Annotated in this window: 203 protein-coding genes, 2 tRNA genes and 7 pseudogenes (2 of these 212 running past the window's edge); 91 read left to right on the forward strand and 121 right to left on the reverse strand. The window is 58.4% G+C overall.

Going from position 1 to position 225,950, the window contains the following annotated elements:
- On the forward strand, window positions 1-317 hold the final stretch of the coding sequence (locus ACM6I5_RS09270) for a methyl-accepting chemotaxis protein (protein ID WP_414883951.1). The gene continues 412 nt to the left of window position 1, outside the view; only the last 317 of its 729 coding nucleotides appear in the window; its start codon lies beyond the left edge, outside the window; the stop codon is at window positions 315-317.
- Window positions 318-364: 47 nt separating this feature from the next.
- Here ACM6I5_RS09270 and ACM6I5_RS09275 read toward each other — a convergent pair whose 3' ends face one another.
- Window positions 365-850: a flavin reductase family protein gene (locus tag ACM6I5_RS09275; protein WP_056740501.1), complete on the reverse strand. Its 486-nt coding sequence runs from the start codon at window positions 848-850 to the stop codon at window positions 365-367.
- Window positions 851-1,162: 312 nt separating this feature from the next.
- Between ACM6I5_RS09275 and ACM6I5_RS09280 the strand changes: the two genes are divergently transcribed.
- Complete coding sequence (locus ACM6I5_RS09280; RefSeq protein ID WP_414883665.1) at window positions 1,163-2,569, forward strand: purine-cytosine permease family protein; 1,407 nt, start codon at window positions 1,163-1,165, stop codon at window positions 2,567-2,569.
- Window positions 2,570-2,956: 387 nt separating this feature from the next.
- Here ACM6I5_RS09280 and ACM6I5_RS09285 read toward each other — a convergent pair whose 3' ends face one another.
- The 5 genes from ACM6I5_RS09285 to ribBA form a co-directional block, all read right to left on the reverse strand.
- On the reverse strand, window positions 2,957-4,111 hold the full coding sequence (locus ACM6I5_RS09285; protein ID WP_414883666.1) for an ABC transporter ATP-binding protein: 1,155 nt from the start codon (window positions 4,109-4,111) through the stop codon (window positions 2,957-2,959).
- Window positions 4,112-4,128: 17 nt separating this feature from the next.
- Window positions 4,129-4,938 carry an ABC transporter permease gene (locus ACM6I5_RS09290; protein ID WP_414883667.1) on the reverse strand — a complete coding sequence of 270 codons (810 nt, stop codon included), beginning with the start codon at window positions 4,936-4,938 and terminating at the stop codon, window positions 4,129-4,131.
- Between the two features lie 6 nt (window positions 4,939-4,944).
- Window positions 4,945-5,898, reverse strand: coding sequence for an ABC transporter permease (locus tag ACM6I5_RS09295; protein WP_414883668.1), 954 nt, complete (start codon window positions 5,896-5,898; stop codon window positions 4,945-4,947).
- Window positions 5,883-6,908 (reverse strand): ABC transporter substrate-binding protein, encoded by a 1,026-nt coding sequence (locus ACM6I5_RS09300; RefSeq protein WP_414883669.1) that lies wholly within the window; start codon window positions 6,906-6,908, stop codon window positions 5,883-5,885. Before ACM6I5_RS09300 ends, ACM6I5_RS09295 begins: the two co-directional genes overlap by 16 nt.
- Window positions 6,909-7,188: 280 nt before the next feature.
- A complete protein-coding gene (gene ribBA, locus ACM6I5_RS09305; protein WP_414883670.1) occupies window positions 7,189-8,298 on the reverse strand; it encodes a bifunctional 3,4-dihydroxy-2-butanone-4-phosphate synthase/GTP cyclohydrolase II in 1,110 nt (369 codons plus the stop codon).
- Between the two features lie 71 nt (window positions 8,299-8,369).
- On the opposite strand from ribBA, the gene ACM6I5_RS09310 reads away from it, so the two are divergent.
- The gene (locus ACM6I5_RS09310; RefSeq protein ID WP_095152784.1) at window positions 8,370-8,663 is read left to right on the forward strand and encodes a DUF1330 domain-containing protein; all 294 of its coding nucleotides are present in this window, start codon (window positions 8,370-8,372) and stop codon (window positions 8,661-8,663) included.
- 21 nt (window positions 8,664-8,684) lie between these two features.
- Here the strand turns inward: ACM6I5_RS09310 and ACM6I5_RS09315 are convergent, their stop codons facing one another.
- The 8 genes from ACM6I5_RS09315 to ACM6I5_RS09350 form a co-directional block, all read right to left on the reverse strand.
- Window positions 8,685-9,248: an NUDIX hydrolase gene (locus ACM6I5_RS09315; protein ID WP_414883671.1), complete on the reverse strand. Its 564-nt coding sequence runs from the start codon at window positions 9,246-9,248 to the stop codon at window positions 8,685-8,687.
- Window positions 9,249-9,250: 2 nt separating this feature from the next.
- Complete coding sequence (locus ACM6I5_RS09320; protein ID WP_095152786.1) at window positions 9,251-10,003, reverse strand: GntR family transcriptional regulator; 753 nt, start codon at window positions 10,001-10,003, stop codon at window positions 9,251-9,253.
- 88 nt (window positions 10,004-10,091) lie between these two features.
- Complete coding sequence (pcaC, locus tag ACM6I5_RS09325) at window positions 10,092-10,481, reverse strand: 4-carboxymuconolactone decarboxylase (RefSeq protein WP_414883672.1); 390 nt, start codon at window positions 10,479-10,481, stop codon at window positions 10,092-10,094.
- Entirely contained in the window at window positions 10,478-11,953 is a 1,476-nt protein-coding gene (locus ACM6I5_RS09330) for an NAD-dependent succinate-semialdehyde dehydrogenase (RefSeq protein WP_414883673.1), read from the reverse strand. Before ACM6I5_RS09330 ends, pcaC begins: the two co-directional genes overlap by 4 nt.
- A gap of 70 nt (window positions 11,954-12,023) precedes the next feature.
- Window positions 12,024-12,509 (reverse strand): flavin reductase family protein, encoded by a 486-nt coding sequence (locus ACM6I5_RS09335; protein WP_074877285.1) that lies wholly within the window; start codon window positions 12,507-12,509, stop codon window positions 12,024-12,026.
- Window positions 12,510-12,521: 12 nt separating this feature from the next.
- Entirely contained in the window at window positions 12,522-14,003 is a 1,482-nt protein-coding gene (locus ACM6I5_RS09340; protein ID WP_414883674.1) for an aldehyde dehydrogenase, read from the reverse strand.
- On the reverse strand, window positions 14,000-14,833 hold the full coding sequence (locus ACM6I5_RS09345) for an alpha/beta fold hydrolase (protein ID WP_414883675.1): 834 nt from the start codon (window positions 14,831-14,833) through the stop codon (window positions 14,000-14,002). The genes ACM6I5_RS09340 and ACM6I5_RS09345 overlap by 4 nt, the downstream gene beginning before the upstream one ends.
- A 43-nt stretch (window positions 14,834-14,876) precedes the next feature.
- Window positions 14,877-15,467: an amino acid synthesis family protein gene (locus ACM6I5_RS09350; RefSeq protein WP_018927718.1), complete on the reverse strand. Its 591-nt coding sequence runs from the start codon at window positions 15,465-15,467 to the stop codon at window positions 14,877-14,879.
- A 700-nt stretch (window positions 15,468-16,167) separates the two neighbouring features.
- Between ACM6I5_RS09350 and ACM6I5_RS09355 the strand changes: the two genes are divergently transcribed.
- Window positions 16,168-16,413: an Arm DNA-binding domain-containing protein gene (locus ACM6I5_RS09355; RefSeq protein ID WP_414883676.1), complete on the forward strand. Its 246-nt coding sequence runs from the start codon at window positions 16,168-16,170 to the stop codon at window positions 16,411-16,413.
- Between the two features lie 131 nt (window positions 16,414-16,544).
- On the opposite strand, the gene pstB is transcribed toward ACM6I5_RS09355, so the two are convergent.
- The 10 genes and pseudogenes from pstB to ACM6I5_RS09405 form a co-directional block, all read right to left on the reverse strand.
- On the reverse strand, window positions 16,545-17,324 hold the full coding sequence (gene pstB / locus ACM6I5_RS09360; protein WP_017339129.1) for a phosphate ABC transporter ATP-binding protein PstB: 780 nt from the start codon (window positions 17,322-17,324) through the stop codon (window positions 16,545-16,547).
- Window positions 17,324-18,196, reverse strand: a complete 873-nt coding sequence (gene pstA / locus ACM6I5_RS09365; protein WP_017339128.1) for a phosphate ABC transporter permease PstA — start codon at window positions 18,194-18,196, stop codon at window positions 17,324-17,326. Before pstA ends, pstB begins: the two co-directional genes overlap by 1 nt.
- Window positions 18,193-19,161 carry a phosphate ABC transporter permease subunit PstC gene (gene pstC / locus ACM6I5_RS09370; RefSeq protein WP_414883952.1) on the reverse strand — a complete coding sequence of 323 codons (969 nt, stop codon included), beginning with the start codon at window positions 19,159-19,161 and terminating at the stop codon, window positions 18,193-18,195. Before pstC ends, pstA begins: the two co-directional genes overlap by 4 nt.
- Before the next feature lie 103 nt (window positions 19,162-19,264).
- Window positions 19,265-20,281, reverse strand: a complete 1,017-nt coding sequence (gene pstS, locus ACM6I5_RS09375) for a phosphate ABC transporter substrate-binding protein PstS (RefSeq protein ID WP_017339126.1) — start codon at window positions 20,279-20,281, stop codon at window positions 19,265-19,267.
- Between the two features lie 270 nt (window positions 20,282-20,551).
- Window positions 20,552-21,178, reverse strand: a pseudogene (locus ACM6I5_RS09380) (DUF202 domain-containing protein); the annotation flags it as partial.
- Between the two features lie 23 nt (window positions 21,179-21,201).
- A pseudogene (locus ACM6I5_RS09385) lies at window positions 21,202-21,303 on the reverse strand (DUF2892 domain-containing protein); the annotation flags it as partial.
- A pseudogene (locus ACM6I5_RS09390) lies at window positions 21,290-21,409 on the reverse strand (YeeE/YedE family protein); the annotation flags it as partial. The pseudogenes ACM6I5_RS09385 and ACM6I5_RS09390, both read right to left, overlap by 14 nt.
- A 113-nt stretch (window positions 21,410-21,522) precedes the next feature.
- Complete coding sequence (locus ACM6I5_RS09395) at window positions 21,523-22,323, reverse strand: sulfite exporter TauE/SafE family protein (protein ID WP_017339124.1); 801 nt, start codon at window positions 22,321-22,323, stop codon at window positions 21,523-21,525.
- A gap of 28 nt (window positions 22,324-22,351) precedes the next feature.
- A complete protein-coding gene (locus tag ACM6I5_RS09400; RefSeq protein WP_414883677.1) occupies window positions 22,352-24,022 on the reverse strand; it encodes a TIGR01244 family sulfur transferase in 1,671 nt (556 codons plus the stop codon).
- A 54-nt stretch (window positions 24,023-24,076) separates the two neighbouring features.
- On the reverse strand, window positions 24,077-24,955 hold the full coding sequence (locus ACM6I5_RS09405) for an MBL fold metallo-hydrolase (protein WP_017339122.1): 879 nt from the start codon (window positions 24,953-24,955) through the stop codon (window positions 24,077-24,079).
- 237 nt (window positions 24,956-25,192) lie between these two features.
- Between ACM6I5_RS09405 and ACM6I5_RS09410 the strand changes: the two genes are divergently transcribed.
- From ACM6I5_RS09410 to ACM6I5_RS09435, 6 genes are all read left to right on the forward strand, one after another.
- The gene (locus tag ACM6I5_RS09410; RefSeq protein WP_414883678.1) at window positions 25,193-26,518 is read left to right on the forward strand and encodes a sigma-54 interaction domain-containing protein; all 1,326 of its coding nucleotides are present in this window, start codon (window positions 25,193-25,195) and stop codon (window positions 26,516-26,518) included.
- Window positions 26,519-26,680: 162 nt separating this feature from the next.
- Window positions 26,681-26,857: a cytochrome oxidase putative small subunit CydP gene (cydP, locus tag ACM6I5_RS09415; RefSeq protein ID WP_338012305.1), complete on the forward strand. Its 177-nt coding sequence runs from the start codon at window positions 26,681-26,683 to the stop codon at window positions 26,855-26,857.
- On the forward strand, window positions 26,854-28,425 hold the full coding sequence (locus ACM6I5_RS09420; protein ID WP_017339120.1) for a cytochrome ubiquinol oxidase subunit I: 1,572 nt from the start codon (window positions 26,854-26,856) through the stop codon (window positions 28,423-28,425). Before cydP ends, ACM6I5_RS09420 begins: the two co-directional genes overlap by 4 nt.
- The gene (gene cydB, locus ACM6I5_RS09425; protein ID WP_017339119.1) at window positions 28,418-29,554 is read left to right on the forward strand and encodes a cytochrome d ubiquinol oxidase subunit II; all 1,137 of its coding nucleotides are present in this window, start codon (window positions 28,418-28,420) and stop codon (window positions 29,552-29,554) included. Before ACM6I5_RS09420 ends, cydB begins: the two co-directional genes overlap by 8 nt.
- 22 nt (window positions 29,555-29,576) lie before the next feature.
- Window positions 29,577-29,699 carry a cytochrome bd-I oxidase subunit CydX gene (gene cydX / locus ACM6I5_RS09430; RefSeq protein ID WP_090185398.1) on the forward strand — a complete coding sequence of 41 codons (123 nt, stop codon included), beginning with the start codon at window positions 29,577-29,579 and terminating at the stop codon, window positions 29,697-29,699.
- Window positions 29,699-29,983, forward strand: coding sequence for a cyd operon YbgE family protein (locus ACM6I5_RS09435; RefSeq protein WP_414883953.1), 285 nt, complete (start codon window positions 29,699-29,701; stop codon window positions 29,981-29,983). The genes cydX and ACM6I5_RS09435 overlap by 1 nt, the downstream gene beginning before the upstream one ends.
- Window positions 29,984-30,074: 91 nt before the next feature.
- Here the strand turns inward: ACM6I5_RS09435 and ACM6I5_RS09440 are convergent, their stop codons facing one another.
- The 4 genes from ACM6I5_RS09440 to ACM6I5_RS09455 form a co-directional block, all read right to left on the reverse strand.
- Window positions 30,075-30,992: a c-type cytochrome gene (locus ACM6I5_RS09440; RefSeq protein WP_414883679.1), complete on the reverse strand. Its 918-nt coding sequence runs from the start codon at window positions 30,990-30,992 to the stop codon at window positions 30,075-30,077.
- Window positions 30,993-31,001: 9 nt separating this feature from the next.
- Window positions 31,002-31,637 (reverse strand): c-type cytochrome, encoded by a 636-nt coding sequence (locus tag ACM6I5_RS09445; protein WP_414883680.1) that lies wholly within the window; start codon window positions 31,635-31,637, stop codon window positions 31,002-31,004.
- 398 nt (window positions 31,638-32,035) lie between these two features.
- Window positions 32,036-33,457: an SGNH/GDSL hydrolase family protein gene (locus ACM6I5_RS09450; RefSeq protein ID WP_414883681.1), complete on the reverse strand. Its 1,422-nt coding sequence runs from the start codon at window positions 33,455-33,457 to the stop codon at window positions 32,036-32,038.
- A gap of 311 nt (window positions 33,458-33,768) precedes the next feature.
- Window positions 33,769-34,707, reverse strand: coding sequence for a LysR family transcriptional regulator (locus tag ACM6I5_RS09455; RefSeq protein WP_414883682.1), 939 nt, complete (start codon window positions 34,705-34,707; stop codon window positions 33,769-33,771).
- A gap of 135 nt (window positions 34,708-34,842) precedes the next feature.
- On the opposite strand from ACM6I5_RS09455, the gene ACM6I5_RS09460 reads away from it, so the two are divergent.
- The 3 genes from ACM6I5_RS09460 (at window position 34,843) to ACM6I5_RS09470 (ending at window position 37,511) form a co-directional block, all read left to right on the forward strand.
- Window positions 34,843-36,156: an MFS transporter gene (locus ACM6I5_RS09460; protein WP_414883683.1), complete on the forward strand. Its 1,314-nt coding sequence runs from the start codon at window positions 34,843-34,845 to the stop codon at window positions 36,154-36,156.
- Window positions 36,157-36,218: 62 nt separating this feature from the next.
- On the forward strand, window positions 36,219-36,968 hold the full coding sequence (locus ACM6I5_RS09465) for a creatininase family protein (RefSeq protein WP_017339110.1): 750 nt from the start codon (window positions 36,219-36,221) through the stop codon (window positions 36,966-36,968).
- A 78-nt stretch (window positions 36,969-37,046) separates the two neighbouring features.
- Window positions 37,047-37,511 carry a RidA family protein gene (locus tag ACM6I5_RS09470; protein WP_017339109.1) on the forward strand — a complete coding sequence of 155 codons (465 nt, stop codon included), beginning with the start codon at window positions 37,047-37,049 and terminating at the stop codon, window positions 37,509-37,511.
- A 68-nt stretch (window positions 37,512-37,579) separates the two neighbouring features.
- On the opposite strand, the gene ACM6I5_RS09475 is transcribed toward ACM6I5_RS09470, so the two are convergent.
- A complete protein-coding gene (locus tag ACM6I5_RS09475) occupies window positions 37,580-38,836 on the reverse strand; it encodes an OprD family porin (RefSeq protein ID WP_414883684.1) in 1,257 nt (418 codons plus the stop codon).
- A 281-nt stretch (window positions 38,837-39,117) separates the two neighbouring features.
- Complete coding sequence (locus ACM6I5_RS09480; protein ID WP_414879736.1) at window positions 39,118-40,857, reverse strand: dipeptidase; 1,740 nt, start codon at window positions 40,855-40,857, stop codon at window positions 39,118-39,120.
- 294 nt (window positions 40,858-41,151) lie between these two features.
- Here ACM6I5_RS09480 and ACM6I5_RS09485 point away from each other — a divergent pair, with 294 nt between their 5' ends.
- From ACM6I5_RS09485 to ACM6I5_RS09510, 6 genes are all read left to right on the forward strand, one after another.
- Entirely contained in the window at window positions 41,152-42,321 is a 1,170-nt protein-coding gene (locus tag ACM6I5_RS09485) for a DUF1624 domain-containing protein (RefSeq protein WP_414883685.1), read from the forward strand.
- A gap of 351 nt (window positions 42,322-42,672) precedes the next feature.
- Entirely contained in the window at window positions 42,673-45,234 is a 2,562-nt protein-coding gene (gene nirB / locus ACM6I5_RS09490) for a nitrite reductase large subunit NirB (protein WP_414883686.1), read from the forward strand.
- Entirely contained in the window at window positions 45,234-45,611 is a 378-nt protein-coding gene (gene nirD, locus ACM6I5_RS09495) for a nitrite reductase small subunit NirD (protein WP_017339103.1), read from the forward strand. Before nirB ends, nirD begins: the two co-directional genes overlap by 1 nt.
- Window positions 45,612-45,651: 40 nt before the next feature.
- Window positions 45,652-46,092: a CBS domain-containing protein gene (locus ACM6I5_RS09500; protein WP_017339102.1), complete on the forward strand. Its 441-nt coding sequence runs from the start codon at window positions 45,652-45,654 to the stop codon at window positions 46,090-46,092.
- Between the two features lie 243 nt (window positions 46,093-46,335).
- A tRNA-Cys gene (locus ACM6I5_RS09505) sits at window positions 46,336-46,409 on the forward strand.
- Window positions 46,410-46,603: 194 nt separating this feature from the next.
- Window positions 46,604-46,690 (forward strand) — tRNA-Leu (locus tag ACM6I5_RS09510).
- Window positions 46,691-46,781: 91 nt separating this feature from the next.
- Here the strand turns inward: ACM6I5_RS09510 and ACM6I5_RS09515 are convergent.
- The 12 genes and pseudogenes from ACM6I5_RS09515 to ACM6I5_RS09570 form a co-directional block, all read right to left on the reverse strand.
- Window positions 46,782-46,946: pseudogene (locus tag ACM6I5_RS09515) on the reverse strand (integrase); the annotation flags it as partial.
- A 48-nt stretch (window positions 46,947-46,994) separates the two neighbouring features.
- Window positions 46,995-48,410, reverse strand: coding sequence for a DUF2252 domain-containing protein (locus ACM6I5_RS09520; RefSeq protein ID WP_414883687.1), 1,416 nt, complete (start codon window positions 48,408-48,410; stop codon window positions 46,995-46,997).
- Window positions 48,411-48,515: 105 nt separating this feature from the next.
- Window positions 48,516-49,421: an amino acid ABC transporter substrate-binding protein gene (locus ACM6I5_RS09525; protein WP_017339088.1), complete on the reverse strand. Its 906-nt coding sequence runs from the start codon at window positions 49,419-49,421 to the stop codon at window positions 48,516-48,518.
- Window positions 49,422-49,469: 48 nt separating this feature from the next.
- The gene (potE, locus tag ACM6I5_RS09530) at window positions 49,470-50,810 is read right to left on the reverse strand and encodes a putrescine-ornithine antiporter (RefSeq protein ID WP_414879732.1); all 1,341 of its coding nucleotides are present in this window, start codon (window positions 50,808-50,810) and stop codon (window positions 49,470-49,472) included.
- Window positions 50,811-50,874: 64 nt separating this feature from the next.
- A complete protein-coding gene (locus ACM6I5_RS09535; RefSeq protein WP_414883688.1) occupies window positions 50,875-53,190 on the reverse strand; it encodes an Orn/Lys/Arg decarboxylase N-terminal domain-containing protein in 2,316 nt (771 codons plus the stop codon).
- A 346-nt stretch (window positions 53,191-53,536) separates the two neighbouring features.
- Entirely contained in the window at window positions 53,537-53,785 is a 249-nt protein-coding gene (locus tag ACM6I5_RS09540) for a hypothetical protein (RefSeq protein ID WP_017338500.1), read from the reverse strand.
- 246 nt (window positions 53,786-54,031) lie between these two features.
- Window positions 54,032-55,465 carry an efflux transporter outer membrane subunit gene (locus tag ACM6I5_RS09545; protein ID WP_414883689.1) on the reverse strand — a complete coding sequence of 478 codons (1,434 nt, stop codon included), beginning with the start codon at window positions 55,463-55,465 and terminating at the stop codon, window positions 54,032-54,034.
- A gap of 1 nt (window position 55,466) precedes the next feature.
- Window positions 55,467-58,676 carry an efflux RND transporter permease subunit gene (locus tag ACM6I5_RS09550; protein WP_414883690.1) on the reverse strand — a complete coding sequence of 1,070 codons (3,210 nt, stop codon included), beginning with the start codon at window positions 58,674-58,676 and terminating at the stop codon, window positions 55,467-55,469.
- Complete coding sequence (locus ACM6I5_RS09555; RefSeq protein WP_414879864.1) at window positions 58,673-59,761, reverse strand: efflux RND transporter periplasmic adaptor subunit; 1,089 nt, start codon at window positions 59,759-59,761, stop codon at window positions 58,673-58,675. The genes ACM6I5_RS09550 and ACM6I5_RS09555 overlap by 4 nt, the downstream gene beginning before the upstream one ends.
- A 224-nt stretch (window positions 59,762-59,985) precedes the next feature.
- On the reverse strand, window positions 59,986-61,176 hold the full coding sequence (locus tag ACM6I5_RS09560) for a cation:proton antiporter (protein ID WP_017338504.1): 1,191 nt from the start codon (window positions 61,174-61,176) through the stop codon (window positions 59,986-59,988).
- A gap of 536 nt (window positions 61,177-61,712) precedes the next feature.
- Complete coding sequence (locus ACM6I5_RS09565; protein WP_414883954.1) at window positions 61,713-62,804, reverse strand: methyl-accepting chemotaxis protein; 1,092 nt, start codon at window positions 62,802-62,804, stop codon at window positions 61,713-61,715.
- Window positions 62,805-63,011: 207 nt separating this feature from the next.
- Window positions 63,012-63,278: pseudogene (locus ACM6I5_RS09570) on the reverse strand (PAS domain-containing protein); the annotation flags it as partial.
- A 255-nt stretch (window positions 63,279-63,533) separates the two neighbouring features.
- Here ACM6I5_RS09570 and ACM6I5_RS09575 point away from each other — a divergent pair.
- From ACM6I5_RS09575 to ACM6I5_RS09605, 7 genes are all read left to right on the forward strand, one after another.
- The gene (locus ACM6I5_RS09575; protein WP_414883691.1) at window positions 63,534-65,744 is read left to right on the forward strand and encodes a putative bifunctional diguanylate cyclase/phosphodiesterase; all 2,211 of its coding nucleotides are present in this window, start codon (window positions 63,534-63,536) and stop codon (window positions 65,742-65,744) included.
- Between the two features lie 163 nt (window positions 65,745-65,907).
- Complete coding sequence (locus ACM6I5_RS09580) at window positions 65,908-68,907, forward strand: xanthine dehydrogenase family protein molybdopterin-binding subunit (RefSeq protein WP_414883692.1); 3,000 nt, start codon at window positions 65,908-65,910, stop codon at window positions 68,905-68,907.
- Window positions 68,904-69,710, forward strand: coding sequence for an FAD binding domain-containing protein (locus ACM6I5_RS09585; RefSeq protein WP_017338508.1), 807 nt, complete (start codon window positions 68,904-68,906; stop codon window positions 69,708-69,710). The genes ACM6I5_RS09580 and ACM6I5_RS09585 overlap by 4 nt, the downstream gene beginning before the upstream one ends.
- Window positions 69,711-69,712: 2 nt before the next feature.
- A complete protein-coding gene (locus ACM6I5_RS09590) occupies window positions 69,713-70,213 on the forward strand; it encodes a (2Fe-2S)-binding protein (protein WP_017338509.1) in 501 nt (166 codons plus the stop codon).
- A gap of 5 nt (window positions 70,214-70,218) precedes the next feature.
- Window positions 70,219-71,757: an AMP-binding protein gene (locus tag ACM6I5_RS09595; RefSeq protein ID WP_414883693.1), complete on the forward strand. Its 1,539-nt coding sequence runs from the start codon at window positions 70,219-70,221 to the stop codon at window positions 71,755-71,757.
- Between the two features lie 19 nt (window positions 71,758-71,776).
- Window positions 71,777-72,580 carry an enoyl-CoA hydratase/isomerase family protein gene (locus tag ACM6I5_RS09600; RefSeq protein WP_017338511.1) on the forward strand — a complete coding sequence of 268 codons (804 nt, stop codon included), beginning with the start codon at window positions 71,777-71,779 and terminating at the stop codon, window positions 72,578-72,580.
- A 181-nt stretch (window positions 72,581-72,761) separates the two neighbouring features.
- Window positions 72,762-74,114 carry an MFS transporter gene (locus tag ACM6I5_RS09605; protein ID WP_414883694.1) on the forward strand — a complete coding sequence of 451 codons (1,353 nt, stop codon included), beginning with the start codon at window positions 72,762-72,764 and terminating at the stop codon, window positions 74,112-74,114.
- Here the strand turns inward: ACM6I5_RS09605 and ACM6I5_RS09610 are convergent.
- Window positions 74,107-74,892, reverse strand: coding sequence for an alpha/beta fold hydrolase (locus tag ACM6I5_RS09610; RefSeq protein WP_116642249.1), 786 nt, complete (start codon window positions 74,890-74,892; stop codon window positions 74,107-74,109). The genes ACM6I5_RS09605 and ACM6I5_RS09610 overlap by 8 nt on opposite strands.
- Before the next feature lie 90 nt (window positions 74,893-74,982).
- Between ACM6I5_RS09610 and ACM6I5_RS09615 the strand changes: the two genes are divergently transcribed.
- Window positions 74,983-75,954 carry an XdhC family protein gene (locus ACM6I5_RS09615; RefSeq protein WP_274075205.1) on the forward strand — a complete coding sequence of 324 codons (972 nt, stop codon included), beginning with the start codon at window positions 74,983-74,985 and terminating at the stop codon, window positions 75,952-75,954.
- Window positions 75,955-76,142: 188 nt separating this feature from the next.
- A complete protein-coding gene (locus ACM6I5_RS09620) occupies window positions 76,143-76,997 on the forward strand; it encodes an AraC family transcriptional regulator (RefSeq protein ID WP_414883695.1) in 855 nt (284 codons plus the stop codon).
- A gap of 105 nt (window positions 76,998-77,102) precedes the next feature.
- Here ACM6I5_RS09620 and ACM6I5_RS09625 read toward each other — a convergent pair whose 3' ends face one another.
- Together ACM6I5_RS09625 and ACM6I5_RS09630 are read right to left on the reverse strand one after the other, a co-directional pair.
- On the reverse strand, window positions 77,103-77,393 hold the full coding sequence (locus tag ACM6I5_RS09625; RefSeq protein ID WP_414883696.1) for a DUF6388 family protein: 291 nt from the start codon (window positions 77,391-77,393) through the stop codon (window positions 77,103-77,105).
- A 70-nt stretch (window positions 77,394-77,463) separates the two neighbouring features.
- Window positions 77,464-78,207, reverse strand: a complete 744-nt coding sequence (locus ACM6I5_RS09630; protein ID WP_414883697.1) for an SPOR domain-containing protein — start codon at window positions 78,205-78,207, stop codon at window positions 77,464-77,466.
- A gap of 586 nt (window positions 78,208-78,793) precedes the next feature.
- On the opposite strand from ACM6I5_RS09630, the gene ACM6I5_RS09635 reads away from it, so the two are divergent.
- Complete coding sequence (locus ACM6I5_RS09635; protein WP_414883698.1) at window positions 78,794-79,390, forward strand: cation:proton antiporter; 597 nt, start codon at window positions 78,794-78,796, stop codon at window positions 79,388-79,390.
- Window positions 79,391-79,499: 109 nt separating this feature from the next.
- On the opposite strand, the gene ACM6I5_RS09640 is transcribed toward ACM6I5_RS09635, so the two are convergent.
- Complete coding sequence (locus ACM6I5_RS09640) at window positions 79,500-80,483, reverse strand: LLM class oxidoreductase (protein ID WP_010459427.1); 984 nt, start codon at window positions 80,481-80,483, stop codon at window positions 79,500-79,502.
- 743 nt (window positions 80,484-81,226) lie between these two features.
- Here ACM6I5_RS09640 and ACM6I5_RS09645 point away from each other — a divergent pair.
- Window positions 81,227-82,534 (forward strand): OprD family porin, encoded by a 1,308-nt coding sequence (locus tag ACM6I5_RS09645; RefSeq protein WP_414883699.1) that lies wholly within the window; start codon window positions 81,227-81,229, stop codon window positions 82,532-82,534.
- Between the two features lie 283 nt (window positions 82,535-82,817).
- Here ACM6I5_RS09645 and ACM6I5_RS09650 read toward each other — a convergent pair whose 3' ends face one another.
- The 3 genes from ACM6I5_RS09650 to ACM6I5_RS09660 all read right to left on the reverse strand — a co-directional run bounded on the left by ACM6I5_RS09650 (window position 82,818) and on the right by ACM6I5_RS09660 (window position 85,394).
- The gene (locus ACM6I5_RS09650; protein ID WP_282410184.1) at window positions 82,818-83,837 is read right to left on the reverse strand and encodes a zinc-binding alcohol dehydrogenase family protein; all 1,020 of its coding nucleotides are present in this window, start codon (window positions 83,835-83,837) and stop codon (window positions 82,818-82,820) included.
- 10 nt (window positions 83,838-83,847) lie between these two features.
- Window positions 83,848-84,141 carry a putative quinol monooxygenase gene (locus ACM6I5_RS09655; protein WP_414883700.1) on the reverse strand — a complete coding sequence of 98 codons (294 nt, stop codon included), beginning with the start codon at window positions 84,139-84,141 and terminating at the stop codon, window positions 83,848-83,850.
- A gap of 161 nt (window positions 84,142-84,302) precedes the next feature.
- The gene (locus tag ACM6I5_RS09660; protein ID WP_414883701.1) at window positions 84,303-85,394 is read right to left on the reverse strand and encodes an NADH:flavin oxidoreductase/NADH oxidase; all 1,092 of its coding nucleotides are present in this window, start codon (window positions 85,392-85,394) and stop codon (window positions 84,303-84,305) included.
- A gap of 85 nt (window positions 85,395-85,479) precedes the next feature.
- Between ACM6I5_RS09660 and ACM6I5_RS09665 the strand changes: the two genes are divergently transcribed.
- On the forward strand, window positions 85,480-85,782 hold the full coding sequence (locus ACM6I5_RS09665) for an ArsR/SmtB family transcription factor (RefSeq protein ID WP_414883702.1): 303 nt from the start codon (window positions 85,480-85,482) through the stop codon (window positions 85,780-85,782).
- Between the two features lie 71 nt (window positions 85,783-85,853).
- Here the strand turns inward: ACM6I5_RS09665 and ACM6I5_RS09670 are convergent, their stop codons facing one another.
- Window positions 85,854-86,774 carry a LysR family transcriptional regulator gene (locus tag ACM6I5_RS09670; RefSeq protein WP_314641776.1) on the reverse strand — a complete coding sequence of 307 codons (921 nt, stop codon included), beginning with the start codon at window positions 86,772-86,774 and terminating at the stop codon, window positions 85,854-85,856.
- Between the two features lie 122 nt (window positions 86,775-86,896).
- Here ACM6I5_RS09670 and ACM6I5_RS09675 point away from each other — a divergent pair, with 122 nt between their 5' ends.
- Window positions 86,897-87,640 carry an SDR family oxidoreductase gene (locus ACM6I5_RS09675; protein WP_282410188.1) on the forward strand — a complete coding sequence of 248 codons (744 nt, stop codon included), beginning with the start codon at window positions 86,897-86,899 and terminating at the stop codon, window positions 87,638-87,640.
- Window positions 87,641-87,742: 102 nt separating this feature from the next.
- On the opposite strand, the gene ACM6I5_RS09680 is transcribed toward ACM6I5_RS09675, so the two are convergent.
- Window positions 87,743-88,897, reverse strand: a complete 1,155-nt coding sequence (locus ACM6I5_RS09680) for a zinc-dependent alcohol dehydrogenase family protein (RefSeq protein ID WP_282410189.1) — start codon at window positions 88,895-88,897, stop codon at window positions 87,743-87,745.
- Here ACM6I5_RS09680 and ACM6I5_RS09685 point away from each other — a divergent pair.
- Window positions 88,863-89,750, forward strand: a complete 888-nt coding sequence (locus ACM6I5_RS09685; protein WP_282410190.1) for a LysR family transcriptional regulator — start codon at window positions 88,863-88,865, stop codon at window positions 89,748-89,750. The two genes, ACM6I5_RS09680 and ACM6I5_RS09685, sit on opposite strands and share 35 nt — an antisense overlap.
- A gap of 16 nt (window positions 89,751-89,766) precedes the next feature.
- On the opposite strand, the gene ACM6I5_RS09690 is transcribed toward ACM6I5_RS09685, so the two are convergent.
- Window positions 89,767-90,072: an ArsR/SmtB family transcription factor gene (locus ACM6I5_RS09690; RefSeq protein ID WP_083348647.1), complete on the reverse strand. Its 306-nt coding sequence runs from the start codon at window positions 90,070-90,072 to the stop codon at window positions 89,767-89,769.
- A gap of 219 nt (window positions 90,073-90,291) precedes the next feature.
- Window positions 90,292-91,416 carry an alkene reductase gene (locus tag ACM6I5_RS09695; protein WP_077045093.1) on the reverse strand — a complete coding sequence of 375 codons (1,125 nt, stop codon included), beginning with the start codon at window positions 91,414-91,416 and terminating at the stop codon, window positions 90,292-90,294.
- Between the two features lie 585 nt (window positions 91,417-92,001).
- Between ACM6I5_RS09695 and ACM6I5_RS09700 the strand changes: the two genes are divergently transcribed.
- Window positions 92,002-92,799: a CmcJ/NvfI family oxidoreductase gene (locus ACM6I5_RS09700; RefSeq protein ID WP_414883703.1), complete on the forward strand. Its 798-nt coding sequence runs from the start codon at window positions 92,002-92,004 to the stop codon at window positions 92,797-92,799.
- A 141-nt stretch (window positions 92,800-92,940) separates the two neighbouring features.
- On the opposite strand, the gene ACM6I5_RS09705 is transcribed toward ACM6I5_RS09700, so the two are convergent.
- From ACM6I5_RS09705 to ACM6I5_RS09715, 3 genes are all read right to left on the reverse strand, one after another.
- The gene (locus tag ACM6I5_RS09705) at window positions 92,941-94,041 is read right to left on the reverse strand and encodes a low temperature requirement protein A (protein ID WP_253428001.1); all 1,101 of its coding nucleotides are present in this window, start codon (window positions 94,039-94,041) and stop codon (window positions 92,941-92,943) included.
- A gap of 413 nt (window positions 94,042-94,454) precedes the next feature.
- Window positions 94,455-94,994: a DsbA family protein gene (locus ACM6I5_RS09710; protein ID WP_210624407.1), complete on the reverse strand. Its 540-nt coding sequence runs from the start codon at window positions 94,992-94,994 to the stop codon at window positions 94,455-94,457.
- 11 nt (window positions 94,995-95,005) lie between these two features.
- Complete coding sequence (locus ACM6I5_RS09715; protein WP_210624408.1) at window positions 95,006-95,548, reverse strand: redoxin domain-containing protein; 543 nt, start codon at window positions 95,546-95,548, stop codon at window positions 95,006-95,008.
- Between the two features lie 579 nt (window positions 95,549-96,127).
- Here ACM6I5_RS09715 and ACM6I5_RS09720 point away from each other — a divergent pair.
- The 3 genes from ACM6I5_RS09720 (at window position 96,128) to ACM6I5_RS09730 (ending at window position 101,437) form a co-directional block, all read left to right on the forward strand.
- A complete protein-coding gene (locus tag ACM6I5_RS09720) occupies window positions 96,128-98,887 on the forward strand; it encodes an ATP-dependent Clp protease ATP-binding subunit (RefSeq protein WP_414883955.1) in 2,760 nt (919 codons plus the stop codon).
- A 192-nt stretch (window positions 98,888-99,079) separates the two neighbouring features.
- A complete protein-coding gene (locus ACM6I5_RS09725; RefSeq protein WP_050558275.1) occupies window positions 99,080-99,514 on the forward strand; it encodes a phosphate-starvation-inducible PsiE family protein in 435 nt (144 codons plus the stop codon).
- Window positions 99,515-99,655: 141 nt separating this feature from the next.
- Window positions 99,656-101,437, forward strand: coding sequence for a monovalent cation:proton antiporter-2 (CPA2) family protein (locus ACM6I5_RS09730; protein WP_414883704.1), 1,782 nt, complete (start codon window positions 99,656-99,658; stop codon window positions 101,435-101,437).
- Window positions 101,438-101,459: 22 nt separating this feature from the next.
- Here the strand turns inward: ACM6I5_RS09730 and ACM6I5_RS09735 are convergent, their stop codons facing one another.
- Window positions 101,460-102,350, reverse strand: coding sequence for a LysR family transcriptional regulator (locus tag ACM6I5_RS09735; RefSeq protein WP_017338529.1), 891 nt, complete (start codon window positions 102,348-102,350; stop codon window positions 101,460-101,462).
- A 110-nt stretch (window positions 102,351-102,460) separates the two neighbouring features.
- Here ACM6I5_RS09735 and ACM6I5_RS09740 point away from each other — a divergent pair, with 110 nt between their 5' ends.
- Window positions 102,461-103,468: a zinc-binding alcohol dehydrogenase family protein gene (locus tag ACM6I5_RS09740; RefSeq protein WP_414883705.1), complete on the forward strand. Its 1,008-nt coding sequence runs from the start codon at window positions 102,461-102,463 to the stop codon at window positions 103,466-103,468.
- A gap of 173 nt (window positions 103,469-103,641) precedes the next feature.
- On the opposite strand, the gene ACM6I5_RS09745 is transcribed toward ACM6I5_RS09740, so the two are convergent.
- The 3 genes and pseudogenes from ACM6I5_RS09745 to ACM6I5_RS09755 form a co-directional block, all read right to left on the reverse strand.
- Window positions 103,642-104,625, reverse strand: a complete 984-nt coding sequence (locus ACM6I5_RS09745) for an LLM class oxidoreductase (RefSeq protein WP_052909699.1) — start codon at window positions 104,623-104,625, stop codon at window positions 103,642-103,644.
- 113 nt (window positions 104,626-104,738) lie between these two features.
- A pseudogene (locus tag ACM6I5_RS09750) lies at window positions 104,739-104,855 on the reverse strand (N-ethylmaleimide reductase); the annotation flags it as partial.
- A gap of 172 nt (window positions 104,856-105,027) precedes the next feature.
- The gene (locus tag ACM6I5_RS09755; RefSeq protein WP_414883706.1) at window positions 105,028-106,707 is read right to left on the reverse strand and encodes an HAD-IIB family hydrolase; all 1,680 of its coding nucleotides are present in this window, start codon (window positions 106,705-106,707) and stop codon (window positions 105,028-105,030) included.
- 199 nt (window positions 106,708-106,906) lie between these two features.
- Here ACM6I5_RS09755 and mgtA point away from each other — a divergent pair, with 199 nt between their 5' ends.
- Entirely contained in the window at window positions 106,907-110,497 is a 3,591-nt protein-coding gene (mgtA, locus tag ACM6I5_RS09760; protein ID WP_414883707.1) for a magnesium-translocating P-type ATPase, read from the forward strand.
- A gap of 74 nt (window positions 110,498-110,571) precedes the next feature.
- Here the strand turns inward: mgtA and ACM6I5_RS09765 are convergent.
- Window positions 110,572-111,069, reverse strand: a pseudogene (locus tag ACM6I5_RS09765) (BCAM0308 family protein).
- Between the two features lie 301 nt (window positions 111,070-111,370).
- Here ACM6I5_RS09765 and groL point away from each other — a divergent pair.
- Window positions 111,371-112,987 (forward strand): chaperonin GroEL, encoded by a 1,617-nt coding sequence (groL, locus tag ACM6I5_RS09770; RefSeq protein WP_414883708.1) that lies wholly within the window; start codon window positions 111,371-111,373, stop codon window positions 112,985-112,987.
- Between the two features lie 21 nt (window positions 112,988-113,008).
- Here groL and ACM6I5_RS09775 read toward each other — a convergent pair whose 3' ends face one another.
- Window positions 113,009-114,061: a phosphotransferase gene (locus ACM6I5_RS09775; RefSeq protein ID WP_414883709.1), complete on the reverse strand. Its 1,053-nt coding sequence runs from the start codon at window positions 114,059-114,061 to the stop codon at window positions 113,009-113,011.
- Window positions 114,062-114,321: 260 nt separating this feature from the next.
- On the opposite strand from ACM6I5_RS09775, the gene ACM6I5_RS09780 reads away from it, so the two are divergent.
- The 8 genes from ACM6I5_RS09780 to ACM6I5_RS09815 all read left to right on the forward strand — a co-directional run bounded on the left by ACM6I5_RS09780 (window position 114,322) and on the right by ACM6I5_RS09815 (window position 121,881).
- Window positions 114,322-115,209, forward strand: coding sequence for a universal stress protein (locus tag ACM6I5_RS09780; RefSeq protein ID WP_414883710.1), 888 nt, complete (start codon window positions 114,322-114,324; stop codon window positions 115,207-115,209).
- Between the two features lie 30 nt (window positions 115,210-115,239).
- The gene (acsA, locus tag ACM6I5_RS09785) at window positions 115,240-117,003 is read left to right on the forward strand and encodes an acetate--CoA ligase (protein WP_414883711.1); all 1,764 of its coding nucleotides are present in this window, start codon (window positions 115,240-115,242) and stop codon (window positions 117,001-117,003) included.
- The gene (gene pdhA / locus ACM6I5_RS09790) at window positions 117,000-117,983 is read left to right on the forward strand and encodes a pyruvate dehydrogenase (acetyl-transferring) E1 component subunit alpha (RefSeq protein WP_017338540.1); all 984 of its coding nucleotides are present in this window, start codon (window positions 117,000-117,002) and stop codon (window positions 117,981-117,983) included. Before acsA ends, pdhA begins: the two co-directional genes overlap by 4 nt.
- Window positions 117,980-118,966 carry an alpha-ketoacid dehydrogenase subunit beta gene (locus tag ACM6I5_RS09795; RefSeq protein WP_414883712.1) on the forward strand — a complete coding sequence of 329 codons (987 nt, stop codon included), beginning with the start codon at window positions 117,980-117,982 and terminating at the stop codon, window positions 118,964-118,966. Before pdhA ends, ACM6I5_RS09795 begins: the two co-directional genes overlap by 4 nt.
- A gap of 46 nt (window positions 118,967-119,012) precedes the next feature.
- Window positions 119,013-120,131: a dihydrolipoamide acetyltransferase family protein gene (locus ACM6I5_RS09800; protein WP_414879722.1), complete on the forward strand. Its 1,119-nt coding sequence runs from the start codon at window positions 119,013-119,015 to the stop codon at window positions 120,129-120,131.
- A gap of 11 nt (window positions 120,132-120,142) precedes the next feature.
- Window positions 120,143-120,385: an acyl carrier protein gene (locus tag ACM6I5_RS09805; protein WP_414883713.1), complete on the forward strand. Its 243-nt coding sequence runs from the start codon at window positions 120,143-120,145 to the stop codon at window positions 120,383-120,385.
- A 140-nt stretch (window positions 120,386-120,525) separates the two neighbouring features.
- Window positions 120,526-121,086 (forward strand): nitroreductase family protein, encoded by a 561-nt coding sequence (locus ACM6I5_RS09810; protein ID WP_414883714.1) that lies wholly within the window; start codon window positions 120,526-120,528, stop codon window positions 121,084-121,086.
- Window positions 121,087-121,263: 177 nt separating this feature from the next.
- Window positions 121,264-121,881: a Spy/CpxP family protein refolding chaperone gene (locus ACM6I5_RS09815; RefSeq protein WP_414883715.1), complete on the forward strand. Its 618-nt coding sequence runs from the start codon at window positions 121,264-121,266 to the stop codon at window positions 121,879-121,881.
- A gap of 202 nt (window positions 121,882-122,083) precedes the next feature.
- Here the strand turns inward: ACM6I5_RS09815 and ACM6I5_RS09820 are convergent, their stop codons facing one another.
- Window positions 122,084-123,295 carry an acetate/propionate family kinase gene (locus ACM6I5_RS09820; protein WP_414883716.1) on the reverse strand — a complete coding sequence of 404 codons (1,212 nt, stop codon included), beginning with the start codon at window positions 123,293-123,295 and terminating at the stop codon, window positions 122,084-122,086.
- 352 nt (window positions 123,296-123,647) lie between these two features.
- On the opposite strand from ACM6I5_RS09820, the gene ppsA reads away from it, so the two are divergent.
- Together ppsA and glgP are read left to right on the forward strand one after the other, a co-directional pair.
- Window positions 123,648-126,074, forward strand: coding sequence for a phosphoenolpyruvate synthase (ppsA, locus tag ACM6I5_RS09825; RefSeq protein ID WP_414883717.1), 2,427 nt, complete (start codon window positions 123,648-123,650; stop codon window positions 126,072-126,074).
- A 65-nt stretch (window positions 126,075-126,139) separates the two neighbouring features.
- The gene (gene glgP, locus ACM6I5_RS09830) at window positions 126,140-128,641 is read left to right on the forward strand and encodes an alpha-glucan family phosphorylase (protein ID WP_414883718.1); all 2,502 of its coding nucleotides are present in this window, start codon (window positions 126,140-126,142) and stop codon (window positions 128,639-128,641) included.
- A gap of 15 nt (window positions 128,642-128,656) precedes the next feature.
- Here the strand turns inward: glgP and ACM6I5_RS09835 are convergent, their stop codons facing one another.
- The 3 genes from ACM6I5_RS09835 to ACM6I5_RS09845 all read right to left on the reverse strand — a co-directional run bounded on the left by ACM6I5_RS09835 (window position 128,657) and on the right by ACM6I5_RS09845 (window position 130,857).
- The gene (locus ACM6I5_RS09835; protein ID WP_414879861.1) at window positions 128,657-129,190 is read right to left on the reverse strand and encodes a flavin reductase family protein; all 534 of its coding nucleotides are present in this window, start codon (window positions 129,188-129,190) and stop codon (window positions 128,657-128,659) included.
- A gap of 51 nt (window positions 129,191-129,241) precedes the next feature.
- Window positions 129,242-130,207, reverse strand: coding sequence for a ribose-phosphate diphosphokinase (locus ACM6I5_RS09840; RefSeq protein WP_414879717.1), 966 nt, complete (start codon window positions 130,205-130,207; stop codon window positions 129,242-129,244).
- Between the two features lie 83 nt (window positions 130,208-130,290).
- Window positions 130,291-130,857: a phosphoribosyltransferase family protein gene (locus ACM6I5_RS09845; RefSeq protein WP_414883956.1), complete on the reverse strand. Its 567-nt coding sequence runs from the start codon at window positions 130,855-130,857 to the stop codon at window positions 130,291-130,293.
- Window positions 130,858-131,112: 255 nt separating this feature from the next.
- On the opposite strand from ACM6I5_RS09845, the gene ACM6I5_RS09850 reads away from it, so the two are divergent.
- The 3 genes from ACM6I5_RS09850 to ACM6I5_RS09860 are packed head-to-tail and all read left to right on the forward strand — an operon-like array spanning window position 131,113 to window position 133,411.
- Window positions 131,113-131,997, forward strand: coding sequence for a universal stress protein (locus ACM6I5_RS09850; RefSeq protein WP_414883719.1), 885 nt, complete (start codon window positions 131,113-131,115; stop codon window positions 131,995-131,997).
- Between the two features lie 57 nt (window positions 131,998-132,054).
- Window positions 132,055-132,762 carry a phosphoribosyltransferase gene (locus ACM6I5_RS09855; protein ID WP_017338554.1) on the forward strand — a complete coding sequence of 236 codons (708 nt, stop codon included), beginning with the start codon at window positions 132,055-132,057 and terminating at the stop codon, window positions 132,760-132,762.
- Window positions 132,755-133,411 carry a dienelactone hydrolase family protein gene (locus ACM6I5_RS09860; RefSeq protein WP_414879715.1) on the forward strand — a complete coding sequence of 219 codons (657 nt, stop codon included), beginning with the start codon at window positions 132,755-132,757 and terminating at the stop codon, window positions 133,409-133,411. The genes ACM6I5_RS09855 and ACM6I5_RS09860 overlap by 8 nt, the downstream gene beginning before the upstream one ends.
- Window positions 133,412-133,427: 16 nt before the next feature.
- Here the strand turns inward: ACM6I5_RS09860 and ACM6I5_RS09865 are convergent, their stop codons facing one another.
- Window positions 133,428-134,795: an erythromycin esterase family protein gene (locus tag ACM6I5_RS09865; RefSeq protein ID WP_414883720.1), complete on the reverse strand. Its 1,368-nt coding sequence runs from the start codon at window positions 134,793-134,795 to the stop codon at window positions 133,428-133,430.
- A gap of 409 nt (window positions 134,796-135,204) precedes the next feature.
- On the opposite strand from ACM6I5_RS09865, the gene ACM6I5_RS09870 reads away from it, so the two are divergent.
- Window positions 135,205-135,861 carry a c-type cytochrome gene (locus ACM6I5_RS09870; RefSeq protein ID WP_414883721.1) on the forward strand — a complete coding sequence of 219 codons (657 nt, stop codon included), beginning with the start codon at window positions 135,205-135,207 and terminating at the stop codon, window positions 135,859-135,861.
- A 30-nt stretch (window positions 135,862-135,891) separates the two neighbouring features.
- Here ACM6I5_RS09870 and ACM6I5_RS09875 read toward each other — a convergent pair whose 3' ends face one another.
- Window positions 135,892-136,422 (reverse strand): GNAT family N-acetyltransferase, encoded by a 531-nt coding sequence (locus tag ACM6I5_RS09875; protein WP_414883722.1) that lies wholly within the window; start codon window positions 136,420-136,422, stop codon window positions 135,892-135,894.
- Window positions 136,423-136,646: 224 nt separating this feature from the next.
- On the opposite strand from ACM6I5_RS09875, the gene ACM6I5_RS09880 reads away from it, so the two are divergent.
- Entirely contained in the window at window positions 136,647-137,573 is a 927-nt protein-coding gene (locus ACM6I5_RS09880) for a universal stress protein (protein ID WP_414883723.1), read from the forward strand.
- Window positions 137,574-137,664: 91 nt separating this feature from the next.
- Here the strand turns inward: ACM6I5_RS09880 and ACM6I5_RS09885 are convergent, their stop codons facing one another.
- Together ACM6I5_RS09885 and arcD are read right to left on the reverse strand one after the other, a co-directional pair.
- Window positions 137,665-138,207, reverse strand: a complete 543-nt coding sequence (locus ACM6I5_RS09885; RefSeq protein WP_414879711.1) for an Hsp20/alpha crystallin family protein — start codon at window positions 138,205-138,207, stop codon at window positions 137,665-137,667.
- Window positions 138,208-138,293: 86 nt separating this feature from the next.
- Window positions 138,294-139,787, reverse strand: a complete 1,494-nt coding sequence (arcD, locus tag ACM6I5_RS09890) for an arginine-ornithine antiporter (RefSeq protein WP_017338561.1) — start codon at window positions 139,785-139,787, stop codon at window positions 138,294-138,296.
- Window positions 139,788-140,062: 275 nt separating this feature from the next.
- Between arcD and ACM6I5_RS09895 the strand changes: the two genes are divergently transcribed.
- Window positions 140,063-142,345 carry a heavy metal translocating P-type ATPase gene (locus ACM6I5_RS09895; protein WP_414883724.1) on the forward strand — a complete coding sequence of 761 codons (2,283 nt, stop codon included), beginning with the start codon at window positions 140,063-140,065 and terminating at the stop codon, window positions 142,343-142,345.
- 64 nt (window positions 142,346-142,409) lie between these two features.
- Here the strand turns inward: ACM6I5_RS09895 and ACM6I5_RS09900 are convergent, their stop codons facing one another.
- Window positions 142,410-143,339, reverse strand: coding sequence for a universal stress protein (locus tag ACM6I5_RS09900; protein ID WP_414883725.1), 930 nt, complete (start codon window positions 143,337-143,339; stop codon window positions 142,410-142,412).
- Between the two features lie 271 nt (window positions 143,340-143,610).
- On the opposite strand from ACM6I5_RS09900, the gene ACM6I5_RS09905 reads away from it, so the two are divergent.
- The 3 genes from ACM6I5_RS09905 (at window position 143,611) to ACM6I5_RS09915 (ending at window position 146,998) form a co-directional block, all read left to right on the forward strand.
- Window positions 143,611-144,684, forward strand: a complete 1,074-nt coding sequence (locus ACM6I5_RS09905; RefSeq protein WP_414883726.1) for an NAD(P)-dependent alcohol dehydrogenase — start codon at window positions 143,611-143,613, stop codon at window positions 144,682-144,684.
- A 49-nt stretch (window positions 144,685-144,733) separates the two neighbouring features.
- Window positions 144,734-145,972 (forward strand): MgtC/SapB family protein, encoded by a 1,239-nt coding sequence (locus ACM6I5_RS09910; protein WP_017338565.1) that lies wholly within the window; start codon window positions 144,734-144,736, stop codon window positions 145,970-145,972.
- A gap of 102 nt (window positions 145,973-146,074) precedes the next feature.
- Window positions 146,075-146,998, forward strand: a complete 924-nt coding sequence (locus ACM6I5_RS09915; protein WP_017338566.1) for a universal stress protein — start codon at window positions 146,075-146,077, stop codon at window positions 146,996-146,998.
- Between the two features lie 52 nt (window positions 146,999-147,050).
- Here the strand turns inward: ACM6I5_RS09915 and ACM6I5_RS09920 are convergent, their stop codons facing one another.
- Window positions 147,051-147,614 (reverse strand): GNAT family N-acetyltransferase, encoded by a 564-nt coding sequence (locus ACM6I5_RS09920; protein WP_414883957.1) that lies wholly within the window; start codon window positions 147,612-147,614, stop codon window positions 147,051-147,053.
- Between the two features lie 226 nt (window positions 147,615-147,840).
- On the opposite strand from ACM6I5_RS09920, the gene ACM6I5_RS09925 reads away from it, so the two are divergent.
- Complete coding sequence (locus ACM6I5_RS09925; protein WP_414883727.1) at window positions 147,841-148,752, forward strand: universal stress protein; 912 nt, start codon at window positions 147,841-147,843, stop codon at window positions 148,750-148,752.
- On the opposite strand, the gene ACM6I5_RS09930 is transcribed toward ACM6I5_RS09925, so the two are convergent.
- Both ACM6I5_RS09930 and fnr read right to left on the reverse strand, forming a co-directional pair.
- Window positions 148,742-149,725, reverse strand: coding sequence for a zinc-dependent alcohol dehydrogenase family protein (locus ACM6I5_RS09930; RefSeq protein ID WP_414883728.1), 984 nt, complete (start codon window positions 149,723-149,725; stop codon window positions 148,742-148,744). The genes ACM6I5_RS09925 and ACM6I5_RS09930 overlap by 11 nt on opposite strands.
- A gap of 24 nt (window positions 149,726-149,749) precedes the next feature.
- A complete protein-coding gene (gene fnr / locus ACM6I5_RS09935) occupies window positions 149,750-150,493 on the reverse strand; it encodes a fumarate/nitrate reduction transcriptional regulator Fnr (RefSeq protein ID WP_017338570.1) in 744 nt (247 codons plus the stop codon).
- Window positions 150,494-150,747: 254 nt separating this feature from the next.
- Here fnr and ACM6I5_RS09940 point away from each other — a divergent pair, with 254 nt between their 5' ends.
- Both ACM6I5_RS09940 and ACM6I5_RS09945 read left to right on the forward strand, forming a co-directional pair.
- Complete coding sequence (locus tag ACM6I5_RS09940; RefSeq protein WP_414883729.1) at window positions 150,748-153,123, forward strand: phosphoketolase; 2,376 nt, start codon at window positions 150,748-150,750, stop codon at window positions 153,121-153,123.
- Window positions 153,124-153,179: 56 nt separating this feature from the next.
- The gene (locus ACM6I5_RS09945; RefSeq protein ID WP_017338572.1) at window positions 153,180-154,064 is read left to right on the forward strand and encodes a universal stress protein; all 885 of its coding nucleotides are present in this window, start codon (window positions 153,180-153,182) and stop codon (window positions 154,062-154,064) included.
- A 29-nt stretch (window positions 154,065-154,093) separates the two neighbouring features.
- Here the strand turns inward: ACM6I5_RS09945 and ACM6I5_RS09950 are convergent, their stop codons facing one another.
- The 3 genes from ACM6I5_RS09950 to ACM6I5_RS09960 form a co-directional block, all read right to left on the reverse strand.
- On the reverse strand, window positions 154,094-154,519 hold the full coding sequence (locus tag ACM6I5_RS09950) for a potassium channel family protein (RefSeq protein ID WP_017338573.1): 426 nt from the start codon (window positions 154,517-154,519) through the stop codon (window positions 154,094-154,096).
- A gap of 66 nt (window positions 154,520-154,585) precedes the next feature.
- Entirely contained in the window at window positions 154,586-156,427 is a 1,842-nt protein-coding gene (gene ftsH / locus ACM6I5_RS09955) for an ATP-dependent zinc metalloprotease FtsH (RefSeq protein WP_414883730.1), read from the reverse strand.
- 57 nt (window positions 156,428-156,484) lie between these two features.
- Complete coding sequence (locus ACM6I5_RS09960; protein WP_414883731.1) at window positions 156,485-157,132, reverse strand: BON domain-containing protein; 648 nt, start codon at window positions 157,130-157,132, stop codon at window positions 156,485-156,487.
- Window positions 157,133-157,360: 228 nt separating this feature from the next.
- On the opposite strand from ACM6I5_RS09960, the gene ACM6I5_RS09965 reads away from it, so the two are divergent.
- The 3 genes from ACM6I5_RS09965 to ACM6I5_RS09975 all read left to right on the forward strand — a co-directional run bounded on the left by ACM6I5_RS09965 (window position 157,361) and on the right by ACM6I5_RS09975 (window position 160,030).
- Window positions 157,361-157,615 carry an Lpp/OprI family alanine-zipper lipoprotein gene (locus ACM6I5_RS09965; protein WP_017338576.1) on the forward strand — a complete coding sequence of 85 codons (255 nt, stop codon included), beginning with the start codon at window positions 157,361-157,363 and terminating at the stop codon, window positions 157,613-157,615.
- A gap of 34 nt (window positions 157,616-157,649) precedes the next feature.
- A complete protein-coding gene (locus ACM6I5_RS09970; RefSeq protein WP_414879702.1) occupies window positions 157,650-158,585 on the forward strand; it encodes a universal stress protein in 936 nt (311 codons plus the stop codon).
- An 83-nt stretch (window positions 158,586-158,668) separates the two neighbouring features.
- The gene (locus ACM6I5_RS09975; RefSeq protein ID WP_414879701.1) at window positions 158,669-160,030 is read left to right on the forward strand and encodes an MBL fold metallo-hydrolase RNA specificity domain-containing protein; all 1,362 of its coding nucleotides are present in this window, start codon (window positions 158,669-158,671) and stop codon (window positions 160,028-160,030) included.
- A 108-nt stretch (window positions 160,031-160,138) separates the two neighbouring features.
- Here the strand turns inward: ACM6I5_RS09975 and ACM6I5_RS09980 are convergent, their stop codons facing one another.
- Window positions 160,139-160,690 (reverse strand): cytochrome b, encoded by a 552-nt coding sequence (locus ACM6I5_RS09980; protein WP_017338579.1) that lies wholly within the window; start codon window positions 160,688-160,690, stop codon window positions 160,139-160,141.
- Window positions 160,691-160,899: 209 nt separating this feature from the next.
- On the opposite strand from ACM6I5_RS09980, the gene ACM6I5_RS09985 reads away from it, so the two are divergent.
- The 7 genes from ACM6I5_RS09985 to ACM6I5_RS10015 are packed head-to-tail and all read left to right on the forward strand — an operon-like array spanning window position 160,900 to window position 167,194.
- On the forward strand, window positions 160,900-161,577 hold the full coding sequence (locus ACM6I5_RS09985; RefSeq protein ID WP_017338580.1) for a thermostable hemolysin: 678 nt from the start codon (window positions 160,900-160,902) through the stop codon (window positions 161,575-161,577).
- A complete protein-coding gene (locus ACM6I5_RS09990; protein ID WP_414883732.1) occupies window positions 161,567-163,048 on the forward strand; it encodes an AMP-binding protein in 1,482 nt (493 codons plus the stop codon). Before ACM6I5_RS09985 ends, ACM6I5_RS09990 begins: the two co-directional genes overlap by 11 nt.
- Window positions 163,045-163,719, forward strand: coding sequence for a TenA family transcriptional regulator (locus ACM6I5_RS09995; RefSeq protein WP_414879699.1), 675 nt, complete (start codon window positions 163,045-163,047; stop codon window positions 163,717-163,719). The genes ACM6I5_RS09990 and ACM6I5_RS09995 overlap by 4 nt, the downstream gene beginning before the upstream one ends.
- Complete coding sequence (locus ACM6I5_RS10000; protein WP_414883733.1) at window positions 163,706-164,515, forward strand: SDR family oxidoreductase; 810 nt, start codon at window positions 163,706-163,708, stop codon at window positions 164,513-164,515. Before ACM6I5_RS09995 ends, ACM6I5_RS10000 begins: the two co-directional genes overlap by 14 nt.
- Window positions 164,512-165,156 carry a tetratricopeptide repeat protein gene (locus ACM6I5_RS10005; protein ID WP_017338584.1) on the forward strand — a complete coding sequence of 215 codons (645 nt, stop codon included), beginning with the start codon at window positions 164,512-164,514 and terminating at the stop codon, window positions 165,154-165,156. Before ACM6I5_RS10000 ends, ACM6I5_RS10005 begins: the two co-directional genes overlap by 4 nt.
- An 11-nt stretch (window positions 165,157-165,167) precedes the next feature.
- The gene (locus ACM6I5_RS10010) at window positions 165,168-165,830 is read left to right on the forward strand and encodes a response regulator (protein ID WP_017338585.1); all 663 of its coding nucleotides are present in this window, start codon (window positions 165,168-165,170) and stop codon (window positions 165,828-165,830) included.
- Window positions 165,827-167,194: an ATP-binding protein gene (locus tag ACM6I5_RS10015; RefSeq protein ID WP_017338586.1), complete on the forward strand. Its 1,368-nt coding sequence runs from the start codon at window positions 165,827-165,829 to the stop codon at window positions 167,192-167,194. The genes ACM6I5_RS10010 and ACM6I5_RS10015 overlap by 4 nt, the downstream gene beginning before the upstream one ends.
- A gap of 59 nt (window positions 167,195-167,253) precedes the next feature.
- Here the strand turns inward: ACM6I5_RS10015 and ACM6I5_RS10020 are convergent, their stop codons facing one another.
- Window positions 167,254-167,457 carry a hypothetical protein gene (locus ACM6I5_RS10020; protein ID WP_017338587.1) on the reverse strand — a complete coding sequence of 68 codons (204 nt, stop codon included), beginning with the start codon at window positions 167,455-167,457 and terminating at the stop codon, window positions 167,254-167,256.
- 370 nt (window positions 167,458-167,827) lie between these two features.
- Window positions 167,828-168,664 (reverse strand): NAD(P)H-binding protein, encoded by an 837-nt coding sequence (locus tag ACM6I5_RS10025; protein ID WP_414883734.1) that lies wholly within the window; start codon window positions 168,662-168,664, stop codon window positions 167,828-167,830.
- A gap of 153 nt (window positions 168,665-168,817) precedes the next feature.
- Between ACM6I5_RS10025 and ACM6I5_RS10030 the strand changes: the two genes are divergently transcribed.
- Window positions 168,818-169,501 (forward strand): TetR/AcrR family transcriptional regulator, encoded by a 684-nt coding sequence (locus tag ACM6I5_RS10030; RefSeq protein ID WP_414879697.1) that lies wholly within the window; start codon window positions 168,818-168,820, stop codon window positions 169,499-169,501.
- On the opposite strand, the gene ACM6I5_RS10035 is transcribed toward ACM6I5_RS10030, so the two are convergent.
- From ACM6I5_RS10035 to ACM6I5_RS10070, 8 genes are all read right to left on the reverse strand, one after another.
- Window positions 169,498-169,782, reverse strand: a complete 285-nt coding sequence (locus ACM6I5_RS10035) for a hypothetical protein (protein WP_017338590.1) — start codon at window positions 169,780-169,782, stop codon at window positions 169,498-169,500. The two genes, ACM6I5_RS10030 and ACM6I5_RS10035, sit on opposite strands and share 4 nt — an antisense overlap.
- Before the next feature lie 292 nt (window positions 169,783-170,074).
- Window positions 170,075-170,305 carry a hypothetical protein gene (locus tag ACM6I5_RS10040; RefSeq protein WP_414879696.1) on the reverse strand — a complete coding sequence of 77 codons (231 nt, stop codon included), beginning with the start codon at window positions 170,303-170,305 and terminating at the stop codon, window positions 170,075-170,077.
- Between the two features lie 114 nt (window positions 170,306-170,419).
- Window positions 170,420-170,641, reverse strand: a complete 222-nt coding sequence (locus ACM6I5_RS10045; protein WP_017338592.1) for a hypothetical protein — start codon at window positions 170,639-170,641, stop codon at window positions 170,420-170,422.
- A 71-nt stretch (window positions 170,642-170,712) separates the two neighbouring features.
- Complete coding sequence (locus ACM6I5_RS10050) at window positions 170,713-171,753, reverse strand: DNA topoisomerase IB (RefSeq protein ID WP_017338593.1); 1,041 nt, start codon at window positions 171,751-171,753, stop codon at window positions 170,713-170,715.
- Between the two features lie 75 nt (window positions 171,754-171,828).
- Window positions 171,829-172,908, reverse strand: coding sequence for a molybdenum ABC transporter ATP-binding protein (modC, locus tag ACM6I5_RS10055; RefSeq protein ID WP_414883735.1), 1,080 nt, complete (start codon window positions 172,906-172,908; stop codon window positions 171,829-171,831).
- Between the two features lie 3 nt (window positions 172,909-172,911).
- Window positions 172,912-173,592, reverse strand: a complete 681-nt coding sequence (gene modB, locus ACM6I5_RS10060) for a molybdate ABC transporter permease subunit (RefSeq protein WP_017338595.1) — start codon at window positions 173,590-173,592, stop codon at window positions 172,912-172,914.
- The gene (gene modA / locus ACM6I5_RS10065) at window positions 173,593-174,360 is read right to left on the reverse strand and encodes a molybdate ABC transporter substrate-binding protein (protein WP_414883736.1); all 768 of its coding nucleotides are present in this window, start codon (window positions 174,358-174,360) and stop codon (window positions 173,593-173,595) included. It lies immediately after the preceding gene.
- A 227-nt stretch (window positions 174,361-174,587) separates the two neighbouring features.
- Window positions 174,588-175,652, reverse strand: a complete 1,065-nt coding sequence (locus ACM6I5_RS10070; RefSeq protein ID WP_414883737.1) for an NAD(P)H-dependent flavin oxidoreductase — start codon at window positions 175,650-175,652, stop codon at window positions 174,588-174,590.
- 197 nt (window positions 175,653-175,849) lie between these two features.
- Here ACM6I5_RS10070 and ACM6I5_RS10075 point away from each other — a divergent pair, with 197 nt between their 5' ends.
- The gene (locus ACM6I5_RS10075) at window positions 175,850-176,833 is read left to right on the forward strand and encodes an MDR family oxidoreductase (protein ID WP_414883738.1); all 984 of its coding nucleotides are present in this window, start codon (window positions 175,850-175,852) and stop codon (window positions 176,831-176,833) included.
- Here ACM6I5_RS10075 and ada read toward each other — a convergent pair.
- The 6 genes from ada to ACM6I5_RS10105 all read right to left on the reverse strand — a co-directional run bounded on the left by ada (window position 176,830) and on the right by ACM6I5_RS10105 (window position 180,483).
- On the reverse strand, window positions 176,830-177,891 hold the full coding sequence (gene ada, locus ACM6I5_RS10080; RefSeq protein WP_414883739.1) for a bifunctional DNA-binding transcriptional regulator/O6-methylguanine-DNA methyltransferase Ada: 1,062 nt from the start codon (window positions 177,889-177,891) through the stop codon (window positions 176,830-176,832). The two genes, ACM6I5_RS10075 and ada, sit on opposite strands and share 4 nt — an antisense overlap.
- Before the next feature lie 86 nt (window positions 177,892-177,977).
- Entirely contained in the window at window positions 177,978-178,643 is a 666-nt protein-coding gene (alkB, locus tag ACM6I5_RS10085) for a DNA oxidative demethylase AlkB (RefSeq protein WP_414883740.1), read from the reverse strand.
- A gap of 4 nt (window positions 178,644-178,647) precedes the next feature.
- Window positions 178,648-179,352: a 2OG-Fe(II) oxygenase gene (locus ACM6I5_RS10090; RefSeq protein ID WP_414883741.1), complete on the reverse strand. Its 705-nt coding sequence runs from the start codon at window positions 179,350-179,352 to the stop codon at window positions 178,648-178,650.
- Complete coding sequence (locus tag ACM6I5_RS10095) at window positions 179,349-179,849, reverse strand: methylated-DNA--[protein]-cysteine S-methyltransferase (RefSeq protein WP_414879690.1); 501 nt, start codon at window positions 179,847-179,849, stop codon at window positions 179,349-179,351. The genes ACM6I5_RS10090 and ACM6I5_RS10095 overlap by 4 nt, the downstream gene beginning before the upstream one ends.
- Before the next feature lie 125 nt (window positions 179,850-179,974).
- Window positions 179,975-180,145, reverse strand: a complete 171-nt coding sequence (locus ACM6I5_RS10100; protein ID WP_162491062.1) for a hypothetical protein — start codon at window positions 180,143-180,145, stop codon at window positions 179,975-179,977.
- A 35-nt stretch (window positions 180,146-180,180) separates the two neighbouring features.
- Complete coding sequence (locus ACM6I5_RS10105; protein ID WP_017338604.1) at window positions 180,181-180,483, reverse strand: DUF1883 domain-containing protein; 303 nt, start codon at window positions 180,481-180,483, stop codon at window positions 180,181-180,183.
- 212 nt (window positions 180,484-180,695) lie between these two features.
- Between ACM6I5_RS10105 and ACM6I5_RS10110 the strand changes: the two genes are divergently transcribed.
- Both ACM6I5_RS10110 and ACM6I5_RS10115 read left to right on the forward strand, forming a co-directional pair.
- Window positions 180,696-181,055 carry a hypothetical protein gene (locus tag ACM6I5_RS10110; RefSeq protein WP_017338606.1) on the forward strand — a complete coding sequence of 120 codons (360 nt, stop codon included), beginning with the start codon at window positions 180,696-180,698 and terminating at the stop codon, window positions 181,053-181,055.
- Window positions 181,056-181,127: 72 nt separating this feature from the next.
- The gene (locus tag ACM6I5_RS10115; protein WP_017338607.1) at window positions 181,128-181,358 is read left to right on the forward strand and encodes a hypothetical protein; all 231 of its coding nucleotides are present in this window, start codon (window positions 181,128-181,130) and stop codon (window positions 181,356-181,358) included.
- A gap of 12 nt (window positions 181,359-181,370) precedes the next feature.
- Here ACM6I5_RS10115 and ACM6I5_RS10120 read toward each other — a convergent pair whose 3' ends face one another.
- Together ACM6I5_RS10120 and ACM6I5_RS10125 are read right to left on the reverse strand one after the other, a co-directional pair.
- Complete coding sequence (locus ACM6I5_RS10120; protein ID WP_017338608.1) at window positions 181,371-181,652, reverse strand: hypothetical protein; 282 nt, start codon at window positions 181,650-181,652, stop codon at window positions 181,371-181,373.
- Between the two features lie 140 nt (window positions 181,653-181,792).
- Entirely contained in the window at window positions 181,793-181,981 is a 189-nt protein-coding gene (locus tag ACM6I5_RS10125; protein ID WP_414879689.1) for a hypothetical protein, read from the reverse strand.
- Window positions 181,982-182,261: 280 nt separating this feature from the next.
- On the opposite strand from ACM6I5_RS10125, the gene galU reads away from it, so the two are divergent.
- Both galU and gorA read left to right on the forward strand, forming a co-directional pair.
- Window positions 182,262-183,101 (forward strand): UTP--glucose-1-phosphate uridylyltransferase GalU, encoded by an 840-nt coding sequence (gene galU, locus ACM6I5_RS10130; protein ID WP_017338610.1) that lies wholly within the window; start codon window positions 182,262-182,264, stop codon window positions 183,099-183,101.
- Window positions 183,102-183,231: 130 nt separating this feature from the next.
- A complete protein-coding gene (gene gorA, locus ACM6I5_RS10135) occupies window positions 183,232-184,590 on the forward strand; it encodes a glutathione-disulfide reductase (RefSeq protein WP_017338611.1) in 1,359 nt (452 codons plus the stop codon).
- Here the strand turns inward: gorA and ACM6I5_RS10140 are convergent.
- Window positions 184,587-185,597: a DNA-binding protein gene (locus tag ACM6I5_RS10140; RefSeq protein ID WP_414883742.1), complete on the reverse strand. Its 1,011-nt coding sequence runs from the start codon at window positions 185,595-185,597 to the stop codon at window positions 184,587-184,589. The genes gorA and ACM6I5_RS10140 overlap by 4 nt on opposite strands.
- Before the next feature lie 177 nt (window positions 185,598-185,774).
- Here ACM6I5_RS10140 and ACM6I5_RS10145 point away from each other — a divergent pair, with 177 nt between their 5' ends.
- The 3 genes from ACM6I5_RS10145 (at window position 185,775) to ahpF (ending at window position 189,104) form a co-directional block, all read left to right on the forward strand.
- On the forward strand, window positions 185,775-186,713 hold the full coding sequence (locus ACM6I5_RS10145; RefSeq protein ID WP_414883743.1) for a site-specific integrase: 939 nt from the start codon (window positions 185,775-185,777) through the stop codon (window positions 186,711-186,713).
- A gap of 138 nt (window positions 186,714-186,851) precedes the next feature.
- Entirely contained in the window at window positions 186,852-187,415 is a 564-nt protein-coding gene (ahpC, locus tag ACM6I5_RS10150; RefSeq protein ID WP_017338614.1) for an alkyl hydroperoxide reductase subunit C, read from the forward strand.
- Between the two features lie 123 nt (window positions 187,416-187,538).
- Window positions 187,539-189,104, forward strand: coding sequence for an alkyl hydroperoxide reductase subunit F (gene ahpF / locus ACM6I5_RS10155; RefSeq protein ID WP_414883744.1), 1,566 nt, complete (start codon window positions 187,539-187,541; stop codon window positions 189,102-189,104).
- Window positions 189,105-189,252: 148 nt separating this feature from the next.
- On the opposite strand, the gene gloA is transcribed toward ahpF, so the two are convergent.
- On the reverse strand, window positions 189,253-189,774 hold the full coding sequence (gene gloA / locus ACM6I5_RS10160; RefSeq protein ID WP_017338616.1) for a lactoylglutathione lyase: 522 nt from the start codon (window positions 189,772-189,774) through the stop codon (window positions 189,253-189,255).
- A gap of 144 nt (window positions 189,775-189,918) precedes the next feature.
- Here gloA and ACM6I5_RS10165 point away from each other — a divergent pair, with 144 nt between their 5' ends.
- On the forward strand, window positions 189,919-190,443 hold the full coding sequence (locus ACM6I5_RS10165; protein WP_017338617.1) for a DUF4946 domain-containing protein: 525 nt from the start codon (window positions 189,919-189,921) through the stop codon (window positions 190,441-190,443).
- A gap of 165 nt (window positions 190,444-190,608) precedes the next feature.
- Here ACM6I5_RS10165 and ACM6I5_RS10170 read toward each other — a convergent pair whose 3' ends face one another.
- The 3 genes from ACM6I5_RS10170 to ACM6I5_RS10180 all read right to left on the reverse strand — a co-directional run bounded on the left by ACM6I5_RS10170 (window position 190,609) and on the right by ACM6I5_RS10180 (window position 193,732).
- Window positions 190,609-190,974, reverse strand: coding sequence for a histone-like nucleoid-structuring protein, MvaT/MvaU family (locus ACM6I5_RS10170; protein WP_008075430.1), 366 nt, complete (start codon window positions 190,972-190,974; stop codon window positions 190,609-190,611).
- Window positions 190,975-191,208: 234 nt separating this feature from the next.
- Window positions 191,209-192,744 carry an EAL domain-containing protein gene (locus ACM6I5_RS10175; RefSeq protein ID WP_414883745.1) on the reverse strand — a complete coding sequence of 512 codons (1,536 nt, stop codon included), beginning with the start codon at window positions 192,742-192,744 and terminating at the stop codon, window positions 191,209-191,211.
- Window positions 192,745-192,859: 115 nt separating this feature from the next.
- Window positions 192,860-193,732, reverse strand: a complete 873-nt coding sequence (locus ACM6I5_RS10180; protein WP_414879685.1) for a LysR family transcriptional regulator — start codon at window positions 193,730-193,732, stop codon at window positions 192,860-192,862.
- Window positions 193,733-193,810: 78 nt separating this feature from the next.
- Between ACM6I5_RS10180 and ACM6I5_RS10185 the strand changes: the two genes are divergently transcribed.
- Window positions 193,811-194,755 carry a DMT family transporter gene (locus tag ACM6I5_RS10185; protein WP_017338620.1) on the forward strand — a complete coding sequence of 315 codons (945 nt, stop codon included), beginning with the start codon at window positions 193,811-193,813 and terminating at the stop codon, window positions 194,753-194,755.
- Between the two features lie 249 nt (window positions 194,756-195,004).
- Window positions 195,005-196,081: a 4-hydroxyphenylpyruvate dioxygenase gene (gene hppD, locus ACM6I5_RS10190; RefSeq protein ID WP_017338621.1), complete on the forward strand. Its 1,077-nt coding sequence runs from the start codon at window positions 195,005-195,007 to the stop codon at window positions 196,079-196,081.
- A 125-nt stretch (window positions 196,082-196,206) separates the two neighbouring features.
- On the opposite strand, the gene rarD is transcribed toward hppD, so the two are convergent.
- The 3 genes from rarD to ACM6I5_RS10205 all read right to left on the reverse strand — a co-directional run bounded on the left by rarD (window position 196,207) and on the right by ACM6I5_RS10205 (window position 199,806).
- A complete protein-coding gene (rarD, locus tag ACM6I5_RS10195) occupies window positions 196,207-197,088 on the reverse strand; it encodes an EamA family transporter RarD (RefSeq protein WP_414883746.1) in 882 nt (293 codons plus the stop codon).
- 196 nt (window positions 197,089-197,284) lie between these two features.
- Window positions 197,285-198,298, reverse strand: coding sequence for an aldo/keto reductase (locus tag ACM6I5_RS10200; RefSeq protein ID WP_017338623.1), 1,014 nt, complete (start codon window positions 198,296-198,298; stop codon window positions 197,285-197,287).
- Between the two features lie 197 nt (window positions 198,299-198,495).
- Entirely contained in the window at window positions 198,496-199,806 is a 1,311-nt protein-coding gene (locus tag ACM6I5_RS10205; protein ID WP_017338624.1) for an MFS transporter, read from the reverse strand.
- A 171-nt stretch (window positions 199,807-199,977) separates the two neighbouring features.
- Here ACM6I5_RS10205 and ACM6I5_RS10210 point away from each other — a divergent pair, with 171 nt between their 5' ends.
- The 4 genes from ACM6I5_RS10210 (at window position 199,978) to ACM6I5_RS10225 (ending at window position 205,612) form a co-directional block, all read left to right on the forward strand.
- Window positions 199,978-201,105: a sugar diacid recognition domain-containing protein gene (locus ACM6I5_RS10210; protein WP_414883747.1), complete on the forward strand. Its 1,128-nt coding sequence runs from the start codon at window positions 199,978-199,980 to the stop codon at window positions 201,103-201,105.
- 171 nt (window positions 201,106-201,276) lie between these two features.
- Window positions 201,277-202,419, forward strand: a complete 1,143-nt coding sequence (locus tag ACM6I5_RS10215) for a glycerate kinase (protein ID WP_414883748.1) — start codon at window positions 201,277-201,279, stop codon at window positions 202,417-202,419.
- Between the two features lie 338 nt (window positions 202,420-202,757).
- Complete coding sequence (locus ACM6I5_RS10220) at window positions 202,758-204,383, forward strand: methyl-accepting chemotaxis protein (RefSeq protein WP_414883749.1); 1,626 nt, start codon at window positions 202,758-202,760, stop codon at window positions 204,381-204,383.
- Window positions 204,384-204,424: 41 nt separating this feature from the next.
- The gene (locus ACM6I5_RS10225; protein WP_414883750.1) at window positions 204,425-205,612 is read left to right on the forward strand and encodes a pyridoxal phosphate-dependent aminotransferase; all 1,188 of its coding nucleotides are present in this window, start codon (window positions 204,425-204,427) and stop codon (window positions 205,610-205,612) included.
- Between the two features lie 126 nt (window positions 205,613-205,738).
- Here ACM6I5_RS10225 and ACM6I5_RS10230 read toward each other — a convergent pair whose 3' ends face one another.
- From ACM6I5_RS10230 to ACM6I5_RS10275, 10 genes are all read right to left on the reverse strand, one after another.
- A complete protein-coding gene (locus ACM6I5_RS10230) occupies window positions 205,739-206,716 on the reverse strand; it encodes an NAD(P)-dependent oxidoreductase (RefSeq protein WP_414883958.1) in 978 nt (325 codons plus the stop codon).
- Window positions 206,717-206,737: 21 nt separating this feature from the next.
- Window positions 206,738-208,036, reverse strand: a complete 1,299-nt coding sequence (locus ACM6I5_RS10235) for an MFS transporter (RefSeq protein WP_017338630.1) — start codon at window positions 208,034-208,036, stop codon at window positions 206,738-206,740.
- An 86-nt stretch (window positions 208,037-208,122) separates the two neighbouring features.
- Window positions 208,123-209,127, reverse strand: a complete 1,005-nt coding sequence (locus ACM6I5_RS10240) for a sugar kinase (protein WP_414883751.1) — start codon at window positions 209,125-209,127, stop codon at window positions 208,123-208,125.
- Window positions 209,120-209,902, reverse strand: coding sequence for a sugar phosphate isomerase/epimerase family protein (locus ACM6I5_RS10245; RefSeq protein ID WP_414883752.1), 783 nt, complete (start codon window positions 209,900-209,902; stop codon window positions 209,120-209,122). Before ACM6I5_RS10245 ends, ACM6I5_RS10240 begins: the two co-directional genes overlap by 8 nt.
- A 160-nt stretch (window positions 209,903-210,062) precedes the next feature.
- A complete protein-coding gene (locus ACM6I5_RS10250) occupies window positions 210,063-211,088 on the reverse strand; it encodes a LacI family DNA-binding transcriptional regulator (RefSeq protein ID WP_414883753.1) in 1,026 nt (341 codons plus the stop codon).
- Window positions 211,089-211,226: 138 nt separating this feature from the next.
- A complete protein-coding gene (locus ACM6I5_RS10255) occupies window positions 211,227-211,835 on the reverse strand; it encodes a LysE family translocator (protein WP_414883754.1) in 609 nt (202 codons plus the stop codon).
- Between the two features lie 52 nt (window positions 211,836-211,887).
- Window positions 211,888-212,727 carry an AraC family ligand binding domain-containing protein gene (locus tag ACM6I5_RS10260; protein ID WP_414883755.1) on the reverse strand — a complete coding sequence of 280 codons (840 nt, stop codon included), beginning with the start codon at window positions 212,725-212,727 and terminating at the stop codon, window positions 211,888-211,890.
- Between the two features lie 76 nt (window positions 212,728-212,803).
- Entirely contained in the window at window positions 212,804-213,445 is a 642-nt protein-coding gene (locus ACM6I5_RS10265) for a DUF1345 domain-containing protein (protein ID WP_414883756.1), read from the reverse strand.
- A 163-nt stretch (window positions 213,446-213,608) separates the two neighbouring features.
- Window positions 213,609-216,707, reverse strand: a complete 3,099-nt coding sequence (locus tag ACM6I5_RS10270; RefSeq protein ID WP_414883757.1) for a multidrug efflux RND transporter permease subunit — start codon at window positions 216,705-216,707, stop codon at window positions 213,609-213,611.
- Window positions 216,708-216,722: 15 nt separating this feature from the next.
- Entirely contained in the window at window positions 216,723-217,880 is a 1,158-nt protein-coding gene (locus ACM6I5_RS10275; RefSeq protein ID WP_017338638.1) for an efflux RND transporter periplasmic adaptor subunit, read from the reverse strand.
- 293 nt (window positions 217,881-218,173) lie between these two features.
- On the opposite strand from ACM6I5_RS10275, the gene ACM6I5_RS10280 reads away from it, so the two are divergent.
- Together ACM6I5_RS10280 and ACM6I5_RS10285 are read left to right on the forward strand one after the other, a co-directional pair.
- Entirely contained in the window at window positions 218,174-218,875 is a 702-nt protein-coding gene (locus ACM6I5_RS10280) for a response regulator transcription factor (RefSeq protein WP_017338639.1), read from the forward strand.
- Window positions 218,876-218,879: 4 nt separating this feature from the next.
- The gene (locus tag ACM6I5_RS10285) at window positions 218,880-220,181 is read left to right on the forward strand and encodes an ATP-binding protein (RefSeq protein WP_017338640.1); all 1,302 of its coding nucleotides are present in this window, start codon (window positions 218,880-218,882) and stop codon (window positions 220,179-220,181) included.
- Between the two features lie 38 nt (window positions 220,182-220,219).
- On the opposite strand, the gene ACM6I5_RS10290 is transcribed toward ACM6I5_RS10285, so the two are convergent.
- From ACM6I5_RS10290 to ACM6I5_RS10305, 4 genes are read right to left on the reverse strand one after another with little or no spacing between them, the layout of a single operon-like run.
- Window positions 220,220-220,987: an anti-sigma factor family protein gene (locus tag ACM6I5_RS10290; RefSeq protein WP_017338641.1), complete on the reverse strand. Its 768-nt coding sequence runs from the start codon at window positions 220,985-220,987 to the stop codon at window positions 220,220-220,222.
- The gene (locus ACM6I5_RS10295) at window positions 220,984-221,481 is read right to left on the reverse strand and encodes an RNA polymerase sigma factor (RefSeq protein WP_202967131.1); all 498 of its coding nucleotides are present in this window, start codon (window positions 221,479-221,481) and stop codon (window positions 220,984-220,986) included. The genes ACM6I5_RS10290 and ACM6I5_RS10295 overlap by 4 nt, the downstream gene beginning before the upstream one ends.
- Window positions 221,482-221,527: 46 nt before the next feature.
- On the reverse strand, window positions 221,528-222,058 hold the full coding sequence (locus ACM6I5_RS10300; protein WP_414883758.1) for a tetratricopeptide repeat protein: 531 nt from the start codon (window positions 222,056-222,058) through the stop codon (window positions 221,528-221,530).
- A 25-nt stretch (window positions 222,059-222,083) separates the two neighbouring features.
- On the reverse strand, window positions 222,084-222,644 hold the full coding sequence (locus tag ACM6I5_RS10305) for a cytochrome b (RefSeq protein WP_017338644.1): 561 nt from the start codon (window positions 222,642-222,644) through the stop codon (window positions 222,084-222,086).
- A 137-nt stretch (window positions 222,645-222,781) separates the two neighbouring features.
- Between ACM6I5_RS10305 and ACM6I5_RS10310 the strand changes: the two genes are divergently transcribed.
- Window positions 222,782-223,552: a methyltransferase domain-containing protein gene (locus tag ACM6I5_RS10310; RefSeq protein WP_414883759.1), complete on the forward strand. Its 771-nt coding sequence runs from the start codon at window positions 222,782-222,784 to the stop codon at window positions 223,550-223,552.
- A 103-nt stretch (window positions 223,553-223,655) separates the two neighbouring features.
- On the opposite strand, the gene ACM6I5_RS10315 is transcribed toward ACM6I5_RS10310, so the two are convergent.
- The 3 genes from ACM6I5_RS10315 to ACM6I5_RS10325 form a co-directional block, all read right to left on the reverse strand.
- On the reverse strand, window positions 223,656-224,609 hold the full coding sequence (locus tag ACM6I5_RS10315) for a D-2-hydroxyacid dehydrogenase family protein (protein WP_414883760.1): 954 nt from the start codon (window positions 224,607-224,609) through the stop codon (window positions 223,656-223,658).
- A 13-nt stretch (window positions 224,610-224,622) separates the two neighbouring features.
- Window positions 224,623-225,645 carry an alpha/beta fold hydrolase gene (locus tag ACM6I5_RS10320; protein ID WP_414883761.1) on the reverse strand — a complete coding sequence of 341 codons (1,023 nt, stop codon included), beginning with the start codon at window positions 225,643-225,645 and terminating at the stop codon, window positions 224,623-224,625.
- 85 nt (window positions 225,646-225,730) lie between these two features.
- On the reverse strand, window positions 225,731-225,950 hold the 3' portion of the coding sequence (locus tag ACM6I5_RS10325) for a YqaA family protein (protein ID WP_414883762.1). 215 nt of this gene lie beyond the right edge of the window; 220 of the gene's 435 nt are visible here — the last part of the coding sequence; the start codon falls outside the window, past its right edge — the gene reads right to left on this strand; its stop codon occupies window positions 225,731-225,733.

The following is a 225,950-nucleotide window of genomic DNA, read 5'->3' on the forward strand; positions in this document are numbered from 1 at the left end:
GTACCCATCAGATGGGCAAGCAAATGCACGCCAGTCTGGAGGTGTCGCAGGAGACGGTGGTGTCGATCAATGAAGCGCGGGTCAGTTTTGGGTTGATCCGCGAATCGGTGGATGTGATCCGTGACATGAATACGCAGATCGCCACGGCGGCAGAGGAGCAGCATCAGGTGGCCGAAGACATCAACCGGCACATCAGCCAGATTCACGGTGATGCGCAGTTGGTTTCCAGTCTTGCAGATTCTACCCGGCAGGATGCGAAGAACCTGACCGCATTGTCCGAGACATTGAATCAGTTGGTGAGTCGTTTCAGAACGTGAGCAGGAGAGGCAGCGGTGCGGATACATGCCGCTGCCGTTTGATTGAGTCAGGCGAGGACGGGCAGCGCGCCCATCTTGCCGTGGCAATACACCAGTGGCCCTGCGTTCTGCTGGGGCACGATCAGGTTCTTCACCGCGCCGACCATGATCGCGTGGTCGCCCCCTTCGTATTCGCGCCACAGCTCGCATTCGATCACCGCCGTGGCGTTAGCCAGAATCGGGTTGCCCAGTTCACTCAAGGTCCATTCGATGCCTTGGGCCTTGTCCTTGCCTTTGCGCGCGAAGGCATAGGCTTCGCTCTGCTGGCCGCCGGACAGGACGTGAATGGCAAAGCGTTTGTTCTTGATCAGAACCGGATAGGAATCGGAGCTGTAGTTGGGGCAGAACAGCACCAGGGCCGGGTCCATGGACAGCGAGCTGAAGGCGCTGGCGGTAAGGCCGACGATTTGGCCGTCGTCATCCAGCGTGGTGATCACAGTCACTCCGGACGGAAACGAACCCATCACTTGTTTGTAGATGGCGGCATCGATCATGGGACGGTCCTCTGGCGGTGAAACAGGTTTTTATGGGTTTGTAGGTCTGATGGTATACCGTAATACATCGTTTGCAAGGGCTTTTTCTTTTCCCCGATAAACGCACGTATTGGGCATTAAGCCCAATGAATACGGGATTTGACTGGAATTTGTTGGCGCTCATTTATCGGGATTAGGGATGCTAAAAGACCCGATTAGCCTTGTTTAAAAGTTGGAATACCATAATATGACTCGCATCTGAGGGACCGCCAAAGAGCGTCCCCGGTTTGGCTTCGTACAACAATAAGATCAGACAAACTAGAGTTCATGCACATGTCCCAGATGTCCCGGCAAGACCCCCTGATCGAGAATCACACGGTCGATTACGTCCCACTCGCGGAACGCCACGGGAAGGCCCGCGACCTTTTCACTTTATGGTTCAGTACCAACATCGCGCCCTTGCCCATCGTGACCGGCGCCATGGTGGTTCAAGTTTTCCATCTCGACCTGTTCTGGGGGCTGTTGGCGATTGCGCTCGGGCACATGGTCGGTGGCCTGGTGATTGCCCTCGCGTCGGCCCAAGGTCCGCGCATGGGGATTCCGCAGATGGTGCAGAGCCGCGGACAGTTCGGCCGTTATGGTGCGTTGCTGATCGTGTTCTTTGCGGCGATCATCTACATCGGCTTTTTCATCTCCAACATCGTCTTGGCCGGCAAGTCCATTGTCGGCATTGCGCCTTCAGTTCCGGTGCCGGCGAGCATCCTCATCGGTGCGCTCAGCGCTACCGCAATCGGGGTTATCGGTTACCGCTTCATTCACACCCTCAATCGCATCGGAACCTGGGTCATGGGCAGTGCCTTGCTTGCCGGTTTCCTTTACATCTTCGCTCACGACCTGCCGGCGGACTTCTTCACTCGCGGCAGTTTCAACCTGTCGGGCTGGCTGGCAACGGTGTCGTTGGGGATCATCTGGCAGATCAGCTTCTCGCCGTATGTATCGGACTACTCGCGTTACCTGCCGGCGGATATCGGGATCGCCCGTCCGTTTTTCGCCACGTATCTGGGCGCGACCTTGGGCACCATTCTCTCGTTCACCTTCGGCGCGGTGGCGGTGTTGGCCACTCCAGAAGGCACCGAAGCGATGGCCGCGGTGAAGCAATCCACCGGCTGGCTGGGGCCGATTCTGATGGTGCTGTTTTTGCTCAACATCATCAGCCACAACGCCTTGAATCTGTATGGCGCGGTGCTGTCGATTATCACCTCGATCCAGACCTTCGCCAGCCAATGGACGCCGAGCATCAAGGTGCGCGTGGTGTTGTCGAGTGGGGTGCTGGCGGGGTGCTGCTTCGTCGCATTGGGCGCTTCCGCAGACTTCATCTCGCAGTTCATCGGCCTGATTTTGGCGCTGTTGCTGGTGCTGGTGCCTTGGGCGTCGATCAACCTGATTGATTTCTATCTGATCAAGCGTGGCAGCTATGACATCGCCTCGATCTTCCGTGCGGATGGCGGGATTTACGGGTGTTTCAATCTGCATGCGATCGTTGCGTATTTCATCGGGATTATTGTGCAGCTGCCGTTTGCCAATACGTCGTTGTATGTCGGGCCGTATGCCAATCTGGTGGAAGGTGCTGACCTGTCGTGGCTGGTGGGGCTGGTGGTGACTTGTCCGTTGTATTATTGCCTGGCTACCCGCAGTCAAGCGCAAGAGCGCAAAGCTTCCAGACTCGGTTATGCCGATTAATCAAACCCGTCTTCTGTTCGTCTGAGATGCCCGGCCTGTGCCGGGCATTTTCGTTTGGATGGTGAACAGAGGGAGAGCTGAAGGCGCACATTTGATCGGTGCCGAGCTTGAATGCTGTGTCCACTAAAGCTTCATTGCGTGAGCTCGCTGGAGAAAGCGGCTGGTCAGGCGATGATGGTGTTGGCTGAAGGATGTATTCGCGAGGGAAGATACACATTGGTTCGGGGCAGGGCACGGATGCTGTGTTCGTGGCGATACCGGGAGGTTTAAACGATGAGTCAGGCAGAGGGATAGTGAGATCAAAAAAAAAGGCCGCTGCAACCCGACGTTGCAGCGGCCCGAGGGTGACAGATCAATCACAGCCCACTGGCATGGACCGGCGCCAAATCAATGAGCCCCAGCAGCCTTGTTCAGATCACTCTCAGCCCATTCGGTATACACGCAAGCATCCGCAGTGGCCCAGCGCACCCGAACCGGATCGCCAGTCTTCAGAGGCATGCCGGCGGCGGAGAGCGCCTTGACGGTCATCGAGGTACCGCCGGAAGTCATCACGGTGCAGGTCTGGCTTTCACCGAGGAACAGCACTTCGCCCGCAATGGCCGACACTTCATTCCAGCCTGCCGCTAGCGGTTTCTGAGCCGCTTGCTCGACGCTCAGCGCCAAGGCTTTTTCCGGACGCACCATCAGCAGTACATCCTGATCGGTTTGCAATCCTGCGGTCAGTCGAATCGACAACGATTGCCCTTCAAACGTAGCGATCGCATTGCCTTGAGCCTTGAGCTTGAGGAAGTTCGAGTTGCCAAGGAACGAAGCAACAAAGGCATTCGGCGGGTTCTGGTACAGGTCGTAACCGCTGCCCAAACCGACGATCTTACCGTGGCTGAAAATTGCGATGCGCTGGGACAGGCGCATCGCTTCTTCCTGGTCGTGGGTCACGTAGACAATGGTGATGCCCAAGCGCCGATGCAGCTGGCGCAGTTCGTCTTGCAAGTCTTCACGCAGCTTTTTATCCAGGGCGCCAAGGGGTTCGTCCATCAGCAGGATGCGTGGCTCGTAGACCAGGGCTCGAGCGATGGCGACCCGTTGCTGCTGGCCGCCGGAGAGTTGCGATGGGCGACGATGCGCAAATTGCTCAAGCTGCACCAGTTTGAGCATCGCATCGACCCGGCGTTCGCGCTCCGCGGTGGCCAGTTTGCGAATGGCCAGCGGGAACGCGATATTGTCGCGCACCGACAGGTGTGGGAACAGCGAATAACGTTGGAACACCATACCGATGTCACGCTTGTGCGGCGGTACGTTGACCAGCGACTGGCCATTGACCAGGATCTCGCCGCTGCTCGGGGTTTCGAAGCCGGCGAGCATCGACAGCGTTGTACTTTTACCTGAGCCGCTGGAGCCGAGGAACGTGAGGAATTCACCGTCCTTGATGTCCAGCGAGATGTTGTCCACGGCGGCAAAATCGCCGTAGTACTTGTTCAGGTTGCGCAGGCTAACCAACGGTTGGTCGTTCTGATGCGCGGAATCTTTGATCACTGCACTCATGTCGTACTCCTGGGCGCTCAGGCGCTGATTGGATTGCGCCGGCGAAGGGCGGCGGCGATGACCATGACCAATACCGAGAGGCCGATCAGCAGCGTCGAGGCGACGGCGATCACGGGCGTCAGGTCCTGGCGCAGGGTGGTCCACATTTTCACGGGAAGGGTTTGCAGGGTCGGGCTGGCCATCATCACGCTAAGCACCACTTCATCCCAGGACACCAGGAACGCAAACAGGGCACCGGCCACCATGCCCGGACGAATCGCCGGAAAGGTCACCTTGAACACTGCTTGCAGGCGCGAGGCGCCACAGATCACTGCGGCATCTTCAATGGACTGATCGAACAGCTTCAGCGAGTTGATGATCGAGATGATGGTGAACGGCAACGCAACAATCACGTGGCTGACCACGAAAGCGAACATCGTGCCGGTGTAGCCCAGTTTCAGGAACAGCGCATACACCGCCACCGCGATGATCACCAGCGGCACGATCATTGGCAGGGTAAACAGGCCGTAGAGCATTTCCCGTCCAGGGAACCGTCCGCGTACCAGCGCAAAAGCGGTCGGCAGGCCCAACGCCACAGCAAAAAAGGTGGTCAGTACCGCGACTTTGAGGCTGGCCACGGCCGCGTTCATCCAGTCAGCGTTAGAGAAGAACTGGCCGTACCATTTCAGAGTCCAGCCCGGTGGTGGGAACACCAGCCACTGGGAGGAACCGAATGACAGCAGCACGATGAACACGATCGGCAGCAACAGGAACAGCGCGATCAGTCCGGTGGTGAGGTACAGGCCCAAGCGCATCCGGCGGCTCATGGCATTAGGGGTCAGGAGCATGACGGCTTACCTCGCGTTGCTGGCGCCAACCGGGGATTCCGGCTGGAGCTTCAGGTAGAAGTAGAACAACACCAGCGTAATGACAATCAGCAACGCGGCGCCGGCGCTGGCCAGACCCCAGTTGAGGAACGACTGCACCTGCTGAATGATGAATTCGGGCAGCATCATGTTCTGCGCGCCGCCCAGCAGTGCCGGGGTCACGTAGTAACCGAGGGACATCACAAACACCATCAAGCCACCGGAGAACAGCCCCGGCCGACACAGCGGCAGGAATACCCGGAAGAAGTTGGTCCACGGACTGGCGCCGCAAATCGAGCCGGCTTGCAGAATCATCGGGTCGATGGCCTGCATGGTCGCCTGCAGCGGCAGCACGATGAACGGGATCATGATGTAACTCATGCCGATCACCACGCCGGTGAGGTTATGCACCATCTCCAGCGGCTGATCGATGATGCCTATCGCCATCAATGCTTTGTTGATCACCCCGGACGCCTGCAACAGCACAAGCCAGGAGTAGGTCCGCGCGAGAAGGCTGGTCCACATCGACAGCAGCACGATGTTGAGGATCCAGCGACCCCAGCCACGTGGCACCAGGGTAATCGCCCAGGCTAGCGGAAAGCCCAGCAGCAGGCTGAACAGCGTCACCAGCCCGGCCACCGAGAACGTGTTGAGCAAGACTCGGGCGTAAGCCGAGTTGGCGAACAGCTGCTCGTAGTTGCCAAGACCCGGGGTCGGCTCCAGCACGCCACGCAGCAACAGCCCAATCAGCGGCGCCAGAAAAAACAGGCCGAGGAACAGCAGGGCGGGAATCAGGTTGCTCGAACCGCGCCAGCGCTGCGCCAGGGAAGGGGATTGCTTCATCACAGCCGCCTTGCCGGAGGCCGAACCGGCAGCGCCAATGGCGCTCCCGGTCGGAGTAGGTTGAAGGGGTGCTGCTGTCATTTTCATTTGACCAGCCATTCGTTCCACCGTGTCGCGATGGCCGGACCGTTTTTGGCCCAGTACGCGAAATCAAGAGTGATCTGATCCTTAGCGTAGGCAGTCGGCAAGTTAGGGGCCAGCACTGAGTCCAGGCGCGCCACGCTGTCGACGTTGACCGGCGCATAGGCGGTCAGGTTGGAGAAGTCAGCTTGTCCTTTGGCGCTGCTGGCGTTGGCCAAAAACTTCATGGCTGCGGCCTTGTTTTTCGAGCCTTTAGGTATGACCAGAATGTCGGCCATGACCAGGTTCTGTTTCCAGCTCACGCCCACCGGCGCGCCATCCTGTTGCAGGGCGTAGATCCGACCGTTCCAGAACTGGCCGATGCTGGCTTCACCGGAAGCGAGCAGTTGTTGCGACTGTGCGCCGCCACCCCACCAGACGATGTCTTTCTTGATGGTGTCGAGTTTTTTGAAGGCGCGATCAAGATCCAGCGGGTAGAGCTTGTCGGCGGCTACGCCATCGGCCAGCAGGGCCAGTTCAAGCACGCCGGGGCTCGGCCATTTGTAAAGGGCGCGTTTACCAGGGTAGGTTTTGGTGTCGAACAGTGCAGACCAGTCCTGCGGCTTTCCACTGCCTAGCTTGCCTTCGTTGTAGCCGAGGACGAAGGAGAAATAGAACGAACCGACGCCATGGTCAGAGACAAACCGCGGGTCGATTTTGTCGCGCTGAATAACGTTGAAATCGAGGGGTTCGAGCAAGCCTTCGGCGGAGGCGCGCAGGGCGAAGTCGGCTTCGACATCGACCACGTCCCATTGCACGTTGCCGCTTTCGACCATGGCTTTGAGTTTGCCGTAGTCGGTCGGGCCATCCTGGACTACGGTAATGCCGCTGGCTTTGCTGAACGGATCAGCCCAGGCCTGCTTCTGTGCATCCTGGGTGCTGCCGCCCCAACTGACGAAGTTGACGCTTTCAGCCGCCATGACCACGTGACTGGCCGTGGCCAGTAAGCCTGCGAACAGTACTGCGGTTGCACGTTTGTTCAACACCATTTTCACGCCCTCATTTGTTGTGTTTTTGAGCGGGCTTGGTAATGCCCGCCTATCGGGAGCAGTAGGTCCATCTGGCCTCTAAAGGCGACCGTGCCAAGGGCTCTTATTGGTGCTTTCCCTGGCGGGCGCACTTGGCTGAATCGTTCGGTCTATGGAATATCATATTATGGTATTCCAAACTTTGTGCAAGCACTTTGCCTTACCGGCTATCAGCCAAAAATGTTTTTTTTCCGTCAGGCCACGGGTAGCGGCCTTCACGTTTATAGAAAGAGGCCAGGAATCATTCGGTGAAAGGGATGCTTTCCACGACTTCCAGGTTGTAACCGGTCAAACCCGCGTATTTCAGCGGCGGGCCAAGATGACGCAACTTGCCCACGCCAAGATCCTGCAGAATCTGCGCGCCGGTACCCACTTCAGAATAGATGCGCGATTGGGAGCGGCTGAATTGTTTGGGCGCCTGGGTGAGTTGCGGGACGCGTTCGAGGAGCGCTTGCGACGACTCATGATTGGCCAGCACCACCACCACGCCACGACCTTCCTCGGCTACTCGCTGAAGCGCTGCCCACAACGTCCAGTTGGACGGCCCGCTGTATTCGGCGCCCACCAGATCGCGCAGCGGATCGATCACATGCACGCGCACCAGCGTTGGTTCGTCCCGGTGCAATTTACCCATGACCATTGCCATGTGGACTCCACCTTCAATGCGGTCTTCAAAGGTGATCAGACGGAAGGTGCCGTGTACAGTGGGCAGTTCACGTTCACCGATCCGCACCACGGTGTGTTCGGTGCTGAGGCGATAGTGGATCAGGTCGGCGATGGTGCCGATCTTGATCGCGTGCTTGCGCGCGAACACTTCCAGGTCCGGGCGGCGAGCCATGGTGCCGTCATCGTTCATTACTTCGACGATCACCGAGGCCGGGGTGAAGCCGGCCAGGCGTGCCAGGTCGCAACCGGCCTCGGTATGACCGGCGCGAGTCAGTACGCCGCCTTCCTTGGCGCGCAGCGGGAAAATATGGCCGGGTTGCACGAGGTCGGCGGGCCCGGCATTAACGGCAACCGCGGCTGCCACGGTGCGCGCCCGGTCGGCGGCGGAGATGCCGGTGGTCACGCCCACGGCGGCCTCGATGGACACGGTAAACGCGGTACTGAACACGCTGCCATTGCTCGGCACCATCTGCTCCAGCCCAAGGCGTTGGCAGTGGTCGTCGATCAAGGTCAGACAGATCAGGCCGCGTGCTTCCCGGGCCATGAAGCTGATGGCCTCGGCCGTGCAGCAATCGGCGGCCAGCAGCAGGTCGCCTTCATTTTCCCGGTCCTCGTCATCGACCAGGAGCACCATCTTGCCTTGGCGATAGTCTTCGATGATTTCTTCGATGCTGTTGAAGGCCATGTTGGGATTCTCAGTGTTTGATGGAAATATTATGTGGTATACCATAATACAAAATAAACTGAGAGGTCACTATGAAGGCGTACTGGATTGCTCATGTCGATGTCACCGACCTCGATCAATACAGCCAATACACCCAGCGGGCGCCAGCGGCCTTCGCGTTGTATGGCGGACGGATGTTGGCCCGGGGCGGGCGCAGCGAAGCGCTGGAAGGCGGGCCCACGCCGCAACGCAACGTGGTGATTGAATTCGACTCGTACGAACAGGCGCTGGCCTGCTACCACTCAGAGCAGTATCAAGAGGCGAAACGGCACCGCGAGGGCGTGGCCCGGGCTCAGATCATCATTGTCGAGGGCGTGGCGCCCTGAGGGCCGCGTGTAGAAACAGACTCAGCGAATGAAGTGGATCTTGCCGGTATCATCGTTGCCGATGTAGATGCCATACACCCCGGCCTGGCGTTCCTCGATATAGCGTTCGAGGATCTGCCGGATCGCCGGGTAGTAGATGCTGTCCCAAGGGATGTCCTCGGGTGCGAAGAATTTGTAGTCGAGGGTTTCCGGCCCGTACTGCCCGGTGATCTCCAACGCAATGGCGCGGAAGATGATGTACACCTCGCTGATCTTCGGCACGCTGAAGATCGAGTAGGGCGAGAGAATTTCCGCGCGCACGCCGCTCTCTTCCCAGACTTCGCGCAGCGCCGCCTGCTCGGTGGTCTCGCCGCCTTCCATGAAGCCGGCCGGCAACGTCCAGGTGCCAGGACGCGGCGGGATGGCGCGCTGACATAGCAAATACTTGCCGTCCTGCTCGATGATGCAGCCGGCAATGATTTTCGGATTGACGTAATGGATGTAGCCGCAATCGCGGCACATCAGGCGCTCGTGCGTATCGCCCGGCGGCAGCTGGTGACTGAGGTCACTGCCGCCGCACTTTGGACAAAAGCTCGGGCTGAACATTTTTAGCGACCTATACGCGGTTCTTTAAGCGCGATGGGCAGGGTGATTGCCGGGATCGCCCCGGTTTCTTCCTGTTTGCGCTTGAGGTAATCGAGAGCGACGGTTGCAGCGGCGCGCACGTGATCGACGCAAGCCTGGTGGGCGGCGAGGGGATCGCCACTCTTGATGGCCTCGACCATGCGTTCCATTTCCTGATTGCTGGCGCCACGACGGTTTTCCTGGGATACCGAGGTCGCCCGCAAGTAGCTGATTCGCGCCTGCAACTGGCGCAGCTGAGTGGCCGCCACATGGTTGCCGGAGCCTTCGAGCAGGACATCGTAGAAACCCTGAACCGAGTCGATGACCTGTTGCAGTTCACCTTCCTTGAGGGCCTTGCGGTTTTCCTCCAGGGCTTTTTCCAGGGCCTTGATGTCCTTGGCCTTGGCACGCAGGGTGAACAGCTGGACGATCAGGCCTTCGAGCACGCAACGCAGTTCGTAGATATCGACGGCATCGGCCAGGGTAATGATGGCGACACTGGGCCCTTTGGCGTCGGCGAACTCCACCAGGCCTTCGGATTCCAGGTGACGCAAGGCCTCGCGAACGGAAGTGCGACTGACCCCCAGGCGATCACACAAATCGCGTTCGACCAAGCGGTCTCCCGGCATGAGCTGGAAGTTCATGATGGCGCTTCGCAGTTTATCCAGCACGATTTCGCGCAGGGTAACGGGATTGCGATTGACCTTGAAGCTGTCGTCGAGTGGCAGGCGTTTCATGGGGTCCGCTCTGAGTGTGGCTGTCCATGCAAAAAGAGCACTTCGATCGCAAGAATCTCTGTGCTCGGTCAGATCAAACAGCCAAGGGTTAACTGGAGGCCTCGGCATCGGCTTCGGCGAAGGCTTCACGGGCGAGCCGGAAACTGTCTACGGCAGCGGGAACACCGCAATAAATACCGACCTGAAGCAGAATTTCGCGTATTTGTTCACGACTCAGCCCGTTACGCAAGGCGCCGCGTACATGCAGCTTGAGTTCGTGAGGCCGATTGAGGGCCGAAATCATTGCCAAGTTTATCATGCTGCGCTCTTTAAGCGACAAACCCTCACGGCCCCAGACATGGCCCCAGCAGTACTCGGTGACCATCTCCTGCAATGGCTGGGTGAAGTCGTCGGCGTTCTCGATGGACCGGTTCACGTAGGCTTCGCCCAACACCTGGGTGCGGATTTTCAGGCCTTTTTCATATTTTTCATTGCTCATCGCTGTGCGCTCCCAAAATCGTCGAGCCCGCCCATCAAGGTGTATTTGAGCTCCAGATAATCTTCGATGCCGTACTTGGACCCTTCACGACCGAGCCCCGAGGATTTGATCCCGCCAAAAGGCGCGACTTCGGTAGAAATCAGCCCTTCGTTGATCCCGACCATGCCGTATTCCAGCGCTTCACTCATGCGCCAGGCCCGGCCCAGGTCGCGGGTGTAGCAGTAAGCCGCGAGGCCGAATTCGGTGTTGTTGGCCAACTGCACAGCCTCGGCTTCGCTCTCGAAGCGGAACACCGCGGCCAGCGGGCCGAAGGTTTCCTCTTGAGCGACTTTCATTTCACCGGTCACGCCGGCCAGCACGGTTGGCTGGAAGAAGCCGTGCCCCAGTGCATGACGTTCACCACCGCAAAGCAGTCGGGCGCCTTGGGAGAGGGCGTCCTGAACGTGGTCTTCGACTTTGGCCACCGCGCGTTCGTTAATCAGCGGGCCTTGAGTGACACCTGCCTCGAAACCACTGCCAACGTTCAGTTGCGCCACGCGCTCGGCCAGTCGCGTGGCAAAAGCATCATGAATGCCACTTTGCACCAGGAAGCGATTGGCACAGACACAGGTTTGCCCGGCATTGCGAAACTTGGCGATCAGCGCACCTTCTACGGCGCGCTCCAGATCAGCATCGTCAAACACGATGAAGGGCGCGTTGCCCCCCAATTCCAGCGAGACTTTTTTCAGCGTTGGCGCGCACTGCGCCATGAGCAACTTGCCAATGGCGGTGGAGCCGGTGAACGACAGTTTGCGCACCAGCGGGCTGGCGGTCAGCTCGCCGCCGATGGCCACGGCGTCGCCGGTGATCACATTGAAAATGCCCGGTGGAATCCCGGCCTGTTCCGCCAACGCGGCCATGGCTAGCGCCGAGAACGGCGTCTCCGGTGCCGGTTTGACGATGCATGGGCAACCGGCCGCCAGCGCCGGGCCGGCCTTGCGGGTGATCATCGCCGCCGGGAAATTCCACGGGGTGATGGCCGCGACCACGCCGATCGGTTCCTTGCTGACCACAATGCGCGCATCGGCTTTGTGACTGGGAATGGTGTCGCCGTAGATGCGTTTGGCTTCTTCGGCGAACCACTCGATGAAGCTTGCGGCGTAAAGGATTTCACCCTTGGCCTCCGCCAAGGGCTTGCCTTGTTCCAGAGTAAGGATTTCTGCCAGGGCATCGGCGTGCTCGAGCATCAGCGCGTGCCAGCGTTTGAGCGTCTGGCTGCGCTCTTTGGCGGTCAGTGCGCGCCAGGCCGGCCAGGCTTTGTTGGCGGCGGCGATGACCTGACGAGCTTCTGCGGCGCCAAGGTTGGGCACCTGGCCGATCTTTTCGCCGGTGGCCGGGTTGAAAATGTCCTGACAGACGCCATCGGGCGCATCCAGCCACTGGCCGTCGATGTAGGCCTGCTGGCGGAACAGTTGCAAGGCTGCTGGGCTCATGCCGGCTCCCATAATAGAAGTAAAAAAGGGCCGCACCGGGGGGGGGGGAGACGCAGCCCAAATGTAGACGTCAGGCCAGTGTGGGCAGCGGGCCCAGCTTGCCTTTGTGATAGATCATCGGCGTGACCGGTTGCTCGGGCAGAATCAGGTTCTTCACCGCGCCGACGATGATCGCGTGATCGCCGCCGTCGTATTCACGCCACAGTTCGCACTCGATGATCGCCGTGGCTTTGCGCAGCAGCGGGTTGCCCAGCTCGCTGAGGTGCCAGTCGATGCCTTTGGCCTTGTCCTTGCCTTTGCCCGCAAACGCATAGGCTTCGGCAGTCTGGTCGGCCGACAGCAGATGAATCGCGAACTGCTTGCTGTCACGCAGAATTGGGTACGTGTCCGAGGCATAGTTGGGGCAGAACAGCACCAGTGCCGGATCAATCGACAGCGCACTGAAGGCGCTGGCGGTGATGCCGACGATGCCACCGTCCGGGTCCAGGGTGGTGACCACCGTGACCCCGGATGGGAACGAGCTCATGACGTCTTTGTAAATGCCGGGTTCGATCATGTCGGCGGTCTCCTAGCGCATCACGAAGGGATCAGGCATGGGTGCCTGAGAGAGGTTGATCCACACCGTTTTCAGCTCGGTGTAGGCCAGCACCGAATCGATGCCGCTCTCGCGTCCATAGCCGCTGTTCTTGAAGCCGCCGATCGGCGCCATGGCCGAGACAGCGCGGTAGGTGTTGACCCAGATAATCCCCGAGCGAACGTCCCGGGCCAGGCGATGGGCACGCCCCAGGTCGCGGGTCCAGATGCCGGCGGCGAGGCCGAACTGCGAGTCGTTGGCAATCGCCAGCGCTTCGGCTTCATCTTTGAAACGGATGACCGAGGCCACTGGACCGAACACCTCTTCCTGCATGATCTTCATCGAGTTGCGGTCGCATTCGAACAGGGTCGGCTCATAGAACCAGCCATCCCCCAGATTCTCTGGACGCTTGCCGCCTAGACGCAGACGCGCACCTTCGGCCACGGCGTCGGCTACCAAGCCTTCGACCACGGCCAGTTGTTGCGCAGTGGCCATCGGGCCCATTTCGCTGCTGTCTTCCTGCGGGTTGCCGATGCGGATGCGCTTGGCACGTTCGACCAGACGATCAACGAACTCATCGTAGATTTCGTCCTGCACCAACAACCGCGAGCCGGAAACGCAGCTCTGGCCTGATGCCGCATAGATCCCGGCAATCGCACCATTGATCGCGCTGTCGAGGTCAGCGTCGGCAAAGATAATGTTCGGTGATTTGCCACCCAGTTCCAGCGACAGCTTGGCGAAGTTCTCGGCGCTGCTGCGCACCACATGCCGGGCCGTGGCAGCGCCGCCGGTGAAGGCGATCTTGCGCACCAGCGGATGGCGGGTGAGGGCGGCGCCGGTGCTTGGGCCGTAACCGGTGACGACGTTGACCACGCCCGGCGGGATACCGGCTTCCAGCGCCAGACGCGCCAGCTCCAGAATGGTTGCTGAGGCGTGCTCGGACGGTTTGATCACAATGGTGTTGCCTGCCGCGAGGGCCGGCGCGAGTTTGATCGCCGTCAGGTACAGCGGGCTGTTCCAGGGAATGATCGCCGCGACCACGCCCATGGCTTCATGCACCGTATAAGCAAACAGGTCCGGCTTGTCGAGGGGCAGGGTGCCGCCTTCGAGCTTATCGGCCAGGCCCGCGGTGTAGTGGAAGAACTCCGGCAGGTAACCGACCTGACCGCGGGTTTCGCGAATCAGCTTGCCGTTGTCGCGGCTTTCCAGCTGCGCCAGTTGTTCCTTGTTTTCGGCGATCAGGTCACCGAGGCGCCGCAGCAGTTTGCCGCGAGCGGTGGCGCTGAGGCCGCGCCAGGCCGGGCTGTCGAAAGCCGTCTGCGCAGCCTGCACGGCGCGCTCGACATCGGCTTCGTCGGCATCGGGCAATTCAGCCCAGGCTTGAGCCAGGGCAGGGTTCAGGCTTTCAAAGGTCTTGCCGGAGAGGGCATCGACCCATTCACCGCCGATGCACATCTGGAAGCGTGCGAGTGTCATGCAACGATCCCCTTTATTTGGTTTTGTCGGGCGTTTGCCGTGTCGAGAAACTCCAGCAACAGCTGGTTGACCAGGCGCGGAGATTCTACGGGCATCATATGCCGCTGTTCGGCGAGCACGGCAACTGTCGCGCCGGGAATGCGTGCGGCCAATTGCTCGGCCATTTCCGGTGTCGAGCCCGGGTCCAGTTCACCGGTGGCGATCAGAGTCGGCACCTGAATGCTGGCCAGATCGTCAGCGCGGTACATGTCCTGGGTCGCGAACAGCTCATAGGTGGTCAGGTAACCTTGTGGGTCATTGTCTGCCAGGGTTTGGCGCAAAGCTGCGATCTGCGCCGGGTTGGCCGCCTGATATTCGCGGCTGAACCAGCGTGACAGGGCGGCTTCGGCGTTGGCATCCGGTCCGTGTTCGGCCGCTTGAGCGGTGCGGGCGATGACGCCGGCACGCTGTTCGGGACTGCGATTGAACACGCTGTTGAGCACCACGAGGCCTTGCAGGCGTTGCGGGTAATGCAAGGCAAATGCCCGTGCGACCAGCCCACCCATGGAAAAACCGATCACCGTCGCCTGGGGCAATTGCAGGTGATCGAGCAGCTCCAACAACTGGTCGGCATAGCCGAGCAGGGGGGTGCCGCTTTCCGGGCGCGGGCTGGCGCCATGGCCCAGCATGTCGTAGGCAATCACGCGGTACTTCGTGGCCAGGCCAACGACCTGGCCGCCCCACATTTCTTTGTTCAGGCCCACGCCGTGGATCAAAACCACGGGCTGGCCTTGGCCGGTCGCCAGGTAACTGGTGCCAGCCGGGGTGAGTTCAGCGGTGAGCCGAATCATGGAGCGCTCCTGCATGCCTTTTTGTTGTTCTTATCGACCTTGATTACTGGGCGTTTTCAGCGGCCAGCTCTTCGAGATCGATGTAACGGTTGCCGATGCGTGGGTGCAGGCGGCCGCCGTCGGCGCAACCCAGAACCACCACGATTTCGTCGGCACGCGGTGCATCTTCGATCTGCATTTCCAGGGTGATGTAGTGCGAACGCAGGCCTTCGTCGTCCTTGTGCATCATCGGGATCTGGATCGAGGTGCCTGGGCCGCCGCGCTTGTTGGTGAAGCTGAGATAGCTCTTGGCTTTCACCGCTTCGCGGTAATGGTTGCCGAAGCGCAGGGTATGGATGACGGCGGAGGCGTGTTCGATTTCACCGTCGGCGCCCACTACGGCGGCCTTGCCATAAGCCTCGATCTTCTCGGCGCCCCCGATGATGCCCACCAGACGCTCGACCATCAGCGCACCGAGGTCGGAGCAGTTGGCGCGAATTTCCGGCTTCAGGTCTTCGACAAAGCCGCGACCCAGCCAAGGGTTTTTCATCACGACGGCCAGCCCGACCATGGTCACGGGCTTGTCGGCAGCCTTGCCTCCTTCGATAAAGGTTTCTTCGACGTAGCTGACGATCTTGCGGATTTCGAAACTCATGAGCTGCTCCGTGTAGGGTAAGAGTGTCTGTGCGTCTGATGGTATACCATAATACCGGAAGCACAAGTCCCTGAAACGGGTTTCTGGTCGGAAGGCGATAAAAGGAGGGCTGGGCTATTGCTGCAGTTGCCTGGAACACATCGCTTGCGGCAGGACGGGTTCTATCGTTTCTGTAGCTGTCGATAGTCGGTGATTCGTATCAAACCCTGCGTACTGAACAGACCCGATCCAAGATATTTCGTAACGGAAAGTCCAAGTGGCGTGTGTTGGAACAATCACATTTCTTGGTCTTGATATGCCCAAAAAACAAGTCCAGAATCAAGTCCATTCCTGTTTTAGGAATAAAAGAAACCCCTTAGATTTCAATGGGTCGGACGCCAGATGTGAGTCTCGTTTCCCGCTCCAGATGTTGTTTTGCAGAGTTCCATTTGGCGCTGCAAAGCTAGAAAAATAGAGGCTTCGGCCTCTTTTTTCGTTCCTGCGATTTCTATCGAAATCTACCAGCAGCCACGGATTTTAAGTACATCAATAAGTACCTCGAAATCCGGGTTTTGCTCGTAGCAGTTTCCAGATAGATGATGCATCGCCGGACCCGTACAACTCTCCTCAATCGAACGAGACGAGGGGATGTACCCATGCCGTTGACCAATACGGCAGTTCGTAACGCCAAACACTACGGAAAAACTACACCCTCAAGGATATGGATGGGGTGTACCTGTTCATCGGCGCCAAAGGCGGAAAAAGCTGGCATTTCCGTTTCTATTGGCCAGGCCGGCAGGTTCGTATCTCACCGGGCAGTTATCCGGACATCAGCCTCAAGAATGCGCGAGGCACGAGACCAGGCCCCACCTTGGTGGCACAGGGAGTTGTTTTCCGTGCAAGCAGGAAGGAGGAGCATCTGGCAGCTTGTGCTGCGGGCCCCCTTCATCTCGTGGAATCGGGATGAGTTATGAATTTTGGTGGCTATGGTGTCTGGAGAGTCCGGGGCGATTCACACTAATGTTCTCACCAAGCTACCGAACTCCTCGCAGCTCCAGGAGCTGAGCGCTTACGAATGTAATGAATGAAGTAGGGGAGTTATCCAAAGCGACCGGTAATGTAGTCTTCTGTCTGCTTCACTTTTGGTGAGGTGAAGATCTTATCGGTCACATCATGCTCAATCAATTCGCCCATGAACATAAAGGCGGTGTAGTCCGACACGCGTGCGGCTTGCTGCATGTTATGGGTCACGATGATAACGGTGTATTGCTCTTTCAACTCAGTAATCAACTGCTCTATACGCCCGGTGGAAATCGGGTCAAGAGCAGAGGTCGGTTCATCTAGAAGCAATACTTGGGGGCGCAAAGCGATGGTGCGCGCTATACACAGGCGCTGTTGCTGGCCACCCGACAGGCTCTGTGCGCTTTGTTTGAGCTTGTCCTTTACCTCGTTCCAAAGCGCTGCACCGTGGAGTGCTTGCTCTACGCGTGCATCCATTTCATGACGGGAGAGCTGTTCATGGTGGCGCACGGCGTAGGCAATGTTGTCGTAAATGGACATCGGAAACGGCACCGGTTTCTGAAATACCATGCCGATATGGCTACGTAGCCGGTTCATCGAGTAATCAGGGGCGAGAATATTCTCACCGTTAAGCAGCACCTCGCCGCGCGCCTCCTGCTTCGGGTACATGGCGTAGATGCGGTTGAATACCCGCAATAATGTCGACTTCCCGCAACCTGAAGGGCCAATGATCGCAGTGATGCGTTTCTCTGGAATATCCATATCGATGGATTTCAGAGAGCGCTGGCTGTTGTAAAAAAAATCCAGGCCGCGAACGCGAATTTTGGTTTTTTCGTTAGCAGGATCATGGCTCTTCATCAGGTCGACCTATTGCGTAAAAGGATCAAGCGGGACAGTAAGCTGAGTATCAGTACAAACAAGGTCAGTACCAATGCGCCAGCCCAGGCTAAGGAGTGCCAGTCATCGAACGGGCTCATGGCGTACTGGAAAACCACCACGGGCACGCTGGCAATCGGTTTCAGAAGATTGCTGCTCCAGAACTGGTTGCCGAACGCTGTAAACAGCAGCGGTGCTGTTTCACCGGTAATTCTGGCCAGTGCGAGAAGCACACCGGTCACCACACCCGCTTTTGCAGCCCGCAATACGATTTGCAGAGTCAGTTTCCATTGTGGGACGCCTAATGCCAGCGCGGCTTCCCGCATGGTTGAGGGTTGTAACTGAAGCATCTCGTCAGTGGTTCTCACGACCACTGGAATCACCAATAGCGCCAATGCCAGGGCGCCGGCGATAGCGGAGAAACCGACTTGGTGGTTAGTCAGTATGTTCAACGGCAGGATAACGCCGGTGTAAATGAATAGGCCCAGCACAATGGACGGTGCCGACAGCAGAATGTCGTTAATGAAACGGACTGTGGTGCCCAGGCGCGAGTGGCGTGCGAATTCCGCTAGCCAGATTCCTGCCATCAAGCCAATCGGCGTACCGATCAGCAAGGCGATAGCGGACATCAAGGCACTGCCATAGAAGGCGTTTGCCAGACCACCTTCGGTACCAGGTGGCGGTGTCATCTGTGTGAAGAGACGAAGATTTAGCGCCTGAAATCCGTTGATGACCGTAGTCAACAGAATCCAGACCAACCAAATGAGGCCGAATGCCGTGGCGCCACAACTGAGCACCATTGCAAGCCGGTTCTTGACGGCGCGGATTTGGTAGAGACGTTCGTTACCAGTCATAGACCCTCCTTGCGTGAAAGCCGCATAAGCAGGAGTCGTGCTAATGCCAGCACAATAAAGGTGACGACAAACAGCAGGAAACCCAGCGCGATGAGTGCCGAGCGATGCAGGTCGGTATAGGCCTCGCTGAACTCGTTGGCGATTACTGACGCGATGGAGCTGCTTGGCATCAGCAATGAGGCGGAGAACTGTTGGGCATTACCCAGCACGAAAGTCACCGCCATGGTCTCGCCCAATGCCCGTCCGAGGCCCAGAAAAACTCCCCCGACAACCGCAGATCGGGTGTAAGGCAGAACAATGTCCCAGACCACTTCCCAAGTAGTGCTACCAAGTGCGTATGCAGACTCCTTGAGGGTTGTGGGAACACTACGGAACACCTCATGCATGACAGAGGTGATGAAGGGCATGATCATGATTGCCAGCACAATGCCCGCTGTCAGCATGCCAATTCCTAATGGCGGCCCCTGAAACAGCGAACCGACCAAAGGAAGTTCACCCAGATAGTCATTGATCCAGGGCGACAGGTTTTCTGCCATGAACGGGCCGAAAACGAACAGCCCCCACATTCCATAGATAATCGATGGGATCCCCGCAAGCAATTCAACCGCCGAGGCGACGGGCATCCGCAGCCAAGGCGGTGCTACTTCAGTAAGAAAAATCGCAATGCCAAAGCTGACCGGAACGGCAATCAGTAACGCCAGAAAAGAGGTCACTAAGGTGCCGTAAATTGGCACCAACGCACCGAAGTGGTTATTGACGGCATCCCATTCAGTGCTTGTAAGAAAGTCGAGACCAAAGGTCTTGAGCGCAAGACTGCCGCCCCAAAGTGTCGAGGCTGCGATGCTCGCCAGTAGCAACAGCACCAGCATTGCGGCGCCCAGCATTGAACGCTTGAACCAGAGATCATGACGCTGATCGCGAGCCGCACGCCTATCACTCGTTACGTCGCCAGTGTGAAGGGGCATGGTCAAAGGTTGGACTGTGTCGTTCATCATACGTCTGCTCACAAACAAACCCCTTCGCCAGGCAAAACGGGCTTGAGGAAGGGGGCTTTTGAATGTTGCTGGATCAATGGGCGAAGTCAGACTTCCAGTAACCTTCAATCCGCTTTACCAGGGAGTCAGGCAACGCGACATAGTCCAGCGCCGAGGCCTGTTGCTGACCGTTCTCCAACGACCATTTGAAGAAGTTGAAGGCGGCTTGGCTTTGCTCGGCATTCTTTGGCTGTTTGTACATGATGATCCAAGTGGTCGCCGTGATCGGCCATGCGCTATCACCAGGCGCGTTGGTCATGATCAGGTTGAAATCCTTGGCGTTAGCCCAGTCCGCAGTGTCGGCAGCCGCTTGGAACGCTTTGGAGTTGGGCTGAATGAATTTCCCGGCGGCGTTTTTCAACTGCGCGTGCGTCATCTTGTTTTGCAGGGCGTAGGCGTACTCAACATAACCGATTGAGTTTTTGATCTGTTTTACGTAGGCGGAAACACCTTCGTTACCTTTGCCACCTACACCGACGGGCCAAGGCACAGCGGTGCCAAAACCGATTTTCGATTTCCAGCCATCACTCACTTTGGAGAGGTAGTTGGTGAAGTTATACGAGGTACCGGAGCCGTCAGAGCGGTGAACGACGGTGATTGTGCTGCCGGGCAATTTCATGCCCGGGTTCAATGCGACGATAGCCGGGTCGTTCCAGACGGTAATTTCACCAAGGAAGATTTTCGCCAGGGTCTCACCGTCGAGCTTCAACTGGCCCGGCGCGACCCCTTCAATGTTCATCACCGGCACGATGCCGCCAATGACACTGGGAAACTGGCCCAAGCCACCAGCCTTGAGATCATCGGCAGACAACGGTGCGTCAGACGCACCAAAATCCACTGTTGCAGCCTTGATCTGAGCGATACCGCCACCCGACCCGATCGACTGGTAATTGATACGGTTGCTGGAGCTTTTGCTGTAGTCCTGCGACCACTTGGACAAAACCGGATAGACAAAACTGGAGCCCGCGCCGGTAACATCGGTTGCATGAGCAAGGCTGCTCATGCAGAGGGAAGCCAACAAGACAGACAGGCTTTTTTTAGTCAGCAACATCACGACAACACCTCAATGGAAGGGGTCAAGTGGAGGTACCCACCTAGTCAGAGAAGTGACGATTTAATTCTTTATTTATTTCTGTCTGATGACCGTTTCGGCGCTTTCAGTAATATTTTGAAATAATTGTGAGCCGATCTTATTTTGCGCGTTTGCACGTCGAAAAATGCTCGACTGCACCAGCCCCCAGCCCATGGGGCTGCCGTTTTTTTTCCTCGTATGCGGTATCGATGGCGGGAAGCCGAGTGAGTTCAGGCAGGCCAGCCTTGCTCACATAATGGACAAATAGGCCATGAGCAAAACGCCCAGGATTGCAGTAATGACATTAATGCCAGGGCCTGCATTGACGCTGTAACCAAGGGGGATCTCAACGGGCTTGAGGGTCTTGATCACCTTTTTGTATTGCCAGGATGACCAGCAGGCAACCCATGAGCCCAGCATGAGAAAAGCCAGTCCGATCCAGAACGAAAAATGTTGTCCAGGCGGCCCCCAAACGCCCGGCTTTAGCATCTGTAGCAGTAGCCCGGATCGTTCAATCAAAAAGCCAAAGGCCATCAGCGAAAGACTGGTTCGGTTCCACGCCAGCAAGGTTCTCTCAGCAGCAAAGAACACGCGTGGATCGTTCAGGTCGGACATTAAAATCTCCTTGTGCAAACAAGTTTTGAAACTGCTCCGCTCAGGGTAGCCATCTCGACCCGGGGCCTTGTAGTCGTGGCACATAAATAAACGGGTATCGTCGGGCCACTCGAACAACTTTTGAATGGACTGGAAGAGTTTTCGCGCATCGCCACCGGGAAAATCGCATCGGGCAGTGCCGTAATCAGGCATGAACAGCGCATCGCCGACAAAACCGGCATCACCGATTAGATCGGTCATGCAGGACGGTGTATGTCCTGCGGCCAGTGTGCAACGGCTGTCGTTCAGCGACGGTTACAGGTTTTGATGCCCAGCAAGGTGTAGAGAGGGCAGAAACGGAAAATGCCAGTGGCCAGGGGCAACAAACCGATCCAGCCCGCTGATCCCTGCGATACGCCGGTTGGCGACGACGAATAGACTGGCCCCCAGCTCAATCAATGCGCCACCGGCAAGGGATGACCAGGGAGTGAAGTTGAGCCAGTCGACATTAATGAAATTTCTCCGGCGCAAAAAATGTTGATACAGGGGTTGGATGACTGCCAATGCTGCGGGACTGCTGATGGGATAGGACACCTGCTTTCCGTGACTGCAGCGTATGCACATGACTAGATCGCTTTCACCAGCAAGGCCACCGCAACCACCATGGAAACTGCGGCGAAGCCTTTTTGTAAGTGTGGACCCGCTAGCCGTGCCGCGATCAGACGCCCGCCGACCATTCCGACCAATGCTCCAGTGGAAAACGGAATGGCGACTGCCCACTGCAAGTGCCCGGCTGCCGAGCTTGCAGCAACGCCGGAAATTGAAACCAGCGCGATAACGGCCAGTGACGTTGCGAGCACTGACTGCGCGGTCAAATTGGTGTATCGCTGGAGCGCCGGCACCATCACAAAGCCACCGCCCACGCCGAGCAAGCCAGAGAGCCCTCCCGCGACAATGCCAGAGACGGTGAGTGCCCACGCACACGGACCAGTCCAGTTAAGCTTTCCTCGGTTGACGTCCAATAGACAAGGTGGTGGTTTGGATGTGACGGGGGGCTTCGACTCCGTGGAGGGCGCGAGCGATCGTTGATAGACCCGAAACGCAACGTACATCAGCACGAAGGCAAACAGGATCGTCAACGGGCGATTGGGTGTGCGCTGCGCCAGCCAAAGACCAAGGGGAGAACAGACGATCCCCGCGCCTGCAATTAGAAGCGCCGCTTTATAGCGGACGGTGCCGTTTTTGAGGCCCATTACGGCACCCAGGGTCGCGGCTAAACCGACAGCCAGTAAACCAATTGGCCCTGCCTCGGCCATGCTCAAGCCGACTCCGAACACCAGTAATGGAACAGCCAGTATTCCTCCGCCGGCGCCGGTCAGCGCCAGAATGACTCCTACAGTAAGACCGAGCAGTAAGACCACGATCATCCCAGTCTCCTTGCCTTCAGGTCTGATTTCATACGTCAGCCATCTCAGGTTTCGCCATCCACTCATGGCCCCTGAGCATTCCCTTCCAATACAGCGGTGGAAGAATTCGCTCTTTGAGCAGCCATGCCAGCCTCGATGGCCGGGTACCGTCAATCAGCCAGGATGGAAAACTGGGGGCAACCTTGCCGCCATAGGTGAATTCAGCCAGTACGATCTTGCCGCGCTCAACCGTCAGCGGGCAGGAGCCGTAACCGTCGTAATGGGCGCTGCCTTTCGCTTTCCCCATTGCAGCCAACACATTATGGGCAACGACTGGCGCCTGCTTGCGCGCTGCTGCCGCGGTTTTGGCGTTGCTGGAGTTGGTGGCGTCTCCCAGCGCGTGAATATTTGCCCAGGTTTTATGGCGCAGAGTGGCAGGGTCTACATCAATCCAGCCAGCCGCGTCAGCGAGAGGGCTGACCCGAACGAAATCCGGCGCAATTTGCGGCGGCACCACATGAAGTAGATCGAAGTCGCGCGTAACAAGATGGGCGCTGCCATCCGGATTGACGCAGTTGAACGTTGCAGTCCGTGCAGGTCCATTCACGCTGGTGAGTGTGTTGCCGAAATTCAGGTCGATACCATAGGCCGTGACGTATTTCATCAGCGCTGGCACATAATCGGGAACTCCGAACAGCACCGCGCCGGCGCTGCAAAACTCGATCTCGACTTTGTCCAATACACCGGTACGTTTCCAATGATCGGCAGATAGGTACATTGCTTTTTGCGGCGCCCCGGCACATTTGATTGGCATGGGCGGTTGCGTGAAAATGGCCCGGCCACCACGCAGTTGCTGCACCAGTTCCCACGTATAAGGCGCAAGGTGATACAGGTAGTTTGAAGTCACGCCGTTGCGGCCCAGGGTGTCCGACAACCCCTCGATTGCATGCCAATTGAGCTTCAGGCCGGGGCACACGATCAGTTGCTCGTATTTGACGACTCTGCATCCATCAAGAATGACGGCATTTCTCTCGGGTTCGAAAGCGGCGACCGCCGACTTGATCCAATGCACACCGCGGGGGATGGTCGAACCCATCGTGCGGGCAGTTTGGGGTGCATCGAAAACTCCACAGCCGACAAGTGTCCAGCCAGGCTGATAGTAGTGCACATCTGCCGGGTCGATGATGGCAACGTCGAGTCCAGGGTCTCGTGCCAGCAAGCTGGATGCCGTCGCGATACCTGCCGCACCGCCCCCGATGATGACCACTGTATGTTGCGCCTCAGCCACTTCGACCGGCGTGCGCCCTTGATTCACAATCCGGCGAATGACGCCTTTCATATCGAACCCGGCTTTTTTGGCGGACTCGACGATGTGTGGCAGGGATTGTTGGCCCGCTTGTGACAGCGCCCACATCGTTGTCGAGCGCATACCGGAACGGCAATAGGCCAACACCGGTTTTGGCAGTGTTTCAAGGAGCTTGCCGAAGGCAATACCTTGCTCGTCGGTGACTTTGCCTGATTCCGCGGGAAGGTAGTGCGCCTCGATGCCGAGCGCTTGGGCGGCTCGTTTGATTTCGGCAAACAAGGGTTGATCGCCGCCTTCACCATCGGGACGGTTACACACAATGGCGCGAAAACCGGCGTCTTTCAGTTCTGCCAATTGATTGGGAAAAATCTGTTCTGATACCGACAGTCCAGGTGCAAGGCAACGAATGTCCATAAGGGTCTCCGTTAAGGGTATTTTTCTTCTGAGTTTTTTGGGGGGAGGGCAACGTCAGGCGACGTTGAGCGGGATTTTCAGGTAGCGCGTCCCGTTCGCTTCAGGCTCAGGCAAGTGCCCGGCGCGCATGTTGACCTGAACGGATGGCAGGATCAGCGTCGGCATGTCCATCGATGCATCACGCTTGGTGCGCATCGCCACGAACTCCTCCTCACTGATGCCATTACGCACATGAACGTTGTGCGCGCGCTGGTCGGCAACGGTACTGACGTACTGCACCTCGCGGCCACCAGGCTGGTAGTCGTGGCACATGTACAGCAGGGTATTGGCCGGCAGACCCAACACCTTGTTGATTGACTGGAACAACGTCCGCGCATTGCCGCCTGGAAAGTCACAGCGTGCAGTACCGTAGTCCGGCATAAACAAGGTATCGCCGACGAATGCAGCCGTTTCGGTCCCATCGCTGATCACATAAGTCATACAGGCCGGTGTGTGGCCCGGTGTATGAAGTGCGTGGCATTGCAGCGTGCCAATGGCAAACGGCTCGTCATTAACGAACAGGTGATCGAACTGGCTTCCGTCGCGGGGCATCTCGCCACCAGTATTGAACAGCGTGCCAAACACCTCTTGCACCGTCGAAATCTGACTACCGATCCCTATTTTTCCACCGAGTTTTTCCTTCAGGTATGGCGCGGCCGTCAGGTGGTCCGCGTGGACGTGGGTCTCGAGAATCCAGTCGACCGTAGCATTGAGTTCGTTCACCCTCGCAATCAATTTGTCGGCAGACGTTGTGGCGGTGTGGCCGGATTTAGGGTCGTAATCAAGTACGCTGTCGATTAAAGCGCAGTGGTGGGTGGCTTCATCCAACACAAGATAGCTGACGGTATTGGTGGCAGAATCGAAGAATCCTTCGACGTGAAGTTTTACGCTCATGACCTGTCTCCTTAGGGGGCTTTTACCAAGCCGCTCACACTAAGGACTGACATAGCAATAAGTCTGCCAGGCTCGGCCTGCACAAAAATATGTTGTTATCTATTTGATTTTATTCGGTTTAATTTTCTAAATGTGGTTTGAGCTTTTCTGCATCTGCCTCGATTCACTGCCATTGGCAGTGCTTGTTGACAGGGGTGGCAGTGCCACGACAGGATGGATGGATTCTTAGGAGCCGAGATGAAGACTATCCTGCCTACCCCAACCCATTCACTCCCGCACCCGGATCAAGTGCAGTCACTGGTTTCGTTTCTTGAGCACGAACCCCAGCCGATGATCGTGCTTGATCCGGACTACAACATCCTGGCAGCCAACACTGCCTATCAGCGGCAGTTTGGCAGCACTGACAAACCCTTTATCGGACATAAGTGTTATCAAATCTCACACCATTACGATGTGCCTTGTGATCAGGCGGGTGAGAATTGTCCGATGAAAAAGGCGCAGGAAATGCGCGGACCGGATCGTGTTTTGCACATTCACCACACGCCTCGCGGTCCAGAGCATGTCGACGTCGAATTGCGCCCGATTCTAGACGAACACGGTGTTATTACTGCCTACGTGGAGCGTCTCACCCTGGTCCGCAGTGCATCAGCACGACCCAGCAACGAAGGGTTGGTCGGCCGTTCACCAGCCTTTAATCGGGCGCTGTCAGAGCTGCAGCGGGTGGCACCATCAATGCTGCCAGTGCTGCTGCTAGGCGAGTCCGGTACGGGCAAAGAGCTGTTCGCCCGTGCCGTACATGAGACCAGCGAGCGGGCCACTGGACCCTTTGTCGTCGTTGATTGCTCTGGATTGACCGAAACGTTATTTGAGAGCGAACTGTTCGGCCATGAAAAAGGAGCATTCACCGGTGCCACCACGCGTAAGCCTGGCTTGGTTGAAACAGCCCAAGGCGGCACGTTGTTTCTCGATGAAATTGGCGATGTTCCACTGGCAATGCAAGTGAAGTTGTTGCGCCTGATCGAATCGGGCACTTATCGCCGTGTCGGGAGTGTCGAGACCCTTCACGCTAACTTCAGGTTAATTGCTGCGACCCACAAACCACTGGAAAAAATGATGGAGAAAGGCGAGTTCAGGCAGGACCTGTACTACCGCATCAGCGCCTTTCCCATTCAGTTACCGCCCTTGCGCAACCGGGTTGAGGACATTGGTTTGCTTGTGAATTCATTTCTTCAACGTGCCGGTACAGGCAAACGCCGACTGACGATAGATGCAGATGCTCTGATGCAATTGCAGCGGTTTTCCTGGCCCGGCAATATCCGTGAATTACGCAATGTTCTGGAAAGAGCCAGTCTGTTCGCTGACGATGGGGTGATCCGCTCCATACATTTGCCCCAGGTATCCGTGGGGGCGTCTGCTCAGGCCTCTACTTCAACTGCTATCGACGGCAGCTCGCTGGCACAGGAACTGGCGACTTTCAAAGGTACCCGCAGTGAGCTGGCCAGGCACCTGGGTATTAGCGAACGGACTTTGTATCGACGATTGAAAGAACAAGGTCTGGCCTAGTAGTAAGTGCTCAAGTCACAAGACTGCCAATGACTGCCAGCCCTGGCAGATTGGCAGCGCACTGGCCTCTCGCGCATCACCGGCTTGCTGATTAAGTGACTGTTTTAAAACGAGAAAATCAATCTTCTTGCCCTTGGCATGCCATGTGCTAACTGCATAGCCATGACCATTTCCGACAAACGACTTCGACGCCATCTGCTCACGGCAGTAGTGATCAAACTACTGGTGCTGACAGTGTTGTGGTGGCTGTTCATCCGGGATTCGCGCGTTAGCGTCGACTCGAACACCATCGGCGACAGGTTCGGTGTACCCACCTCGACTCAAGGGGCAAGCAAGTGATTTCAGAACACCTGGTGGATTTGTCTCGGCTGCAGTTTGCAGCCACTGCGCTTTACCACTTTCTTTTTGTACCGCTGACGGTTGGCATGGTTTGGCTGCTGGTCATCATGGAAAGTGTCTATGTGATGACCGGTCATGTCATCTGGAAAGACATGACGCGTTTCTGGGGCAAGCTGTTCGGCATCAACTTCGCCTTGGGGGTGACTACGGGCATCACCCTGGAGTTTCAGTTCGGTACCAACTGGGCGTATTACTCGCACTACGTCGGCGATATCTTCGGAGCCCCACTGGCAATCGAAGGCATGATGGCGTTCTTTCTTGAATCGACCATGATCGGACTGTTCTTCTTTGGTTGGGATCGTCTGAAGAAAGAGCACCATTTGCTGGTCACGCTGCTGATGGCGATTGGTACAAACCTTTCGGCGTTGTGGATTTTGATCGCCAATGGATGGATGCAGAACCCGGTGGGTTCAGAGTTCAGTTACATCACCATGCGTATGGAGATGGTTGATTTTTGGGCGGTGGTTTTCAATCCAGTGGCGCAGGCCAAGTTTGTCCACACTGTCTCAGCCGGTTACGTCACCGGCTCGATGTTTGTGCTGTCGATTTCCAGTTGGTATTTGCTCAAGAATCGTGATGTCGAGTTTGCCAAACGTAGCTTCCGGGTGGCGGCAGCCTTTGGCCTGGCATCGGTGCTGAGTGTGATCGTATTGGGTGATGAGTCTGGTTACACGGTGGGTGAGGCACAGCAAACCAAAATGGCAGCCATGGAGGCCATGTGGGAAACGAAGCCTGCACCGGCAGGCCTGACGTTGGTGGCCAGTATTAATGAAGCCGAGTCCAAGAATAACTGGGAGGTTGAAGTGCCTTGGCTGATGGGCTTGATTGGCACACGATCAGTCAGCAAGCAAATTCCAGGCATTCATGAGATTAAAGAAAAGAACCGCGCTCGAATTCTCCGAGGCATTACCGCCGTCAATGCTCTTGAAGCCGTCAGGGCCAATCGCACCGATTCAGCAGCGCTCAAGACATTCGAAGAATACAAAGCCGATCTGGGCTTTGGCTTGCTGCTCAAGAAGTATGTCGAGGACGTCAACCAGGCAACGCCGGCCATTATCGAAATGGCTGTAAACGATACTGTCCCACGGGTGACGCCTATGTTCTGGGCGTTCCGGATCATGGTAGGCCTTGGTTTTGCCATGCTAATGCTCTTCGGCCTTGCCTTCTGGAGCACCCTGAAGTCGACCTGCACGCGCCGCCGCTGGTTACTGCGTTGGGCGCTCTGCATGCTGCCTGCGCCATGGATTGCCTGTGAGCTGGGCTGGTTCGTCGCTGAGTACGGCCGCCAGCCCTGGACCATATACGGCGTGCTGCCGACCCACATGAGCGTATCCACGCTTAGCGTCAACAACCTCTATGGCTCGCTGGCAGGATTCATCGTTTTCTACACCGTGCTGCTGGTGGTTGAAATGTTCCTGATGATCAAGTTTGCCCGTCAAGGTCCAGGCAGCCTCGGTACCGGCCGTTATGTTCACGATGCCCATTTGAAGGAACTCCTCCATGCTTGATTACTTCACCCTGAAAATTATCTGGTGGGCGCTGGTCGGTGTACTGCTGATCGGCTTCGCCATCATGGACGGCCACGATATGGGGGTTGGCACGCTGCTGCCTTTTGTTGGCCGCAATGACATGGAGCGTCGCGTCGTTATCAATACCGTCGGTCCGCATTGGGATGGAAATCAGGTCTGGTTCATCACTGCGGGCGGCGCGTTGTTCGCGGCATGGCCAGTGGTGTATGCCACGGCATTCAGCGGGTTCTATTGGGCGATGATTCTGGTCCTCTGGGCGTTGTTCTTCCGCCCCGTGGGTTTTGACTATCGCAGCAAGATCCACAACTCCACCTGGCGCAGCACCTGGGACTGGGGACTCTTTGTGGGTGGGGCAGTGCCGCCCCTGGTGTTCGGGATCGCGTTTGGCAACCTGCTGCAAGGTGTACCGTTCCACTTCAACGACCTTCTGGTATCGACTTATACCGGCAGTTTCTGGCAACTGCTGAATCCCTTTGCACTTCTGACCGGCGTTGTGAGTAGTGCAATGATCACCTTACAGGGCGGTGCTTATCTGGCGCATCGCACGGAAGGTGTTATCCAGGCGAGGGCAATCAAAGGCGCTGTTGGCGCGGCGATTGTGCTGGTGTGCTCATTCACCTTTGCCGGTATCTGGTTGCAATCCATCGATGGTTATCGCATCACGTCAATCGTTGATACCGCCGGACTACCCGATATTCTCAACAAGTCCGTAGTGCGCGAAGCGGGCGCGTGGATGGCCAACTATGGTCACTTTCCTTTGTTGTGGCTGTTGCCCGTACTGGGATTGGTAGGCGCTGCAGGTGCCGCCATGTTGCTGATGATGCGTCGCACACTTTCGGCGTTTGTTGCCTCATCGCTCGCGGTGATCGCAGTGATCAGCACGGCGGGCGTGTCGATGTTTCCATTCATCATGCCGTCATCAACAGTGCCTGCGGCAAGCCTTACTGTGTGGGACAGCGTCTCCAGTCATTTAAGCCTGGCCATCATGTTCTGGGCCACGTTGATCTTCATGCCACTGATCGTGATTTACACCTCGTGGGCGTATCGCGTTATGCGGGGCAAGGTCACCGTTGCACAGATCAAAGCCAACGAACATTCAGCCTACTAGTGCCGGCAAAGGAGTAATAAACATGTGGTATTTCGCCTGGATGCTGGGAGTCGGTTTTGCATTGCTACTGGCTATATTGAATGCGATGTGGGGCGAGAACGAAGCTGGCCGAGCCTTGAGCGACAACGACGAGACACTGTCATGATGCCGCGTGTCGCTAACGCTCAGCCAACCTCACACATTCATGTACTGAGTTTGGTTATCGCTTTAGCGATCATGCTCGCTTGTACGCTCTATCCCCCCATGATGGCCGCCCCCGATGGGAAAGCTGACCATGGCCTGGCTACTGCATTGTTCGCAACTATGAGTGTGGCCTTTGTGAGAGGTGTGGGTTTTGTCCCGCGGATGCTCGTCTGGCGGTGGCTTTTCTCCGGCTGGACCTGCTTTGCGTTACTTGCAGTGGCTGGTTGGGTAAAGTTTCTACATTGAGAACTGGCGACAAGAAATGACGCAGCATTACCAAGCTATGACGTGACGGCATTCGCGCAGTCAGTGATAGCTTGGTTTCGTCTGAACTGACTCATTCAGTACCTTGGCCGATTGTCACTCCGTTCACCTTTTGCCCATAGAGATTGACCCCATCATTTGCGTGAAATTTTAACCGGGTCTGCTCGACAGAGCCGGCAATCATCCTTGGGTCTTTTGGTCGTTCGTGGCTGTTCATATAGGCTGCAACGTGCCACGCCTCATCGGAAGAGAGCGTTCCGCCCTGACCTAACGGCATATTCGATTTTATGAAGCCGGCAGCGGTATTGATTCGATGCATTCCCGCACCCCAGTTGAATGAGTCTTTACCCCAAAGTGGTGGAAACACATAGTCGCTTCCTGCTTTCTGACCTTCGCCTTCAGCTCCGTGGCATACAGAACACTGCTTGGCGTAGATAGCCTTTCCCTTGGCGAGATCAAAACCTCCGGCAGGTTCAGGAATCTCGGGATAAGAACGTCCGGGCAGTTCCTGTCCTGTAGGTGCACCCGTTGCGAGCCAGTATGAGTATGCGGTTAGAGCTGCTATGACTTGACTGTCCGCTGGAGGCGGTTTTCCGTTCATGCTGAACTGAAAACATCCTTGTAGACGCTCAGCGTAGGTGTTGACCTTGTCGTTCTTTTTTCGATAAGCGGGGTACATTGTGTAAGCTCCCCAAAGAGGAGCAGAGTCAGCTTTTCTTCCCTGTTCCAAATGGCAGTTGGTGCAATTTAATCCGTTTCCTACGAACTCGGATGCATTGGCTTTCGTATCTACAAAGATCGCGTGGCCTTGCTGGACTAATCGACCAAAAGCATTGTCGGGTAGCGTCTCCTCTGCGGGAGGGAGAAATGTGGGAGGCTTATTCTGAGTTGGATTCGTGCTTTTGGGTGATGCGGTTGATTCTGCAATTTCAGTAGCACAAGCCATCGATATAATATTGAAAGTGATAAGTGCAGCGATGATGGATTTCATGGCTAGCCTCTATTTACTGAGCTCAGCAAAATATTGGGAAACAGCCTCGACCTCGGTATCCGTGAGCGAGCGTGCAATATGTCCCATGAGATCGTCTGGATCATTTTTTCGAGTTTTCTGCCGCCAAGCATTCAGTTGTGATGTGAGGTATTGAGCCGACTGGCCTGAGATCGGGGGAAAGGAGGCGCCGACTCCGATACCACTTGGACCATGGCACGCCACGCACTCGGGAATGTTCCGATCCCATGCGCCTCTCAAGGCCAGGATTTCCCCTGGTCCTTTCGCCACGTGCGCGCGGTTCACTGGTTTTACTGCCGGACTTGGCATCTTGGCGAGCATCACTGCGAGTGCATTCGACTCGTCTTCACTCAATGCCTGAGCGATTGGTTGCATTATTGGATTAGCTCTAGAGCCAGAGCGAAAATCAGTGATCTGCTTCGTCAGATATTCAGCAGGTAGGCCTGCAAGCCTTGGAAAACCAGCCGCAGGCATACCCAGGCCGTCTGCACCATGACAGGTTGAGCAGGCTATGACCCCTGGATTAGAGCCTCCTTGGGTGAATATTTTTTGTGCGTCCGCTGCAAAAGAGGGTGTCGTAAATGCACCGGATAAAATAAAAACTAATACCCATCGTGAGATTTCCATCGGGTAGCCTCATTGTTATTTTTTTATAACACGGGTTTCGATTAATTAGGTTAGTCGTAATGTAGGCGGATGTTATGACTTCTTTTTTGCCCATGACGCGTTGACGCCAACACCGCATTAATCACTTGCTGATACACGACCGATCCACCTCTGCAGGGCTTCTTGACTCGTGTAATCAGGTGCGGAAGCGAATGGTAAAAATTGACCACTTTGCAATCTTGAAAAATTCGTACATCACCCCGTACATGTTTCCTGCTCCAAATAAAAAAAGCGCCACTCAATGAGTGGCGCTTTTTTTTGCGCGTGTTTTATGGAATCGGAAAACGCGATGCCGCTGTCTGGAGGTTTCTTGCGGCGCTGGTCTGCGCGATTTGACGTAAACGGTGATACACGCAACATCACTCAATAAGCGGCGGCCGGTAAGCCCGCAACTCCAAAATCGCGGGAGCATCAGAAGTGACGGTTAACTCAACGACATGATGTGTATTGGGAAGGCTGGTTGCCAGTACATGACGCTGCTGCACCGAGCCATTTGGCAAGACAGTTGCCAGTTCGTCTCCGCAGGCGAATCGACGCTCCCATTGAAAGCTTTGTTCCTCCGCGAGACCTTTACCCGATACCGTCTTGGCATGGGAAAGATTCCAGGCATCCGGCTGTATGGTTACGTTTCCCGAGAGCGAGTTGAAAACGTCCTTGCTCGAGCCGCTTCCGTCTGCTCCTGTACGAGCGCTCTCGATTTCAAAGTCGAAGACTTCTTGCGAGATGTCGAGATGGCGTACCCGAAGCGTCCAAACATCCGCTTCGTGGTAAGTGGGACGTACATTGACTTTTTTCAGGGCCGGCCAATCCGGAACGTTAGGCAAACGTGTCACTCGGCTGGTCTGCCAACAGCCGTCGAGTTCGCCAGGGTCCTTTCCGTCGATTTTGATATCTACTTTTCCGTCCAGGGGGCCCGCGGCAATGAGTTCGGCGCGATTGCCGTCAAATTCATATCGAGTCTTTTCGCCCGGCACCGGCGGAGTAAAACTCCGAACCTGGCCGGCAGTGTTCGGCCCATTATTTTGAGGAAGATCCGCAAGCTCCTCCAGCCATGAGGTAAACAGGTGAGCCATAACGGTCCACCCCTTGGCGTTAGGATGCGGTGGATCGGCGAGAAGATCAGTTGATTGAAGATTATTTTCCTGCAAATAGGTATTCCAGCGCTGGCGGCGCGGTTCCAGCGCAAGGTCATATTTCGCCGCCATGGCAGGCTCCCAGACGCCGGACATGAACTCTTCCCAGTTTTTTTGCTTGAACCAGAAATGGCCCTCACAGCCCTCGAGCGGCGCCCATCGAAGGTGAAGGCCTGGGTCACACAGGGGTTCAAGCGGAATGACGACGTGGTCGCTTTGAATGATGATGTCGGAAGCCGTTTTTGAACGAAGGATCCGTATAATTCGTTCGTAGGCACGGTGATCGCCATAAACGTGAAAAACAATCAGGTCGGGATAGGTTTCCTCCACGTCGCGGGCGACCGCCTGTTCCAACAGAACGGCGTTCCACCCGCCCAAAGCGAGGTTGCGGTATTCGAACGCCACGTTTGGATATTTGGCTCGCAGCGCCGCAATAGCCAGGTCGGTCCATTTCGGCGAACTGATTGACTGTCCATAGAAAAGAATTTTCAGGACCTGCGGCTTCTCTGCAGTTGCTGAACGAATAATTGACAATGAACGGCCAATCGCTTGACCGGGATCGGGAGGAGCGGGCTCTGCGGATACCTGCAGACAGCAACTTGTAAGCATTAGGCTGAAGATGAGGACACGATTGACTTTCCGCCACATCAAAACACCACATGTTAGAAAGTTAATCGGTCACATCACCTGCGAGAGTGCTGCAAGACATCCCGTCACAGGAGTGTATCGGACAGCACTGCTAGCGCCAGGATGCGTTGGAATGTGGGATCTCTGCCGGGCTCGGTGGAATCCGGGCACCGCCCAGCAGGGCGGCATCGAGTTCGGACAGGGGCGCGGAGCTCACGGAAATTCCCTCGGGAGAGTCAGTATCAATCGCAAGAGCTTAGCCGCTGTCGATGCGTTGCGGCAGGTCACGATTGAGTGGACCGCATCGAGCACATCAGAAAGCAACGCTGAGGTCACCGTGAAGCCAATGTAGTTCTGTCTTCAGGCATAAACATCGGCAAGCGCTGCAACATCCAGTTCAGCAACTCCTGAGCCGGCGCGGCCAGAGGTCGGCCGGACTTCACCACCAGTTTCGCCTCAACCCCCAGAAACAGCGGATGGTCGATCGATACCGCCGCCAGGCTGCCCTTGGCGATTTCCCGATAGGCCGCGAATTCGCCGAGCAATGAAGCGAAGTCTCCGGAGGCCACCATGCGCTTGAGCGCAGCGAGAGAGTTGCTGACCAGTGCCGGTCGGATGTCGATCTTTTCGGCGTACTCGAGCATTTTTATCGCGTGACCGATTCCGAATGAGGTGGGCGTCAACACCAGTTGGCAGGTGAGTATCTCCTCGATGGATACCGGTCCGCCTCTCAATGCCAACGGATGATCGGGTCGGACCAGCAGCATCACCGGCTGCGATGACGTCGCGCGATAATCGATGTGCGAATGCAGAGGGGGGTTGTAGGCAAGGCCGATATGCGCACGGTTTTCGGCGACTTCATTCAGCACGTCGTCCACGGGCAGGATGTCCAGCCTGACATCAAGCTTGGGGTACTGTTTGCAAAACGGTGCGAGCACGTTGTCCACCAGTGCATCGACATACCCCTCGCTGATCACCACTCGAACATGGCCCTGCTGTAGGCCTTTGATCGCCTGGAGCTGGTCTTCGAGCTTCTCCTGATGTGAGCGATAACCTCGCCAGAACTCCAGCAAGTGCGCCGCGGCCTCGGTGGGCTGGACACCACGGGCCTGACGCTCGAACAGCTTCGCCCCCAATTCCTCTTCCAGCAGCTTGATCTGGCGCGTGATCACCGAGGGCGACGTATTGATGCTGTCCGCTGCACCGCGAATCGAGCCGTGGACCAGCACCTCGTGAAAATACCGCAACCGTTGTTGGTTGATCTCGCGCATGCAGGGCTCCGTAAATGGGTGTGTGTTGCCTGTAGAGCAACGATACACGAACTTAGTTGCTCTTGCTGGGGCTGAGGTGTCGGTGCAACATTCTTTGGCAAGAACGCAGACCCACAAGAATAATCGGAGAGTCGCATGTCAACCTTTTCAGCACCGGCAGGCAGTGATGCCACTTCCGCCCTTTACCGCAAGCTCAATTGGCGGCTGCTGCCGCTCCTGTTCATTTGCTACGTCTTTGCGTATCTGGACCGGATCAACGTCGGCTTTGCCAAGCTGCAGATGCAACATGATCTCGGACTTTCCGATGCGGCCTACGGTGCGGGCGCAGGGATTTTCTTTCTGGGGTATGTGCTGTTCGAGTTGCCGAGCAACTTGATGTTGCCGAAGGTGGGCGCGCGAAAAACCTTCAGCCGCATTCTGGTGTGTTGGGGCATCACTTCGGCTTGCATGCTGTTCGTGCGTAACGTGCCGATGTTTTATGCGATGCGTTTTCTGCTGGGTGTATTCGAAGCCGGTTTCGCGCCGGGCATGATCTATTACCTGTCCTGCTGGTATGGCCCGAAGCGTATGGCGCGGGCCATTGCGATTGTGTTCATCGCCGGCCCCATTGGCGGGATTGTGGGCGGTCCACTGTCAGCCTGGTTGATCACCACGTTTGAGGGCGTTGGCGGCATGGCCGGGTGGCAGTGGATGTTCTTGATTGAAGGCCTGCCTTGCGTGTTTCTTGGCATTCTGACCTATTTCATTCTGTCGAATCGGCCCTCGGAAGCCCGTTGGCTGAGTGGCGAAGAAAGAAAACTGCTGGAGAGTGAACTCGGTGCATCGACGGGACACGTCCATTCATTCCGGGCGGTGTTGCGCGACCCGAAAATCTACGTCCTGGCGTCAGCCTATTTCTGCATCATCTTTTCGATCTACGCGATGAGTTTCTGGCTGCCAGCCATCCTCAAGGCCCAGGGCGTCAACGACACCATGCAGCTGGGTTGGTATGCCGCGATTCCCTACGTCGCAGCGGCATGCGGCATGTACTGGATAGGGCGCCGGTCCGACCGGGTCGGTGAAAGACGCTATCACTGCGCAATCCCTGCGGGCATTGGCGCAATCCTGCTGCTCATGTACCCCTTTGCCGACGGTCACCTGATGGCGTCGCTGGTCCTGCTGACCCTGGCAACCGCCATGATGTTCATGGCCTACACCGTGCTATGGGCAATGCCGTCCGAACACATCAAGGGCGATGCGGCGGCGGGCGGTATCGCCTTGATTAACACCATCGGTCTGTCCGGCGGCTTCTGGGGACCGGCGGTGATTGGCTGGGCAAAAACGGCAACCGGCAGCGCCAATCTCGGCATCGTCATTGTGGGCTGCGTGTTCCTGTGCGCAGCATTCGTGATTCTTTCCACCAAACCGCGCGCCCGTGATAGCTCGGTTTCTGAATTCAGTGCGGGTTGATCAACCGCCTTCCCCTTGATCAATCGAGTTCCGAAAGGAACCCTTTTAAAGAGAGAACCCACATGCTTTTACACCTATCGACCTGGGCCGAGATCGGGCAATTCCTTGAACGCAGCCGCACCATCGTGATCCCGATCGGCTCCAACGAACAACACGGTCCGACCGGTCTTCTTGGGACCGACTGGATGTGTCCCGAAATCATTGCACGCGAAGCGCAGAATTCAGCAGACATCCTGATCGCTCCGACCTTCAACATCGGCATGGCGCAACACCATCTTGGTTTCCCCGGGACCATTTCACTTCGCCCGTCGACGTTCATCGCGGCGATTGGCGACTGGGTACGTTCGCTGGCCGCTCACGGGTTCGAGAAAATCCTTTTCCTCAATGGCCACGGCGGCAACGTTGCCTCCATTGAAGCGGCGTTCTCGGAGCTCTACGCCGAAGCCAGCTTCGCACGACGCCCTGCAGGGTTCGCGCTGAAGTTGTGCAACTGGTGGGATCTGGAAGGGGTAGGTGATCTTGCGCGAGATCAATTCCCTACGGGCCACGGCATTCATGCCACGCCTTCGGAAATTGCCGTCACCCAATGGGCTTACCCGGACGCCATCAAGTCCGCCCAGTACTCGCCGCAGATCGCGCCGTGGGGGCCTATCCGCGAAGCGCTCGATTTCCGCGCACGTCATCCGGATGGCCGCATGGGGTCGGATCCGTCCCTGGCCAGCCCGGATAAAGGCCGCGAACTGGTAATGCTGGCAGCACAGAGCCTGGTGCAGGAACTCGATGCCTTCAGCCGCGAATCGATTCCCGGTTAACCCATCGGATTCAGACTTTTCAACTTGACCAGCGCCCGGAAGTTCCGGGCGTTGGCACATCCTGTTCGAGGAAATCCCATGATTGAACGCGACGTTTATACCCGCCTGAAAGACCTCGGTATCGAGTTACCTACCACCGGCGCTCCCGCCGCTGCCTATGTGATGAGTGCGCAGAGTGGCAATGTCGTTTACCTGTCCGGCCATATTGCGAAAAAGGAAGGCAACGTCTGGGCTGGAAAACTGGGCGAAACGCTGACGACAGAGGAGGGCTATGCGGCCGCGCGTTCGACGGCCATCGACTTGCTGGCGACGCTGCAGGCTCACGTTGGTGATCTGAATCGGGTCGTGCGGATAGTCAAAGTGCTGAGCCTGGTGAATTCAACTTCCCGTTTCACCGAGCAGCACCTGGTCACTAACGGCGCCTCGGAGCTGTTTGCCGAGGTGTTCGGCGATCAGGGAAAACACGCACGCTCGGCATTCGGTGTGGCTCAGATTCCGTTGGGGGCTTGTGTCGAAATAGAGATGACCGTCGAAGTCCGTTGAAGATCGGCTAACGGTGAAAGGTGGTGTGTGGGGGCGAGGCCATTCGCCCCCACAGTCCGTAATAGAGCTTAGAACAGCGTCCAGGTGTAACTGACGATCAACCGGTTCTCGTTGATATCCGTGCGGTAGTTGGAGCGCGCCATCGCGTTGCGCACTCGCACGCCAAGGCCTTTCAGCGGGGCGGACTGAAAGGTGTAGCTGAGGTCCAGGTCACGCTCCCAATCTTTGCCCTCATAACCCATCCCGGTCTTCACATTGTCGCCGGTGACATAGCGCGTGCTCGCTAGCAGCCCAGGCACACCGAGGGCCGCGAAGTCATAGTCGTAACGCAGTTGAAAGGAGCGCTCATGGGTGGAGACGAACTCGTAGGTCGGCAGTTCGTTGCCAAGTGCACTGACATTGAGAAACACGCGAGGAAAGGGGCTGTCGCCGTACATGCCTTGGTAACCGGCATAGAACGTGTGACCACCAAGTTTGGCCGATAGCAACGAGAAGAAGGCCTGGTTGTCGACCTTGCCCACCCGTTTGCGACCTGCTTCCTTGGCGTCGTAATAACCCAGATTGGCCCCCAGCACCCAACTTCCCACCGGCACACTGTGTTTTAAACCAAAGAAGTCCTGCTCATAGATATCCTCCAGTCGGGAGTGCCAGGCACTCACGGTGGTGCGATTACTGTTGAACGCGTAGTCGCCGCCCACGTAGTTGAAGGCATCGCTCGACACCTGGCGTTGCGGCTTGTTACCCAGCAAGGCCTGCAGTTTGCTCTCGCCGGCCTCGTTGCGCAGGGTCGTAGAAGTCAGGTGCCCGGCTTGCAGTGTCAGGCCGGGGATTTCACTGCTGGTAATGCTCGCGCCTTGATAGGCAGGGGGGAGCAGGCGGATATCGCTGAAAACCAGCGAAGGAATATTGGGTTGCAGTTCACCGACCTTCAGTTCCGTTTTGGAAACGCGCATCTTGGCCGCCAACCCGAGGCGGCCATAGTTGTCAGCGGCACGGCCGTCGTCCTTCACCGGTAATAACCCCGAGTTGACCCGGTCCGGACTGCTGTCAAGCTTGATGCCGAACTTGGCGGTGGCATCCAGGCCAAATCCCACGAGCCCGGGCGTGTAACCGGACTTGAAGTTGAGGATGAAGCCTTGCGCCCACTCCTGGGCCATCGATTTTTCCGAACCTCTGATGTCGGAGAAGTCTCTGCTGAAAAAATAGTTTCGGGTTGTCAGCGTTGCAGTGGACTGCTCAACGAACCCGCTGTCGGCGGCGTGGGCGAGGTTGGCGCCAGCTCCTGTGAAGAACAGCACACACAGTTTGCCTCGATCTTTTGTCATATTTTGACTCTTGTTTTTATTAGACATGACTCCGCCGTAGACGCTCTTTCGAGGGCCTTGCGAGTAGGACGGGGGAGGTAGGGACAGCCGTCAGCGTGCGGCTTTTGATGTTGCTGCGGTGTCGAGAGCGATGCTCGCTCCATTGGCCAATGGCAGCAAGAGCAACTTTATTCAGACATCGTTGCTCTGGAGGCAACGATGGTGCGAAGGCATGAAAAGGCTGCTATCAGAAAAGGCGGAACAAAAGATGGACCCGCCAGAGCGGCGGGTCCGACAGTGGATCAGAGTTTCGGCAATTGCCCGATGCGCCCCATCATTTCGGTCACGATCTGCAGGTCCAGCAGGAACTGGTCGACGGTCTTGAACTCGTTGTCGGTGTGGCCGGTGTATTTGACCTCGGGCCGGGCCAGGCCGAACTGCACGCCATTGGGCAATTCATGAACCGAGGTGGCGCCGGCGGAGGTGCCGTACTCGTGTTTCATGCCAAGGTTTTCGCTGGCCACGGCCAGTAGGGCCTTGACCCATTCACCCTCAGGGTTGCGGTACATCGGCTCGGCAATCGAATAATCGAAAGTCGCTGCAACGCGGGACTTCTTGCTCCAGGCGCCAATTTTGTCGGCGATTTCGGCCTTGAGCGCTTCCGGGGACTTGCCCTTTGGCACGCGCAGGTTGACCGCAAGCTTGAAGGCTTTTTCATCCATCCCGACAAACGTCAGGGACGTGGTCAGCGGGCCCATGAAGGCATCGGAGAAACCGACTCCCAGTTTGCCTCCGAGGTAATCCAGGCCCCAGTTGTCAGCGGCGTAGCGGGCGGCGTCGGTGATGTGGTTGTGCTTGAGCGCGACCTTGCCGTCGAGGCCATTGATAAAGACCAGCATCCTGGAAACCGGGTTGACGCCTGACTCCGGCTCGGAGGAGTGGGCGGAAACGCCGGTGACCGTCAGCTTGACGTCCTTGCCGTCAACCTTGGCGTTCACGCTGAAATTGCCGCCATTGCGCTTGGCAAACTCAGCACCGGCCTTCTGCAGGCTTTTGGCCAATTCGGCAGGCTTGTCACTCAGCAGCGTGACGACCGAAGCCGACGGGATCTGGTTAGTGGCCAGGCCGCCAGTCATCGAGACGATTTCAGCGCCTTTGCCGTCCGCCTTGCGCTTGGGGAAATTGGCCATGACGGTGCCGTAGCCTTTTTCGGCAATCACCACCGGGTAGCCGCCATCGAGCGCCAGGTTGTAGTTGGGTGTCGGGTTGTGTTCGAAGTAGTACGGGATGGCGTCGCCGGAGGTTTCCTCGGTGGTGTCGACCAACAGCTTGAAATTCCTCGCCAGCGGCAGCTTCTCTTCCTTGATCACTTTCATGGCGTAGAGCGCTACCACGATGCCGTTCTTGTCATCCTCGGTGCCCCGGCCATACATGCGGTCGCCGATCAGGGTGACCTTGAACGGATCGAGTTTGGTCCCGTCTTCCAGAACCCAGTTCTCCGGTGTCACGGGCACCACGTCGGCGTGGGCGTGAATGCCGACCACTTCATCGCCGGTGCCCTCGAGGGAGATCTCATAGACGCGGTTGTCGATGTTGCGGAAGTTAAGGTTGAAGGCCTGGGCAAGGCTCTTGATCTTGTCGGCGATCTTGATGAATTCAGGGTTGTCGTGCTGGGCAACGCCGTCGACGTTGAAGGTCGGGATGGCCACCAGCTCACGCAGCGTCTCGGTGGCGGCGCTGCCGTACTTCACCCGCGCATAGAGCCCCAGCAGGCGATGAATTTCGTTCTGCTGGTCGGCAGAAAGGGACTTGTTGTCCAGGAAGGCGCTGATTGCTGCGCCCAGGCCATCGGTTTTGGCCAGGTCGGTCTTGGCCAGGCCTGTCAGGAACTGCCTGAAATCGGTGGCCGATGCGTCACTGAACGTCTTGAGGATGGTCGCGCTCTGTTCCGGGGTAATGTTGGCGTGCGCGGCCGTGGTGAACGATGAAAGGCTGGCCAACATCAGGGTTGTTGCGGCCAGGTGCTTGAGTGAGAAGTCCATTGCTATGGGCATTCCTTTGCAGGGAGTGAGTTAGAAGTGTCTGATTAATGAAACAAAACGTTTCCAACCTACCACCACGGCGGCGCAACAGGGGAGCCCTGAAGCGGGATCTGTCGCACAGCCATGCAAAAGCGGCGCAGATATGAAAAAGAAACTCGGGGCCGTTTTCGTGACGAGTTTTACAAGATGTGTGCAAATTAAAAATTGGTTTGAGATGTTATAGGGTAACAATATAAGGTGCGCGGCAATCTGTTCTGCGGGACATGTTTATCCAACCCTTGTTGCGAAACCTCCATGACCATTGCGCCTCCTCGTTCTACCGGCACGGCCGTCGGCCGGCTCCTTTCCATCGATGCATTGAGAGGCATGGTGATTCTGTTCATGCTGCTCGACCACGTCCGCGAAACCTTTTTCCTGCATCGACAGGTGTCCGATCCCATGGACATTGCCTCGACCGAACCCGCGCTGTTTTTCAGCCGCACACTCGCCCATCTGTGTGCGCCGGTCTTCGTGCTGCTCACCGGTCTGTCGGCCTGGCTCTACGGTGAGAAATACGCCGGCAAGGCTGACGTTTGCAGTTTTCTGTTCAAGCGCGGTCTGTTTCTGGTGGTGCTTGAGTTCACTCTGGTGAACTTTGCCTGGACGTTCCAGTTTCCGCCGACGGTGATCTACCTGCAGGTGATTTGGGCCATTGGCCTGAGCATGATTGCGCTGTCGTTATTGGTCTGGCTACCGCGTCCGGTGTTGCTGTTCCTGAGCCTGGCGATCATCGCCGGCCACAACCTGCTGGACGCTCTGCACTTTCCTGTCGAGTCGGCAATGCACGTGCCTTGGGCGATTCTCCATGATCGCGGCTGGATCGAACTGGCCGAAGGGTTTCGGTTGCGCACGTCCTATCCGGTGCTGCCGTGGATTGGCGTGATCGGCCTGGGATATGCCATGGGACCGTGGTTCGGGCGCACGGCGGACGCCAGGGTGCGTCAACGCCTGCTGCTGGTCGGTGGTGTCACCGGGCTGGCGGGATTCGTTGCGTTGCGGCTATTCAACGGTTATGGCGAAAAGGCCTGGAGCGTGGGCGAGACGTCCCTGCAAACGCTGATGAGTTTTTTCAACATCACCAAATACCCACCGTCGCTGCTGTTTGTTGCACTGACTGTCAGCGCTGGGTGCTTGCTGCTTCTGTGGTTTGAGCGTGTGCAGAAGCGCCAGTGGCTGCGTCCGTTGACGGTGTTCGGGTCGGCACCGATGTTCTTCTATCTGTTGCACCTGTACGCGCTGAAGGTTTTGTATGTCATCGCTGTCGCGCTGTTCGGCTTGAACCAGGGGGCGTGGTTTGGTTTCACGTCGATAGGTGCGGTCTGGCTGGTGGCAATCTTGCTGGCGATTGCGCTTTATCGCCCGGTCAGTTGGTTCTCGTTGTTGAAGGCTCGACGTCGAGACATCGCCTGGCTCAAGTATCTCTGATGACGGCATTTGTGCACTTTTATAAAGCCGTGCTGCATCTCGCTGCACTATGCGAAGGCAAGAGCGGCCTGTTTTTCCGGTGAATTCAATACCAAAACGTCAGAGAGACCGCCCCCAAGCGCGACTTTTGCGATCTGGCACAAACACTGCAACACACCGAACAGGCCCACCCTGAAAGCAGTCGAGTGGGCAGCCCCCTCGGTCAACGACGATCGATTCGTGGGCAACATCGGTGGATCAGGCATAGACGTCTGGTGCTAACACCGCAAAAGAACAGGCAAAGACGCCTGGAACCGCAAGGTTTCAGGCGTTTTTTTTTGCTTTTTGAACCGTTTTAGCCGGGTGCTTCTTATGAATTCCAATGTTGCCGCGTTGAACAAAGTGCAAACGCTGATCGTGATCGGCAATGGCATGGTCGGACATCATTGCGTCGAGCAGTTGATCGAGCGGGGCGCTCTTGACCAGTATCGGCTGCACGTCTTCAGCGAGGAGCCGATGCGTGCCTACGACCGTGTGCATCTGTCCGAGTACTTCTCGGGGCGCGACGCCGAATCGTTGGCGCTGTCCGATGCATCGCTTTACCAGACGCCGGGCGTCACCCTGCATTTGGGTGTGCCGGTGATGGAAATCGACCGCGCTCGGCGCCAGGTGATTACCGCGCAAGGCTGCATCCCTTACGACAAATTGGTGTTGGCGACCGGTTCCTATCCGTTTGTGCCGCCCGTCGAAGGTGCCGAAGGCGATTCGCGTCTGGTGTATCGAACCCTTGAAGACCTCGACGCCATCCGTTCCGCCGCTGCCAACGCCCGCCGCGGTGTGGTGGTCGGCGGTGGCCTGCTGGGCCTTGAAGCCGCCAATGCGCTGAAAAGTCTCGGTCTGGAAGCGCATGTCGTGGAGTTCGCCCCGCGCCTGATGCCGGTGCAGCTGGACGAAATGGGGGGGCTTGCGCTCAAGTCGCAGATCGAAAGACTGGGTGTCGGTGTGCATCTGTCGCGCGCCACTCAATCAATCAGTGCGGGCGAGGAGTATCGCTACCGCATGAATTTCGCCAACGGCGAGTTTCTTGAAACCGACCTGATCGTGTTCTCAGCCGGCATCCGCGCACAAGATGCGCTGGCCCGCCACTGTGCCTTGGAGATCGGCCCGCGCGGCGGCGTGGTGATCAACGACGAATGCCTGACCAGCGACCCGGATATCTACGCCATTGGCGAGTGCGCCTCGTGGAATGGCGGCCTGTTCGGCCTGGTCGCGCCGGGCTACCAGATGGCGCGCGGTGTGGCGGCAAGACTGTGCAACGACATGGCCGAACCGTTTCTGGGTGCCGACATGTCGACCAAACTCAAGCTGCTGGGCGTCGACGTCGGCTCCATCGGCGACGCGCATGGCCACACGCCGGGTGCGCGCAGTTATCAGTTCATCGACGAAACCACGGCCAGCTATCGGCGGCTGGTGGTGGATGCCTCCGGCAAGCACGTCATCGGCGCGGTGCTGGTCGGCGACAACAGCTATTACGACACGCTGCTGCAGTACATGCAGAACGCCATAGCCTTGCCGTCGGAACCGGCCAGCCTGATTCTGCCGTCCTCCGAAGGCGCACCGACCCTGGGCCCGGGTGCATTGCCCGAGTCGGCCACGGTCTGCTCGTGCCACAACGTCACCAAAGGTTCCATCTGCTCGGCCATCGACGGTGGCTGCACCGACCTCGGCCTGCTCAAGGCGCAGACCAAGGCCTGCACCGGCTGCGGTGGTTGCGCGGGTTTGCTCAAGCAAGTCTTCGAGCATGAACTGATTGCCCGAGGTGTGAGTGTCGACAAAAGCCTCTGCGAACACTTCGCCTACACCCGTCAGGAGCTCTATGCGCTGGTGCGGGTAGAAGGGGTGATTACCTTTGAAGAACTGCTGGCCAAACATGGCCGTGGCCACACCGGTTGCGATGTCTGCAAACCGGCGGTGGGTTCGATCCTGGCCTCGTGCTGGAACCAGCCGATCATGGACGCCTCGCTGGTGCCGTTGCAGGACACCAACGACACCTTCATGGCCAATATGCAGAAAAACGGCACTTATTCGGTGGTGCCGCGCATTCCCGGCGGCGAAATCACCGCCGACAAACTGATCGCGATCGGTGTGGTGGCGAAGAAATACGACCTCTACACCAAAATCACCGGCGGCCAGCGAATCGATCTGTTCGGCGCACAGTTGCATGAATTGCCGGACATCTGGGCCGAGTTGATTGAAGCCGGTTTTGAAACCGGGCATGCCTACGGCAAATCGACCCGGACGGTGAAGTCTTGCGTCGGCAGCACCTGGTGCCGTTACGGCGTGCAGGACAGCGTACAAATGGCCCTGACCATCGAGGATCGCTACAAGGGTTTGCGCTCACCGCACAAGCTCAAGTTCGCGGTGTCCGGATGCACCCGCGAATGCGCGGAAGCCCAAAGCAAAGACGTCGGCGTGATCGCTACCGAGAAAGGCTGGAACCTTTACATCGCCGGTAATGGCGGCATGCGCCCACGCCACGCCGAACTGTTCGCCACCGACCTCGACGACGCCACCCTGATCCGCTACATCGACCGCTTCCTGATGTTCTACATCCGCACCGCCGACAAACTGCAGCGCACTTCGGTGTGGCGAGAAAGCCTGGAGGGCGGCCTGGATTACCTCAAGGACGTCATCATCCACGACAGCCTCGGGCTCGGTGCCGAGCTCGAATCGCAGATGCAGTTGGTGGTCGACCGCTATGAATGCGAATGGGCCAACGCGCTCAAGGATCCGGAAAAACTCAAGCGCTTCCGCACCTTCGTCAACGATAAACGCCCGGACCCGGACATCCACTTTGTCCAGGAGCGTGGTCAGCGGCGCCCGATCATGGCAGCCGAACTCAACCTTATCCCTGTCAACGAGGAGATTGCCTGATGAGCCAGTTCAATACCCAACGCATCAATGCCCTGGCCAACACTGAGGTGTGGCAATCGGTGTGCGCGCAGCAGGATCTGGTCAGCAACTCCGGCGTTGTCGTCTGGCTCGATGGCGCCCAAGTGGCGCTGTTCTACCTGCCGGGCGCGGAGGGTCGGAGCCTCTATGCCATCGACAACCATGATCCGCAATCCGGGGCGAACGTCATTGGTCGTGGATTGGTGGGCAGCATCAAGGGTGATCTCGTTGTCGCTTCACCGATCTACAAACAGCATTTCCGGCTGGAGGACGGCAGTTGCCTGGAATATCCGCAACAGCGTCTGCGGGTCTGGCCGGTACGGCTGAACGGCGGCGTAGTGGAAGTCGGCGTGGCTTGAGTTCAAGCATCGGCAATGAGCAACGATAGCGGGGGCATCCATGAAAACAGCCGCACAGCTGCTGAAACTGAAAGTCGTGCAAAACCAGCACGTGCATAGCATTGCGCCGGACCAGATGGTGCTTGAAGCGCTGAAAATGATGGCCGAGAAGAATGTGGGCGCGCTGCCGGTCATCGAAGCGGGGCAGGTGGTCGGCGTCATCAGCGAGCGCGACTATGCGCGCAAGGTCGTTCTGCAGGGACGCTCCTCGGTCGGCACACCCGTGCGCGACATCATGAGCGCTCCGGTGGTGACAGCCGACAGCCAGCAGAGCATTGAACGTTGTATGGCGGTCATGACCGACAGCCACCTGCGCCATTTGCCGGTCGTCGATAGCGGCGAGTTGATCGGTTTGTTGTCGATTGGCGATCTGGTCAAAGAAGCGATTGTCGAGCAGGCCGATTTGATTCGGCAGTTGGAGTACTACATTCGTGGGCACTAAGCGGGCCGGCGGTCCGTTGTGGCGCGCGTAAGAGATCGTTGAGCCTTTGTCGAAACGTGCAAAGCGCCCGACAAATTTTTTTTGAAATCAAGGGGTTGCCAGCCTTCGGAAATCAGTACATAATTCACGCCATCGAAAGCACTGACAGCTGAAAAAGCTCAATGTTTTCAAGGGGTTAGATCTAGTATCTAATTCCAAGTTTGTACGCGTCGGGTGTTGTGCTACATGACATCAGATGTTTGAGGCCGAGTAGCAAAATGGTTATGCAGTGGATTGCAAATCCACCTACGCCGGTTCGATTCCGACCTCGGCCTCCACTTTAAACAAGCTCCGTAGATCAATGATTTACGGAGCTTTTTTATTTGCAGTGTCTTGCAAGATTTAGTCTTGAAATGGGCATTTGCTAACTTGCTTCACCGGGACGGGATGTATATATTTCGTCCTCTGCTGCACAGGCGTCAGAACTGACAGATCTTCATTTGCCAGGCTTCAGACGGCTTACCGCGCTACCGCCCGAATGGCGAAACTGGTAGACGCATGGGACTTAAAATCCCCCGCTCGTAAGGGCGTGCCGGTTCGATTCCGGCTTCGGGCACCATGAATATCAAGGGCTTGCATGAGGTTTCTCATGCAAGCCCTTAGTTCTTTTCCGCAATCAAAAAATTATTTCCGCAATTCGCGACCGTCAGTCACGTCGTCGGGGTTCGGATGTACTGCTCTGTCATCCAGACGATTGTATGACCTGACTGGTGCCGAGCTTCGCGGATGCTCCCTGTTGACTCCTCTTTGTCCAACGCCGCTTTTGCTCTTGAGTCGCGCATCTGAAATTCTGCTTTCGCAATGCCCGCTGCCTCCCAGCCGAACGCGCACATATCCTCGATATCGGTAATCTATATAGCGGGCTAGTCATCCTCTCTCAGCGCTTTGACCTTCCCTGACTTTTCTGCAGCCACCAGCGCCGCATGGTCTTTCTCATTTTGATCCGCATAGCTCAATGCAAATTTGCCGATGGCCTGATCGAAGGTGTCCGATTGTCCCAAATAGCCACTGATGAGTGCAGCGTCTCCGGATTTTGCGTGGGCGCGGGCCAGTGTGAGTCCGCACAACTCGGCGTACATCTTCATTTGCGCAGCCGATGCGCCTTCAATCGGCGCTGACATTTTCATGTCCCGCAACTGGCGTACAAAGAAATGGCGACCTTTTTTGCCTTGCGTCCAGCCCAAGAAAATGTCGCTGGACGACTGCATCAACCGTTGTCCGGTGACCACGCGTTGACCCTGATTTTCATAGATGCTTTTGCCGGCATAAGGCGCCAGCACGGAAGGGCCGGCTTCCTTGAACTGCAGGAGCAATGGGTGATTTTCCGCAGAGAAAAACAGACCGACGAAACAATACGTACCGACGCTGCCGATGCCCACGGCTTTCACGGCGAAGTCTTCCAGGCGATAGCGATCAAAGAGCACGCGCCGCTCATCAGGTAGCGTCTCTCGGTAAGCCTGCAATGCCAGCTGAACTCGGTGCTCGAAGTCCTTTTCGTAAATGTGGAAAAGTACCGGCGGTTGATCGATCAGGCGCCGTCGCCCCGCGACCTCGCTGCTGATCGTGGGATAAAGGTAGTCACCGATACGAATCCTTGCCTTCGCGATGACTTGCTCACGGTTTTTTTTGACCTTGGCACTGGGGGCCATGTCGACAATTGTTTGAGCATCAAGACGGTCATACCAGACGTCCAGAGGACTTTGTTTCGATAGTTGGCGCAATCGCTCACGATAAGCACGAACACATTCGACGGTGATTGCCAGTGCCTGCTTATCGCTGAGTCCGTTGTCGCGCGCGGCCACGGTAAAGCTGACCGCCAGACGTTTAACGTCCCATTCCCACGGAGCCGGAAGCGTTTCGTCGAAATCATTGATGTCAAAAATCAGATTGCGCTCGGGAGTCGCAAACAGTCCGAAATTCAACAGGTGGCAGTCCCCGCAAGCCTGTACCTGAATGCCGGTGTTCGGGGTAGTCGCCAAGTCGTGGGCCATCAACCCTGCAGAGCCGCGCAAAAAGGTGAAAGGGCTGCGTAACATGCGACCGTAGCGCACCGGGATCAGATTGGGCAGTCGATACCGGTTCGACTCTTCAAGGAGGTCGATCGGGTCTCGGTGTTTACGCGGTGGTTTCCATACAGCGTGAGACGAATGTGGCACGCTTTCGCGTAATTGCTCACCTTCAGTCAAACGTTCTTTGCGGGAACGAAATATGGGGCCGTCCACGATGACTTTCGCCGTTTTTGACGAACCTTCGGCACGCGGTTTTTTGTTGGGCGACATCTTCACTCCTTTGCTCGACAGAGCTGAATCGCCATTGCGAACAAGCCTTGCAAGAGCATCAATGTCCGTCGACAAAGACTACTCACGGTATATCCGGTTTTTTACCTAAGGTATCGCATAGACCTTGAACAGCTTTTTGGCCGTGGCGCTGGCGCCACCCAGGTATTTGTCGAATGCCTGCTCGATCTCCCCGGAGCGGTACATTTCACTCAGCGTGGTGTCGACCAGCAAACGGAAGTTTTCATCGTCTCGATCCACCGCCATTGCAGTCGGTGCGTACTCAAAAATTCGGTCCAGCAGAACCAGATTTCCTGCGGAGTAATCGGTACTGATGAGGTTCTGGAGCATCATGCGTTCAGCGAAGAAAGCATCGGCTTTGCCTTCGGAGACCAGCTTGAGGCCTGCCGCGGTGTTTTCCACGGTGACCAGTGTGGCCACCACTCCGAGTAATCGCATCTGCTGACGGATCCATGCCTCGGTGATTCCGCCAGCGGTGGCGGCATAGGTTTGGTTCGACAGCCCGCTGTTGACCGTCGCTCGCCAGGTTGGCCCGGTACGCGCCACCTTGCCATTAAGCACATTGAGCAACGCCTCTGATGCATCCTTGCGCACCACGGCCGAGAGGCCGGCCGTGTAGATCGGCACCGAGTAGCTCACAGCCTTGCGCCGCTCCAGTGTGGGAGAGGTCGGTGTACAAAGAATGTCGATCTTCCCCAATCTCACGGCGCTCATCTCGTCGGTGGCTGTGACGGGCAGGTAACGTATTTGCAACCCGGGCAAACCCAACTCGGTCTTGACCTTGTCGGCGATTTTCAGACAGAGGTCGATGGCATAACCGCTGGCTTTATCGTCTGCCTGGACGCTAAAAGGTGCGAAGTCCGGCAGGTAGCCGAGGGTAAAGGTATTGCTCGCCCGCACACGTTCAAGCGTATTGGCATCAGCCAGTACGGGTACCAGCGCGAGCAGGCAAACGAGCAGCAGGTTGTTGGCTTTGGTCAGTTTCACGTTCATATCCTGGTTCCCCGAATTCAGAGGTTAGTGCAGTCCTGAAGACAATGGTCAAGGGTTGTCGGCCCGGGTCTGAGCGGTTGGAGATGGGTCGACAAAACGTTTGGCGAGGAAACCGTAGAGCAGGTAGCCGACCACCAGGACGAGGGTGCCGCCGAACACGGCGTCTTTGCCGCAGGCATACAGGGCGTACAAGGAATAGGAGACGGCAACCAGTAACAATATGGTGTTGCGGGTGTATACGCCGGCACTGACTTTCGCTTTGTACATCATGACCAGCAGGCCGGTGGCCGCCGTCACATAGGGAATCAGGTTGGTCACTGCTGCCAGGCTGACGAGTTTTCCGAATTGGGCACTGGCGTTGGGCGAAATGGTCGATAGCGCCAACAAGGTCTGCAACACACCACAGACCAGCATTCCGACTATAGGGGCATCCCTTGAGCTGACCTTGGCGAACAGTTTCAGGAACATGCCTTGGTCAGCCGTCATCTTGGCGGTTTGCGCCAGGGTGAACTGCCAGCCCAGCAGCGAACCGACACAGGCCATCACCGCCAGCGCCATGATGATGTTGCCGACCATGGGATTGAACATGTGTGCATAGACGAGCGCGAAAGGGGCCGATGAGTTGGCCAGTTCGGCATTGGGAATGATCCCCTGAATAACCGTGGTCGACAGCACATAAACCACTGCCGCACCCAGCGTGCCAAACAGGCAGGCCAGCGGTACGGTGCGCTTGGGATCTTCCACGGCATCGGAGGCCTGGGCCGCCGATTCCATGCCGAGGAAGGCCCACAGGGTCAGGGGAATCGCCTTGCCGATGGCTTCGGAGATTGGCAGGTTGTTCGGGTTCCAGGCGGCAGCCAGCACATCGGGCTTGAACCAGAACCAGCCGATGATGCTCAAGCCGGCCACCGGGATGATCACACCCCAGACCGTGATCGCACCGATCTTGCCGGTGATGCCGGGGCCGCCAAAGTTGGCCACGGTGGTCAGCCAGAGCAAGCCGACCGTTCCGATGAACAGCGGAATGGCGCCACTGCCCAGCCAGGGCACGAACGATGTCATGTACCCCACTGCGGAGATGGCGACCGCTACGTTGGCAATGGCCAGCGAAAGGAAGTACAGATACGAGCACAGGAAGAACCCTGATTTGGCGTGCGCCTCTTCGGTGTAGGCGGACAGCCCGCCTGAGCGCGGACAGTAGATGCCACACTGGGAAAAGCAGTAAGCGATGGCCATGGAACCGACGGCAGTGACGATCCATGACAACAATGAAACGGCCCCGAGTTGGGCCATGCTCGTCGGCAACATGATGATGCCTGAGCCCATCATGTTCACCGTCACCAGTGTGGTGAGCCCCATTAGGCTCATTTTCTTGCTTGAGTCGGCCATCGGAAACTCCTTGATCTGCTCAACGCATTGACCCTGAATCCGGCGCTTGACTACTTGTCGTCGGCTAAGGGGCTAAACCCTGGTTTTTGACCACATAGACCTTGTAGGTTGGCCGACCCTGGCTATCACGCTCGATTTCCACGCCATGATTGTCATGCTCGAAACCCGGGAAGTGGCCATCGAACAGTTCCATCGCCAACAGGTAGTCGACGATGGCCTTTTTATCGGCGCCGGCTTTTTCTCCGGGCATCATCAATGGAATGCCCGGCGGATAAGGAACGATCTGCACGGCCACGGTGCGGTCGATCATGTCTCGCACGGCGATTTGCTCTATGTCGCCTTTCACCAGCCTGGCGTAGGTGGCCCGAGGCGAAGCGACCGGGTCCGGCAGCAAGGTGTAGGCCGCATCCATGTTGCGTAGCATCTGCGAGCTGATCATGTCCTGGTGCATGGCTTCGGCGAGGTCCTTGAGCCCCATGCCGCTATAGCGCTCGGCATGGTTGTCGACCAGATCGGGCAGGACTTGCTCCAGCGGTGAATTGCACTCGTAATGTTTCTTGAATTCCATCAGGCCGGCGATCAGAGAGCCCCATTTGCCTTTGGTCACGCCGAGGCTGAACAGCACGAGAATGGAATACGGCTCAGTCTTCTCAACCACGATGCCGCGACTGGAGAGGAAGGACGACACCAGCGGCGCGGGGATGCCACTGTCCTCCATTTGACCGTCGAGCCTCTGGCCAGGCGTCAGCACCGTGACCTTGATCGGGTCCAGCATGCAGTAGTCGGCGCCCAAGTCACCGAAGCCATGCCAGCTAGCCGCCGGTTTGAGCACCCAGGCATCGCCATGGCGTAAAACTTCAGGGTCGAGTTCGGCAAAAGGTACCCCGTTGACTTCATCGGGTTGCCAGACCCCAAACCACCAATCCTTGCCATCGCGCGCACGAATTTCATTGCTCAGGCGAGCCATGGCCTGGCGAAAGGCAATGGCCTCGTCGATGGACTCATCAGTAAGGTAGCCCCCCGCGTCATCCATCATTTTCGACGAAACATCGATCGAGGCGATGATGCTGTACTGCGGTGACGTGGAGGTGTGCATCATGAAGGCTTCGTTGAACAGAGCCGGCTTGACCTCAACCTTGCCCGAGCGGACATGGATCATCGAGGCTTGTGAAAGCGCAGCCAGTAACTTGTGGGTGGAGTGGGTAACGGTGACGGTGGCGTCGTCGGGATGGCGTTCGCCACGGTGCATGCCATAGCGGCCTTCGTAGAGCGGGTTGAAGCGCGCATAGGCATACCAGGCTTCGTCATAGTGGATGCGGTCGACGCTCTGGCTCAGCTCGCGGGTGGTGGTCTGCACGTTGTAGCAAAGGCCATCGTAGGTCGAGTTCGTCAGCACCGCGAGTACCGGGCGGGCCTGCTTATTGGCCGCCAACGGGCTGTCAGCGAGTTTGCCGGCAACGGCAGCCGGCGTCAGTTCCGAAAGGGGCACCGGCCCGATCAGGCCCCGCGCGTTGCGCCTTGGGCGTAAGTACAACGGCACCGCACCCGACATATTCAACGCATAGTTCAACGACTTGTGGCAGTTGCGATCGACCAACACGGCATCGCCGTCGGTCACCGCTGAATGCAGGACGATCTGATTGCTCGCCGAACTGCCGCCGACCGAAAAAAAGGTGAAGTCGGCACCGAACACCCGAGCCGCGAATTTTTCCGCGTCATTCACCGGGCCCGAGTGGTCATTCAACGAACCCAATTCGCCGACGGAAACACTGAGGTCGGAGCGCAGCATCTGCTCGCCATAGAAATCGAGGAACGTACGCCCGACAGCGGTCTTCATAAATGCCGTGCCGCCGGTATGGCCAGGGGTGTGCCAGGAATACTCGTACGTGTCGGCAAAGTTGACCAGTGCACCGAAGAACGGCGGCAGGATGGTATCCAGATAGCGGCGGGCGGCTGCTTCTATGCGCCCGGCAATGAATTCGGCGCTGTCTTCGGGCTGCCAGATAAACCCGTCAATGCGCTCGACGAATGCCAATGGGACTCGGCTCTGATGAGCATGGCTCATGCCGAGCATGATCGGTAGCTGGGCCGTTCGCCGGCGCATCAGCCGGATAAGTTGCAGGGCCTGATCAGGCGCTTCCTCACACAGGCCCCATCCAATGAGCGCGCAGCAGTAGGTCGAGTTGGCTTTGATGGCGATTTCGGCATCATCAAGGGACCGCACCCATTTTACTTCCACGTCATGCTCATGCAGCGCGCTGGCGATGGACTGGACACTACGCACCAGGATGTTGTCGTCGCTTTCCGGGGCATTGGCCACGATCAACACGGGATAGCGCTGCGCCAGATCGGCGGGTAACTGCGTTTGTGAGCGACTCATGGAAGTTTCCTTTAGCGCGTGACGGGAGATACCTCAGTTTTTGAGGCGTCATTGACCTTCAACAAAGCGCCTCGCAGTTGCTGCGCAGGCCAGCAACTCGTCAATGGAAAACACGGCACCAGCAACCTCTGGAAGTGCTAAAGCAATCACGAACCGAGTTGCTCACGGCAATCTTTAAGTCGTTCACAACATCACCTCCCGGCTGACGCACAGGCACCTGATTTTTAGGGCGGTAAACAGGCCGGTCACTTAAAAAAAACGGAATTCAAATAACCTGCAATGTTGGGTATAGACCCTCTGGATCAGTCGGTATTTTTTTCTCCGGTGCCCTGATAACCCTTGTGTATCAAGCGTGAGAAAGAGTCTTTACCGAGTCAGATACCGCCTGCTGATCGAGCGGCTGACTATTGGAAGCCGTTGTTGGCGACAGAGAATTATTCCCAATCGCTCCCAGGGAATGAGGTGCGTTAATTCTCGAACTCAATCGCTCAACAAATGATTCAGCTTCAGCAAGGCTATGGAAATTAGCCGCCCACTGATTCATGCGAACCCACCAGAGATTCTGTACAGGATCTTTTTCGATATAAATGTTCATTTACGGCGCTCGGCGATACAGGGTTTCAATCATCCTGACCTGTGCAGAGTCATCCTTTGTACTCTAAGCAAGATGACCATAGTCATTCATGCTGTTGATCTTGCTGACTGTTAGCCTGTACTCGAATAGCCGGCAAACTGTTGATAAAGATCAATCCTTGCAACCTGTTTCCCAATCGCCCAATGCCGCGTGTCGGATTCCTGCGCTTATATCGCGTCAATTGCAGAGTGGCGCGCGGCAATCTGATCATGGTTTTTTTTCGCTGACGGTTGCCGTCAACTTGTCCGCTTCGGTCACCCAACCGCCACCTGTTGCCTTGTATACATCGACCATGGCGGTGAACACCGAAGCCCGGGTGCGGGTGTAATTCAACTCGGCATCGAACAAGCTGCGTTCGGCATCCAGAACTTCAATGTAGCTGGTGTACCCATTGTCATAGCGCAGTCGCGCAAACCTGGTGTAAGTACGCAACGCCTCGACCTGACTGGCCTGGGAAGCCATTTGCTCCCGGGATTTGCTCGCCGCGACCAACGCGTTTTCAACATCCCGGAAGGCAGATTGGATCGACTGTTGGTAGACCAGCAAGGTTTGTTGTTGAAAGGCCTCGGTCTGTTTGACCTGACCGGCGATGCCGCCAGCGGTGAAAATGGGCATGCTCGCGGCGACGCCATAGGACCAGGTGGCGGCCGGCCCGGTGAACAAATTCGAGAGTTGATTACTGACTGAGCCCAACAGCCCGGTGAGGGATATCGTCGGGAAGTACAACGCCTTGGCGGCACCGATTTGGGCATTGGCGGAGATCAGGTTCAGTTCGGCCTGACGTAGATCGGGGCGCCGCTCCAGCAGGTCCGAAGGCAACCCGGCGGGGACCGATGGCAGCGTCAGTTGCGTCAGATCGCGGCCTCTGATGATCGGTCCTGGATTGCGCCCAAGCAGCACCGCCAAATTGTTTTCCTGTTGCGCCATCTGGGACTCGAATTGCGATACAGAAGCTTGGGTGCGCTGGAACTCGGAGAGGTTTTGCGCCAGTTCCATTTCGGAAATGGTGCCGGCGCCAAAGCGCAGCTTGAAAATGTCGTAGGAGTCGCCACGGGCCTTGGCGGTGGTGCGGGCGATTTCCAGTTGCCGGTCAAGATCGCGTAGCGCTATGTAGCTGGATGCCACCGACGATACCAGGCTCAGAATGACCGTGCGCCGGCCTTCCTCTGAGGCCAGCAAGTCAGCACGCGCCGACTCATTGAGCCGCCGTAAACGACCCCAGACGTCCAATTCCCAGCTCACATTGAGGATGGCCTGGTAGTTTTTGTAAATCGGATCGACACTGGATTCCAATGGTACCGGACCGTTGTCGCGCGGCGCTCTGGAGCGACTGCCTTGCGCCCCGGCGCCGATTTGCGGATACATCTGCGAGCGCACCACGCCGTAACGCCCCTGGAACTCCTCGACCCGGGCGGCGGCAATCTTGATGTCCTTATTCTCGGCCAGCGCGCTGCGGATCAAGTCGTTCAGCACCGGATCCTTGAACTGTTCCCACCACAGGCTGTTGGACAGATTGTTGGCCTCCTTGTCCGCATACCGATAGGCCGCCGGGGCGTCGGTGCCAGGGCGCTGGTAATCCGGGCCGAGCATACAGCCCGTCAGGGCCAGACAGATCAACAATGGTAGATGGCGTGTGTGCATCTCAATCCCCCTCATATTTGTGCAGGGGGGCGCCGCCGGGAATCTCACCGGGCGACGATAGCGCAGGCGGCGGGGATGTCTGTTTGACCGCACCTTTCTTCTCAGTCATGCGTTCAACGAGGTAGTAGAAGAGGGGGATAAAGAAGATGGCGATGACGGTCGCCGCCAGCATCCCGCCGATCACACCGGTACCGATGGAGTGTCGGCTGTTCTCGGATGCCCCGACGGCAATGGCCAGCGGAACGCAACCCAAAATGAACGCCAGGGACGTCATCACGATTGGCCGCAAACGCTCCCGGGCGGCCGTCATTGCCGCATCATAGGCAGACATGCCGTTTTCCCGGTTCAGTACCGCAAACTCGAAAATGAGGATGGCGTTCTTGGCGGCCAGGGCTACCAGCATGGTCAAGCCGATCTGGAAGTAGACGTCATTGCTTAACCCGCGGATCAGAACGGCAAGCAGTGCACCGAACAATGCAAAGGGCACCGCCAGCAACACACCGACGGGCAGGGACCATTTCTCGTACTGAGCCGCCAGGATCAGGAACACCATGATCAGGCCGAAGATGAAGACCTGAGAGGAGGCACCGCCGCTTTTTTTCTCCTCGAAGGCTTCGCCACTCAAGGCCAGGGCGTAGTCGTTGGTCATGATCTCAGCGCTGATTTCTTCCAGGGCCTTGAGCGCTTGGCCGGAACTGTAGCCCGGTGCCGCGTTGGCGGTGAGTTTGACCGCCGGGAAGTTATTGAAACGGGTCAGCAGATCGGGACCGGTGACGTAGCGGGTGGTCAGCAGGGCTTTGAGCGGCACCATCCCGAGGGTTTTGCTGCGCACATAAATTTGCTGCAAGTCTTCGGCCTTGAGTCGATAGCTCGGTTCGGCCTGCAGAATCACCTGCCACAGGCGGCTGAATTTGTTGAATTGAGACACATAGAGAGAGCCGAACATGGTTTGCATGGTGCTGTAGACGTCTTCCACCGGCACACCCAGCGTCTCTGCCTTTTCCCGGTCTACGTCGACCAGCAATTGCCGGGAAAACACGTTGAAGGTGGAGGTAATGGCGCCGAGTTCCGGGCGCTGCCTGGCTTTTGCGACAAGGTTGCCGACCATTTCGGCCAGTTGCTCGACGCTGGCGTCGCCCTTGCTTTGCACCCATACCTCCATGCCGCCTGTGGTGCCCAGGCCGGGAATCGACGGCGGATTGACCGGAAGAATGATCCCGCCCTGTACCGTGGAAAAAGCGCGAGCGGCTTTCTGAATCACCGCCGGGGCACTTTGCTCCTTGATCGTTTCCGAGTCCTTGTAGCGCTCCTCGAAATCCTTGAAACCGACGAAGAAGGCGCCGGCATTGTTCTTGTTCTGGCCGTCGAGCAGGCTGTAGCCGTTAACGATGGCGACGCCCTCGACGGCCTCATCGTTCATGAAGAAGTCACTGGCGATTTTGCCCACCTCGCCAGTGCGATCCAGGCTGGCGGCGTCGGGCATGATCACGGCCCCCAGCAGAGAACCCTGGTCTTCCGGTGGCAGGAAGGCACTGGGAATGCGCTGCGCCATCAGCAGAATCAGAACGATCATGCCGGCAAAGAGTAACAACGCCAGGACAAAGCGCTTGATCATAAACGCCACCGAGCGCGAGTAGCCTTCGGTCATGCGTTCGAAGCTGCGCTCGAACCAGCGGAAAAAAGCGTTCTTTTCGCCGTGTTGGGGCTTGAGCAGCAGGGCCGCCAGGGCCGGCGAAAGTGTCAAGGCCACAAGGCCGGAGATCACCACGGAAATGGCGATGGTGATCGCGAACTGTTTGTAGAGTTGGCCAGTGATACCTCCCATGAATGCCACCGGGACGAACACCGCGCACAGCACCAGCACGATAGCGACCACGGGGCCGGCCACTTCATCCATGGCGCGTTTCGCCGCGTCCTTGGGGTTCATCTTGTGCACGTGCATATTGCGTTCGACGTTTTCAATCACCACGATGGCGTCGTCTACCACGATGCCGATGGCCAGTACCATGCCAAACAGCGTCAGCATGTTCACCGAAAACCCGAGGGCCGACATGCCGATAAAGGTGCCCACAATGGACACCGGCACGGCGAGCACCGGGATCAGCGTGGCGCGCAAGCTCTGCAGAAAGATGAAAACCACCACGACCACCAACACCAGCGCTTCGAAAAAGGTGTTTATCACCTCGGAAATCGACGCGCGGGTAAACGCAGTGGTGTCCATCACGATTTTGTATTCGATCCCTTCGGGAAAGGTCGTCTTCATTTGCGCCAGGGTTGACGTCACGGCTGCCGAGACGTCGAGTGCGTTTGCCCCCGGTTGTTGATACACCGCAATCAATGTGGCGGGACGCCCCTGATAGGTGCTGCGCAAGGAGTAGTCTTTTTGCCCCAGCTCGGCTCGACCGATGTCCTTCAGGCGAACAATGGCCGCTCCGTCGTTGCTGGCGCGCAAGATGATGTTCTCGAACTCCGCAGGTTCAGTCAGGCGGCCCTTGGTGGTCACGGCAAAGGACTGTTCCACGGCCTGGCCCGTCGGGGATTGACCAACGCGGCCTACGGCGAATTGCTGGTTCTGGTTGGTGACCGCTTTCTGTACGTCGGCGGCAGTAATTCCCAACTGAGCCATTCGGTCGGGTTTGAGCCAGATCCGCATGGCGTAGTCCGGCGTGCCAAAGATACTGGCCTGGTTGGCGCCCGGAATACGCTTGATCGCATCCAGAATGTAGAGGTTGGCGTAGTTGGCGACATAGGTGCTGTCATAGCGGTCGCCGGCAGAATACACGGCAAGAACCATCATGAACGCCGAGGATTTCTTCTGCACCTGGATACCCTGGCTCTGAACCGCCGAAGGCAATTGCGGCAGGGCCAGGTTGACCCGGTTTTGCACGTCGACTTGGGCAAGAGAAGGGTCGGTGCCAATCTCGAAGAAGACGTTGAGGGTCATGTTGCCCGTCGCGGAGCTCGACGAGTTCATGTAGATCATGTTGTCCGCGCCATTGACCTGCTGCTCGATGGGCGCTGCCACATTATTGGCCACGACCTGTGCATCGGCGCCCGGGTAGGTCGCTGAAACCGTAATTTGCGGTGGCGTAATATCCGGATACTGGGCGACCGGCAAATTTACCATCGCCACTGCGCCAGCCAAGGTGATGATGATCGAGATCACTGAAGCGAAGATGGGGCGATCAATGCAGTAGTGTGAAATGCTCATGGGCTACGCCCACTGTCTTTCGCCGATTTGGCCGCTGTCGGTTTCGCTGTTGTCTCGCCTGCCTGCGTGGTGGGAGGAGGGGAGATGATATTCAGCGGCCCTCCGGGCGTCACTCGGATCGCACCGTCGACCACTATGCGTTCACCCGCTTGCAAGCCTTGAGTGATGAACCAGTCATCGCCATGCCAGTCACCCACTTCGACAACGCGTTGCTCTGGCTTGCCCTCAGCATTGATCACCCAGACGAAGTGGCTCTTGGCCCCCTCCAGAACTGCCTTCTGCGGCACCACAATGGCGTTCGGCCTGGAAGCTCCGATTGCCCGCGCCCGTACGAATTGGCCGGGACGCAGTTGACCGTTCGGGTTGGCCACCACGGCGCGGACCAGAAAGGTGCCCGTGTCCTGGCTATAAGAGGGCGCGGCAAAATTCAGGCGACCACGGTCAGGTACCACTGAGCCGTCGGCCAGCACCACTTCTACGATAAAATCACTGCGCAGAGGGAATAGGAGGTGGCCGTTAGCAATCTCGTCGCGGAACTTGAGTGTCTCGTTTTCCGAAAGACTGAAGTTGACGTAGATTGGGTCCATCTGTGAGACGGTGGTCAGCAGCCCGGACTCACCTGGTGTGACGTAACTGCCTTCCTGCTTTTTGGCAAAGCTTGAAAGACCGGTGAGGGGAGAGGCGATGGTGGTGTAACTGAGGTTCAATTGCTCGGTTCGAACCGTACCCTCGGCGGCAAGCACGGCGGCCCGGGTCTGACGTTCATCGCCGACGGCATTGTCCAGATCCATCTTGCTGACCGCATTCTGTGCCGCCAGGGGACGGACACGGGCCAATGTGGCCTTGGCCACTTCCCAGCGTGCCTGTTGTTGAGCCAATTGACCCTGCGCTGACAGCAACGAGGCTTCAAAAGGTTTACGGTCCATCTGGAACAGCGTTTGCCCGCTTTTCACCAAATCGCCTTCGGTGTACAGCCGCTTTTCCAGGAAGCCGGCAACCCGGGCGCGGATCTCTACCTCCCGGGAACTCTGTGTTTGGGCAACGAATTCGAACGTCACCGGGGTGTCGCGCGTGGTAACCGTCATGACCGTGACATCGGGTGCCTGGCGGGCCAGGGTAGCGGGCTCTTTGCCGCAACCGGCAACCAGGCTCAAGACCCCTGCCATAATGGCGATGGGCAAGCCAACAAGCCGTCTGACAGCCTTCATGTTCTCGCCCATACCCTGCTCCGTGTGATGGCTACTTGAACAGAAGCGTAGCCAATCATCCCAACGCTAGCACCCGTAGAAGGTGGCATTTCTGACAAAAATCAATGATCGCGATTCGCCAACCGTGAGACCCATGGATTGGCACTCAAGCCATGTAGTAGAACACTGAGTAAAACGGTACAGGCCGCAACGGCCACCAAGGTACGGCTGGCTTGCAGAGGGTAGTCCAGGATCATTATGGCGAAGACGATACTTGCCAAGCCTCGCGGGCCGAACCATCCGATGAACAGGCGGGTTTCGAAATCGAAGCCGGTGCCTGCCAGGCTGATGAGCACAGGCAGTATGCGAATCACGGTGAGACTGAGCACTGCATAAAGCCAGATGTTCCAGGTGAAACTGCTCCAGGCCCAAGGGATCACCAGTGCGCCGAATACGACCCAGGTTATGACTGACAGCAGACTGGCGAACTCTTCGCTGGCCTTGAGCAACTGATGCTTCTGCTCTGTAAATAAATAGCTGGCGAGCAACCCTCCGACGAACGAAGCGATAAACCCGCTGCCGCCTGATGCTTGCGCTGTGGCAAAGCAAAGAATGGCTAACCCGGGCAGGGTCAATTGTGACCACATGGGTGTTTGCCAACGGTGTTTTCCAGAGTAACGCTGCAACAGCCAGGCGCCAAAGGTAAGGGCGACACCCGTGATTGCACCGATGCCCAGTTCCTCGATAACCAACTCCAACGCCAGCGAGAGGGGAGATTGAGTCTGCTCTTCGACCAACAGGGCCAGGAACATCAGTAGCACCGGAACGCAGATGCCATCATTCAACCCGCTCTCCACGTTTAAACCTTCACGCACAGACGCAGGAACCTTGGGGTTGCTCACAACAGCCTTGCCCAGCGCAGCATCGGTTGGCGCCAGAAGAGTTGCCAGTATTGCCAGTTCAACCAGGGGGATCTGCGGGAACAGCCAGATACCGACCAGCCAACCGCTTAGCATGGTCAGTGGCAGTCCTATCATTAACAAGCGCAGCGGCAATCCTTCATGCGCTCTTAGAACTTTGAGGTCGGCGTTGGCTGCATCGCTGAAGAGAACAATCGCCAATGTCAGTTCCGCCAGGATTTTGAGGCCGTCCTTGTTAATCCGGGGCTCGAGAATACCCAGATACGCCGGACCGAGAATCAGGCCGGCGAGCATGAACATGAGAGGTCCATTGAGCAGGCGTGACTCGAAACGCCCAGCAAATATGCTGTAGATCAGAAGGAAAGCGGCGAGCAGGGCTAAGTTCTGATACATGGTGACTTGCCTGTCCAGGTTGATGCGGCAGCAATGGCAGCATTGCGATGCTGACGCGGTGTTTAAAGCGCAGAAAGACAGATCATTTCAGATGTTCGGGCTTGACCGAGTCTCCCGATTTCATTCCTGGCTGGACCCTGACATCTTCGAAAATCACCGATCATTGAACCGACTCCAATGCAACCCGTGCACCTGGCCGTAGTTTTCCGGGAGCTTCAGACATGAGTGACTCGAATGCAGGAGAAGACGTAAAGCAGGTTGAGTTCACTGGTTGTTGTGTCATCTGATTTAAATCAATCTATGACCAGATTCCATTCCTGAACTATTACCAACATCGTGTCTGCCTGGATCTTTAGGCGATACCCGTCGCCATTACCCAGAAACTCCTGACAAAGAATCAGGCCTGCAGGATGATTGAACGGGTCATTAAACAGGCTTAACTCGAAAGCCCTGAAAGGGGGCGGCTCACCACACCGCCCAAGAAAGTCTGGCGACAGAGCACATTGATCTATGCGCTTGAATGCCCGACGCGATGGTTATCGGTTAAATCGCTCGACCAACGAGTACTGAGTGTTAGCGGTCTGGGTTAATTCCTTGCTCAGCTCTGCCGAATGCCTGGCTTGTTCCGATGTCTGATCCGCCAAATTGGCAATGGTCGTGATATTGCGGCTGATTTCCTCGGCCACGGCGGTTTGCTCCTCGGTCGCAGCGGCGATCTGGGTGGTCATATCCGTGATGTTCGCAACGGCCTCACTGATACCGACTAATGCCTTATCGGCCTCAAGCACCCACGCCACGCCTTCTTCGGCCTGGCGTTGACCGCTTTCCATGGTTTTCACCGCGTTGTTGGACGAGACCTGCAGCTTGGAAATCAGCCCATGGATTTGCGTCGTGGACTCCGTCGTGCGCTGCGCCAACTGGCGCACTTCATCGGCGACCACCGCAAAGCCTCGGCCCATGTCGCCGGCTCGCGCGGCTTCGATGGCGGCGTTCAGCGCCAGCAGGTTGGTCTGGTCGGCAATGCCCTTGATGACATCGACCACTGTGCCGATGTCATTGCTGTCCTTGGCCAGTTGCGCGACTGTCAGCCCGGTTTCACCCACCACCACCGAGAGGCGCTGAATGGCTTCGCGGGTGTCCCGGGCCACGTCGCGTCCGCGTCCGGTCAACACATTGGCTTCCTGGGTAGCGTCGGCGGTGCGCTGGACGTGGCTGGCGACTTCCTGTGTGGTGGCCGCCATCTGATTGACCGCTGCCGACACCTGCTCGGTCTCGACCCGTTGGCGGTCAAGCCCACGGGAACTGTCGGCGGCGAGGCCGTCGGATCGGCCGGCCAGGCCGGTCAGTTGCTCTGCCGTATCCTGCAGCCGGGTGAGGCACGTCTTGAGCCGGGAGGCCTGACTGACAAACGCCGTTTCAAGGCGTGCCTGGGGGCCACGTTCGTCGCTGTACATTTGGGCCAGCAACGCGTCGCAGGTTGAGGCTTCAGCCATTTCCAGCAGTTGCAGCGCGCCGCGGTTTTGGCGACTCGACACCCACAGCCCGAGCGGCACCGATACGCCGACAGCCAGGATGATCGCCTCTGACATGCCGAGGAACACGCCGCCCAATGCACCCACCAGGCCCATGGTCAACACCGGCAGCCAGGCGAACAGGGCGGGTTGCCATTGATCACTGGCCGGGACGGCCGACTTGCCCAGGCTGATGCGTTTATAGAGGGTTTCGGCGCGACGGATCTGCTCGGCCGTCGGCTTGACCCTGACCGACTCGTAGCCCACAACCTCACGCCCCTCGAAAATCGGCGTGACGTAGGCGTTCACCCAGTAGTGGTCGCCGTTTTTCGAGCGGTTCTTGACGATGCCCATCCACGGCTTGCCAAGCTTGAGCGCGCCCCACATATGGGCAAAGACGGCCGAAGGAACGTCGGGGTGACGAACGATGTTTTGAGGCGCGCCGATCAGGTCGGATTTGTTGAAACCGCTGATTTCGACGAAGGCGTCATTGCAGTACGTGATGACGCCCCGCGCATCCGTTGCCGAGATGAGTTTTTGTTGAGGCCCAAGGGTGACCTCGCGCTGTGTAACTGGTTGGTTGTTTCTCATCTGTATTGCTCCTATGCCCTAACGTAGGGGCATCGGCTGCAATATGAGAAAGGTTAATGAGTAATTCCAAAAGGGGCGGTCATACGTCCGAACGCCTGCAATCTGATGCTGTTTTTTTTGTTGGATCTGAGCCTTTTTTTAGTGAGTCGGTGCTCTATAGAGTGCGCGTCCGACGCACTAGAGGACAGTGATCGGCCGCCCACTATTTCTGGCTCTCTGAAGACCGGACGACCTCGAGAGTCTTCAGGAACCACCATGAATACTCGTCCGAGCTTGCACAGCAAGACACTCCCAGAGTCGCAACGTGACATTCTCGGCATGATCGCGACCGATCATCATCTCAGCGACATACTCTGCGCTATCTGCCAGATGCTCGACGCACAGGCCCCCGAAACCGTCTGCTCGATCCTGCTCACTGATGCCGAGGGCAGACACTTGCTGAGCGGCGCGGCGCCCGGACTGCCAGCCGAGTACAACGAGGCGATTCATGGAATGGCCATTGGTCCACAGGAAGGAACCTGCGGCACCGCAGCGTTCCGGCGCGAGCTTGTGGTCACCGAAGACATCGCCCGGGACCCGAACTGGGAGCGTTTCCGCAGCCTGGCGCTGGGGCATAACCTGCGTTCCTGCTGGTCGGTGCCTTTGCTCTCCCATCAAGGACACGTGTTGGGTACATTTGCCCTCTACCAGAACCGCGCCCATGTGCCGGACGAGGCGCAGATCCAGCGACTGGCCTTTGCAGCCCAACTGGCAGTCATTGCGATCCGCCGTGAGCGCGACGGCCAACGCCTGGAGGAAAGCGAACAACGTTTTCGTTCATTGTTCACCTACAACCCTCACCCGGTGTTCGCCCTCGATCTGGCCGGAAACATCCAGAGTGTGAATCCAGCAGGCCTGAAGCTGAAGCCGCACACCGCAACCGATTTCATTGGTCATCACTTTTCCCATCTGGTGCTCGAAGAAGACCTGCAACGGGTCAGTCAGCATTTTTCCGCAGCCCGCGCCGGAGAACCTCAGCGCTTCGAGGCACGGGTTCGCGACGAGAGTGATAAATTGCTGACCATGGACATTTCCAACCTGCCGATCATGGTCAACGGAGAGATCGTCGGGGTATTTGGCATAGCCCGAGACATCAGCGAGCAGAAGCATTTCGAGCGCCAATTGAGCTTCAATGCCAGCCATGACCGGCTGACCGGTTTGCTTAACCGTGTTTCGCTTGAAGACCGGCTTATGCTGGATTGTCACATCAGTCGTCGGCGCAAGCGTCGTCTGGCGGTGATGTGCATTGACCTGGATGGATTCAAATCCATCAACGATTCGATCGGGCATTACTTCGGCGATCAGGTGCTGATTGAGGTGGCGCAGCGTATGACCCGGCAGGTTCGTCCCGGTGACACCATCGTGCGCATGGGCGGTGACGAATTTATCGTGCTGCTGCCGAACCTGCTTCGTGATGAGGACGTTGTACCGGTGGTCGAGCGCTTGATGGCCAGCATTGCCAGACCCTACTGCATCCAAGGCATTGACCTGCACGTGAGTGCAAGTATTGGCATCACCCTGAGCGATGGTCACATCGAGCAGCCGATGCAGCTGATCCAGCAGGCTGACATGGCCATGTACAAAGCCAAGCAGCAAGGGCGCAACAACTTTCAGTGGTACACCAGCGATCTCAATCAGCGCGTTTGCGAGCACGCGAGCCTGCGCAATGACCTGCAAAAGGCTATCGAAACTCAATCGTTCAAGCTGCATTATCAACCGCAGATAGAGGCGCGCACGGGGCGGGTGGTCGGGATCGAAGCGTTGCTGCGCTGGGAGCATCCTGAAAAAGGATTTATCTCACCCGCTGTGTTTGTGCCGGTGGCAGAGGACAGTGGTCAGATCATCCCGCTGAGCCTTTGGGTACTCGATACGGCCTGCGCGCACTTGCGCCAGTTAGGCGAGCAGGGCATCACTGGCATCTCGATGGCGGTGAATATTTCGCCGATGCATTTTCAGCGTGGCCATTTCGTCCAGTATGTACAAGCCACCCTGGAGAAACACGGACTCTGTGGTGAGCAACTGGAGTTGGAGATCACCGAGTCGCTTCTGTTGCATAACGCTGAACAGGCGATCGACACGTTGCACCGGCTCAAGGCGTTGGGGGTTTGCATTGCGCTCGATGATTTCGGCACCGGTTTTTCCAGCCTCAGCTATCTCAAGCGTTTGCCCATCGACAAGATCAAGATCGACCGCTCGTTCATCCAGGAAATCGCCACCGACCATCACGATGCAGCGATCACCCAAGGCATTATTTCCATGGCCCATCACCTCAGCCTGACGGTGGTCGCCGAAGGCGTGGAAACGGCGTCTCAGGTGGATTTCCTGAAGGGCAGTCGCTGCGATGTTTTCCAGGGGTATTACTTTGCCAAACCGATGCCCTATGCAGAAATCGAAGCGTTCTTGAGCCATCCCGCGTCCCATACCTGACCGCCAATCCTGTCGGGTCCCAGACCTGAAAATCAGACGCTAAGGCAAATTTTCAGACTCCAGCGCAGAACTCCCTCTCCCCAGGCAAGGCGCTCCCTGCGCCTTTCTCACACACTCGGCTCTAACGCTATCGCGCTGCACAACAACAAGAGCCGCGAAAAATATGACCAGTTTCCAGCCTGCTACCGAAAGCCAGACCGGCCACATCGGCGCCCGTCAGACCCGTGTCGAGGACGCCGCATTGTTGCGCGGCCTCGGCTGCTATGCCGATGACGCTGCGATCCCTCCGGGAACGCTGCACGCGGCGATCATCCGTTCACCTCACGCTCATGCGCGGATCACCTCGGTGGACTTTTCCAGTGCGCTGCTGATGAAAGGCGTGCGAGGCGTGCTGGTCGGCGAAGATGTCAAACGCTGGGCGCTGCCGTTCCCGGTGGGGGTGCGGCAGCCGATGGAGCACTGGTGCGTCGCCGTGGACAAGGTGCGTTATGTCGGAGAGCCGGTGGCCGTGGTGATCGCCGAGAGCCGCTATCTGGCCGAGGACGCCATCGAAGGTGTGCGTGTGGAATACGAGCCACTGCCCCCGATCATCGATCCCGAACTGGCCATCGCCGAACAGGCACCGATCCTGCACGAAGCCGTCGGCAGCAACGTGGTCAACGAACGGCGCTTTCGTTACGGCGAGCCGGAGCTGGCGTTCGAGCAGGCGCCGCACAAAGTCTCGCTCAAAGTGAAGTTTCCGCGCAGTTCCTGCACACCCATTGAATGCTATGTAGTGCTCGCTCAGTACGAGCGCGCCACCGGCATTTATGACGTGCTAGCCAATTTTCAGGGCCCCTATGCGTTGCACACGGTCATGGCCCGGGCACTGAATGTGCCCGGCAACCGCTTGCGTTTGCGCACACCGAAAGACTCCGGCGGCAGCTTTGGCATCAAGCAAGGGGTTTTCCCTTACGTGGTGATGATGGGCCTGGCGTCACGCAAGGTCGGTGCACCGGTGAAGTGGGTCGAGGACCGTCTGGAACATCTTCAGGGAGCTTCTTCGGCGACCAATCGGGTGACCGAAATTGAAGCGGCGGTAGAAGCCGATGGCCGCATCACCGCATTGCGTTATGACCAGATCGACGATTGTGGTGCCTACCTGAGAGCGCCTGAACCGGCGACTTTCTACCGCATGCACGGCAACCTGACGGGGGCCTACGCGATCCGTAATTTGCAAGTGCGCAACCGAGTGGTGCTGACCAATAAAACCCCTTCCGGCCTGAACCGCGGTTTCGGTGGCCCGCAGGTATATTTCGCGCTGGAGCGGCTGCTGCAACACATCGCCGTGCAGCTGAAGCTTGATCCGTTGGACGTGATCCGCCGCAACCTGGTGCCGGCCGATGCCTTCCCTTATCGCGCGGCCGCCGGTGCGTTGCTCGATTCCGGCAATTACCAGGCAGGCATTGCCTTGGCGGCGGCGGACGGTGGACTCGAGGAATTGCTCAAACGTCGTGATCAGGTGCGTGCCGAAGGCCGGATCTACGGCATCGGTTATGCCGCAGTCATCGAGCCATCGATTTCCAACATGGGTTACATCACCACCGCGATGACGCCCGAAGAGCGGCGCAAGGCCGGTCCGAAAAACGGCGCAGTTGCCACTGCAACCATCAACATTGGCCCATTGGGTGACGTCAGTGTGCACGTGTCCTCGGCACCGCAAGGGCAGGGCCATCAAACCACCGTCGCTCAGGTCGTCGCCGAAGTGCTTGGGGTTGCGCTGGAATCCATCGTGGTCAACGTCGAGCTGGACACTCAGAAGGACGCTTGGTCGATTGCTTCGGGCAACTACTCCAGCCGCTTCGCCGGTGCCGTGGCCGGTGCCGTCTACAAGGCGGCGCTGAAGATCCGCGATCGCCTCGCCGCGATTGCCGCCGAGCAATTGCAGGCCAGTCCCGAAGATATTCGTTTCGCGGGCGGCAAGATTTTTGTGGTCAATGGCGGGGCGGTAGCGCCATTCCATCGGATTGCCGGTGCGACCCATTGGTCGCCGGGCCTGCTGCCTGAAGGTGAAAGCGGCGGTCTGCGCGAAACCGCGTTCTGGAGCCCTCCGCAATTGGAGGCACCGGACGATCAGGATCAGGTCAATAGCTCGCTGTGCTACGGCTTTGTCTTCGACATCTGCGGTCTGGAAATCGACCGCATGACCGGCGAGATTCACATCGATCGCTACGTCACCTGCCATGACGCTGGCCGCCTGCTCAACCCGGCGCTGGTCGATGGCCAGATTCGTGGTGGCTTCACCCAAGGCCTCGGCGCGGCGCTGATGGAAGAATTCGCCTATGGCGAGGACGGAAGCTTCCTCTCCGGGACCTTCGCCGATTATCTGGTGCCGACCGCACCGGAAGTTATCGAACCGGTGATCCTGCACATGGAAACGCCATCGCCATTCACCCCACTGGGCGCCAAGGGTGTGGGCGAGGGCAACAATATGAGCACGCCGGTGTGCATCGCCAACGCGGTGGCTGACGCCCTTGGCCGCTCGGACATCCGTCTGCCACTGACGCCATCGAAAGTACGCACGCTCATCGGGATCGACGAGCCGCCACGGCCCGCCGGTATGGAGCCCGATGAAAACCTGGACGCGGCCGCTGCCGGTGGACCGGCACTGCGGGCCAACGACTCGGTGGTGATTCCTGCTGCGCCGCAACAGGTCTTCGATACCTTGCTCGACCCGCAGACGCTGGCGGCAATCATTCCCGGTTGCCACGACCTCGTGCTTGAAGGCGAAAACCGTTACCGCGCAGACGTCACCGTCGGCGTCGGCATGATCCGTGCGCGCTTCGAGGCCAAGGTTGCCCTGAGTGATCTGGACCCGCCGCATTCATTGCGTCTGTCCGGTTCCGGCAGCAGCTCGATGGGTTCGGCCCAGGGTCAGGCCAAGGTGCGTTTCGTCCAACTGGAAAATGGCCACACACGTCTGGAATACCAATACCAGGTGGCGGTCAGCGGCAAAGTCGCCGCGGTCGGCGGCCGAATGTTGCAAGGGGCCTCGAAAGTGATCATCGGACAAATCTTTACTCGCCTGTCGCAACGGGTCAACGGCCAAGCCATCTCTACCGGCTGGTGGGCGCGGCTGCGTGCGTCGCTTGGCGCACTGTTTGGTAAGGGAGGTGCGCAATGAAACCGGCTGCTTTCGATTACGTTCGGGCTGACACCCGTCGTCAGGTGGTTGAGCTGCTCGCCGAGTACGGCCAGGAGGCTCGCATCATCGCCGGTGGTCAATCGCTGATGGCGGTGCTGAACATGCGCCTGGCTCAACCCAAGTTGCTGATCGACATCAATCATGTGACTGAGCTGGCCTATATCGAACTGCGCAAGGATTGCCTGGCGGTAGGCGCCGGGGTACGACAGGCGCAACTGCTGGCGCGTTCGACCCTGATGGACGAGGTGCCTTTATTGGCACTGGCGATGCCCTGGATCGGTCACTTCCAGACGCGTAATCGCGGCACAGTCTGCGGTTCGGTGGCTCATGCCGACCCGAGCGCCGAGTTGCCGCTGTGCCTGGTGACGCTGGGCGGAGAGATCGTTCTCGAGTCGAAAAAAGGCAAGCGCATCGTCAAGGCTGCCGATTTCTTCCAAGGCATTCTCACCACCGACAAGCGTGCGGATGAACTGGTCGTCGAGGTGCGTTTTCCGCTCAAGCGCGAAGGCATCACCTATCGCTTCCGCGAAATCGCCATGCGCCACGGCGACTTCGCGATTGTCTCCCTGGCCGCGGCCATCGGCGCGGATCAGGTCGAGCTTGGCATCGGCGGGGTCGCCGACCGTCCACAACGTCGCAGCCTGCCTCGTGGTGCCGCGCTGCCAGACGCGCTCAATCAAACCGCCTGGTCCCTCGATGCACAAGACGACGTGCAGGCCAGCGCTGCCTATCGCCGCCAACTTATTCGCGAGCTGGGCCATCAGCTGATTGAAGGAGTCTGAACATGCGTGTAACTGCCGACCAAACCTTTCCGATTCGCCTGGAACTCAATGGCCGCTCCCGCGAAGCCCTGGCTGAACCGCGGACCCAACTTTGCGACTTTCTGCGCCACGACCTCGGTGCCACCGGTGTCCATGTCGGATGCGAACACGGTGTCTGCGGTGCCTGCACGGTGCTGGTGGACGGAGTCGCCATGCGTTCCTGCCTGATGCTCGCGGTACAGGGGCACGAGCGACGTATCGAGACCGTCGAGTCCCTGGCCGACGACGACACACTAAGCGACCTGCAACAAGCCTTTCGCCGTCATCACGCCTTGCAGTGCGGCTTTTGCACTGCGGGCATTCTCATGTCCTGCGTGGATTTCCTCGAACGGGTACCCAGCCCGGACGAGACCCAGGTACGCGACATGCTTTCGGGGCATCTATGTCGCTGCACGGGTTACACCGGCATCGTTCAGGCCGTGCTCGAAGTCGCTGCCCAGCGCCAAACGAACAAAGGGGTATAACAAAAATGTTCGATCTCGGACGCAGTTTCCTCGCTGCCGTTGAACGCCGCCCGCACGCCGTGGCGGTCAGTGACGGTGCGTTGAAGAAAACCTATGAAGAATGGTTCGTCGATATCCAGAGTGCCGCCTGGGGCTTGCAATGCCTTGGGCTGCAACGCGGTGATCGACTGCTGGTAGTGATGCAAAACCGCTGGCAGATGGCAACCCTGCATTGGGCGTGTCAGTTTGCGGGCATCGTCATGACCCCGTTGAACTGGCGTTCGACTGCCGAGGAACTGGGCTACTGCATCGAAGATGCGCAAATCCGTGCAGTGGCTTACGACGACGCGACCGTGACCGCCGTGGCCGGTTGCAGCGCCGCCACAAGGCTGCCACGGATCGCCACCGGTCTGCGTGCTGCCAACACCGACCTGAGTTTCGAGGAACTGTGTTCGCAGACCCCCTCCGGCATCATTTTGCAGGCCGACGCCGAAGATTTTTCACTGTTGCTGTACACCTCCGGAACCACCAGCAAGCCCAAAGGCGTACCGCGTCGGCACCGTAGTGAACGCGCCGCGGCGGTTGCCCACGTAGCGCAAAACCTCTACCGCCAGGGCGAGTGCACGCTGGGTGTCATGCCGCTTTACCACACCATGGGCGTGCGTTCGTTGCTGTCCATGGCGCTGATCGACGGACATTTTGTCTGTGTGCCGAAGTTCGATGTGGAGGCCACGCTGCAGGCCATCGAGCGGGAAAAGGTCAGCAACCTGTACCTGGTGCCGACGCTCTACCACATGCTCATCGAACACCCGGCCTTTGCCCGCGAGCGAGTCGCCAGTGTGGAGAAAATCGGCTTTGCCGGTGCACCGATGAGCGACGGTTTGATGCGTCGCGTCGAGCAGGCGTTCCAGCCGCAATTGTTCGTCAATCATTACGGCAGCTCGGAGATCTACACCTTCACCATCGACCAGCAAGCCAGCCGCAAACCCGGTTCGTCAGGGCGCAGTGCAATGAACCAGCGCGTGCGCGTGGTGCCGATCGATGCTGAAACGGTGGATGTGCAGGTCAACCCAATGGAGGAGGGCCAGATCATCGCCGACCTGGCGAGTGACGAGGCGTTCGAAGGCTACCTCAATCGCCCCGAAGCGAACGCCAAGGCATTGCGTGACGGATGGTATTTCACCGGTGACATCGGCTACTTCGATCTGGAGGGCGATCTGTTCGTCACGGGTCGTGTCGATGACTTGATCATCACCGGCGGCGAAAACGTCAGTCCGGCAGAAATCGAAAACATGCTCTCTCTGCACCCGGCAGTAGAAGAGGTGGTGGTGGTCGGTCTGCCCGACGAGCAGTGGGGCAAGATCATTGCCGCATTTATCAAGCTGCGCGCCGAGGTCTCGGAAGGCGACCTTGATGCCCATTGCATCGCTTCGGGCCTGGCGAAATTCAAGCGGCCACGGCGTTACCACTTCATCGATCAGATTCCCAAATCTCCAGTTGGCAAGGTGCTGCGGCGCGTGCTGCTGGCCGAATTTCAGGAACAGGCCTTGAAGGCCATCAGCTAATCATCCAGAGGACACTCCCATGCAACAACAAGCGATCCAGCAATTTCTCGACACGCAGTTCGATGGCTTCCAGGTTGAAGTCGATGCGTCCCGCGAGCGCGCTGACATCATCCTCAACCGGGCGCCGTTGAACGTTATTTCCATGGGCCAGCGCGATCAACTGCGCCTGGTCTTCGAAGCCCTCGATGCACACAAAGACGTGCGCGTCATCGTGCTGCGCTCGGTGGGTGAACACTTCTCCAGCGGCGGTGACATCAAGGGCTTCCTCGAAGCGTCGCCGGAGCACGTTTCGAAGCTGGCCTGGAACGTTGCGGCACCGGCACGTTGCGAAAAACCGGTGATCGTTGCCAACCGTGGTTACACCTTCGGCGTCGGTTTCGAACTGTCCCTGGCCTGTGATTTCCGCATTGCTTCGCAAACCACTCGCTATGCCTTGCCTGAGCAGAACCTGGGTCAGATCCCGGGCTCGGGTGGCTCCGCACGCCTGCAGAAAATCATCGGCATCACCCGCACCAAGCACATGGTGATGCGCGCCAAACGCATTACCGGCGACCAGGCCTACGCCTGGGGTATCGCGACCGAGGTCGTGCCGGATACCGAACTGGAAAGCACCGTCGATGCCTTGGTCGATGAACTGCGCCGCTTCTCGCCGCTGGCTCAGCGCACGGCGAAAAAACTGATCAACGACAACGAAGATGCGCCGCTGACCGTCGCGATCGAAATGGAAGGTCACTGCTATAGCCGTCTGCGTAGCTCCAAGGACTTCAAGGAAGGCGTTGAAGCGTTTCACAGCAAGCGTACGGCCGTGTTTATCGGCGAGTAAATCGTACTGGCGAGCGGGCCCGGGAGTATGTTGGTAACAGCGTACGCCTTACGGAGCAGGGCCTGCCGCCCCTTCAATGCAACTGAAAGGGCACATCAAGGTTTCACCGCTGACCTGCTGATTACTCGCAACCCGTGCACCGGGATGCAGAACGTTCGATCACCGTTTGTGTGAGGCAACCATGACTACGACAACAACAATAACTGCATCACCCTCCAGCGCCGCTTGCGATACACCACAGATTCCACCGGGCAAGGCCTTGCTCGCGGCATTTGCCTCGACATTCGGCTGGGCGCTGGATTTGTTCGACCTGTTCATTCTGCTCTACGTGGCGCCCATCATCGGCCGCCTGTTCTTCCCCTCGGACACCCCGACCCTGTCGCTGGCCGCGGTATATGCCTCGTTCGCCGTGGCCTTGCTGGTGCGTCCGCTGGGCTCGGCGATCTTCGGCGCGTATGCCGATAAGCACGGCCGCAAGCGTGCGTTGATGGTGTCGATGGTCGGCGTCGGTATTTCCACGGCACTGTTTGGCGCGTTGCCGACCATTCATCAGGTCGGCATATTGGCCCCGATACTGTTTTTGGTCTTGCGGGTGATACAGGGCATTTTCGTGGGTGGCATCGTTGCCTCCACTCACACCATCGGCACCGAATCCATCTCGCCGCGCTATCGCGGCTTGATGTCCGGGTTGATCGGTGGTGCCGGCGCCGGTATGGGCGCGCTGTTGGCGTCATTCACTTATCTGGTGTTGTCGGAGATCTTTCCCGGGGAAGAATTTGACGTCTGGGGCTGGCGCTTCATGTTCTTCTGCGGCCTGCTAAGCACGTTTTTCGGTCTGGTGATGTTCCGTTACCTGGAAGAGACCCCGGTCTGGCAGCAACTGCAACAAGCGCGCAAAACCAAGGGGCCGGCGGTAGTTGTCATGTCGCCGCTCAAGCGTCTGTTCGGTCGCGAGTACCGCGGCGTGATGCTGGTCAACCTGCTGATTACGTTCGGAGGCGGTGCCACGTATTACCTGGCCTGCGGTTATCTGCCGACGTTGCTCAACGTGGTCGCCAAAGTGCCTCATGCGCAGACTTCGCAGATGCTCATGTACGGGTCGGTGGCAACCATTGTCGGAGCACTGGCCTTCGGTTACCTGAGCGACCTGATCGGTCGCAAGAAGACCTTCATGCTGCTGGGTGTGATCAACCTGGTGAGCCTGCCGATGATGTTTCTGGGTGTCGCCGAATCGGGTTCGCTGACCCGTACTGCGCTGTATTGCGTGGGTATAGGCTTCATAGGTGGGGCGATCATCGCGCCGATTCTGATCTTCCTCAACGAACGCTTTGCCACCGAGCTGCGAGCCAGCGGCACCGGATTGTCCTGGAACATCGGTTTCGCCCTCGGCGGAACCATGCCGACCTTTGTGTCCCTGGTCAGCGGCAGCCCGGCGCAGATCCCCATGGTGTTGGCGATGTTCGCCGTCGGTCTGTCGGTGATCTACCTGATCGGCAGCGTGGTGATTCCAGAAACCCAAGGCAATTTCAAGTAAAGGCGGGGAGGCGCTTCAGGAATTCGCAGATCAGCTGCAAGGTCTGCTCGGTCGCTTCGGTCTGGGGAAAGTGCCGACAGTTATCCAGCAACACACAGCGGCACGGTCCAGCGACCTGTCGCTGGATGACCACCAGTTGCTCGGGCGTGGCGTAGTGGTCTTCGCGACCCTGAATGACCAGCAACGGCTTTTCGATATAAGCCAACTGCGCTTCGAGATCATCCAAGGAAAAGTCCGGGTGCAACCAACTGTCGCTCCAACCGTGAAAAGCGCCATCGACATTTGTCCCATGGTGACGTGCCAGGCGCTCGCGCAGTTCGCCCAGATGCCAAGCCTCGGTGGTGTGGCGAATGCCATCGAGGCTCTCGGCCTCGACAATCACGTGAGGGGCCAGTGCGATGCTGCCCAACACGCGTGGATCGTTGGTGGCGGCATAGGCAAGGACGATGGATGCGCCGTCACTGTGACCGAGCAAGACCACTTGCGGCAGTTGCAAGGCATCGAGCAATTGCCGCAGTTCCCGAGGGCCGTCGCTGCTCAGGTAGTTCAGCGGACGCGGCAGGGTTACCGGGCTCGATTGCCCATAACCCTGACGGCTGTAAGTGACCACACCGTAACCGCTGGCCTGGGCCAGGCGCAGGGGGAAGTCTTTCCATTGGTCGGCGCTGCCGAGGCCTTCGTGCAACAGCACCAGTGTCGGTCGCGATGGGTCAGCCGGAGGCAGTTGGCGATGTTCCAGGCGCAGCGCCCCGAGTTGCAAAAACTGTTGTGGCGACATGTTGAATCAACGATTGAACAGGATTGCTCGCAGGTTACCGTAAACGTAACCCTGCATGCAGCACCACGCTTTGCTTGAGGTACAGAAAATATGCGTCATCTCGATGTTCAGGTGATCGACCAGGCACTGCAATGGGCTCGCGCCGGGCAGGCCCAGTGGCTATGTACGGTGCTCTCCACCTATGGCTCGGCACCGCGTGCGCCGGGTGCGATGCTGGTGACCAATGGCACAGGCGAACACGTCGGCTCGCTGTCGGGTGGCTGCGTCGAAGAGGAGTTTCTCGAAAGCCTGACGCGCGGTGAGTTACGCGAACCGGCGCAGATCGTCAGTTATGGCGACAGCGTCGAGCAACGCCACCGCCTGCGATTGCCCTGTGGCGGCGTGCTGATCGTGCTGGTCGAGCACCGCGCTGCCAGTCTCGAATGGATCGCCCACCTGGAGAGTCTGCAAGCAGCGTTGCTGGGTCAGCGTCGTCTGCTGCGTCACGTCGAACTGAGCAGTGGTGCCTTGCGCCTGGACCCGGACACCGGACACGGCAGCGAGCGGGTGCAAGTCGTCGACGAAAGCGTGCGCATCAGCGTCGGCCCGGCGTTACGACTGATTCTGGCGGGGCTCTCGCCGGTCGCCGAATTCTGCGCCAGTTTTGCCCGCGCCATCGGCTGCGAAGTCATCGCCTGCGATCCCCGGGAAGAGATGCTGCAAGTACAACTCGAAGGTGTGGAAATGCAACGCGTGCTGCCCTCGATGTTCATTGCCGCCGGAGGTTGCCACGCGGCGACCGCGGTGGTGGCGCTGACTCACGATCCGCGAATCGATGACCTGGCGCTGATGGAAGCGGTGCACACTCCGGCGTTTTACATCGGCGCCATGGGATCTCAGGCAACGTCGGCCAAGCGCGCCGAGCGGCTGAAACGCATCGGTGGTCTGACGGATGAACAGATCGCCCGTTTACACATGCCCATCGGCCTCGATCTGGGCAGCAAGGCCCCGGCGGAAATCGCTCTGGCGGTGGTGGCCGATATCCTGCGCGTTTATCACGGCAAAGAACGCCATGCCTTGTAAGGCGGTTTTTCCGACGAACGTGGGGGCTGCGAAAGTCGAGGTAGACGCTCGGTCATTCGCGCGCGATAGTGGCCAGCCAAGTGTTGCTGAACCATGGACCGATCGACGGGCTTGTGAAATAGATAAGCGCCCCGATGATATGCATTGAGGCCGATAACGATATCGCTTCAAGCGAGCGGAGGAATCTGATGTCGATTGCCCAACGGGTTTTCCACGGCAGGTTTGGCCGGGTCGCCTTGCTGAATATGGATCATTCGCTGGTCACCCATACCCATTCCGAATGCCACGTGCTGGTCAAAGTGTCTGGCGAAGACACTTACTTCAATGTCAACGGTCGGCGGGTTCCGCTCAGCGATCGCACGGCGGTGCTGGTCAATGCCTGGGAGCCGCATTTCTACGATCCGCAGCCGGGTGCCGGTGCCACCCTGATCCTGGCGCTCTACATCGAGCCCGCCTGGCTGGCCACGGCCCAGCAGTCGCTGGCGCTCAGCGGTCGCCCGGACTTTTTCGCCCGGTCGTGCATCGAGCTGTCGAGTCGTAATCGCACCTTGGCCGACATCCTGGTCGCCGAAGCGCATGGTTGTGGGATCGTGCCGAAAGAGCGTTTGGAGTTCATGCTGTTCGACTTCCTGATCGAACTGATCGAGGACTTTTCCAGCTGGCGGCATTTGTCGCTACTGGGTGCGCCCAACACAGGTGAGTTTCGGGATGCACGCGTGCGCCGTGGCACCGCCTGGTTGCTTGAGCACCTCGATGATCCGAACCCGATCGACAACGCCGCGCGGGCCTGTGGTCTGTCTCGGGCACACTTCTTTGCGCTGTTCAAGAAAGACACCGGCATGACGCCGAACCTGTTGCTTAACGACGCGCGCATGCGCCGGGCTTTTGCTTGGCTTGAGCGTGAGCGCAGTGGAACGCTGGGCCTTTTGTCGGAGAACCTCGGGTTCTCCGAGCAAGGTCATTTCACACGGTTTTTCCGTCAGCACATCGGAGCTTCACCCAGCCAGTATCGGCGTGTAGTGGATAGTTACGCGGCGGTTTGAACCGAGAGGAGGGCGGGAGGTGTTTGGGCAGCCTTCCCGCCGATGAAGTTAGTCTTTCATCTTGAAGCTGACGGCTTTTATAGACTACGTAAGTTGTAACACTTGTTAATTGTCCAGAAAGTCATAAATCTCTTTCATGCGTTCTTCGCGCATCAACTCAAGTTCTTCCTTGGTTTCGGCCACCCACTGCAGGATGAAGTCCCAGCAATCGCAGTCGTGCGCGTCGGCTTCTGTTTCAAATGCTTCTTTCAGAAATTTAAGGCGATATTCTTCCGGCGAGAGCCCACAGTTTTCAGCGAGGCTGTAGTTCAGCTCGCTGAGTTCAAGTTGGATCCATAAGTTGGCGTCCAGAAACTTTTTCAGGGCGAGTTCGGCTCTAAGTTCTTTTGCGATCATGAATGCTCTCTTGTGGAATGCAATAAGTAGCTGGTTGTTCGAGGTCGGCCCAGCGATAAATCGGACTGTGTCAATTTCCTGCCATCATCCATCCTCGAACGCCATGACTTTCACTCAACTCTTTCACGACGCGAGCCGCGTCCTGCTTTTGTTTATACGGGCCGATGACGACAAAGTTGTTTTCTTTACGCGCTACCGGCAACTCCAGCTGCTGAATGGCTTTTACTGCGCGGTGGCGACTGGGTGTGTTCAATGCAATTTCGACCACCCAAACGCCGGATGAAGGCGTGGTTGAAGCTTCTTTTTTAGGGTGGAGAATATAGTCGCCGCATGTCAAACACGGGCGTTCCAGCGTGATTAGCGAGCCTGGAATGGTACGAAAGACATGCCATTGTGTATGAATGGTTTTTTTACGAGCGAAGAGTGCCAAGAGCAGGCCGGTGAAAGCAATCAGACCGCTTAGAATAATTGTCCATTTGTGTGCCTGTGTGGGCAATGAAGGCAGCGTAAGTACTGTAGTTTCATCTGGCTTTTCCATCAAAAACTGTACGGCCTCAGCCTCCGTTGAGTCGGGTATGCGGGATTCGTTTTTCGCAAGGTGCGCGAGCCCGTCGGAATCTTTTGCACTGACCTCTGCCGCAACTTTATTTGTGGTGTCATCGAATAGCTGTTCGAACTTTGTCACTTTTTGCTGGATGTATGAATTGTCGACGTTATTTTGACAAGTTTGTCCTGTGGACGTGTAGGTCCATAGTAGTGCTGATAGTTGCCCAAAAACGCCAGTTAACAGGAAGCCCAAGCCAAGCTTTCGCACGACACCATCTCCAAATCAAATGAATTGTTATTTGTCCCGTTTGTTCTGATAAAACAGGGTTCTATTTTTGATCCTGGGATGGTCTGGATTCTTGAGCGCGTCAGTGTGCCCAAGCGCCAAAACGAGTTGGCTGCTTTTTGTTGTTTTAAAGAACATCGGGCATGCACTTTATAGACTGTTGGTTGACGAAAAAGGCTCAGGTGATCAAAAAAAAGCCGTATCAGATGGATTTGATGAGGGCCAATTAAAACACTTATATTTAAGGTTAATATCGTGGCCAAAGTACTTGGCCAAAGATTCAAGCCAAGCCTGCGCGCTCGGTATAAATGAAAGGATTGTTAGCCGGCCCTTTACGGTACGGACGGGGAGAAGCAACTGAATTTTTTGTCACCCTTTCAAACGATGCCGGTGTGCTGCACTACACTTCAGGTGCCATTCCTACCGCAGAGAGTTCTTGGAGAACGCTCCAGATGCTGTGCTTAGTCCTGAAGAGTTTGCGGAACTGAGCGCTCAGCTTGAAAGCTCTGCTCAACACGCCTGGCCGTGGACGCATTACCGGTCCTGATGTGGGATGAGGGTCAATGCCATGGTCGCTGAAGGCAATGCAGGACAATTATTTGCTGTCGTCACTTTGCTTGCCGCCGCCGTGGTGGCAGTGCCGCTGCTCAAACGCATCGGGCTCGGCTCAGTGGTCGGTTACCTGGCGGCGGGGCTGATCATTGGCCCCTTCGGACTGCAACTGATCAATAACCCCCACACCATCATTGAGGTGGCCGAGCTGGGTGTGGCGATGTTTCTTTTTGTGATTGGACTGGAGATGAAACCCTCGCACCTATGGGATCTGCGTCGGCAGATCTTTGGGCTGGGCAGCCTGCAGGTGGTGGTCTGTGCTGTTCTGCTCACTTTTGTCGGCATGGCTTTTGGATTCCCTTGGCAGGTGTCATTTGTCTGCGCAGCGGGTTTTGTACTCACCTCCACGGCCCTGGTTATGCAAGTTCTCTCGGAACGCGGTGACATTACCGAGCCGAGAGGGCAGCACGTCAGCGCTCTGATTGACCAAGGTGTTCTGCAGACCACTGTGGGCGAGCACTTCGGTGCGATTAATGCGGCCAACATGCGTCGTGCCCATGCGCTGGTCGAGAGCGGCAAGGCCCGGGGCAAGATCGTTCTAGAAGGTTTCTGACTTCACTCCTCGGGCGGGCTCGCTTGCGGGCCTCTGAACCGCCTGCGGCATCACTGCCATTTTTTATGTCGCAGAGTTGACGATGAATCCGTCCAGTAACGTATTGGTTTCAGTTCGCTTCGGAACGAGGCTGTACTCCGAATTGCGGAACGATGTGAGTGCCCAGCTCCTCAATGACTTGCGCAGCAGGGCGCTTACTGTATTTGAGATTCAGGATAACGTGGTCCACCCCGATTTCCTGAAGCACCTCCAGCAAACCCCGGAGGTGGTCGCGTCCAAGCCTGAACCCCAAATGAATACGAGTGGGCGGCGTTGACGGGTTCTCAGCGAGGTCGATGTATAGCGACTGAGCGAAGGGCTTATAGACGGAACCACATTGCTTCATGACCTCCAGCCGCCAATCTTCCACGATCAGTCGCTGCATGTTCGGTTGGCGTGGATAGTTGATCCATCCGGTGCTTTCGCGCGCTATCCAATCCAGTGACTGGCGGCTATGCCCGGTTACGAGCATTGGAATCACTTGGGTTGTGGGTTTCGGAATGAGGTCTGCGCCCCGCAGCTCACCACCGCTCCAGCGGATGGGTTCAAAGCTGGTGCTGTGGGCTCTGCGAATCACCTCGTAGTACTCTCGAAAGATGTCTCCGCGCCTTTCGGCATCGACGCCAAAAGCCGAAAATTCCACAGGGCGATCGCCGGAAGCTACCCCCAGAATCAAGCGACCTGCGCTCAACTGATCGATGCTGGCTGACGCCTTGGCCGTGTGCAGTGGATGGTGTAAAGGGATGGCAATGGATGCGGTGCCAAGCGTTATCTCTGACGTATGAGCGGCTATATAGCCCAGGTAAACCCAAGGGTCGAAGACTTGGCCGACATCGCCGAAGCCAGGGTCGCGAAGAGGCACATCGCGAAACCAGAGCGCGCAAAAGCCCAGCTCCTCGGCTCGTTTGGCCAATGCGACCTGGTTGAGCATGCTCGGAGTGTCCCCATCGAAGGCCTCCAAAGGAAAGAACAATCCCAGGCTCAAATGACCCGGAGTGAAGGTTCGGCTGAACCCTCGATGCTCCTGATAAGGAATCGTGCTCGGCCGATACATACTAATCTTCCTCAATGGGGAGAACGTGAACAGCGCCCCTGTTTCCAGAGGTGCTGCGGCATCGGTCGCTTGGGAACGACAGGTGGGGTAGTGGGTGCAATCTTTGCCCGTTGCGCCGTACATGCTGGTCGGGTCGACCGGAGTGAGGGGCCAGTTGCTGGCAGTACGCGCGGGCAGGTCCGGATTGGCGATGAGCGGACGGTCAAAATAAATCAGATCGTTCCAGTCCGATACATCGCCTGAGCAAAAGCATGGGGACCATCCAGCAAGAGTAGGCGGCTTTGCGGGGAACCGCCATGTTCGTCGTCCGTCTCGGTACCTGTCGCAGATGGTTAGACCGCAGTCTGGGCCTTGGGCGTCGTGATCGGCGCGCCACGGGTTGCTATAGAGGTCAGCCCGCTGAGCCTTTGGGTACTCGACCGACAATTGGGTCCGGCCCCAATCCTGAAATTCAGACGATAAGATAAATTTTCAGACTGCAACGCAGAACTCCATTTCCCTAGGCAAGGCACTCCCTGCGCCTTTCTCACACAATCCGCTCTATCGCTATCGCGTTGCATAACAGAAACAGGTGCGATGAGCGACTTTGGAACTTGCATTAACAATATTAACTTGATGCAGGAGGGGCGAGGCATCGTCGATTTCTCGTTTTCAGCAGGATGTTAAGAATAATAAAAAAACGCGCACCTGAAAATCTTGCGTTGCTTCTATTACTTTAAAATAACAAATGGAGCGCTATATAAATGAGTGGAAAAACAATAACTGCAAGTTCGGTGTTTCTTAGTATCACCCTGAGTGTCCAGGCGCATGCTGACTTCCTGAGTGATAGCAAAGCCACCTTGGGAATGAGAAACTTCTACTTCAATAACGACAACCGCGATGGCGTTGCCGCCCCTACCAAAACCGAAGAATGGGCGCAGGGTTTCATGCTGGACTTCAAATCGGGCTATACCGACGGCATGGTTGGCTTTGGTGTCGATGGCCTGGGGTTGCTGGGGGTTAACCTGGACAGCGGCAAAGGACGGCATGTCGGCAGCAGCATGATGCCTTCTGACAGTGACAACCGTGCCGTCGACGAGTGGAGCAGGCTGGGGCTGACCGGAAAAGTCAAAATGTCGAAAACTGAACTTCGCTACGGCACCTTGATTCCGAAACTCCCAATTCTGGTCGCCAACGATGGGCGCGTGCTTCCGCAAACCTTCGAGGGCGTTCAAATCACCTCAAGCGAGCTCAATCGCCTGACCTTGACTGGAGGTCGAATTGAACATGCAACAGGACGTGGTTCGAGCGATCAGACGGGGCTGGCCGTTACTGGTGGTACGCGTGAAAGCAATCAGTTTGACTTCGCCGGGGGCGATTGGAAAGTCACCAAGGATCTGACAGCTCAGTACTACTACGCCGGCCTCGATAACTACTATACGCAGCATTTTTTGGGATTGATTCACACCCTTGCCATCTCGGACAATCAGTCCCTCAAAACCGACCTGCGCTACTTCAAAACTGACTCGTCAGGTGCAAATAGCTCCGGCACGTCAGGCTACAGAATGAGTGGCTACACCAAAAACGGTGATGGAGAAATCGATAACCGTACCTGGAGTGCCGCGTTGATTTACACACTGGGTGGCCACGCGATTACTGCGGGGTACCAAAGTGTGTCGGATGGCAGCAACTTCACTCAACTCAGTCAGGGTAGCCTGCCAGACAAGGGCGCCGGTGGAGCAAGCCTGTATCTGTATACAGACCGCTTTATCCAAACTTTCACCCGCGCAGGCGAGCGAACAGCTTTCGGTCAGTATGCTTACGACTTCGCCGCTCTGGGTGTCCCTGGCCTAAAAGGCTCGGTCATGTACCTCTCTGGCGGTAACATTAAAACGACGTCAGGCACCAACCAAAAGGAATGGGAAAGAGACATTAGCCTGGACTACGTCCTTCAGTCGGGAGCGCTAAAAGGCGTCGGGTTCGGCTGGCGTAACGGCAAGTCCAACAGCGAAGCATCTCGTAACGTAGATCAGAATCGTATTTTTGTGAGTTATAGCATTCCGCTTCTCTAACTATTGTCATGAGCGGTAATTTCCCAGCTTTGTTTTTGTTTACAGAGCTAATGATGGATTCAGTCGTCTTGTTCCACTTGAAGAGCTTGGCAAGCGCTGCGGGCGCTGAGACCTGGAACTGATGGCTGACCTCTTTGGGCGTTAATCCCTCCGCCAATAACAGCAGAATTTTGGCCCGCAGCCCAAGACGTTGCACCAGCCAGCCCATCCGCGATCAGCCTTGTAGTGTGGCGTGGTCAAATCGCATTAAAACGAATGGGGCGGCGGGTTTGTCTACACCCTCTTAGAAGCCTTCCAGCACGACCTTACCCTTCGCCTTGCCGCTTTCCAGCAGAGCATGGGCACGACGAAGATTTTCTGCGCTGATGCGCCCGTAGTTGTCGCCAACGGTGGTGCGCAAGTCACCCGCATCAATGCGCCGCGAAACTTCGTTGAGGATGTTGTGCTGCTCCTGCATGTCCTCTGTCTCGTAAAGCGAGCGGGTGTACATCAGCTCCCAGTGCAACGACAGGCTCTTGCGCTTGAGCGGTACGGCGTCCAGCGTGGCCGGGTCATCGATCAGGCCAAGCTTGCCCTGAGGCTTCAGTGATTCGATGATTTGCTCGTAGTGCCGATCGGTCTGGGTCAGGCTAGCGACATGGCTGACTTGTGCGATACCGATGCGCTTGAGCTCCTCGCTGAGTGGCTTGGTATGGTCGATGACATGATGCGCACCAAGCTCGGTGACCCAGGTCTGGGTTTCAGGGCGCGAAGCCGTACCAATGATCGTCAACCCGGTTAGCTGACGCGCCAGCTGAGTCAGGATTGAACCCACCCCGCCTGCAGCGCCGATGATCAGCAGCGTTTCGCCCCGGTCGGTGGTATCGCGTGCAACACCGAGGCGATCAAACAGTAATTCCCAAGCGGTCAAGGAAGTTAGTGGCAATGCCGCAGCCTGGCTGAATTCCAACGACTGGGGCATTGAACCGACGATACGCTCGTCCACCAGTTGCAGCTCACTGTTGCTGCCCGGGCGGATCAGCGATCCGGCGTACCAGACCCTGTCACCGGGCTTGAATAGCGTCACGTCGCTGCCGACCGACTTGACCACGCCGGCAGCGTCCCAACCGAGGATACGCGGCTGGCTTTCGTCTTCGTGCGGTACGTAGCCCTGCCGCACCTTGGTATCGACAGGATTGACCGATACGGCCTTTACCTCTACGAGCAAATCGCGCGGCCCCGGCACTGGCTCGGGTATATCGATCTCCACCAAGGCGTCGGGATGTTCAATAGGCAGGCATTTGAAGTGTGCAATGGCTTTCATTCGAAGCTCCTCAGGAGATGCGATACATTTTCGTGATGGTGAGCTTGTCAGCAGCACGTTCGATGAAAGGGAGCGCTGCCTGATAATGCGGTGTCGCTTCGTGAGCAGTCAGGGCCGCTTCATCCCGCCACTGCTCGATCATGTGGAAAATGTGAGCCTGCTCGGCATCACGATGGAAGTCGTACTGGATACAGTCCGCTTCGCCTCGGCTTGGGCCTTGCAGGCCCTGCAACGTCTGCTCGAGTTCGGCTTGAAAGCCGGCCTTGGCGACCAAAGTGGCTATCAATGTGAGAGGGGTGGGCATCAAACCTCCTGTCTGTGTGCGATATAAAGAGGGAACGCATTGGCTGGCACGGGTGTATCGAAGCTGTCCATGCCGGCCATGCGGCCAAAACCTGAATCAGCCCGGTGATCCCGAAGAATTGATAGCCCGAAGGCCATGCGAGCGCTCTCGCTCGGGTGGGATCACTTGTAGCGTTCAAGCCAATGGGCATAGGGCGCGGGTAAGGTCCAGGAAGGACGCTCTACTCCCAGCTCCTGCGCGGCTAAATAGGACCAGTTAGGATTGCCCAGGTGCGCCCGGCCAATCATCGCCAGATCCAGTTGACCACTCCTCACCGCTTCTTCGGCGACGCTCGGCGTGCCGAAGCCCCATGCCGAGGCCACCGCAATCCCCGTCTCGCGCCGTACCCGCTGGGTAACTTCGCCCATGAAACCGGGGGCCCAAGGAATGTTGGATTCAGGGATGGTGAACCCGATACTGACGCTGAGCAAGTCCAATCCACCGTCCTTGAAGCGACGTGTCAGTTCGATAGCCTCTGACAAGGTCTGTTCATCCCGGCCGTCGTATTCGATGACACCCAGGCGAGCGGTCAGCGGCAAGTGCTCTGGCCATACTTCGCGAACCGCCGCCAGCGTTTCCAGCAGAAAGCGGCTACGGTTATCGAAGTTTCCGCCATAGGCGTCGTCACGAAGGTTGGAGTGTTCAGAGAGGAATGACTGGGCCAGATAGCCATGGGCGAAATGCAGCTCCAACCACTCGAAGCCAGCTTCACGTGCACGGCGAGCGGCGGAGACAAAATCCTCGCGGACTCGGGCGATATCCTCCAGCGTCATGGCTTTCGGCTGCTTGGCGAGATGAGCGCCAAAGGCAACAGCCGACGGGGCGATGGTCTGCCAGCCACGCAAATCATCCTCGCCGATATGATCGTCACCTTCCCAAGGACGGTTCGCACTGGCCTTGCGCCCCGCGTGGGCAATCTGGATACCTGGCACTGCGCCGGCAGCCTTGATCGATTGCACCACCGGCACGAAGGCACGAGCGAGCTCATCATTCCAGATACCAGCGCAGCCAGGCGTGATCCGTCCTTCGGGTGACACGGCGGTCGCCTCGACAACCACCAGTCCCGCCCCGCCACGCGCGAGGGTGGCATAGTGCACAGTGTGCCAATCGTTGATCAGGCCATCATTGGCCGAGTACATGCACATGGGGGGAATCGCGATCCGGTTGCGAAGGGAGACATCCTTGAGCGTGAAAGGCTGGAACAGTGCAGACATCAGGTTTTTCTCCAAGGGATACTATTACTGTTGTTCGATAATATTCGAACTATTGACCTAGAGCAAACCCGTGTATGATTCGCTCATGCGCCCCTTCAAACACCTTCCTCTCAGCGAATTCGTGCTTGAGCGTCTTTTTTACGCCTTGAGCGACCCTGTACGCCTGGAGATTGTCCGGCGCCTCGCCGAGCTGGGAGAGGCCAGCTGCGGCGACCTCGACGGTGGCCGCGCGAAGTCCACCATGTCTCATCATTTTCGGGTGCTGCGAGAAGCCGGCTTGGTTCAAACCCAGACCGTCGGCACGACCCACATGAACTCGTTGCGTAGAGAAGACTTGAGTAACCGTTTTCCGGGCCTGCTGGAAACGATCCTGTCCCAGCGCGACTAATGTTGCTGTGGGTCACTCAGTGATGCATGCCCGAAGGGACAGCGTAATACTCCACCCAAACAAGCCCTTGTTCAGAACTGTTTACAGCGCTTGCTCTGCGCAAAAAACCGCGGATCGGAAAAACAGTTGACCAGGTGGTCGTACACCAGCCTCACTCGTGGTGCCACGGGCCCTGATTGCGGACGATACATGATCAATTCGGAAGGCGGCGGGGCATCGTGCTGCATGACCTCGACCAGGCGCCCTTCAGACAGGTAGGGTTCTGCCAGATAACCGGGCATTTGCCCAAAGGCGAGCCCGGCCAGTACAATCTCTCGCTCGGTTTCTGGGTCGTCGCAGGTAAATGCCGGGGAGGCAGGCAGGAACGCTTGTCCCTCGGCAAGCACCCACGGCCAGGGCCGGCCGTTGTTGCGATCGATCAGCATCGACAGGGGTAAGCGTTTCAGATCCTCGATATTGCCAGGGCGTTGCACGGTGTCGAGTAGTGACGGCGCCGCAACGATTTTCAGGTCCACATTGGCCACCGTTCTGGCGATATAGCGCCGATCCCGCACAGCTCCGATACGAATACCGATGTCGATCTTGTTGGCCACCGCGTCAGTGAGCTGGTCATCCAGGCTCAGGTCGATGCTCAGGCCCGGATTCTCCCGCATCAGCGGTTTCAGAAACTCGATCAGATACAGCTTGCCGATGGCGTGGGGGGCCGTGATGCCGACGATGCCTTTTGCCTCCTGTGTACTGTGGGCGATAAACAATTGATCCACCCGCTCCAGGGTTTCCCGGGCTTGCAAGGCGAAATTGGCACCAAAAGCGGTGACATGAACCTGCCGCGTGCTGCGGTGGAACAACAGCTCCCCAAGCGTGCGCTCCAGTTCTTTGATGGCGCGTGTCACTGTCTGCGGAGAAGTGCCGAGGCGGGTGGCTGCATCGCGAAACGTGGTCGATTGCGCTGCCACCGAGAAGATCCGAATCAGCTCCATGCGATTGAGCATTGCCGTCAACTCCAGTTCCAGAAAATGGAATTCTCAAATCCGAACTCTTCCATTTTATGACGAATAAAACCAGCGCAGACTGCACCCGTCAACCCAAGCAGGTCTCAACAGGAGCGCTGAACATGAGTAAAAACATCCAGGGTAAAGTGGTCGTCATCACCGGTGCGAGTAGCGGTCTGGGCGAAGCCACCGCGCGTCATCTGGCAGCGCTCGGCGCCCACGTGGTTCTTGGCGCCCGTCGCCAGGATCGTCTGGACGCGATTGTCCGGGAGGTCGCCGCAGCAGGCGGAAAGGCGATTGCCCATCCGATCGATGTCACACGCAAAGAGGACTTGACTGCGCTGGTCGCCAAGGCTGTCGAGGCATTCGGTCGCATCGATGTGATGATCAACAATGCAGGGCTGATGGCGATCTCTCCGATTTCGCAGCTGCGCGTCGAAGAGTGGGATCGCATGATCGACATCAACATCAAGGGCGTGTTGTATGGCATCGCGGCCGCGTTGCCGCTTTTCGAACAACAGGCCAGCGGTCACTTCATCAACATCTCGTCGGTTGCCGGCATTAAGGTATTCAGCCCCGGTGGATCGGTTTACAGTGGCACCAAGTTCGCGGTGCGCGCCATTTCCGATGGCCTGCGTCATGAAGTCGGCGGGAATATTCGCACTACGACCATCGAGCCGGGCGCGGTGGATTCCGAGCTGAAGTTTGGCAGCGGGCACCAGCCGAGCGCCGAGGTCGTTGGCGAATTTTACAAAAAGGCTATCCCGGCTGATTCAGTTGCACGGGCCATCGCTTACGCGATCGAGCAACCTGCCGATGTCGACATCAACGAAATCGTTCTGCGTCCGACTGCGCAGGACTTCTGATAGCAACCCTTTGCCGTTTGCGCCCTTGCGAAAAGGTACGGGCGCGAGCGACTAAGTTTTAGCGCTATTGAAATACTTCGAATGTCTGGCCTTGAGCCCTCGTTATGCCACCCCCACCAACTTAGCCTGTCGCTCAATGACGACTTTGCCAATAGCATTGCCTGACTCAAGACGCACATGTGCCGCGCTGACACCCGCAACAGTGAAGTCATGGCGCTCATCAATCAGTGGTTTGACAAGGCCGCGATCAACCAAGGCAGCTAGTCTTTGCAGGATCTCGCCATGGTGCTTGCGGCCTTCATTATGAATGATCGAAATAGCCATGAATACAAAGTCGAGCCTCAATGCCTTGAAGTGCATTTCGGTCAGATCGTAGCGGTCGTAACCGATGATCGAGACGACATGACCTTTAAGCTTCGCGGCTTTCAGTGAGTGTTGTAAGACCTCACCGCCCAAGGTATCGAAGACCGTATCGAATCCTTTTCCTTCGGTGATTCGCTGGCTGTATTCCTGGGGCGTTTCGCTGTTATAGAAAATAATCTCATCGGCGCCCAGCCGACGGGCAATTTCCGCTTTTTCTGGCGTTGAAACCGTCGTCGAAACCTTGGCCCCCAGGACCTTCGCCAATTGAATGCCGATGTGCCCAACTCCACCGGTGCCACCATGCACCAAGACGTTGTCATTGGGTTTGATCGAGGCTCGGTCAATCAGCGCCTCCCAGGCCGTAATTGCCACGAGGGGCAAGCTGGCTGCTTCGCCAAAAGAGAGCGACTTGGGTTTTAGAGCAAGCATCTCGGCATCGGCCTCCATCTGATCTGCCAGCGCACCGGGAATCCCCACGATGCCACCGAAACAGCCATAGACTTCATCGCCTACGTCAAAGCGAGTCACACCAGCACCGACAGAGCTGACGACCCCTGAAACATCGATGTGAAGAATTGCCGGAAAAGTCAGACCGGCTGTACCTTCGCTGCCCCGACGAATTTTTGTGTCCACTGGATTAACGCTTGTCGCCCGGACATCGATAATCACATGACCTGGGCGAGCAACGGGATTTTCAGTATTGATTTCTACGAAAAGGTCTGAGTTACCATGCTCATTTATCACAATAGCCTTCAAGGCTTGAACTCCGAGGAACAATAAGCCAACAAATTTATCATCAATAAAATTGGATAAATACGTTAGAATTGTTGAATCTTTCGGTCTTTTTGGTTGGTAATAAGTGCTGGATTCCATCGATGAATTGCGTTTGTTCATTGCCGTTTTTGAGGAGGGATCTATCCGTGCAGCTTCCGAACGATTGGGGATGACTGCTGCAGGCGGAAGCAAGCGTCTTCTGGCCCTTGAAGACAGCGTTGGTCGGAGACTTTTTAACCGCACCACCCGCAAGCTAAGTCCCACTTCGGACGGTGAGAAGCTTTATCAACACGCACTAAGCATCCTGGAAAGCGTCGAAAAGGCCGAGCGAGGATTTTTCCAGAAGACCGAGATTACCGGTCATCTACGCATAACCGCTTCCGCGACATTTGCCCAAGGTTATTTATCGAGCGTCGTGAGCAGTTATCTCAAACGCTATCCTGGCGTTATCGTTGATCTACACCCGACAGATCAACTGGTTGATTTGGCCGCCCATGGTACCGACCTTGCGATTCGGCACGGAGTATTGGCCGATTCATCCCTGATCGCGCAGAGGATTTCTGCGTCCCGACGTCTGATTTGCGCCGCCCCCCAATATTGGGAAAAACAGGGCGTGCCTACCTCTCTAAAAGACTTGACCACGCTGGACGGCCTCATCGTCGGAAAAGATTCCAGTTGGACTATGTCCCGAGGGGGCGTTAAAAAAACGTGCAAAATACGCAACCGTTTTTCATCCAGTTTGGGGGAAGTGGTTCGCCAGATGGCAATTGATGGGCATGGAGTAGCGCTGCTGATGGACTGGCATGTACGAGATGATCTTGATTCAGGAAAGCTGGTGGAAGCATTTTCCGATTGGGCCATTGAGCCCCCGGTGGGAATCTATGCGGTATACCCTTCAAGAGAAAACATCGCTCCGACTGTTCTCAGTTTTATTGCTCATCTCAAAGAGTGGGTGGCGGCCCACCCCGTCTAAATCGGGTAACGTGGACCTAGATCTTTTCTTGCAGCACTTTGAAAAAGGCATCGATATTTTCCTCGTGGCGTTTGTAATAGGTCCAAGGGCCTATCCGCTGCGAGGTTAGCAGGTGCGCGCGCTGCAGGGATGTGAGGTAAAGCGATGTAGTGGACTGCGAAAGGCCCGTGCGCTCCTGGATGATGCTGACGCATACACCTACTGTTTCCGGGTCGACTTCCTGCTCCGGAAAGTTCGTCCTGGGATCCTTGAGCCAATTGAGGATGTCGAGGCGCATCGGGTTCGCCAAGGCTTTCAGGGCTTCGTTGATGTCAATGTTCATAAAATTTGCGATACCTGTTTTTCGCGATATTACGATATCTTCCTCGTTCGCACGGAAAATTGGAAGGCGCCAAAATGACCTCTGCGGTACGTTTGTCACCCGCCAAGATCATTGCTGATTGCAGTCCCATTCCCAGGTTCGGATGACCTGGACTGAACTCTTGTCTGCGGTCAGCAAGCGTTAGCCGCGCCCTGGAGTCTGGGGCGCGGCCTCGATCACTCAGGGACGATAGCTCGGGTAGTCGGTGTAGCCCTTGTCGGTACCGCCATACATGCTTGTCGGGTCGACCGGATTGAGCGGCCAGTCGTTGGCGATACGGGCGGGCAGGTCGGGGTTGGCGATGAAAGGACGACCAAACGCGATCAGATCCCCCCAACCCGCCTGGATGACACGATTTCCGCGTTCAGCGGTGTACCTGCCGGCATAGAGAATCTTACCGCTGAAGATACTGCGAATATCTTCCCGGAACGCTTCAGGTAGATCGGGTGCGTTCTCCCAGTCGGCCTCGGCGAGCGACAGGTAGGCGATACCCACTTCCTCGAGAATCTTCACCGCTTCGACATAGGTTTGATGGGGATCTTTCTCGACCAGGCCGAGGTAGACGCGATCTTCATCGGTGGTCGCGAAGAGCGGGGCGAAGCGAACGCCCATACGCTCCTTGCCAACGACGCCAGCAACTGCCTGGGTGATTTCGCGCAGGAAGCGCAGTCGATTTTGCAACGAGCCACCATATTCATCATCACGCTGGTTTGTGTGGGCGGAAATGAACTGGTTCACCAGGTAGCCGTTCGCGCAGTGCAGTTCCACTCCGTCGAACCCGGCGTCCAGGGCATTACGGGCCGCCTGGGCATAGAGCTGGACCAGTTCTTTCACCTCTGCGGTGGAAAGAGCGCGCGGGGTCGATGGATCGGCCAGTGCACCCGTGCCAGGGCCGGTCTCGATGAATACCTTGACGTTGTCCGCCTTTATGGCTGACGGCGCGACCGGCGCTTCACCGCCGGGCTGCAAGGACATGTGCGACACGCGGCCGACATGCCAAAGTTGAGCGAAGATCACACCCCCTTCGGCGTGAACGGCGTCGGTGATTTTGCGCCAGCCTTCAATCTGCTCGGCGCTGTGAATGCCGGGAGTCCAGGCATAACCCTGTCCACGAGGCTCGATCTGGGTGCCTTCGGTCACCATGAATCCCGCGCCAGTACGCTGGCGGTAATACGTGGCCATGAGATCGTTCGGAATGTTGCCAGGCTGGGAGCTACGCGAACGGGTAAGTGGTGGCAAAACGATTCGATTCTTGAGGGTGTAGGGCCCCAGCTGTGCGGTTTTGAAGAGCGCGGACTGTGTCATTTCATTTACCTGCATATATAGAAATATCGATGTATTAAGCTAAATGGATGCGGATCCACGGGATCAGAGCAAACCGTAAGGCGCTTCGTTGAGGTGTTCACCCACATCTTCTGCATTTGGCGCTTCCTGAGATACGAGGGTGGCTTCGAACTCAGACTATTTGTGATATCGAGATATGTCAATATCTAGTTTTTTCTTTCTCAATTTGGTCAGCTATCGCAGGTTGCTCAGATCGAGATACTGATCAATGCTGCGCAAAAGATGATGTGTTGGGATGCGATCTTCCATCCGGATATCCACCGTATTTGCGCTGCTGGTTCAGAACTTCGATGTAGTAGTCGCCCTAGGCGCGGGCCTGGAGTCCGACGCGCCAGTACTGGTCAAGCTGCACGTCGGTGCCGAGGTAGGTATGTCCTTTTCTACCGGTCGGGGACCATGCACCTCGGGGTGCATTTGAAAGTGTCCCTTGGAAGGCATACGATCGAGGATGAGGCAGTTTACAGGCAAGCTACAGCGCCGCCACGGTGACACCACGCCGAATGCGGTCAGCAGACCGGGAGGCGTTACTTGAAGTGCACAACTGATATGCCCGCTAGCGTCATCACAAAACTCACCTACCTGGTCAAGCACGATGCGAAGCCCTATGTGCATACCGAGGCTCTGACCGGTAACAGTGAACCACACTACTTTGCTGAGCAGGAGGAGCGCGAGGTCACGATACACAACGGTCGTCCGTTGGCAGACAGCCTTTCTCTGGACAAGCAGGGGTTTGAACTCCATCGGCGGGATACGGTGGTCGACGATCTCTACGACGATACCTCAGTGGAAAGCGTCTACTATGACGAGGTCAAGGCCTTGATCAAGGAGTTGACGGGCGCGAGCCGGGTCGTCATCTTCGACCACACCAGGCGCAGCGACGCCGAGGGGCGGGATATTCGCGGGCCAGCCAGCCGTGTGCATAATGACTACACCGACCGCTCGGGGCCTGAACGTATTCGCGACGTGCTGGGCCAGGATCAGGCCGCCGCACGGGTCTCGGTGGCCCAGATTAACCTCTGGCGCCCGATGAGCGGCCCCGTCAAGCGCTCACCGCTGGCGGTGCTGGATGCCTCGACGCTCGACCCCAATGACCTGCTGGCCACCGATTTGGTCTATCCGGATCGTATCGGTGAGATCTACCACCTGGCCTACAATCCGCAACAGCGCTGGTACTATTTTCCGGACATGCGCCGTGACGAAGTCTTGCTGATCAAGGGGTATGACTCACGTCACGACGGCCGTGCCCGCTTCACGCCCCATACCGCCTTCAAGGACCCCAATACGCCGCCGGGAGCCCCGCCGCGCGAGAGTATCGAAGTTCGCACCCTGGCCTTCTTTGATTAGGTTTTTGCCGCTTGGCGCGGGCCTCCCGCAGCGCTGTGTTTGCCCCCGTGCTTTCCAGGCGAACACCCGCTTTGGTTGGTAGGGATGTATGGATGTGCGCGGATAGCTGATCCACCCGTGATATGGCCCAACTTTAAAGATTCAACGATACCTGAAGTTTAGTAAAACATAACAGATCATGGTTGCTGTCAGGCCGACCAATATGTACTCGACGCGGGGTAGGAATATAACCAAACCACCTAGAGAAAACACGATCAAGGTGTTTTGTAGTATGTATTTCCTTATTTTAGGTACCGCTATGAAGTAGCCATATTGCTTGCCTAAGAAAAATAAGGCCATGCCGATGATTGACGTAATCTGGAAATCGCGCATCGCAATGTCATTCAGGATCGCATGCCTGATCAAATTTGCGAGAAGTGCTAGCCCCATAAATAGAAAAAGGTGCGAGTAGATTAAGGAGTGTCCACTCATACTACTTTCATTTTTGCTCAACAAGTAAAAGCTATCAAAATATATCCACCAGATACTGCAAATCATGATAAATCCGGTGATTGCCGCCATCACATTATAACGATCCCATTGAATGTCAGATAACCCTCCAGAAAGGCTAATTACCGACTCGCCCAATAAGATGAGGGTGAGTAAACCTAGTCGTTCAACCAAGTGTTCTGTATGTGCGGGCAATGGCTTTAGCTTACCCCAAGAAAATAAAGGGAGCAGAATATCAAGAAAAATCCCAATGTAAGCGACAAGGTAACGCATAGGTGGGTCAAAAAGAATGGATGAAAGACTAACAGCTGCGCTAACTAACAGGGCGAAGCCAAGCCTGGAGGAGAATTCACTACGGTGATCGAATTTATTTATGGACGAAATGTACATAATACTGATGATGGCACGTATACCAAAATAGCAGGTAATAACAAGCGCATAGTTTACTTCCAATTCTTCCCCAATCCGTGCAGACAGCACAATGAGCAGCAACATTAAAAATAAAGTTGCCAAGCGGTGAAGGTTACTGTCTGTATCAAACCTATTTGAGTAAATCGTGTGGCTGGACCAGATCCACCATAATGGAACAAAAAGCAGTAAAAATGTCCATAATTGCTCCTGTTCAAAATGGCCGTGATGAAGATGTCCGAGAGTATGCGTAACCTTGCCAATTGCAACAACAAAAATCAGGTCAAAAAACAACTCTAACCATGTGGCGTGTCGATTCTTTTCATAATACTTCAAAGATTTCATTCGCTGCTGGCTCCGTGTGCACCTCTTTAATCCACCACCACGTCTGTTAGTACGGTCAATACAGAATCCAGCGTGCCATCGGGCCGATAGCAACATTGCGCACGGGCGGACCTTAGCGGGCAACTGGGTTGCTGTTCCGCCAACCATTCATTCAGCGCCTCGACCAGGACACGGGCCTCGACTATGGAATCTTCCGAACTGTCAAAAATTAACATCGCCATTTTTTATGTCCTCGGTTCGCTGGGCTGAAATTTTCGTGCCGCTGCTTTATGAGCGATGCTTATCGCTGGCAGCACCGTGGATTCTTCAATCCCCTGTATTGAAATATTATCGAATGCACACCTGGTGCGCTGCGCAATGGGGCACGCTCGCCCTCGGCTACGGTGTGGGTGATGCCAGGCCGATGTGGCTATCTAGCGATTTCGTCCGCGCACTAACAGAAGCTCAATCAGCTGACTCATTTCGGTAAACTCTGGAGCCCCGTCATAGCGAAGCCCGTCAATGTAAAACGCCGGGGTGCCATTCACGCCGCTGCGTACACCGCCATTGAAGTCGGATTGTATTTTGGGGATGTAAGTGTCCTCTCGCATGGCAACGTCGAGTTCCTCGCTGGAAAGGCCGTGTTTTAGAACAATGGCGCGATACAGCGGCGGACCCAATCGATCCTGATTTTCATACAATTCGTCGTGAGCCTCCCAGAAGAACCCTCGACTCCCGGCGTACTCAGCGGTGACCGCTGCGGCCATCGCATGCGGGTGCGCGGTGGTCAGTGGAAAGTTACGGAACACGAATTGCAGATCATCGCGAAAATGCTGTTGCAGATTCTTGACCATCCAATACGCTTCACCGCAATAGGGACATTCATAGTCGCCAAATTCCACCAAGGTGACCTTGGCATGCGCACTTCCCTGGCGATGGTCGTTGGCACTTACCGGCACTTTGAGAGTGGCCATGTGATCACCTGCTAATTTTTGGTTGGCGCGCTTTTTGGCGAATTCGCTAGAGCATCCAGCGCGTCCAGAATGCCGTCCGCCCCAGGGTTGATTGCCATTGGTGAGATGTAGCTCCAGGCGATCACTCCCTCCTTGTCAATCACGAACAGTGCCCGCTTACAAACTCCCAAGGGGGAGTCGTACGCTCCATACTGTCGCGCCACAGCACCTTTGGGCTCGAAATCGGCCAGCAGGCTGAAGTGAAAATTCCGGTCTTTGGCGAAGGCCTGATGACACCAGGCGCTGTCAACCGAAATACCCAGTAGCGTCGCACCGTATTCTCTGAATGTGGGTAGCAACTGGTTGTACAAGGTCAGCTGGTCACCACAAACCGCACTCCAGTCAGCGGGATAAAACGCCAGTATCACGGGATTTCCCTTTAGCTCGCGCAGCGATAGATGTTGATCAGGGGTCGCGTTCAGCGTGAAGTCGGGCGCGACAGTGCCGGCTGACAGCGGCCCCTGAGCCAGGTCGTCATTCGTTTTTTTTGCATCATCCAATTCTGAGGTGTTCATTGCTTGAGCCCTGATAGAAAGGAGGTGGTTGGGGTCTACTCAGGGGGATACGACTTGGCCGGCGGGATAACTCCATCCACCATCAAGGGATTTATAACGGCAACGATGCCTTGATCTCAGCCTGAGCCTGAGTGTTTTCGGCAGTGAGACGATCACGTTCCGCTTCAAGAAGCACGACGACGTCCGCCGTGCTTTCGCGGTATTTGATTGAGGGCCAGGAGGGTAGAGCGGCGACAGGATTCGCTCTGGCTCACCAATGACTATAGTCGCTGTTGTCGCTTGCCGTAGTAGCTGAACGCGTTTTCGGTTTCCTCAGCAAGACCTCGCTCGTTCTGTTGCCCATGAAATTATCAGACGTCGTTCGTCGGTATCCTGAGTCGCCCATAGCGTGTTTTGATGAGACCCGACTATCTTGATTGGATGGCATCGTCTGTCGTGACTGCCATTCCCCGCAACATCATCGTCTTCCTGATCAAGCTCAGCGTAATGCGGATCTCATGTCCCAGCTTCTTGAGCATCGTTTACAGGGAAGTAGATCCATCTGAATGAGTTCGTGTTATCCACCTTTGGAGACAACTCATCATGGCTACTCTCTGTGAAATATGTAATGCGAGACCAGCGGTCGCGCGCGTGACCGTATCGCAAAATGGCCAAGCCAGAACAATGTCGGTTTGTGACCACGATTACCGCCAACTCATACGTCATCAAAGCATGTTGAACCCATTCGACTCTCTGTTGGGCGGGGGAGTCTCTCGCTTTTTCGACAGCATGGGCGGAGCAATGGAGCCGGGGGCGGATGACGTCAGGCTCTCTGCGCAAGTGCCTCGAGAGTCTGTCGATGCCACCGATGCATTCAGTTCCCAGACGCTCGAAATCCTGCAGCGTGCCGGAGAGAAAGCCCATGAGCTGAACCGCAGCGACCTCGATACCGAGCATCTGTTGTACGTGCTGGCGGATACCGATGTTGGTGCGGCTTTGCTCAAGGAGTTAAAGCTTTCTCCGGACGATATCAAAGGCTACATCGATCAACATGCGCAGAGGGGCACTGCTGAGGTTTCGGTCGATCAGATGACCATTTCTCCGCGCTTGAAGAAAGGATTCAATTTTGCATTCCAGGCCTCTCGTGATTTAGGGCATTCGTACGTGGGCCCCGAACATTTGTTGATCGGACTTGCTTCTGTCCCTGAAAGTATTGCCGGGACGTTGCTTAAAAAATACGGCGTAACGCCTGAAGCCTTGCGGCAGAAGGTGGTCAAGGTGGTGGGCAAGGGGGCTGAAGATGGGCGAGTCGATACCCCGACGGGAACGCCGACACTCGACAAGTTCGGTCGCGACCTGACGTCGTTGGCTCGCGAGGGCAAGCTTGATCCCGTACTCGGACGTGCGCAGGAAATCGAAAATACCATTGAGGTGCTGGCACGGCGCAGAAAAAACAATCCAGTGCTTATTGGTGAACCCGGCGTCGGTAAAACAGCCATCGTTGAAGGGCTTGCACAGCGTATCGTCAAGGGTGATGTCCCTGAGATCTTGCGTGGCAGACGGCTCGTTGAAGTCAATCTGAACTCAATGGTTGCGGGCTCCAAATATCGTGGTGAATTTGAAGAGCGCGCCAAGCAACTGCTTGATGAAGTCGCCGCAAAAAGCTCGGAGCTTATTCTGTTCATCGATGAGTTACACACGATCGTTGGCGCGGGGCAGGGTGGTGAGGAGGGCGGCCTGGATATTGCCAACGTACTGAAACCCGCATTGGCACGCGGGGAGCTTAGTTTGATCGGTGCGACGACACTCAATGAGTATCAAAAGCACATCGAAAAAGACGCAGCGCTTGAACGACGTTTTCAGCCTGTGCTGATAGCCGAGCCCACCGTCGAACAGACCATCATTATCCTGCGTGGGCTGCGCGATAAGCTTGAGGCTCACCATCAGGTCACATTCGCCGATGAAGCATTTGTGGCGGCAGCAGAGCTGTCGGATCGTTACATCACCTCGCGTTTTTTGCCGGATAAAGCCATTGACCTGATCGATCAGGCAGCCGCCCGCGTTCGAATCAGTTCCTCCTCAAGGCCGGCTGGCATTCAGGAGCTGGAAGCCGAAATCACGCAACTTAAACGTGAACAGGATTATGCATCCTCCCGTAAACGTTTTGATGAATCCAAAGGCTTCGAAGAGCGCATTGGTCAAAAACAAGCGCAACTGGGAGAGGAAACAGAAGCCTGGGAGCGCAAGACCGGTTCCGAAACCCTTGAGGTGACCCTGGAGTCAATTGCCGAAGTTCTATCCCGTCTCACCGGTATTCCAGTGACCGAGCTTACGCAGGAAGAGCGTCAAAAATTGTTGAATATGGAAGACACTTTGCGTGATCGGCTGGTGGGGCAGGAAGATGCTGTGCTCGCAGTCAGCGATGCCGTTCGGTTGTCTAGGGCCGGTCTTGGCCAAGCCAACAGGCCTATTGCCACGTTTCTCTTTCTTGGCCCTACGGGCGTCGGCAAAACTGAACTTGCCAAAGCGTTGGCGGAAACGGTGTTTGGTGACGAGCAATCGATCATTCGTATTGATATGTCGGAGTACATGGAGCGTCATGCAGTTGCTCGGTTGATCGGTGCGCCACCCGGTTATGTGGGATACGACGAGGGCGGTCAGTTGACAGAGCGTGTCCGCCGCAAGCCCTACAGTGTGATTCTGCTCGACGAGATCGAGAAGGCGCATCCCGATGTGAGCAACGTATTGCTGCAGGTATTCGACGATGGGCGTCTCACGGACGGCAAGGGACGTGTTGTGGACTTCAGCAATACGATCATCATTGCCACCAGTAACCTGGGCTCTCCCATCATCATGGAGAATCTCGAGCGCCCTGAAGATGAACGCCTTACGGAAAAAGCGTTACGTAATGAATTGATGGGAGTCTTGAAAGGGCATTTTCGTCCCGAATTCCTGAACCGTATTGATGACATCATCGTGTTTCATGCCCTTACCCGTGACAACATCCGATCGATTGTGAACATTCAGCTTGATCGGGTCATTCGAACCGCAGCTGCACAGAACATCACAGTGAAAGTTGATGGCTCACTCATTGATCATCTGGCGGACGTTGGTTATCAGCCAGAGTTTGGCGCGCGCGAGTTGAAACGTCAGATTCGCCAGACCGTCGAAACGCGGCTTGCGAAGGAAATGCTCGCTGGCAAGCTGCAAGCCGGCGACAGTGTTGAGTTGGGTTACGACACGGAACGTAGGGAAGTGGTCTTCAATAAGGTGGAGGTGGATGCGCCAAAGACCTCCGGAAAGAGTAGTCCGCCAGACCAGCCAGATGATCTAGCACCTACTGCGGAGACTGGGACTTAGCCCCAGCACACTCACGGAACCTGGGAGCAGGCCTGTTGATCACGACGTGCAGTGGTGTACTGGATCCTCAAATGCCTGGACGAGCCCGGCAGACTGAAGACGCAAGTGTGGAGGGTTATCGTGTCAAAGCCTGATTCTGAAAGGCGTGAGCGCAACTCGACGCTGAAAAATTTCAGACTTCAGTGGGCGCTGATGAATGCTTACGAACGTTTCGAACAATTGGTTGTTATAGCGCTCAGTCTCATCATCGCGTCTGTGATTTTGATGGCGCTACTGCAGCTCTGTCGCAGGGTTGTGCCGTTGGTGATCGGTGGTGCGATTGACCCTCTAGATCACGATGTTTTCCAGGCCCTCTTTGGCTCAATCTTCACCGTGCTGATAGCCCTGGAGTTCAAGCATTCGATTGTGCGCCCCGCCTTAAGACGCAACAGCATCGTTCAGGTTCGCACAGTGCTGTTGATCGCCCTGCTGGCGCTCAGCCGGAAGTTCGTTATTCTCGATTCTGCCGCTACTCCTGCGCTCACCATTGCCGCACTAGGATTTGCCACCCTGGTACTCGGCATCGTCTGCTGGCTCTTACGAGAGCGTGATAAGGATGACTTACGAGAAAGTGATAAGGATGAATAGCTACAATTCTTGGTGAACGCTCCGGATCTGGTGCTTAGTCCTGAAGAATTTGCAGAACTGAGCGCTCAGCTTGAAAGCTCTGCTCAACACGCCTGGCCGTGGAAGCATTACCGGTCCTGATGTGGGATGAGGGTCAATGCTATGGCCGTTGAAGGCAATGCAGGACAATTATTGGGCGTCGTCATTTTGCTTGCCGCCGCCGTGCTGGTAGTGCCGCTGTTCAAACGCATCGGGCTCGGCTCAGTGGTCGGTTACCTGGCGGCGGGCCTGATCATTGGCCCTTTCGGACTGCAACTTTTCAATGACCCCCACACCATCCTTGAGGTGGCCGAGTTGGGCGTGGTCATGTTTCTTTTTGTGATTGGCCTGGAGATGAAACCCTCTCACCTATGGGACCTGCGTAGGCAGATCTTTGGGTTGGGCAGCCTGCAGGTGGTGGTCAGTGCATGTCTGCTCACTTTTGTCGGCATGGCTTTCGGATTCTCTTGGCAGGTGTCATTTGTCTGCGCAGCGGGTTTTGTACTCACCTCCACGGCTCTGGTTATGCAAGTTCTCTCGGAACGCGGTGACATTACCGAGCCGAGAGGGCAGCACGTAGTGTCCATTTTGCTGTTTGAAGACCTGTTGATAGCCCCTTTGCTGGCGGTGGTGGCATTTCTGGCGCCCACGGAGTTGGCGAATGGACCCACGTCTCCACTTTGGCAGCGCATAGGTATCGCAGCGCTGTCCTTGGGTGCATTGGTGGCCATCGGGTTGTGGCTGCTCAATCCCCTGTTTCGGGTATTGGCCCAAGTCAAAGCGCGCGAGGTAATGACTGCCGCTGCGCTGCTGGTTGTGTTGGGTGCAGCGTTGCTGATGGAACTCGGCGGTCTTTCAATGGCGATGGGGGCTTTCGCGGCCGGTGTGTTGCTGTCCGAATCCACTTTCCGCCACCAGTTGGAGGCCGACATCGAGCCGTTTCGCGGCCTGCTGCTGGGGCTGTTTTTCCTCGGCGTCGGCATGTCGCTGGATCTGCAATTGGTGGCCGAGGCCTGGAGGCTCATCATCTCCGGCGTGCTGGCGCTGATGGTGGTCAAGGCGCTGTGTATTTATGCGGTCGCGCGCCTCGCGAAAAGCGGTCATGACGACGCGCTGGATCGCGCCTTGCTGATGGCGCAGGGTGGCGAATTTGCTTTTGTGCTGTTTGCCCAAGCGCTCAAACTCAGGGCCATCAGTCCTGAAGTCAACGCCAATATGACGGCTATTGTGGTGCTCTCCATGGTCATAACGCCGGTGACTTTATTGCTGTACAAACGGTTTGCTCGCGCGCGGACCGTTTCCCTGGACGGTGTGGAAGCCGCACAGAATCTGCGCTGCAATGTACTCATCATCGGTTTTGGCCGTGTGGGGCAGATTGCCTGCCAGGCGCCGCTCGCTCAGGGCGCGAAACTTTCCATAATTGATATAGATCCCGAGGTCATTCGCGCCGCGTCGCCCTATGGTTTCAAGGTCTATTACGGCGATGGCGCCCGCCATGAAATATTGCACGCTGCTGGCGCCCATCACGCCCGCGCCATCATTATTTGTGTGGATGATAAAAAAGCCGCGACACGCATTGTCGAAAGTACGCGGCGCTACTGCCCGCAGGTGAAAGTGGTGGTGCGCGCCTTTGACCGCGAACATGCGCTGGAATTGGTCAAACACGACGCCGACTACATCGTGCGGGAAACCTTTGAGGCGGCCCTGCTGCTCGGCCGTCAGGCCGTGCTGACGCTGGGTGCGTCGGAGCACGAAGCCGACGCGGTGATCGACGAAGTGCGCAAACGCGATGCCGAACGTTTTGCCTTGGAAACATCGGGCGGCCTGTTTGCCGGGCGAGCGTTGGTACTGGGGAATATTGAGCGCATTGATCCGCCGAACCATGAAGCGCGGGATGCTCAGTGAGCATCAATCGCAGTCATTCGGTTCAACGGGGCTCCAGAGCAGAAAATTGGCCCCTCAACCACGTGTAAAGCTGAGAAACCGCAGGGCTGATCTGCTTACGATGTGGGCACACCAGGCTCAACGGTGAAGCTTCGCCAGGATAATCCGGCAGCAGCACAAGCAGACGCTCTGCAGCGATATCGGCACTGACATCCAGCCAGGATTTGTAGGCGATACCTTCACCCTCCAATGACCAGCGCCGCACGACATCGGCGTCATCGCTGAACAACGGCCCCGAAACCTGCACGGTTTGCCCGCCCAGGTTCCACTTGTCATAGACCCGGCCATTTTGCAGATAGAGCAGGCAGGAATGCTTGCTCAAGTCATCCGGCGTTTGGGGAGAACCGCAGCGTTGCACATACTCCGGCGAGGCCACCAGCACTCGCTGGTTCCACGGTGCAAGCGGCAGTGCCACATAGTTGGCGTCTTCATTCGGGCCGTATCGAATCGCCACGTCCACCGGGTCGCGAAACAGATTGGCCATCTGGTCCGACAGGAAAAAACGCAACGTCAATTGCGGATGCTGACGGCGGAACTGCGTCAACCACGGCAGCAGAATGTTGCGCCCCAGATCGGACGGCGCTGTCACTTGCAGTACGCCCCGCAGCGTGGCGTTTTCACCACGCAGGTTTTCCTTGCCTTGCTTCAGGGTCTCAAGCACTGAGTGGGCGGTGGGCAGATATTGCTCGCCCTCTGCAGTCAATCGCAGGCTGCGAGTGGTGCGGGCGAACAGGCGCACGTCGAGCTCGCGCTCCAGACGTTTGATAGCGGCGGCGACCTGACCAGGCAGTAGATCCGCCTCCAGCGCCGCTGCGGTAAAACTGCCCAACGCGGCGCTGCGGATGAATAAAGCAAGATCATCGATGCGGATCATTTTCACTCCAGCAGTGAAAGTGTTGGCGCATTCTGCTTGTTTTTCTCTGTACATGGGAAGTCGAAGATGGTGGCAAGTGAGTGCATCAACCCTTCAGACAGCGAGTGTCCATGAAAGCCATCACCTTTACCGAACACGCCTTGCCCATCGACAATCCACAAGCATTGATTGACATCAGTCTCCCGGCGCCCACACCTGGCCCACGGGATCTGCTGGTCGAAGTTCGCGCGGTATCCGTGAATCCGGTCGATACCAAGGTGCGCGCCGGAACTTTCACAAAAGAGCCGAAAATCCTTGGCTGGGATGCCACAGGCATTGTCCGCGAGGTCGGCTCTGAAGTGACGCTGTTTCAGCCGGGCGATGAAGTGTTTTATGCCGGCTCGATTGCCCGCACCGGCAGCTACAGCGAATTCCATTTGGTCGATGAGCGGATCGTCGGGCACAAGCCTCGCTCATTGAGTGCAGCCTATGCGGCAGCGTTGCCGTTGACCTCGATCACGGCCTGGGAATTGTTGTTTGACCGGCTTGGTGTCATCGAGGGGTCGGGGGAGGGCCAGTGCCTGTTGATCACTGGAGCGGCTGGCGGCGTCGGTTCGATGCTGGTGCAACTGGCCCGACAGTTGACTCGCCTTACCGTCATCGGTACCGCCTCACGTCAGGAAACCGTTGATTGGGTGCGACAGTTGGGCGCGCATCACGTGATTGATCACCGCCAGCCACTGCTCGCGCAGTTGCAAGCGCTCGGCGTGCCGGAGATCGACTATGTCGCCAGCCTGACCCACACCGAACAGCATTTTGCACAACTGATCGACGTGCTCAAGCCACAGGGGCGTCTGGGGGTGATTGACGATCCCGAAAGCCTCGACGTGATGCCGCTCAAGCGCAAGTCGCTGTCGTTGCATTGGGAGCTGATGTTCACCCGCTCGCTGTACGAAACCCCGGACATGATCAAACAGCATCACCTGCTCAATCGGATCAGCGATCTGATTGATCAAGGTGTCTTGAAAACCACTGTGGGGGAACACTTCGGTGCGATCAATGCGGCCAACATGCGTCGTGCCCATGCGCTGGTCGAAAGCGGCAAGGCCCGGGGCAAGATCGTTCTCGAAGGTTTCTGATTTCACTCATTGGGTGGGTGCGCTTGCGGCCCGCTGCACCGCTTGCGGCATCACTAGCCATGTTTTCACTGCTGGAGCGTTGACGATGAATCCGTCCGGTAACGTGTGAGTATCGATTGCCTTGCTTAAGGCCAGGACAGGCAAAGAAGCCGGGCGTGAAAGCGGCCGGCGTATCAATTCGCTCCGGGACTCGGCTGTACTCCAAATTGCGGAACGATGTGAGTACCCAACTCCTCAATGACTTCCGCAGCAGGGCGCTTTCCGTATTTGAGATTGAGGATAACGTGGTCCACTCCGATTTCCTCAAGCGACTCCAGCAAGTACCGGAGATGGTAGCGTCCAAGTCTGAACCCCAAATGAATGCGAGTAGGCTGCGTGGACGGGTTTTCATCGAGGTCGATATACAGCGACTGAGTGAAGGGCTTGTAGACGGAACCACATTGCTTCATGACCTCCAGCCGCCAATCTTCCACGACCAGTCGCTGCATGTTCGGTATGCGTGGGTAGTTGATCCATCCGATGCTTTCGCGCGCGATCCAGTCCAGTGACTGGCGACTGTTCCCGGTCACGAGCATTGGAATGACTTGGGTTGTGGGCTTCGGAATGAGGTCTGCCCCCTGCATCTCACCACCGCTCCAGTGGATGGGTTCAAAGCTGGTGCTGTGGGCTCGACGAATCACCTCGTAGTGCTCTCGAAAGATTTCTCCGCGCCTTTCGGGGTCGACGCCAAAAGCCGAAAACTCCACTGGGCGATCGCCGGAGGCTACCCCAAGAATCAAGCGACCTGCGCTCAACTGATCAACGCTGGCTGATGCCTTGGCCGTGTGCAGAGGATGATGTAAAGGGATGGCGATGGATGCGGTGCCAAGCGCTATTTCTGACGTATGAGCGGCCATATAGCCCAGGTAAACCCAAGGGTCGAAGACTTGGCCGACATCGCCGAAACCAGGGTCCCGAAGAGGCACGTCGCGAAACCAGAGCGCGCAGAAGCCCAGCGCCTCTGCTCGTTTGGCCAGTTCGACCTGGTTGAGCATGCTCGGAGTGTCCCCAGCGAAGGCCTCCAAAGGAAAGAACAATCCGAGGCTCAAATGATCCGGCGTGAAGGTCCGCCTGAATCCCCGATGTTCCTGATAAGCAAGCGTGCTTGGCCGATACATACTCATCTTCCTCAGTGGGAGAACGTGAAGAGTGCCCCCATTTCTGGAGGTGCGGCATCGGTCGTTCAGGAACGACAGGTGGGGTAGTCCGTGTAGCCTTTATCGGTTACGCCTTACAGGCTGGTCGGGTCGACCGGATTGAGGGGCCAGTTGCTGGCGATACGCGCGTGCAGGTCCGGGTTGGCAATGAATGGGCGATCAAAGGCAATCAGATCGCTCCAGCCCGATACTGGTACCTCGGCAACGGCCTGGGGATTCATACAAGAAGCGTAGGCGGTTTGGCAGTGAACTGCCATGTTCGTCGTCAGGACGATCGGCGGCAACCGCCTGACTGGCGCTGACTACGATGCCGGCGATTCATTCAGCTTGAGCTTGAACTCCGGGCAGTTCAGCCGTGATTTCCTAGAGGTGATAGCGCGATTGCACAAGTCGCGTGATCTGTTCCAGCGCATTCTTGGGGGCCAGGGTCCTGTCTGTTTCAATAAGGTGTGTCTTGTTGGCAAGCACATCGTCCCGGATCACCTTGCGGAACCAATTGGAAAAATCCCCGGCATCCATGTGTTCGCGAAGGGTGAGGTCCGCAAGTTGCGATGACGAGGACAAAAACTCCGTCAGGTTCGAGGCACTTTGGCCAAGCGTAGGAAAGTGGAATGAATGCCATGCGCCGACATCCCCGGCGACGTACTTGCCGCTGTGCCGATGGTGCTTTTGATTGGGCTGCACCTGATCGAGCAGGAACACCTCATCGCCTTCGCGAAGGTTCCAGATACAGGCATGTTCGAGGCCTGGCAAACGTTCTGGAAACTCGGGGCTGCTGCGCTGCATGCGTTTGGCAAACTGTTCGGCCAGTTCCCTGGCCGTACTGCCGAGTGTCACCAGCACGTCTACCCCCTCAAGCAGGGCCGGGCAGACTTGATCGAAGTCGGGGGCGACGATGATTGCACCGATGTTTCCGAGAAAACCGGGCGGCCAATCGGCACAGTGGGGGAGCATGTAATGAGCTTCGTCCACGATCAACCAGTAGGGCCGACCCGAAGCACTGCGAAGATGCTGGATAAAGGGCAGTAGCTCGCCGAACAGTTGCACACGTGCTGCCAGATCCAGAGCAAGGGCGCTCACCACCACATTGAGCTGCGCCTGTAAAAGGTGATGGACCGACTCCTCTGTCGTCGGTGGGGCGGTCAGGCCACCCACCGTTACCGCATCGTCCAGGGTCAGATAATCCCCCTCGGGATCAATGATGCAAAATCCCTGGTGAGCCTCGACCATCCGTTCTGTCAGCCAGGTGATGTAGCTGGATTTGCCAGAACCCGAATTTCCAACGACCAGCATCACCGATTCTGGAGGAAGCCATACCTCCCGTGCATTGGTGGTCCGGCCCAGCTGGATCCCGGTGCGCTCGACGGGAACCAGCCTGGCGTCTTTTTCCAGCAGCAAGCCCACCAATTCACAGACCCCTCGACCATGATCTTGGCTGAGGCACAGGTCAGCGCTGGACTTTATAGACTCGATGGCATTGCTCACAGCGGCGGCGCAGCCACAGATCGATAGAAAGGAGTGGTCGTTTTCTGCATCGCCTACGCCCACCACGTTCAGCTCGCAAATGCCGAGTCTTCGCAAGGCGGCACTCAGGCCCGACGCCTTGTTCACACACGAGGGCAAGACCATGATCGCATCCTTGTTGAAGGTCATCTGCAGTTCAAGGCCGAGCTCGCGAATGCTGTTGCTCACCGTGTTCTCGAACGGGTGCCATGTGGCGATGACCGACCGGCCGATCGACAACGGCGCGACGCCATGGTCGCGCAGGCGGCTAACCAACTCCGTCGAAGCCGGATCTGCGATGAGCTCCTCGGTGTCTGTGAGCGGGTCGTACAAGAGCGCGCCATTTTCTGCGACCACCATGTCAAACAGTTCCAGGTGTGGAAAGTGATGCTTGAGCGCTTGCAATTCCCGGCCTGTAATCAGCAATAACTTGCGACCGCTGTTTTTAAGGGTTGTGAGCGAGGCACAGACCTCTGGTGGAACGCTACCGTTTTCGGCAATGGTTCCGTCAAAGTCCACCGCTAGGGCTAAGAAGTGCATGCTCGCTCCTATACAGGCCTGGTTGGGTCGGTCCTCGTCCAGCCTGAATTTGATGGGGGCAACGTGGCAGGCAGAGGAGGGTAAAAGCGGTTTTCATCATCGTGCTCGTGGGAAAGCGGGTGTGCTTGACTTGAATCAAACAAAACCACCACTGCCGGACCAGAATCCAGTTGTCTGCTGAACAGCTCAGGGGTATGGCATGCCCGTTAAACCGCCCATCCCGGATTTCACTCCCCCGCCAGTTGTTGAAGGCCAGCATTACAATCGCACTGCACTGTGGGGGGCGTGGCTGCTGGGTGCGGCGATCTGTGCGATGGTCGTTGGCGTCGCGCTGCATTTCACTGATCTCGAATCGTTCACGCAATTGCTGATGGAGGCAGAGCCGCTGTGGCTCGTGGGAGCCCTTGGGCTGCAAGCGCTCACATATCTGGCACAGGGACAGGTTTTTCGCGTGGTGCTCAAAGCAAGAGCGCAACACCTTTCGCTTTGGGACGCGGGCAAACTCAGCGTGATGAAGCTGTTTGTCGATCAAGCACTGCCGTCCTCCGGCATCAGTGGGGCCTTCGCGGTCGTCGCATCCTTCGCAAGACTCGGGTTCGAAAAGCCGGTAGTCCTGGCGTGTCTGGTGCTGGATTTGTCCGGGTACTTCCTGGCCTATGGATTGTCAGTCGGCGTGGCGTTGCCGGTGGTGATGTTTCAGGGGCATGCAACTGCCGCCGTCATGACCCTGTGTTCAGTATTTGTGGCGGCAAGCCTGATGTTGGCGGTCATCACGCCAAAACTGGCGGGCAATACGAACCTGACGTCCCATGTACCGGGACAGCGTTTTTCGATTGTCGCCAAAGGCGTTTCGTTTCTCACCGGGGCTGATCGGCAGTTAGTACGCAGCCGCGCCTTGCTCTGGCGCATCACGCTGCTGGAGTTGGCGATTATCATCCTGGACAGCGCGACATTGTGGGTGCTGGTCCGCGCACTGGGTGTTTCGGCGCCGCCATTGGGGCTGTTTGCCGGTTTCATGCTCGCCAGCGTATTGCGCAGTATCGGCATTGTGCCGGGAGGCCTGGGGGCTTTTGAAGCCGCGGCCGTCGTGACGTTGCACTGGGTCGGGGTGAACATTGCGGTGGCGCTGTCCGCCACGTTGCTGTTTCGCGGCCTGACGTTCTGGTTACCGATGTTGCCAGGCCTTTGGCTGGCGCATCGCGAATGGCATCCGCCGGCAAAAAAAAACGCGGAGTATGCTGATGCCGATTATTGGAGCCTTGCGGTCAGCCAGTTGCTCGGCACGTTGCACAGCGCCGAAACAGGGTTAAGCAGTGCACAAGCCAAATCCCGAATGCGCAGTGCACGAACGCAGGCCAAGGATCGGCCTCAGGGATTGGCCAGGTTGGTGCTTGAGCAAATGCGCACGCCGCTGGTTCTGATTCTGGTTGCAGGCGCATTGGTCGCTTTGGCGGTAGGAGACTGGCTTGATGCAGCGATCGTCTGGTGCATTGTCCTGATCAGCGCGGTACTCAGTGCCTGGTATGAAAATCGCGCCAGCACGGCAGTGGAACAGTTACGCAACAAAATCGCTTTGCGGGCAACGGTACGCCGGGACGGCCGGATCGTTGAGGTGGCAGCCGCTGAAGTGGTGCCCGGTGACGTCATGCTGCTCAGCGCGGGCAGCCTCATCGCCGCTGACGGCCGCCTGCTGCAGGCCCTCGATTGCTTTGTCAGTGAAAGCCTGCTGACCGGCGAAACCTTTCCAGTGGAGAAACTGCCCGGGGAATGCGCAGCCGACGCTGCCCTGGGACAGCGCCATAACTGCGTGTTCATGGGCACCTCGGTGCGCAGCGGCACGGCCGAAGTGCTCGTCACGCGCTATGCCGATGAAAGCGAAATCGGCCACATCGCCAGGACCCTGTCGCTACGGCCTCCCGAAACCGAATTTGAGCGCGGTTTGCGGCATTTCGGTGGCTTGCTGCTGCGGGTGATGCTGGTGATCACGATCGTGGTGTTCGGCATCAATATTCTGCTGCACCGTCCGACCCTCGATACCCTGTTGTTCGCCATTGCATTGTCCATCGGGATGTCACCCGAATTACTGCCCGCGATCCTCAGTATCACGCTGGCAAAAGGTGCTCAGCGCATGGCGGCCAAAGGGGTCATCGTTCGGCACCTCAACGCCATCGAGAACCTGGGCGCGATGGACATTCTGTGCACTGACAAGACGGGCACGCTGACCCGGGGTGTCGTGGTGCTGGACGGTGCAATGGACGTCGATGGCGCCGCCGACTCGCAGATCCTGCAGTTGGCGGTGCTCAATGCGAGCTTGCAGACCGGTATGCGCAACGCGATGGACGACGCCATTACCCTGGCGGGCAAAAGCCTGAGCCCTTGTCCGCAGGTCATCAAGCGCGATGAAGTCCCGTATGACTTTGTGCGCAAGCGCCTGAGCGTGGTGGTGGGCAATGCACCTGAGGCCGACACGCTGATGGTCACCAAAGGGGCGCTGGATAATGTGCTGGAGGTCTGCACTCAACTGCGACGAGGCGACCAGATATTCGCACTCAATGACACGGAGCGAGCGGCAATTGTCCAGCGTTTCGCAGACTGGAGCGAGCAGGGGTTTCGAGTCCTGGGCCTTGCCAGTCGCGTGCTGCCGGATCAACCGCACTATGGCCGCAGTGAAGAAAGGGACATGATCTTTCGTGGTTTTCTGTTGTTCTTCGATCCACCGGAACCCGGGGTCAAGGACACTATCGCCACTCTCGACAAGCTCGGGGTGCAAGTGAAAATCATCAGCGGCGACAGCCATCTGGTCGCGCGCCATGTAGGCCAGGCGGTGGGCCTGCCTGTGGAGCGAATCATCACCGGCGCCGAACTCTCGGCGATGAAAGACGAAGCGCTGATGCACCTGGCCCCACTGACGACCCTGTTCGCCGAGGTCGACCCCAACCAGAAAGAGCGCATCATCCGGGCGTTGCAGAAGACCGGGCATGTGGTCGGGTACATGGGGGATGGCATCAACGATGCCCCGGCCCTGCAAGTGGCCGATATCGGGATCTCGGTAGACAACGCCGCCGACGTGGCAAAGCAGGCGGCAGACTTCGTGTTGCTGGAGCACAATTTGGACGTCTTGCGCGAAGGCATCGAAGAGGGTCGGCATACCTTTGCCAACACCCTCAAATACATTTCAATCGTGTCCAGTGCCAACTTCGGCAATATGATCAGCATGGCCCTGGCTTCTCTGGCGTTACCCTTCCTGCCACTGCTGGCCAAGCAAATATTGCTCAACAATCTATTGTCTGACATTCCTTCCATGGGCATTGCCAACGACAACGTTGATCGCGAATGGGAAAGCACCCCTCATCGCTGGAATATCACCGAAATCCGCAACTTCATGGTGGTTTTCGGGCTGGTGAGCTCGCTGTTCGACATGCTGACGTTCGTAGCCCTTTACCTGCTCGCAGAGAGGGTTCCCGAAGTGTTCCGCAGCGGTTGGTTCGTTGAGTCACTGCTGACTCAACTGCTGACGATCTTCATCGTGCGGACGTACAGACCGTTTTACCAAAGCCGCCCGGCGAAACTGCTGATGATCAGTGCGTTGTGCATCGGCCTGCTCGCAATCGGGCTACCGTACAGTCCGGTAGCCCCTTGGTTCGGCTTGGTGCCTTTGCCATTCCACATCATCGCTGTGGTGTTGACAATCAGCGTGGTGTACCTGGTTTCAGCTGAATGTGTGAAGCGCATTTTCTACCGTCGTCAGCGCTCCAAACGCCATCACACATCCCATCGTCGTCATGCTTGAGCCAGGTGTTTGCCGACCTTTTCGTCACGATGGGGAAGGCATGGGCTCACGGGCTCGTTCCACTGCGCCCGGCTCTATTCGTCACGTCTCCACTTGACGCTCAGGCCATACTCATCATCGCCATACTGGTAATCAGCGTTCCCTTTGTACGCGGCTTCCAGAGCATGGCCCAGGCGATTCGCGAGATGGATGCCGGTCGTGCTCACGATCAGGTCATCCCCAGAATCGGCCAGGTTGATGATGCGCTCGAGGGCATGATCGACCTTTTCCTTTTTTTCAGTGTTTTCGATCAGGTGGATGATTTCATTTCGATGTTTGAGCAAGAAGCTGCCCGATAGCGTAACCGTACCCGCTGGCATGTTGTCATCGATGCGTCGGCACGCCGGGCAGGTCACTGCTTGCGCCCCAGGAATGATCGTGTTTTCGGGGTGTTTTCAGGTCCAGTTACCGGCTTGATAGACCGCGTCGCATTGCGTGCAGATGGCTGAACCTTCAACCCGCGGCAACTTGTAGGGATCGTGGGTGGATGTTTTGAACAGCTTGCTTTTCTGACTTTGCTGAAACTTGTCCATGGTTTCCTCCTCGCACATGAGATGGAAAAACTCCATCTATAACCGTGACTGAAAAACCGTTCCTTCCTCTTCAGCCCGCTGAACACACCTTGGTTCTCACACCTCCATTTGGTCCCGGTTTCTTGCTGCGCGAATTGATCTTTGTCAATTCAGGGGCGGCAGCTGACAGCCGGTCACCTTTGAAACACAGGGAGGGCTCGATGGCGTTGGGATTTTGTTGATAAAAGTCAACGTCACACGAGCCAGTTCATAGACGCTGCAAAAACGCACTTGTTGTAAAACCGGCCGGGAGAGCATCCTGATGGCTCACACTAAAATCATGTTTCGTGCTGCAGCTCGCGAGAAAATCCTGAGTGGCGCCACACAGTTGGCGGATGCCGTACGGGTGACGCTGGGCCCGAAATCAAAATCGGTACTGATCCAGAATAAATGGGGCAATCCCACGGTCTGCAATGATGGCGTGACGATCGCCAAACGCATTGATCTGCTCGACCCCGAGGAAAACCTGGGCGCGCAAATGCTGCGTCAGGCGGCTGAACGCACAGGCGATGCGGTCGGGGACGGGACCAGTACGTCAACGGTGCTCGCCCATGCAATCCTGGCCGATGGCATCCGCAACGTCGTCGCGGGTGCCAGTGCGATCGACCTCAAGCGTGGCCTGGATCGCGGACTGTTGTTGGTCGTCGAATCCCTCGCCGCTCAATCGCGACCGGTCAGCACGCTCAAGGAAAAGGCCCAGGTCGCCACGCTCTCGGCGCATAACGATGCCGTCATCGGTCAGTTGGTGGCAGACGCCCTGGAAAAGGTCGGCGTTGAAGGCGTCGTCAGTGTCGAGGAGTCCAAGACCACCGAAACAGTGGTCGAGGTCATGGAAGGAATGCGGTTTGACCGAGGCTTTGTTTCACCCTATTTCGTCACTGATGCCGAGAAGATGCAGGTCGAACTCGATGACGCCTGCCTGCTGCTCTGTGACCATAAGATCGGTGCACTCAAAGACTTGCTTCCCTTGCTTGAGCTCGTGGCCAAAAGCGGGCAACCACTGGTTTTGATCGCTGACGATATTGAAGGTGAGGCATTGACCACGCTGGTCGTCAACCAGATACGGGGCGTTCTTCGAGCGGTGGCGATCAAAGCTCCTGGCTTTGGTGATCGGCGCAAGGAAATGCTGCAGGACATGGCCGTTCTGACGGGGGCAACGGTGGTTTCCAACGAACTGGGTGTCACCCTGGAACAGGTGGAGCTGAACCAGTTGGGACGTGCACATCGAGTCGTGGTGCAAAAAGACAGCACGGCGCTGATAGGGGGCGCGGGCACACGCGAGGCCATCGAGGCACGTTTGCAGCAGATTCGAACGCAAATAGACAGTACCACCAGCGATTACGACCGTGAAAAGCTTCAGGAACGACTGGCGAGGCTGTCTGGCGGTGTTGCGGTGATCCGGGTCGGGGCACCTTCCGAAGCCGAAATGAAGGCGCGCAAGGATGCGCTGGATGATGCCATCTCAGCGACCCGGGCGGCGATCGCCGAAGGCATTGTGCCGGGGGGTGGTCTTGCGTTGCTCAAGGCCGTCCCGATTCTCGCGGCCGAAGAGGCCCGTTATGAAGGCGATGCCAGGACCGGCTTGCAGATTCTTCGCCGGGCGCTGGAAGCTCCGGCCAGACTCATCGCTGAGAATTCGGCAGTGGATGTCGGCGTCGTGATTGCGCGCATGCTCGCCGAACCCGGGAACATTGGCTTCGATGCGTCCGCCAATTGCTATGTCGACATGTACGAAGCCGGCATCATCGACCCGACCAAGGTGGTGCGTATTGCCCTCGAAAATGCCGTTTCAGTCGCCAGTATCTTGCTGCTGACCGAGGCGACCATGACTGATATTCCGGAAAAGGAATCACCTGCCCAGCCGTCTTTCCCTGAATGAAAATCCCGTAGCGGACAAAGCTCATGTGCAGGAGGCTGCCTCGGTCATCGTCAGGTGATTGAGGATCGGGTTTTCGCCGTGCAAATAACTCAGTGCCTGATGCATCAATTGGACAGCTTGTTCTTTTTTTTCGTATCGCTTGGCCGGATCGGCATGACGTAGCGCCGCCCCCGCGAGGGAGAAGGAGCGCGTGGCAGCCCGCAAAGAAAGGAAAAACGCCAAGGGTTTGCAGTCTTCCTGCGCATCGCTGTGGTTGAGGTAGCTGGACAACAGCCGTGCTCCCAGCCTGTTCAGGCCATGGTGTTGCAGGTCCATCAGCACAAAAGCCACGTCGTAGAGCACATCGATGCAGGCAAGCCGCTCACTGAACTCGATACCATCGAAGAGTGTGGGCTGGCCGTCGAGCAGGCAGATATTGGCCAAGCGCATATCACCATGGCAGCGTCGAACGCGGCCCTCACGGCGGCGACCTTCGAGGCAGCCGGTCAACGACTCCAGCTGGGTCCGGGAGGTGTGAGCAATCGCGGTGACTGTCGCGAAATCGAGGAGAGGCGAGTAGCGAGACATTTCCCGATGATTTTTCTCGATTTCTTCATACAGGTCCAAAATGCGACCGAAAGAAGGGGTGATTTGTGCACTGGCATGAAAGCGGGCGATCTCCGCCCCCAACTGTTCCAGCATCGGTTCAGTCAGGCGTCCTTCAACGGCCATGCGGTCAAACAGCCGATCCTGAGCGAAGCGACGCATCACCACGAGCCAGTCAACCACGGGTCCGCAACCATTGAGTGCCAGCTGGCCATTCGTCTGGCGATTGATCGGACACAGGCTCAAATACAGCGTCGGCGCTGTCCGTCGATTCAACAGTAGCTCTGCCTCACAGGCGTTTTTGCGGCTTTCCAGGCTTAAGAAATCCAGCTCGGCAAACGCCACGGCGCGTTTGAGTTTGTAGGCGCGGTCGGCGTGCAGAAAAATCACCGAACCATGGGTCTCGATACGCTCCACTGGCTGGTTTGACGTGCCGTAGCTGGACGGCCTGGAGAGAAAGGCAATGACCTCGTCTTGCAGGGTGTTCATTCTCGCCACCACGCCGTCTGCGGACTTTTCGGCAGTGTGAAGAAGCGAAGGCCCGCTCCGATTGATATTGATCAAGTACGGTGGAATGAAAGGCTGCGTGTCTCACGGGCCTCACGCCGGTATTTGATATTTATCAACGTCAGGCACATTGCAGCGGAGCAACCTGAATCAACGTTGGTGCTTGGTCCTGCGTGGACGCAACGGCTGAGCCCTACGAGGATCAGCGGCAAGCGTTGAAGCGCTCTGCCTGGAGTCAGCTCATGAGCCAGTATCAACATTTGTTACTCATCATCCACCTGGCCCTGCGCCATTCTCCGGCAATCGACCATGCCGCAGCGCTCGCCAGGGCCAGCGGTGCACGTTTGCATATTGCGGCGTTGATCCCGGCGTTGAAACTGTTGTCGCTGCTCGAAGAAGGCGACCGGGAAAAGGCGCGGGAACGCTACCTGCAGGACCATCGTGATTGGCTGAGCGATCAGGCCAGACATCTGCGTGGCAGCGGGGTCGTGGTGACCACCGAGGTGGCGTGGGCTGATGACATGGAGCAAGACATTCTGGATCACGTCAAGGCGTTGCAGCCCGACCTGTTGATCAAGGAAATCCAGCAAGAATCAGCGCTCAAGCGCACGTTTTTCACCCCGCTGGACTGGCACTTGCTGCGCCACTGTCCGGTACCGGTTTATCTGGTGGGCGAGGCTCGCCATGTCCTGCCGCGCAAGATCGTGGCGGCGGTTGATGCGGCGGCGGGTGGGCCTGAGAACAGCGAACTCAATGACCGCATTATCCAACAGGCCTCCAGCCTCGCCATACAGTGTGATGCCGAGTTGCACCTGCTGTTTGCCTGTGACATTAGGGAAGATTGCCTGGAGGAATTGGGCGGGAGCTTAAACCTGTCGGAGCTGACCCAGGGGCTGCGTAAAGAGCTGGAAAAATCGTTCCTGAAATTCGCCGGTCGGTACGGTGTGCCTGCTAACCGGCGGCATTTCATTCTGGGACATCCTGTCTCGGCGCTGAGCGAGTTTGCCAACAAGCACGACGTGGATGTGATTGTGTTGGGCAGAGTCCAGTACCACGGGATGGAGAAACTACTGGGCAGCACGACAGAACATATTCTGTATCAGGTGCCCTGCAGCGTCCTGGCGGTCTAGGGACGGACCGACGACTCAAGGGGGGCAATCATGCATCCAGCGATCATTAAGAAAACCCTGGCCAACTTGCCGCTAGCGCCAAATTGGCTCGATAGTGTGAAAGCTCGCGAGGCCTTTTCCTGGCAGGTGGAAGCCAGTGCTCTGGCCGGTTTGCCGGGCGGCGGTTTGAACCTTGCGTATGAGGCCGTGGATCGGCATGCGCAGGGTGCGCATCGACGGCATACGGCACTGCGCATTCTTGACCGCAATGGAGGTAGTCGCGACATCAGCTACGCCCAACTGAGCCTCCTGACCAACCGATTTGCCAATGTATTGAAAAAACTGGGCGTGATGCCCGGCGAACGATTATTTGTACTCTGTGGCCGGGGGCTGGAACTTTATCTGGGCGTGCTCGGTGGCCTGAAACTCGGTTGCGTGGTGTCTCCCTTGTTCTGTGCGTTCGGTCCCGAACCCATCGAAACCCGTATGCGTCTTGGCGAAGCCAGTGTGTTGCTGACCAGCGAAACCCTCTACCGGCGCAAGGTCGCGGCCATACGCGAGCGTTTGCCGGCACTCAAACAGGTGCTGCTGTATGACGAAAACGGCGGCGATACGGCGCAGATCGAGGGGACGCTCAATCTGCATCAACTGCTGGCGCAGGCAGATGAAACCTTCGCCGTTGCCAATACGACAGCCGACAGCCCGGCACTTTTACACTTCACCAGCGGCACGACGGGCACCCCAAAAGGCGTGTTGCATGTCCATGGCGCGGCGCTGACCCACCGCGTCACCGGAAAATACGCCTTGGACTTGCACCCCGATGATGTCTATTGGTGCAGCGCCGATCCGGGTTGGGTGACCGGCACTTCCTATGGGATCTTTGCCCCGTTGTTGCTGGGCGTCACCAGTGTGGTCGAGGGCAATGAATTCGATGCCGAGCGTTGGTACCGGATACTTGAGAAGCAACAGGTGACAGTCTGGTATACCGCCCCGACGGCCATTCGCCTGTTGATGAAAGCAGGCGAAGCCTTGGCGCGCGGCCATCATTTTCCGAGTCTGCGGTTTATTGCCAGTGTCGGCGAGCCGCTCAATCCAGAGGCGGTCTGGTGGGGCAAAGAGGTGCTTGGGCTGCCGATCCACGACAATTGGTGGCAGACCGAAACCGGCGGCATCATGATTGCCAACACGCTCGCCATGCCCATCAAGCCAGGCTCCATGGGTAAGCCTTTGCCGGGTGTCGAGGCGGCCATCGTCGTTCGAGGAGAAGAGGGCGGTCTGGTGTTTCTGGGTGACAACGAGGTCGGTGACCTTGCCTTGAAACAGCCATGGCCTGCCATGTTCCGTGCCTACCTGGGGCAGGAGGAGCGTTACCGTCAGTGCTTTGTCGGTGAGTGGTACCTGAGCGGCGATCTCGTGCGTCGCGATGCCGACGGTTACTACTGGTTCATTGGTCGCAGTGACGATGTCATCAAGTCGGCGGGTCACCTGATCGGTCCGTTCGAGGTTGAAAGCTCTCTCATGGAACACCCGGCCGTGGCCGAGGCCGCAGTGATTGGCAAGCCCGATCCGCTGTTGGGCGAAACCGTGAAGGCCTTTGTTTCACTCAAGCTTGGTTTCACTGCCAGCCAGGCCTTGCACGACGAGTTGCTCGGTCACGGACGCAAGCGCCTCGGGGCGGTCGTTGCGCCCAAGGAACTGGAATTTGTGGAAGTGCTTCCGCACACCCGTAGCGGAAAACTCATGCGGCGTTTGCTCAAGGCCCGGGAACTGGGTTTGCCTGAAGGCGATACGTCCAGCATGGAGAGCCCGTCATGAGCCTCCCATCGCGGTCCCAGGACATTGCTCTCGACCTGCTGCGGGACATGGTGCGCATCCGTCGTCTTGAGGAGCGGGCTGGCGAGTTGTATGGAGAGGGCAAGATTCGTGGCTTTCTGCACCTGTACATCGGCGAAGAAGCGGTAGCTGTCGGCGTTCTGCATGCACTGGCAGCCAACGATGCCGTGGTTGCGACGTATCGCGAACATGGCCACGCCCTGATCAAGGGCGTCCCCATGAAGGCGATCATGGCCGAGATGTATGGGCGCCAGGAAGGATGCTCGCGAGGGCGCGGCGGCTCAATGCACCTGTTTGATGCCACGGCACGATTCTTCGGCGGCAATGCCATCGTGGCGGGAGGCTTGCCCCTGACGGTCGGCCTGGCGCTCGCTGAACGCATGCAAGGTGGATCGCGTCTCTCAGCCTGTTTCTTTGGTGAAGGCGCGATGGCGGAAGGGGCCTTCCATGAGTCCATCAACCTGGCCGCATTGTGGCAGCTGCCGATGCTGTTTTGCTGCGAAAACAACCTCTATGCGATGGGGACTGCCCTGGACCGTTCGCAGTCGCAAACGGACCTGTGTGCGAAAGCCTCGGCCTACAAAGTCGATAGCCGGTCCGTCGATGGCATGGACGTGATCGCGGTCTACGAAGCCGCTCGTGATGCGGTTGAACACATCCGTGCGGGGCGTGGGCCTTTTTTTCTGGAGTTCCGCACCTATCGGTTTCGTGCCCACTCGATGTTCGACCCACAGCTGTATCGTGACAAGGACGAGGTGGAGCAATGGAAGACCCATGGGCCGATCCATACGTTCAGTGCACAGCTCAAGGCCGAGGGCCTTTTAGACGAACCCGGATTTCTGGCGATCCTGGCCCAGGTGGACGCTGAAGTAGAAGCCGCCGTTACCTATGCCGAAAGCGGTAGCCTGGAGCCGCTTGAGGATCTGTCCCGCGATGTCTACACCCCAAGGGCGGCGCCATGAGCATTCGTATGAGCTATCGCGAAGCGCTGCGCGAGGCAATACGTGAGGCGCTGCAGCGGGACCCGCGGGTATTTCTGATGGGCGAAGACGTCGGTCGCTACGGTGGCAGTTATGCCGTGTCCCTGGGGTTGCTTGAGGCGTTCGGCCCCGAGCGCATTCGAGACGCGCCATTGTCCGAGCTGGGTTTCGTGGGCGCTGGAATAGGGGCGGCATTGGGGGGCATGCGACCGATTGTCGAAATCATGACCGTGAACTTCAGTCTGCTCGCCCTCGATCCGTTGATGAATACGGCTGCTGCCTTGAGGCACATGTCCGGTGGACAGTTCTCTGTGCCCTTGGTTGTGCGCATGGCGACAGGCGCCGGACGCCAGCTTGCAGCGCAACACTCGCACAGCCTGGAAGGCTGGTACGCCCATATTCCCGGGCTGAAAATCCTGGCGCCGGCGACCATCGAAGATGCGCGCGGCATGCTCTGGCCAGCGCTGCTGGATCCGGACCCGGTGCTGATATTCGAACACGCCCAGCTCTACAACCTGGAGGGGGATGCGGGCGAGTGGGAGACGGTGGACATCAGCTCCGCCAAGGTACGCCGAACCGGCAAGGACCTGACCCTGATCACTTATGGCGGCACACTCGGCAAGGCCCTGGAGGCTGCGCAGGTACTGGCCGGGGAGGGCATTGATTGCGAAGTCATCGACCTGCGGGTCCTGCGCCCGCTGGATGACAAGACTTTGATGGCTTCTGTCTGCAAGACCCGTCGGGCCCTGGTGGTCGATGAGGGATGGCGCAGCGGCAGTCTATCCGCCGAGATCATCACGCGGATCATAGAACAAGGCTTTTTCGAGCTGGATGCACCGCCGGCACGGGTGTGCAGCGCCGAAGTGCCGATACCTTATCCCCGGCATCTGGAAGAGGCGGCCCTGCCACAAGTGTCGACGATCGTCGCGGCTGCTCATGAGCTGTGCCAGGGGACATCAGGGTGAGTGCGATGACGTGGTGTCTTCGAGTATCGAGCCACGAGGGTAAACAATGATCGAATTCAAATTGCCCTCTCTGGGGGCTGATATGGATGAAGGCACGTTGCTGGAATGGAAAGTCCATCCGGGCGATGTGGTCAAGCCGGGCCAGGTGATTGCCGTCGTCGATACCGCCAAGGCCGCCATCGATGTCGAGTGCTGGCATGAGGGCACAGTGTCGCAACTGCTGATCGATATCGGCGCCAAAGTCCCGGTCGGTACCACCATCGCCTGGTTGTTGGAACCGGGCGAAGATCCGCACAGTGCGCGACGAACAACGACCGCGGCGCCGCTGCTGATCGAAGAGCAGGCATCGTCCGGCAGACGCCCGCGGATATCTCCCGCGGCGCGCAAGCGTGCTGCCGAGCTAGGCGTCAGCACCGCTGATATGAAAGGCCATGGTCCACATGGAGTCGTTACCCTGGAGGACATCGAGGCTGCCGCTCATGTGGCGCATCCGCCGGACCCCGACCAGGCCATGCGGCACGCCATTGCGGCGGCCATGACTCGTTCAAAACGCGAGATTCCCCATTACTACCTCAGCGAAACCATCGCCCTGGATAACGCCATGGCCTGGCTGCAGGCACACAATGCGCAAAGCACAATTCAAGAGCGCCTGCTGCCCGGTGTCTTGCTGCTCAAAGCGGTGGCGCTGGCCTTGCACGACTATCCGCAGCTCAATGGTTTCTGGCTGGATAACGCCTTCAAACCCGCACTCGATACCGACCTTGGTGTGGCAATCACCCTGCGCCAGGGTGGCCTGGTCGCCCCGGTGCTGCATCATGTGGCAGACGCCTCCCTGACTCATTTAATGAGTGAACTGGCCAGCCTGGTCGAGCGCGCCCGAAGCGGTTCCCTGCGCAGCTCCGAGCTGGGAGGCGCCGGGATGACGGTCACGCAACTCGGCGACCAGGGTGTAGACAGCGTATTCGGGGTGATCTACCCACCCCAGGTGGCCTTGGTCGGTTTCGGTCGTATCAGTGAGCGGCCTTGGGTGAAAGAGGGCCAGTTGTGTGTCATGCCGACCGTCATTTGCAGTTTGTCCGCCGATCATCGAGTCAGCGACGGTCATTACGGCGCACGTTTTCTCGGCGAAGTCCGTCGCTTGCTGCAGACGCCAGAGGCGCTTTGAGGAGAGGACATATGAACCCGCAAATGATCCGCGATGAAGTATTGAAAGCCTTGAAAGGCATTGCCCCGGAACTTGAAATCGATCAGTTGCGATCTGATCGGTCGCTGCGCGAAGAGGTTGATCTGGATTCCATGGATTGGCTTCGTTTCATTGAGGCTCTGAATCGGAGTCTGGGAATTGCAATTCCTGAAAGCGATTACCAAACCGTGGACACCCTGGACAAACTCATCACCTACCTGGGACAAAAGGGATGAGGGCACCGAGCAGTGGCTGCGGGGCGTCGAGTGCTTGCGCTGCCTCCGGTGTAGCGGTTCCGCCTTGATTTGATCTAAATCAACAGCAAGTCCATGCGGGTGGACGACCTTATGAGTGGCCCTTTATCAGGTAGGCACTCATGAACATTGACAAGGCAATCTCCGGCCGGCGCTCTGCGCGTGAATACACGACGCAAGCCGTTGATGAGAACGTCCTGCGGCGCTTGATCAGTGCAGCTGCCCAGGCGCCCAGCGCAATGAACCAACAACCGTGGGCCTTCACGGTGATTCGCGACCAGGCACTGCTGGACCGGATCTCCCGTGAAGCGAAAGCGTACATGCTCAAGACGATGCCGGCAGGCTTCCATTCCGAGCACTTCCATACGTTGCTCAATGATGAAAACTTTCAGATCTTCTATCACGCGCCTGCACTCATCCTGATTTCGGGAAACGCACCGAGTCCCTGGATCGTCGAAGACTGTGCACTGGCTGCCGAGAACCTGATGCTCGCCGCGTATGCAGAAGGCCTTGCCACCTGCTGGATCGGTTTTGCGCAGAGCTATCTCAATACGCCGGATGGCAAGCATGCCCTGGGCCTGCCGGCCGAGTGGACGCCAGTGGCACCCATTATCGTTGGCCACCCGAAATCTGCGCCTGGACCCATCTTGCACAAGGCGCCGGAGATTCGCTGGATTGGCTGATCGCAAAACACTCTACCGTCCATGTCGGCAGCGTCGTCATCGTGCACGGTGGCTGCCACTATCGACCGTCTAGCCGCAGCCTCGTTTGTCTGGCTGTTTTCTGATGTGGATCAGATTGTCCACCTGTCCGGCTCCTAATCTCGAACCATTCCCACCATGGTGTTGAGAAGAACTGAAATGAACAAATCAAGCTTGATCGGCCAATACATGTTGATAGCAGCGAGCGTTTTCCTGTTGCCATCCACCGGCGTCTTCGCCAACCCACCCATGTCACCGCAAGGTGGCATGTCCCATCATTCCCAGGACGTCGATTGGGTCAAACATACGCAGCAGACCCTGGATGATCTGAAAGCCAAGCTCAATCTCAAGCCAGAGCAAATGCCTGCCTGGGAGACATGGGCTAACGGGGTCATCGCGGATGCCAATCAGCAACTGGAAATGCACAAGACCCGACACGACGAGATGGCGAACTCGAAGCAAGCGCTGATTGATGCAACGACGCCGGAAAGAATGGCAAAAAGGATAGAGCGGCTGCGCGCACACACCAACTGGATGCAGGCGAAATTGGTGCGTCTGGATGCTGCTCAGGCGCGGACCAAAACGTTTTATGACGCTCTGGAAACTGAACAGAAAACCATATTCGACCTGTTCTGGGCAGTGATGCATCGCAGGCATGCTGGCTATGGCGGCGCGCAGATGCCCATGCAAATGCCGATGCACATGCCAATGCAGATGCCAATGCACATGCCAAAACCGCAAATGGACGGCGACCAGGACCCAACAGACCCGCAGTAGGCGCTGACTGACTGTTCGATTGGGTGACCATCATGAAAATCGACACGGTAAAACGTTGCGCGTAGACAGGGCGAGTCCTATCCCCGGACAAAAAAACCTTCCCGGTTTCCCGGCCAGGGGCAGGGCAGTCAGGGGATTCACTCGCCTTGGATTGGCCCGACCGTTTGCATGGCTTCAGGCTTTTCGGCAGCGAGATGCTCGGTTACCGTTGCCGGTTGACTGGCTCGGTGAGGCGGAGGGCGTCGAGTGCCGTGACCCATTCTTCGTTGGTGGGCTCGACCACCACCTTGACTCGGCTGGCCGGGGTCGAGATCACTGGGGCATTGGCCTGGTTCGCCGTTTCGTCCAGTTCGACGCCCAGATACTGCAGGCCAGCGCACATACGAGAGCGAATCGCCGCGTTGTGTTCGCCAATACCAGCCGTGAACACCAGCATGTCCAGACCACCCAGTGCCGCGACCAAGGCACCGGCTTCGTGGATGAAGCGGCGCAGGTACAGCGCAAGGGCCATGGCCGCGCGAGGCTCAGTGGCTTCGACTTTGAGCAATTCGCGAGGGTCGCTGGAAACCCCGGAAACGCCCAGAAGGCCAGACTCGTGATACAGAATATGGCTGACCCGCTCGAGGCTCAGCTTCCAGGTTTCCATCAGGAAAATCACGGCGCCAGGGTCCAGCGCCCCGCAGCGCGAGCCCATCATCAAACCGTCCAGCGCTGAGAAACCCATGGTGGTGGCGACGCTTTTCAAGTCCCGCATGCCACACAGGCTGGCACCGCTGCCCAGGTGCGCGATCAGTGTCCGACCACGCGCCTGATCGCCATAGCGCTCGGCCAGCGCAATGGATTGGTAGCGATAGGAAAGCCCGTGAAACCCGTAACGACGCAAGCCGCTTTCCCAGGCCGACCAAGGCAGCGGCAGGATTTTCTCCACGTCTGGCAGGGTCTGGTGGAAGGCGGTATCGAAACACACCACGTGTGGCAGGTCGGGGCGGGTTTGTAGCAGTGTTTCGATGGCCTCCAGCGCAAAGGGCTGATGCAGAGGGGCTAGCGGGATGTAGCCTTTAAGGTCGGCCAGTACCTGCGTGTCGATCAATACCGGCTTGGAGTATTTAATCCCTCCATGCACGACGCGGTGGGCGATGGCCCTGATCGAACGGCCTAACAGTCGAGTGTGCAGCCGCTCACGAATATACCCAAGGGCATCGTGATAAGGGTGCTTTTCATCAAGGGGCAGAGGCTGATCGTCGCCGTCGTTTTCGCTGACCACCGAGTTTGGCCCCGTGATGCCGTCGACCTTTGCACGCCACAGTGGTGTGCGAGCCAAAGGGCTGCAGGTCGCGTCGAACAGGGCAAACTTGATGCTCGACGACCCCGCATTGAGGACCAGGATCACTTCACCGGTATCTGTGTCGTTCATGGCAGGTTTACCCGTGTTACAGGCCTTCGCGGGCGGCGAGGCCTTTGTGCTTGGCGATACTGCTTGTCGATCCAACGCCTCGCGGCCTGGAGCAAGTCGACGGCGGTCCTGGGGTTGGTAACGGCAAGGAAACTGTAGCGCGTTTCCCTTTGAGGGGGATGGTCGGACGTGGCGATCCGGACGGGTGTTGCTGCTCAAAGGGCGCTCATTGATCTAGATCAACACCCGCAGACAGCATCAAGCCATAAAGCCTGTATCAAGTTCTATTTAGCGTTGTTGAGCGCTGGCGCGGGGGAAGCGCAGCCCTCAAACGAAAGAGGGCCGCCCCCCAATCAAATGGAGAAACATCGTGATGTATTCACATATCCGCTGGTTCAAAGAGCTGGGTATCAACGATGTATCGCTGGTCGGGGGCAAGAACGCCTCGCTGGGCGAGATGTACCAGAACCTCACGACTGAGGGGGTATGCGTCCCCAACGGTTTTGCCATCACCGTTGAAGCGTATCGTTATGTGCTTGATCACAATAGCGCCTGGCAGCCTCTGCATGCGGCACTGGACGGACTCGACCCCGACAACATCAAGGATTTGCAGGCGCGTGGTGAAAAGGCGAGGGCGATCGTATATGGCTGTTCATTGCCGGAAGATCTGAAGACGGCGATTTTGCAAAGTTTTGCCCAACTCAAACAGGAATACGGCGAAAGCATTTCATTGGCGGTGCGTTCCTCGGCGACCGCTGAGGATTCGCCACAAGCCTCATTTGCCGGGCAGAACGACACCTATCTCAATATCGCCCGTGACGATGATCTGCTCGATGCCTACAAACGTTGCCTGGCGTCCAACTTTACCGACCGCTCCATCCACTACAAATACGACAATGGCTTTGATTACTACAAGGTCTATCTCGCCGTCGTGGTCATGAAGATGGTGCGTAGCGATATCGGGGCCAGTGGCGTGATGTTTTCGCTGGACACGGAAACAGGCTTCAGGGATGTCGTCTTCATCAATGCCGCGCTGGGGCTCGGCGAGAATGTCGTGCAGGGCACGATAGACCCGGACAGCTTCTATGTGCACAAACCCAGTTTTCTCCAGGGTTATCGTGCTGTCTTGAAGCGCAGCCTGGGTAGCAAAGCAAAGAAGATGATTTTTGCCGGCGAGCTCAATACCGGCAATATCGCGGTGGAATACACCAAGAATATTGACACGCCCCTCGAAGAACGAACCCGCTTCTGCATCTCTGATGCGGATGTGATGGTGCTGGCCGACTATGCCATCAAGGTTGAAAACCACTATTCGGGCAAAGCCGGTTTTTACAAACCCATGGATATGGAATGGGCCAAAGACGGGATCGATGGCCGCTTATACATGGTGCAAGCGCGACCGGAAACGGTGGAGTCGCAAAAGAACGGTAGCGTGCTTGAGATTTACCATCTCAAGCAAAGATCGACAGTGCTGCTCAAGGGCCGGGCGGTCGGTACCCGAATTGGCGCCGGCAAGGCGCGTGTCATCAACGATGCCAAGCATCTGAGTGAGTTTCAACCGGGCGAGGTGCTGGTCTCAGAGAACACGGCACCCGACTGGGAACCTGTCATGAGGACCGCCGCGGCTATCGTGACGAGCAGGGGCGGCCGTACTTGTCACGCCGCCATCGTGTCGCGTGAACTGGGCATTCCCGCCATCGTGGGAACCGCAAACGCGGCAGAGAAAATAGAAACCGGCACACCGATCACCATTAGCTGCGCCGAAGGCGAAACCGGACATGTCTATGAAGGCATTCTGGATTTTGACATTCAGCACACCGATCTAAGCCAGCTGGGACATCCAGAAACAAAGATTATGATGAACCTGGGCAATCCTGATCAGGCCTTTAGTCTTGCCTCGCTACCGGTGGATGGCATTGGTCTGGCGCGTATGGAATTCATTATCAATGAATACATCAAGGTGCATCCGATGGCGCTTGTGCACCCTGAAAAAGTGGATGAAGCAACACGTGAAAAGATCGCTGCCCTGAGTGTTGCTTACAGTGATCCTGCGGATTTTTTCGTCAAGACCTTGGCCGAAGGCGTCGCCACTATAGCTGCGGCGGTGTATCCAAAACCCTGCGTAGTGCGCATGAGCGACTTCAAAAGCAATGAATACGCGACCCTGCTGGGAGGAAAGTATTTCGAGCCGGAAGAAGACAACCCGATGATCGGTTTTCGTGGCGCGTCCCGTTATACCCATAGTGCCTATGCCGAAGGTTTTGCGCTGGAATGCGCGGCAATGAAGCGGGTTCGCGACGAGATAGGCCTGACTAACGTCAAATTGATGATTCCTTTTTGCCGCAGAGTGGAGGAGGGCGAAAAGGTGTTGGCAGCGATGGCCAGCCATGGCCTCAAGCGCGGAGAAAACGGACTGGAGGTCTACGTCATGTGCGAGATCCCCAACAACGTCATCCTGATTGACGCCTTCGCCAAACTGTTCGACGGATTCTCTATCGGCTCCAATGACCTGACCCAGTTGACGCTCGGCGTGGATCGCGATTCGGAAATCGTCGCCTTCGATTTCGATGAACGCGATCCGGGTGTGAAACAGATGATTCGCCTGGCGGTGGAGGGCGCAAAACGTAACGGCCGCCACTCCGGCATCTGCGGACAGGCGCCGTCTGACTATCCCGAGATGGCTGAATTTCTGGTGGAAATCGGCATTGACTCGATAAGCCTCAATCCGGATGCCGTGCTCGCCACGACTCGGCATGTTCTGGCGGTGGAAAAGCGCCTGTCACTCAATCGCAAACCGTAAAACCGTTGCCTCATGGCTCGCATGATCAAGATCCGCAAAACTGCCGATTACAACGAGGTGTCGACGTGTATGCCTTCTTGCCACGTGAGTTGCCGGAGCAACTCTCCCCACTGACCGAGCTCGCACTTAACCTGCGCTGGACCTGGAACCATGCACTTGACGACCTGTGGAAGTCGATTGACCCAGAACTTTGGGAGCGTACCCATAATCCGTGGATGATTCTGCAGAATGCTTCGCAGCAGCGTCTTGACGAACTCTGCCGAGATGCCCATTTCTCGCAAAAACTGGCGCACGCCATCGCAGAGCATCGGCGTTATCTCGACGACTCAGGCTGGTATGCACAGCGGCAAGCGGCAAGCGATTCGGCGCGGATCGCTTATTTCAGCATGGAATATGGTCTGAGTGAGGCCTTTCCGCTCTACGCCGGCGGACTCGGTGTGCTTGCAGGAGATTACCTCAAGACGGCGAGCGACATGGGCGCTCCGATACTTGGGGTGGGTTTGCTCTATCAGGAAGGCTATTTTCGGCAATACATCGACGCGCAAGGCAGGCAGCATGAGGCCTATCCTTACAACGACGCCACCAGCCTGCCGATTCAGCCAACTATCGGCAATGAAGGCGCATGGCTGAAAATCGTGCTGCAACTTCCCGGTCGCACTTTGTATGTGCGTATATGGCAGGCCATTGTCGGACGTACGCGCCTGTATCTGCTGGACAGTAACGATCTGCGCAATGGTGCCGCCGATCGCGGTATCACCTCTAAGTTGTACGGCGGCGGCTCGGAAATGCGTTTGCTCCAGGAAGTGGTGCTCGGCATCGGTGGCTGGGCGGTACTGGACGCACTGGGTATCGACGTTGACGTGTGCCACCTTAACGAAGGTCATGCCGCGCTGCTTGTGCTGGAACGTGCCCGTCGCTTTATGCACAAGACGGGAACATCGTTCTGGGAGGCATGGTGGGCAACGCGTGCAGGGAATGTATTCACAACGCATACGCCAGTGGCTGCGGGTTTCGACTCATTTCCGCCCGCACTCGTTTACAAGTATGCGCGCGAGTATCTCGAGGACTGTCGCATTTCATTGCGCGAACTTCTGGCGTTGGGCCGGCGTGATCCGGCGGACGACGATGAGCCGTTCAACATGGCTTTCCTGGCATTGCGTGGGTGCGCTCAGTGCAATGCAGTGAGTCGTTTGCATGGTGAGGTCAGCCGTCGATTGTTCAGTGATCTTTATCCACGCTGGCCGCTTCATGAGATACCTGTAGGGCATATTACCAACGGCGTCCATGTGCCATCCTGGGATTCAGTGTGGTCCGATCACCTGTGGACTAGCACCTGTGGCAAGGAGCGTTGGCTCGGCACGGTGGAGTCTCTCTCCGGGACGGTCTCGAACAGTAATGATATGGCCTTGTGGACGATGGCCGCCGAGCAACGCCGCGATCTGGTGCATTACACGCGTAACCGTTTGGCATGGCATCTTGGACAGCGTGGCGAGTCACCGCAGCAGGTCGAAGACGCCGCGCAGGTGCTCGATCCCAATTGCCTTACGCTCGGCTTCGCGCGGCGATTCACCGACTATAAGCGACCGAATCTGTTGCTACATGACCCGGAGCGCCTGAGTCGCCTGCTAACCGATGAGCATCGACCGGTCCAGCTGATCATCGCCGGCAAAGCCCATCCCGGTGACGAGCAGGGCAAGCAACTGATCCAGGCATGGATGGAGTTTGTTCATCGTCCGAATCTGCGAAGGCATGTCGTGTTCCTGGAGGATTACGACATTGAACTGGCCCAGCATTTGGTGCAAGGCGTCGATGTCTGGATCAATACACCGCGCCGACCATGGGAAGCCTGCGGCACCAGTGGTATGAAGGTTCTGGTCAATGGCGGACTGAACCTGTCCCAACTGGACGGCTGGTGGGCGGAGGCTTACCAGTCCAGCTGCGGTTGGGCGATAGGCGATGATGCCCCAAGCGACGATGTAGCCGACGCCGAGTGCTTGTACCGCCTGCTCGTAGAAGAAGTAGTACCCAGCTTTTACACGCGCGACACGCAGGGAATTCCACGAGGATGGGTGCAGCGTATGCGCGCCAGCATGTCGCAATTGGGGCCGCAATTCAGCAGCAATCGCATGCTGCTCCAATACCTGGATGGTTGTTACCAACCGGCAATCCAGGCTTTCCGGTGCCGTAGCAAGGATAAGGCCGGGCTCGCACGTGCGCTTCATGCCTGGCAGAAGGCGATTGCCTCGGGATGGGACAAAATACATTTCGGCACGGTCGATGCGAAACACGACGGCGAGCGGCTGTACATCAGCGTGCCGGTCTATCTGGGGGAGATCGCCCCGGAGTGGGTAAGGGTCGAACTCTATGCCGCCTTGTGCGATGAACACCCGGCAGAATGCCTGCCGATGAACGCCGTCGGGCCCATTTTCGGCGCCATCCAGGGCTATATCTTTTCCATCTCGCTCGCTGCAACGCGGCCCGTGGATTGCTACACCCCACGGGTGCGCGCCTGGCACTCAGAAGCCTTTCTGCCGGCGGAAAATGCTCTTATTGCGTGGCAACGATGACGCCGACCCGCACTCCTAGACACCCTCTGGAAGTTTCGATTGCATCATTTCTCTTCTATCCAGTTTGCGTCCGTCCACGACGAAGGAACCATCCCCCACCGAATGAAGGGTTCGTGTCTCTTTGCGTGAGTCGTCGAGGTAGGCGGCGAGGCCTTCGAGGATAACGATATTGTGTTTCTCGATGATATCGACAACCTTGCATTCGATATTGGCCAGGCATTCCTTAATCAAGGGTGCCCTGACATGTTTGCCTTTCACGGGCGTGAATCCGAATGTTGCGAACTTGTCAGTGTCGGCACCGGAACAGGTTCCCACGGCGATAACGCGATCCAGCAGATCGACGGTCGGGATTGAAATGACACACGCCTTGGTGTTCAGAAGCGCAGCGTATGAATAGTTCCAGGGGCCGGTGGTCATGGCGAAAATCGGTGTGAAACCCATCACCATGGTCCAGGAGATGGTCATGATGTTGTTCTTCTGGCCATCATTTGTGGTGACGAAGACAACCGGGCCTGGTTCCATCAGTGTGAATGCTTTGTTGATGTTCATCTTTTTCAACGGCCGGCACTCCCCATTGTCTTTGATCGGCGCTTCATCTGCTCAGACGGAACCCAATGCGCCATTTTCGGCCAGCAAGCTGGCTATCAGGGCGCTGGTGTCGAGTACGTGCAAGCGCTGCGTCACGCACTCGGGGGGCAAACGAAAGGGAGGTACTGAGTCAGAGATCGCAACGTGCTCGAATAGCGGCGGCTCGAACAGGTTGCTGCCCGCAGTGAACAAGCCATGGGTCGCCGCTGCGAACAGCCGGGTGGCTCCAGCCTTTTGACAGGCAAGGCCGGCATGCCTCAGCGTTTCGCCGGTACTGATCAGGTCGTCGAAAACAATGGCGGCCTTACCCGAGACTTCGCCAACCAGGAGAGTGCCCGTCAGCGTCGTGTGAGCACGGTGCTTTTCCATCAGCGCACTGCCCACTGAACGTCCCAGTTGTCGTTCGAGGGCCTGACGAAATTGCTCGGCGCGCTTGGCACCACCGGAATCCGGAGACACTGCCACCACCTCGGCGTCGCCGACGAACCTGGCGAAATGCTCGGCGAATAATTCTGTGCACTGCACGTTCCACGCAGGAATGCGAAAGGCATTGTCGAACGCCGCCGGATTATGCACTTCCAGGGCAACCAGGCGATCCACGTGGCAGGCTTCAATCATGGTCGCCAGGTAGCGAGTGATCGTCGGGTCTTGAGGCTGGCTGCGGCGATCTTTGCGTCCGTAGCAGAGGTAGGGCGTTACCGCCTGCACATGGCGAGCGCCGGCATCCTTGAGGGCTGCGCAAAAGAACAACAGGCGACACAACTTATCGTTAGCGCTCTGTCGATCATCTCCATACAACGAATGGAACACCACGACCTCGCGACCGTTAACCGGCTCCAGCGGTCGGCATTTATGTTCGCCATCTTCATAATTGCGCTCTTCATGAAGGGCCAGTTGGCAGCCAAGCCGCTGCGCGACGAAGGCTGCATAGTGCTCACTGCCTTGCAGGGCAAAAAGAAGCGGGCGATCTGAGAGCATGCATCGGCTCCTTTGAGGCTTATCGAACAGGCCTCAACTGGATGGCTAACGTGGACATCAAGTACCTGGCAATCCTTGTGCCTTCATCGGGCAGCACCATGACGTAAAACCTCAATGCAGAACTCCATTTCGTAGGGCGGAACGTTGCATTCGACGATGTCATGGGCGGCAACTTGCAGGTGCACGCCGATAATGTCGGCATGGATCGGCTGCTGGCAGACATGCCGGTCAACCAGTACCGCAGTGTAGACCCGACGAGCGCCCAGTTGCGCCAGATAGGCACACGTGCGCAGGAGTGAATGGCCCTCAAACAGCACATCATCGACAACGAGCAGGGTGGTGTTGGCAAGGTCCAGTTCGCCCAGAAGTGGGTTCTCGGTCAATTCCGTGTGTGCATGCAGCACCTTGAGGTCATCGGCATAACGCTTGACCTTCAGGGGGTAAAGCGGCAGCTCTGGCTGGCCGGTCTGACGTGAAAGATGCTGCTGTAAACGCTGTGCCAGCGGCTCGCCACGGCGCTGGATGCCAATCAGTGCCGCTTGAACGGGCGGTAACAATATCGACGCTTGGCGCGCCATGCCCTGCAGTACACCATCGAGTTCATCGCTGTCGTACAAGCGCAGCCGCTGACTCGCCGGTAGGGTTGACATAGCCGTCTCCAGTCGAAAACCGATGGACAGCAAAAAATGCTGCCCCATAGCCAACCTAATCCCGCCCGGTTCGGCCCTATTGATATTGATCAAGTCGGGTGAAATGAAATCCCATTCCATGAGCGTTCGTCCAGTGATCGGTCTTGCGCAGGGACTTGATATAAATCAACGCCAGGGCGACATCAACGGAGGACTCTGAATCAAACGCTGGTGCTTGATCCGGCGCGACGAGTCCCACCTGTCTGGAGTCAGATCATGAGCCAATATCAACGCTTGTTACTCATCGTCAACCCGGTCCTGCGCCATTCCCCTGCGATAAACCATGCGGCCGCCCTCGCCAAGGCCAGCGGCGCGAGCTTGCATATCGCTGCGTTTGTAATGCCCTTGGAGATTCTGTCTCTGCTTGAAGAAGGCGTGCAGGAAAAGGCTCGGGAGAGCTATCTTCAGGACCATCGCGACTGGTTGACGAACCAGGCCACCAAACTCCGCGCGCTCGGGCTCGAAATAACGACGGAGGTGACGTGGGCCGATGACTTGGAACAAGACATTCTTGATCACGTCACGGAAATGCAGCCCGACCTGCTGATCAAGGAAGTGCAGCACGAATCAGCGCTCAAACGCGCGTTCTTCACCCCGCTGGACTGGCATTTGTTGCGCGACAGCCCGATACCGGTCTATCTGGTGGGCGGCAGTGGCCATGCCTTGCCGCGCAAGGTCGTGGCGGCGGTTGACGCTTCAGATGCCGAGTCTCGAAACACCGAGCTGAACGAGCGGATCATTCAGCAAGCCACCAACCTTGCGTTGCAGTGCGATGCCGAGTTGCACCTGCTGTATGCCTGTGATCTTTCGGGGATCTATCTGTCGGACATGGGAGGGCTGGCGCTTCCAGACATCACCAAAGAGTTGCGCACAACCGAGGAACAATCGTTCATCAAATTGGCCAATCGGTACGGCGTACCCTCTGATCGCCGGCATTTTATTCTCGGTCACCCGGTCTCGGCGCTGAGCGATTTTGCCAGCGAGCAGCAGGTGGATGTGATCGTGATGGGCAGAGTCCAGTACCACGGCCTGGAGAAGCTGCTGGGCAGCACTACCGAACATATTCTGTACCAGGTGCCCTGCAGCGTTCTGGCGGTCTAGATCGGGCAAGGCCAGTTGTAACGAAACGACAGGCGTCATCGCCTGAGGAGGTTTTTCATGAGTCAAAGCCCCTCATTGCAAACCACGTTGAAGGACCGGGTAGAAGCCGGCCAGCGTCTGGTGGAACCGTTGCTCAAATATGCACATCGACCCGATGTCATCATCCTCGCCTTGCCCCGTGGCGGCGTTCCCGTCGCTTATGAAGTGGCCAAGGCCCTGGACGTGCGCCTGGACCTGATGCTGGTCCGCAAGCTGGGCGTTCCATCCCACCCGGAGTTCGCCATGGGCGCCATTGCCAGTGGCGGTATCCAAATCATCAATAACGACGCATTGCAGGCAAACCCGATTACTCCGGCCGCGTTCGATGCCGTGCTCGCGCGCGAAACACAGGAACTGTTGCGTCGTGAGCAGGTGTACCGCGGAACCCGCCCACCCGTGCGATTGAAGGATCAGGTGGTGATCCTGATCGACGACGGCCTGGCAACCGGGGCCTCGATGATGGCGGCAATCCACGCGGCGCGAAAGCAAGCACCGGCTCGCATCGTCGTCGCCGTGCCGGTGGCGCCGCTGGAAACCGTGGAGGCGCTGCGCAGTGAAGTCAATGAAGTCATCTGCCCACTCATTCCCGAATGGATGATGTCGATCGGATACTGGTACCTGAGCTTCCCCCAGACTTCAGACGAAGAGGTTATTGATTTGTTGACGCGGTCCTGGCGGCGAGAGTCTGCTGCCAGTGCCTCGGCTCAGGAGAGCGTCGATGATTGAGGTGCACTATCGGCAGCTGGACGTGAAGGACGTTGAGTTATCAGCCGATTTGCGCCTGCCGGTCAACGCCAGCGCGCTGGTGGTCTTCGTCCATGGCAGCGGCAGCGGTCGTACAAGTCCGCGTAATCAATATGTTGCAGAGTCGCTGGCCAGACGGGGGCTGGCGTCGCTGCTGTTCGACCTGCTCACGGAGCCGGAGCAACGCCTGGACAACCTCACCGGTGAACTTCGTTTCGATATCGCCTTGCTTGCCAGGCGGCTGGTGGAGGTCATCGACTGGGTCAGTCGGGACGCGGAATTGCACGCGCTACGAATCGGTCTGTTTGGCGCGAGCACCGGTGCTGCGGCGGCCTTGTTGGCCGCGGCCTTGCGGCCGGAGGTGGTGCATGCGGTGGTCAGCCGGGGCGGGCGCACCGATCTGGCGGGTGCGGCATTGACCCAGGTGAGGGCACCCACTTTGCAGATCGTTGGCGCCCGGGACCCGATGGTGCTTGAGCTGAATGAGCAAAGCAGTCGTGCCTTGCGGTGTGAACAACAGCTGGAAATCGTGGCGGGCGCTACCCATCTTTTCGAGGAGCCCGGGGCCCTTGAGGACGTCGCCAGACTTGCTGGCGACTGGTTCGAGCACCATCTGCACGGCCCCGACTGACAACTCTGGATCGGTGTCACACGCCAAACGGATAGGTTTCATCTTCCGGTTCGAGTTCCTGGCTTTTTGGCAGCGCCAGTGCTGTCACGGGTTGGGTCTGTTCAATCCAGATCATGGCGTCGAACTGTTCGGCCAACATCGCTTCGAAGTAATGACTGCCACGCTCGGTTTCGGGGCGGTAAATCACCCCGATGGCCCGTTCCAGCAACGGTTTGGACAACACCCGGCGCAGCTCTTTGCGCGTTGGGTCTCGCCAGTCGGTCAATGACGCCGGTACACCCGCCTTGAGGAACTGATGCTCCCAACTGTCCGGGCGAGAGGGCAGGACGTCCTTGATGAGCATGTCGCCGTCCCAGTCATCGGCCGCGGTCACCTTGCCACGGTCGGTGCTCATACCGATCAGCACGGCATCGCGCCCATAGGCACTGCGGCACAGCTGACCGATGTTGAACTGACCCTTCCAGCCCATCTCCGTCGCGGCCGCGTTGCCGATATGAGAATTGTGCGCCCAGACCACGGCTTTGGCTTGCGGGCCCCGGTGCTCAAGCAGTGCACGAAGTGTGTCGAACATGTGCCGGTCACGCAGGTTCCACGAGGCGGTCGACCCTCGATAAATCGCACGGTAATACTGTTCCGCTGCCTGAACCACCCGAGCGTTCTGCGCCGCATTGAAGAACGCCTCGTCGTTCTGGATGAGCCCGGCCAGTTGTTCGGCCAGCATGGCATTGAGCTGGTCGACCACCGGCTGCTCACAGGGCATCAAGCCGCCACGTTCGACGAAGTGGCCATACAACGCGGGATCATCCTGCCATGGGGTCAGACAGCCATAGCGCCGCCGGGCTTCGTGGGCCAGCTTTGGGTCGATCCGGTCCAGATAACTCAGCACCTCATGAATGGAGTTGCGCAGGCTGTAAACGTCCAGCCCACGGAACTCGACACGACGTTCAGAGGCGAGGGTCTGGTTGTATTGATGCAGCCAGTGGGCGAATGCTCTCACGTCGGTGTTGCGCCACATCCAGGTCGGGAATCGGCTGAAGATGTGACGTTTCCACGCCGAGGGCGCCAATCCCCGGACATACTGGTCGACATGACCCGCGTCCGGCCAGTCCGCTTCAACGGCCACGATGTTGAACCCATGCTGCTCAATCAGCCTTTGGGTGATCGCTGCCCGGGTTCGATAAAAATCGCTGGTGCCATGACTGGCTTCGCCGATCATCACCACCCGCGCATCCGCATAGCGATCGAACATTTCACCAAAGGCGGAGGAATCCAGTGCCGGCAGAGGCTCGGCGTATTGGCGCAGAAGAGGTGCGATGGCGGCCTGGTCAATGCGCCGATGTGAGCCATACAGGTTATCCAGCATGTCTTGGGAGGGTGTGTTCATGACTGTCGTTCCCGCAAAGGTGGGTTACTGCCAGCGGTATTGCGCTTGCGCTCAACCGCCCGAAATCAGTCCGCAGGTCCTCGACACATTGTGTTTAAACGCAAGCTTTTGTGTCGCTTCATCACCTGTTTGATTATTCCTACACCTTGATCCAGATGAACAATTGAGTTTCGTCAATAAAGGCTGCAAAGCCTTGAGAGAAGCTGTCTGCATCAAGTATTCGTTGGCTGCCGACTATGATCTGACGCGATGGGTGTTATTCCGAAAGCAGGAATGGAAGGCTCATTTCCCTCTGACCTTGTAAATGGTCGGCGTCTGGCTAGGCTCCAGCCTAGGGCTGTCTTCGGGAGAGGGAATTGAACGGTAGGTGAAGGATGGTATTCATCCGCTAAAAGCAGGGGCGTAGATCATGGAAGCATTGGGTACGACGAGTATTTTCAACCGCTCACGTCTGACGCTTGCCCTCTGCGTAGGTGCGCTCATGGGCTGCACCAGCACGAGTGAAGAGACATCGCAAACCACGTCGGCCATGTCCGGTATCGCCATGGCGGACCAGGTTTGCGCCCAATGCCATGGACTGACGGGAGAGTCCTTCTCGCCAACATTCCCCAAGTTGGCCGGGCAGCAAAAAGAGTACCTGAAGTTGCAGCTGGCTGACTTCAAGGACCATGCACGCAGTGATAAAGCCGGGACTCAGTACATGTGGGGCTTTAACCATCTGACGCAGACCCAGATAGCCGAACTGGCCGACTATTTTTCGAGTCAGAGCCCCATGAAGGCGGATGCAGACACGCCCGATGCCCGCGGTGAATTGATCTTTCGCCAGGGCTTGCCTGAGGCGGGCGTCGCGCAGTGCAGTTCGTGCCACGGTGCCGGCGGTCAGGGAGGTGGCCAGATTCCCCGCGTGGCGGGTCAACATGCCGCTTATGTGAGTCGCCAGATCAAGGTGCTTCAACAGACCGAACTGCGGCCCCGGGACGCCCTGATGAAGAAAAATCACTCACTGTCTGAGGCGGATGCCGAATCTGTCGCCCATTACATGGCAACGCTGGGGGCAAAAAAATAATGGCTTTTCGCCGACAGCGCTCAAGTCGTTTTACAGGTACAGGCAGTGAATCACTTGGCGGGTATCGAAGGGATCGTCGCGCGTTTCGAAGCCAAGGGATCTGGCCAGGTCGCGCATCGGCGCATTGCTGGAGGCGTCGACCGCATATATCTGGTGAAAACCGTTCTTGCGCGCGGCCGTGATCAAATGTTCCATCAGTAACGTGCCCAGCCCCAGATGCTGCCATTGATCGGCAACTGTCACCATACACTCACACTTATATTCGCCCGTGGTGGCATAACGGCTGACGCCGATCTCGATCAATCGGCCATTTTCGTGGACCAGCGCGATGTATGCCAGGCACTGCTTGTTACCGGGTTCGTTGACCTGCGCGAGAAAGCGCATGTGCCGGGACTCAGGGCATAGGTGTTTGATGAAGCTGTACTCACGCTCGCGGTCTTTTTCCGTCAGTTGCCGGATCAACACGTGACGACCATCCTTGAGCGCTTCGATCCAGTATTTTCCGGTGACTTTGGCATAGGCTTCGGAAGATCGATCATTATGGTCTTTGACAGTGAGCATGATGCGATCCCTCCCGCCGTCTTCAAAGGTCGGCGCGCAGTGACAAACCACGCGATTCACTTCTTTCTACACCCCTGGCTGCGCCTGAATATGATCTGGATCAGACTCTTATGACAGTGCGCTCAATTGCCTGGATTTGATGTAAATCAAACAGGCAGAGGGCGCAACGAGCGCAGTCTCTGAACATGGCCACGCAATGGGCCGGTGTATAGACGAGGTGTGTCATGGCCCACTATCAACGATTGCTGCTGATCGCCAACCCGAACCTGAAAGAGGCCCCAGCCTTGCTGCGTGCCATCGCCCTGGTCAGGGCCAGTGGAGCCAGGCTGGATGTGCGAGCCTTTATCGAACCGGCGCCCATGGAGCATCCGTGGGAAGAGAACAGAGACGAGGAGGGTGATCAGCGATATCAGCGTCATTATCTCCACTGGAAGGACCAAACACTTCAGCGCCTCAATGCCCAGGGATTGGAGGTGAACGTGCAAGTTGTCTTCACCTGCGATCCACTGCTCGACATCTTGAAATGTGTCGAGGCGCTCAAGCCCGACCTGGTCATCAAGGATGTCACACTGGACCCGGTACTTGGACGGGCGTTCGTCACACCTCTGGATTACCATTTGCTGCGCGGATGTCCCGTTGCGTTACACCTGGTCAACCAGGTCCGTCATGAGTTGCCTCGTCGGATCGTCGCCGCTGTGGACCCGTTCGATACGGTCACACAAATCCATGATGTGAACGATGCCATTATTCAGGCGGCTCATATGCTGGCCGCGCAATGCCACGCATCGCTGCACCTGCTTTACGCCTATGACTTATCGCCTGCATTCAATGGCGATACGCCGCTGATCAGCGGCTGTTGGAACATGGCCTTCATGGATGAGTTGCGAGAGTCCCTTCATCAGGCGTTCAACACCCTGGCTGAGCGCTATGGAATTGCTCCAGAGCACCGGCATTTTTTCATGGGTCTGCCGACGCCGGTAATCAGTGCATTTGTCGATGAATACCAGGCAGACGTCGTGGTGATGGGCACCGTGCATCGTGTGGGCACTCATCGATTCATCGGCAGCACTATGGAGCGCGCGCTGTATTCGTTGCAGGGCAGCATTCTGGCGGTCAGACAATCAGACTCGTACGTCGAAGAGAACAAGTGATCGCGGCGTTGACCCGCGCCTTGCTTCAGCCTTTTGAAATGAACAAAAAAACCCCCGCCGGTTTCCCGGCAGGGGCAGGGCAGCCTGGGATTCACTCGCCTTTGATTGGCACGACTTTATCCGCTTTCATGGCTTCGGGCTTTTTCGGCAGCGAGATGCTCAGCACGCCTTTGCTGAAACTCGCGTCGATCTTCTCGGCATCGACACCTTTGGGCAAGTTGAACACCCGCTCGAAGGAGCCATAGTGACGCTCGCTGAGGTGATAGCCCTTCCTTTTTTCTTCCTTGTCCTCTTTCTTTTCGCCTTTGATGATCAGGCTGCCGTTGGACAGTTTGATCTCAATGTTTTTCTGATCCATACCGGGAAGCTCAGCTGTGATTTCGTAGCTTTTGTCTTTCTCGGAGATGTCCACGGCAGGCAGACCGTGACCGATCAGTTCGCGCCGCCAGAGCGGCTCGACATCGAACAACCCGCGACCGAATGGCGACAGTCCCGAGCCGCGATTGAAGTCTTCGAACAGGTGATCAACCTGCTGCCGGAGCTTTTCCAGAGGGCGCCAGAGGTCTGTTGTCACGGGATGCTGACTGGCTTTGTCGTCGGTATGAACCGGCACTTTTTTTTCACTGTTGCTCATTTTGAATTCCTCCTCTTGGGTAATAGAGGTGGATCGCAAACCGTTTGGCGGTCCACCACGACAGAACAAGCACGCAACACCGGGCCCTACAAGGTCAGTGTCCCGGACCACAGCATCCAGCCGGCAAAGGCTGCAGCCGTCCAGATAATGATTAACAGCCCCGTCTCGGGACCGCTGAGCGGTTGTCCCTGGCGAGCCTTCATGGTGGCCAGGTAAATCAACGAACCGGGGGCGTAGAGCAAAGCGCTGAGCAACATGTATTTAGGCCCGGCGGCATACAGCAGCCACACGCAATACAGCGTCGCGACCAAGGCAATGGCCATGTCGCGTAGTTGCTGGCCTCGGTGGCCGGCGTAGGTCTCGCCCTGCCAGGTCAGTTTCAGCGCGTACAGACCGCTGAACAGGTACGGCAGCAGAATCATCGAGGTGGCCAGGGAAATCAGCGCGAGGTAACTGGCGCTCGAGTACAGCGTCAGCAACAGGAACAGTTGAATGCAGCCGTTGGTGATCCACAGCGCATTGGCTGGCACACCCTGGGTGTTTTCCACGGCGAATGGCCCCGGCATGACCTTTTCCTTGGCCGGTGTGAACACCGATTCCGCTGCCAGCAATGTCCAGGCGAGCAGGGCGCCACCCACCGAAATGATCAAGCCGATGCTGATCAGCACCGCGCCCCACGGTCCGGCGACCGCCTGAAGCACGCCCGCCATCGAGGGGTTTTTCAAGGCGGCCAGTTCCGGTTGTTTGAGAATGCCCAGCGACAGCAGTGACACCGCAATCAGCAGCAACAGGGTGATGACAAAACCGATGACCGTGGCGCGACCGACATTGGCCCGTTCTGCCGCACGGGCGGAGAACACGTTGGCGCCTTCGATCCCGATGAACACCCAGACGGTCACCAGCATGGTGCTTTTGACTTGATCGAGGGTGCTGCCCAGTGCGGGCGAGCCCCAGAAATCGACGTTGAAGGTTTCACGTTGGAAAGCGGCGATCACCAGGCCGATAAACAGCAGCAACGGAACGATCTTGGCTACCGTGGTCAACGCGTTGGCCCGGGCCGCGGTGCGCATCCCTCTGAGGATCATCCAGTGCAACGACCACAGCACCACGGACGCGCCGGCAATCGCCGCTTTGTTGTTGCCTTCACCGAACAGCGGGAAGAAGTAACTCAGCGCCGCGAACAAAATCACCAGGTAGCTGACGTTGCCGATCCAGGCGCTGATCCAGTAGCCCCAGGCGGAGTTGAAGCCGAGGAACTCGCCGCCTAATGCGCGGGCGTAGGCGAATACACCGTTGTCCAGGGCAGGTTGGCGGTTGGACAGGGTTTGGTAGACCAAAGCGAGCGACAGCATGCCGACGCCCGTGATCAGCCAGCCAATCAGGATCGCCCCGGCCCCCGCACTGGCCGCCATGTTCTGCGGCAGGCTGAAAATGCCGCTGCCAATCATCGAACCGACCACCAGGGCAATCAGCAGGCTCAAAGACAGGCGCTTGGGTTCCACCTTTCGCAAACTGCCTGCAAGGGGTTGTGTGGCAGTCGGCGGAATGACCGGTTGGGTGCCTTGCAGATGCGTAGCCATGGGAGCCTCCACGAAACGAAAGTTTCTGCACACATCGAATGCGATGGTGCGAATGCTGACTCTAATTTCTACGTGTCCGTCCAAGGCGTGTTTGATTTAGATCAGTAAGACGGCATACGCCTGGTTTGTGCGGGTACAACCAGCACTTAGGGTGTGTCCGCCGCCGAAATTCAGGCGCCCCGGGGACACGAAAGACATTCGCGTCCTAAGCTCTACCTCGATGCCAGATATTTTTACAGCGAGGCCTGCAAATCGCTTTCGAGGAACTCACTTCGATGCTCAGTAAGTGGCTGGACCCCGTTCTGTTGCTGCTCACCGCACTGACGCTGCTGGCCGGCGGCATTGCGTATGTTGCGCAAGAACCTGATTGGGCATCGAGGTGCTGGGCCGCAGGAAGCCTGGTGATGGCTGCGGTACTGCTCGTTGAAATCGCCAGGCGCCTGGCCCGGCGCGAGGCCGGTGTCGACCTGATCGCACTGCTGTCGATCACTGCCGCCCTGGTCTTTGAGCAGACACTGGTGGCGGCGGTGATTGCCTTGATGCTGGCGACCGGACGGACCCTGGAGTTTTTCACCAGGCAACGCGCTGACCGTGAGCTGCGCGCGCTCATCGACCGGGCGCCACGCTTTGCCTGGCTGCAGGAGGAAGGCGGCTTGCGTGAGGTCCCCGTTGAGCAGGTCCAGCCGCATCAAACATTGCTGGTGCGGCTGGGGGAGGTGATACCAGTCGACGGTCGGCTGCTAAGTCCTGCGGCGATTCTGGACGAATCGGCGCTCAGTGGTGAGTCGCTGCCCGTCACCCGTCGAGAAGGTGAGCAACTGCCCAGCGGCGTTTCCAACGTCGGTGCGCCCATCCTGCTGATCGCCACCCGAACAGCCGCACAGAGTACCTACGCCGGTATCGTGCGGCTGGCCGAGGAGGCACGTCGTTCGCGCGCACCTTTCGTGCGACTGGCCGACCGCTATGCCTTTTTCTTCATCCCGCTGACATTGCTGATTGCCGGATTGGCCTGGCAGTTGAGCGGCGACCCTTTGCGAGCGTTGGCGGTTCTGGTGGTGGCCACGCCTTGTCCTTTGATTCTGGCGGTGCCGATTGCCTTCATGTCAGGTATTTCGAGGGCGGCGCGGCGCGGGATCCTGATCAAGGACGGCGCGACCCTGGAAGCGCTGGCCGGGGTCAAGCAGGTGTTTCTCGACAAGACCGGCACGCTGACCAGCGGCCATGCCCGCCTGCAGTCGATAGAGGTCAACGGGTTGGGCGATCCGCAACGCCTGCTCGGCCTGGCCGCTTCGCTGGCGCAAGCCTCGACGCATCCTGTTTGCCAGGCAATTGTTGAAGCGGCGCATCAGCGTCAATTGTCGCTCAGTGTCCCGCAGGCGGTAGAAGAAAGCCCAGGCTCCGGGCTTTGTGGGCGCGTCGATGGCGTGCAGGTGCGTTTCGGCACGTTGCCTTTTGCTCACAAAGACGCCGCTGCAACCGACTGGGTCGCCGCGATGCTGCGCCACATGGATTACCTGGCATGCAGCGGAAGCTTCATCGACGTGGACGGGGAACTCGCGGGCCTGCTGGTATTCTCGGACAAGGTTCGGCGCGAAACGCCGCAGACGCTGCGTCGACTGCGCAATAGAGGCATCGAAAAGATCGTCATGCTCACCGGGGATCGCCTGGAAACTGCGGAGATGATTGCGCTGTCTGCCGGGATTGACGAGTTGCGTGCCGGGTTGACCCCTGAGGAAAAAGTGCGAGCTGTACAGCAAGGTTGCCTGCACACCAGCACACTGATGGTCGGCGATGGCATCAACGATGCTCCCGCGCTGGCGGCGGCCAACGTCGGCGTGGCCATGGGAGCGGGCGGTGCCACGGCTTCTGCGCAAGCCGCTGGCGTTGTGCTGTTGGTGGATCGCCTGGATCGCTTGGTCGAGGCGTTGGACATTGCCCGACGAACCCGCTACATCGCACGCCAAGGCGTGCTGGTCGGGATGGGGATGTCATTGCTGGCCATGGCAGCGGCAGCCCTCGGCTATCTGCCGCCGCTGATTGGCGCCGTGGTGCAGGAGGGCATTGACGTGGTGATCATCATTAACGCCTTGCGGGCATTGGGGCCGTCGTGGGAGCTGAGGAAACGAAAGCTTGCCGCAGAGCATATCGATCGCCTGCAAGATGAACACCAGCAACTCGCCGCCGTACTGAGCGATCTGCACCAACTGGCCAATGACTTTGCCCAGCGCCCACTTGCGCAAGCACAGACCGACCTGATGCAATTGGTCGACAAGTTGCAAACATCACTGGCGGAGCATGAACGCGAAGATGAAAACACACTGTACCCGCTGTTGACGCGAAGCATGCCGGGCGAGGATCCGATGTCGGCGATGAGCCACGCACACCGGGAGATTTTTCGCCTTATCCACTTACTGGCGCGCATGAGCAGCGACTTCAGTTCCGCCCCCGCAACGGCATCAGCTGATGAGATTCAGCATCAGCTGATTCGCCTGGATACCCTCGTGCGACTGCACTTTGATCAGGAGGAGGAACTGTTTCGTTATCTGGACTGGCGCTAGACAGGCGAGTCAGGCACAAAACACCCGACTCGTCCCCTGACGTTTCGAACGTCCAGATCGGGTTTTATTCCTCAATCAATTCCTGTGGCGAAACCACCCAGACGCTACACGGCATCTTGTACAGCAGATGTTCCACTGTACTGCCGACCAACCTGTCCATGACACGATGCCCGGCCCGGCCCATGACAATCATGTCGATGTCATAAGCGGTTGCGTAGCTGCCAAGCACTTTGGCCGGGTTGCCCATGATCATGTGCTGGCGCTCCGGCGGGATGCCGTTGCGCTCCGACAGTTCGCGGAAGGCATCAGCCTGTGCATCGAACAGGGTTTTGGCTTTGCTGGAAGAGAAAAACGTCGAGCCATCGCGGAAACCGAATTCATCCGCACTGATGGATGAAAGATCATGGGCATAGATGACGTCGAGTTCTGCATGACAGGTGCTCGCCAGTTTTGCGGCATCTTGCAGAATCCTGTCATTGAAACCCTCGTACTGCCCATCGCGATGGAAAGGGTCGACGGCTGCGACGATCTTGCGCGGCAAGGCGTGGCGCATATTGCTGACAAAATGCAAAGGCACCGGGCATTCGCGCAGCAGATGAATATCCAGCGGAGTAAACATCAGGCGTGACAGGAGCGATTCGTGTTCCAGCCCCTTGATCAGCGCCGCCATGGGCTGTTCTTTGAGATGGATGAGGATTTCCTGCAAGGGTCTTTCCACCCAGACCACTTCAGTGGTGACGTGTACGCCGATTTTGCGCAACGGACGAGCCTGGTCTTCCAGCCATTGGCGATGGCGTTCAACGTAGCCCAGTCGCATCTGTTCCAGCGCTTGTTCATTGACCATTCCGGCGGTCGCCAGCCCTTCGAGATAGTCGAACGCCACGATGTGCAATGACGCGTCCGACGCTTTGGCCAGCGCGGCGGCCCGGTCGAAAGCGGGGCTGTTTTCCATCAAGGGCGAGGCGACCAACATGAAACGCGTTTGATCAGGCATGACCATTCTCCCGTGGATAATCGTGCAAGTGCTTGCCAATGCAGCGATGCAATTGGGAAGTGAAGCTTTGCGATGATCATGCGGCCGGTCGGGGAAGGGGGGATTGATCTTTGTCAAACGCGAGGGGCAATGACCCTGTCGCCCGACGTACGGTTATCCGCTGCGTTCAGAGACCAAATTGTTGACCATTGTCAACCTGTCGTCTGGCATCCCGGCGCAGTCTTGGCGGCGTGCTGAACGCTTGCGCACGCAGAACGAAAGAGGGATCACCATGGCGACCATGAAAGCGGCAGTTTTCGTTGAAAAAAACCGGATCGTGCTGCAGGACAAGCCCGTCCCCGAGGTCGGGCCGCTGGATGCACTGGTCCGTATCACCACCACGACCCTTTGCGGTACCGATGTGCACATCTTGCGCGGCGAATACCCGGTGGCCAAAGGGCTGACCGTGGGTCATGAGCCGGTGGGTGTCATCGAACGGCTGGGCTCCCAGGTGCGCGGCTTTGTCGAGGGGCAGCGAGTCATTGCCGGCGCCATCACGCCCAGCGGGCAGAGTTACGCGTGCCTGTGCGGCTGTGCCTCGCAGGATGGCCCTGACACCCGTCATGGCTTTCGCGCCACGGGTGGCTGGAAATTCGGCAACATCATTGATGGCTGCCAGGCCGAGTACGTGCTGGTGCCGGACGCAGTAGCCAATTTATGTCCGATTCCCGACGGCCTCAGCGATGAGCAGGTGCTGATGTGCCCGGACATCATGTCCACCGGTTTTTCCGGGGCGGAGCGCGGCGAGGTGAGCATCGGCGATACCGTTGCCGTTTTTGCCCTCGGGCCGATTGGCCTCTGCGCAGTGGCCGGCGCGCGTCTGAAGGGCGCGACGACCATCATTGGCGTCGATGCCGTGGCCGAGCGCATGAGCGTTGCGCGGCAGTTGGGCGCGACCCATGTGGTCAATTTCAAGGACGGCAACGTCGTCGAGCAAATCATGGCCCTGACCGATGGCCGTGGCGTCGATGTGTCCATTGAGGCGCTGGGCACCCAAGGGACGTTCGAGTCTGCACTGCGGGTGTTGCGTCCGGGTGGCCGGCTGTCGAGCCTCGGGGTTTATTCCAGTGACCTGCGCATTCCCCTCGATGCCTTCGCCGCAGGACTGGGGGACTTGAGCATCGTCACCACCCTGTGTCCCGGCGGCAAAGAACGCATGCGTCGCTTGATGGCGGTGGTGAACAGCGGCGGTGTCGACCTGTCTCCCCTGGTGACTCACCGTTTCAAACTCGACGACATTGAAGCGGCTTATGAGTTGTTCGCTCACCAGCGGGACGGTGTGATGAAGGTGGCGATTACGCCGTGAGGAAGGTGATTCCGGCCAGGAAGGCAACGCCTGCGCAGATGACCAACCCATGAATGAAACCCTCGGCATGACGGGAGCAGCGGCGGCGCTGGGAATCGGCATGCTCGTTGGTCTTGAGCGCGAGCGGCACAAAGGACAAGGAGAAAGCCGTGCCTGTGCCGGGTTGCGCACCTTCGCGATTACCGCGCTGTTGGGCTATGTGGCGATGCAGGTCGGCGGCGGTCTGCTGGTAGGCATCGTGGCGGTCACGCTGGGCTTGCTGGTCACCGTGGCGTACTGGCGCAGCCTGAGCGATGACCCGGGCGTGACCAGCGAAGTCGCATTGCTCACCGTGTTGGTCCTGGGGGCACTGTGTAGCACCAGGCTCGAACTGGCCATTGCCATTGCCGTGGTGGTGACGGGGTTGTTGACGTATCGACAGAAGCTGCACCACTTTGCCCGTAGCCAGTTGACTGATGCGGAGATGCGCGACGGTCTGGTCCTGCTGACTGCCGCACTGGTGGTGCTGCCACTGGTGCCTGATCGCTTCATTGGCCCCTATGCCGCCATCAATCTGCGCACCATTTGCACCCTGACGGTGTTGCTCATGGTGGTGGGCGCGGTGGGGCATGTTGCTGTTCGTACGTTGGGTACCCGTTATGGCTATGCGATCAGCGCCATTGCCTCCGGATTTGCCTCGAGCACCGTGACCATCGCCGCTATGGGCCACATTGCCGCCAAGGAGCCGGACAACATCAAGGTCTTGAGCGCAGCGGCGATATTCTCCAACCTCGCGACCTTCATCCAGGTCGGCCTGATCCTGGGCACGGTCGACACCGATCTGTTACGTCATATCTGGGCCCCGTTAATGTGCGGTGCCGCCGCCACGGCGCTGTATGGCCTGTGCTTGATGTTTCCCCGGCCTGCGACCGGCGTGAGCCAACCGATCAAGGTCGGCGGTGCGTTTAATCTCAAGCTGGCCTTGCTCGTCACATTGACCATGACCGGCATCGCTTTCCTGTCGTCGGTGATGCTCAGCCTCTACGGCGAAGTGGGCGTGATGCTGACGGCGACCTTGACCGGCTTTGCCGATGCCCACTCCTCGACAGCGTCGATTGCCACATTAGCCAAGTCGGGCCAGATGCCGTTCGACGCCATTGCCGTCCCGACGTTAATCGCCGTCAGCAGTAACTCCCTGAGCAAATGCCTGGTGGCGTGGGTCAGTGGCGGTCGACCGTTCGCCGCTTATCTCATCCCGGGGCAGGTATTGCTGACGCTGGCGATGTGGGCCGGAATCTTGCTGCTCTGAAGGTACATCTCGCGTTGGGCTGATAAAGATCAAGTTGACTGAATCGGGACCGCTCAATCTGTATGCCTACGCAATCCAGAAGGCCGTATGCCGAGGTGTCCAATGTCGCAGACTCAGCGTTTATTGTTAATAGCTCCTTCAGCCATGACCCGTACACCGGCGTTCGACCGGGCCGCGGCGTTGGCTCGGGCGATGCAAATGCCGTTGCACATCGTGGCATTTGATTACTCGCAGGCACTGGCGGTGGCTGGCCTGTTTGCGCCTGAACAAATGAACCGTGCACGTGACGGCTATCTGCAGACCCACCGGCAGTGGCTCACGGAACAGGCCGGGTTGATGAGCAGGCACGGTGTGGAAGTCACCAGCGAAGTGGTGTGGGTGCAGCACCCGTATGAGGAAATCATGCAATTCGTCAACGAGATGCCGTTGGCACTGATCATCAAGGATGCGCAGGAAGAGTCGGCGCTCAAGCGTGTGTTTTTCACGCCGCTGGATTGGCAACTGTTGCGCGATTGCCCGGTACCTGTGCATCTGGTGACCAACGCCCTCAATCCGCGCCCGCACAGCGTATTGGCCATCGTCGATGTGCTGCGCAGCGAAGACCAGGACCTGGTGTTCAACGACCAGATCATTGATGCCGCCACCAAACTGGCCGAGGTGTGTGATGCCCGCCTGGAGCTGTTGCACGCCTACGACTGGACCGCCGTGTATGCCCAGGACATTGGTTTTGGGGCGCTGCCATTGGCCGTCGGCATCTATGAAACCCTGGGCTCGGCGCAGCACGAAGCGTTTGCGGCATTGGCCGAACGCCATGGCGTACCACCGGAATGTCGGCACTTCATCGAGGGAATCCCGGTGAACAGTATTTGTGAGTTCGCCGCCGACCATCACACCGATGTCATCGTGATGGGGACGGTGCAACACAAGGGACTTAACAAACTATTGGGAACCACGGCCGAGCAACTGTTACAGCGGGCGCCGTGCAGTGTGTTGGCGATCAAGCCGGGCCGGATGCTGCAGTCCTGAGAATGGATCGCCCCGCGATGAAACGTTGGCCGTAACATCGCGGGGCGAGGGTTTACAGGGAAAGACGATGAATGACCTGGCGGCTGTCATCGGGGTCATTGTGTGTTTCGAAGCCCAGGGCTTTGGCCAGGTCGCGCATCGGCGTATTGCTGGAGGCGTCCACTGAATACATCTGGCGAAAACCGTTCTGGCGCGCGGCTTTGATCAAATGCTCCATCAGGAGTGTACCCAGGCCCAGGTGCATCAATTCATCTGCGACCGTCACGGCGCATTCACATTCAAGTCCGCCGGTGGCGGCATACCGGCTGACGCCGATCTCGACCAGTTTGCCGTTGTCATGGACCAGGGCGATAAAGGCCAGGCGTTTGTCGTTGTCGGTATCCATCAACTGATCGAGCAAAGCGCCGGTGGGCTCGTTGATCTGCGCCAGAAAACGCATGTGGCGAGACTCGGGAGAGAGCCGTTTGATAAAGTCGTATTCGCGCTCGCGGTCTTTTTCCGCCAGCGGCCGGATCAATACGTGGCGGCCATCCTTGAGTTCTTCGATCCAGTACCTTCCGGTGACTGCAGCATAGGCAGCCGCCGCCCGGTCATTGTGGTCTTTGACGGTGAGCATGGGGTCGTCCTCCAACGGGTTTGAAAAGGGGCGCGCGGTGATGAACCGCACCGTTCGTTCCTTTCTACGCCGCTGTCGGCGCTTGAATCTGATCTGGATCAGAGACTCGTGATCGAGCGCATTCATTTGTACCTGGTTGACGTAAATCAACCTGGGGCAGGGGGCAGCGGGTGCAGTCTGGGATACCTGCCGGCCCTTGCGAGCCGGTGTCGAATCGAGGTGTGTGATGGGTCAATATCAACGATTGTTGCTGATCGCCGACCAAACCTTGCATCAATCCCCGGCGCTGTTACGTGCTGTCGCCCTGGCCAAGGAAAGCGGGGCGGCCTTGGCCGTGCGAGCCTTTGTCGAACCGGCGCCGGTGGTGCATTTGTGGGAAGAGAAAGTCGATGACGCGAGGTATCAGGGCTATTTGCGCCGCTATCGTCGCTGGGCGGCCGACGAGATGGACCGGCTCAATGACGCGGGGCTGGAGGTGACCGTCGAAGTGGTGTTCACCACCCATCCGCTGCTGGACATCCTCAAGACCGTCGAAGACCTCAAACCCGACTTGCTGATCAAGGACGTCACCCTTGAACCGCTGCTCAAGCGGGTGTTCATTACCCCGCTCGATTGCCACTTGCTGCGCGAATGCCCGGTTCCGGTTCATCTGGTCAACCAGGCACGCTACAGCTTGCCGCACCGCATCGTGGCGGCGGTGGACCCGTTCGATCCCTCAACCCAGATCAGCGGCCTCAATGACAGCATCATCCAGGCCGCCAACGCGTTAGCCCTGCAATGTGACGCGCCGCTGCACCTGCTTTACGCCTATGACTTGTCGTCAGCCTTCAATGGCGACACGCCGCTGGCGGGCGGTGGCTGGGGCGTGGACTATATCGAAGAGCTGCGCGAGTCGTTGCACCGGGCCTTTGTCACCCTGGCGGATCGCTACGGTGTGCCACCCGAGCGTCGGCATTTCGTCATGGGGTTGCCGGTGCCGGTGATCAGCGAATTCGTCGAGCAATACCTGGTGGATGTGGTGGTGATGGGGACTGTGCACCGGGTGGGCATCGACCGAATGATCGGCAGTAACACCGAGCGGGCGCTGTACTCGGTGCCAGGGAGCATTCTGGCCGTGGGGCAGGGCGTCAAGGCGTGAGGACGATGGCACCGTTGAACTGACCCGCCCTTAAACAGGCCAGGGCCTCATTGGCGTCGTCGAGGGCGAACCGGGTGACGTCGCATTGCACGGGCGTGTGTTGCAGCTCCGCGAAAAACGCGGTGCCGTCTTCTCGCGTCAGGTTGGCCACCGAGCGGACGCTGCGCTCGCCCCACAGCAGCCGATAGGGAAACGCCGGAATGTCACTCATGTGAATACCGGCGCACACCACACAGCCGCCCTTGGCAGTCACCGCCAGCGCCGCCGGCACCAGCGCGCCGACGGGGGCGAAAATCAGGCTGGCGTCGAGCAGGTGCGGCGGCGATTGATCCGAAGGACCGGCCCATGTGGCGCCCAGTGTGCGTGCATAGGTCTGGCTTGCCAGGTCGTCCGGTCGGGTGAAGGCGTACACCTGCTGGCCCCGGCCCTGCGCCACCTGAATGGCCAAATGAGCGGCAGCGCCGAAACCATAGAGCCCGAGGTGGCGTGCATCCTTGACCATTTGCAAGGCCCTGAAGCCGATCAGCCCGGCACACAGCAGCGGCGCCGCTTGCAGGTCCGACAGTGCCGGCGGAATGTGAAAACAGAAACGTGGGTCGGCTACGGTGTATTCCGCATAGCCACCGTCCAGGTGACAACCGGTGAACTGCGCCTGATCGCAAAGATTCTCCCGGCCCGAGCGGCAAAACCCGCATTCACCGCACGTCCAGCCCAGCCAGGGAACGCCCACTCGCTGGCCAATCCAGGCGGGGTCGACGCCAGCGCCTACCGCCGTGACTTCGCCGACGATTTCATGCCCCGGCACTCGCGGCAGCACCGCTTGTGGCAACTCGCCGTCTACCAGGTGCAGGTCGGTGCGGCATACGCCACAAGCCAGGACTTTGATTAATAGTTGGTGTGCGCCAGGTGTCGGGACAGGGCGCTCTTCCCGTTGCAGCGGCTGGCCGGGAACATGCAGAACCATGGCACGCATGACGATTCTCCAGACGTGCAGGTGTTAGCGAGGGGAGCGATGACAGCCTGCGACCAGCTGCTTGAGCCCTTCCATGTTCTGGATTTTGACGTCTCGGCCCGATATTTCTACCAGCCCCTGATCCCGCAGGTGCGCAATGCCCCGGCAGATGGTTTCCAGCCGCAGCCCCAGGTAGGAGCCGATTTCTTCGCGACGCATTTTCAGCACGAAGTCCCTGGAGGAATAGCCACGGATACTGAAACGTTGCGACAGGTTCAGCAGAAAAGCCGCCAGCCGCTCATCCGAGTTCATATTGCCCATCAGCATCAACATGCTGTGATCACGCACGATTTCACGGCTCAGGAGCCGGTTGAGGTTGTGCTGCAGCGACGGCAGGTTGTGGGCGAGCTTCTCCAGTTGCGCGAAGTGGATGGGGCAGACTTCGCTGTCCTCGAGGGCAAACGCATTGCAGGCGTGCTCATCGGCGCTGATGGCGTCCAGACCGAGCATCTCGCCGGGTATGTGAAACCCCGTGACCTGTTCACGACCGTCGACGGATAACACGCTGGTCTTGAACGAGCCGATACGAACCGCGTATAGCGAACGCAGTGGATCACCCGTGCGGTACAACGCGGCACCCTTTTTAACCTTGAAGCGCTGCACGATCAGCGTATCCAGCCGCTCGACTTCCGCGCCGCTCAAGCCAATCGGCAGGCACAACTCCAATACGCTGCAGTTGGAACAGGCGGCCTTTAGGTAATGAACTTGAAGTGGACGAGTTTCAGGCATGAGGGGAGACGCCATCTAGGAGTTTTCTAAGCATAGATGGTGAGTCTTCGAGCGCGAACCTCATTGGGGTGATCGCCGAGGTAATCGACGAACGGGGAGGAATCCACGTCCTGCGTGCCAATGTTCAGAGCGTTCCCACGCCATTGAGCTTGATCGTCGGCGATGAGAATTGATGTAAATCAAGTCTTGGGCGTTTCAGGCACCCAGAATCCATGAATGGCGATGGGTAGGCCGGGCCGTTGGCGGAGAACTTCATGAGCGATTTTCTGAGTGACGAGCAACTGGAAGGGCTGGATGCCTATTGGCGGGCCTCCAATTATCTGGCTGTCGGGCAGATCTACCTCAAAGACAACCCTTTGCTGAAGGTGCCCCTGACCCTGGCACATGTCAAACCCCGGCTGCTGGGCCATTGGGGCACGACGCCGGGGCTGAACCTGATCTACACCCACCTCAATCGGTTGATCAAACAGTACGACCTGAACATGCTCTTCGTTGCCGGCCCCGGTCATGGTGGGCCAGCGGTTGTGGCACAGACTTATCTGGAAGGGACGTATACCGAGTTTTATCCTTCGGTGGAGTGCAATGCCAACGGTCTGGTTCGCTTGTTTCGGCAGTTTTCATGGCCTTACGGAATATCCAGCCATGTCTCGGCGCAGATTCCGGGGTCGATCCATGAAGGCGGCGAACTGGGCTATAGCCTGGCCCATGCCTATGGTGCCGCGTTTGATAACCCTGACTTGATCGTCGCTTGCGTGATTGGTGATGGTGAGGCCGAAACCGGTACGCTGGCGGCCAGTTGGCACTCCAACAAGTTCCTCAACCCCGCGCGTGACGGGGCGGTGTTGCCGATCCTGCACCTCAACGGCTACAAAATTGCCAATCCCACCGTGCTGGCCAGAATCAGTGAGGATGAGCTGTCGGCCTTGATGTATGGCTATGGCTACGATCCGTATTTCGTTGAAGGCGATGATCCGGCGCACGTGCATCAGGCCCTGGCCCGGACGCTGGATACGATCGTGCTGAAAATCCGCGAGATTCAGCGCGAAGCGCGTCAGCCTCGGCAGTCCGCAGCGCCGGAACGGCCGCTGTGGCCCATGCTGGTGTTGCGCACGCCCAAAGGCTGGACCGGCCCGAAATTCGTCGATGGCCACCGCGTTGAAGGCACCTGGCGCGCGCATCAGGTGCCCCTGGCCGATTTTCAGCAGGCGATTCATCTGCGCCAACTGGAGGAGTGGCTCAACAGTTATCGTCCCGATGAGCTGTTTGATGCCAATGGTGCCTTGCTGCCCGAAATCGCTGCACTGGCACCGACCGGGCACCGGCGCATGAGTGCCAATCCCCATGCCAACGGTGGCGAGCTGTTGCGGGCGCTGGACCTGCCCCCGTTCATCGACTATGCGGTGAAACTCGAGGTTCCTGGCAGCCTGCGAGCAGAGGCCACGCGGGTGCTGGGCACGTTTTTGCGCGATGTAATGAAAAACAGTCTGCTATCGAAAAACTTCCGTCTGTTCGGACCCGATGAAACGGCGTCGAATCGACTGGATGCGGTCTACGAGGTCAGCGCCAAAGCATGGATGGAGCCGCTGGAGCCAGACGATGTGAACCTGGCGGCCGACGGTCGGGTCATGGAAATCCTCAGTGAACAGGTGTGCGAAGGCTGGCTGGAAGGCTATTTGCTGACCGGACGCCATGGTTTGCTGTCCTGTTATGAGGCGTTCATCCATATCGTCGACTCCATGGTCAATCAACACGCCAAATGGCTGAAAACAGCTGCCGAGGTACCGTGGCGTAAACCCGTTGCTTCGCTCAATTACTTGCTGACATCCCACGTCTGGCGCCAGGACCACAACGGTTTCTCCCACCAGGACCCGGGGTTCATCGACTTGGTGGCCAACAAAAAGTCGGACGTGGTGCGGATCTATCTACCCCCCGATGCCAATTGCCTGCTGTCGGTGGCTGACCACTGCCTGAGAAGCCGCGATTACATCAACGTCATCGTCGCCGGCAAGCAACCGGAATGGCAGTGGCTGGATATCGATGCAGCCATCCGGCATTGCCAGGCGGGTATCGGTCGATGGGACTGGGCGTGTTGCGAGGAGGGTGATCCGGATGTGGTGATGGCCTGCGCCGGTGACGTGCCAACCCTGGAAACCCTGGCGGCGGTGACTTTGTTACGCGAGTACGTACCGGATGTGCGGGTGAGGGTGATCAACGTCGTGGATTTGATGGTATTGCAGCCGTCGTATCAGCACCCCCACGGTTTATCGGACAGCGCGTTCGATGAGTTGTTTACAGTGGACAAACCGGTGATTTTTGCCTTTCACGGCTACCCGGCGCTCATCCACCGGCTGCTGTACAAGCGCACCAGCCATGAGAATTTCCACGTGCGCGGTTTCAAGGAGGAGGGCGCGACCACGACACCGTTCGACATGGCGGTGATCAACAATCTGGATCGTTATCGGTTGGCGCTGGACGTCATCGAGCGGGTGCCCCGGCTGCACGATCACGTGCAAACCGCGCAATCGCGCTACTGGTCCACCATGGAAAAACACAAGCTCTATCTCATCGAGCACGGGCTGGACATGCCCGAGGTGCTGAACTGGCAATGGACGCCCATGGCAGGTCACTGAATCCGGCGCCCCAGGCAGCCGCTGCAACCGAACACTCACCTGAGTAGAGGTAGATCATGAGCCAGTATCAAAAGTTATTACTCATCATCAACCCGGCCTTGCGCCAGTCCCCCGCGATCAATCATGCGGCTGCGCTGGCCAAGGCCAGCGGCGCAAGTTTGCATATCGCGGCGCTCCTGAAATCGCTGGATCGCCTGTCGTTTCTTGAACAGGGAAATCGGGAACAGGCGCGGGAGAGCTACCTGCAGGAACACCGCGACTGGCTCAAGGCTCAGGCAAGTAATCTGCGTGGCCGTGGGCTCGAAGTCACCACCGAAGTGGCCTGGGCCGATGACATGGAGCAGGACATCCTCGCTCATGTCATGGAAATGCAGCCCGACCTGCTGATCAAGGAAGTCCAGCATGAATCAGTGCTTAAACGTGCCTTTTTCACCCCGCTTGACTGGTACCTGCTGCGGCACTGCCCGATACCGGTATATCTCGTGGGCGGCAGTGGCTTCGGCTTGCCGCGCAAGATTGTGGCGGCGGTCGAAGTGTCGGAGACCGAGTCTCCCGACAACGAACTCAACGAGCGGATTATTCAGCAAGCGACGGGTCTGGCCATGCAGTGTGGAGCTGAATTGCATTTGCTGTACGCCTGCGATATCTCGGCCGGTTTTCTGGCGGACATGGACGGCCTGACCTTGGCTGACCTCACCAAGGCCTTACGCAAAGACCTGGAAAAAAACTTCCTCAAGCTGGCGAGCCGGTATGGCGTATCCGCCGATCATCGACATTTCATTATGGGACACCCCGTTTCGGCCCTGAGCGAGTTCGCCAATGAGCAGAATGTCGATGTCATCGTGATGGGAAAAGTCCAGTCACGCGGAGTGAACAAGCTGTTGGGCAGTACGACTGAACACATTCTGTATCAGGTACCTTGCTGCATTCTGGCGGTATAGCGGGCTGCGAGCAGTGGTAAAGGAAGGGCTCATTTACGCTTCCAGTATTTCTGCATTTCCAGAAACAGAAAGGACGCGGTCCAGGTAATGAGTACCAGGCCGGTCAGTGCCTGCAGGCCGGTCAGGTACTTGAGATTGCCCACCGGTGAAATGTCGCCGAAGCCGATGGTCGTGTAGGTGGTAAAGGAAAAGTACACACAGTCCATCAGCGAACCATCGAAATTACCGGTCAGGCTGCCCCAATCGCCGGAGCGCACCATCAGGTAATAGACCAGTGCGAAGCACCAGACTTCAAGCGCATGGGCTACCAGCGCTCCGAATACCCCGACGACAATCCTGAAACGGCTCCACAGCTTCAGCCGCGGCAGCCAATCGTTCAGGCGCAGCAGGCATTCGTAGTGGATCACCACGACGACGATGACCACCAGTGTATTGATCAACGTGACGGCCAGCATGGTGAACCTCCGGCGATAGCGGATGCATGGCGGTCCGCAATAAGCGGTGTCGACAAGACCGGGGCCTCAGGGTGATGTCACGTTCAGACGGGCGAGTTGCGGGGCGGGTTTGACCGGCATCAGCGCTGGAAACTCTTCGGGCGTCAGTGTCTCCTTTTCCAGCAGCAGATGCGCGCCGGCGTCCAGATCGGCTCGACGACTGTTGAGCAAGGCTTTGGCCCGCCCATAGGCTTCATCCAGCAGGGCACGAATGCCCAGGTCGATTTCCCTGGCCGTTTGTTCCGAATAGTCTTTCTCGCCAACACCTCGCAACTGTTCACCCAGGTAGGTCGCGTTTTGTCGCTCCAGTACCGATTGGCCGAGCTCGCTACTCATGCCAAAGCGTGTGATCAATTGTCGGGCGATATCCGTGGCGCGGGCCAGGTCATCGGCGGCCCCGGTGGAAATTTGGCCATAGGCGAGGTATTCGGCAGCGCGCCCGGCCATCAGCACGACAATCCGGTCCTTGAGCATCTGGCAACTGATGAGGAAGTGATCTTCGGTCGGTCGCTGCAGCGTATAGCCCAGCGAGCCAATGGCGCGGGGCACAATCGAGACTTTGTGGACGGGGTCCATGGCAGGCAGGCTGCTGGCGGCCAGGGCATGCCCCATCTCGTGATAGGCCACCACCTGACGCTCGTCAGGGCGCAGCAGGCTGCTCTTGCGTTCAACCCCCGCAACGATGCGCTCCACGGCGGCCGTGAAATCGTTGAGGCTGACGGCTTCGGCACCACGACGAGTGGCCACGATGGCGGCTTCGTTGACCAGGTTGGCCAGGTCTGCACCGGTGAAGCCGGTGGTGATGTCGGCGATACGCTCGCCATCGAGGTCGGGCTCAATTTTGATTTTCTGGAGATGGACCTTGAGGATCGCCTGCCGGCCTTTGCGGTCGGGACGATCGACCAGGATCTGCCGGTCGATTCGCCCGGCTCTCAGTAGCGCCGGGTCGAGCACCTCCGGACGGTTGGTTGCGGCCAGCAATACCACGCCTTCACGGGGATCGAATCCGTCCAGTTCTGCCAATAACTGGTTGAGGGTCTGTTCTTTTTCATCATTGCCGCCAAACGCGCCGACGCCGCGCGTTTTGCCCAGTGCATCCAGTTCATCGATGAAGATGATGCAGGGCGCCGCCTGCCGCGCTTGCTCGAACAAATCGTGCACGCGGGCGGCACCGACCCCGACGAACATTTCGACAAATTCCGACCCCGAGATCGAGAAAAACGGCACACCGGCTTCACCGGCGATGGCCTTGGCTACCAGGGTCTTGCCTGTGCCCGGCGGGCCGACCAGCAATGTTCCCTTGGGAATGTGCGCGCCCAGACGCCCGTATTTGGCTTTGTCCTTGAGGAACGAAACGATTTCCACCAGTTCGGCTTTGGCTTCATCGATGCCCGCCACATCGGCAAAGGTCACCCCGGTATCGCGCTGGACGAATACCTTGGCCCGGGATTTACCGATACTCATCAGCCCACCGATGCCTTGTTTTTCCGCCATGCTGCGAAACAGGAAATGCCAGATCACCATGATCAGGACAAAGGGCAGCAACCAGCCCAGCAGACCGCTCAGGAAGGTGTTTTCATTGACCCCGGTAAACCCGACTCCTGAGTGAGCAAGGTCGGTTGCCAATGCCGGATCCACGCGCACCGTCGTAAACAGGTTGTGCCCGTCGATGGGATCCTGCAGTTTGCCGCTGATCTGATCCTTCTCGATTCGCAAATCGCTGACTTTTTGCTCGTTCAGCAGTTGCAGGAATTGACTGTATGGAATGCTTTGCACAATACGACGTTCGACAAACAGAAATTGCACGAGGGTGAGCACGACAAACGCAATCGCGAAGTAAGACAAGTTCCATTGGTGGTTCTTTTTCATGGCCTTCGCTCAGAAAGGAGGCAAACGGGCAGATCGCAGGTTCCCGGGGTGACCGGCTCAGGCAAGACGCAAATGATCGTTCACCTCCCTCACGCCTGGCACGGACCAGGCCGCCCGTTCGGCTATTCGACGCTGGCGCCACAAATGAACGTTGCCTTCCAGACTCACAACATCCCCATCGACCTTGACGTGAATCTCCTTGGCGTCGACTTCGGCGTTGCGCTTGAGCGCTTCTTCAATGCGGTGCTGGATATCGACCACATCCACCCGGGGGACGAGGGTGAGACGATTGTCCACGCCAACCACGCCGGACAACTTGCGCACGGCTCGCTCGACGATTTCTTTCTGGTACTGCCAGTCCACTTCACCCTCAAGGGTGATCCAGCCATTCTGCACGATGACTTTAATGTCACCGTCGGGTAGGTCGGCACTCCAGCTGATGATGTTCAAGGCACGGTTCGCGATGGTGTCGTCCGCTGTACCGGCGCCTTTGTCCAGCCTGACCTGGATTTCTTCGGCAACAGCGCGTACCCCTTTGATGCCTTTTACCGCACGTTCTGCACTGACTTTCTGAGCATAGCTGTTGACGTGCCCGGAGAGCGTGACGATGCCATTGTCCACGGCAACGCCAATGCTCGCGGCGTCGATTTCCGGCTTGAATTCAAGTTCTTCCAAAATGGCTTTACGCAGGCTCAGGTCATTCATGACGGTGTCCTCTGTTGATAAGGTTTGACGGGGCGCACGTGCCCGGTTGGTTTTTTTTACGCCTGAGCGGTGCAAAGACATTGAGCTAAATCAACAAGGCTTCAGTGAGTGCCTCACTCATCGCCAGCGAGCCATTAGTTGACAAAAATCAGAGTGCGCAGGCGATGGCGTCTGATACTTGGGGCAGTTATCTGAAGGTTTCCAGTCGCGATAAACCGAGGCAAAGTCATGAACAAGCGCGTGTCTTTTGTATTGCTGAGCATTCTGTTGGCAACGGCGGCCGGTTGTAGTAGTCAGCACACCCAGGAAATCGACGCACGATTGGAGTCCGCGGAAAATAACGCCGCGACTGCACGGCTGCGGGCCGATGAGGCGTACCTGAAGGCACAGTTGGCTATCGAGATAGCCAGTCAGGCGCAACGCACGGCCGATGAGGCCAATGTGCGTGCCAGCCGGATGGCCGGCAAGGTGCCACGCCAGTGAGTAGCGATGACAGGAAGCGCCGAAGAGGTATGTGATGTTGAAGCTCAAACGTATCCTGTTGATTGCCCCCGCCGAAATGACCCGCACGCCGGCGTTTGAGCGGGCGCAGGCACTGGCCTGTGCAACCGGTGCGTTGTTGCACATCGTTGCGTTCGACTATGTCCAGGCGCTGGCGGTAGCCGGGCTGTTTGACCATGATGCGATGGCCCAGGCACGGGAGGGCTATTTGCAGGTGCATCGACACTGGCTGGAGCAGCAAGCCAGGTTTCAACGGTGCGGGGGGTTGCAGGTGACCACGGAGGTGGTCTGGGCGAAATCGAGCCCGGCGCACCTGCTTGAGTACGTAAATGACTTCCATGCGGACCTGGTGATCAAGGACACCCATTATGTGCCAGCACTCGACCGGGCTTTTCACCAACCCCTCGACTGGCGGTTGCTGCGTGATTGTCCGGCTCACTTGCATCTGGTGACTGAGGCCAGGAATCCCAAACCGCTCAAAATACTTTGCACAGTCGATCTGTCTCATCTGGAGGATATGACTCAAGGGCTGAACGACCGGGTGCTCGATCTGGGCTCGACGCTGGCAGCATCCTGCGGTGCCGCCTTGTCTCTGCTGAGCGTTAACAGTTGGTCCGTGGTGGGCGATTCAGCGGTAAGCGTGCCGACCGTGACGCTGGCTCACAGTTTGAGAGACGCGGTCAACGATGCGCAGCAGGAGGCTTTTGAGGCGCTTGCCGATCGTTACGGTATTCAAGCAACACACCGACATCTCCTGACGGGTATCCCGCACACAGTCATTACACAGTTCGCCCGGCAGAATGCCTTTGACATGGTGGTGCTTGGCGCGGTCTATCAACACGGCATCGACAGGTTCGTCGGCAGTACCGCCGAGAGCGTGCTGAACCGGGCGCCCTGCAGTTTGACCATCGTCAAACCCTTGCCCAGGCTCGACGGATTCAGCGACCGGTAACGCTCGCCGTTGATAAAAATCAACTGCACCTGACCCCTGAAGAGCGATCAATGGTGCTCCCCTGAATGTTCATGGAGACGGCCATGCGAATGACATTTCTCGGTGCGGCAGGCACGGTCACCGGCAGCAAATACCTGCTGGAACATCGCGACCAACATGTACTGATCGATTGCGGCCTGTTCCAGGGCTATAAACAGCTTCGGTTGCATAACTGGGACCCATTCCAGCTCCCGGTTGGCGACCTCGGCGCCATCGTGCTGACCCATGCCCACCTGGATCACAGCGGCTACCTGCCCGTATTGGTGCGCAATGGTTATCGCGGGCCGGTGTATGCCACACCCGCCACCTGTGAACTGGTGAGAATCCTGCTATTGGACAGTGGCCGCCTGCAGGAAGAGGCCGCCGAGTTCGCCAATCGGCATGGTTTCTCCCGGCACAACCCGGCATTGCCGCTGTATACCGAGCAAGATGCCGAGCGGGCACTGAAACTGTTACACCCCGTGGAGTTACATCACCGGGTCAACATTGTCCCGGGCATGAGCATTCAGTTTCGTTGTGCCGGGCATATATTGGGCGCGGCAACGGTGGAGGTGATCGCCGACGGCATCACGCTGGTGTGCTCAGGCGATCTGGGGCGGCCAGATGATCCATTGATGTTCGCGCCTGAAACGGTCGAGCAGGCTGATTACTTGCTGGTGGAGTCGACCTACGGCGATCGCAAGCATCCGGTCGAGCCGCCGGAGGCGCAATTGGCCGAAGTCATCACCCGCACCGCGCTGCGCCATGGCATCACCTTGGTACCATCGTTCGCCGTGGGCCGCGCCCAGCTGCTGATGTACCACCTGTATCGGCTGAAACAGCGACACGCGATTCCCGATGTGCCGATCTATCTAAACAGCCCGATGGCCACGGACGTCACCAGTTTGTACCAGCGTTTTCGCAGCGAGCACCGGTTATCCCTCGAGGAATGCGAAGGCATGTGTCATATCGCCAAGTTCGTGCGCAGCACCAAGGATTCGATCGAGCTGGATCGCCAGCGCACGCCGGCGGTGATTATCGCTGCCAGTGGCATGGCCACGGGGGGACGGGTGATCCACCACCTCAAGGCGCTGGCCCCCAACCCGATCAACACGCTGCTGATGCCGGGTTTCCAGGCCGGCGGTACCCGTGGCGCGCAAATTGTCGCGGGCGCTCCTTCGGTGCGCATCCATGGCAAGGATGTGCCGATCAGGGCCGAGGTGGTGCCGATACAAACCCTGTCCGCGCATGCTGACGCCGATGAAATCATGCAGTGGCTGCGCGGGTTCAAGCGACCGCCCAGACACACCTATGTCGTGCACGGAGAACCCAATGCCTCGGATGTACTGCGCCGACGTATCAGCCTGGAACTGGGGTGGTCGGTTTCGGTGCCGGAATATCGCGACAGTGTTGAACTGGCTCCCTGAGCCGGCTCGGGTAAAGGGTGTGACGAAAATAGAAAAACCCCGGCCGCTTTCACGGCCGGGGTGTTGTAAAACGATGCCTTGCGAAGGTCAATTGACCAGGCATTGGCGCTAGGGCAGGAAGCGTTTGGGCAGCATGCGTGTAAGGGTGTTGTCACGCACCCAGTAGTGATGGAAAACGCCTGCGCAAGCATGCAAGCCAATCAGCCAGTACCCGGCGGTACCTACCCACTCATGCCAGTGTTTCAACTGCTTCGCCATATCGGGGTCGACTGCGATGGGCGAGGGCAGTGTGAAATCAAAATACGGTATCGGTTTTCCGGCAGCACTGAGCATCAGCCAGCCGAGCAGGGGTGTCGCGATCATCAGTGCATAAAGCGCAAGATGGGTCAGGTGCGCCATCGCGGTCTGCCAGGCCGGAGGGCGGGGCGAGATGGGCGGGCGTTTTTGCAAACGAGCGAGTAACCGGACCCATACCAAGGAGAAGATTGCCAGTCCAAACAATGCATGGGTGCCCAGCAATGGGCTCCTCAATGGATGCTGGCGGGGGAGCAAGCCTTTGAGCTCGATACAGGCATAGACGCCGACAAACAGTCCGAGCATCAGCCAGTGCAAGGTGATTGAAAGTGCTGCATACCGCTGTGGTTCTGAGTGTCTTGTCATATAGGGCCTCTTGCGGGTTTGTCCTGGCTGCCGAGTCATTCACGCAGCCAGCAACGGGTTTGGCTGCTGAATCGAGTGGCGAGAACTCTGCCTGCCCAGTCTTAAGGCAATCTGAAGACAGCTTTTGCACTGACATGAGTCCACCTTCAGATTCCGTTAAGAAATGCCTTGGATACTTCTCCCACACTTAACCCGGGAGGCGTCTTCCAATGCCCGATTTTGAATGGAATATTCCTCTACCCCTGCGCTTCGGCCACGCCGAAACGCCGACGATGAGTCTGGCCAGAGCGTTGCCTGACACCCTCGAGCGCCCAGTCTTCGAAGCCTTCATTCAGCAACGCTTTCGTAAGGCACACGGCGCCGATATACGTCACTTCATGCCCGAGCTGTTCGGCATGAGCGATGCAACAGGCACGCTCTGCGCGGTTGCCGGTGTGCGCCGGGCCAACGACGAATCGTTGTTTCTGGAACGTTACCTGGACGAGTCGATCGAGCCGCTGATCAGTGCCACTGCCGACCGCCCTGTGGATCGCAGCGGCATCGTCGAGGTCGGCAACCTGGCTGCCAGCGACACCGGCAGTGCGCGAATGAGCATCATCGCCATCACGTACCTGCTGGCTTTGGGCGGCCTGGAATGGGTGGCGTTCACCGGCAATATCGGCCTGGTGAACAGCTTTCATCGCCTGGGTCTGAAGCCCGTAACCCTCTGCGCTGCCGATCCCTCGCGGCTGGGCGATGACCGTCACAGCTGGGGCAGTTACTACGAGAGCAAACCCTGGGTGCACGTCGGCAACATACGCGCCGGCTTCATCCATTTGCGCAACATTGGCATGTTCAATCGCCTGGGGTTGCCATTGTCCATCGAGGAATCCAGCCATGTCGCCTGAACTGCAGCGGTTCAAGCAAACCCTGCGCAGCCATGCCGAGCGCAAGTCCAACGCCATCGCCTTGTGGGGCGATCACCTGAAAGTGGATTACGCCACGTTGTATGCCGAAGTGGTGTATCGCCAGCAGCGCTTGCGCGATGAAAACATCAAGGTGGTTGCCCTGGCGCTGGACAATGGCGTCGACGCCATGCTCTGGGACCTGGCCGCGCTGTTCGAAGGCCTGACCTGCCTGACGTTGCCCCCTTTTTTCAGCCCGGCTCAACGCATCCATTGCCTGGAACAGAGCCAGGCCGGGCTGGTGATTGCCGAGCCGGAACTGGCGGACGAACTGCAAAGCGCCGGGTACGAGAAAAACGGCGAGTTCTGGCGCCGCACCTTCAACGGCCCGAACCGGATGCCGGAAGGGACCGCCAAACTGACGTTCACCTCCGGTACCACCGGTACACCCAAAGGCGTGTGCCTCAGCGCCGAGAGCCTGTTAACGGTCGCACGCGAACTGGATCAAGCGAGCAAACCCGCTGACCCGCAACATCACCTGGCCCTGTTGCCCTTGGCGATCCTGCTGGAAAACCTCGGCTGCTATGCCGCGCTGTATGCCGGCGCCACCTTGAGCGTACCGAGCCAGAAAACCCTGGGCATTCAGGGGGCCAGAGGTGTGGATGTGCCACGCCTGCTCGGTTGCCTGGCCACACGTGCCCCCGAAAGCCTGATCCTGGTGCCGCAACTGCTGTTGATGCTGGTCAGCGCCGCCGAACAAAAAGCCTTCAATCCTTATCCATTGCGTTTTGCCGCGGTGGGTGGGGCACGGGTCAGCGAAGAATTACTGCACCGTGCGCAACGGATCGGTCTGCCGGTGTACGAAGGCTACGGGCTGTCGGAGTGTGCCTCGGTGGTCTGCCTCAATCGGCCCGAGGCCCGACGTCCCGGCAGTGTCGGCCAGCCACTTCCCCACGTAGAGATTCGCCTGGCACAGGATGGCGAGGTGCTGGTCAAGGGCGCGACGCTGCTCGGTTACCTGGGTGAGGCGCCGCACACCGATGAGTGGTGGCCGACCGGGGATCTTGGTGAATTCGACCCTGACGGTTTTCTCTACCTGAAAGGGCGCAAGAAACATCAATTCGTCACCAGTTTCGGACGCAACGTCAATCCGGAATGGGTTGAGGCCGAATTGACCCAGCGCCGCCATATCGCCCAGGCCTTCGTGTACGGCGAAGCCATGCCGCGAAACCATGCGTTGCTCTGGCCCCATCGACCGGATTGCACGGACGAAGAACTGGCCGCTGCCGTCGCACAGGCCAACGAAGCCTTGCCCGATTACGCCCAGGTCCATCACTGGACCCGTCTTGATCAACCCTTCACTCCCGCCAATGGCCTGCTCACCGCCAATGGCCGCCCACGCCGTGACGCCATCGTCGAGCGTTACCGGGCGCAACTGACTGAATCAGCACTTTCCGAGGTATCCGCATCATGAGTTTTTTCGACACGCTGCAAGAAGCCACGCAACAAGAACGCCATACATTGTTCAATCTGCCGATCATCCGCGACGCGCTTGAGGGCAAGGTCAGCCTGGAAAGCTATCGCGCGTTCCTGGCGCAAGCCTATTACCACGTGCGCCACACCGTGCCGTTGATGATGGCCTGCGGCGCCCGTCTGCCGACACGCCTGGAATGGCTGCGTAAAGCGGTGTGCGAGTACATCGAGGACGAATACGGTCACGAACAATGGATATTGGACGATATCGAAGCCTGCGGCGGCGACAGGAACGCGGTGCGCGACGGTCGTCCATCCATGCCGATTGAATTGATGGTCAGCTTTCTCTACGACCTGATTGCTCGCGACAACCCGGTCGGCCTGTTCGGCATGGTCAACGTGCTGGAAGGCACCAGCATCGCCCTGGCCACCCACGCTGCCGGCAGCATTCGCGATCGACTGGGCTTGCCGGAGAGCGCCTTCAGCTACCTCAGCTCCCATGGCTCCCTGGACATCGAACACATGCAGACCTATCGCCGGCTGATGAACACCCTCGACGATCCGGCGGATCAGGCGGCCGTGATCCACGCCTCCAAAGTGGTGTACACGCTCTACACCGATATGTTCCGTGGTTTGCCGCGCGACGGGGAGAACCTGCATGCGCCTGTCTGAAGCTCGCGTGGTGCTGACCGGCGCCAGCGGTGGCATTGGCCTGGCGATCGCGTCTGCCTTGTGTGCCAGCGGTGCACACGTATTGGCGGTGACCCGGCATCGCGAATCCCTGGAACCGTTGCTGGCTCGCTATCCGCAGCACTTGTACTGGATCGGCGCGGACCTGACCGTTCTGTCCGACCGGCGCAAGGTGTTGACCGCGGCGGAGTCTATTGGCGGAATCAATCTGCTGATCAACGCCGCCGGGGTCAACCACTTCGCCATGCTTGAGCAACTGGAGGACAGCGACATCCACGCCATGCTGGCGGTGAACATCAGCGCGCCGATCTGCCTGACCAAGTTGCTGTTGCCGCTGCTCAAGAAAGCCGAGAGCGCGATGGTGGTGAACGTCGGTTCGACCTATGGATCGATCGGTTACCCCGGCTACGCCAGCTATTGCGCCACCAAGTTCGCCTTGCGCGGCTTTTCCGAAGCCCTGCGCCGTGAACTGGCGGACACCCGGGTCGGCGTTCTCTACGTCGCGCCACGCGCCACCCGCACGAGCATGAACAGCCCGGCGGCGCAGGCCTTGAATGACGCTCTGAAATCCAATGTCGATGCTCCCCAGACGGTCGCCTCGGCGGTGATCCACGCGATTGCCGGCGACCGTCGGGATTTGTACCTGGGCTGGCCGGAGCGCTTTTTCGTGCGCCTGAACAGCCTGCTGCCCAATTTGGTGGACCGAGGCTTGCGCAAGCAATTGCCGCTGATCCGTCGCCTGAGTCAGAAGCCCGATAACGAGAACCTCAAACCATGAAAAAATTCACCGTTTGCCTGCTGCTCACCGCCCTGAGCCAAAGCGTCTGGGCGCTGGACACCGCTGACCAGCAACGCCTGACCGGCATCCAGCAAAGTTGGGCGCACATTCAATACGAAATGCCGGCCGACCAACGCACCGCAGCGTTTGAAAAGCTCGCGGGCCAGGCGGCTGCGTTTACCCGGGAGCGCCAATCGGTGGCCGAAGCCTGGATCTGGTCCGGTATAGTCAGCAGCAGTTGGGCCGGAGCCCAAGGCGGATTGGGTGCGTTGAGCAAGGTCAAGGACGCGAAGGTCGATCTGGAGAAAGCGCTGGCGCTGGACCCCAAAGCGCTGCAAGGCTCGGCCTATACCAGCCTTGGCGCCCTGTATGACCGCGTTCCCGGCTGGCCCATCGGTTTTGGTGATTCGGACAAGGCCGAGCAGCTTCTCAAACAGGCCTTGCAACTTAACCCGAACGGCATCGATAGTCTGTACTTCTGGGGTGATCACCTCTACCGTCAAAAACGCTACGGCGAAGCCAGAAGCGCGCTGCAAAAAGCCCTGCAAGCGGAGCCAAGGCCGGGCCGGGAAACCGCCGATGCCGGACGCCGCAAGGAAATCGAAGCGTTGCTGGTGGACGTGAACAAGAAACTCGACTGACAGGAGTTCGTGTGCGCTTATTACTGATCGAGGATGACGTAGCGTTGGGCGAAGGCATCCATCAGGCTCTGGGGCGAGAAGGTTACACCGTTGACTGGGTGCAGGACGGCAGCAGTGCCTTGCACTCGCTGCTCAGTGAAACCTTCGATCTTGCGGTGCTCGACCTTGGCTTGCCGCGTATGGACGGCCTCGAGGTACTGCGGCGTTTGCGTGACAGCGGCTCGAATTTGCCGGTGCTGATCCTTACCGCGCGCGATGCCACCGAAGACCGTATCGCCGGACTGGATGCCGGCGCTGACGATTACCTGATCAAACCCTTCGACCTGGCCGAGCTGAAGGCGCGCCTGCGAGCGTTGCTGCGGCGCAGCGCCGGTCGCGCCCAGGTGTTGATCGAACACGCCGGCATCAGCCTTAATCCTGGCACCCAGCAAGTCAGCTACCAGGGAGAACCGGTGGCACTGACGCCAAAGGAATATCAACTGCTCCACGAATTGCTATCGCCACCGGGCCGAGTCATGACCCGCGATCATCTGATGCAGCTGCTGTATGGCTGGAACGAAGAAGCCGAGAGCAACACCCTGGAAGTGCATATCCATCACTTGCGAAAGAAATTCTCAACCGACCTGATTCGCACCATCCGCGGTGTCGGATATCTGGTGGAGGAGCGCCGATGACCTCGATCAGGCGTCGCACCCTGACGCTGATCATCGGTCTGTTGCTTGCTGGTATTACGATGATGAGCGTGCTCAACCTGCACGACAGCAATCACGAAATCGCCGAAGTCTATGATGCTCAGCTGGCTCAGAATGCGCGACTGCTGCAAGGGGTCATGCGTATGCCCATGGCCAGCAGGGAACACTCCGATCTGTATCAGGCCTTCAACAAGGCCTTGAGTGAAGCGGAACCGAGAGTCGACGGTCATCCCTATGAAACCAAGATTGCCTTCCAGGTCTGGAATCCCAAGGGCGAAGTGCTGGTGCATACCGCCAGCGCGCCGTCTTTCGGCACACCCCCGGGGACGCCAGGATTCAGTGATGTGGTGGATCTGAACCACCGTCACTGGCGTGCGTTCATGCTCGAAGACAAACAGAACGGCCTGCGCATCTGGGTTGGCGAGCGAGACGATGTGCGTTCGGACCTGGTGGACCGGATCGTACGCCATACGCTGGGGCCCAATATCCTGGGCAGTTTGCTGTTGGCGTCGATGATCTGGCTGGCGATCGGCTGGGGTTTGAAACCGTTGGTCGATATGGCCGCGACATTGCGTGCGCGGCATCCAGGCTCACTGGAACCCTTGCAACTGATGCCGTTACCTACCGAGCTTGAGCCCATGCAGGCGGCCCTCAACCGCATGCTCGCGCAGATTCAGGAAGTCATGGGGCGGGAGCGGCGCTTTATCGCTGACGCCGCCCATGAAATGCGCACGCCATTAGCGGTGCTCAGGGTCCATGCACAGAACCTGATGGAGGCGGGCAGTGAGGAGGAACGTTGCGAGTCCCTCGAACATTTGATCGCCGGCGTCGACCGTGCCAGCCGACTGGTCAACCAATTACTGACCATGGCTCGACTTGAACCGCAATCAGCGATTCGTATACCCCCCACCATTGATCTGGTCGCCACCGTGCGCGCTAGCCTGGTTCAGATGACCCCCTGGTTGTTGAACAAGGGGCTCGAGCTGGCTTTCGATGTCAGCGACGAAATCGGCCCGGTCAGAGTTGATTCCGCAGCCATCGATATCGCCTTGAACAATTTGGTGACCAACGCTGCAAACTTTTCCCCGGAGCACGGCTTGATCACGGTAAGGCTGAATAAAAAGGCAGATCACTATGAACTGTCTGTCGAGGACGAGGGACCGGGGATTAACGAGGAAGATCGTGATCGGCTTTTCGAGCGTTTCTACAGCCGTGGCAATGATCAGGGGGCGGGCTTGGGTTTGAATATCGTTCAGGCGATCGCCGATCGCCTGGGAGGACAGATTCGGTTAGAAAATCGCGCCTCGAAAGGGTTGTGCGCCACGTTGGAATTCCACTGTTTTTGACGCCGCTGCTTTAGCGCGCGTCTGCGAGTCAGCCCTTGGGACTGGAGCGTCAGAGCCTGTCACTCAGGACCTTCGATGTCCTGTTTCCCGCGCCGCTCGATGCCGGTAGGGCTTCCGGAGTCAACGAGCCTTCTCTCCAGCAGAATATTCTGCAGTGCCTGGCGATCTGCCGGCTCCAGCTGATGCGCTCTTTCCTTAAGCTCCAGCAAGATCGGGCTGGAATAGGTGCGGTAGGTTTTCTCCGCCGTACGAATCGGTGTCATTTAATCCCTCCTTGATCACCTGCACACTCAGGTTGGCGCGTTGCGATGCGTTAGAAATCCTAGTTGAGGAAACGGTTTATCGCCAAAAAAGGATCGCACCAAAAAGGGGGGGATTCTGGCAAACCTTGAGCCCTGGCGGAGCGGTGGTCGTTAAAATCGCGGATTACCCGGAAGCAAAGGGGATTTGGAAGGTGGCTGGAGACGTGATCTGCGTGACGTATAAAAAGTTTGGGAAAGAATGAAACACCGTATGCAGCGACGGTGTTTCAGTTTGTTTGATCGATGAACAAAAGGACCACTGATAATAAATTCAGTGTGCATTAACCGATGCACACCAATTCACCTCATGGTCGCGCGGAGCGCTTCAATATCACTCTTCGCTTGCCCAGACACCTGTGGCGGCAGTGCGTCGAACATAGTCGCTGAAGTCCCGTGCCGGGCGACCCAGCGCACGCTGTACGCCATCGGCCACAGGTGTATTGCGGCCGTCGAGTATGGTTGTGAAGAGATAAAGCACCAGATCGATCAGTTCGGCGGGTACCTGCGCCTGTTCCAACGCCTGCCGATAGGCGTCCGGCGGTACCGCAACGTACGCAATGCCCCGTTCCGTCTCACGGGCAATTTCAGCGACAGCCTCCGTGAAGGTCAATGCTCGCGGACCCGTCAGTTCATACAGTTGGCCTGCGTGTCCCGGCTTGGTCAGTGCTACGACCGCGATCTCGGCGATGTCTTCCACGTCGACAAAGGGCTCGGCGATGTTGCCGACGGGGAGGGCCAGTTCTCCTTGCAAAATCGGCTCGAGAAAATGGGCTTCGCTGAAGTTCTGAAAAAACCAGCTGGCTCGCAGGATGGTCCAGTCGGCCCCGCTGTTTTGAACGACGCGTTCGGCTTGTTCCGCTTCAATTTCGCCACGCCCCGACAGCAGCACCAGTTTACGCACGCCGCTCTTGACCGCTTGATCGGTGAATGCCTGCACCGTCTCAACGGCACCGGGGACTGCGAGGTCCGGTTGGAACGAGAGGTAGACGGCGCGAACGCCATCGATCGCGGCGGCCCACGTGCTTCGATCCTCCCAGTCGAAAGCGGGACTGGCCCTTCGGGAGCCCAAGCGGACAGACACTCCCTGCGCTTGCAATCGCTGAACAATTCGCCGCCCTGTCTTGCCCGTAGCACCGGTAATCAGGATGGTTTCCTGGGAGGTTGTCATCGCGCTCATCTCCATTGATTTAATGTGAGTGTTACTCATGTTTTAAAGATGATAAACCCTCACGTTTTATCGTCAACCGGCAGAATCGCTGAAACCGACGTACGGGCAGTGCTAAGGTGAGGCTATGTCATGTTATTGATCGGGAGCGCACCAGTGCCCAAGAAAGCCACCGAAATCGTCGAACAGCCTGCCTCCGAGCCGGCCCGGCGTAATCCCACGCAACAACGCAGTCGCGAGCGCCAGGAGCGAATCCTCGCGGCGGCGACACAATTGACTGCGAGCAAGGGCAGCGATCAACTCAAAATGAGTGAGATAGCTGAATGCTGCGGGATTTCCATCGGCTCGCTTTATCAGTACTTTCCGGACAAAAGTTCGGTCATACAGACCCTGGCAGAGCGCTACAACGCCGAAAGCCGTCGCTGTATCGAAGCGGCGCTGGCGGCGGTTGAAGATGCGCAAGGGCTGAGCGCAGCCTTTTCAGCGCTGCTCGACGAGTATTACGAGATCGTCCTGGCAACACCGGCGATGCGCGACATCTGGTCGGGCATGCAGGCAGACAAACACCTCATGGCGCTGGAGTTGCAGGAAAGCCGGATTGCCGGTGGGCTGTTGGCTGAGGTGATGATGCGGGTGTATCCAGGCAGTGACGCGGGGCAGGTCCAGGCCTCGGCATTTTTGATCTGGCACCTGGGCGAAGCGACCATGCGTCTGGCCATCTCATGTGCGCCCGAAGAGGGGCGCGGACTGGTCGAAGCGTTCAAGCGAATGGCTTTGCGTGAAATCACCGGGTTGACGGCTGGGACGAAGGGCGTCGCAACCGCCAGACCTGCCTGTTAAACGAAAGGTTGACCAGTAAAGCCCCGAGGCAATCGTTGCCGCCCGTCCATCGCGGTAAGCCGCTCGACCCATTCCACGCGCCAGTCATTGGCGGTGTGAGTGACTTTGGCTTTGCGTGCGGCGCGGCGAGCAGCGTTACGCTGGTCTTTGCGCGCATCCTTGAACGCATCGGTGCTTCGGCAGCTTCTGCATTTCACCCGGGTCAGTTCAGTCGTTGAGGTGAGTTTGCTTCCTTTGTGACCGCAGGCCAGATGCCCGCCAACTTTGAAGTGAGTAACCATCAGACGCCTCCTTGGTGACGTGTAACTGTTGGACCTCCAGCAAGTAATGTCGTTCGGCACGCAAAAAAATGGCCCGCATGCGGGCGGGCCAAGGGGTTCATCAGAAGGAGTAGGTTCACTGTACGGCTTGTTTTGTGAACACTTTGTGAAATGGCCGGGCAAAAAAATCCCGGCGCCAGGCCGGGTGGGTTCAGCAGTAATGATCAGCCAAGCGCGAGCACGGTGACGAAAATGTCGCCGTTCATGGGCTCTGAATCAGGTCGTGTACGCGTTGTCCGGTGTCCAGATCGAATCATCTGAACCTTGGCAGCGGCGGTTCGACAGGCTTGAGCGAGGACAACGTGCTGCGGATCAGTGGCGCATCCTTCTCGATGTCGTTCAGACGATCACGAATTCTGAGGGCGGTCGGGTGCCCCCCTTGATGATCGACCCAGTCGGCGATTTCCTTGCACGCCGCGGCCAAGCGAGCCTGGCGGGAATCAAGCAGGGTGAGCAGGGTGGTGATGGACTCTTTTTCGGACATGACAAACACCTCCGTTCAAGAAACCTGGCAATTGGCAACAAAAAGCCCGCTGGGAGCGAGCTTTCTGCCGATGGGGTCGCTGGTCCCTCAGCCATTTCAGTATAGACCCGGACTTCAGCCTTGTCGGGCCGTCACCTGCGATCGGGCGTTGTATAGACGGCAGGCGCGACGGGCATCTTCTTCAGTATCAAAGCCGTCGCCAATGAAGCCACGGGTGCGGGTATCAATGATGCGATACCAGACTTTAGCGTCGGGTGGTGGATGACCGACTTCCCCGGCGCGGCGACCATGAATGATGATCTTGTTGCAGCGCTGCACAACGAAAATGTCTTCCATGGCGTCACCGGAGCTAATTTCTGTCACATCTACTATAGAAGCCATTCGCGATCGTGCAAAAAATGGACAGGTCAGTTCGTCGGTTGAGACGCCTCGATCATCCGTTCCAGGTACATCGCCAGCCCGACTTCTTCGGCCCTGAGGCCTTTACGGGTTCTGGGTCGCGGTAACTCGGCCAATGCCCCCAGCAGAAAGCCGTCGAGCACCGCCGGGTGGATATAGCACTTGCGACAGACCGCCGGGGTGTTGCCGAGTTGCCTGGCGACGTTCTTGACCATTTCCACTACATGGCGCTTGGCATCAGACTCCGGCTCCCACTGCAACTCGCGCAGCACGGCCAATGCCAGCGCGCTGCCGGCCCAGGTGCGGTAATCCTTGGCGGTGAAGTCAGCGCCGGTCAGCGTTTGCAGATAGGCATTTACGTCGGAGGAACTGACGGTGTGCCGTTCACCGTTTTCATCCAGATACTGAAACAGGTTTTGCCCGGGAATTTCCTGGCAGCGTTTGATGATTCGCGCCAGACGCCGGTCTTTCACGGTGATCTGGTGTTCGACACCGCTCTTGCCACGGAACTGGAACCGGATCGCACTGCCGTTGACCTCGACGTGACGGTTGCGCAGGGTGGTCAACCCATAGGAGCGATTGTCCCGCGCGTACTGCGTATTGCCGACCCGGATCAGGGTCGCATCCAGCAAGGTAATGACCGTGGCCATGACTTTGTCGCGGCTGAAACCCGGCGCCTCCAACAGTGTTTCAAGCTGTTTGCGCAGCTTCGGCAGGGCCAGCCCGAAGTCCCGCAACCGCGAGTATTTATCGGCATCGCGTACTTCCCGCCAGCGCGGGTGGTAACGGTATTGTTTGCGCCCCCGGGCATCGCGGCCGGTGGCTTGCAGGTGCCCGCGCGGGTCGGCGCAGATCCATACGTCGGTGTAGGCCGGAGGGACGGCGAGGGCGTTGATGCGCTTGATCTCGTCCGGATCAGTGATGCGCTGACCCGTGGGTTCGAAGTAGCAAAACTTGCCGCGCAGTTTCTTGCGAGTGATGCCGGGCTGGGTGTCGTCGACGTAGTGCAGGTCGGGCGGCAGCACGTCGGGCAATGCGGAATCGGGCATGGCGGTAATCCTTGGCAACGAATCAGGGGCCGTTACAGCCATTGACCGCACGCCTTTGCAGACGTGCCAGCGGATTTACGCCAGCACCGCCACCGCCTTGATCTGCGCCCAGAGTTGCTGGCCGGGGTGCACGTTCAATTGATCCCGGGAGTAGCGGGTGATCCGTGCCAGCAGCGGCGTGCCGGCCGCGTCCAGCCGAATCAGCACGTGGGCGGCGTTGTCCGCGCCCATTTCACTGACCACCGTCACCGGCAGACGATTGAGAATGCTGCTGTGATCGACGCTTTGCAGGCTGAGACTGACATCGCGCGCCTGAACCTTGCAGCGAAGTGCCTGGCCGGCGTCCATCGGTGTGTGTGTCACGCGAATGTTCAGCGCGGCGCCCGGTAATTGCAGGGTCAGCAATTGATAGTCCGCGTCATACGTACTGACATGGCCCTCGATCACGACGCCAGCGTCATCGCCCAACGCCAATGGCAGGTCGAGACGGGCCAGGGTTTCACCGATAGGGCCGCTGGCCAGTGCCTTGCCGTGGCTGAGCAGGACGATGTGGTCAGCCAGCCGAGCCACCTCATCCTGGGAATGACTGACGTACAGCACCGGGATGTCCAGTTCATCGTGCAACCGTTGCAGGTACGGCAGGATTTCGCTTTTGCGTTGCGAATCCAGTGCCGCCAGCGGTTCGTCCATCAGCAACAGCTTCGGGCTGGTCAGCAGGGCGCGGGCGATGCCAATGCGCTGCCGTTCACCGCCGGAGAGGTTTTGTGGGTGACGATCCAGCAGATGGCCGATGCCCAGCAGTTCAGTCGCGTGAGCCATGTCGACCCGGCGCAGTTGTTGCGGGATTCGCCTGAGACCGAATTGCAGGTTCGCCAGCACCGACAGATGCGGAAACAGACTGGCTTCCTGAAAGACATAACCGAGCGCGCGCTTGTGCGGCGCGACGAAAATCTTCCTGTCGCTGTCCTGCCAGACTTCATCGTTGACCTGGATAAAACCCTGTTCTGCCCGTTCAAGGCCTGCAATGCAGCGCAGGCAGGTGGTTTTGCCTGAGCCGGAGTGACCGTACAGCGCGGTGACGCCACGGCCCGGCAGGTGCAAATCCACATCCAGGGCGAACCCCGAGTAGTTCAGTTTCAGACGTGTTTTGATCATCAATCAGCTCCAGCCTGCTCTGGTTTTGCGACTGGAGTAGAGCGCCAGCAACACTGCGAAAGAGAACACTAACATCGCCCCGGCCAGCCAGTGGGCCTGGGCATATTCCATGGCCTCGACGTGATCGTAGATTTGCACCGAGACCACGCGGGTCTTGTCGGGAATGTTGCCGCCGATCATCAGCACCACACCAAATTCGCCAACGGTATGGGCGAAACCGAGAATCGCCGCCGTGATGAAACCCGGTCGGGCCAGCGGCAGGATCACACTGAAAAAGGTGTCCCAGGGATTGGCGCGCAAGGTCGCGGCCACTTCCAGCGGACGGCTGCCGATGGCAGAGAAAGCATTCTGCAGCGGCTGCACCACGAACGGCATCGAGTAGAGCACCGAACCGATCACCAACCCGGCAAAACTGAAGGTCAGGGTGCCGAGCCCCAGTGACTGGGTGAAGTGGCCGACAAAACCGTTAGGACCCAACGCCAGCAAAAGATAAAAGCCAATCACCGTGGGTGGCAACACCAGGGGCAGGGCGACGATCGCCCCGATCGGGCCGCGCAACCAGGACTGGGTGCGCGACAGCCACAACGCAATCGGAGTGCCGATGATCAGCAGGATAACCGTCGTCAGGGAGGCGAGTTTCAGGGTCAGCCAGATCGCGGAAAAGTCGGCGCTCGATAGAGTCATTTAGAGTTGGTAACCGTAGGACTTGATGACAGCGGCGGCTTTCGGCCCCTTGAGGTAGTCAACCAGCGCCTTGGCAGCCGGGTTGTCCTTGCCTTTGTTGAGGATCACCGCATCTTGTTTGATCGGTTCGTGCAGGCTGGCGGGAACGATCCACGCCGAACCGCTGGTCACTTTGCCGTCTTTGTAGATCTGCGACAAGGCGACGAAGCCCAGTTCTGCGTTGCCGGTGGAAACGAACTGGTAAGCCTGGGTGATGTTCTGGCCTTCAACGATTTTGTCTCTGACCTTGTCGGTCAGGCCCAGCCTGGCCAGTACCTGGGTGGCGGCGAGGCCGTAAGGCGCGGTTTTCGGGTTGGCGATCGACAGATGCTGGTATCGATTGTCACTCAACGTTTTGCCCTTGGCATCGACGTAACCTTCCTTGGCCGACCAAAGCGCGAGGGTGCCGACGGCGTAGGTGAAGCGCGAACCCTTGACCGTCTCACCTTCGGCTTCGAGTTTTAGCGCGGTGGTGTCGTCCGCTGAGAGGAACACTTCGAACGGCGCGCCATTCTTGATCTGGGTGTAGAACTGGCCGGTTGCACCAAAGGAGGTGACCAGTTTATGCCCGGTGTCTTTCTCGAAGTCGGCAGCGATGGCCTGGATCGGCGCGGTGAAGTTGGCCGCGACAGCGACCTGGACTTCATCGGCCTGGGCAGCGCCGATGGCGAACACTGCGAGCAGGCTCGCCAGGCAGTTTGGGGCAAAACGTGAGGCACGAATGGTCATGAAACGGCTCCGTGGCAGGCAAGTATGGCGAGGAGGTACAACGCTATATAGTCAAATATATAGCGTATTGCCTGCAAACGGAATGTGCTGGAACTGGATTACATGGGTGACGAATAAATCTCTGTGGCGAGGGAGCTTGCTCCCGCTCGGCTGCGAAGCGGCCGCAAAAATTTTAGGGCCGCTGCGCGCCCCAGCGGGAGCAAGCTCCCTCGCCACAGGTTTTGTGTCTACACGCGCAGCAGTTTCGCCAACCCTTCCTCTGCCAAGCGCCGCGTCAGCTCCGCCGTCGTCATCTCTACCCCCAACGTAAATGCCTGCCCGGCCCAAAGGTTGCTGAAATCCGCTTCCCCCTTCGCCCGCAATGGCATCAACGCTCCACCCGCCAATGGAAAGGCCGGTGCCTTGTCGCTCATCGGCCCGAGTTCACGCATGACCCGATTCAGAATTCCCCGCGCCGGGCGGCCGGTGAAAATATTAGTGACAGCAGTCTCGCTTTCCTTTGCCGTGCGCAATGCCTTGTGATGGGAGGCGCTGACTTTGGCTTCCGGTGTGAACAGATACGCCGTACCCACCTGCACCGCTGAAGCGCCCAACATAAATGCCGCCGCGACGCCTCGTGCATCGGCAATACCGCCGGCAGCAATCACCGGCACTTTCACCGCGTCGACGATTTGCGGCACCAGCGCGAAGACACCCACCTGGCTGCTCAGATCATCGCTGAGGAACATGCCCCGATGGCCTCCGGCTTCATAACCCATGGCGATGATTGCGTCACAACCGTTTTGCTCAAGCCAGATCGCTTCTTCGACGGTCGTTGCTGACGACAGCACCTTTGCGCCGGTGGCCTTGACGCGATCCAGCAGGGATTTTTCGGGCAGGCCGAAGTGAAAGCTCACCACGTCGGGGCGACATTCTTCGATCACTTCGCAGGTTGCGTGATCGAACGGTGCGCGATTGGACACCGGCGTCGGCGCGTCGAAGTCCACGCCCAGTTCCCGGTAGTAAGGTTCCAGCAGATACTTCCAGTCTCGAGCGCGTTGCTCGTCGGCTGCCGGTGGTTGGTGACAGAAGAAATTGACATTGAAAGGGCGCTGAGTGTGTTGGCGGATCGTTTTCAGTTCTTCGCGCAACTGCTCGGTGCTGAGCATCGCCGCAGGCATCGAGCCCAGGCCACCAGCGTTGCTCGCCGCGATCACCATGGCCGACCCGGTGGCGCCAGCCATCGGCGCCTGGATGATGGGCAGTTCGATCCCCAGCAGATCAAGAATTCGGGTGTCTGGCCATTGGCTCATTTGCAAGGTTCTCCGGTGTCACAACAGGAACGGGTTTTGTACCAGCAATACCGGGCTCACGACCAATCGATTTTTGCATGGGGGGCAATCGCACGGTGATGGGAACACTCGGATTGGCATAAAGTCGGGTACGACAAAATGGTGCAGTGTGATATTTCAACTGCACCACAATGGTGTGATTCGATTAGGAGACGACGATGTTCCAAGGCATTTTGATCGACAAAGACGACAGCGGTTACCGGGCCACACTGCAAGAGATCAATGACGATCAACTGCCCGAGGGCGATGTGACCGTGCGAGTGGCGTACAGCACGCTGAATTTCAAGGACGCTCTGGCAATCACCGGCAGCAGCCCGGTGGTGCGAAAATTCCCGATGGTGCCGGGCATCGATCTGGCGGGGACTGTCGAAGTCAGTGGGCATCCGGACTACAAGGTCGGTGATCAGGTCGTACTCAATGGCTGGGGTGTAGGCGAAGGGCATTGGGGCGGATTGGCGCAGAAGGCGCGCTTGAATGGCGACTGGCTGATTCCATTGCCCCCGGAATTCACCCCTGCCCAGGCAATGGCCATCGGCACGGCCGGCTACACGGCGATGCTGAGCATTCTGGCGCTGGAGCATAACGGCGTGACGCCAGAGCAGGGCGATGTCCTGGTCACGGGCGCCAACGGCGGTGTAGGCAGTTTCGCCATCGCGTTGCTGAGCAAGCTCGGTTACCGGGTGGTTGCGTCCACTGGCCGTACCTCCGAGCACGACTACCTCAAGCAGTTGGGGGCCAGCGAAATCATCGACCGCGCTACGCTGTCGGAACCGGGCAAGCCGCTGGCCAAGGAGCGTTGGGCGGCTGTGATCGACTCGGTCGGCAGTCACACCCTGGCCAACGCCTGTGCCAGCACGAAGGCCAACGGCACTGTCGCTGCATGTGGCCTGGCGCAAGGCATGGATTTTCCAGCCTCCGTTGCCCCGTTTATTTTGCGTGGCGTGACACTGGCCGGGATCAACAGCGTGACCCAGCCCAAAGCCAAACGAGTGCTCGCCTGGAATCGCCTGGCCAAGGATCTGGACTTCGCTTTGCTGCCGCTGATCAGTCACGAAATCGGTTTGAGTGAAGCAATAGAAGCCGCGCCACGATTACTTGCGGGTCAGCTGCGCGGTCGAGTGGTGGTGGATGTGAATCGCTAAAAGATTTGATCTTTTAGCCCTTCACGTTCCAGCAACTGCCGCTTGCGCTCCACCCCCCAGCGATAGCCCGACAGGTTGCCGTCGCTGCGCACCACGCGGTGGCACGGGATCGCTACCGCCAGACTGTTCGCGCCGCAGGCCTGGGCCACGGCGCGCACCGCTTTCGGTGCACCGATGCGCTGGGCGATATCCGCGTAACTGGCAGTGCTGCCTGCAGGAATCTCCCGCAACGCCTGCCAGACGCGCTCCTGAAATGCCGTGCCTTGAACGTCCAGCGGTAAATCCAGGCCAATGGCCGGGGCTTCGATAAAACCGACGACCTTGGCGATCAGTTGCTCGAACTCATGATCGGCGCCAATCAGGTTGGCTCGCCGAAACTTGTCTTGCAGGTCGCACACCAGTTGGTGCGGGTCATCACCCAGTAGAATCGCGCAAACACCGCGTACGCTCTGCGCCACCAGAATCGCCCCCAGTGAACACTGGCCAACGGCGAATCGAATGTCATTGTTCTGGCCTTCCGCGCGGTAATCACCGGGTTTCATGCCCAGCAGCTGATCCGCCGCCTCATAAAAACGGCTGTTGGAGTTGAAACCGGCGTCATACAAAGCCTCGGTCACCGAACCTCCACCGCTTAGCCGTTGACGAACCTTGCGTGAACGGTGGGCTGTGGCGTAGCCCTTGGGTGTCAGTCCGGTAACGGCTTTAAACAAACGGTGAAAGTGAAAACTGCTCAGGCCCGCGACGTCGGCCAGTTCACTCAGCGCCGGCAGATGCTCGGCTGTTTCGATCTGACGACAAGCAGCGGCGACGGTCGCGGCATGTTGCGCGGCGACATCACTTTGATCCTTCGCCGCTCGTTTGCTTGGGCGGTAACCCGCTGCCTGGGCCTGTTCGGCCGTGTCAAAGAATTCGACATTCTGCGGCTTCGGCAAACGCGCCAGGCTGCTGGGGCGGCAGTAGATGCCGGTGGTTTTCACCGCGTACACAAACTGCCCGTCAGCGCGGGGATCCCGGGCGACGACGGCGGCCCAGCGGGGATCGTTCTCGGTGGTTGTCATGGCTTCATGTCCGTTGACCCGTTTGATTCAGAGTAATCAGCCGGCAGGGTCGTTGCACTCCGGGTCTTGCGGTCAAATTCGCGGGCTTATTGTGCGGTACGAAACGTAAAGTTGATCCGTTGCTCGCCCATGCGCCGATGCTGGCCCTCCTTGATCGGCAAGACCCCGTGATAACGCAGGCGATCGGCGCCACCCCAGACCACGATATCGCCATGGAACACCGGCACCCGCTGACTTTTGTCGCTGCGTTCAAAACCCCCGAACAGGAACATCGCCGGCAGGCCCAGCGACACCGAAACGATCGGCGCTGCGTAGGACGCTTCGTCCTTGTCCTGGTGCAATGACATCTTCGCGCCAGGGATATAGCGGTTGATCAGGCAAGAATCCGGCATGAAATCGGCAAAACCGGCTTCGAGCGCCGCGGCCTGTGCGAGCTCAAGAAAGACCGGCGGCATTTCCGGCCAGGGGGCGTCGGTCCTTGGATCATGACGGGAATAGCGATAACCGCTGCGGTCGGTGGTCCATCCCCATGTGCCGCAACTGCTCATGGCCGCTGACATGGTAAAGCCGCCGGGCGTGACCATGTGCCGAAACGGCGATGCTGCCAGAACCGCTTCGAGCGCAGACAGTAATTGCTCCAGCCAAGGCAGGGCAAAGCCTCTCAAGACGTAGGACTGTTCGCCAATTTGCTCGCGCCGAGGTTGCTGTTCGGGCTCTGGGTCGGCAAACAGATCGAGAGTGATCGGGTTCATAAGGTCATAACGCGTCGTGAAAGATGATGCCAAGGGTATGCCGTTTTCCACTGTGCAGGCGACTCACTCCGTGGCGCAGGGTGACCCGGTAATAGCCGCGAACGCCTTTGACCGGTCGCTGGTTGACGGCAAAGATCACCGCGTCACCTTTTTTCAATCCAATGACCTGGGGGCGCGACTGCATCCGTGGGCGTTGTTCGGTCAGGACAAACTCTCCGCCGGTGAAATCTTCGTCCGGCTCTGACAGAAGAATCGCCACTTGCAGCGGAAAAACGTGTTCGCCGTACAGATCCTGATGCAGGCAGTTGTAGTCCTGTGGCCCATATTGCAGCAACAGCGGCGTTGGACGCACCTGATCGGCGGCGTGGCAGCGTTCAAGGAACGCCGCATGCTTATCAGGGAAACGGACCGGCAAGTCCATTTGCTCGTACCAGCGGTTGGCGATCGGCACCAGCCGAGGGTAGAGCGATTGGCGCAATGTGGCGATGATCTCTGGCAACGGATAGCGGAAGTATTTGTACTCGCCACGGCCGAAGCCGTGACGAGCCATCATGACGTGCGAGCGGAACGGTTCGGATCGGGCGTACAGCGCGCTGATGTCATCGCACGTCTCGCTGCTGATCAGCGAGCGGATGATCGCGCAACCATCCTGATCCAGTTGTTGCTCCAGTGTTGCCCAATCGAGTGCATCCAGAAAGTGCTCGATCATTGCTGCGCCTCGCGTTCCAACAGTTGCCGCTTGCGCTCCAGGCCCCAGCGGTAACCGCCGAGGCTGCCATCCTGGCGCAGTACCCGATGGCAGGGCACGATGATTGCCAGCGGGTTCGCGCCGCAGGCATTGGCCACGGCCCGGAACGCTTTGGGTTGTCCCAGTTGCCGGGCGATCTGCTGGTAACTGACGGTTTGGCCGAGCGGGATTTGGCGCAAAGCTTCCCAGACGCGCTGCTGGAAAACGCTACCCGACAGGTCAAGTGGCAAATCGAGCACTGTCAGAGGGTTGTCGAGATAGCGGAGGGTGTGTTCCAACGCAGGCATCAAGCCTTCATCACGTTGGGGCTGGCCGGGAAATCGCCGTGCAAGGTCGCGTTCCAGCGTCTCCAGGTCATCGCCGAGCAGCAACGCGCACAATCCCTGCGCGCTGGCGGCCAGCAGCAGGATGCCAAGGCTTGAAGTGCCGCTGATGAAACGAATCGGGGAAGTAGACATGTTCTGACTCCTTAACCAAAGGTCGAGGTGGCCAGTCTAGGGAGCGCTGCCGGGGTGAACACTCCGGGGCTTGCGGTCGAATTCAACGGATGGAGCAGACATCCACATTGTCGCTCCGAATCCCGTTACAGCGCTTTGCTGACGCTGATCTCGCTGATGACGTCTTCGCTCTGGCCATGAATCGCGTCCAGCGCGGCCCTGGCTTCGGCTTCGGTGCCGTTTTCCAGTTGGGCGAATTCGAAACGGCGTTCGCCGTTGAGTTTGTATTTGATGACGTACTTGGTCGTTTGGGCCACGGTCATACCTGCTTGATAGTCGTGTCGGGCGTCGCTCAGCTCAGTTTCGAGGTGGAGCGGCGGATGATCTTGATCGAGTGAGTCAGGGTCGGTTTGCGGGTTACGCTGATCGGCCGACGGTTGACGGTGTCGATGGTGATGTTCCAGAAACCGGTACTTGGTGCAGTAATGCGGGCCGGGAAGGTGTCGAAAGCACCGCCATGGTAAGTGTGACGGCCGCCATTCTTGAAGCTGCGGAAATTGGCGTCGTTCATCAAGCGGATGTTGCACATTTGGGAGCACTGGATGACGACGATGTCGTCTTCATTGAGGTGCTCGCGCTGGTGGATAAATTTCATGAGGCGCCTCCAGAAGGGCTTTTTCTACAAAATCAAAACGATAGCATGGTCGATTGGCGCAGTTTATCAGCCCGAACAGGTTATTATCCGGTCGTCGGGGTGTGCTTTGACAATTAAAAACAGTTATTCGGAATTCCATGAGCGATAAAAGCAGTGAGCCTCGGAGAAAACCAGCATTTGTGCTGTCGGAGGGTCTTTATCGGAGGTTTTGTATGAAGTGGGGTGCATGGGTCTTGCCGTTTGCATTGGCGATGAGTGGTTGTGCAAGTGTCTCGGAAATCAACGAGTCGCTGCCCACCATGAATGTGATTTCCGGCAAGAAGCCCAATGAATACGCGCAGTGCCTGACCGAAAAACTGGCCAGCAGTCGCGGGGCCCTGCAAGTCGAGCCGCAGGAGAAAGAAGGCGTGCGGGTCATCGTGCCGCAGAAGTTCTCCTCGGGCCCGGCGGCCGTATTCGATATTGAAGAGCGTTCCAGCGGCAGCAGCATCAAGCTGCACGAACGCATTTCCAATGTGCCGTTACGCCCGATGGATGTGCGCAATGCTGCCACAGCGTGTATCTCCGGCTGATAAACTAGCGACAGTCAGCACCGATGCCGCCAAAGCAGCGCTTTGGCGGCATTGTCATTTCTGGAGTCGAGCATGAAGCGAGAGCAGGTACGGGAGCGGCATGCAGAGGGTCAAATCTCTGCTACCCATGTGATTCAGAATCCGGCGGACCCGGGGGAATGGATCGTGTTTTTCAAGAAAAGCGCCGGGCGCAGTTATTTTCTGGTGGATGACAACGATGAAGTCGAATCCTTCGGTCGCCTTGACGACCTGATCGAGACCGTACGCGGTCTCGGGATCAAATTCGCTGAAATTCACATGTAGGGCACAAGCGCCTTACTTGCAGACCACCACCACGCTGCGGTTTTTGTAATTGCCGACATCGACGCCCAGGGTCTTGTCACTTTCCTTGGTTGAAGGTGTGCCGTCAGTGCCAACGATTCGATAGCCGGTGCCGGCGCATGAAGCATCGGCTTTTTCATAGCAGGTGGCCCAGGAGTTGGCTTCTCCCGAGCAATCGATGGTCAGGCCTTGCTGGCCGTTGTTCAAGTAGGTGGTTTCGGAAGTTGCGCAGCCGCTCAGGGCCAATACGGCAAACAGGGGCAAGAATTTAGTCATGTTGTGGTCGTCGTCAGGATAATGGGGCTAAGCCTGTGACAGCGCCGGAATCAAAAGGTTATAGCGAAAGGCCACTTCTTTGCAGGCAAACGCAAAAAAAGCCCTGCGTGAGGCAGGGCTTGGGTTAAGTCAGGTGCTTCTCAGGACTTGTCTTTACCGCGACGCTTAGGGGCCGGGTGTTCGAGCTCCAATACGGACGCCACTTCAATCGCCAACGCTTCGGTCGGGAATGGCCCGGCGATATTCTCGCCGCTGGCGCTGTCTACCCACCACTGGCCGTCTTTCGCCTGATTGATCAGGAACCCGTTGATACTTTTTGCTACCGACATCTATCTGCCTCGTTGGCTGGTTCAATTGCGCAATGATAGCGCCAATTGGACGCAACGGGTGCTGATGGGCGTATGGTGGCGAGAATCTGCGCGCGGCAAATTCGTCGGCGCCGGTCGGAATCTCTGCTATCTATAAAGGGCACTGGAGCGATCTGCGGAACTATCCGCGAGAATATTTCTCTATGATGGCATCGGTTAGCCAGCGCGAGGCATTGTAAGGTGCTCGCGGCCTGATTAGACTGCGCCGAAACTCGAACACACAGCCCTTTCAAGGACTTATATGATCAAGAAATGCTTGTTCCCAGCAGCCGGTTACGGTACTCGCTTCCTGCCAGCGACTAAAGCCATGCCCAAGGAAATGCTGCCGGTGGTAAACAAGCCACTGATCCAGTACGGCGTCGAAGAAGCTCTGGACGCCGGTTTGACCGAAATCTCCATCGTCACCGGTCGCGGCAAACGCGCCCTGGAAGACCACTTCGACATCAGCTACGAGCTGGAAAACCAGATCAAGGGCACCGACAAGGAAAAATACCTGGTTGGCATCCGCAAGCTGCTGGACGAGTGCTCGTTCTCCTACACCCGTCAAACCGAAATGAAAGGCCTTGGCCACGCGATCCTGACCGGCCGCCCGCTGATCGGTGACGAGCCGTTCGCCGTGGTGCTGGCGGACGACCTGTGCGTCAACCTGGAAGGCGACGGCGTGCTGACCCAGATGGTCAAGCTGTACGAGCAGTATCGCTGCACCATCGTCGCGATCCAGGAAGTGGATCCGCTGGAAACCAACAAGTACGGTGTGATCGCTGGCGAGTTGATCGCTGACGACCTGTACCGCGTTCGTAACATGGTCGAAAAACCGGCCCCGGAAGACGCTCCGTCGAACCTGGCGATCATCGGTCGTTACATCCTGACTCCGGACATTTTCGAACTGATCAAGCAAACCGAGCCAGGCAAAGGTGGCGAGATCCAGATCACCGATGCCCTGATGAAGCAGGCGAAGAACGGTTGCGTGATTGCCTACAAGTTCAAGGGCAAGCGTTTCGACTGCGGTGGCGCTGAAGGCTACATCGAAGCGACCAACTTCTGCTTCGAGAACTTCTACAAGACGGGCAAGGCTTACTGATAGCGTTTGACCTGCCTGTATTGAAAAGCCACCTTCGGGTGGCTTTTTCATTTTCCGACCCCATATCGTTTGCAGCGCTTGCCCAACGGACGTCTGCGGGTATGCTGTTTGCCTGCCGAGGAGATTGAAAATGGCCTACGATTTTGACCTTTATGTGATTGGCGCCGGTTCCGGCGGTGTGCGGGCTGCGCGTTTTGCGGCCGGGTTTGGCGCGAAAGTGGCCGTGGCCGAGAGTCGCTACCTGGGTGGCACCTGTGTGAACGTCGGTTGCGTGCCGAAGAAATTGCTGGTCTACGGCGCGCACTTCGCCGAAGACTTCGAGCAATCTTCGGGTTTTGGCTGGACGCCGGGGGAGGCGAAGTTCGATTGGGCAACGCTGATCGCCAACAAGGATCGCGAGATCAATCGCCTGAACGGCATCTATCGCAACCTGCTGGTGAACAGTGGTGTGACCCTGCATGAGGGCCACGCCAAAATCGTCGACCCCCATACCGTCGAGATCAATGGCGAACGTTTCACCGCCAAGAACATCCTGATCGCTACTGGCGGCTGGCCGCAAATCCCGGAGATTCCGGGGCACGAGCATGCGATCAGCTCCAACCAGGCGTTTTTCCTCAAAGAGTTGCCAAAACGCGTGCTGGTCGTGGGGGGTGGTTACATCGCCGTCGAGTTTGCCGGGATCTTCCACGGCCTGGGCGCCCAGACCACGTTGTTGTATCGCGGTGACCTGTTCCTGCGCGGCTTTGACGGCGCGGTGCGCAAGCACTTGCAGGAAGAGCTGACCAAGCGTGGCATGGACCTGCAATTCAATGCCGACATCGAGCGCATTGAAAAACTGACCGGAGGCAGTCTGAAAGTGACGCTCAAGGACGGTCGCCAGCTGGAAGCCGATTGCGTGTTCTACGCCACCGGCCGCCGCCCGATGCTGGACAACCTTGGGCTGGAAAACACTGGCGTCAAACTCGACAAGAAAGGTTTCGTCGAGGTCGATGAGCGATACCAGACCGCCGAGCCGTCGATCCTTGCCCTTGGCGATGTGATTGGTCGGGTCCAGCTCACGCCGGTTGCACTGGCCGAAGGCATGGCCGTGGCGCGACGCTTGTTCAAGCCTGAGCAATATCGTCCGGTGGATTACAAGATGATCCCGACCGCGGTGTTCAGCTTGCCGAACATCGGCACCGTTGGCCTGACCGAAGAAGAGGCTCGCGAAGCCGGCCACGACGTGGTGACCTTCGAAAGCCGTTTCCGCCCGATGAAGCTGACCCTGACTGAGTGCCAGGAGCGCACGCTGATGAAGCTCGTGGTGGACGGCAAGACCGACAAGGTGCTTGGCTGTCACATGGTCGGGCCGGATGCCGGCGAAATCGTCCAAGGGCTGGCAATCGCCCTGAAGGCGGGCGCCACCAAGCGCGACTTCGACGAAACCATCGGCGTACACCCGACGGCCGCCGAAGAGTTCGTTACGATGCGTACGCCGGTCGCAGGTTAATCGGCCTTGGCTGCGTCTGGCGCTGTCGCAACGACAGCCGCCAGGCGCACGCTTTCATCGAGGCTCGCCTGAGTCTTGAGCAGTTCAACTTCCAGCGTTTTGTTTACCTGCGACTGCTCCTCGACGCTCTGTTTCAACGACTGGCTTTCCAGCAGGGCTGCGCGCAGGCGTTCCTGGAGGAGGGTGCGTTCGCTGTCGATGCGGTTGACCTGTTCCAGCAATTGATCCTGGCGGGTGTGGGTTTGCTTGAGCTGTTCCTGCATCAGGCTCAATTCCCTTAGCGTGCCACGGTTTTCAGTCAACAAGCGCTCGTTGTCACGGTGCAGTTGGGTGATTTCATCCTGGCGTACGAGGGCGCTTTGCTGGGCCTGGCGCAATTCCATCTGGATTTGCTGCACCTGGCCTTCGTGGCGTCGTTGCTCCTGTTCGCGCTGCTCTTTGACGGCATTGCGATAGTGCTCAAGCGCATCGCGGGCGTGCAGGTGCTTTTCCTCAAGAGAGCGGATCTGCTCGTCCTTGTCCTGCAAGCGCAACTCGAAGTCCGCCAGCGCCTGGTTCAGCCCGGCGTTGCGGGTTTGCTCGGTCTGCAGCATGGACAGGGTGTTTTGCAGAGTGTCGGATTCCTGCGTCAGCGCCAGGGTTTGAAGCTCGTACTGCTGCTGTAATTCGCCGTTGGCTTCTTGCGCGTCAGCCAGCTGGATTTCCAGCGCTTTTCGTTGTTGCTCGAACTTCTCGCGAGCCTGATCGATGGGCGCCTGCGCCTGTTCCTTGAGGCGTTGCGCGAGGCGCGAGACCAGCCCTGTCAGTTCGTCATCGATGGGTTCAGAGGAGGGTGCGGCGGGCTCGACGCCATCGTCCAGTTCCTTCAAATACCGGTGAATGGTGGTTTTTGAGCCCGTGTTACCCATCTCGATACGTACAGCGTCGATGCTCGGGTGTTCTCCGCGGGCGAGGATAGCCAGACGTGCCGTTTGAACCACTGCTTTGTTTATACCGCCACGAGCCATGTGTTCTCCTACGATTTCGTACTGTGGTACATACCACTAAAACGACAGTGTACCATGCATGGTAAAAACTCAAAGAATGTAAATTATTGATACGGGATATACTGGTATTACCCAATGTGATGCGCTTTGGAACAGCTTTAGCGCCGCAAAAGCCGTACGACTTCGAGACGTGAGCCCATGACCGATCTGGATCGCTACCTGCAAGCCGCCACGCGTGACAACACCCGCCGTAGCTATCGAGCGGCCATCGAGCATTTCGAAGTGAGTTGGGGCGGTTTCCTGCCGGCCACTGCTGACAGCGTCGCGCGCTATCTGGTGGCGTACGCCGGGGAGCTGTCGATCAACACGTTGAAGCTGCGCCTGTCGGCGCTCGCTCAGTGGCACAACAGTCAGGGCTTTGCCGATCCCACCAAGGCGCCGGTTGTGCGCCAGGTCTTCAAAGGCATTCGCGCACTGCACCCGGCCCAGGAGAAACAGGCCGAGCCATTGCAGCTGCAGCATCTGGAGCAAGTGGTTGCCTGGTTGGAGCAGGAAGCACAAACCGCGAAATCACAACATGATCAACCGGCCCTGTTGAGAGCCCGGCGCGATAGTGCGCTGATCCTGTTGGGCTTCTGGCGCGGTTTTCGCAGCGATGAGTTGTGCCGCGTGCAAATCGAACACGTGCAGGCCAGCGCGGGCTCCGGCATCACCCTCTATTTGCCGCGGAGCAAGAGCGACCGCGAAAACCTCGGCAAGACCTACCAGACGCCGGCATTGCAGCGTCTGTGTCCGGTGCAGGCATATATCGCCTGGATCAGCGAAGCGGCGCTGGTGCGCGGGCCGGTATTCCGTGGCATCGATCGTTGGGGGCATTTGAGCGAGGAGGGGTTGCACGCCAACAGCGTCATTCCGTTATTGCGCCAGGCGCTGGAACGCGCCGGTATCCCGGCCGAGCAGTACACCAGTCACTCCCTGCGACGCGGCTTCGCCACCTGGGCGCACCAAAGTGGCTGGGACTTGAAATCGCTGATGAGCTACGTGGGCTGGAAGGACATGAAGTCGGCGATGCGTTACGTGGAAGCCAATCCGTTTCTGGGGATGGCGCGGATTTCTGAAAAGCCCTCGGCGGCCTAGATATCGTTTTCTTCTATTAATACTGCTGGCTAATAGCGAAAACCCATCAGCAGCATCAAGTTTGCCAATGAGCCATCCGTGCGTCGAGTGGGTAGAGTTCACTCCATCAACTTCTTAACCCATGACGGAGAGTCACCGATGCCTATCATCAACAGCCAAGTTAAACCGTTCAAAGCTGACGCCTTCAAAAATGGCGACTTCGTAAAAGTCTCGGACGCTGACCTGAAAGGCAAGTGGTCTGTGGTTTTCTTCTACCCAGCCGACTTCACCTTCGTTTGCCCGACCGAACTGGAAGACCTGGCTGACAACTACGACGAGTTCCAGAAACTGGGCGTCGAAATCTACAGCGTTTCCACTGACACCCACTTTGCTCACGCTGCCTGGCACAACACTTCGCCAGCCATCGGCAAAATCCAGTACACCATGATCGGCGACCCGACCCACGCTATCTCCCGCAACTTCGACGTGCTGATCGAAGAAGCCGGTCTGGCTGACCGTGGCACCTTCGTGATCAACCCGGAAGGCCAGATCAAAATCGTTGAACTGAACGATGGCGGCGTTGGCCGTGACGCTTCCGAGCTGCTGCGCAAAATCAAGGCTGCCCAGTACGTCGCTGCTCACCCAGGCCAGGTTTGCCCAGCCAAGTGGAAAGAAGGCGAGGCCACTCTGGCTCCGTCCCTGGACCTGGTCGGCAAGATCTAAGTCTGTGAAAGCATCATCAGGGCGGGTTTCCGCACCTAAGTAAGCTGCAACCGCCCAATAAAAACGCCCGGGCGAGATTCGCTCGGGCGTTTTTTTTCGACACGAATAAAGGAAATCGCCCGTATGTTGGACGCCAATCTTAAAGCCCAGTTGAAATCGTACCTGGAACGGGTCACCCAGCCGATCGAGATCGTTGCATCCCTCGACGACGGTGCGAAATCCCAGGAAATGCTCGAACTGCTGAAAGACGTTGCCAGTCTTTCCACCCAGATTACCCTGCTCGACAACGGTGACGACGCACGCAAGCCATCGTTCTCGATCAACCGTCCCGGTGCCGATATCAGCCTGAGTTTCGCCGGCATTCCGATGGGCCACGAATTCACCTCGTTGGTGCTGGCCTTGCTGCAAGTCGGCGGCCACCCGTCAAAAGCCAGCGCGGAAGTGATCGAACAGATCCGCTCGCTCAAAGGCGAGTTCAGCTTCGAGACTTACTTCTCGCTGTCCTGCCAGAACTGCCCGGACGTGGTCCAGGCGCTGAACCTGATGGCGGTACTGAACCCGAACATTCGCCACGTCGCTATCGATGGCGCGCTGTTCCAGGCCGAAGTCGATGATCGCAAGATCATGGCCGTGCCAAGCATTTACCTGAACGGGGAGATTTTCGGCCAGGGTCGTATGGGCCTGGAAGAAATCCTCGCCAAGATCGACACCAGTGGTGCCGAACGCCAAGCCGAGAAGATCAGCGCCAAGGAAGCCTTTGACGTGCTGGTGGTCGGCGGTGGCCCGGCCGGTGCATCGGCGGCGATCTACGCCGCCCGTAAAGGCATTCGCACTGGTGTGGCGGCTGAGCGTTTTGGTGGGCAGGTGCTCGACACCATGGCCATCGAGAACTTCATTTCCGTACAGGAAACCGAAGGGCCGAAGCTGGCCAGCGCGCTCGAAGAACACGTCAAGCAGTACGACGTCGACATCATGAACCTGCAACGGGCGACCGCGCTGATCCCGGCGAAAAACCCTGGCGAGTTGCATGAAGTCCGCTTCGAAAGCGGTGCCAGCCTGAAAACCAAAGCGCTGATCCTTGCCACAGGCGCGCGCTGGCGTGAAATGGGCGTGCCGGGGGAGCAGGAATACAAAGCCAAAGGCGTGTGTTTCTGCCCGCACTGTGACGGCCCGCTGTTCAAAGGCAAGCGCGTCGCGGTGATCGGCGGCGGGAACTCCGGTGTTGAAGCCGCGATCGATCTGGCTGGTATTGTCAGCCACGTCACGCTGCTGGAGTTTGACAGCAAGCTGCGCGCCGATGCCGTGCTGCAACGCAAGTTGTTCAGCCTCCCGAACGTCAATGTGATCACCAGCGCACTGACCAGTGAAGTGAAGGGCGACGGCCAGAAAGTGACCGGCCTGGTCTACAAGGATCGCGATTCGGGTGAGTTCAACACGGTCAACCTCGAAGGCATCTTCGTGCAGATCGGTTTGCTGCCGAACACCGACTGGCTCAAAGGCACCGTCGAGCTGTCGCCGCGTGGCGAGATCATCGTCGATGCGCGTGGCGAGACATCGCTGCCAGGTGTGTTTGCTGCCGGTGACGTGACGACCGTGCCGTACAAGCAGATCGTGATTGCCGTGGGCGAGGGCGCCAAGGCTTCTCTGAGCGCCTTCGATCACCTGATCAGGACTTCCGCGCCGGCATAAACCGGATGCCGAAAACACAAAACCCCATGAGTGATCATGGGGTTTTTTGTGTCTGTCGAAAAGATCGCAGCCTGCGGCAGCTCCTGCAAGAGCCAAGTCGTGCGTGATTCTGTAGGAGCTGGCGAAGCCTGCGATCTTTGACTTTGCTTTACATCGGCGCGGGCTGGATGATCTCGACCCAGTAGGCATCCGGGTCCTTGATGAACGCCAGGCTCTTCATGCGGCCATCGTTCAGGCGCTTCTGGAAATCGCAGCCCAACGCTTCGAAACGCTCGCACGCAGCGACGATGTCCGGCACCGAGATGCAGATGTGGCCGAAGCCGCGTGGGTCGGTGTTGCCGTTGTGGTAGGCAAAATCCGCGTCGTTTTCGGTGCCGTGGTTGTGGGTCAGCTCGAGAATGCCGGGAATCGACTTCATCCACTCGGTACGGGCGGCGGCATCGGCCGGGATCTGGTCTTTATCGACCAGCGCCAGGAAATAGAGGCTGAACTCGGCTTCCGGAAAGTCGCGTTTTTCCACCAGCGAGAAACCGAGGATGCGCGTGTAGAAATCCAGGGACTTGGTGATGTCCTTGACCCGCAGCATGGTGTGGTTGAAGACGAACTTCTGGGTGGCGGTATCAGGTTGGGCGGTCACACCCGGGAAAGTGTTCAATTCGTGCAGGCTCATGGGCCCTCCGGACAATAAGTGGGGCTAACGATGGCGATAATGATACGCAAGGGCGCAGGCATCACCAAACCCAAACCGTCGGCTATTGCCTGACAGCCGGGCGAGGCTCAGACTTTGCGGCTCAATCCGTGAGTATTCCTTGCAATGATCCGATTCTGTAAATCGCTGTTCGTTCTGATTGGCCTGCTGTCAGGCATGGCTTGCGCTCATGCGGAGGCGCCGATTGTGACGTGGCCAGATGGCTGGGAAGTTGAAGCGATCCCGCAGGATGATGCCAAGCCTCAGGTCTCCCGCCAGCGCGCAGTGAAGAATGATCAGGGTGGCACGCCGGTGATGGTGATGGAGTTGACCATGACGACAGTGGAAAGCGGTCATCAGGTGAATCTGGAAGGCGTGTTGCTGGAGATGCGCAAGTCGGTGCAGAAGGATTTTCTCCAGGGCGGCTATCAAAGCGTCTGCAACAAAATCCATGCGGCAACCTTGAGTCGGCTATCGGCACTGGAAACTACCTGTACGATCACCCAAAACGGTCGACATGTCCTGTCGCAAACATTGGTCGCCGCAGTGGATGCCGATAAGGCCTATGTTCTTTCGTACGCGGGGCAGGCCGAGGCTTATAAGGCAAGCCTGGATGAAATAGAGGTTGCTCGTAACAGCTTGAAACTTTAGTTAAAGGTTTGCGCGGTCGTGCATTTCGCAATCTTTAGATACCCGAAGGGATTAAGCCCAAAGTTAATCGGCAAGTAGCGAGTTTATCGATTCCAATCGTTGCATCTGGAAGGCGTCCATGAAAAAAGCCCTGCGCAAGGCAGGGCTTTTTTTCACCGCGAGTGCTTAGCCGCGCAGCCAGGAATCAACGGTGGCAGCACCGTATTGTTCCTTCCAGGCTTTCAGGCCGCGGTGGTTGCCGCCCTTGGTTTCAATCAGTTCACCGGTGTGCGGGTTCTGATAAACCTTGACCACGCGGGCGCGGCGGGTTTTAGGCGCAGCGGCCTGTTGCAGGCCGGATTTGGCCGGGTTCGGATCGAGAATGGCGATGATGTCGCGCAGGCTCTTGCCATAGGTTTTCATCAGCCCCTGGAGCTTTTCTTCGAATTCGATTTCTTTCTTGAGCCCGGCATCGTTCTTCAGGGATTCCAGCTGCTTGAGCTGTTCTTGAAGGGCCTTTTCAGCTGCACGAAATTCAGCGAGTCTGGACAATATCTTTACTCCAATAGTGTGTTTGGCTGATACCAACCGCAAACAAAGCTATAAGCCAAGAGCCTTGAAGCGACTCGGTGATAAATGGCTCGCCTGCCAATCTAGCGCAGGTACGAAAAATTGTAGTAGTTAATGGGCAAAGAGTAAATCCTGACTTTTTCTTCATGTAACAACAGTAGTTTTTTGATTCAAATCGGTGCGCGACCTCGTTTTCTTGACGCATAACGACGCTAGTTAATGGTGACTTAATGCATCAATGAAGTCGGCGCCGGGCATCGGCCGTCCGAACAGATAACCTTGCAAGAAGTTCACACCATGAGCCGTGAGGTAAGCACTTTGCTCTTCGGTTTCCACGCCTTCGGCAACGATGCCCAGATCGAGCTTGGCCGAGAGTTCGATGATGCTGTCCAGAATGTGCCGGGAAAGGGCGTCAGCGCCGATCATGGCGACAAAGCTCTGGTCGATTTTCAGGAAGTCGACGTTGAACTGGCGCAAGTAACCCAGGCTTGAGTGACCGGTGCCAAAGTCGTCGATGGCGATCATCACACCCAGCGCGTGAAGCTGCTCGAACAACTGCAACGTGATAGCGGTGGGCTCGATCAGTTCGCGCTCGGTCAGTTCCAGCACCAGGTGGACGGAGCCCGGCGTAAAGGCACCGAGAAACTCCGTGCAATCCTTGACCAGTTCCAGGTCCTTGCAGTGGCTGGCCGTAATGTTGATGCCGATGTGAAACGGCTCCTCGAACGTGGAAGAGACAGGCCCCAGCCATTGCGCCGTTTGCTGCATCAGTGAGCGAGTCATCGGTACGATCAGGCCGGAGTGCTCGGCAAACGGGATGAACAGGTCAGGGCGCACCAGGCCTTCCTTCGGATGATTCCAGCGCATCAACACTTCGGTGCCGGACCACTTCTTGTTCGTGCCATGCACCACCGGCTGAAAATACGGAACGAACTCCGCCGCCTCCAGTGCACGCTGCAGTTCATGACTGGGTGAAGTCGAACGCTTTTGCACAACATGCCCAATCAGGCCGGACACGACGCCAAAAAAGATCAGCAAGCTGAACAGCGGCGGATACTCGCTGCTCATGTAGCGCCAGGTCTCGCCCTCAGGGAAACCCGCCGCGACAGTGAAGGCGTAACGCGAGGACATCATTTTGCTTTCAGCGACGGGCAGGGCGGGCGGGGCGTCTTCGTGAACCTTGCCGTCAGCCGACAACCAGCTTGGACCGACTTGCAGCATCAGCAATGTCTTACGACCAATCAGGCGCAAGACGTTACTCAAGTGATAACCGTCCAGCGTGCTCAGCGCTCCCTGTTTTCCTTCGCTGAGCCGGTACACCAGCAACGCGGTATTGGGCGTGACGGGGTTGCCGTTCATGAGCCATAACCTGCCTTGGGCGTAGTCCCCGGCGTTGACCTTTTCCTGATAGTCACCAAACAACGAACTGCAATAGAGGTTGTCGTCCCAGACCAGATTCGTCGAGCGCACGAACGGACGGCGGGTGACCTGTTCGCGCAAGGCCAGTTTGACGTCGTTGCAGGATTGGCCGGCCAGCGGCAATAACTCGCGAGCGGCCTGGGCGGTGTTGTCGAGCATCAGCTCGAATTGGCGGATGGCTTCTTCGGCGGTCAGTTGGGCGTTTTGCGAAAGTGCACGTTCAGCCTGCCAGTAAAGAATGGCGACCCCCAGCAGTATCGGGAGCAAACCGCTCAATACCGTCACGACAATCCGGGTGCCACGTTTGCGGCGAGTTTTGACAGTCAGTGGCATTCGCGAAACCTGTAACGATGAAATAGGGCTCTCAAATGCTGGCAGGACAACGGCATGCCTCCCATGAAGAGTTCGGTCAGAGGCCATGATAGTTGGCCTTCAAGGCTTGTGCCGTTCAACGCAAGTCCAGACTTGTAGCCAGTTTGATAAAGGCCAGCGCTGCCGGTGAAGACTGGCGCCGGTCGAGCACCGCCAGACCCACCTGGCGAGCGACCGCTGGCAACAGCGGTTTCTTGACGTAGCGATCATCGTGGTGATCGGGCAGTGAACCTTCAGCGACCACCGTCAAGGCATCCCCTCGAGCCACAGTGTCCAGCGTGCTCAGCAGTTGCGAGCAGCGAAAGCGAATGTTAGGTGTCAGTCGCGCGGCACTGAATAACCGCGATACCAGTTCCGAAGAACCGGCTTCGGTCAGCACGAAGGGGTCGTGGCACAAATCGTCCAGGCTCACGCTTTCGCGATCCGCCAGCGGATGATCGGCGGGCAGTAACGCGACCATTTGGTCTTCGATCAGTGCGAAGGTGTCGAAGCGCTCCTGGGGCAACACCACAAAGCCGATGTCGATGCGTCGTTCTTCCAGCCACTGGATCACCTGGCGGTCGGGACCTTCATCAATGTGGACCTCGATGCCAGGGTGAGCGGCGCGGTAGTGCTGCAGGATCTTTGGCAACAACTTGATCGACGAGGTCGGACCGAACGAGCCGATGCGCAGCGTGCCGCGTTTCATGCCGCGGGCATCGGCCGCTTCCTGCCGCAAGGTGTTGGCCAGCCCGAGCATCGCTCGAGCGCGCAGCAACAGCTGTTGGCCGATGTCGCTGAGTTCGACCCGGGATTGATGCCGCCGCAGCAGTTCGACGCCCAACTCCTGCTCCAGAGACTTGAGGGCGTGAGACACCGCAGATTGCGAAATTCCCAGACGATGGGCTGCCGCCGTGAAGCCGTGAAGTTCGGCCACCAGCGAGAAGATCTCCAGTTGGGTGAGGGTCATGAGTGTTTACTCATTTTACGATGATCAAGTATTAGATAAATGATACGTCATCTGTTCGACTTCTCAATCCGGGGACTTATGACTGCGTATGAACACAGGGTGCCGGAGCACTCCGAGGTGGCGGTGTATTTCAAACTCGCTGCCGTCACCATGATCTGGGGCGGCACCTTCGTCGCCGGGCGTTTTCTGGCGGACAGCCTTAGCCCGTTGTTCGCCGCCAGCCTGCGATTCCTGCTGGCGAGCGGGGCGCTGCTGCTGTTTTTGCTGGTGGCCCGCGTGCCGCTGGCGCGCCCCAGCCCCAGGCAGTGGCTGCAACTGTCGCTGCTGGGGTTATTTGGCATCTTCTTCTACAACCTGTGCTTCTTTTATGGGCTGCATTACATCAATGCCTCCCGGGCGTCGTTGATCGTGGCGCTGAACCCGGCGGTCATCGGATTGGCCTCGTGGCTGCTGTTCAAGGAGCGCTTGAGTCGGGTAAAGGTCGCCGGAATCGCGATCTGCATCGTCGGTGCGAGCCTGGTGATCATCAGTCGCAACCCGCAATTGCTGGCCGGCCATGCCGATGCGTGGATCGGTGATCTGCTGATTTTTGGCTGCGTACTGAGCTGGGGAGTTTATTCGCTGTGCGCCAAAGGCCTGAATCAGACCTTGGGGCCGATGCAAACCGTGACGTATTCGATCCTGCTCGGCACGGTGATGCTCTGGGTCGTCAGTGCCGTCAGGGGCGAGGTGAGCATCGCGGCGTTGCTCAGCCTGGGGGCGCAGCAATGGTTGAGCCTGATGTACCTGGGTGTTTTGGGCTCGGCACTGGCGTACATCGGCTATTACGATGGCATCCGAAAAATCGGCGCGACCCGTGCCGGCGTGTTCATTGCGTTGAACCCGCTGACCGCAGTCATCCTCGGTGCATTGCTGTTGGGTGAGCAACTGACCCTGGTGATGTGTCTGGGCGGCGGCTTGATCCTGGCGGGGATTTTCCTGTGCAACAAACCCCTTGCGCGAGCAGGGAGAAAGGGGATTTGATACAGAAGACGGACAAATCTGTTTACGCTGTGTAGAATCCGGTTACGCATATAAGAATAATCGTCTTCTGGCAGCAGAAGCCTCGCCCGTATCAGCCTTGGGTCGACAATGAAAAGTTTCGGGTTTCAATTGATCTACGGTGATTTCCTCGCCCGCAGCGTGCGGGGCATCTCCTGTGCGCCACCCGTCGGCTTCAGCATTTCTTGAAACTAACGTTACGTTAATTCTAAAAAATGATGAGGCGCCAAAATGGCAGATTTATACGAAAACCCAATGGGCCTGATGGGCTTTGAATTCATCGAATTCGCATCGCCAACCCCGAACACGCTGGAGCCGATCTTCGAGATCATGGGCTTCACCAAAGTGGCGACCCACCGCTCCAAGGACGTGCACCTGTATCGCCAGGGCGCGATCAACCTGATCCTCAATAACGAACCCCACAGCGTCGCTTCTTACTTCGCAGCCGAGCACGGCCCGTCGGTGTGCGGCATGGCGTTCCGCGTCAAGGATTCGCAACTGGCCTACAAACGCGCGCTGGAAATCGGCGCCCAGCCGATCCACATCGAAACCGGCCCGATGGAACTGAACCTCCCAGCGATCAAAGGCATCGGCGGCGCGCCGCTGTACCTGATCGACCGTTTTGGTGAAGGCAGCTCGATCTACGACATCGACTTCGTGTTTATCGAAGGCGTTGATCGCAACCCGGTTGGCGCTGGCCTGAAGATCATCGACCACCTGACCCACAACGTATATCGCGGTCGCATGGCGTACTGGGCGAACTTCTACGAGAAGCTGTTCAACTTCCGTGAAATCCGCTACTTCGACATCAAGGGTGAATATACCGGCCTGACCTCCAAGGCGATGACCGCGCCGGACGGCATGATCCGCATTCCGTTGAACGAAGAGTCGTCCAAGGGTGCCGGGCAGATCGAAGAGTTCCTGATGCAGTTCAACGGCGAGGGCATCCAGCACGTTGCCTTCCTCAGCGATGACCTGATCAAGACCTGGGATCATCTGAAAAGCATCGGCATGCGCTTCATGACCGCGCCACCGGCAACCTATTACGAAATGCTCGAAGGGCGTTTGCCGAACCACGGCGAGCCGGTTGATCAACTGCAAGCGCGGGGCATTCTGCTGGACGGTTCGTCCGAGTCGGGCGACAAGCGTCTGCTGTTGCAGATCTTCTCTGAAACCCTGATGGGCCCGGTGTTCTTCGAGTTCATCCAGCGTAAAGGCGACGATGGCTTCGGCGAAGGCAACTTCAAGGCGTTGTTCGAATCGATCGAGCGAGATCAGGTTCGTCGTGGTGTATTGTCCACCGACTAAGTTGATTCACTGATAAAACTGTGGGAGCGAGCTTGCTCGCGATAGCGCCAGATCAGTCAACAGAGATGTTGAATGTCAGGCCCTCATCGCGAGCAGGCTCGCTCCCACATTTGTTTTGTATGTACTTAAGGCCTGCGCTGTCGCATCAGGTGTTTGAACCCTTCAAACACCAACACCAGCACCGCCAACCAGATTGGTATATAGGTCAGCCATTCCCCCGCCTTGATGCTTTCCCCGAGCAGCAACGCAACGCCCAGCAACAGCACCGGCTCGACATAGCTCAACAGCCCGAACAGGCTGAACGGCAGCAGTCGGCTGGCGATGATGTAGATCACCAGTGCCGAGGCACTGATCACACCGAGAATCGGGATCAGCAGTGACAGCCACGGGTGCTGGTCAAACACACTGAAACCTTGCTCGCCGGTCTGTACGAACCAGAAGGCCACGGGCAGCGTGAGTGCCATGTCCAGCCATAAGCCGCCCAGGTTGTCCGTCGCCAGACGCTTGCGCAGGATGAAGTAGGTCGGATAGCCGACGCACACCAGCAAGGTCGCCCAGGAAAAACCTCCGACCTGGTACACCTCGTTGATCACCCCGAGGCAGGCGAAAAATACCGCAATCTTTTGCAGATAGGACAGGCGCTCCCCGTAGACCAGTCGGCCGGTCAGGACCATGGTCAATGGCAGCAGGAAATAGCCCAGCGACACATCGAGGCTGTAGCCGTTGAGCGGCGCCCACATGAACAGCCAGAGCTGCACGCCGAGCAGGGCAGAAGAGGCGATCAGGCCTGCGATCAGTTTCGGCTGGGCGGCGGCTCGCCGGACAATCTCGACCACGCGCTTCCATTCCCCGGACACCACCATGAACACGGTCATGCACGGCACCGTCAGCAACATACGCCAACCGAAAATTTCCACACCGCTCAATGGGGTGAGCAGAGAGGTGTAGTAGTACATGACGGCAAACAGCACCGAGGCCGAAACCGATAGAGCGATACCTTTAGACAAACTGTCCTCGCGAAGTCGAAGGTGAAACGGGGGGCGGAGGATACGTGGTTTTACGGTCGAATATTGTCCGATCGATCAACACCGATCCATTGTGGGAGCGAGCCTGCTCGCGATGAGTGCCTGACATTCAACATCCCGGTTGATTGATCTGGCGCTATCGCGAGGAGGCTCGCTACCACATTAGGTCTGTGTTGCTTCAGGTATTGCAGGGCTTACGGCCGGATACGAAATGACTCACATCATTGAACCCCGGCGTCGACGCATGCCCCGGCGTCACCAGCGAGTCGATAAACGCTTCGTCCTCCGCCGTGATCTTCACCGCCTGCGCCTTAGTGTAGGCGTCCCATTGTTCTTCGGTGCGCGGCCCGACAATGGCGGAGGTGACGGCGCTGTTGTTCAGCACCCAGGCAATCGCGAACTCGACGATGCCCACGCCACGACCTTGCGTGTACTGCTGGATCTGCTGGGCGATGCGCAGGGATTCCACGCGCCATTCCGTTTCCAGAATACGTTTGTCGGCGCGTCCGGCGCGGCTGTTGGCATCCGGTGTCACATCCGGCGCGTATTTGCCGCTGAGCACGCCGCGCGCCAGCGGGCTGTAGGGCACAACGCCCAGGCCATAGGTTTGCGCGGCGGTGATCTGTTCGGTTTCGGCCTGGCGGTTGACGATGTTGTACAACGGCTGGCTGATGACGGGGCGGTCAACACCCAGCTTGTCGGCAATGCGGATCACCTCGGCGATGCGCCAGCCTCGGTAGTTCGACAAGCCCCAATAGCGGATTTTGCCCTGGCGAATCAGATCGCCGATGGCCGACACCGTGACGTCCAGCGGCGTGTTGTGGTCTTCGCGGTGCAGGTAATAGATGTCGAGGTAGTCGGTGCCGAGGCGCGTCAGGCTGGCATCGATGCCGTTGAAGATGTGCTTGCGGCTCAGGCCGCTGCGGTTTGGCACGCCGTCCACCGGGCCGAAACCGACCTTGGTGGCGAGCACCCATTCATGGCGGTTGCCGGCAATCGCTTCGCCGACGATTTCCTCGGAACGGCCGCCGGTGTAGACGTCGGCAGTGTCGATGAAATTGATGCCCTGGTCCCAGGCCTTGTCGATGATCCGCAGGGAATCTTCGGTGCTGGTCTGTTCGCCGAACATCATGGTGCCCAGGGTCAGGGTGGACACCTGCAAACCCGAATGACCCAGCGTGCGATAGCTCATGACGAAATCCTTTTACCGGTGGGAAAGGCTCAATCAAATACCAGAACAACCGCGAGGATCAAAGTGAATTATCGAACATTCCCGAATCAAAAATGTGGGAGCGGGCTTGCTCGCGAAAGCGGTGTGTCAGTCAATATTGAGTTGCCTGATACGACGCCTTCGCGAGCAAGCCCGCTCCCACGCTGGATCTGCGTCTATCAGACGCGCAAGGTGCGTGTCATGCGCAATGCCAGCAAACTACCGCAGACAATCACGCCTGCCAGCAGGTACAGCGCGGCGTCGGTCGAGCCGGTGCTGTCCTTGACCCAACCCACCAGGTACGGGCTAAGGAAACCCGCCATCTGGCCCATGGAATTGATCAATGCCAACCCACCCGCCGCAGCGCCGGCGCTCAGCAGTGCGGTCGGCACCGGCCAGAACATCGGCAGGCCGGTGAGGGCGCCCATGGTGGCGATGGTCAGGCCGAGAATCGCAATGGCTGGCGTGGTGGCGAAGTTCACCGCGATCAGCAGGCCGACAGCGCCCATCAGCATCGGCACCACCAAATGCCAGCGACGTTCTTTGCGCAAGTCCGCCGAGCGGCCGACCATCAGCATGAACAGCGCCGCCAGCAGATACGGAATGGCACTCAACCAGCCAATCACCAGGTTATCGCTGAAACCCAGGTTCTTGATGATCGACGGCAGCCAGAAGTTGATCGCGTACACGCCGCTCTGGATGCAGAAGTAGATCAAGCCAAAGGCCCAGATCGCCGGGTTCTTGAACACCGCCAGCAGCGAGTCGGTGGTGGTTTTCGGTTTGTTGGCCAGGTCTTCGGCGTGGTCGGCTTCCAGCACCGAGCGCTCGAACGGCGTGAGCCACTTGGCGTTGGCGTAACTGTCGCTGAGCAGGAAGTAGGCGAGGGCGCCGAGGATCACGGTCGGAATGCCTTGCAGCAGGAACATCCACTGCCAGCCGGCCAAACCACCCTGGCCTGCGGCGAAGTGGTTGAGGATCCAGCCGGAAAACGGGCTGCCGAGCAGGCCGGAGACCGGGATTGCCGACATGAACAGCGCCATGATGCGACCACGACGGAAGGTCGGGAACCACTGCGAGAGGTACAGCACCACGCCCGGAAAGAACCCGGCTTCGGCCGCGCCGGTGAACAGGCGCAAGGTGTAGAACTCGGTCGGGGTGGTGACGAACAGCAGGCAGGTCGACAGCGTGCCCCAGACGATCATCATCAGCGCGATCCAGCGGCGCGGGCCGAATCTGGTCAACGCCAGATTGCTTGGCACGCCGCACAGCACGTAGCCGATAAAGAAGATGCCGGCCCCGAGGCCATACACGGTTTCGCTGAATTTCAGTGCGTCGAGCATCTGCAGCTTGGCAAATCCAACGTTCACCCGGTCGAGGTAGTTGAACAGGTAGCAGATGAAAATGAAGGGGATCAAACGCAGGGTAATGCGTTTGTAGACGGCATTTTTTTCGTCAACGATGGCCTGGGTAGCGGCGGCGCTCTGTGACATGGCGGGCTCTCTCTTTATTATGATTTTTTGCGATGCAAAGGGTAACGTTGATCGCCCTGAGAGTCTCGGCCACCCTTATGGTTGCTGTCTTTGTGCCTGAGCACAGGGTTTGTCATCCAGCCCTGTGCGGGTGAACAACCCTGATCCATTACGCCTCCAAGGATTACGCCTATGTTCGAACTCGATCACGACCTGGCCCAGGACATCGTCGACCGGGCGATGGCCATCCTGCCGTACAACGTCAACGTCATGGACAGCCAGGGGTTGATTCTCGGCAGCGGTGAACCCGAGCGGGTCAACACCCGGCACGAAGGCGCACAACTGGTGCTGGCCAACGGGCGCGTGGTGGAAATCGATGCGCAAACGGCGGTCCATCTCAAAGGTGTGCAGCCGGGGATCAACCTGCCGCTGTTGCTCGACCAACGCTTGATCGGCGTGTTGGGCATCACCGGTGAGCCTGAGCATTTGCGCACCTATGCCGAACTGGTGCGCATGACCGCCGAGATGCTGGTAGGCCAGCGCAACCAGCAAGCCGAGCAACAATGGCGGCGCCAGCGTTGCGACGACCTGCTGGCGCTGCTGCTGAGCGAGGCGGGGGAGTCGCCGCGGCTGATCGATGAAGCGCAGCAGCTTGGGCTCAAACCGCAGATGACACGGGTTCCGTATCTGTTCGAGCTGGGGACGGAACACGGACCGGGGCAAACCGTCGAGGCACTCAGCGCCTGGCTGACCTCGCGTTACCCGGACAGTTGGTGCGTGAGTTCGGCCAAGTCTTCGTTGCTGTGGTGCCGACCGGCGAGCCAGGCAATCGAAAACGACCGGCTGCTGGAAAAGCTCGACGGCCTTGGCTGGAATATCTTGCGCATCGCCGTGGGCGGGCAGGCGGATGGTTTGTCGGGCTTGCGCCGTTGCTATCGGCGGGTCGGTGACTTGCTGGCCTACGGGCGTGATGTCCTGCCACATTCGCGCTTGCTGACACTGACCCGTTATCGCCTGCCGGTGATGCTCTGGCGGCACCGCAACGACGATGCGCTGGACGAACTGCTCAAACCTCTGCGCAAAGTCATCGCCAAGGACGGTAATGGTCAACTGCTGGCGACCCTGCGCAGCTGGTGCGATCACGACGGCCAGAGCCAGGCCTGTGCCGATGCGTTGGGGATTCATCGCAACAGTTTGCGTTATCGCATGGAGCGGATTGCCGAGCTTAGTGGCGTGGATCCGTTGAGACTCGATGGCATGCTCGCCCTTTACCTCGGCGTACAACTGCTCCCACAAACGGACGCGCCGCACGTGACGTAGGCGCAAGCGTCGATGACGATCTCAAGAACACCTTCGCCTCCAGCATCAATGCTGACTGGATCACTGGTTTTGTAGAAATGAACAATAATCCTCCCTGGCGCTTGTGCAGCGGACCGGCGTTATTGTTCTGGCCTGCTGGCAGCATGAGGGCCTTGGAACTGGAGAACTCGCATGAAGATCGTCATCGCCCCCGATTCGTTCAAGGACAGCCTGAGTGCCCAGGGTGTGGCCGATGCCATTGCCCTCGGGTTGGGGCAAGTATGGCCCGATGCGCAGTTGGTCAAATGCCCGATGGCCGACGGCGGGGAAGGGACGGTCGAGTCGGTTCTGGCGGCCTGTGATGGCCAACTGCGTCGTACCAACGTCCGAGGCCCGTTGGGCACAACGGTCGACGCTGCGTGGGGCTGGCTGCCACAGAGCCTGACCGCAATCATCGAAATGGCCGAGGCCAGTGGTTTGCAACTCGTTCCACCCGCGCAGCGTGATGCGTGCATCAGCAGCACGTTCGGCACCGGCGAGCTGATTTGCGCCGCGCTCGATGCCGGCGCGCAACGAGTGATCCTCGCGATTGGTGGTAGCGCCACCAACGACGGCGGTTCCGGGGCGATGCAAGCCCTGGGCGTGAAGTGGCTGGATGCCCAGGGCGAACCCCTGGCGCCGGGCGGTCTGGCGCTGGCGCAACTGGCCCGCATCGATCTGAGTGACATTGATCCGCGTCTGGCCCGAGTGCGCTTCGATATCGCCGCCGACGTCAACAATCCGCTGTGCGGCCCTCATGGCGCCTCTGCGATTTTCGGCCCACAAAAAGGCGCAACGCCGGAGCAGGTCGAACAACTGGATCGTGCACTCGGACACTTTGCCGAGCTGTGCGCCCAAGTCCTCAACAAAGACGTACGCGACGAACCCGGTAGCGGCGCAGCGGGCGGTCTGGGGTTTGGCGCCAAGGCGTTTCTCGGCGCGCAGTTCAAGGCCGGCGTTGAAGTGGTCGCCGAACTGGTTGGCCTGGCCGAGGCGGTGAAGGACGCCGACCTGGTGATCACCGGCGAAGGCCGTTTCGATGCGCAAACCTTGCGCGGCAAGACACCGTTTGGTGTGGCGCGAATCGCTCGGCAACACGGTGTGCCGGTGATCGTCATCGCCGGCACGTTGGGTGAGGGCTATCAGGCCTTGTACGAGCATGGCATCGATGCCGCGTTTGCCTTGGCGAGCGGGCCGATGACGCTGGAACAAGCGTGCACCGAGGCTCCCCGGTTGTTGTGTGAACGGGCGAGCGATATTGCGCGCGTCTGGCAAATTGCTGCACGCAAAACCTGACCCTGTCATCCAGCCTGGCACCTCTTTGTGGCGAGGGAGCTTGCTCCCGCTGGGCTGCGAAGCGGCCCCAAAAACGGCGGCTGCTCCGCACCCGAGCGGGAGCAAGCTCCCTCGCCACAATGTTCTGATCGCCATGTGTTTCATCGGTGAAACACTTGTGCCCCTTGAAAAATATTTCGCAAATCCGCGCAAAAATCCTCAACCCCAGCCGATACAGCTATCAGGCGCACACAAACCTATTACAACAGTGGCGCCAGCCTGAACGGTGCGCTTCTATGCCCGCCCGCCAGTGATCACGGCAAGGATGCTCGAAGCCTCTATCCCCCGAGTATCGTCCTATGTCCTTGCGTAATCTGAATATCGCGCCTCGAGCTTTCCTGGGTTTCGCCTTCATTGCCTTGCTGGTGATTGTGCTGGGTGTGTTTGCGGTCAACCGCATGTCGATCATCCGCCAGTCCTCGATCGACATGGGTAGCACCCAACTGCCCAGCGTCGGCTTCCTGGGCAATGTCACCGAAAATATCCTGCGCATGCGCATTCTGTCGTTCCGCATCCTGGTCAACCGCGAGCCGGCCAGTTTGCAGGAAGCTGAAACCCGTATCGGCGTGTTGACCGACAAGGCACTCAAGGCTCAGGCCAGCTACGCCGCATTGCCGATGGGCCCGGACGAAGCGGCGCTGTACAAGGAGTTCAGCGCAACCCTGGATAAATACATGCAAGCCCAGCGCGAAATGTTGGACCTGTCGCGCCAGAACAGACTTGACGAGATGCGCACCCTGATCAATACACGGATCAAGGACGGCACGGACAAAATGGGCGAACAGCTCAATCGATTGGTGACTTACAACACCGAGGGCGCCAAAGCAGCAGGGCTCGTCGCCGAAGACAACTACAACACCGCCGTGAACGGAATCATCGGGGTGTCCGTGGTGGCGGCGCTCATGACAGTGCTGCTGGCCTGGCTGCTGACCCGCAGCATCGTCACGCCGTTGAACCGTGCGGTGCAGGCAGCGGAAACCATCGCCGGCGGTAACCTGACCAAAGCCATTGAAATCGATGGCAAGGACGAGCCGGCCCGGTTGCTCGGCGCCTTGTCCACCATGCAAGGCAACCTGCGCAAAACCATCGAGCAGATCGCCGGCTCCGCCACGCAACTGGGCGCTGCCGCCGAAGAACTCAGCGCCGTGACCGAAGAAGCGTCCCGCGGCCTGCAACAGCAAAACAACGAAATCGAACAGGCCGCTACCGCCGTCAACGAAATGACTGCGGCCGTGGAAGAAGTGGCGCGCAACGCCGTATCGACCTCGGAAGCCTCGAACCAGTCGACCCAGGCCGCCCGCGAAGGTCGAGACCGCGTGGTGGAAACCGTCGACGCCATCCAGACCATGACCCACGACGTGCAAAACACCTCGCTGATGATCGAAGGCCTGGCGACGCAAGGCCGGGATATCGGCAAGGTGCTGGACGTGATCCGTGCCATCGCCGAACAGACCAACCTGCTGGCCCTGAACGCGGCGATCGAAGCGGCCCGCGCCGGTGAAGCCGGGCGTGGTTTTGCGGTGGTGGCGGACGAGGTCCGGGCGTTGGCGCATCGCACTGCGCAATCGACTCAGGAAATCGAGAAGATGGTCGCCGGCATTCAGAACGGCACCGGCGAGGCGGTGTCGTCGATGCAGCAAAGCAATCAGCGCACCCAAAGCACCCTGGAAATGGCCCGTGCCGCCGGTATTGCGCTGGAGCAGATCACCCAGTCGATCCACTTGATCAACGAACGCAACCTGGTCATTGCCAGCGCGTCCGAAGAGCAGGCGCAGGTGTCCCGTGAAGTCGATCGCAACCTGGTGAACATCCGCGACCTCGCCACCCAGTCCGCTGCCGGGGCCAATCAGACCAGTGCCGCAACCCACGAACTGTCGCGCCTGGCCGTTGATTTGAATGCAATGGTGGCGCGTTTCGTGATTTGAGATAGGGTTGAGGCTAGGAACACGCGCGACTGGAGAAATACATGCGCTACTCAGCCTTGACCCAACGAATCGCCGGCGACGGCGCTGCGGCCTGGCAAATTCATTACCGAGCATTGGAGTTACGAGAGCAAGGCGTCGATGTGTTGCTGCTGTCGGTGGGTGATCCGGACTTCGATACGCCGCGACCCATCGTTCAGGCGTGCATCGACAGCCTGTTGGCCGGCGATACCCATTACGCAGAAGTACGCGGCAGTCGCGGGCTGCGCGACAGCATCGTCAGCCGTCATCGGCGGCGCAGTGGGCAGACGGTGGATGTCGATGAAGTGATCGTGATGCCCGGCGCGCAATGCGGGGTGTATTCGGTCGTGCAATGCCTGCTCGATCCTGGCGACGAAGTGATCGTCGCCGAACCCATGTACGTGACCTATGAAGGCGTGTTCGGCGCATGCGGCGCCCGGGTGGTGCCGGTGCCGGTGCGTCCGGAGAACGGCTTTCGGGTTGATCCGGCGGATGTCGCGGCGCTGATTACGCCGAAAACCCGTGCCATGTTGCTCAACAGTCCCAACAACCCTTCCGGCGCCAGCTTGCCGCTGATGATCTGGCAGGAACTGGCGTCGCTCTGTGTTCGGCACAACCTGTGGTTGATCAGTGACGAGGTCTACAGCGATCTGTTGTACGAAGGCGAGCACATCAGCCCGGCCAGTCTGCCGGGCATGGCCGAGCGGACCGCGACGATCGACAGCCTGTCCAAATCCCACGCCATGAGCGGCTGGCGAGTGGGCTGGGTGATCGGGCCGAAAACCTTGATCGACCATCTGGAACACCTGTCGTTGTGCATGCTGTTTGGCATCCCGGATTTTGTGCAGAACGCGGCGCAAGTCGCGCTGGACGGGAATCTGCCGGAAGTGGCAATGATGCGGGAGGAATACCGTCAGCGTCGCGACCTGGTGTGCGCGAGCCTGAACGCGTGCCCGGGTTTGCGGGCGGTACGGCCGGATGGCGGGATGTTCGTGATGGTCGATGTGCGCCAGACCGGGCTGACTGCCCAGCACTTCGCCGAGCGGCTGCTGGAGGGCTATGGTGTGTCAGTGCTGGCCGGCGAAGCGTTCGGGCCAAGCGCGGCGGGACATATCCGGATCGGGCTGGTGGTCGATCGGCAGAAACTGGCGGATGCGTGTCGGCGGATTGCGTTGTGTGCGGCGGATCTTCTTGAGGCGCGGCGGGCCTGAGACATTTGCGTTGTCTGTGCGGGCCTCATCGCGGGCAAGCCCGCTCCCACAAGGTTTTGTGAACGCCACAGATCCAATGTGGGAGTTAGCCTGCCAGCGATAGCTATCTGACAAACTCCAAGTCCCTCAGCCCTGCCACACCCGCTCATTCACCAGATTCTTCGGCCGCCCACCCGCCAGCGCCGTCAACAGGTTGTCTACCGCACACGTGGCCATCGCTTCCCGCGTTTCATGGGTCGCCGAGCCAATGTGCGGCGTCGCCACCACGTTGTTCAACTGCAACAGCGGCGAGTCTGGATTCAACGGTTCACGCTCGAAAACATCCAGCCCCGCCGCGCGAATCTGCCCCGAACGCAATGCCTCGATCAGCGCTGCTTCGTCCACGACTTTGCCCCGTGAAATATTGATGAAGATGGTTTCCGGACGCATCAGCGCAAATTGCTCGGCGCCGATCAATCCTTCGGTTTCAGCGGTCAGTGGCAAGGTCAGGCAAACGAAATCGGCCTGTTGCAACAGCTCCGGAAGGCTGCGGTACTGCGCCTTGAAGCGCTGCTCAATTGCCGGTTTCGGCGAGTGGCTGTGATAGATCACCGGCATGCCGAAACCGAAATGCCCGCGCTGGGCCAGCGCTTCGCCAATCCGGCCCATGCCGATGATGCCCAGGGTTTTACCGTGCACATCAGTGCCGAACTGTGCAGGGCCGATGTTGCGTTTCCACTGGCCGGCGCGAACCATGTTCGCCAGTTCCACCACGCGCCGGGCCGTCGCCAGGATCAGCGCGAAACCGGTGTCGGCGGTGGTTTCGGTGAGCACATCCGGGGTGTTGCTCAGCAGGATGCGCCGCTCGGTCAGGTAGTCGATGTCGTAGTTGTCGACACCCACCGAGACGCTGGCGATGGCTTGCAGATCTGGCGCAAGGTCGAGCAACCCAGCGTCCAGTTTCAGGCTGGCACCGAGCAAGCCTTCGGCGCGGGGCAGGGCCTCACGCAGTTGCGCGAGCCCGTCGGCGTCGAGATTGTCGATCAGCGTCACCTCCGTCTGCTCATGCAGGCGAGCCATCAGCAGCGGCGAAAGTTTCTTGTACAACACAACCTGCTTTTTCATCGTATTCATCTCTGCATCAATTCAAGGATGGGCGGCGGTAGGGCGCGTTACCGCAACCGAGGGACGCTCCCGGTCACTTGCACCGGGCTTGAGGAAAATCGTCAGCACCACCGAAAGCATCAGTGCGCCGCTCATCAGCAGGTATGACGCGCCGGGTGAACCGGTGGAGCTGTTCAGGTAACCGACCAGATAGGAACCGCCAAACGAACCCAGCGCGCCCATGCTGTTGATCAACGCCATCGCACCGCCTGCCACGTTGGCCGGGAGGATTTCCGGAATGATCGCGAAGAACGGTCCGTACGGTGCGTACATGCAGGCGCCGGCAATCACCAGCAGGGTGTACGACCACCAGAAGTGTTCGGCGCCCAGCGCGTACGATCCGTAGAAGGCAATCGAGGCGATCAGCAGCGGCGGCCAGACAAAGCGTTTACGCTTTTGCAGTTTGTCCGAACCCCAGGACACCAGCAGCATGCCGATGACCGCCGCCAGGTACGGCAGCGCGGAGAGCCAGCCGGCTTCGACCATGTCCATTTGCGCGCCGGCCTTGAGGATCGACGGCAGCCACAGCACGAAACCGTAGACGCCGATGCTCCAGCAGAAAAACTGCAAGGCCAGGATGATCACTTTCGGTGAGCGGAAGGCTTCGGCGTAGTTCTTCACGGCTTTGATGCCGACCTGTTCGGCGGCGAGGGCGCTTTCCAGATCCTGCTTTTCCTGGTCGCTGAGCCACTTGGCCTCGGCCGGACGATCATCGGCCAGACGCCACCAGATAAATGCCCAGAGCACGGCCGGCAAGCCTTCAATGATGAACATCCAGCGCCAGCTGAAATGCTGCACCAGATAACCCGACACCACCGACATCCAGAGCATGGTTACCGGGTTGCCGAGAATCAGGAAGGTGTTGGCCCGGGAGCGTTCGGCGCGGGTGAACCAGTGGCACAGGTAAATCAGCATCGCCGGCATCACGGCGGCTTCGACCACCCCGAGCATGAAGCGAATGACGATCAGCCAGTAGGCGTTGGAGACGATCCCGGTCAAGGTGGCCAGGCTGCCCCAGAGGATCAGGCTGACGAAGATCAGCTTCTTCACGCTGTGCTTTTGCGCGTAGATCGCCCCCGGCACCTGGAAGAAAAAGTAACCGAGGAAGAACAGCGCGCCGAGCATCGACGACAGGCCGGGCGTGATCATCAGGTCGGCGGCCATCCCGGAGGCGGCCGCGAAGCCGTAGTTGGCGCGGTCCAGGTACGCCAGGCTGTAGGTGATGAAGACGATGGGCATGATGTACCACCAGCGGCGGGCGGCAAGCGTTGCGGTTTTCATGATGGTGCTCCTGAGCTTGTTGTTTTTGTCGCAGCAGGTAACGGGTTCAAATCTTCGGTGATTGAGCGGGCCTCATCGCTAGCAGGCTAGCTCCCACACTGGATCTGTAGGCGACACAAATCCCCTGTGGGAGCCAGCCTGCTGGCGAGAGCGGTTTCGAATTCGGCGGACATTTCGGAACGGGTCGGCAACCCCTCCATATCCCCCCGACTCTGCACCGCCCGGCTGCCGATCCAGTTGGCGCGCTTCACGGCGTCGGCAAAGCTGTGGTTTTCCAGCAGCGCGCTGATCATGCCGACGGCAAAACCATCACCGGCACCGACGGTGTCGACCACGGTCTCCACGGGCACGCCCGCCACGAAACCTTCATCCAGATGCGTGCGGTAATAAGCGCCGTGGGGGCCGAGCTTGATCGCTACGGCTTCGGCGCCCCGGTCGAGGTAAAACGCCGCGATGTCGGCAGGGTCTTCGAAGCCGGTCAGCAATCGGCCTTCGCTCAAACCCGGCAGCACCCAGTCGGCGAGGGCGGCGAGGCGGTTGATCTCGGTAATCATCTGTTGCGTGCTGGCCCACAGGCTCGGACGCAGGTTTGGATCGAAAGACACACTGCGCCCGGCCTCGCGCATGCGCGTCATCAGTTCGAACGACATCTGCCGCGCCGTTTCCGATAGCGCCGCAGGAATGCCGGTGGCGTGCAAGTGCCGCGCCTTGAGCAACTCGGGGAGGATGGACTGCGGCGACAAGTGACTCGCCGCCGATCCGCGCCGGAAATACTCGACCATCGGGTCGTCGCCATCGTCGGTGCGCGACTTGAGCTGAAACCCGGTCGGGTGTTCAGCATCGATCGCAACGTTGCTGCAATCGATGCCTTCCTTTCTCAGCGTGTCGATCACGAACCGACCCAGCGAATCGTCGCCGACCCGGCTCAGCCATGCCACGTTGAATCCTAGTCGCGACAAGCCAATGGCGACGTTGCTGTCGGCCCCGGCAATGCGCTTGTGGAAGTGGTCGACGTTCGCCAGGTCGCCGTTGTGATCAGCGACGAACATGGCCATGGTTTCGCCGAACGACAGAATATCGATCTCAGGCATGAGCGCTCTCCACGCAAGGTTGGCCGAGGCGGGCGAGGGCGGCGACATGCTCGGTGGTGAGCTGCACCAGGTCGTCGCCTTGCAGTGGATATTCCGCGGCCCGCATTACGCCTTGGGCCATGTGCCGCAACAGTTGTTCCCACAGATGCAGGTCGCTGGCGGCAGGCGGTATGGCAACCAGTTTGCCGTCGGCCCGACGCGAGACGGCTTTGCAGTGCACGTAGCCGACATGCCGACCGAGCAGGCGCGCGGCGCTGCTGGCGGACTGGTCTTGCCAGTGCCAGTTGCCGATGTCGAAGGTCATGTTGATCGGCAGATGGTGTTGCTCGACCGCCGCGAAAAAGCGCTGGAAAGGTTCGATGCGTCCACCGTGCAAGGTCTGATCGTTTTCCACCAGCAACTGCACGGCGCTTTTGCCGAGGATCTGAGCGAGGGTCCTGAGGTCGCAGGTATCCGTGAAGTAACCGAGGGACACCTTCAGCCATTTGGCACCGAAAGCCTGGGCGCGTTGCAGGGCGGTGATCAATTGGGGATTGGGTTTCGACTGCCCGGCCAGCCACAGTTCCATCGGCGAGGAATACACGCTTTCGAGGCCCTTGGCCTGTGCGGCATCGGCCAGTTGTGCGGGGTCTTCGATCGTCAGCAACTCTTCGCGCCATTCGATGCAATGGGCACCGGCGGCGTACAGGATATCGACGAAACTGCCTTGGCCGCGTTGGCGAACCAGATCGGCGCCGTAGCTGGAGAGGCTGATGGAAACGGGTGGTTTATGCATTGTTCTAGACCTCTGAAACCGGTTTCATTTTTGTTCAAAAAAAAGGATGAAGGTGGTGTGGTGATCTTTCGGGCCTCATCGCTGGCAGCTAGCTCCCACAGTGGATCTGCGAACACGGGCCACTGTGGGAGCTAGCCTGCTAGCGATGTGGCCGGTCCATTCACCGACAGTTTCCAAGGGTCGACCCCCGTTCAATCAACCGCGCCGATAAATCCAGGGTCCGCACCGGCCCTTCATCCCCACGCAAACGCTTGAGCAAGCACTCAAACGCGCTCGCGCCAATCTCGGCCGTCGGTTGGGCGAGGGCGGTGATGCCGCTGCCCACCAGCGGATACCAATCCAGGTCGTCGAGGGCAATCAGACCGATCTCTTCAAACAGGTTGCACTTCAACTCGCGCAACGCATGGGTGGCGGCCAGCGCCGCAATCCCGTTCGCGCAGAACAGCGCCTTCGGGCCGGGGCCGGGTGTATCGAGAAAGGTTTTGAGGTGTGCCGTGAGCTCACTGCCGGTTTCGATCAGCGTCCCGCGCAGCGCCGAACGCTGGGCGATCTGCGCCTTGAAGCTGACGCTGCGTTCGATCCGCGAACTGGTGCCGTCATACGGTTCGCTCACCATCAGTACATCGCGATAACCGCGATCTTCAAGGTGGGCCATGGCGATCTCGACCGCTTGCGGGTTGTCCAGCCCGACCATGTCGCTTTCAAGGTGCTCGACCTTGCGGTCCACCAGCACCAGGGGCATTTCCCGATGCAGTTCCTGCAAGGCGTCGCGGTGGTGGCCGAGGGTGTTCACGATCAGCCCTTCGATGTTGTAGGAGCGCAGCAGGGCCAGGTGCTGGCATTCCTGCTCGTCATCGCGGTCGGTGTTGCACACCACCAGGCTGTAGCCGTGCTGACGGCAGGCGGTTTCCACCCCGTGCATCACGGCAATCGAATAGGGGTTGCGAATGTCGGCGACCAGCATGCCGATCAGGCGGGTCCGCCCGCGTTTCAGGCCGCGAGCCATCTGGTTCGGCTGATAGCCCAATTCGGCAATCGCCTGTTCGATGCGCAAGGCCGTCGCATCGGACAGCAAGGCGCGATCATCGCCGATGAACCGCGACACGCTGGCCTTGGAGACTTTGGCGTGCTCGGCAACATCAAGCATGGTGACGCGGCTGCGTTGGGCGGCGGAGAAATCGTTCACGGGCTGAAACCTTCTTATTGGAGTTATAAGGTTCGTGCGATCGGGATGGCACTGAAACCGGTTTCAGAAGACAGCAAAAGCCAATTCACTGTCAAGTCCTGCATCGTCGATTGTCCGACAATGGCCGACGAATGGGATTCAGGCCCAAAGACTCAACCAGGCCGAACCCAACAGCAACAGAGCCATGCAGCGATTGAAACGTTGCATCGCCCGGGGCGAGCGCAACCACTGCGCAGACCCCGCGCCGAGCAATGCCCAGACCCCAAGGCACGGCAGGGATATCAGGAAAAACGCGAGGGACAAATACATCACGTGAACCAGGCGCTGTTCACCGCCCCCGGCAAAGACACTGACCACGGCCAGCGCCATCATCCAGGTTTTCGGGTTGATCAATTGCAGGCCGGCGGCGCCCACCCACCCGAGTCGGGCATCGGTGTCCCGCGCGGTCACGGCTTCGGCCGGGGCGTTGAAGATCTGCCAGGACAGGTAACTCAGCCAGGCCACGCCGATCCACTGCATCGCGGTTTGCACCGAGGGCAACGCGGTCAGCGAGGAGCCGGCGCCACTTCCGACCAACAACACAATGGTCGCAGCACTGGCACAGGCGCCGAAAATGATCGGCACGGCAGCGGCCAGCCCGTAGCGGGCGCTGTTGCTCAACACCAGAATGTTGGTCGGGCCGGGCGTGATCGACGCCACGAATGCAAACAACAGGAAGGGCAGTAACGTCGGGAAAGAGGACAACATTGCAGGCAAACTCCGCTGAAGATCGTTGAAGCCGATCTTCACAACCCCGCGATCAACTGTCTGGAAGATTTGAGCAGCGCTTGCGATACAACGCTGGCGTCAGGCCATAAGCCCGTACAAACCAGCGCCCCAGATGGCTCTGATCGGCAAATCCCAGTGCCATAGCCACCGCCACCGGTTGTTCGCCACGGGCCAGCATTCGCCTCGCCTTGGCCAGGCGCAATTGCACCAGGTACGCGTGGGGTGGCATGCCGTAGGCAGCCTTGAAAGCGCGGGTCAGGCGGAAACGGTCGACGCCTGTTGCGGCGGCGAGTTGATCGAGACCGATGTCCTCGTGAGCATGGGCGTGCAGATACTCCCGAGCCTTGTGCGCCACCAATGGTAAACGCGGGTCCTCGCCGTAACGGGCGCGCCAGTGCAAATGAGTGGTGAGGCGTTCGAGCAAACCGTCGAGGGCGGTCTGGCGGACGATTTTCAGTTCACCCTGATGCAGCGCCTGAAATGCTTGGCTGGTGGCATTGGCCAGACGTATGTCGGTGGCCAGTGTCTTGGCAAAGCTCAACTGACTGTTGTCGGGCGCGTTGTCGAAAACAGCGCTGAGTTCGCGCTGCAACCACTGCGGGTCGAGGTACAGCATGCGGTAGGTGAAACCGTCGACCGTCGGCGCTTCGCCGTCATGAATATCACCCGGCTCAAGCAAGAACACCTTGCCCGGCGTGCTCTGGTGCCTGGCCCGCCGACAGTTGAACTGCTGAACCCCTTGTTCGGTGACCCCCACCAGATAGCTGTCATGCCAGTGCGGATCGTAGGCGTGGCCCTCGAAATGCGCGCGCAGCGTCTCGATGCCGGTGTCGGCGTCCTGGGCCAGGTCGATCCAGTTGTGAGTGGTCATGCTGCACCTGTGAGACGGATTGCCGACTTATTTAACGCCCGTGGCGAGGGCGATGCCTAGAACGTTTGTGCACGAATCAGTTGAACAGGCCTGCGGCGATGTTGATCGAAAAGCCGAGGATCGCCGTGTTGAACAGAAAACCGATCAGCGATTGCGCCAGCACAATCTTGCGCAGATCGCGGGTTGCCACGCCGACATCGGAAGTCTGCACCGCCGCGCTGATGGTGAACGAGAAATACAGGAAGTCCCAGTAATTGGGGGTGGTCAGGCCTTCGGCAAAACGCAGTGCCGGGTCTTTTCCATCCCAGGTGTAGAACAGACGGGCGTAATGCACGCTGAAAATAACCCCGATCAGCAGCCATGAACCGATCACGGTCAGCGCGGTGAAACCGTAGTGCAGCAGCTTGCGGGTGGTTTCCAGTTCCCGGCTGCCGGCGAGTTCGACACCAATGGTCGCCAGGCTCGCAATCGCAGCGATGCACACCACGAACAGCACCATTCCAGCGTTTTCATCTTCGACCTCGGCGATGCGCTTCACGTCCGGCGCTTTGGAGCGTGCAGTGAGCCAGAGCATCAGCAGGAGGTAGGTCCAGACACCGGCGTTCCAGCCGAAGAGAATTTTGCTGATGATCGAGTCGGCCGGAGCCAGAATGCCCACCGCGACGCCGAGCGTGACGGCAGCGGACAGGCGAGGGTGGGTGCGGGGGAGGAGGGGCATTGGAGTTCACAGAGGCAGAAGTCTGCCCACCATAGCCCAGGTAAACACGCTTTTGTAGGCGCTGCCGAAGGCTGCGATCTTTTGAGGTTGCAGAAGACTGCCGAAAGGCAAGATCAAAGGATCGCAGCCTTCGGCAGCTCCTACAGGGGATGAGCCATGTTGGTTAGCGATCTTTATGCCGCTTGCGCACCAGTTTCATCACCACCACAAAAAACACCGGCACAAACACCACCGCCAGTGTCGCGGTGATCATCCCGCCAATCACCCCGGTGCCGATGGCCTGCTGGCTCGCCGAGCTGGCACCGGTCGCGATCGCCAGCGGCACTACGCCGAGGATGAACGCCAGGGACGTCATGACGATCGGCCGCAGGCGCAGGCGCGCGGCTTGCAGCGTGGCGTCGATCAGGTCGTGGCCTTCGTCGTACAGGCTCTTGGCGAATTCGATGATCAGGATCGCGTTCTTCGCCGACAGGCCGATGATGGTGATCAGCCCGACCTTGAAGAACACGTCGTTGGGCATTCCGCGCAAGGTTACTGCCAGCACCGCACCGAGTACGCCGAGCGGCACCACCAGCAGCACCGAGGTCGGAATCGACCAGCTTTCATACAACGCCGCCAGGCACAGGAACACGATCAGCAACGACAAGCCGAGCAGAATCGGTGCCTGACTGCCGGACAGCCGTTCCTGCAACGACAACCCGGTCCATTCCTGACCCAACCCTGCAGGCCCTTGCGCGACCAGCCGTTCGATTTCCGCCATGGCTTCACCGGTGCTGTGACCCGGTTTCGGTTCGCCGGAAATACTGATCGCCGGGTAGCCGTTGTAACGGGTCAATTGCGCCGGTCCCTGGGTCCATTTGGCCTGGACGAAGGCCGAGAGCGGTACCATTTTCCCGCTGCTGTTGCGCACATGGATCTTCAGCAGATCGGCGACCTGACTGCGCTGATCGCCTTCAGCCTGAACCACCACCCGTTGCATCCGCCCCTGATTGGGGAAGTCGTTGATGTAGGCCGAACCGACAGCAGTGGACAGCACGCTGCCGACATCGGCGAACGAAACCCCCAACGCATTCGCCTGTTTGCGGTCCACGATCAGTTGCACCTGCGGCGCTTCGGCCAGCGCGCTTTCGCGCACGTTCATCAGGATCGGGCTTTTCTCGGCAGCCGCCAGCAACTGGGTGCGCGCCTGCATCAGCGTGGCATGGCCGAGGCCGCCACGGTCCTGCAAGCGGAACTCGAAACCGCTGGAGGTGCCGAGGCCGTCCACCGGTGGCGGCAGGACCGAGAACGCCATAGCGTCCTTGATCTGGCTGAACGCGATGTTGGCGCGGTCGGCAATCGAACTCGCCGAGTCGTCGTTGCCGCGATCCGACCAGTCTTTCAACGTGGTAAAAGCCAGCGCCGCGTTCTGCCCGCTGCCGGAGAAGCTGAAGCCGAGGATCACCGTGCTGTCGCCAACGCCGGGTTCCTTGGCGTTGTGGGCTTCGATCTGCTCGACCACCTGCACCGTGCGATTCTTGCTCGCGCCGGGCGGCAATTGAATGTCGGTGATGGTGTAACCCTGATCCTCCACCGGCAGGAACGAAGAGGGCAGACGACTGAAACACAAGCCCAGGCCGATCAGCAATACGCCATAGATCAGCAGGTAGCGGCCGCTGCGTTTCAGCGCATAGGCGACCCAGCCCTGATAACGCTCGGTCAGTTGCTCGAAGCGCTTGTTGAACCAGCCGAAGAAACCGCCCTTGGCGTGATGGTCGCCCTTGGCAATCGGCTTGAGCAGCGTTGCGCAGAGCGCCGGGGTCAAGGTCAGGGCGAGGAACGCCGAGAACAGAATCGAGGTGGCCATCGACAACGAGAACTGCCGGTAAATCACCCCGACCGAACCCTGCATGAACGCCATCGGAATGAACACCGCCACCAGCACCAGGGTAATGCCGATGATCGCGCCGGTGATCTGCTTCATCGCCTTGCGGGTCGCCTCTTTCGGCGACAGGCCTTCGGTGACCATGATCCGCTCGACGTTCTCCACCACGACGATGGCGTCGTCCACCAGAATGCCAATGGCCAGCACCATGCCGAACATGGTCAGCACGTTGATCGAGAACCCCAGCGCGAGCATGGTCGCAAAAGTGCCCATCAATGCCACCGGCACCACCAGGGTCGGGATCAGCGTGTAGCGGATGTTTTGCAGAAACAGGAACATCACCGCGAACACCAGCACCATCGCCTCGACCAGGGTGTAAACCACTTTGGTGATCGAGACTTTGACGAAGGGCGACGTGTCGTAGGGGATCTTGTATTCGACGTTGGCCGGGAAGTAGCGCGCCAGTTCATCCATCTTCGCCCGCACCAGCGTCGCGGTGCTCAGGGCATTGGCGCCGGGCGACAACTGCACGCCGACGGCGGTGGACGGCTTGCCGTTCAGGCGCGTGCCGAACTGATATTCCTGGCTGCCGATCTCGACCCGCGCCACATCGCCGATGCGCACCGTCGAACCGTCAGCATTGGCCTTGAGCACGATGTCGGAAAATTCTTCCGGGGTCGACAGCTGGCCTTTCACCAGAATGGTCGCGGTGATTTCCTGTGTGGTGCGGGTCGGCAGATCGCCGATGCTGCCAGCCGAGACCTGCGCGTTCTGCGCGACGATGGCCGCGTTGACGTCGGCCGGTGTCAGGTTGAAACCAATCAGCTTCTGCGGGTCGATCCAGATCCGCATCGCCCGTTCGGCACCGTACAGCTGAGCCTTGCCGACACCGTCCAGACGCTTGATCTCGTTCATCACGTTGCGCGCCAGGTAATCGCTGAGCGCCACGTCGTCGAGCTTGCCGTCAGTGGAGGTCAGGGTAATCAGCAGGAGGAAGCCTGCGGAGACTTTCTCCACTTGCAAGCCTTGCTGATTGACCGCTTGCGGCAGGCGTGACTCCACGACTTTCAGGCGGTTCTGCACATCCACCTGGGCCATTTCCGGGTTGGTGCCCGGCTGGAAGGTCGCCTTGATCGTGGCGCTGCCGAGACTGCTTTGGGACTCGAAATACAACAGATGATCGGCGCCGTTGAGCTCTTCCTCGATCAGGCTGACCACGCTTTCGTCCACGGTTTGCGCCGAGGCGCCGGGGTACACGGCATTGATTTCGATCTGCGGCGGCGCGACATCGGGGTACTGCGCTACCGGCAACTGTGGAATGGCCAAGGCGCCAGCCAGCAGGATGAACAGGGCAACCACCCAGGCGAACACCGGGCGATCGATAAAGAACTGCGGCATAAAAAAGCGTCCTGCTTACTGACCAGTGGCCTGGGCAAGTGGAAGAGGGGAATCGTCGATCTGCACTTTCTCGCCGGGCTTGGCGTGTTGCAGGCCTTCGATGACGATGCGGTCGCCGGGCTTGAGGCCTGCGGTGACGATCCAGCGATCGTTTTGCACGGCGCCCAGCTCGACCGGTTGCTGGCCGACCCGTTGATCCGCGTCGAGCAACAGCACCTGAGCAATACCGGCGCTGTCACGCTGGATGGCCCGTTGCGGCACGCTGATGCCTTGCTGATTCACCGCTTGCTCCAGCCGCACCCGCACAAAGCTGCCGGGCAGCAAGTCGAGGTCCGGGTTGGGGAACTCGCTGCGCAGGATGATCTGGCCGGTGCCCGGGTCGACAGTGATGTCGGTGAACAGCAGCTTGCCCGGCAACGGATAAAGGCTGCCGTCGTCCTGGATCAGCGTGGCTTTGGCCTGGCCCTGACCCACTTCCTGCAACTGACCGGAACGGAAGGCACGACGCAGGTCGTTGAGTTCACGGGTCGATTGAGTCAGGTCGGCATGAATCGGGTTCAGCTGCTGAATCAATGCCAGTGGCGTGGTTTCGTTTTGCCCGACCAACGCACCTTCGGTGACCAGTGCACGGCCGATGCGCCCGGAAATCGGCGCGGTGACGGTGGCGTAGCCGAGGTTGAGTTTCGCCCGCTCCACGGCGGCCTTGTTGGCGGCGACCTCGGCGGCGGTTTGCCGCACGGCGGAACGCGCGTTGTCGTAGTCCTGGCCGCTGATGGCGTTGCCTTCGATCAACTGGGCATAACGCTGCTCTTGCAGGCGCGCCTGAAAGGCATTGGCCTCGGCTTTTCGCAGTTCCGCTTCGGCACTGTCCAGGTCAGCCTTGAAGGGGGCAGGGTCGATGCGAAACAGCACGTCGCCTTTCTTCACATCGCTGCCTTCGTGGAAGACCCGTTGCAAAACGACGCCGGCGACACGGGCGCGAACTTCGGCGATCCGGGGCGCGGCAATCCGCCCGCTCAGCTCGCTGGTGATCGACAGAGGCCGGGCGTCGAGGGTTTCGACGCGCACGGTGGCCAATGGCGCCTGTTCTTCGGCGTTGGAGGACTTGTCACAAGCGCTCAGCGTCATCGCCAGTGCCAGCAGGCTGAGCTTGGCAAGCAGGTTCTTTGACATGTAAATACCCCAATAATGAACTCCCGCATCCTACGGGGAGGCGACGAGGGTAGCGGTGAAGCTTTGTTGGTGCTGTGTGAAATTGTGTAAGGGTTTTACTCAGGCAGGGGTGAGGGCGTATATCCTTCGTGGCTTGATTCTTTCAGCGCTTGTCATGCTGCCATCGCTAGCAGGCTATCTCCCACAGGGGTTGATGTGAGCACAGGTTTTGTGAACATCCCCTATCAACTGTGGGAGCTAGCCTGCTAGCGATGCCGGCACAACAGGCGCCACTGCACTTTCTGGAAACACCCATGCCCAACATCCTCCTGGTCGAAGACGACACCGCGCTCTCCGAACTGATTGCCAGCTACCTGGAACGCAACGGTTATTCCGTCAGTGTGATCAGCCGAGGCGATCACGTGCGCGAGCGCGCGCGGATCAATCCGCCGGACCTGGTGATCCTCGACCTGATGTTGCCGGGCCTCGACGGCCTGCAAGTCTGTCGCTTGCTGCGAGCGGACTCGGCCACGCTGCCGATCCTGATGCTGACCGCCCGGGACGACAGCCACGATCAGGTGCTGGGCCTGGAAATGGGCGCCGATGACTACGTCACCAAACCTTGCGAACCCCGTGTGTTGCTGGCCCGCGTCCGTACGTTGTTGCGCCGCAGCAGCCTTAGCGAGCCGCAGACCGCCAACGACCGCATTCTCATGGGCAATCTGTGCATCGACCTGTCCGAGCGCACCGTGACCTGGCGCGAACAACTGGTCGAACTGTCCAGCGGCGAATACAACCTACTGGTGGTGCTGGCCCGACATGCCGGTGAAGTGCTGAGTCGCGACCAGATCCTGCAACGCCTGCGCGGTATCGAATTCAACGGCACCGACCGTTCGGTGGACGTGGCGATCTCCAAGTTGCGGCGCAAATTCGACGATAACGCTGGCGAAGCGCGCAAGATCAAGACCGTGTGGGGCAAGGGTTATCTGTTCAGCCGCTCCGAATGGGAATGCTGAGGCGATGTTCAGAATCCTGTTTCGCCTGTATCTGGTGACGATCGTCTCCTACAGCGCGGCGATTTATCTGGTGCCGGACGTGGTGATTAAGGTCTTCCAGGAGCGCTTCGTCACCTACAACCTCGATTATTCCCGCGGGCTGCAAACCCTCATCGTCAAGCAGTTCCACGCCGTGCCCGAGGCACAATGGCCGGCGTTGGCGAGCGAAATGGACAAGGAATTCAACCCGCTGCGCATCGTGCTGACCGGCAGTGACGATCCTGGCTTGACCCCGGCAGAGCAGCAGCGTCTGCAGCGTGGCGAAAGCGTGGTGCGCATTGGCGACTGGGGCTGGCGCACCTTGGCGGTGACACCGTTGAACCCACAAACGGTGGTGCAAATGGTCGTGCCGCCGGACCCGCTGGACGTCAACCTGTTGTACTGGAGCATCAACGTGCTGATCGGTGCGACGATGCTGGCGTGTCTGCTGGCCTGGCTGCGCCCGCACTGGCGCGATCTGGAACGCCTCAAAGGCACCGCCGAGCGCTTCGGTAAGGGGCACTTGAGTGAGCGCACGAAGATTTCCGCCAGCTCCAACATCGGTAGCCTGGCCCACGTGTTCGACACCATGGCGGGCGACATTGAAAACCTGCTCAACCAGCAGCGGGATTTACTCGACGCGGTCTCCCACGAGCTGCGCACGCCGCTGACACGGCTGGACTTTGGCCTGGCCCTGGCGCTGTCCGACGACTTGCCGGCCGCCAGCCGCGAGCGTTTGCAAGGCCTGGTTGCGCACATCCGCGAACTCGACGAACTGGTGCTGGAGCTGCTCTCCTACAGCCGCCTGCAAAACCCGGCACGTTTGCCGGAACAGGTCGAAGTGTCGCTGGACGAATTCATCGACAGCATTCTGGGCAGTGTCGACGAAGAACTGGATTCTCCGGAAATCGTGATTGACGTGCTGCTTCACGGCCAGCTCGAACGCTTCAGTCTCGACCCGCGCCTCACCGCTCGCGCCATTCAGAACCTGCTGCGCAACGCGATGCGGTATTGCGAGAAGCGCATTCAGATTGGTGTGAAGGTCTGCGCAAAGGGGTGTGAAATCTGGGTCGATGACGACGGGATCGGCATTCCCGATGACGAACGTGAGCGGATTTTTGAGCCGTTCTACCGCCTGGACCGCAGTCGGGACAGAGCGACGGGCGGGTTTGGATTGGGGCTGGCGATCAGCCGAAGGGCGCTGGAGGCGCAGGGCGGTACACTCACGGTCGAGCCTTCACCGCTGGGGGGCGCGCGGTTTCGGTCGTGGCTTCCCACCCCAGCATGAATCAGCGCAATTCCTGAGGCGAGGCGCGACCTGTTTGATCAAGCGCTCAACCGGCCGCGCAGCACCTTCGCCATCTCTTCCAGTTCCGACGCCGGGTTATGTCCGATCAGCATCCACGCATGCTCCATATCGGCCCAATACACCACGTTCATCCCGTGCCGACGCTCGTGTGCGAAGTGTCGGCTGCCGCTGTTGGAGCGGGTGACGCACAGCGCCATGGGGCCATGCGCCGGGTCCAGATAAGTAATCTGGGCGATGGGCATGCCGTCGTACTCGAGGATTTGCGCGCGCTTGAGTTCGGCGCGTGGCAGGGCCAGTGCCCCTGGTAAAAGGCTCAGCCCCAGGCGAGCGTCGATGGTGCGCAGTTGCGCACGTTGCGTGGCTTCGTCGTTGGGCAGGTGTTCCAGGGTTTGTGGCACATAAAGCACCATGTAGTCCGCCACCAGACCACGCCAGTTGTTCTTCTGCTGACTCGCCTGCCAGCCCAGGAACAACCGGTCCGCCAGCACACCGCTCACCACCAGGCCGGCCGCGGCGGCAAGAAACCAGCGTCGACTCATCGCCGGCGGGGCTGGCGAGGGCAAGGTGTCGAGCATGGCGTGCAAGCGGTCCAACGGTGCCTGTTGTGTCACTTTCTCGTAGGCCTCCCGGAATGGCAGGCTGCTGCGGGCCAGCCATTGCAGGCGCAGGTTGAGCGTCGAATCTTCGGCGATGGCCGCGTCGATACGGCTGCGCTGGTCGCTATCGAGCTGGTCGTCAAGGTAAGCCACCAGTTGCTCATCCGACGGTTTCGCGTGATCGTTCATCGACGTTCTCCGGTGGTGGGGTTCGGCACGGCGTGCAACGGCGGATACTCGGCCAGTTTCGCCCGTGCAGCGGCCAGTCGGCTCATGACCGTGCCGATGGGCACGTCCAGCACTTCAGCGACTTCGCGATAGGACAAGCCTTCGACATAGGCCAGAAAAACGGTTTCGCGCTGGGCTTCGGGCAGTGCATCGACGCGCCGGATCACCTGCGTCGCGAGCACGTGGGTTTGCGCGACATGCTCACCGTCGAACGACAAGGCGTTGTCGGCATCCACCAGCCCCTGGCCCTGACGCACCCGCCGCGAGCGCACTTCGTTGAGCCAGATCGAATGCAGGATGCTCAGCAGCCAGCGGTCCATGCGGGTGCCGGGGACAAATTGCCCGGCTCGTTCAAGCGCCCGCACGCAGGTGGCCTGCACCAGGTCTTCGGCGACATGCCGTTGCCGGGACAGCAGCAGGCCGTAGCGCCATAAACGCGCCAGGTGCTGGCCCAGCTCTGCCCGTATTGCCTGATCGCTGGCGATGGCGACCTCCGTCCCGTCAGGTTTTCGATGAATCGTGGATGGCTTCGGCCAGGTCCTGGTATTCCTCACAGGTGTTGCCGCAAATCGATTTGATCTGCTGCAACTGCTCTTGTGCAAGGTCCAGGCGGCCTTTGATCACATAAGCTTCGCCGAGGTACTCGCGGACTTGCGCGTACTGTGGATCGAGTTCGACCGATTTCAGGTAATAACCAATGCCCTCTTCGGTGCGCCCCAGTTTACGCGTGGCATAGCCGCGGTAGTTAAGCGCCTTGGCGGTGTTCGGGTTTTTCAGCGTATCGAGCAAGGCCAGGGCTTCTTCATAACGCCCGTCCTTGGCCAGGCGGTAGGCGTAGTCGGTGCGATCGGCATCCGGTACGAGGCTACTGGTCTGCATCACGCATTTCTGCGATTTGCTGTCCCAGACCTGGCCTTTGGGGCAATTGGGTTTGGCGGGTTCTTCGTCATCGCCATTGGCCAGTGCCAGGGAGCTGGACAATGCAACGGCGAGCAGCAGTGGGGCACTAAAAACAGCAAAACGGCTATTCATGGCGAAGCTCCAGAGATTATTCGTATCAGTCCAAACCACGGCCCGGCAACATGCGGCGCAACGTGTTATCACGCAAGCCGTAATGGTGAACCAGAGCCATGAGCGCATGCAGCCCGGCCAGTATCACAATGGCCCACGCCACCTGTTCATGCAGACCGCCGAACACCGATTTCATGCTTTTATCGAAGGTGATCAAGGTTGGGACATCGAACAGGCCAAAAAAGTTGAACGGTTCTGCCTGGGCCCAGCGAAACAGGAAACCCAGCACGATTTGACTCAGCAACAACGCATAGAGCGCCAGGTGCGCGGTCTTCGCCAGACTATTCATGACGCCCCGATTGGCGGGCGGCAAGCGCCGGCCCCGGGACAGGCGCCAGAGCAGTCGGCTGAGAACGATCACCGCGAGCAGGAGGCCGCAGGAAATGTGCAATGCCTGCAGTTCCTTGCGCAGTGGCGTGCCCTTGGCCAGTTGTTCCCAGACCTGGGCACTGGCGAACAGGCCAATCACCAGCACGGCGGTCAGCCAGTGCAGCATCATGGTCAGGCGGTCGTAGCGTATCGGCGAATCCGGGTTCAGGTTGTTCACGGGCGATCCTCATGGGTGATGCCAAGTGAACACCGCAGGGTGAACAATTATTCATTTCTTTCTGGCGGTCTTTTCAAGGAAAGCGCAAATCGAGGCGCTATGCTCGACAGCGTTCGAAGTCGTAGTGGAGCGTTGTCATGAAACAGGTCCATCACTCAGCGGCCGCCGGTTACAAAACGGCTGCCGACACCTACGTTCGCGGTCGTCCGGATTATCCGCCGCAAGTGGCCGATTGGCTGACAGACACGCTGGGTTTGAATGCGGATAAATCCGTGGTCGATCTGGGCGCCGGGACTGGCAAGTTCACCGGTCGGCTGGTGGCGACCGGGGCGCTGGTGATTGCCGTGGAGCCGGTGCCGCAGATGCTCGAAAAACTGTCTGAAGCCTGGCCTGATGTTTTGGCGGTAAGCGGCACGGCCACGGACCTGCCGCTGCCGGACGCATCGGTGGATGTGGTGATCTGCGCCCAGGCCTTTCACTGGTTTGCCAGCGGCGAAGCCCTGACTGAAATTGCCCGGGTGCTCAAACCCGGCGGCAAGCTGGGGCTGGTGTGGAACCTGCGCGACACGCGCGTGAGCTGGGTGCCCAAACTGGATGCGATCGTCAATGCGCTGGAGGGCGATACCCCGCGTTTCTACACCGGAGCCTGGCGTCGGGCTTTTCCGCATGCCGCGTTCGGACCGCTGCAAGAGCGGCAATTCAGCCATGGGCATACGGGCGCGCCGGAAGATGTGATTTTCAACCGAGTGCGCTCCACCAGTTTCGTCTCGGCATTGCCGGCAGCGGAGCGGGCGAAAGTGGATGAGCAGATGCGGGTGTTGGTGGATGCCGAGCCTGAACTGCGGGGCAAGGACGTGGTGACGGTGCCGTATGTGACGGCGGCGTTTGTGGCGGTGAAAGTCAGTTAGATCGGTGGTGCGGCCATCGCTAGCAGGCTAGCTCCCACACTGGATCTGCGTGCACAGGACCTCTGTGGGAGCTAGCCTGCTAGCGATGAACGATGACGCGGTATCAGCTTAGAAGGCGGATCGGGGTTCCAGCAGACCAGGCCTGAATATCCTCGATCATCTGCGAAAAGAACTGATGGTAATTCTGCTGGCTGACATACCCGACATGCGGCGTCGCCAGCACATTCTCCAATGTCCTGAACGGGTGATGAGCCGGTAAGGGCTCCAGCTCGAACACATCCAGCGCTGCCCCGGCCAGGCGCTGTTTCTGCAACGCCTTGATCAGCGCTGCTTCATCGACAATCGGCCCGCGTGCGGTGTTGACCAGCAGCGCCGTAGGTTTCATCCAGTCCAGCGCCTGTGCGTCGACCAATCCACGGCTGCGGTCGCTGAGCACCAGATGCACGGAGAGCACGTCGGCCTGTTCGAACAGTTCCTGTTTGCTCACATAGGTCACGCCCACTTCGGCGGCGCGTTCGGCGGTCAGGTTCTCGCTCCAGGCGATCACTCGCATACCGAACACCTGGCCGAACTGCGCGACCCGCTGGCCGATGCTGCCCAGGCCGAGAATCGCCAGGGTCTTGCCGTACAGGTCGCCCCCCAGGCCCTGTTGCCATTTTCCGGCGCGCAGGGCATTGGCTTCCACGACAAGGTTGCGGGTCGCAGCCATGATCAGCGCCCAGGTCAGTTCCGGCGCGGCGTGTTTGTAGCTGTCGGTGCCACTGACCTGAATGCCGAGAGCGGTTGCAGCTTTGAGGTCGAGCGCAGCGTTGCGCATGCCGCCGGTAACCAGCAGTTTGAGTTTCGGCAGACGCCGCAGCAGATCCTGGTCGAACCGGGTGCGCTCGCGCATCACGCAGATCACTTCGAACTCACCCAGGCGTGCTGCCAGCGTCTCGTTGTCGGCCGGGTAATCATGGATAAAATCAACCTGGCCGATGGCGTCCAGCGCCGACCAGTCCACGACAGTGCGCGCCACATCCTGCCAGTCATCGATCACCGCAATCTGCACAGCCATCAGCCTTACCTCATCAACGAACGGGGTTGGTTTTGTTCAGCCAGGCGAGCAAGGCCTGGTGGAATTTCTGCGGTTCTTCCATCTGCGGCGCGTGGCCCATGCCGGGGAATTCCACCAGCGTCGACTGGGGAACCAGCTTCGCGACTTGTTTGCCGAGCACGTCGTAGTGACCGAGTTTTGCCTTGACCTCGGGCGGCGCGATGTCGCTGCCGATGGCCGTGGTGTCGGACGTACCGATCAGCAACAGCGTCGGCATCTTCAGGTCCTTGAACTCGTAGTACACCGGCTGGGTGAAGATCATGTCGTAGATCAGCGCCGAATTCCACGCCACTTGTTTATGCCCCGGCCCTTTATTCAGACCGGCGAGCATGTCCACCCAGCGATCGAATTCGGGTTTCCAGCGGCCGCCGTAATAGGTGTTGCGTTCATAGGTGCGGATGCCATCGGCGGTCAGTTTCAGCTCACGTTCGTACCATTGATCCAACGTGCGATAGGGCACGCCGAGGGCTTTCCAGTCTTCCAGGCCGATAGGGTTGACGAGGGCGAGTTGTTCAACCTGCTCGGGATATTGCAGTGCGTAACGGGTAGCGAGCATGCCGCCGGTGGAATGCCCGAGCAGGGTCGCTTTCTGGATACCGAGGGCTTTGAGCAGTTGCTGGGTGTTGGTTGCCAGTTGCTGGAAGCTGTACTGGTAGTTGTCCGGTTTGCTGGAGGTGCAGAAGCCGATCTGGTCCGGTGCGATGACGCGGTAGCCGGCGTCACTCAAGGCCTTGATCGAAGTGTCCCAGGTTGCGCCGCAGAAATTCTTGCCGTGCATGAGCACGATGCTGCGTCCGTTGGCCTTGCCATGGGCGGCTACGTCCATGTAGCCCATTTGCAGGGATTTGCCCTGGGACTCAAAGGCGAAATGTTTGATCGTGTAGGGATACTCGAAGCCTTGCAGCTCCGGCCCGTACTCCGGACCTTCGGCAGCGATGACGGGCAGTGCGGCGGTCAGCAGCAGGCTGGGTAGCCAACGGAAGCGGGCGAGGGGCATGGGTAAACTCCACAGGAAATCGGCCGATGCTGGATCGGCATGATTAGGGCGACATTAAACACAGGCAATCGCGGCGAATGATCGTTCAACTCATCCAGCCCAGGGTCGCCAGGGCCAGTACGCCATAGCGGGCGCCTTTGGCAATCGTCACGATCACAAGGAAGCGCCCGAGCGGCTCGCGCATCACCCCGGCGACCAGGGTCAGCGGATCACCAATAACGGGTACCCAACTCAGCAACAGTGACCAATGGCCGTAGCGCTGATAATGAACCCGGGCCTTTTCCAGATGCAGCGGGCTGACCGGA

Origin of the sequence: Pseudomonas sp. IT-P171 (assembly GCF_949767765.1) — a bacterium.
In the GTDB taxonomy this organism is placed as follows: domain Bacteria; phylum Pseudomonadota; class Gammaproteobacteria; order Pseudomonadales; family Pseudomonadaceae; genus Aquipseudomonas; species Aquipseudomonas fluorescens_B.

What these genes read in the sequence shown, in the direction of transcription:
- ACM6I5_RS09455 (WP_414883682.1), bottom strand. Translation starts at nt 34,707, where the DNA reads ATGCGCGAGATCAACCAACAACGGTTGCGGTATTTTCACGAGGTGCTG.
- ACM6I5_RS09400 (WP_414883677.1), bottom strand. Translation starts at nt 24,022, where the DNA reads ATGGACATTCGTTGCCTTGCACCTGGACTGTCGGTATCAGAACAGATT.
- ACM6I5_RS09870 (WP_414883721.1), top strand. Translation starts at nt 135,205, where the DNA reads ATGGAAGCATTGGGTACGACGAGTATTTTCAACCGCTCACGTCTGACG.
- ACM6I5_RS09435 (WP_414883953.1), top strand. Translation starts at nt 29,699, where the DNA reads ATGCCGCGTGTCGCTAACGCTCAGCCAACCTCACACATTCATGTACTG.
- ACM6I5_RS09520 (WP_414883687.1), bottom strand. Translation starts at nt 48,410, where the DNA reads ATGTCGCCCAACAAAAAACCGCGTGCCGAAGGTTCGTCAAAAACGGCG.
- modC (WP_414883735.1), bottom strand. Translation starts at nt 172,908, where the DNA reads ATGATCAAAACACGTCTGAAACTGAACTACTCGGGGTTCGCCCTGGAT.
- ACM6I5_RS09915 (WP_017338566.1), top strand. Translation starts at nt 146,075, where the DNA reads ATGTCGCAGACTCAGCGTTTATTGTTAATAGCTCCTTCAGCCATGACC.
- ACM6I5_RS09535 (WP_414883688.1), bottom strand. Translation starts at nt 53,190, where the DNA reads ATGAGTCGCTCACAAACGCAGTTACCCGCCGATCTGGCGCAGCGCTAT.
- ada (WP_414883739.1), bottom strand. Translation starts at nt 177,891, where the DNA reads ATGACAACCACCGAGAACGATCCCCGCTGGGCCGCCGTCGTCGCCCGG.
- ACM6I5_RS09615 (WP_274075205.1), top strand. Translation starts at nt 74,983, where the DNA reads ATGCGTCATCTCGATGTTCAGGTGATCGACCAGGCACTGCAATGGGCT.
- ACM6I5_RS09690 (WP_083348647.1), bottom strand. Translation starts at nt 90,072, where the DNA reads ATGAACATTGACATCAACGAAGCCCTGAAAGCCTTGGCGAACCCGATG.
- ACM6I5_RS09625 (WP_414883696.1), bottom strand. Translation starts at nt 77,393, where the DNA reads ATGATCGCAAAAGAACTTAGAGCCGAACTCGCCCTGAAAAAGTTTCTG.
- ACM6I5_RS09925 (WP_414883727.1), top strand. Translation starts at nt 147,841, where the DNA reads ATGGGTCAATATCAACGATTGTTGCTGATCGCCGACCAAACCTTGCAT.
- ACM6I5_RS10240 (WP_414883751.1), bottom strand. Translation starts at nt 209,127, where the DNA reads ATGCCTGAGATCGATATTCTGTCGTTCGGCGAAACCATGGCCATGTTC.
- ACM6I5_RS10275 (WP_017338638.1), bottom strand. Translation starts at nt 217,880, where the DNA reads ATGTCAAAGAACCTGCTTGCCAAGCTCAGCCTGCTGGCACTGGCGATG.
- ACM6I5_RS09545 (WP_414883689.1), bottom strand. Translation starts at nt 55,465, where the DNA reads ATGCACACACGCCATCTACCATTGTTGATCTGTCTGGCCCTGACGGGC.
- ACM6I5_RS09665 (WP_414883702.1), top strand. Translation starts at nt 85,480, where the DNA reads ATGCGCCCCTTCAAACACCTTCCTCTCAGCGAATTCGTGCTTGAGCGT.
- ACM6I5_RS09710 (WP_210624407.1), bottom strand. Translation starts at nt 94,994, where the DNA reads ATGGCCACTCTCAAAGTGCCGGTAAGTGCCAACGACCATCGCCAGGGA.
- ACM6I5_RS09290 (WP_414883667.1), bottom strand. Translation starts at nt 4,938, where the DNA reads ATGCTCCTGACCCCTAATGCCATGAGCCGCCGGATGCGCTTGGGCCTG.
- ACM6I5_RS09675 (WP_282410188.1), top strand. Translation starts at nt 86,897, where the DNA reads ATGAGTAAAAACATCCAGGGTAAAGTGGTCGTCATCACCGGTGCGAGT.
- ACM6I5_RS09920 (WP_414883957.1), bottom strand. Translation starts at nt 147,614, where the DNA reads ATGCTCACCGTCAAAGACCACAATGACCGGGCGGCGGCTGCCTATGCT.
- groL (WP_414883708.1), top strand. Translation starts at nt 111,371, where the DNA reads ATGGCTCACACTAAAATCATGTTTCGTGCTGCAGCTCGCGAGAAAATC.
- ACM6I5_RS09930 (WP_414883728.1), bottom strand. Translation starts at nt 149,725, where the DNA reads ATGCGTGCCATGGTTCTGCATGTTCCCGGCCAGCCGCTGCAACGGGAA.
- ACM6I5_RS10310 (WP_414883759.1), top strand. Translation starts at nt 222,782, where the DNA reads ATGAAACAGGTCCATCACTCAGCGGCCGCCGGTTACAAAACGGCTGCC.
- ACM6I5_RS09340 (WP_414883674.1), bottom strand. Translation starts at nt 14,003, where the DNA reads ATGACACTCGCACGCTTCCAGATGTGCATCGGCGGTGAATGGGTCGAT.
- pstS (WP_017339126.1), bottom strand. Translation starts at nt 20,281, where the DNA reads ATGTTGCTGACTAAAAAAAGCCTGTCTGTCTTGTTGGCTTCCCTCTGC.
- ACM6I5_RS09805 (WP_414883713.1), top strand. Translation starts at nt 120,143, where the DNA reads ATGAACCCGCAAATGATCCGCGATGAAGTATTGAAAGCCTTGAAAGGC.
- cydX (WP_090185398.1), top strand. Translation starts at nt 29,577, where the DNA reads ATGTGGTATTTCGCCTGGATGCTGGGAGTCGGTTTTGCATTGCTACTG.
- ACM6I5_RS09840 (WP_414879717.1), bottom strand. Translation starts at nt 130,207, where the DNA reads ATGCTCTCAGATCGCCCGCTTCTTTTTGCCCTGCAAGGCAGTGAGCAC.
- cydP (WP_338012305.1), top strand. Translation starts at nt 26,681, where the DNA reads ATGACCATTTCCGACAAACGACTTCGACGCCATCTGCTCACGGCAGTA.
- pstB (WP_017339129.1), bottom strand. Translation starts at nt 17,324, where the DNA reads ATGAAGAGCCATGATCCTGCTAACGAAAAAACCAAAATTCGCGTTCGC.
- ACM6I5_RS09550 (WP_414883690.1), bottom strand. Translation starts at nt 58,676, where the DNA reads ATGAGCATTTCACACTACTGCATTGATCGCCCCATCTTCGCTTCAGTG.
- ACM6I5_RS09540 (WP_017338500.1), bottom strand. Translation starts at nt 53,785, where the DNA reads ATGAACATTTATATCGAAAAAGATCCTGTACAGAATCTCTGGTGGGTT.
- ACM6I5_RS10300 (WP_414883758.1), bottom strand. Translation starts at nt 222,058, where the DNA reads ATGAATAGCCGTTTTGCTGTTTTTAGTGCCCCACTGCTGCTCGCCGTT.
- ACM6I5_RS09595 (WP_414883693.1), top strand. Translation starts at nt 70,219, where the DNA reads ATGTTCGATCTCGGACGCAGTTTCCTCGCTGCCGTTGAACGCCGCCCG.
- pcaC (WP_414883672.1), bottom strand. Translation starts at nt 10,481, where the DNA reads ATGAGCAATGAAAAATATGAAAAAGGCCTGAAAATCCGCACCCAGGTG.
- ACM6I5_RS10050 (WP_017338593.1), bottom strand. Translation starts at nt 171,753, where the DNA reads ATGCCCGATTCCGCATTGCCCGACGTGCTGCCGCCCGACCTGCACTAC.
- ACM6I5_RS10115 (WP_017338607.1), top strand. Translation starts at nt 181,128, where the DNA reads ATGAAGCGAGAGCAGGTACGGGAGCGGCATGCAGAGGGTCAAATCTCT.
- ACM6I5_RS10200 (WP_017338623.1), bottom strand. Translation starts at nt 198,298, where the DNA reads ATGAGCTATCGCACGCTGGGTCATTCGGGTTTGCAGGTGTCCACCCTG.
- ACM6I5_RS09860 (WP_414879715.1), top strand. Translation starts at nt 132,755, where the DNA reads ATGATTGAGGTGCACTATCGGCAGCTGGACGTGAAGGACGTTGAGTTA.
- ACM6I5_RS10145 (WP_414883743.1), top strand. Translation starts at nt 185,775, where the DNA reads ATGACCGATCTGGATCGCTACCTGCAAGCCGCCACGCGTGACAACACC.
- ACM6I5_RS09695 (WP_077045093.1), bottom strand. Translation starts at nt 91,416, where the DNA reads ATGACACAGTCCGCGCTCTTCAAAACCGCACAGCTGGGGCCCTACACC.
- ACM6I5_RS09355 (WP_414883676.1), top strand. Translation starts at nt 16,168, where the DNA reads ATGGATGGGGTGTACCTGTTCATCGGCGCCAAAGGCGGAAAAAGCTGG.
- ACM6I5_RS09815 (WP_414883715.1), top strand. Translation starts at nt 121,264, where the DNA reads ATGAACAAATCAAGCTTGATCGGCCAATACATGTTGATAGCAGCGAGC.
- ACM6I5_RS09640 (WP_010459427.1), bottom strand. Translation starts at nt 80,483, where the DNA reads ATGTATCGGCCGAGCACGATTCCTTATCAGGAGCATCGAGGGTTCAGC.
- ACM6I5_RS09795 (WP_414883712.1), top strand. Translation starts at nt 117,980, where the DNA reads ATGAGCATTCGTATGAGCTATCGCGAAGCGCTGCGCGAGGCAATACGT.
- ACM6I5_RS10220 (WP_414883749.1), top strand. Translation starts at nt 202,758, where the DNA reads ATGTCCTTGCGTAATCTGAATATCGCGCCTCGAGCTTTCCTGGGTTTC.
- ACM6I5_RS09905 (WP_414883726.1), top strand. Translation starts at nt 143,611, where the DNA reads ATGGCGACCATGAAAGCGGCAGTTTTCGTTGAAAAAAACCGGATCGTG.
- ACM6I5_RS09855 (WP_017338554.1), top strand. Translation starts at nt 132,055, where the DNA reads ATGAGTCAAAGCCCCTCATTGCAAACCACGTTGAAGGACCGGGTAGAA.
- ACM6I5_RS09470 (WP_017339109.1), top strand. Translation starts at nt 37,047, where the DNA reads ATGATTGAACGCGACGTTTATACCCGCCTGAAAGACCTCGGTATCGAG.
- ACM6I5_RS09310 (WP_095152784.1), top strand. Translation starts at nt 8,370, where the DNA reads ATGAAGGCGTACTGGATTGCTCATGTCGATGTCACCGACCTCGATCAA.
- ahpC (WP_017338614.1), top strand. Translation starts at nt 186,852, where the DNA reads ATGCCTATCATCAACAGCCAAGTTAAACCGTTCAAAGCTGACGCCTTC.
- ACM6I5_RS09315 (WP_414883671.1), bottom strand. Translation starts at nt 9,248, where the DNA reads ATGTTCAGCCCGAGCTTTTGTCCAAAGTGCGGCGGCAGTGACCTCAGT.
- ACM6I5_RS09995 (WP_414879699.1), top strand. Translation starts at nt 163,045, where the DNA reads ATGAGTTTTTTCGACACGCTGCAAGAAGCCACGCAACAAGAACGCCAT.
- ACM6I5_RS09645 (WP_414883699.1), top strand. Translation starts at nt 81,227, where the DNA reads ATGAGTGGAAAAACAATAACTGCAAGTTCGGTGTTTCTTAGTATCACC.
- ACM6I5_RS10255 (WP_414883754.1), bottom strand. Translation starts at nt 211,835, where the DNA reads ATGTTGTCCTCTTTCCCGACGTTACTGCCCTTCCTGTTGTTTGCATTC.
- ACM6I5_RS09835 (WP_414879861.1), bottom strand. Translation starts at nt 129,190, where the DNA reads ATGAACATCAACAAAGCATTCACACTGATGGAACCAGGCCCGGTTGTC.
- ACM6I5_RS10265 (WP_414883756.1), bottom strand. Translation starts at nt 213,445, where the DNA reads ATGCCCCTCCTCCCCCGCACCCACCCTCGCCTGTCCGCTGCCGTCACG.
- gorA (WP_017338611.1), top strand. Translation starts at nt 183,232, where the DNA reads ATGGCCTACGATTTTGACCTTTATGTGATTGGCGCCGGTTCCGGCGGT.
- ACM6I5_RS09985 (WP_017338580.1), top strand. Translation starts at nt 160,900, where the DNA reads ATGCCCGATTTTGAATGGAATATTCCTCTACCCCTGCGCTTCGGCCAC.
- ACM6I5_RS09970 (WP_414879702.1), top strand. Translation starts at nt 157,650, where the DNA reads ATGTTGAAGCTCAAACGTATCCTGTTGATTGCCCCCGCCGAAATGACC.
- ACM6I5_RS09725 (WP_050558275.1), top strand. Translation starts at nt 99,080, where the DNA reads ATGAATGCTTACGAACGTTTCGAACAATTGGTTGTTATAGCGCTCAGT.
- acsA (WP_414883711.1), top strand. Translation starts at nt 115,240, where the DNA reads ATGCATCCAGCGATCATTAAGAAAACCCTGGCCAACTTGCCGCTAGCG.
- ACM6I5_RS10070 (WP_414883737.1), bottom strand. Translation starts at nt 175,652, where the DNA reads ATGAGCCAATGGCCAGACACCCGAATTCTTGATCTGCTGGGGATCGAA.
- fnr (WP_017338570.1), bottom strand. Translation starts at nt 150,493, where the DNA reads ATGCCTGAAACTCGTCCACTTCAAGTTCATTACCTAAAGGCCGCCTGT.
- ACM6I5_RS09395 (WP_017339124.1), bottom strand. Translation starts at nt 22,323, where the DNA reads ATGATCGTGGTCTTACTGCTCGGTCTTACTGTAGGAGTCATTCTGGCG.
- ACM6I5_RS09330 (WP_414883673.1), bottom strand. Translation starts at nt 11,953, where the DNA reads ATGAGCCCAGCAGCCTTGCAACTGTTCCGCCAGCAGGCCTACATCGAC.
- ACM6I5_RS10235 (WP_017338630.1), bottom strand. Translation starts at nt 208,036, where the DNA reads ATGAAAACCGCAACGCTTGCCGCCCGCCGCTGGTGGTACATCATGCCC.
- ACM6I5_RS10005 (WP_017338584.1), top strand. Translation starts at nt 164,512, where the DNA reads ATGAAAAAATTCACCGTTTGCCTGCTGCTCACCGCCCTGAGCCAAAGC.
- ACM6I5_RS09650 (WP_282410184.1), bottom strand. Translation starts at nt 83,837, where the DNA reads ATGAAAGCCATTGCACACTTCAAATGCCTGCCTATTGAACATCCCGAC.
- ACM6I5_RS09350 (WP_018927718.1), bottom strand. Translation starts at nt 15,467, where the DNA reads ATGAGTTTCGAAATCCGCAAGATCGTCAGCTACGTCGAAGAAACCTTT.
- ACM6I5_RS09670 (WP_314641776.1), bottom strand. Translation starts at nt 86,774, where the DNA reads ATGCTCAATCGCATGGAGCTGATTCGGATCTTCTCGGTGGCAGCGCAA.
- ACM6I5_RS09525 (WP_017339088.1), bottom strand. Translation starts at nt 49,421, where the DNA reads ATGAACGTGAAACTGACCAAAGCCAACAACCTGCTGCTCGTTTGCCTG.
- ACM6I5_RS09880 (WP_414883723.1), top strand. Translation starts at nt 136,647, where the DNA reads ATGGCCCACTATCAACGATTGCTGCTGATCGCCAACCCGAACCTGAAA.
- ACM6I5_RS10185 (WP_017338620.1), top strand. Translation starts at nt 193,811, where the DNA reads ATGACTGCGTATGAACACAGGGTGCCGGAGCACTCCGAGGTGGCGGTG.
- ACM6I5_RS09960 (WP_414883731.1), bottom strand. Translation starts at nt 157,132, where the DNA reads ATGAATGACCTGAGCCTGCGTAAAGCCATTTTGGAAGAACTTGAATTC.
- ACM6I5_RS09865 (WP_414883720.1), bottom strand. Translation starts at nt 134,795, where the DNA reads ATGAACACACCCTCCCAAGACATGCTGGATAACCTGTATGGCTCACAT.
- ACM6I5_RS09440 (WP_414883679.1), bottom strand. Translation starts at nt 30,992, where the DNA reads ATGAAATCCATCATCGCTGCACTTATCACTTTCAATATTATATCGATG.
- ACM6I5_RS09565 (WP_414883954.1), bottom strand. Translation starts at nt 62,804, where the DNA reads ATGGGCCTGGTGGGTGCATTGGGCGGCGTGTTCCTCGGCATGTCAGAG.
- ACM6I5_RS09845 (WP_414883956.1), bottom strand. Translation starts at nt 130,857, where the DNA reads ATGTCAACCCTACCGGCGAGTCAGCGGCTGCGCTTGTACGACAGCGAT.
- ACM6I5_RS10205 (WP_017338624.1), bottom strand. Translation starts at nt 199,806, where the DNA reads ATGTCACAGAGCGCCGCCGCTACCCAGGCCATCGTTGACGAAAAAAAT.
- ACM6I5_RS09480 (WP_414879736.1), bottom strand. Translation starts at nt 40,857, where the DNA reads ATGGACTTCTCACTCAAGCACCTGGCCGCAACAACCCTGATGTTGGCC.
- ACM6I5_RS09810 (WP_414883714.1), top strand. Translation starts at nt 120,526, where the DNA reads ATGAACATTGACAAGGCAATCTCCGGCCGGCGCTCTGCGCGTGAATAC.
- ACM6I5_RS09335 (WP_074877285.1), bottom strand. Translation starts at nt 12,509, where the DNA reads ATGATCGAACCCGGCATTTACAAAGACGTCATGAGCTCGTTCCCATCC.
- ACM6I5_RS09965 (WP_017338576.1), top strand. Translation starts at nt 157,361, where the DNA reads ATGAACAAGCGCGTGTCTTTTGTATTGCTGAGCATTCTGTTGGCAACG.
- ACM6I5_RS10230 (WP_414883958.1), bottom strand. Translation starts at nt 206,716, where the DNA reads ATGAAAAAGCAGGTTGTGTTGTACAAGAAACTTTCGCCGCTGCTGATG.
- ACM6I5_RS09885 (WP_414879711.1), bottom strand. Translation starts at nt 138,207, where the DNA reads ATGAGCAACAGTGAAAAAAAAGTGCCGGTTCATACCGACGACAAAGCC.
- ACM6I5_RS09450 (WP_414883681.1), bottom strand. Translation starts at nt 33,457, where the DNA reads ATGTGGCGGAAAGTCAATCGTGTCCTCATCTTCAGCCTAATGCTTACA.
- ACM6I5_RS09405 (WP_017339122.1), bottom strand. Translation starts at nt 24,955, where the DNA reads ATGAGCGTAAAACTTCACGTCGAAGGATTCTTCGATTCTGCCACCAAT.
- ACM6I5_RS09605 (WP_414883694.1), top strand. Translation starts at nt 72,762, where the DNA reads ATGACTACGACAACAACAATAACTGCATCACCCTCCAGCGCCGCTTGC.
- modA (WP_414883736.1), bottom strand. Translation starts at nt 174,360, where the DNA reads ATGACCATTCGTGCCTCACGTTTTGCCCCAAACTGCCTGGCGAGCCTG.
- ACM6I5_RS09475 (WP_414883684.1), bottom strand. Translation starts at nt 38,836, where the DNA reads ATGACAAAAGATCGAGGCAAACTGTGTGTGCTGTTCTTCACAGGAGCT.
- ACM6I5_RS10000 (WP_414883733.1), top strand. Translation starts at nt 163,706, where the DNA reads ATGCGCCTGTCTGAAGCTCGCGTGGTGCTGACCGGCGCCAGCGGTGGC.
- ACM6I5_RS10245 (WP_414883752.1), bottom strand. Translation starts at nt 209,902, where the DNA reads ATGCATAAACCACCCGTTTCCATCAGCCTCTCCAGCTACGGCGCCGAT.
- ACM6I5_RS09755 (WP_414883706.1), bottom strand. Translation starts at nt 106,707, where the DNA reads ATGCACTTCTTAGCCCTAGCGGTGGACTTTGACGGAACCATTGCCGAA.
- ACM6I5_RS10315 (WP_414883760.1), bottom strand. Translation starts at nt 224,609, where the DNA reads ATGGCTGTGCAGATTGCGGTGATCGATGACTGGCAGGATGTGGCGCGC.
- ACM6I5_RS09910 (WP_017338565.1), top strand. Translation starts at nt 144,734, where the DNA reads ATGAATGAAACCCTCGGCATGACGGGAGCAGCGGCGGCGCTGGGAATC.
- ACM6I5_RS09945 (WP_017338572.1), top strand. Translation starts at nt 153,180, where the DNA reads ATGAGCCAGTATCAAAAGTTATTACTCATCATCAACCCGGCCTTGCGC.
- ACM6I5_RS09560 (WP_017338504.1), bottom strand. Translation starts at nt 61,176, where the DNA reads ATGTATCAGAACTTAGCCCTGCTCGCCGCTTTCCTTCTGATCTACAGC.
- pstC (WP_414883952.1), bottom strand. Translation starts at nt 19,161, where the DNA reads ATGCCCCTTCACACTGGCGACGTAACGAGTGATAGGCGTGCGGCTCGC.
- ACM6I5_RS10210 (WP_414883747.1), top strand. Translation starts at nt 199,978, where the DNA reads ATGTTCGAACTCGATCACGACCTGGCCCAGGACATCGTCGACCGGGCG.
- ACM6I5_RS10225 (WP_414883750.1), top strand. Translation starts at nt 204,425, where the DNA reads ATGCGCTACTCAGCCTTGACCCAACGAATCGCCGGCGACGGCGCTGCG.
- ACM6I5_RS10090 (WP_414883741.1), bottom strand. Translation starts at nt 179,352, where the DNA reads ATGATCGAGCACTTTCTGGATGCACTCGATTGGGCAACACTGGAGCAA.
- ACM6I5_RS10025 (WP_414883734.1), bottom strand. Translation starts at nt 168,664, where the DNA reads ATGACAACCTCCCAGGAAACCATCCTGATTACCGGTGCTACGGGCAAG.
- ACM6I5_RS10320 (WP_414883761.1), bottom strand. Translation starts at nt 225,645, where the DNA reads ATGCCCCTCGCCCGCTTCCGTTGGCTACCCAGCCTGCTGCTGACCGCC.
- ACM6I5_RS09700 (WP_414883703.1), top strand. Translation starts at nt 92,002, where the DNA reads ATGCCCGCTAGCGTCATCACAAAACTCACCTACCTGGTCAAGCACGAT.
- ACM6I5_RS10270 (WP_414883757.1), bottom strand. Translation starts at nt 216,707, where the DNA reads ATGCCGCAGTTCTTTATCGATCGCCCGGTGTTCGCCTGGGTGGTTGCC.
- ACM6I5_RS09975 (WP_414879701.1), top strand. Translation starts at nt 158,669, where the DNA reads ATGCGAATGACATTTCTCGGTGCGGCAGGCACGGTCACCGGCAGCAAA.
- ACM6I5_RS09660 (WP_414883701.1), bottom strand. Translation starts at nt 85,394, where the DNA reads ATGTCTGCACTGTTCCAGCCTTTCACGCTCAAGGATGTCTCCCTTCGC.
- ACM6I5_RS10105 (WP_017338604.1), bottom strand. Translation starts at nt 180,483, where the DNA reads ATGAAATTTATCCACCAGCGCGAGCACCTCAATGAAGACGACATCGTC.
- pstA (WP_017339128.1), bottom strand. Translation starts at nt 18,196, where the DNA reads ATGACTGGTAACGAACGTCTCTACCAAATCCGCGCCGTCAAGAACCGG.
- ACM6I5_RS09465 (WP_017339110.1), top strand. Translation starts at nt 36,219, where the DNA reads ATGCTTTTACACCTATCGACCTGGGCCGAGATCGGGCAATTCCTTGAA.
- ftsH (WP_414883730.1), bottom strand. Translation starts at nt 156,427, where the DNA reads ATGAAAAAGAACCACCAATGGAACTTGTCTTACTTCGCGATTGCGTTT.
- ACM6I5_RS09585 (WP_017338508.1), top strand. Translation starts at nt 68,904, where the DNA reads ATGAAACCGGCTGCTTTCGATTACGTTCGGGCTGACACCCGTCGTCAG.
- ACM6I5_RS09875 (WP_414883722.1), bottom strand. Translation starts at nt 136,422, where the DNA reads ATGCTCACTGTCAAAGACCATAATGATCGATCTTCCGAAGCCTATGCC.
- ACM6I5_RS10075 (WP_414883738.1), top strand. Translation starts at nt 175,850, where the DNA reads ATGTTCCAAGGCATTTTGATCGACAAAGACGACAGCGGTTACCGGGCC.
- alkB (WP_414883740.1), bottom strand. Translation starts at nt 178,643, where the DNA reads ATGAACCCGATCACTCTCGATCTGTTTGCCGACCCAGAGCCCGAACAG.
- ribBA (WP_414883670.1), bottom strand. Translation starts at nt 8,298, where the DNA reads ATGGCCTTCAACAGCATCGAAGAAATCATCGAAGACTATCGCCAAGGC.
- ACM6I5_RS10175 (WP_414883745.1), bottom strand. Translation starts at nt 192,744, where the DNA reads ATGCCACTGACTGTCAAAACTCGCCGCAAACGTGGCACCCGGATTGTC.
- ACM6I5_RS09300 (WP_414883669.1), bottom strand. Translation starts at nt 6,908, where the DNA reads ATGGTGTTGAACAAACGTGCAACCGCAGTACTGTTCGCAGGCTTACTG.
- ACM6I5_RS10215 (WP_414883748.1), top strand. Translation starts at nt 201,277, where the DNA reads ATGAAGATCGTCATCGCCCCCGATTCGTTCAAGGACAGCCTGAGTGCC.
- ACM6I5_RS09555 (WP_414879864.1), bottom strand. Translation starts at nt 59,761, where the DNA reads ATGACGGTTACCACGCGCGACACCCCGGTGACGTTCGAATTCGTTGCC.
- ACM6I5_RS09280 (WP_414883665.1), top strand. Translation starts at nt 1,163, where the DNA reads ATGTCCCAGATGTCCCGGCAAGACCCCCTGATCGAGAATCACACGGTC.
- arcD (WP_017338561.1), bottom strand. Translation starts at nt 139,787, where the DNA reads ATGGCTACGCATCTGCAAGGCACCCAACCGGTCATTCCGCCGACTGCC.
- ACM6I5_RS09275 (WP_056740501.1), bottom strand. Translation starts at nt 850, where the DNA reads ATGATCGATGCCGCCATCTACAAACAAGTGATGGGTTCGTTTCCGTCC.
- galU (WP_017338610.1), top strand. Translation starts at nt 182,262, where the DNA reads ATGATCAAGAAATGCTTGTTCCCAGCAGCCGGTTACGGTACTCGCTTC.
- ACM6I5_RS10180 (WP_414879685.1), bottom strand. Translation starts at nt 193,732, where the DNA reads ATGACCCTCACCCAACTGGAGATCTTCTCGCTGGTGGCCGAACTTCAC.
- potE (WP_414879732.1), bottom strand. Translation starts at nt 50,810, where the DNA reads ATGGCCGACTCAAGCAAGAAAATGAGCCTAATGGGGCTCACCACACTG.
- ACM6I5_RS09460 (WP_414883683.1), top strand. Translation starts at nt 34,843, where the DNA reads ATGTCAACCTTTTCAGCACCGGCAGGCAGTGATGCCACTTCCGCCCTT.
- hppD (WP_017338621.1), top strand. Translation starts at nt 195,005, where the DNA reads ATGGCAGATTTATACGAAAACCCAATGGGCCTGATGGGCTTTGAATTC.
- ACM6I5_RS09620 (WP_414883695.1), top strand. Translation starts at nt 76,143, where the DNA reads ATGTCGATTGCCCAACGGGTTTTCCACGGCAGGTTTGGCCGGGTCGCC.
- ACM6I5_RS09895 (WP_414883724.1), top strand. Translation starts at nt 140,063, where the DNA reads ATGCTCAGTAAGTGGCTGGACCCCGTTCTGTTGCTGCTCACCGCACTG.
- pdhA (WP_017338540.1), top strand. Translation starts at nt 117,000, where the DNA reads ATGAGCCTCCCATCGCGGTCCCAGGACATTGCTCTCGACCTGCTGCGG.
- ACM6I5_RS09485 (WP_414883685.1), top strand. Translation starts at nt 41,152, where the DNA reads ATGACCATTGCGCCTCCTCGTTCTACCGGCACGGCCGTCGGCCGGCTC.
- ACM6I5_RS09345 (WP_414883675.1), bottom strand. Translation starts at nt 14,833, where the DNA reads ATGATTCGGCTCACCGCTGAACTCACCCCGGCTGGCACCAGTTACCTG.
- ACM6I5_RS09410 (WP_414883678.1), top strand. Translation starts at nt 25,193, where the DNA reads ATGAAGACTATCCTGCCTACCCCAACCCATTCACTCCCGCACCCGGAT.
- nirB (WP_414883686.1), top strand. Translation starts at nt 42,673, where the DNA reads ATGAATTCCAATGTTGCCGCGTTGAACAAAGTGCAAACGCTGATCGTG.
- ACM6I5_RS10285 (WP_017338640.1), top strand. Translation starts at nt 218,880, where the DNA reads ATGTTCAGAATCCTGTTTCGCCTGTATCTGGTGACGATCGTCTCCTAC.
- ACM6I5_RS09680 (WP_282410189.1), bottom strand. Translation starts at nt 88,897, where the DNA reads ATGAACAAACGCAATTCATCGATGGAATCCAGCACTTATTACCAACCA.
- ACM6I5_RS10040 (WP_414879696.1), bottom strand. Translation starts at nt 170,305, where the DNA reads ATGTCCGAAAAAGAGTCCATCACCACCCTGCTCACCCTGCTTGATTCC.
- nirD (WP_017339103.1), top strand. Translation starts at nt 45,234, where the DNA reads ATGAGCCAGTTCAATACCCAACGCATCAATGCCCTGGCCAACACTGAG.
- ACM6I5_RS10165 (WP_017338617.1), top strand. Translation starts at nt 189,919, where the DNA reads ATGATCCGATTCTGTAAATCGCTGTTCGTTCTGATTGGCCTGCTGTCA.
- modB (WP_017338595.1), bottom strand. Translation starts at nt 173,592, where the DNA reads ATGACTCTATCGAGCGCCGACTTTTCCGCGATCTGGCTGACCCTGAAA.
- ACM6I5_RS09500 (WP_017339102.1), top strand. Translation starts at nt 45,652, where the DNA reads ATGAAAACAGCCGCACAGCTGCTGAAACTGAAAGTCGTGCAAAACCAG.
- mgtA (WP_414883707.1), top strand. Translation starts at nt 106,907, where the DNA reads ATGCCCGTTAAACCGCCCATCCCGGATTTCACTCCCCCGCCAGTTGTT.
- ACM6I5_RS09610 (WP_116642249.1), bottom strand. Translation starts at nt 74,892, where the DNA reads ATGTCGCCACAACAGTTTTTGCAACTCGGGGCGCTGCGCCTGGAACAT.
- ACM6I5_RS10045 (WP_017338592.1), bottom strand. Translation starts at nt 170,641, where the DNA reads ATGGAAGACATTTTCGTTGTGCAGCGCTGCAACAAGATCATCATTCAT.
- ACM6I5_RS10140 (WP_414883742.1), bottom strand. Translation starts at nt 185,597, where the DNA reads ATGGCTCGTGGCGGTATAAACAAAGCAGTGGTTCAAACGGCACGTCTG.
- ACM6I5_RS09285 (WP_414883666.1), bottom strand. Translation starts at nt 4,111, where the DNA reads ATGAGTGCAGTGATCAAAGATTCCGCGCATCAGAACGACCAACCGTTG.
- ACM6I5_RS09655 (WP_414883700.1), bottom strand. Translation starts at nt 84,141, where the DNA reads ATGCCCACCCCTCTCACATTGATAGCCACTTTGGTCGCCAAGGCCGGC.
- ACM6I5_RS09940 (WP_414883729.1), top strand. Translation starts at nt 150,748, where the DNA reads ATGAGCGATTTTCTGAGTGACGAGCAACTGGAAGGGCTGGATGCCTAT.
- ACM6I5_RS09740 (WP_414883705.1), top strand. Translation starts at nt 102,461, where the DNA reads ATGAAAGCCATCACCTTTACCGAACACGCCTTGCCCATCGACAATCCA.
- ACM6I5_RS10015 (WP_017338586.1), top strand. Translation starts at nt 165,827, where the DNA reads ATGACCTCGATCAGGCGTCGCACCCTGACGCTGATCATCGGTCTGTTG.
- ACM6I5_RS09590 (WP_017338509.1), top strand. Translation starts at nt 69,713, where the DNA reads ATGCGTGTAACTGCCGACCAAACCTTTCCGATTCGCCTGGAACTCAAT.
- gloA (WP_017338616.1), bottom strand. Translation starts at nt 189,774, where the DNA reads ATGAGCCTGCACGAATTGAACACTTTCCCGGGTGTGACCGCCCAACCT.
- ACM6I5_RS10260 (WP_414883755.1), bottom strand. Translation starts at nt 212,727, where the DNA reads ATGACCACTCACAACTGGATCGACCTGGCCCAGGACGCCGACACCGGC.
- ACM6I5_RS09980 (WP_017338579.1), bottom strand. Translation starts at nt 160,690, where the DNA reads ATGACAAGACACTCAGAACCACAGCGGTATGCAGCACTTTCAATCACC.
- ACM6I5_RS09580 (WP_414883692.1), top strand. Translation starts at nt 65,908, where the DNA reads ATGACCAGTTTCCAGCCTGCTACCGAAAGCCAGACCGGCCACATCGGC.
- ACM6I5_RS09950 (WP_017338573.1), bottom strand. Translation starts at nt 154,519, where the DNA reads ATGCTGGCCGTCACGTTGATCAATACACTGGTGGTCATCGTCGTCGTG.
- ACM6I5_RS10280 (WP_017338639.1), top strand. Translation starts at nt 218,174, where the DNA reads ATGCCCAACATCCTCCTGGTCGAAGACGACACCGCGCTCTCCGAACTG.
- ACM6I5_RS10120 (WP_017338608.1), bottom strand. Translation starts at nt 181,652, where the DNA reads ATGACTAAATTCTTGCCCCTGTTTGCCGTATTGGCCCTGAGCGGCTGC.
- ACM6I5_RS09730 (WP_414883704.1), top strand. Translation starts at nt 99,656, where the DNA reads ATGGCCGTTGAAGGCAATGCAGGACAATTATTGGGCGTCGTCATTTTG.
- ACM6I5_RS09600 (WP_017338511.1), top strand. Translation starts at nt 71,777, where the DNA reads ATGCAACAACAAGCGATCCAGCAATTTCTCGACACGCAGTTCGATGGC.
- ACM6I5_RS10035 (WP_017338590.1), bottom strand. Translation starts at nt 169,782, where the DNA reads ATGGTTACTCACTTCAAAGTTGGCGGGCATCTGGCCTGCGGTCACAAA.
- ACM6I5_RS09800 (WP_414879722.1), top strand. Translation starts at nt 119,013, where the DNA reads ATGATCGAATTCAAATTGCCCTCTCTGGGGGCTGATATGGATGAAGGC.
- ACM6I5_RS09850 (WP_414883719.1), top strand. Translation starts at nt 131,113, where the DNA reads ATGAGCCAATATCAACGCTTGTTACTCATCGTCAACCCGGTCCTGCGC.
- ACM6I5_RS10125 (WP_414879689.1), bottom strand. Translation starts at nt 181,981, where the DNA reads ATGTCGGTAGCAAAAAGTATCAACGGGTTCCTGATCAATCAGGCGAAA.
- ACM6I5_RS09445 (WP_414883680.1), bottom strand. Translation starts at nt 31,637, where the DNA reads ATGGAAATCTCACGATGGGTATTAGTTTTTATTTTATCCGGTGCATTT.
- cydB (WP_017339119.1), top strand. Translation starts at nt 28,418, where the DNA reads ATGCTTGATTACTTCACCCTGAAAATTATCTGGTGGGCGCTGGTCGGT.
- ACM6I5_RS10290 (WP_017338641.1), bottom strand. Translation starts at nt 220,987, where the DNA reads ATGAACGATCACGCGAAACCGTCGGATGAGCAACTGGTGGCTTACCTT.
- ppsA (WP_414883717.1), top strand. Translation starts at nt 123,648, where the DNA reads ATGTATTCACATATCCGCTGGTTCAAAGAGCTGGGTATCAACGATGTA.
- ACM6I5_RS09990 (WP_414883732.1), top strand. Translation starts at nt 161,567, where the DNA reads ATGTCGCCTGAACTGCAGCGGTTCAAGCAAACCCTGCGCAGCCATGCC.
- ACM6I5_RS09295 (WP_414883668.1), bottom strand. Translation starts at nt 5,898, where the DNA reads ATGGCTGGTCAAATGAAAATGACAGCAGCACCCCTTCAACCTACTCCG.
- ACM6I5_RS09635 (WP_414883698.1), top strand. Translation starts at nt 78,794, where the DNA reads ATGGTCGCTGAAGGCAATGCAGGACAATTATTTGCTGTCGTCACTTTG.
- ACM6I5_RS09715 (WP_210624408.1), bottom strand. Translation starts at nt 95,548, where the DNA reads ATGAACACCTCAGAATTGGATGATGCAAAAAAAACGAATGACGACCTG.
- ACM6I5_RS09705 (WP_253428001.1), bottom strand. Translation starts at nt 94,041, where the DNA reads ATGAAATCTTTGAAGTATTATGAAAAGAATCGACACGCCACATGGTTA.
- ACM6I5_RS09320 (WP_095152786.1), bottom strand. Translation starts at nt 10,003, where the DNA reads ATGAAACGCCTGCCACTCGACGACAGCTTCAAGGTCAATCGCAATCCC.
- ACM6I5_RS10110 (WP_017338606.1), top strand. Translation starts at nt 180,696, where the DNA reads ATGAAGTGGGGTGCATGGGTCTTGCCGTTTGCATTGGCGATGAGTGGT.
- ACM6I5_RS09775 (WP_414883709.1), bottom strand. Translation starts at nt 114,061, where the DNA reads ATGAACACCCTGCAAGACGAGGTCATTGCCTTTCTCTCCAGGCCGTCC.
- ACM6I5_RS09900 (WP_414883725.1), bottom strand. Translation starts at nt 143,339, where the DNA reads ATGCCTGATCAAACGCGTTTCATGTTGGTCGCCTCGCCCTTGATGGAA.
- ACM6I5_RS10095 (WP_414879690.1), bottom strand. Translation starts at nt 179,849, where the DNA reads ATGTCTACTTCCCCGATTCGTTTCATCAGCGGCACTTCAAGCCTTGGC.
- ACM6I5_RS09820 (WP_414883716.1), bottom strand. Translation starts at nt 123,295, where the DNA reads ATGAACGACACAGATACCGGTGAAGTGATCCTGGTCCTCAATGCGGGG.
- ACM6I5_RS10020 (WP_017338587.1), bottom strand. Translation starts at nt 167,457, where the DNA reads ATGACACCGATTCGTACGGCGGAGAAAACCTACCGCACCTATTCCAGC.
- ACM6I5_RS09745 (WP_052909699.1), bottom strand. Translation starts at nt 104,625, where the DNA reads ATGTATCGGCCAAGCACGCTTGCTTATCAGGAACATCGGGGATTCAGG.
- ACM6I5_RS09780 (WP_414883710.1), top strand. Translation starts at nt 114,322, where the DNA reads ATGAGCCAGTATCAACATTTGTTACTCATCATCCACCTGGCCCTGCGC.
- ACM6I5_RS09735 (WP_017338529.1), bottom strand. Translation starts at nt 102,350, where the DNA reads ATGATCCGCATCGATGATCTTGCTTTATTCATCCGCAGCGCCGCGTTG.
- ahpF (WP_414883744.1), top strand. Translation starts at nt 187,539, where the DNA reads ATGTTGGACGCCAATCTTAAAGCCCAGTTGAAATCGTACCTGGAACGG.
- ACM6I5_RS09575 (WP_414883691.1), top strand. Translation starts at nt 63,534, where the DNA reads ATGAATACTCGTCCGAGCTTGCACAGCAAGACACTCCCAGAGTCGCAA.